Raw genomic sequence first — 224,391 nt, forward strand, 5'->3', positions numbered from 1 at the left:
TCGTCATCTCGATGCCCGCGGCCTGACACCAGCGCAGCATCTCGGCGATCTTGGCGGCACCCATCCGGTAGCCGATGCTGACATCGTCGTAACCTGCGTCACGCGCCCAGCGGCGGTTCCCGTCGCACAGCACCGCGATATGGCGGGGCAGTTCGGATCTGGCCTGCGACAGTTCCTGACGCAACCGCATTTCGTAGAGCCGATAGGCCGGTTCCTTGAGCCGCGGGGGAATGATGTCCACGAGAATCCAGACTACTGTGAGCGTCGGGGTACACCCCATGATTGTCAATGGAGGTGACATGACCGCGCCGACGGGCAGCACCAAGCCCTACCGCTCAGCGGCCGGACTGAGCCGGCCCGCAGAAGATCTGCCCGAGGCGGTCGCCGAAGGCGTCGCCCAGTTCCTGGGAAGGCCACGGGCACGCGGATGGATCCACGTGTACTCGGCCATTGTCGCTTTCATCGCCGGGGCCGCTCTGGTGTCGGTGTCGTGGTCGCTGGAGTCCACCCGGGCCGGGCTGGCCACCCTGCTCTACACGTTCACGATCGTGGCCATGTTCGCCGTCAGCGGGACCTACCACCGAGTGACGTGGAAGTCGCCCGGCGCCCGCAAATGGATGAAGCGGCTCGACCACTCGATGATCTTCATCTTCATCGCGGGCAGCTACACCCCGTTCGCACTGCTGGCCCTGCCCGAATCCAAAGGCATGGTGCTGTTCTGGATCGTCTGGGGCGGGGCGATCGCCGGTGTGCTGCTCAAGATGTTCTGGCCGTCAGCACCACGCTGGCTCGGTGTCCCGCTCTACATCCTGCTGGGCTGGGTGGCGGCCTGGTTCATCGGGCCGATCATGCACGGGGCCGGGGTCGCCGCGGTGGTGTTGTTGATCGTCGGCGGCGCGCTCTACAGCATCGGCGGCGTGCTCTACGCGCTCAAATGGCCCAACCCGTGGCCTACCACGTTCGGCCATCACGAGTTCTTCCACGCCTGCACGGCGGTGGCGGCGATCTGCCACTACATCGCCATGTGGTTCGCCGTCTTCTGATCCCCCCTCGGCACCGCGACCGTGCGTGTCTGCCGGTCCACACACCGCATTTCGCCGACAGGTTGCGCACGCTCGCGCTCGATGAGCCCGGTTACAGCTGGGTGATGTCGGCCGCGGACCAGTAGGCCTTCATCGTGGTGATCTGCCCGTCGGCGTCGAAGGTCATGACCTCCATGGGCTCGATGCGCATCGCGCCACCGACGACGATCGCGAACAGGAACGCCGCCTCGTGGCCGCCGGGGCGGAACTTCAGCAACTCGGTCGTGATCTCGGCTCCTGCAGCGGTCAGGTTCTTGTAGAAGCCCTCAATCGCCTGGCGCCCGATGTGGACCTCCCCGCTGCCCACCGGATCCTCCAACGTCGCGTCGTCGGCATACAGCGCGGCGACCTCGGCAGCCGACCCGCCCGCAACGGTGTCGAGATAGCGCTTGACGAAGGACTCCAGGGCTGCGGCATCGTGGCTCATGGCCGCGAGGCTACACGGCGCCACTTCTGCCGTGTGGCGGTTGGCCACCCAGCGAGACGGCGAGATCCCCGACCGTCGTGACCGGCAGATCGCATACCGCCCCGCGGCACACGTAGGCGGCATCGGCGCCGTCCACCCGGTCGCGTCCCCGAAGCAACGGCGAGGAGTCTGCGGCTTCTGGGGCACCACCGATCACCAGCGCCCCGCCGGGTGCCAACCGGCGTGCGGCACCCAACAGCGGCGACGACGGATCGCCGGCCACCGCGATCTGGATCGGCCCGCGCACCTGCGCCTCAGCCACTGCCAGCCAGTGCCCGCCGGAGCGGGCCGCGCGGGCCAGGATCGGTGTGGCCGACGACAAAGTCGTCTGTGCCGCATCCACATAGCGCTGCGAGCCGGTCAGGTAACCCGCCGCCTGCAGGGCCTCGGCGACCAGCGAAGCACCCGACGGCGTCGCACCGTCGATCGGGTCCGCGGGACGCACCATCAGCTGCTCGGCGTCGTCGGCGGTGTCGAACCAACGGCCCGGCTGATCGGGATCGGCAAAATGTTCGAGCGCGATATCCAACAGGCCAACCGCCTCGTCCAGCCCGAACCCGGTGAGCTGGTACAGCGTCAGCAATGCGGTGGCCAATGCCGCGTGATCCTCCAGAATCGCCGCGCTCTCCCCGACCCTGCCGCCCAGGCCGGCCCGGCGCAGCCGGCCGTCCACCATGTGCAGGTCCAGTAGTTCCCGTGCGCATTCGACTGCCGCAGAGAGCAATTCGAGACGATCGAGGGCCACGGAGGCTTCGGCCAGCGCCGTGATGGCCAGGCCGTTCCAGGCGGTCACCACCTTGTCGTCGCGGGCCGGTTGGGGCCGCAGGGCGCGGGCCGCCGACAGCGCCGCACGCACCGACTCGAAGCGCGCATCGTCGTCGGGGTCGCGGTGCAGTTGCAGCACCGATGCACCATGCTCGAACGTGCCGCGCTCGGTCACCCCGAAAAGTGAAGCAGCCCAGGCCCCATCGTCCTCACCCAATACGGAGCGCAATTCGGCCGGCGTCCACACGTAGGTCAGTCCTTCGTGCCCACCGGCGTCGGCGTCCAGCGACGAGGTGAACATGCCACCCGCACCCAGATCCGACATGATGAATCCGGCCGTCTCCGCAGTCACCCTGCGCGCCAACGGATCCCCGGTGCGCCGCGCCAGGTGGGCATAGGCCCGCAACAGCAGCGCGTTGTCGTAGAGCATCTTCTCGAAGTGCGGCACCACCCAGTGCGGGTCGACGCTGTAACGGGCGAATCCCCCGGCCAACTGGTCGTAGATGCCGCCACGGGCCATCGCGGCACACGTACGCTCGACGGCCCCCAACGCCGCAACCGAACCCGTGCGTTCGTGGTGGCGCAGCAGCCCTTCCAACAACGCCGAGGGCGGGAATTTGGGCGCACCGCCAAAGCCGCCGTGCGCCACATCTTCGTCGTTCAGCACGGCGGCCACTGCGTGATTGCACAACTCGGGCCCCACCGGCGCCCCGCCGCCGGGCAGCCCGGCTGACATCGAGCGCAGTTCGTTGGCGATCTGACCGGAGGCGCGCTCGACCTCGTCGCGCCGGTCCCGCCAGGTTTCGGCGACCGCGTCCAACAGTTGCAGGAAGCCGAGCTTCGGGTAATAGGTCCCGCAGAAGAACGGCCGGCCGGCCGGGGTCAGGAAGCAGGTCATGGGCCAGCCGCCCTGCCCGGTGAGCGCGACGGTGGCGTTCATGTAGACCGCGTCCAGATCGGGACGCTCTTCGCGGTCGACCTTGATACAGACGAATCCGTCGTTGAGCACCGCGGCCACGTCGGCATCTTCGAACGATTCATGCGCCATCACATGGCACCAATGGCAGGCCGCATATCCGATGGACAGCAGGATGGGGACGTCCCGGGAGGCGGCTTCAGCGAGCGCCTCGGGCGTCCATTCTCGCCAGTGCACCGGGTTGTCGGCGTGCTGGCGCAGGTACGGGCTGGTGGACCCGCCGAGTGTGTTACCCGCTACCGGGCTCACGGGGCGGACCTTGATGGTCATCGGGGGCGCTGTTCACCGCGCCTTTGCCAGGTTCGGCGCCGGTGTCGTCGGCGGTGCCTTCGTCGGCAGCCTGGTCGGGCTCGGGGTGTTCCCGGTCGAAGGACTCGGGCAGCTTGCGCAGGTGGCGGTTCATCGACCACACCAGCGCGAAGGTGCCGATCAGCAGCGCCACCGTGACCAGCAGGCCGAGCGGGGTCGCCTTACCGAACTCCGGCCCGGTATTTCGTGGCTCGTCGGCGAGCAGTGTGATCACTGCGGTCAAAGTGTCGATCATTTCTCAATCCCGGTGAACAGGTCGTCTTCCGGCAGGTTCACCGGCACGCGCGACCGCGCCAACTCGAACTCCTCAGTCGGCCAGAGCCGTTGCTGCCATTCGATCGGCGCATGGAAGAAATCGCCTTTCGGGTCGATCTGGGTCGCATGTGCGCGCAGCGCATCGTCGCGCTGACTGAAGTACTCCGAGCATTCAACACGGGTGGTGACCCGGTTGGCGAACGGGTCGTGGTCCGGGTCCCAGTGCTCCAGCCATTTGCCGAAGGGGCCCTGCCGGCCGTTCCTGGCGAACTCGTCCTGCAGCAGTTGCATGCGTTCACGCAGGAAGCCGTGGTTGTAATACAGCTTCGACACGTTCCATGGTGTCCCGGCCTCGGGGTACAGCCGGTAGTCGGCGGCCGCCTCGTAGGCCGCCACCGAAACCTCGTGGCAGCGGATGTGGTCGGGGTGGGGGTAGCCACCGTTCTCGTCATAGGTGGTCAGCACGTGCGGCTGGAACTCCCGGATCACCCGGACCAGGCGGCTGACCGGCTCGGCGAGCGGCACACACCCGAAACAGCCGTCCGGCAGCGGGGGCATCGGATCGCCTTCGGGCAGGCCCGAGTCGACGAATCCCAGCCAGTGATGCTCGACGCCGAGGATCTCGGCGGCCTTGGCCATCTCGTCACGGCGCACCTCGGTGATCCGGCCGTGCACCTCGGGGAGGTCCATCGCCGGATTGAGTATGTCTCCGCGCTCGCCGCCGGTGAGCGTCACGACCATGACGCGCACACCTTCGGCCGCATAGCGCGCGGTGGTTGCCGCACCCTTGCTGGACTCGTCGTCCGGGTGGGCATGCACCGCCATCAACCGCAGTTCACTCATTTCGCTTTCATCTAACTACGGAGCCCTCTTACGTAATCCCTGTACCCAAACCTTCAACCCGCTCCCTGGGCTGCGGTGACGGATTTGTCTGGCCCTATAGTTCCAGTTCTGATGATCGAACGCCCCGCCGCCCGCTACGGATCCCGCCAATTGTCCCGACGGACCCGGCGAAGGATCACGTTTGCACTGGTCGGCCTGGTGGTGGTGGCAGGTGTGATCCTCGCAGTCGTGGCCTTCCAGCGGTTGGGCACCGGCGAGGTGAAAGGCGAGCTCTCGGCGTACGAACTGGTCGACAACCAGACGGTGTCGGTGACGATCGGGGTGACCCGTCCGGACCCTTCGAGGCCGGTGGTGTGCATCGTTCGGGCCCGTTCGATCGACGGGAGCGAAACTGGGCGCCGCGAAATCCTGGTGAGTCCCTCCGATCAGCGGGTGGTGCAGGTGACCGCCGAAGTGAAATCCAGCCGTCCTCCCGTGATGGGCGATGTCTACGGTTGCGGGACGGATGTGCCGTCCTACCTGGTAGCGCCCTGAATTTGACGCTCGCAACAAACGACGAACAGCCATTACGTGAAGATTCGTTGGCCGCTCGGTGGTACGATTGTGCGATACACGGTTCCTCGCTGGGGCCGTGTATTGCTGCATTAGCACTCAGGTAGGTGCTTATGTCCGCGGCAATACACGCGCCTGCCCCTCAGTCTGGAAACGACGGACTTCGCACGCGAAGAAGGCGTGAGAGCGCCGCAAGAGCAAGATAGACAGGAGCGCGAGAACATGACCGACACACAGGTCACCTGGCTCACTCAGGATGCATTCGACCGGTTGAAGGCGGAGCTGGATCAGCTGATCGCCAACCGGCCGGTGATCGCCGCCGAGATCAACGACCGTCGCGAAGAGGGCGACCTGCGCGAGAACGGTGGCTACCATGCCGCCCGCGAGGAGCAGGGCCAGCAGGAGGCCCGCATCCGTCAGCTGCAGGAGCTGCTCAACAACGCCAAGGTCGGTGAGGCACCCAAGCAGTCCGGTGTCGCGCTGCCCGGTTCGGTCGTCAAGGTGTACTACGACGACGACAAGAAGGACACCGAGACGTTCCTGATCGCCACCCGCCAGGAGGGCATCAGCGTCGGCAAGCTCGAGGTTTACTCCCCCAACTCACCGCTGGGCAGTGCCCTGATCGACGCCAAGGTCGGTGAGTCGCGCACCTACACCGTGCCGAACGGCAACACCGTCAAGGTCACCCTGGTCAGCGCCGAGCCCTATCACGACTGACGGGTCGGCGCGGGGGAAGCACTACAGTCGGGGAAATGGCGCAAATCGCCGAAGACCTGTTCTTGCTGTTGCTGGACAACGCAGCCGCCCAGCCCGCACTTGACCGCCATCGCAGGGAGAAAGTACTCAGCGCCGCGGTACTGCTGGACCTGGCCTACGCGTGCCGGATCCGCCCAGCCATGGCAGACGAGCCGATCGAGGCCGGCCGGTTGATCGCGCTGGCCGGCGATTGGCCCGCCGATCCGGTCGGTGACCCGGCGTTCGAACTACTGCAACGCCGGCCACTTTCGGCGGAGTCCGCGCTGGCCAGGCTGAGCAGGCACACCCAGTCAAACCTGGAGCTGCATCTCGAACGCGTCGGGGCGATCCGGCGAGTCCGCCTGCCCGGCAAAGGTTTTCCGGGCAAGCCGGTGTACTGCTGGCCATTGGCCAACCGGGAACGAGTCAGCCAGGCGCGGGCGGCCTTGTTGGCCGCACTGTTCGACGGCCACAACCCGGTACCCGCAATCGCCGCGATCATCTGCCTGCTGCACGCAGTTGACGGCTTGGGCGCGATACTGAGCCTCAACGACCGGGGCTGGCGGTGGGTGCATGCCCGGTCCACCGAAATCGCCACGGGCATCTGGGTGGACGAGACCGCGTCGGCAATGCCCGAGATGAATCTGGCAGTGACGACGTCGGCGTTACGTCCGGCCCTGATGACCTAGCCTTCCTTGCGCGAGCAGACGCTGCGGTACCCCGGTAACGTCGTTCTCGGGTACCTACGCGTCTGCTCGGCGCTATTTGCCGAGGGCCTGCTCCAGGTCGGCCAGCAGGTCGGCAGCATGTTCGATACCTACCGACAGCCGCACCAGGTTGTCGGGAACCTCCAGCTGCGAGCCCGCCGTCGACGCATGCGTCATGGCCCCTGGGTACTCGATCAACGACTCCACCCCGCCGAGCGACTCGGCGAGAATGAAAAGCTCAGTGCGCGAGCACAACTCACGTGCCGCCCGGGGGCCACCGCGCAGCTGCAGGCTCACCATGCCGCCGAAACCGGACATCTGCCGCGCCGCCACATCGTGGTTGGGGTGACTGACCAGACCGGGATAGAGCACGGTCTCGACCGCCGGGTGTCCGTCGAGGAATTCGGCTATCAGCGCGGCGTTTTCGCTGTGCTGACGCATCCGCAGCACCAACGTCTTGAGCCCACGCATGGTCAGGTACGCGTCGAAGGGACCCGGCACCGCTCCGGCGCCGTTCTGTAGGAACGCGAATGCCGCGTCGAGTTCCTCGTCGTTGGTCAGCAGCGCGCCGCCGACCACATCCGAGTGCCCACCGATGTACTTGGTGGTGGAGTGCAGCACGATGTCGGCACCCAGCAGCAGTGGCTGCTGCAGCGCCGGCGAGGCAAACGTGTTGTCCACCAACACCTTGACGCCCGCGGACGACGCGATCTGGACGATCCCCGGGATGTCGGCCACGCTCAGCAGCGGGTTGGTGGGCGTTTCCACCCAGATCAGCCGGGTCCGCGGGGTGAGCGCTGAGCGCACCGCGTCCAGGTCGCTCAACGGTACCGGGGTGTGGGTGACCCCCCACTGCGAGAACACCTTGTCGATGAGGCGGAACGTGCCACCGTATGCATCGTCGGGGATGACCACGTGGTCGCCGGGCCGCAGCACCGCGCGCAGGGCACAGTCGGTGGCGGCCATGCCCGAGCTGAAGGCGCGCCCGTAGGCGGCTTCCTCGACCGCGGCGAGCGCCGACTCCAGAGCCTGCCGGGTGGGATTTCCGGTACGGGCGTATTCGAATCCACCGCGCAGCCCGCCGACGCCGTCCTGGGCGAAGGTCGAACTGGCGTAGATCGGGGTGTTGACGGCTCCGGTGCCCGGGTCGGGTCGGTAACCGGCGTGGATGGCTTTTGTGGCCAGACCGTGCCACCTGCGCTGTTCACTCATAACGTGTCGAGCCTATCGCGGCCGTTCAGTTTCGCAGCTTTCGTCCGTACTGGTCGGGAACTGATCGGTTGAACATCATGACCGCATCCACCAGAGCCCAGATCCCGACGCCGACAATGATGAACAACCCGACGATCAGAATCGACGTGAGGATGCCGAGGATCGTCAGCCCCAGCTGGATCGCGCCGATATTGGTGGAGCCGATGTAGAAACGTCCGACACCGAAGCCGCCGAGAAACAGCTGCAACAGACCGGCGGTGACAGCCGATTTGTCGGACAACGGCTCCCCGGTCTGCGGGTCGCGACCGAACGGCGCCGACGGGTCGGCGGGATACGCGCCGTAAGGCTGCGGCTGCCCCGGGTACCCGGCCGCCGGGAAGCCCTGAGGCGGATAGCCTGCGGGCGGACCCTGAGGCGGATAACCGCCGAATTGCGGGACTCCCTGCGGAGGCGGGAATTGCGGAGGCATGGCCTGCGGCGGCACTCCGTACATGCCTTCAGGCGGATTTGGTGTCGACATGGCGGCCCCGACTTTCTCGAATGCACCGAACTCCGATATGGATTCGGCATCGGCAGGCTAGCTGAAATGATGTCACGGAACACAGCGCCCACGGCGCCGGCATTTCTGCCGTACGCGCCGTGGGCGGCTGAGGTTGGTGCTACCTACGGGGTCAGCGGTGCCACCGGGCCGCCGCTGAGCCGACGCCAGGCGTACACCTGGATGAGCAGGATCAGAGGCATTCCCACGATCAGTCCGAGCCCGCACGGGATCGACCCGACGATGGCGATGGCGATCATCACGAGCACCGTGAGCAGCACCGTGCCGAACTTGGGCTTGACCAGATTGAAGCTCGTCTTGACCGCGTCGACACCGCTGAGGTTGCGGTCGACGGCTGCGACCGTCGTGAACAGGAACAGGACGCCGAGAAGCACCTCTACGATCCACGTCAACGGCAGGGTCAACCAAGCGAGCCCCGGCATCAGCATCGTGGGGAGCATCAGCACGAAGACGACCGCGAAGACGATCAGACCGACAAGCACGGTCGCGAGGATCACGTTGCCGACGTTGCGTGGCTTGAAGAACGATCCAATGGTTACCGGCTGTCCGTCGGCGATGTCGAGCAGGCCGGCGGTGTAGGCCGCCGCGATCCAGCCACCCATGACCAACAGCACGATTAGCCCGACCAGCATCACGGCCCCGCCGGCGACCCCGAGATTGCTCGACGCCGAGAAGCTCATGCCCGAGTCATAGGACTCGTAACTGCTGGTGGTGTCGGGCGACACCGCGCTGGCAATCAGCGTGAAGATGACGTAGACGGCAGCGGTTGCGGCGCCGTAGACGAGTCCCGGCACGATCAGTTCGACCGGATGCTTGAGGAACTTGTTCCAGGCCCACGAGAAGGCGTCACCGACGTTGTAGGGCGCGGCCCCGTAGCCGGGTCCACCGGCGGGCGGGTAGCCGGGCGCCGGCCCGTAGCCGGGCGGTGGATAGCCACCGGGCGGCGGGTAACCGCCAGGAGGCGGGTAGCCCCCGGGTTGTGGGTAGCCACCCGGCGGCGGGTAACCTCCGGCGCCCGCGGGCGGCGGAGGAGGGTAGCCGCCCTCCGGCGGAGGCGGGTAGTTCCCGGGCGGGGGCGGTTGATCGGTCACGTCGAAAGCTCTCCTCATCTCGGATAGCGCTCCGCAGGCGGACGCTACTTTCTGCCAGCACCTAGACGGACAGACTGCTCCACAGGCAGATTACGCATCGTCGACCTCCTTTGACAGGACAACACGAGCGTGTTCGCCGGGCTCAGTGGGCCGGTCGTTGCCGCGGGCAGCGACGGTGTCTGAGTTTGCTAGCCCTAGGCCAACTCACCCTAACTGAGAAGTCGCTGGAGACAAGGCATTCCACGCGACGCAAGCGCCGCGACGTAATTAGTGTCGCCCGCCGGCCTCGGACAGGAACCCGAGCAGATCGTGGCGAGTGAGCACGCCGACGGGCTTGCCCTCCTCGACGACCATCACCGCGTCGCACTCGCGCAATGTCTTGGCAGCCGTGGAGACCAACTCCCCCGCACCGATCAGCGGCAACGGCGGGCTCATGTGTTCGGCCACCGCGTCGGCCAGCTTCGCCCGGCCCTCGAATACCGCGGACAGCAGTTCCCGCTCGGACACACTGCCGGCCACCTCGCCCGCCATCACCGGAGGTTCGGCGCCGACCACCGGCATCTGCGAGACGCCGTACTCGCGAAGGATGCCGATCGCGTCGCGCACCGTCTCCGCCGGGTGCGTATGCACCAGGTCGGGCAGCGCCCCGGATTTGCCGCGCAGGACATCGCCGACAGTCGACTGCTCGATCGAACCGTCGAGCCGGTTGCGCAAGAACCCATACGACGACATCCATGCGTCGTTGAAAATCTTTGAGAGATAACCGCGTCCGCCGTCGGGCAACAGCACCACGACGACCGAGTCCGGCCCGGCCGTGCGGGCCACCTCGAGTGCGGCCACCACCGCCATGCCGCAGGATCCACCGACCAGCAGCGCCTCCTCGCGCGCCAGCCGCCGGGTCATGTCGAACGAATCGCCGTCGGACACGGCGATGATCCCGTTGGGAATCGACGGGTCGTAGGCCGACGGCCAGAAGTCCTCGCCGACGCCTTCCACCAGGTACGGCCGCCCGGTTCCACCGGAGTACACCGAGCCCTCCGGGTCGGCGCCGATCACCTGGACCTTGCCGTCGGACACCTCTTTCAGGTACCGCCCGGTGCCCGTGATGGTGCCGCCGGTGCCGACCCCCGCCACGAAGTGCGTGACGGTGCCGTCGGTGTCGGCCCAGATCTCCGGACCCGTCGTCTCGTAGTGGCTCTCCGGCCCCATCGGGTTGGAGTACTGGTCGGGCTTCCAGGCGCCGTCGATCTCCTCGACGAGGCGGTTGGAGACGCTGTAGTAGCTGTCCGGGTCATCCGGTGACACCGCCGTCGGGCACACCACGACCTCGGCGCCATAGGCGCGCAACACATTCTGCTTGTCCTCGCTGACCTTGTCCGGGCAGACGAAGATGCACTTGTAGCCGCGCGTCTGGGCCACCATGGCCAGCCCGACCCCGGTGTTGCCGGACGTCGGCTCGACGATGGTGCCGCCGGGCTTGAGCTCGCCGCTGGCCTCGGCGGCGTCGATCATCTTGGCCGCGATGCGGTCCTTGGAGCTGCCACCGGGGTTCAGGTACTCGATCTTGGCCAGGACCCTGCCCGAGCCTTCGGGGACAACCGAGTTCAGCTGAACCAGCGGGGTATTGCCGATGAGCTCACTGATGTGCCTGGCGATGCGCATACGTCAATGGTCTCAGGCCCGCGAAACGCTTACCAGGTCGCCTCTCGAATGTATTCGCCGATCTGGCGCAATGAGCGCTTCGCTTCGGACACCAGCGGCGACGCGAGCTGGAAGACATGCATCTGACCGGGCCAGATCCGGAGCTCGACCGGCACCCCGGCAGCGGCCAGCATGTGCGCGGCTTTTCGCGCATCGCTGAGCAGAACCTCCGAGCCCGACGCGTGGATCAGCGTGCGCGGCAGACCGGGCTCGACGTGATCGAGCGGCTCGTAGACGTGCTCGCCCTTGCGCTCTGCTGCGCGTTCGATGAGCTCGACGAGGGCGTCGAAAGCCTTGGGCGGGAACATCGCGTCGGTGTGCATGTTGGGGTGGTTGGCCCGCGACTCGTTGTCGATCTCGAACAGCGGCGACATCGCCACCAGCGCGGCCGGCATCTCGCCGTCATCGAGCAGGCGCTCGGCCAGCGCCAGCGACAGGTAGCCGCCCGCCGAGTCGCCGGCCAGCACGATCTGGTCCGGCTCGTAGCCAAGCAGCCGAAGCCACTGGTAGGCGTCGTAACAGTCCTCGATCGCGGTGCCCACCGAGTGCTTGGGGACCATCCGGTAATTGACCACGAGCACCGGGCTGTCGGCGTACTCCGACAGCGCCGTGACGATCCCCGAGTGCGTGTTGGCCCCACAGGCCAGGAAAGCACCGCCATGCAGGTAGAGGATCACGCTGCGTTTCCCGTCGGCGGGGAGTACGCCGTCGGCGCGCACCAGCTGCGCGTTGCAGTGGGGCAGCGCGATGGTGGCCTTGATGGTTCCGGGCGCCGGCCGGATCAGCCGGGCAGCGAAATTGACCAGCCCGAAAGGCCACGGCAGATGCGGTACATGGCTACCAATTGCCAAGGTCGGCTTGATTGTCAGCGTGGCCGCCAGCGAAGCCAATCGACCTGCCAGACTCGGGCCGTCCTCGACCACCTCGACGGGCGCGCCGTCACTGACCGGAAACCTACGCCCGCGGTGGGCCCTAGCTGGGCTTATGCCAGCATGATGAGACCTGGATACCTTGCTCGGTGCAGTCATCGTCACCACTTCCTACGTCTTTGTAGTGCTCGGTGAGCTTCGTCACTCAGACAACCCGGGTAACTTAGCTTGACATCCGTAAACAGTTCAACAGTCAAATAAACTGAATTGATACCGGACTTGATACAGCACCGTGATCGCCACGCTGAGGCGCCACGCGGATAACCCGTCTGATCCACCTAGACTGATCCTGTGGGCACACCGCGTCGGTCGACCATCGCCCTCGCCGCTGCTGCGACGTTGGCTTCTACGGGATCGGCCTATATCGGAGCACGCAACCTGTTGAGCGGGCAGGCCAACAAGGCGCGTCAGGTGATCCCCAAATCCTGGGACATCCCGCCACGCGCCGACGGCGTGTATCGCCCCGGCGGCGGGCCCGTCGAGAAGTGGGAGCGCGGAGTCCCCTTCGACCTGCACCTGATGATCTTCGGCGACTCCACGGCCACCGGATACGGATGCCGGGTGCCCGACGAGGTGCCGGGAGTTCTGATCGCCCGCGGCGCGGCCCAGCAGTTCGGCAAACGAATCCGCTTGAGCACCAAGGCAATTGTCGGTGCCACCTCCAAGGGATTGTCCGGGCAGATCGATGCCATGTTCGTCGCGGGCGCACCCCCAGATGCTGCCGTGATCATGATCGGCGCCAACGACATCACCAAACCCAACGGCATCGCGCCGTCGGCCCGCCGGGTCGGCGACGCGGTGCGCCGGCTGCATGCGGCAGGAGCCGTCGTCGTGGTCGGCACGTGCCCCGATTTCGGGGTGATCACCGCTATTCCGCAACCGTTGCGCGCATTCACCCGCGCGCGTGGCCTGCGGCTGGCCCGCGCCCAGGCCGGCGCCGTGCGAGCGGCCGGCGGCATACCCGTACCGTTCTCCGACCTCCTGGCCCGGGACTTCCACAAGGCCCCTGACCTGCTGTTCTCCGAGGACATGTTCCATCCGTCGGCAGCCGGCTATGCGCTGGCGGCCAAGCAGTTGCTGCCCGCGCTGTGTTCGGTGCTCGGCGAGTGGGACGGTGACGCGGCACTGGAATCCGGCACCGCCGATACCGGGACATTGCTGAGCCAGCTCGGCGGTGTCAGCAGGCTGTGGCGCCGCTCAACCGGGGTACCCGCACCCATCGTCGTGCACGCGGGCTAGTTTCAACTGAGTTTTCTAAGCCATTCGATTAGCAGGAGCCGTCATGCCTGAAGCCGTCATCGTTGCCACTGCCCGCTCACCGATCGGCCGCGCCGTCAAGGGATCGCTGGCCACCATGCGCCCCGACGACCTGGCCGGCCAGATGGTGCGCGCCGTGTTGGACAAGGTGCCGTCGCTGGATCCCAGGGACATCGACGACCTGATGATGGGCTGCGCCCAGCCCGCCGGTGAGGCCGGCTACAACATCGCTCGCGCGGTGGCCGTCGAACTCGGCTATGACTTCCTGCCGGGCACGACCGTCAACCGGTACTGCTCATCGTCGCTACAGACCACCCGGATGGCCTTCCACGCCATCAAGGCCGGCGAGGGTGATGTGTTCATCTCCGCGGGTGTCGAGACGGTTTCGCGCTTCGGCGTCGGCGCCGCCGATGGCGCCCCCAATTCCAAGAACTCGCTGTTCGAAGAGGCCCAGGCGCGCACGATCACTCAGGCCGAGGGCGACATCAAGTGGCATGACCCGCGCGAAGACGGCCTCATTCCGGATGTCTACATCGCCATGGGCCAGACCGCCGAGAACGTCGCCACCTACACCGGTATCAGCCGCGAAGACCAGGACCACTGGGGCGTGCGGTCGCAGAACCGCGCCGAGGAAGCCATCAAGAACGGGTTCTTCGAGCGCGAGATCGTCCCGGTGACGCTGCCCGACGGCACCGTCGTCTCGACCGATGACGGCCCGCGCGCCGGCACCTCCTACGAAAAGATCAGCCAGCTCAAGCCGGTGTTCCGGCCGAACGGCACGATCACCGCGGGTAACGCGTGTCCGCTGAACGACGGTGCCGCCGCCGTCGTCATCATGAGCGACACCAAGGCCAAGGAGCTGGGCCTGACCCCGCTGGCCCGCATCGTCTCCACCGGGGTGTCCGGCCTGTCGCCGGAGATCATGGGCCTGGGCCCGATCGAGGCCATCAAGAAGGCGCTGGCCAAGGCCGGCAAGAAGATCTCCGATATCGACCTGGTCGAGATCAACGAGGCATTCGCCGTGCAGGTGATCGGCTCGGCTCGTGAGCTCGGCATCGACGAGGACAAGCTGAACGTCTCCGGCGGCGCGATCGCGCTGGGCCACCCGTTCGGCATGACCGGTGCCCGCATCACCGCCACGCTGCTGAACAACCTGTCCACCTACGACAAGACCTTCGGCATCGAGTCCATGTGTGTCGGTGGCGGCCAGGGTATGGCGATGGTTGTGGAGCGCCTCTCCTAATTTGGTTTGACTCTGCGTGGAGGGCGCAAAAGTTCGAGTAACTTGCGCCCTCACCGCAGACCCAATGGCGGGGCGACCTGATCCCACGCTCGGCGCAGGCGCCTCATGATCTCCGGCCGACGATGGCCTGCCGCCACTCGAATGGTGGTCCAACCGACCTGGCTGATGTACTCGTTGCGGACGATGTCGTAGCCCAGCGCATCGGCGTGCTGAACACCGTCGTATTCGACCGCGAGCATGTGCTCTTCCCACCCCATGTCGAGGTAGTGGCGCGGTCGGCCATTGTGACCGAGCACCGGAATCTGCGTCTGCGGCCGCGGATATCCCTCGTTGATGATCATCAAACCGCAGCCGCGTTTCCTGCGGCGACTGTGCCCCGTCCTCGCCGTCGGGGAGGCATCGGGCGCCAAGCTGTGGATAGATCGTCCCTTTGGGATAACCCGCGCTGGTCGACCCGGTGCTGGTTCACTCTGCGTCCACGGCACAAAAGTACGAGTAACCAGCACCCTCACCGCAGACTCAAGCCCGCCACGTCCAGGCAAAACCCATAAGAAAAAGGCGCCCGCAATCGCGGACGCCTTTCTCGGGGCAGGGTTGCTAGTCGTTGTTGAAGTACGACAGCAACCGGAGGATCTCGATGTACAGCCAGACCAGGGTGACGGTCAGGCCCAGGGCGATGCCCCATGCGGCCTTCTCCGGAGCACCGGCACGGACCATCTGGTCGGCGGCGTCGAAGTCGATCAGGAAACTGAATGCCGCCAGACCGATGCACAGCAGCGAGAAGCCGATCGCGAGCATGCCGCCGTCACGCAGGCCCAGCCCGGCACCGCCGCCCACACCGAACATCGCCAGTACGAAGTTGAGCAGCATCAGCGCCAGGACGCCGAACATGCCGGCGATGATCATCCGGGTGAACTTCGGCGTCACACGGATGGCGCCGGTCTTGTAGACGACCAGCATGCCTAGGAACACGCCCATGGTGCCGACGATCGCCTGCGCGATCATGCCGACGCCGCCCACCGAGGTGACGTTGGCGATGATGAACGACACCGCGCCGAGGAACAGGCCTTCCAGCGCGGCGTAGCTCAGCACGATGGCCGGGTTGTCCTGCTTGCGCCCGAACGTGGCGACCAGCACGAGGGCCAGGCCGCCGAGCCCGCCGACGAGGGCGAACGGCGTCGCCAGCGCCAGGTTGCCCGAGACCAGGAAGTAGGACACCACGGCGACGGCCGAGAGCACGGCCAGCGTGATGCCGGTCTTGGTGACGACGTCATCGATGGTCAGTGGACGAGAAACGCCCGTCTGCGGCTGCTCCAGGTACTCCTGCGCGTAGGGCTGCGCGTGCACCTGTTGCGCACCGAAGCCGGCGGCTCCGGTACCGAATTGTGCGTATCCGCCTTGCCCCTTGGGCAAGCTGCGGAATACCGGGTTGCTGGATTCGCGCACCGTCGGGTCCTCTCTGATGAGATGTGTTCGAGTACGAACTAGTAGCTCAACGATCAACGTCCCGGGTGGGTTCCCGTCGACGCAGAAAAACTCCCAGGAAACGTCCAGGTTGATCTTGAGGCAAACCCTACCCGTAGCGCACCACAACTGGGGGGCCGAACTAGATTGCAACTCGTGACAGAAAACGAGGACGTCCTAGTAAGTGTCCGCAACGGCGTCGGGATCCTCACGCTGAACCGGCCCAAGGCGATCAATTCGCTCAACGACGCCATGGTCGCGGGCATGTCCCAAGCCCTGCACGCCTGGGCGAACGACGACTCCGTGCAGAGCGTGCTGCTGACCGGTTCCGGCGAACGGGGCCTGTGCGCGGGCGGCGACGTAGTTGCGCTCTATCACAGCGCGAAGGCCGACGACGGGGCTGCACAACGGTTCTGGTACGACGAATACCTGCTCAACGCCTACATCGGCAGCTATCCGAAGCCGTACGTGGCAGTGATGGACGGCATCGTGATGGGCGGCGGTGTGGGCGTCGCGTCCCACGGCAACATCCGCGTCGCCACAGACACCACCAAAATGGCGATGCCCGAGGTCGGCATCGGGTTCATACCCGACGTCGGCGGTACCTATCTGCTCTCGCGCGCTCCGGGGCAGCTGGGATTGCACGCCGCGCTCACCGGCGCACCGTTCTCCGGGGCCGACGCAATCGCCATGGGTTTCGCCGATCACTATGTGCCGCACGACCAGCTGGCCGAGTTCACCGAGTCCGTCATCGTCGGCGGAGTCGAGAACGCCCTGGCCACCTATGCCGTCGAGCCTCCGGCCAGCCCGCTGCTGGAACAGCGCGACTGGATCGACGAGGCCTACGCCGGTGAGACCGTGGCCGACATCGTCACCGCACTGCGGGCCCACGACGCGGGCCCCGCCGGTGACGCCGCGAACCTGATCGCCACCCGCTCCCCCGTCGCCCTGGCCGTGACGCTGGAAGCGGTGCGCCGGGCCGCCAGGCTGGACACACTGGAGGACGTGCTGCGCCAGGAGTACCGGACCTCGTGCGCCTCGGTGAAATCGCATGACTTCGTCGAGGGCATCCGGGCTCAGCTCGTCGACAAGGACCGCAACCCACAGTGGTCCCCTGCCTCGATCGCCGATGTCACCCCCGTGGACATCGAGGCGTACTTCGTTCCGGCAAACCCCGATCTGACCTTCCAGGAGGAGAACAAATGAGTGAGTTCGAGACGATCCTGGTGACCCGTACCGACCGGGTCGCCACCATCACACTGAACCGGCCCAAGGCGCTCAACGCGCTCAACACCCAGGTGATGACCGAAGTGACCACGGCCGCAGCCGAACTCGACCGCGACCCCAGCGTCGGCGCGATCATTGTCACCGGCAACGAGAAGGCGTTCGCCGCAGGCGCCGACATCAAGGAGATGGCCGAGCTGTCGTTTGCCGACGTGTACTCGGCCGACTTCTTCGAGCTGTGGTCCAAGTTCGCCGACACCCGGACCCCGACGATCGCCGCGGTTGCCGGATACGCGCTGGGCGGCGGCTGCGAGCTGGCGATGATGTGCGACATCCTGATCGCCGCCGACACCGCGAAGTTCGGTCAGCCCGAGATCAAGCTGGGTGTGCTGCCCGGGATGGGCGGCAGCCAGCGGCTGACTCGCGCGATCGGCAAGGCCAAGGCGATGGACCTGATCCTGACGGGCCGCACCATCGACGCCGTCGAAGCCGAGCGCGCCGGCCTGGTTTCGCGCCTGGTGCCCGCGGACTCGCTGATCGACGAGTCCCTGGCCGTGGCCGCGACCATCGCCGGGATGTCGCTGTCGGCGTCGCGGATGGCCAAGGAAGCGGTCAACCGGGCCTTCGAGTCCTCCCTGGCCGAGGGACTGCTCTACGAGCGCAGGCTGTTCCACTCGGCCTTCGCCACGGCCGACCAGAAGGAAGGCATGGCAGCGTTCTCGGAGAAGCGCGCCGCCAACTTCACCCATCGCTAAAGTCGACGGGTGACCGAGACCGACTCGCCCACCCCTGCCACCGATACCGCCGAAGGTGAGTCCACGCCTGCGCCCGGACCGGTTGCCCAGCCCGTGTGGTGGTCCCGCCACTACACGTTCTTCGGCACGGCGGTGGGTCTGGTGTTCATCTGGTTCTCGCTGACACCGTCGCTGCTGCCCCGCGGGCCGCTGTTCCAGGCCCTGGTCAGCGGCGGTGCCGGCGCAACCGGCTACGGCCTCGGCGTTTTCGGGGTGTGGCTGGTCCGCTACATGCGCTCGGCGGAGACCAGCCCGCGGGCGCCGAAGTGGGCGTGGCTGTCTCTGCTGGTCGTCGGGATCGTCGGCCAGGTCCTGATGATCGTCTACTTCCACGTCTGGCAGGACGAGATCCGTGACTTCATGGGTGTGCCCCGGCTGACGTTCTGGGATCACCCGCTGACGGCGGTGCTGTCGCTCGTCGTGCTGTTCGCGTTCGTCGAGGTGGGCCAGCTGATCCGTAAGCTGGTGCGTTTCCTGGACCTCAAGCTGGATCGCTTTCTGCCGCCACGGGTTTCGGCTGTTGTCGTGGTGGCGTTGCTGCTGGCGTTGAGTATCGCGCTGCTGAACGGTGTCGTGGTCCGGGTGGCGATGGACACCATCAACCGGACGTTCGCGGCTGTCAACGACGAGAGCGATCCTGACTTCGCCGCCCCGATGTCGCCTCTACGCTCAGGTGGCCCGCAGTCGTTGGCCGACTGGGAGTCGCTGGGCCATCAGGGCCGGGTGTTCGTCTCGGCGGGCCCTACGGTGCAACAGCTTTCGCGGTTCACCGGCAAGCCTGCAATCGAACCGATCCGCGCCTACGCGGGCCTGCATTCCGCAGACGGCATCAAGGCCACCGCGGCTCTGGCGGCCAGAGAGTTGCAGCGCACCGGCGGTCTGGACCGCGCGGTGGTCGCGGTGGCGACCACGACGGGCACGGGCTGGATCAACGAGGCGGAGGCCTCTGCCCTGGAGTACATGTACAACGGCAATACCGCGATCGTGTCGATGCAGTACTCGTTCCTGCCCAGTTGGTTGTCGTTCCTGGTCGACCAGGAGAACGCGCGGCAGGCCGGGCAGGCGTTGTTCGAGGCGGTCGACGCCCTGGTCCGGGCGATGCCGGAGGACAAGCGCCCCAAGCTGGTGGTGTTCGGGGAGAGCCTGGGATCGTTCGGCGGTGAGGCACCTTTCCTCTCGCTGAACAATCTCGTAGCCCGCACCGACGGCGCGCTGTTCTCGGGACCGACATTCAAGAACACCATCTGGACGACGCTGACCCGGGACCGCGACGCCGGTTCGCCGGAGTGGTTGCCGATCTACGACAACGGCGACAACGCCCGGTTCGTTGCGAAGGCCGAGAATCTGAACCGGCCCGACGCGCCGTGGGGTCACCCCCGCGCGGTGTACCTGCAACACGCGTCCGACCCGATCTCGTGGTGGACACCCGACCTGCTGTTCGCCAAACCGGACTGGCTGCGTGAACCCCGTGGCTACGATGTGTCCCGCCGCATGGAATGGATCCCGGTGGTGACATTCCTGCAGGTCTCGGCGGACATGGCAGTGGCCGTCGACGTTCCCGACGGGCACGGCCACGTCTACGTCAAGAATGTGGCCGACGCCTGGGCCGCTGTGCTGCAGCCGCCGGACTGGACCCCGGAGATGACCGCCAAACTGCGACCCATGTTGAGCAACAACGAAAACGCCTGAGCGCGGGCCGTTTACACCTGACCGGCGGCAACCAACGCGTGGTAGCCGCCGACGACGTCGGTGGACCGGTGCAGGCCGAGGTCGACCAGTGCCGCGGCAGCGAGGCTTGAGGTGTAGCCCTCCGAGCACAGGATCACCCAGTAGACGTCATCGTCGACCGCCTGCGATATCCGCGCGTCACTGGTCGGATCGCAGCGCCACTCCAGCACGTTGCGCTCGATGACCAGCGCTCCGGGCACCGACCCCTCGGCGGCACGCTGGGCGGCCGGGCGGATGTCGACCAGGACGGCACCAGCATCCAGCGCCTCGGGAAGATCTTCAGCGGGCAGTCGGCGCAGCCGGGCACGGGCCTGCTCCAGCACGGTGTCGATGCGACTCATGGCAATCACTCCGGTGCGTCGGTGAGCTCGGTGCGGTTGCGGCGCAACGTGTTCTGCGGCGTCACCTCGTAGTAGGACATCGCGGTCAGCGGCGGCGAATAGGCATGCACGCTCAGCGTCGGACCGGAAATCGCCGCCGGTGCATGCACCACGTCGTGCACCCAACCCAGTGGGAACGCTGCCTGATCGCCCGCCGTGAGTCGTCGTTTCCGTAAAAGCTCACCATCCCAACGGGTTTCGCGCAGCGCACCGGAGACCACGGTCAACGCTCCCAGCGAGCCGCCGTGGTCGTGCATTTCGGTCGATTTGTCGGGGACCCAGCTGATCAGCCAGACCTCGACTTCGTCGTCACCGGACAAGCGGGTGTACCACCGGTCGTCCTTCGGCAACCCGCGCAGCAATCGGTCGTAGCGGCCGGACAACACATCGTCGGCGGCGCGGTCGGTGGTGTGCAGCAGGTCGGGCAAGCGCAGCCGGGTGGGCGCCGAGACCGCGGGAACGGGCGCGAGCGTGGACAGCATCAGAGAAACTCCAAGAATGACGGCGGAACAGGGCAGACGGGCGCGTTAGCGAGCCCGACAACACTCCTGGAATCCAGTCCCTTCCGTCATGGCCGCCAGTGTTGCATAGATTGGCGGGATGCGCCGTTACACGTGGACCACCCGCTTGACCGCCGGAGCTGCCGCAGCCGCGGGCCTGACCCTGCTAGTCGGATGCTCGACACAGTCCGACAAGGATCAGTCCGGAGAGTCAGCGGCACCGTCGTCGCAAGCCACTGCAACCACCGAAGCCGCCGCCCCTACGGTCAAGCCCGGCGAGATCGCGACGTCCCCCGGCGGGGTCACGACAGCGGTCGGTGCCGACGCCCAGTCCACCGAAGAGGAGTATTTCCAGGCCTGTCACGCCGCGAAGATCTGGATGGAGGCCAAGGGCGGCGACCTCAAGGCGCAGATCGAGCCGTACCTGGCCAGCCTGCAGGTGCCCGAGGCGGCGCCCGGGCCGGGCACCTACAACGTGGCATGGGCCGAGCTGGAGCCGGGCCGTCAGGCAGCGGTGATCGTCGCGGCGCAGGCAGCGGCCGACGAGCTCTGCAGCTAGGCGCCGCTAGTTCGAATCAGGCTGCGCCGAACCCCCGGCAGCGCCGCCCCGGGCGGACACCCAGGCGCGACCACGCTCGACCGCGGTGTCGAGCGCGCCGAAGATCCGGTCGGACGACGGGACGATACCGTCGTCGCCCAGCAGGTCGTCGAGCCCGCCCCGCCGCAGCACCTCCGCGGTGGCGGCATCGACGCCGCAGATGATGAGCCGTCCGTTGTTGTCCGTCAGCTGCCCGGCCCAGCGACGCATGGCCTTGATGGTCACCGAGGACGGCACATCGGGCAGCGCGCGCAGGCTGAGCACCACTACAGCGTTGGTGGTGCCATCGGTGCGCGGCCACGTTTCGTCGATGCGGGCCACTTCGGCGAACAGCCCGACCCCGGCGTAGTGCAGCACGGTGACGTCGTTGCTGGCGCACTGCTCGGGCACCGGCGCCTGTTCCCAGCCACCGCCCGCCGCCGGGATCAGCGCCACCAGCTGCGCGGCTTTGGCGGCCTTGGCGCAGTAGAGCACCAGTGAGGTGATGACGCCGATGAGGATCGCGGTGTGCAACGGGAGTTGCGTGGTGGCCGCGAACGTCACCAGCATCGCCACTGCCGACAACGGGGCGACCCGCAGCACCAGCTTGATGTCGGGCAGTCGGCCGACCACCAGCTCGGCCCCGATCACCAGGATCAGCCCGCCGATGACCGGCATCGGAATGACCTCGGCAGCCGATCCGGCCACCAGTACCAGCGCTGCAAGCCACAACCCGGCGAAGATGCCCGCCCACCGGGTCTGGGCGCCCGCCGAGGTGGCCACCCCGGTCCGCGACAGTGAACCGCCGGCCGGCAGCGCGCCGAACAGCCCGCCCGCCACGTTGGCCGCACCCTGGGCCAGGAAGTCGCCGTTCATGTTGGTGCGGCTACCGTCCGGGTTGGGCACCGCGGCCGAGATTCCGGCAGCCTGGGCCAGCGCGACGAGTGCCACCGCCACGCCGCCGACGATGAGTTCGGGCATGGCGGCGAAGTTCGGAACCGTCACGGGCGGAAGCGCATTCGCGATCGACGCGATGTCGCCGACGGTTTCGACGTCGATATGGGCGATGGCGACGACGGTGGTGACCACCACGAGAGCCAGCAACGTCGCGAACGATTCGAGCGGCTTGATGAAGTGGAACACCGCCCACACCGCGACGGTGCCCAGCGCCACCGCGGCGGCGGCAGGATGCCACAGCCCGATGTGCGCCAGGGAGTCGATGAATTTGCCGATGGTGTTGCCGCTCTGCGGTTTGTAACCGGTGGCGTCACCGAGGACGCCGGCGACGATCTGCAGGGCGATGCCGGTGGAGAAGCCTGTCATCACGGCATTGGAGACAAAGTTCATGATCGACCCGAACCGCAGCAGGCCGAACAGCAGCATCACCACACCGACCACGAGGGCCAGTGCTGCGACGTTTGCCGGATCCGCCGGATCCAGCCCGGCCTCCTTGAGCACACTGCGCGACGTCAGGGCGATCGCGCTGGTCAGCGTCGTCACCATCAGCACGGTGCGCGCGAACAGTGACCCGATGATGCCGGGCACGATGCCGGCATAGATACCGGCGACCGGGTTGAAACCGCCAATGCTGGCGTACGCCATACCTTCTGGGATGGAAAATAATCCCGTCACCAGCCCAGAGATGACATCACGAGGCTTGGGGCGGCCCAGCTTTCGCACGAACGTTGACGCTCCCACGGTTCAACCCTCCCACGAATGAGTCTGTCGCGGGCAGTACTGCGGAGGCCGGATCAGCGGCTATGGGTAGAGCCCCCGTAGTTGTCCGGCCTGGGCGACACGTTCGACGGCCAGGCAGGTCGCGGCGGCTCGGAGCGGTAGGCCCAGCTTCTCGGCATGGGCGCTGACGTGCTCCCAAGCAGTCAGCATGCGTTCGGCCAGCCGGGTCTCGACTTCGTCGGCGCCCCACCAATAAGCCTGATTGGCTTGCACCCACTCGAAATACGACACGATGACTCCGCCGGCATTGGCCAGAATGTCCGGAACCACCAGTACCCCAGCCTCATTGAGCAGCCGGTCAGCCTCGGGTGTCGTCGGACCGTTGGCGCCTTCAACGACGACGGAGGCCTTGATCTGCGCCGCATTACCCGCGTGGATCACCCCTTCGACGGCCGCGGGTACCAGCAGATCAACGTCGGTCGCGAGCAAGTCGTCGTTGCTGATTGCATCGGCACCTGCGAATCCGACTACCGAACCGGTGGCGTCGACGTGACTCGCCAACGTCTCGAGGTCGAGGCCGGTATCTGTTCTGATGGCGCCGTACTGGTCGGATACGGCGACGACGCGCACTCCAGCATCGTGCAGGAAGCGCGCTGCGTGCCGACCGACCTTCCCGAAGCCCTGCACCGCGGCGGTGGCGCCGTCGGCTCGGATGCCCCGAGACTGCAGCGCCGCCAGTGCTACATGGACGACTCCGCGCGACGTCGCCGTGGCGCGGCCCTGAGAACCACCGAGACTCACCGGTTTTCCGGTGCTGACACCGAGAACAGTGTGCCCCTTTTGGACGGAATAGGTGTCCATCATCCAGGCCATGGTCTGCTCGTCGGTCCCGACATCGGGCGCGGGGATGTCGTGGTCCGGCCCGATCAGCGGACTGATCTCACTGGTGTAGCGGCGGGTGACCCGTTCCAGTTCCGAGCGGCTGTGCTGACGCGGATCGATGCGGATGCCACCTTTCGCACCGCCGTAGGGCACGTCGAGCAGCGCGCACTTCCACGTCATCCACATCGCCAGGGCGCGAACTTCGTCGAGTGTGACGTCAGGGGAATAACGCAATCCTCCCTTCGCCGGACCACGAGAGACGTTGTGTTGCACGCGATGTCCGATAAGAAGTTCCATCTCGCCGGAGTCACGACGGAGCGGCACGGCCACGGTGAGCTCACGCCGCGGGTTGGCCAGCAACTCGTACATACCGTCGTCGTAGCCGAGAATCGTGACGGCGTCGTGCAACTGAGCACGTGCGTCGTCGAACGGACTTCCGTGTGCTGTGGCCGGCTGCGGTCGTCGGGCGAGATCGGCCGCGGTGTGTTCGATCGTGGTCACGCTTCTCCTGTTGTCGGTTGACCTGATGCCAGCACGGTAGGCATTCGCGGCATGGCCCGGCAGTGCCGATCTGCACATCTTCAGAATGGCCGACTGTGCAACCATGCCAGCCCGTAAATCCGGCCACCTACCCGGCCGGCGTTGTGGGCCAGGCCGAAATGTGCTCGTACTGATGTTAATTGGCATCACCGCCGGCCGGCGGATGCAGAACGGGTCTCAAACCATGTTCTAAGACTTTCGAGGATCGGGCCCCAGGGTCGGGGTGTAGTGGCGACCATCCCCCTCACGTGATCCAGAATGGACGTATGCGTGTTGCTCTGGCCCTCGGCAGTGGTGGGGCTCGTGGCTACGCGCACATCGGGGTGATCAACGAACTGTGCGACCGCGGTTACGAGGTCGTCGGGGTGTCCGGGTCATCGATGGGTGCGCTGGTCGGCGGGCTGCATGCGGCGGGCAAGCTCGACGAGTTCGCCGACTGGGCGCGGACTCTGACCCAGCGGGCGGTGTTGCGGCTGCTCGATCCGTCGATCAGCGCAGCCGGCATCCTGCGCGCCGAGAAGATCCTCGACGCGGTCCGCGACATCATCGGCGACGCCACGATCGAAGACCTGCCGATCCCCTACACGGCGGTCGCGACGGATCTGGTCGCGGGCAAGTCGGTGTGGCTGCAGCGCGGCCCGTTGGACTCGGCTATCCGGGCGTCGATCGCGATCCCCGGCGTGATCGCGCCGCACGTGCTCGACGGCCGGCTGCTGGGTGACGGTGGCATCCTCGACCCGCTGCCGATGGCTCCTATCGCCGCCGTCAACGCGGATCTGACCATCGCGGTCAGCGTCTCGGGAAGTGAGCCCAGCCCGTCGGCCGACGGAACCGAACCCGAACCGCGGCCCACCACCGAGTGGCTCAATCGCATGCTGCGCAGCTCCTCAGCGGTGCTCGACACCGCCTCGGTGCGCAGCGTGCTGGATCGGCCCACCGCTCGTGCGGTGCTCAGCCGGTTCGGCGCTTCGATTCCGGAGTCCGACGAGGACGGCGACCAGGGCAGCGGTCTGCCGGAGCTGCCCGAAACCGCCGGGGTTCCGCGTCTCGGCAGTTTCGAGGTGATGTACCGGACCATCGACATCGCGCAGGCCGCATTGGCTCGGCACACCTTGGCGGCCTACCCTCCTGACCTGCTGATCGAGGTGCCGCGCACGGTGTGCCGCAGCCTGGAATTCAACCGTGCCGCCGAGGTGATCGCGATCGGGCAGGAACTGACCGCCCGCGCGCTCGACGGCTGAGCTCCTATTCGTCGAAACCGCATTCCAGCAGGAAAAGTACGAGTAGACGTCTGCTGGAATGCGGTTTCGGCGGATCAACCGGCGAGGAATTCGGCGACCTCGGCCGCCACGCGTCGCCCTTGCGCACGCCCCGCCTGGGCTGAGGGCACCCGGCACGCCGGGTCCAGCGGGTTGTCGCCGAAGGCGGCCAGGGCTTCGTTGTCGGCGAAGATCCCCAAAGACCGTCCGGCAAAACCGTCGACCTCGTCGGCCGCGCCCACTCCGAACGGCGACGGTGTGGTGCGCCCCTGCGGCACCAGCGCCACCGCGACATCGCAGTCGGCGGCCAGTGCCATGTTGACCGCACTGCCGATGCCGCCGTCCATGAACCGGCGGCCGCCGATCGTCACGATCGGCCACACCGCGGGGACCGCGCAACTGGCTTCCACGGCATCGACCAGCGACGCTCCCGAGTCCCGGTCCAGAGTCACCAGTTCGCCGGTGTCGATGTCGATGGCCGAGATCCGCAGCACCCGGTCGGGCCAGTCATGCGACGGCAGGCGCGCTTCGATCACCTTGCGCCGCTGCGCCGGGTCGACCGTCGCGGTGTTGAGCGCCACGGCGCCGATCTGCTGCAGCTTCTGCGCCTTGGTGGTGTTGGGTGTCAGCACGGCCTTGACGAACAGGTCGGTGACGGTGTCGATGCTCACCACGGGATCGAGTTCGGCCGATTCGGTCCCGACCTGGCGCGCGAACAGCGTCGCGAGCGTCAGCCCGCTGCCGAGCTGCGCCGACACAGTCGACCCCGCCGACGTTCCGACCAGCACGTCGGAGGCCAGCAACGCATCGGCTGTTTCGGGGGATTCGTCAGCGATGCCCTGCAGGATGCCGGTTTCCCAGGCAATGCCTGCGATACCGCCACCGGCGAGAACCAGTGCACGTTTGGAAGTCACGACAGTCGAGTGTGCCAGGGCCCGCGGCAACGCTCGAAGCCGCAGCTAGGCGTGCTGCGACGCTGCCGCCTTCGCGGACAGGTCGTCGCGGTGCAGGAGGTGACGGGGAGGGCCGGGAAACGCCAACTGACGGTCGATCCGCAGGTCCGCGTCGACGTGCACCAGCTCGCCAGGGGCGATGAGCTGCCAGTCCTCGTCGTCCATCGGTTCGCTGGCGACCAGCACCGACGGCTGCGAGGTCAGATGCTCGGATTCGGCGTGGATCCGGGCGCTGCGTAGGCGCACGCGCCGCTGATCAGGGTGTCTGCGATCGAGCACATACAACTCGTGGGTGTCCGGATAGCGCAGGGCCCACATGTCGGTGGCCGTGCTGAGCAGCAGGTTGAGGGCGTAGATCGGAACGTTGTCGGCCAGCCAGCCGACGGCGTCGACGATGCCCGCGCCGACGTCACCATCGTGCGCTCGGACGGCCGCGGTGATGAGCGCGAAGACGCGTTCGGAGTCGGTCTGGCCTTGGACCAGGTCAGTCACTCCCAGCTCACGGATCCGGCCGTCAAGGGCATCCAGACCTTCGACCACGCCGTTGTGCGCGAAGATCCGGCCATCCTGGACGAAGGGATGGGTGTTCACCGGATCCAACGAGCCGGTCGACGCATAACGGACGTGCGCGATGAAGGTCGTCGCGGTCACATCGTGTGCCTCAGTGGCGAATTCGGAATCCTGCCATGCCGCCACGGGCTCCTTGTGCACCACTGCGACGCCGTCGGCCCCGAATACGCCCAGGCCCGTACCGTCGGGGTTGTGTCTGCTCTGCTCGGCAAGGTTGTCGGGAGCATCCAGCAGCCAGAAGGTCGCCGACACCAGCCGGCGGCCGGCGTGCAAACCGAACAATCGGCACATCGCCTCAACCCACCCGCTGAAGTGCCATGATTTCCGATAGTAGCCGGGTAGAAGAAAGGGACGCCATGACCTCCGATCTTAGGCCGACCATGCGGGCTGAGCGCTTCTATGCCGACACCAAAAGAGTTGTGGTGGAGGATGTTCCGATACCCGAGCCGGGGCCGGGTGAGGTTCTGGTCAAGGTGGCATTCTGCGGGATCTGCCATTCCGACCTGAGCTTGATCAACGGCACCTTCCCCGCGCAGGCCGCCGTGGTGACGCAGGGCCATGAGGCGTCGGGCACCATCGCGAGGCTCGGTCCCGGCGTCACCGGCTGGGCCGAAGGCGACCGCGTCATCGTGGCCGCGGGCCGGCCCTGCCTGGAATGTCCGAACTGCGGGCGCGGCGACATCGCCAACTGCATGCGAATCCGGTTGATGGCCTTCGCTTATGACGGGGCGTGGGCCGAGTACACGCTGGCGCAAGCGGTCGGGCTGACGCGCGTTCCGGACAACGTGCCGCTGGAGCAGGCTGCGATCCTGGCCGATGCGGTGTCGACGCCGTACGGCGCGGTCGTGCGCACCGGCAAAGTCGGTATCGGCGAATCGGTCGGCGTGTGGGGTCTCGGCGGGGTCGGCACCCACATCGCACAGTTGGCCAGGCTGGTGGGCGCGGTGCCGGTGGTGGCTGTCGACATCAAACCCGAGGTGCTGGAGCGCGCCCTGGAACTCGGTGCGGACTACGCGTTCGACGCCGGCGACGAGCACCTCGGCGAGAAGATCGCCGACGTCACCGGAGGCCGGGGTCTGGATGTGGCGTTCGACGCCGTCGGGCTCAAGTCGACGTTCGAGCAGGCGCTGGGCCAGCTGACGGTCGGCGGCCGGTTGGTCGCGGTCGGGATGAGCGCCCAGGAGCCGACGATCGGTCCGACGTCGATGTTCGGCCTGACCCAGAAGCAGGTGCTCGGCCACCTGGGCTATCAGAACGTCGACATCTCCACGCTGGCGACGCTGGTATCGCTGGGCCGGCTGGACCTGTCCCGGTCGATCAGCGAGATCGTGTCACTGGAAGACGTGGCGCTGGGCATCGACAAGCTCGAGCGCCAGGACGGTAACCCGATCCGGATCCTGGTGCGGCCCTGAGCATTACCGCAGGTTCGGCGCGGCCTTCCCGCTGATCAGCGGCAGGTCCGGGTACGTGACGACTCCAGGCTCGGCGGCGCACACCGCAGGCACCGAGTTGACGCAATGCGCGGCGGTCGCGACGACGCCAGACTCCGGGCCGTCCTCGCCGGCCTCGGACTGGAAGCCCTTGATCACGACGGTGAAGTCCGGGTTGCCGCGGACCTCCATCTCGTAGCGTTGCCCGGCCGGGCCGAATGTCCATGCGGGGTCGAGGTTTTCCTCACCCATCAGCCAGTTCACGGTGACCCGTACGACGGGTTCGCCGTCGACGACAGCCTCCCAGTGGAACTTGCGGCCGGCCACCTGCCCCGGTTCGATCACGCCGATCGGCGAGTCGATGGGCGCGGTGGCCACGGCGATCTCCTGCGAGGCGCGGATCCGTGGATCGATCTTGAACCCGACGTGATCGACCACCATCTTGACGGCCTGGATGAAGCCGCCGTCGAGCATCTTCTGCATCGGTCCGCTCAGCGCGGTGTCGGGCGTGCCGCCGAAGCCCATGACGTGGCGCACCACGTCGGGCGCCTCATAGGTGCGCAGGTCGGAAAACTCCTCGGCCCGAACGAAGTTCACCCCGGTCGACATCGCGGAGAACACCAGCGGGAACTTCTCGCTGATCCCGCCGGGCGCGATGCCGGTGCCGTGCAGCGAGGCGTTGCCCTCCAGTGCGGCGGCCCGCATCGGCGCGGCCTGCTTCTCGCTCGGGTACAGCCAGCCGACGGGGGTGATCACGTTCTTGCCGGAGCGCAGCAACGCCGCGACCTCGTCGGGGTTGGGGATCAGGGGCGCGTAGATCACCGCGTCGGCGTCCAGTGCCAGGATCTCCTCGGCGCTGTTGGTGGCGGTCACGCCGATCGGTTGGGTGCCGATGAGCTCGCCGACGTCCTTACCGTTCTTGGCGTCCGAGTGCACCCAACAGCCGACCAGCTCGAGGTCAGGGTGTTCCAGCACGCCTTTGATGGCGGCGACGCCGACGCCACCGGTTGCCCACTGCACGACTTTGAGCGCCACAGACCCCTCCTCGGCAAAACTAGAACACGTTCTACTGGTCTACACCACCGTCGTCGTCAGCGGAAGTACGTTCGCGCCGCGCGACGTACGAGACCACGAGCACCACCAGGACCGCGGGCAGAAACGCGGGCACGGTCAGCAGCAGGGAATGATCCGCGAGGTAGGTCATGCGCCTTGGACGAGACAGCACGGCCATTCGTGACTGTCACATCCTGGCGAGCTGTGCCGTCTGGATGGGTATGCAGACGAAATTCATTCAGATGGTCGTGGTCCTCGCGGCGTTGAGCATGCTGGTGACCGGGGTGTGGATGCGGATCGACCCGGCATCGTTCGCCCAGTGGGCCAACTGGCCCAACCACGTCCACTTCCTGCACGATGCCGGCGTCTTTCAGATCGGCATCGCCGTGACGATGCTGTTCGCGCTCTGGTGGCGCGACGTGATCGCCGTGGTGTTGACGGGTTTCCTGGTGGCCAACACGTTGCACGCGATCAACCACTTTCTGGACCGCGACGGCGGCAATCCGTCCGACTGGTGGCAGCTCGGGCTGTTCTCGCTACTGGCCGCGGCGGCGCTGGCGGTGCGGTTGCGCCAACTCCAGTTGAAGACAGTGGCCTCGATTTCGAGATGAAGTATGTTCCGTTGCATGGCTAACAAAGTGTTTGTCGTCGGCGTGGGCATGACGAAGTTCGCGAAACCAGGTCGTCGCGAGGGCTGGGACTACCCGGACATGGCACGCGAGTCGGGCACCAAGGCGCTCGAGGACGCCGGCATCTCCTATGACCAGGTGCAGCAGGGTTACGTCGGGTACTGCTCGGGTGATTCCACCTCGGGGCAGCGCGCGCTCTACGAACTGGGTATGACCGGCATCCCGATCGTCAACGTCAACAACAACTGTTCGACCGGTTCGACGGCGCTTTACCTTGCCGCACAGGCGATTCGCGGCGGGCTGGCGGACTGCACGATGGCGCTGGGCTTCGAAAAGATGCAGCCTGGCTCACTCGGCGGCGGCGCGCAGGACCGCGAGTCCCCGCTGGGCAAGCACGTCAAGGCGCTCGCCGAGATCGACGAGTTCGCCTTCCCTGTCGCGCCGTGGATGTTCGGCGCCGCCGGCCGTGAGCACATGAAGAAGTACGGCACCACCGCCGAGCATTTCGCGAAGATCGGCTACAAGAACCACAAGCATTCGGTGAACAACCCGTATGCGCAGTTCCAGGACGAGTACACGCTTGACGACATCCTGGCCGCCAAGATGATCTCCGATCCGCTGACCAAGCTGCAGTGCTCCCCCACCTCCGACGGCTCGGGTGCCGCGATCGTGGCCAGTGAGGCCTTCGTCGACAAGCACGGGCTGGCGTCACAGGCGGTCGAGATCGTCGGGCAGGCGATGACGACCGACTTCGCCTCGACCTTCGACGGCAGCGCCGCCAACATCATCGGCTACGACATGAATGTGCAAGCTGCCCAACAGGTCTACGCGCAGTCCGACCTCGGCCCCGAGGACTTCCAGGTGATCGAGTTGCACGACTGCTTCTCCGCCAACGAGCTGCTGCTGTACGAAGCCCTCGGCCTGTGCGGTGAGGGTGAGGCCCCGCGGCTGCTCGACAACAACGACACCACCTACGGCGGCCGCTGGGTGGTCAACCCGTCGGGCGGGCTGATCTCCAAGGGCCACCCGCTGGGTGCGACGGGCCTGGCCCAGTGCTCCGAGCTGACCTGGCAGTTGCGCGGCACCGCCGACAAGCGCCAGGTCGACGGCGTCACCGCGGCCCTGCAGCACAACATCGGGCTCGGCGGCGCGGCCGTCGTCACCGCGTACCAGCGCGCCGAGCGGTAACCCCCTCGCCCGCCCCCTCACCCGCGAAACGGCATTCCAGCAGGTCCGTTGTCGAACTTTTCCTGCTGGAATGCCGTTTCGGCGACTGAGTCGCGGGAGAAATCAGCCCGCCAGCATCGCGTCGATCAGACGTCGTAGGACCTGCCTGATCTCGCGGCGGGCCTTCTTGGGGTCCTCGGCGGTGGCGATCGCCATGGCCGCCTCGTCGAGGGCGCCGATCAGCACGTGCGCCAACGCCCGCACCGGCTGCCTGGCCAGCTGGCCCGCCTTGATCGCCTCGCTCAAGAGCTGCTCGGTCATGCCCAGGCTGTAGCGCTGGGCGACGTCGCGGAAGCCGGCCCAGCCGAGCACACTCGGGGCGTCGAGCAGGACCAGCTGGCGCACCTCGGGATCACCGGACACCTCCAGCCAGGCGTCGACCGCGGCCCGGATCGCGTCGGCGGGCGTGGCCGCCCCCGATGCCGCCACCTCGGTCGCCAATCGAGACATCACATCCTGCTCGACAACCTCGACCACAGCCAGGAAAAGCGCTGCCTTGTCGGCGAATTGGTGATACATCGCGCCGCGGGTCACCCCGGCGGCGGTGGCGATCTCCGGCGTGCCGACCTCGGCATACCCACGTTCACCCCACAGCCGCCGGGCGGCCGAGATCAGCGCCTCGCGGGTGGCCGCGGAGCGCTCTTCCTGGGTACGTCTCTTGTTTTCCATACACCCTGTTGGTAAGTTACAGACACGCTGTTTGTAAATGTATCGAGCTGGGAGTCATCCATGTCGACCATTGAGATTAACGCCGGAACCATCCATTACGAGGAATTCGGACCAACCGAGGGCAGGCCGGTCGTCTTCGTGCACGGGTACATGATGGGCGGCCAACTGTGGCGGCAGGCGAGCGCTCGGTTGGCCTCGCAGGGCCTCCGCTGCATCGTCCCGACCTGGCCACTCGGCGCGCATCCCGAACCGCTGCGCCCCGGCGCCGATCGCAGCATCCGCGGTGTCGCCGACATTGTCGCCGACACCCTGGCCGCGCTGGACCTGCAGGACGTCGTCCTGGTCGGCAATGACACCGGCGGGGTGGTCACCCAGCTGGTGGCGGTGCACCATCCGGACCGGATCGGCGCGCTCGTGCTGACGAGTTGCGATGCGTTCGAGCACTTTCCGCCGCCCATCCTCAAGCCACTGATCGCGGCTGCGCGCTCCAAGGCCGTGTTCCGGACTGCCGCCCAGTTGGTCCGGGTCCCGGCTGTGCGCAAGCGGGCGTATGCGGGTCTGGCCCACTCCAACATCGACGCGCTCACCCGCGAATGGGTGCGCACCGCACTGTCGAATCCCGCGATCGCCGAGGATCTCCGGCAGTTCACCCTGTCGTTGCGCACCGAGGTCACCACCGGGGTGGCCGAGCGACTGCCGGAGTTCGCCAAGCCGACGCTCGTTGCGTGGTCGGCCGATGATGCGTTCTTCGAACTCGGCGACGGTGAACGACTGGCGCGGATCATTCCGCAGGCCCGCCTCGAGGTCATCGACGGAGCCCGCACGTTCTCGATGGTCGACCGCCCGGACCGGTTGGCCGACCTGCTGTCAACGATCGCCGTGCGCGCCTGATTTCCTCCCGCGAGCAGACGCAAACTCGCACAAATCACGGGTCAGCAATGCGGGTTTGCGTCTGCTCGCGGAAGAAGCTAGAGCGTGACCACCTCGTAGGCGCCGTCGGCGTGACGGGCCCGGATGGTTTTCTTGTCGTACTTGCCGACGCTGGTGCGTGGCACCTGCTCGATGAAGGTCCACCGCTCGGGCAGCCACCAACGAACCACCTTGTCTGCCAAGAACTCCCGCAGTTCAGCCGCCTCCGCTGAGGCCCCCTTGTGCAGCACCACGACGGCGAGCGGGCGTTCCTGCCAGCGCTCGTCGGGCACTCCGACAACGGCCGCCTCCAGCACCGCCGGGTGGGCGATCAGGTGGTTCTCCAACTCCACCGAGGAGATCCACTCCCCGCCGGACTTGATGACGTCCTTGGCCCGGTCGGTCAATGTCACGTAGCCCTGCCGGTCGATCGTGCCGACATCCCCGGTGCGCAGCCACCCGGTGTCGAATTTCTCGGAGTCGCGGTCCAGGTAGTAGGCGCCGGTGATCCACGGGCCGCGCACCTCGAGTTCGCCGACGGCGGCACTGTCGTTGGGCAGTGGCGCGCCCTCGTCGTCGACGACGCGCACCTCCACGCCGCACATCGGCCTGCCCTGACTGACTCGCATCTCCCACTGTCGTTCCTCGGACACTCCGGGCAGCGGCTTGGCCACCGTGGCCAGCGGCGAGGTCTCGGTCATCCCCCAGGCCTGTTGGATGTACACGCCGTAGGTCTCCTGGAAGGTCTGCATCAGGGAGAGCGGCACTGCCGAACCACCGCAGGCCACCAGCCGCAGCGATGAAACGTCGTGTCCCGGATTCTTTTCCAGGCAGTGCATGACGTCGTTCCAGATGGTCGGCACGGCACCGGCCAGCGTGGGGCGCTGTGTTTCGATCAGGTCGATCAGCGAGGCGCCGTCCATGAACCGGTCGGGCATCACCACGTTGGCGCCGGCCATCAGTGCCGCATACGGCAGGCCCCACGCATTGGCGTGGAACATCGGGACGATCGGCAGCACGGTGTCACCGCAGCTGACGTCGAGCGCATTGGCGGTGCAGGTGTTCAGCGCATGCAGGTAGCTCGATCGGTGGCTGTACACCACGCCTTTCGGGTTTCCGGTGGTGCCGCTCGTGTAACACATTGCCGCCGCGGAGCTTTCGTCGACCTCGGGCCAGTCGAACTCGGTGGGCTGCGCGGCCAGCAGATCGTCCCAGCGCACGACCGTCACGCCCTCCAACGCGTCCACGTCGCCCTCGCCCACCACGACCACGGTGTGCACGGTCTCCAGCAACGGCAGCACCGGGGCGAGCAGCGGCACCACGGAGGCGTCGGCGATGACTACCTGATCGGCCGCCTCGTTGGCGATGTAGGCGATCTGTTCGGCGGACAACCGGATGTTCAGGGTGTGCAGCACGGCGCCCATAGCGGGCACGGCGAGGTAGGCGGCGAGGTGCTCGGTGTTGTTCCACATGAAGGTGCCGACGCGTTGGTCGCCGTCGATCCCGAGCCCGCGCAGACCATGCGCCAGTTGGGCCGCCTGTCCGCCCAGCTCGCGGTAGTTGATCGTGCGATAGCGGCCCTCGCCGCATGCGGTGGTCACGGTCCGGTCGCCATTGACCCCGCAGGCGTGTCGCAGGATCGCGGTGATCGTCAACGGCCAGTTCTGCATCGTGCTCTTCACGGGCGCGATGCTATGCGGTCTTTCGTCGACGCCGGCGGGAACGTTTCGAATTTCCCGAACGATGTATGTAGGGGAAGATGAACTGACCACGACGGAAGGACGAGTCCGATGCGCACAACGTCGCTGCTGGCGGCAGTCGGGCTGGCTCTGTTGGGCGTGGCGGGCGCGTCGTCCGCGGTGGCCTCGGCCGAGGAAACAGCGCAGGACACGATCAACCGGCTGCAGTCCGAGGGCTACACCGTCACCATCGACAAGATCGGCACCGCACCGCTGGACCAGTGCACGGTCACCAGCGTGCGTAACCCTCAGCAGGTCAGCCAGTTGGTGCCCTACGTCGGGCCGGGGCTGGGCGGCGATCGGATCCTGGTGCCGTCGGTCACCAGCCGGACCGTGTCGGTGTCGCTCAACTGCCAGCGTTGACGCGCGGCCAGCGACTCCGTGCCGCGGGCCGATCAAGCTTCTAGCCGGGTTGCTCACCAGCCCCATGGCCACCACTGGCGGTCGTGGCCCCAGCCGTAGCCGCCGTGCCAGCCGCGGCCGCCGCCCCAGCCGCCGTGGAAACCTCCGCCGTGGAAACCGGCCGGGATCACATTAGCGGCCGCGGGCGCGGACGCGACGGCAGCCGGCTGAACAGGCAGCGGATCAGCCATCTCCGCAGGTGCGACGCCAATGGCCATGGCGGCAGCGCCTGCCACCACCGCCTGGGTGATGTACTTCAGTCGAATTCGCATGTTGGCACTCCTTTGAAAGGCATTTGTGTCCGTGCTTTCTCCAGAGTTGCGCCCCCGCGGTGCCGTGTCGTCACGGCTGACACCCATATCTGCGCCCCTGCCACCTGGAAGTCGGTCAACCCCTGGATATTGCCGCTAGCCAGGCAAGCCGTGCTTCGTAGGAATCAATCCCCGACTGCCAGGCCGGGCAGCAGGATCGAAACCAATCCTGCTGCGTGCGCGTCGATCCAAGTGGGGTCGGTCGGGTCCCGCCCGGTGAGCAGACGGACTTCGGGGGCGTTCACATAGGGCAGCGACGCGGCACCGACGAGGACGTAATAGAGGATCTCGCTGTCGATGGGTGCGGCAACGCCGGAGCCCCGCAATACCTGCCAGGCCGGGCGGATGCCGTCGAAGAACGGCTTCACGTGAGTCTCGGTCATCCAGGCCAACCGGTCGCTGGCTGCGGTGCCCTCATGCACCATGATCTGGTTGAGTTCAGGATGCTCGGCTGCGAATCGCACGAATCGGCGTATCCCTTCGGCAAACGCCGCAGCGAGCACCGGCACCTCGACTCCGGCCGGCTTCGCGGGTAGCGCTCCATCCATCGCCGCCCGCATCAGCCCGAAGAGATGATCCACCGCGGCCGTCCACAGGGCCGTCTTCGACTCGAAGTGATAGTTGATCTGCGGCTGGTGCGCCTGCACTCGCGCCGCGATGGCTCGCGTCGACGCGCCATCGAAACCCTTTGCCCCGAACTCGACCAGCGCCGACTCCACCAGAGCCTCCCGAATATCAGCCCTGGCCCGGCGCAGCCGCACCTTGTTCGGCGGTTGGGTCTTGTGCTTCATCACCAAGAGGGTACCGTTATTATCGACTGATAATAACGGTACAGAAGGACTGGGCCATGGCCGCTACCCGTGAGACCACGAATCAACACCGAGATACCCCAGACGACACCGACGACCTGCTGGTGGCGACCATGGGCGATCGAGCCAAGGCCAAAGCGGTTGCCCGCAACGGCAAAGTCAGCCTCTGCGTACTGGACGAGACGTGGCCCTTCGCCTACCTGCAGGTCTATTGCGACGCGGTGATCGACGACGACGACGAAACCCTGGTCGACGTGATGATGGCGGTGGCAGAACGTATGTCGGGTGAGCCCTTGCCAACCGAGATGCGACCGGCGGTCAAGGCCGTCGCCGAGCAAGAAGGCCGAGTTCTGGTGCGGTGCAGGCCCTACGCGACGTTCGTCACGCCGCCGCGACACCTGCACAGCAACGACCAACAGGAGCTGACCCACTGGGTCTCGGCGTCGATGCCCTGGGACGCTCCCGACTCCCCGGACGGTGGTTCTCAGCGATGACCGACGTAACGCAGCGGTGGCGCTCTGAGCGTGTCATGGCAGCCATGTACGAGGCCGGCGTCAAGCACGACCGTGTCGCAACGGTCGGCGCCTGGACGATATGGGGCGCCGACATGCGACACATGTTCGCCGACGTCGCTCGACTTGCGGACGCCCCGGCCGGGACCTCGATACTCGACATACCCTGCGGCGGCGGCTTCGCCTTTCGCGGCCTGCGTCCCGGTCAGGCGGTGCACTACGTCGCGGCCGACATATCGCCATACATGCTCGGCCAGGCGCGCGCAGCGGCGGCCCGACGGGGCCTCCAAGACGCGATCGAATTCGCCGAAGCCGACGTCACCGCACTCCAGTTCGCCGACAACAGCTTTGAGCTCTGCCTGACCTACAACGGTCTGCACTGTCTGCCGGACCCGCGCGCCGCGCTGGGCGAACTCAGTCGCGTACTCAAGCCAGGGGGACGCTGCGGGGGACGTCATGCGTTACCGGTCGAGGTCGGCGCAAGGATGTTCTGATCGCGATGCTGCGACGAGCCGGTGTGTTTGGAAACGCGCCGCGCGCAGGCGAAATCGAGCGTTGGTTGAGGGAATTCGGCCTCGACGTCGTGACACTCGAACGCAGCGGAGCGATCGAGTTCTTCGAAGCGCGATTGCCAGTGAGGGACGAGACGGGCTGATGAGCGACCGTGTCGTCGGAGCCCATAACGATCTAGTTAAGCATTCCGTTTGGATCGGGTGAATCAGCCCGATCGTTGCCCTTCTGCTACCCCTGGCTTCAGCAGCCAGCGGCCTGGATAACCTGTCACACACCATGTTTCGAGTGATCGCATCCGACCTCGCTGGCCGCCGACGCCGATCGGATCGACACGCTGCGCCGCAGTTTGGCCAACATGATCAATGAGCGTTGGTTACGGTGATCGTAGGATGACGATCGCATTGTCGATCTTTTTGAAGGAACTGAACGTCTCTGCGGGAACGCCGAATACGGCCGACAGCACCCGCGGCGGAAGCCTGCTGAGTGACTCACCGATGCCGATGTTGTCTTTGTCCTCGGGCGCACTGGTGTTCTGGATGATGATTATCGTCATATCATCCGGGCCCCGGTTCTCAAAGTAGTGAAATGAACCTTGGGGCGCGAAGACGACGTCATTGACATGTTGGTCGAAGGCCTCCTGGTTGCCGTTCCCGTCGATGACAATCCACGTCGCGACTCCGCTGGTGACGATGTTGAGCTCCCACGCGCTGGGATGCCAGTGCGGCTCGCGGATACCTCCGGGCTGCAACGTCAGCAGCAGGATGCTGGCCTCCTGACCTGTGAGGATCGGGAAATTGTCTTCACTGGCTTGCTGGAACCAGCCCCCGTCATGCGTACTTTTGGGCGAATCACCGAGATGGAACAAGTGTGACTGCGACGTGATCGTCTCGGCAGGTAGGCGGGGATCACCAAAGCGCGCAGCATCATCAGACATTGGAGTCTCCTCACCATTGCCGGTGCCATTGCCGGTGCCGGTGCTGAAAACAAGGCGGTCAACGCCGACACCGGTTGCGGCCGCGGCGCCTGCCAAGCCCGCTCCGCCCAGGATCTTTCGACGGTTTACCGCCACGCTGGCAGGCTACCGCCGACGGTGAGGTTCCGTGAGCGAGTTCGAAGAAGAATGGCACCCATCGGCGGCCCGACCGGCGATCGAAGCGTCCTTTGCGATCCAACTGGCGGACCCGCCAGATCTACACCACCCCCGGCGCTAGACGATCTTGGGCGGACCGCAGGGCAGCGTCGAGCTCATCGTGGGTGAGACCGTCTGTTCGGGCGAGGTGGATCTCGATCTGATATTCCGGCTGGCCGGTGCTACCGAAGATCGGCAGGACCACGAATTCTGTTGTCGCCAGGTCTGTTTCCAGCGTGCGGGTCACCGACTGCAGAGTGACCATGGTCATCAGCTTGCTCAGTTGGCGCGTCACTGCTGCGGCGGGTTCCAGCGAGGCGAGAAGACCTGCGAGGCGATCGTGCAGCGACAACGAGGCGTCGTTGAATCGCCAGGCTCCGTAACCCCGCTGCCGGATGTCGCCGAGCACCAGGCGATGTTCTTCGATGTCTGTCTGGGTCAGCCGCGGCGTGACGCGTTGCAGCCAGCGCGCGACGGCAACATCGTCGCGCCACGCCATCGCCACCAGACCGAATGGCGGATCGATCGGGAAGCGATGACCAACCGCATGCTCACCGTCAGTGGCATGCCCGACGGTGTCGACGGTGGTCAGATGCCGGTCGCCGATCTTGGACATCGAGCAGCCTGCGCCGAGCCGCTCGTGCAGGCCCACGAGCGCTTCACGGCCGCGGTCGAGCAGCGGGAACTGCCTGCGCAAGCCGTGCACCAGGCCGAACAATCCGCTGCCCAGCCCGTATCGGCGGTCGTCGTAGCGGGCCACCCAGCCGCCCTGCTCCAGCTCGGCCAGCACCAGCGCACACGTCGACGTGGTGATGCCACACTGCCTGGCCAGTTCGGCCGAGGTGTAGCCCTCGGTCGAATCCGCCAGTGCCCCGATCACGTCCATCGCACGGCGAGTCGGTGGTGACTTCGGCGTTGACTTGCCCACGATCACCTCCCTACTATGCGTCCAAATAATCGATATGAGCATCCTAATAATAGGAGATAAATGACCGTCAAAGTGGGTGTCTGGGGACCGGGGTCCATGGGCGTCATCGCACTGCGCGCGGTGATCGACCATCCTGAGTTGGAGCTGGTCGACCTCGTCGTGCACAGCGATGCCAAGGCCGGCCGCGACGCCGGCGAACTGTGTGGAATCGATCCAGTGGGCGTGCTCGCCAGCCAGGATCCGGACCATCTGCTCGCAGGTGAAGCCGACGTGGTGGTCTACGCGGCCGCCGGCAACCTTCGTGTCCTCGAGGCGCTCGACGACATGGTGCAGATTCTGCGGGCGGGCAAGAACGTCGTATCCTGCTCGGTGGTGCCGCTCGTCTATCCCGACGCCGTCGACATGGCCTTCACCGGTCCGCTACGGGACGCCGCATTGGCTGGCGCGAGTTCATTCTTCACCACCGGCATCGACACCGGCTTCGCCAACGACATTCTGCCGCTGGCATTGTCGGGAATATCCCGGAACATCGACACGATTCGCGTCACCGAGATGTTCAACTACGCGACGTACCCGGACAATGGGGCCGTCTACGAAATCCTGGGATTCGGCAAACCCCCGGAATTCTCGGCCATCGCCGCGATGCCCGGCGTCTTCACGTACGGCTGGGGACCCGTACTGCACCAATTGGCCGCCGGACTCGGCGTCCAGATCGACAACCTCGCCGAGGACAATGAGCGCATTCCCACCGACGAGGCATTCGACACCCCGACCGGTCATATACCGGCCGGGACGATCGCGGCGATGCGCTCGACGCTCACCGGATTCGTAGACGGCAAACCGACATTCGTCGTCGACCATGTCACCCGGATGCGAGACGACATCGCTCCGGAGTGGCCGCAGCCCAGCATCGCCATCACACCCAAGGACCTCGGCTATGGCGGCGCCTCCGGCCGTGGCGCCTATCGGGTCGAGATCGAGGGGTCCCCGAGCATCCGCTGTGAACTGGAACTGGCCGAGAACCACGACCACGATCTGGGAGCTCGCGTTGCCGGCGCATCTCGGATGGTGAACGCGATCCCGGCGGTGTTCGCCGCCGCGCCCGGCCTGCTGTCGGCGCTGGATCTCCCGCTGATCACCGGGATCGGTGTACTCAAGCCGGTGTCCGGCCCGTCACCGGACAGCCGGATAGTCGGCGTCAGCTAATGCCGTTCCGGCTCTCGCCGTGGCCTACGTGGGACTGAGCGTCGATCACCTTCAGCGCTCCGGCGCGTTGGCGCACTTCACTGCGACCGCTACTCGGTGACGTCTGAAAGTGCGTACAGCTCCGGAAGATTGACCACGACTGCCTCTTGGGTGCTGCGGGCGATCACGATGACCGCAGGAATGCTTGGATCCGGATTCTCCTCCCGATGCGGGACGTAGGGCGGGACGAAGACGTAGTCGCCGGGCGCGGTGACGATGTGTACCTCCCGTACACCGTCGTGGAATACGAACTCGGGGTTCCCACTCCGCACGAAAATCGCCGTCTCGGATTCGCCGTGATGGTGGTTGTCCGACACCGTCTCGGGCGAAACAGAGGTCTGACCCATCCAGATCCGCTCCGAGCCAACTGACCGACCGGTGATTGCGGCGAATCGCTGCATACCCTCCGTCTGGGCAGTGGCCGAGCTGAGATCCGAGGCCTTGACATGGTGCACTCTCCTACGCTGCGCGGCGTGCACGTGATCGGCGCTCGTCGTCGTCAAGTCCGGATGGAATCCGTCCCTGCCACCACTCATGACGCGGGTATGTAGTCGAAAGTGTCGGGGTTTGGTCCGGTTCTACCGGGTTCGCCACGGTCGAGGGCTGAGATCGCCGCCATATCGGAGTCGTCCATTTGGAAGTCGAACAACCCGAAGTTTGACCGCATCCGATCCGGCGACACTGATTTGGGGAATACGATGTCGCCGCGCTGAATGTGCCAGCGCAGCACGACCTGCGCGGGCGAGCGGCCCACCATATCGGCAATGCGCTCGACCACGGGATCCCCAAGCACCGTGCCCTTGGCGAGCGGCGACCACGCCTCGGTCGCGATGCCATGCTCTCGTCCGTACGCGCGGACCTCTTCGTTGCCGAAGTAGGGATGCACTTCAACCTGATTGACCGAAGGCACCGTGTCGGATTCCTTCGCGAGGAGGTCCAGGTGGGCCGGCTGGAAATTCGATACTCCAACACTGCGCGCCCGGCCATCCTTGGCGAACTCTTCGAGCACCTGCCAGGTCGAGACGAAGTCGCCGTCATACAGCATCGGTAGCGGCCAGTGGATGAGAAACAGATCGACATAATCGGATCCGAGCGCGTTCAGGGTCCTGTCGAACGCACGCCGGGCATCGTCAGGTCGGTGGAAACCGTTGTTCAGCTTGCTGGTCAGGAATACTTCGCCGCGATCCAGGCCGGCGTCACGGATGCCCTGGCCGACTTCCCGCTCATTGCCGTACATCTGCGCGGTGTCGATGTGGCGGTAGCCGATCTGTAGCGCCACCTTCACCGCCGCAGCAGTTTGGTCCGGCTCAATCTTGAACACACCGAAGCCCAGCTGCGGGATGTGGGTGCCGTCGTTGAGTTCGATTGCAGGAATCATCTTGACGCCTCCTCCTCGTGACCGTCTACCCGCCGGCCGAACGTCCTACTCGAATCGGTCGCTGGCATTCCAGGTGCCGATCGGTCCGACTAACCGTGACCTCCAGAGTGGCACTTCGGGCCCGGTCTGTCGTCACCGCTGGCGGGTATCGGCCACTTCCTGCTGATGGGAATTGAAGACGGGTGACAGCGGGGGCGACAAGGCCCGCAAGCGGGGCGACTCTGTTATCAGACCGATCAAGGCCGAGATCGCTGATGTATTGCGCGTCCCTTCCGGGCACCTTGTCGTGATGGTCCAGCCGAGCTGCAGTGCCGGTACGCCGAATCATTGCGGCAACGCTCTCCCCACCACAACCTGCACCGCCACTTGCCCGATTCAGCCGGTTGCAGCTGGCAAGTACAGGTGGAGTACCACTGACCGGGAATGAGGTTGGGCGCCGGCGTTGACGACACCGGCGACCCGTCGGGGCGATGGTGAAGTCATGGTCACTACCCACGAAGCAACTCCGAGCTGGCTATCGGGTTCACGGTCGCGGCAGGCGCGATCGCGGTGGGCGCCATCTCGGGTGGTGCATTCAATCCAGCAGTAACGCTCGGCGCCGCCGCGATGGGCATCTTCGCCTGGCCCACGCTCTGGGTGTATCTGATCGCGCAGGTCATCGGCGGGCTGGCCGCCGGAGTCATATTCCTCACGCTCAACCCCGACGACCAATGATCACTCCTGGCAGAGCAGGAACCTGAAGGGATGTGTATACCTTGCGTGACAACCTCTTTCACGGAATCGGCGGTCAGCGCGAACAGTCCAGTGACACCGTGATGGTTCGGCGCACCACCACGGGTACCAGATCGAAATCCTTCGCGCCGTTCTTGCCGAACCGTTCCACCCGGATGAGCCTGGTCTGGGTCTGTGGGTTGCGGATGCTCGCGACGGTGCACTGATCGAGTGGGGCGCTGCCCACCCGGTCAATGTTGACGTAGAAGCCCTCGGCTTCCAGCAGACCGATCGTCTCAACCGCGGAATCGGCATATGCCGGCACTGCCGGCGCCAGAATCGTGCCTACTGCCGCCCCCGACGCGGCGAGCATGATGATTGATGCTCGCATGGTCGTGTCTTCTTTCTTCTCGCATACACCTTTTCGGTGATGCCCTGCCCCTTGTTACGGACCAGGCTCGGCACCGGTTCAACGCGACAGGCCCGGCCGGATTTCCCGGCCGGGCCTTGTCGTCGGGCGGCTACACGCGGGCCGGTTGCGCGTCGGCCGAGGAGTGGTCGTCGACCATGGTGAGCTCGTCGAACGGGTCGTCTCCGCGCAGCACCGCATCGACCTTGGCCTTGTCCACGGTGTGCGTCCATGAACCAACCAGCAGGGTCGCCACCGCGTTGCCGGAGAAATTGGTCACCGCGCGGGCCTCGGACATGAACCGGTCGATCCCGACGATCAGGCCGACCCCGTCGAGCAGATCGGGGCGATGGGCCTGCAGTCCGCCGGCCAACGTGGCCAAGCCGGCGCCCGTCACACCGGCCGCTCCCTTCGACGCGACGATCATGAACACCAGGAGGCCGATCTGCTGCCCGACGGACATCGGGGCGCTGAGCGCATCGGCGATGAACAGCGCCGCCATGGTCAGGTAGATCGCGGTGCCGTCGAGGTTGAACGAATATCCGGTCGGCACAACGACACCGACGGTGCTGCGGTCGACGCCCAGGTGCTCCATCTTGGCGATGAGGCGCGGCAGCGCCGACTCCGACGAAGACGTCGAGAAGATCAGCAGGTACTCGCGGGCCAGGTACCGCACCAGCTTGAAGATGGACACTCCCGACACCGCGCGCAGCAGCACGCCGAGTACGCCGAACACGAACAGCACGCAGGTCACATAGAAGCCCAGCATCAGCGTGAGCAGCTGGGTGACGGCGGTCCAGCCGGTCTGCCCGACGACGTTGGCGATCGCGCCGAACGCACCGATGGGCGCCAGCCACAGAATCATGATCAGCACCTTGAACACGAGCTTCTGCAGGTGTTCGACTCCACGCAGGATCGGCTCACCTGAGCTGCCCATGCCCTGCAGCGCGAAGCCGACGAGCAGCGCCACGAACAGGGCCTGAAGCACGCTTCCGGCCGTCAGCGACGAAAACAGCGTCTCCGGGATGATGCCCTGGACGAAGTCCATGAGACCGCCGGACTCGTGCGCCTTCTCCGCGAGCTCGGCGCCCTTGCCTGCCGAGCTCTCGGACAGGTGCATGCCGCTGCCCGGGTGAATCAGGTTGCCGACCACCAGACCGATGGTCAGCGCGACCGTCGACATGGCCAGGAAGTAGCCGAAGGCCAGGCCACCGACCTTCCCGACGGTGGCGGCCTTGCGTACCGAGCCGATCCCCAACACGATCGTGCAGAAGATGATGGGGCCGATCATCATCTTGATCAGGTTGACGAACATGGTCCCGAGAACACCGACGCTCTTGCCCACCTCGGGTGCGACGAGCCCGACGATCACACCGATGACGACGGCCGCGATGACCGCAATGTAGAGCCAGTGCGTGCGGTCGCGACGCCGCGGGGGCGACGGCTCTGGTTGCGGCTCTATGGACACGGTCATCGGTGCCACCTCCAAGTTCGAATGCGCTGTAACAAGCACCTTCGACCATATGGGTGAGCCAGGTCACGATTTAGTTCATTGTGTTCAGACGCGTTCGCGTTTCAGATGATGATGGTTGTCAAGCGATGAATCGTGCAGCTCATCGCTGGTCTCCCGTGGATCTACCCTCGACCCTGCCTACGGTCAGATTCTACGACTCACAGCCCGTTGACAGCACCCCCGAATGACGATCGCGAAGGCTTGAGGTGTTGGTCAGGCGAACCCGTCACCAGCGGATATCCGGGCCACTAGTTTGGAAGATCATTGCCTTCACAATCGGAGGTGTCCATGGCGCGCTGGTGGCGGGGTCTGACGGGGCGGATCTGGCCGCGCTCACTGGCAGGGCAGGCCATCGCGCTGCAGGTCCTGGTGGTCGCGGTGGTGGTACTGGCCGGCACGGCACTGGCCCTTCTCGATGCCCGCCGCGACGGTGAGGATGCGGCCCGCCAGCAGGTGATCGGCATCGCCACAGCCCTGGCCGATTCCCCGTCGACAGCCACGTCCATCGAAACCGGCACGGCGACACAGGTTTTGCAGCCGGTGACCGAGGAGGTGCGCACCAACACCGGCATCGCGTTCATCACCATCATGGCGCCGGACGGCATCCGGTTCACCCACACCGATCCCAGCCAGATCGGCGGGCATTACCTGGGCACGGTCGAGCCCGCATTGCGCGGCGAGACGTTCAGCGAGGTCTACACCGGGACGCTGGGTCCGTCGGTGCGCGCGATCGCGCCGGTGCGTGGTCGCGACGGGCGCATCGTGGGCCTGGTGTCGGCGGGGATCACCCAGCAGACTCTGGGGCAGCGCTGGCGTGCGCAGATTCCGGTGATCGCCGCGGTAACCGCTGCCGCACTGGCGGTTTCGCTGGTCGGGGTGTGGGCGATCCGCCGCAGGTTGCTACGCCAGACGCGGGGGCTGCGGCCCGACGAGCTGCGAGTCATGTACGACCACCACGACGCGATCCTGCATTCGGTATCCGAGGGGCTCATCGTGCTCGATCGCGACGGTGTGGCGCTGGCCAATGACGAGGCCCGCCGGCTGCTGAGTCTTGGGCCCGGTCCGGTGCGGACGCAGGACCTGCCGGAGTTTCTGCGCAGCGCCGCGCCCGGGGCGCGCGACGAGTTGCACGTCACCACAGACCGGGTGCTGGTGGTGAACCGGGCCCGCGTCGCCAACTCCGGTTCGGAGGTCGTCACGATTCGTGATCGCACGGAACTGCAGGGCGCCCTGGGCGAACTCAGCTCGCTGCAGGTCCTGACCGACTCGTTGCGGGCACAGGCGCACGAGTCGGCGAACAAATTGCACACCGTGGTCACCATGGTGGAGATGGGCCGGCCCGAGGACGCGGTCCGATTCGCCACCAGCGAGTTGGAGTTGTCGCAACTCCTGGTGGACCGGCTGTCGCAGGCCGTCGGCGAACCGGCCCTGGTGGCCCTGCTCCTCGGCAAGACAGCTCAGGCGGACGAGCGCGGTATCGCGCTGACGGTCACCGAGGACACCCAGTTATCCGCCGACGCCGTACTCTCCGGACAGGAGATGGTGACGGTGCTGGGTAATCTGATCGACAATGCGATGGATGCGTGTGACCATGAGGATCCGTGGATCGAGGTCACAGTGAGCCAGGACGAGCGCGAGCTGTTGATCCGGGTTGCCGACAGCGGGCCCGGGATGGACCCGGACACATTCGAAAAGGCAATGCAGCGTGGCTATTCCACGAAATCCACCGAAACCTCCGGTCACGGGTTGGGGCTGGCCCTGGTGGCGCAGGTGGTCAAACGGCATTCCGGCACGTTGACCGCGGATGTGACATACGGCTCGGTCGTCACAGCAACGGTGACGCGGCGATGAGCGCTTGCGCGAAGAGCAGAGGTAACAGATGATCAACGTCCTCATCGTCGAGGACGATCCGTTGATCGCCGAGGCCCACCAGACCTATCTCGGTCGCCTGGAAGGGTTTTCGGTCGCAGCGGTGGCACACACCGCACGTGACGCGATGCGGGCGGCAGCGACCGCTGCCGCGTCCGAACATCCGGTGGACCTGGTACTGCTGGACATCGGATTGCCTGATGCCAGCGGAATCTCGTTGGCGTCCGGGCTTTCCGGGCTGCGTCCGGCGCCCGACATCATCGCGATCACCTCCGAGCGCGACCTGGAGATGGTGCGCGCCGCCGTGGCCCACGGCGCGCTGGCGTACCTGCTCAAACCGTTCACCTTCGCGGCATTTCGCGATCGGCTGGAACGCTACCGCCGCTATCGCTCAGCACTGCCGTCGGGAACCGACGCCGCCAGCCAGGCTGAGGTTGACCGGGCATTGGCCGAATTACGGGTTGCCACAAAGAGATCCACCGCTCCAAAAGGTGCGGCACCGCAGACCACCGAGGGGATTGCCGTAGCTGTGCGCGACGAACCCGCCGGCCTGACCGCCGACGAGGCGGCCAAGCGGATCGGAGTGTCACGGGTGACGGCGTGGCGCTATCTCGAGCGTCTGGCCGATGAAGGCACCGTTACCCGCAATACGGAGTACGGCAAGGCCGGGCGGCCGCGCACCCGCTATCGGTGGTGCTGAATCAGACGCCGACCGGCGCCAGGGCGGGCAGCTCGTGCATCTCGATCGCGTCCGCCGAGACCAGCTGCGAGTACAGCGACTCGGCGACGTCGAAGACGTTCACGTGGCCGGCGTAGTCGGCGATGTAGAGCCGAGTGCCGTTGTCGCGCACGGCAACCGCCGCGGGCTGTGCGTGCACGTCGATGCTGCCCTGAATCTCGCTGGTCAGAGTGCACCAGACGATGACGCGGTCGTAGTCGACCAGGTACGCGCGGGTGGCGTCAGGGCTCAGCACCAGCTGGGTGGGTGCCCCGCCGACCGCGACGGCGTCCACCACAGTGCCGGCGGACAGGTCCACGGTGTGCACCACACCACGGTGCTCACGGTCAGAGGTCAACACGTAGGCAACACCGGCGCCGACTGCGATGTCGCGGATCGGGGCGCCGATCCACACCGTGGCCTGTGCCTGCGCGGTTTCGGTGTTGACGACGACCAGCCGGCTGCCGCGGAAGTCTGAGGTGGCGACGTACAGGCGCTTGCCGGTCGAGTCGATCTGCAGGGCATCCAGGTTGACGCCCGCACCGGTGGCGATGTCGATGGTTCCGACGCGCTCGGCGGTGGTGTCGATGACGGCGATGTCGATCCGCTCGTGGCCCGTGCGGCCGGCGAAGACGCGCTTGCCGTCCGGGCTGATGACCAGGGCGGTGACGCTGAAGGCCAGCGGGTATTCGTTGAGCACCGCGCCGGTGATGGTGTCGACTGCCACGATCGAGTCGTGTCCGGCGTTGGCGACGCTGATGTAGGCGCGGTCATCTGCGACCACGACGGCGAAGGGGTCGCCGGGGAGGCGGACCGAACCCACCACGCCCATGGATTGGGGGTTGATCACGGTCAGGCTCTGCGCGGCGGTGTTGGTGACGACGACGGTTTCGCGGTCGGGATCGATGGCGATGTCGCCGATCGGCCCGCGTCCAACCTCGGCCAGGCCGGCCACGTCGATGTCGTCCAGCGCACCGTCGAAGACGATGCCGCGGGCAGACGTATCGTCGATGGCGCGGTCATCGCGGCCAGTGCGCAGCGCCTCGACCAGCGCGCGCAGGAAGTTGTTTGCCATCGTTATCGGCACCTCCGCCGGCAAGGCTTTCACCGGCTCTAGATTCCAGTTCGATCTGCGCCGGGAGTGGCGCGGTTGCATTGAGTCTAGCGACGAAACCGACAGGTCCCGGACGAGTTCACAGCGAATGCGGGACACTCACCAATTCTCTCTCAGAATGCGCTTAGGAAATTCTTCGTTATCGACTCGTTACCTTTTGGTCGCTTTTGATTAAATGCCGGTTACCAGGGACTTCGCAGGATCCGTAAGGCGTGGCACATTTCACGAGCAGCAGGGCCGTCAATGGCAATTCTTACCATCCCCGGCAAAAGTGAGCGGTAGATCACACCACGACACGCCAGCAAACTTTCTGCAGCGTCAACTCAAGGCCGCCGGCGGTGGCGACCGATATGTGTTACTGCTGTGACAGCTGAGCCATGCGGATTCGGTAGTTCGCTGCCCGCAGCAACTACCCCGTCACCGGCCGCAGCACGAGGCTCACCTCGCACGATCCGTGGCGGGCGTCGGGCCGCACCGAAGCCGTGTATCGACCGCCGATGACCTCAGCGTTCAGGTCGATCACTTCCTGGATCATGCCCTGCTGGATACCGCGGACCACCTCGGGGGAATCAACTGCGACTTCGGCCAGCGGGCACGTGCAGATCTCGACGGATACTTCGCCGAACGAGTTGAACACCGAACGGATCTGGAATCCGAGTTCACCGAGGGTGGCCACCACCAGGTCGGCGATCGACGCCTCACTGCGCCGGCGCGCCACCCGCACCCGGTGCGCCAGGTCGGCACCGATCCGCAGTGCCCGCGCTTCCCGTTCCTCGGGCGTGCCTCCCAGGTGCGCGGCGAACAACGCGACGATGTCCGCGTAGTCGAGTCGCGGGGCGATCTCGTAGGTCAATCGCGGCCGGCCGACTCGCCCCGCACCGGCCGTCGCCCCGCCACGGCGGATGACCCCCTGGTCTTCGAGCGTGCTCAGGTGAAACCGTGCGGTGGTGACGTGGATCTGCAGCGTCTCGGAGATCTGCCGGGCATCCACCGGGCTGTCGGCGGCACGCAGCAGGTCCAGAACCCGCCGCCGCTGTTGGCCGACCGCCCGATCCGATTCGACGCGTTCACCGTGCCGGGGCATGCACACATCATGCACGGCGGCGGGCCGCCCATCTGGCACGGCGGCGGGCCGCCCATCTGGCACGGCGGCTGGTGTCATTTCGATTCTGCGGCAGGCACCGCGGCGACGATCGCCACCGCGGTCAGGTGCTCGGAGTAGCGGTTGAACGTCTTGCGCATGTGTAGGACTCGCTTACGTGCAGCCGGATGTGTCAGCACGTTGCCGACGATCCGCAGTGCTCCGAGCACGCCCTCGTCGGCGATGACCCGGCGCGGTTGCAGCAGTGCCATCGGGGCACGATTGACGCTGACCACCTCGAATCCCGCGCCGGTCAGCAGCTCGGTCCATTCGGCCACGGTCAGTGGCCGGGCGTTGACCTTGATGGCGCGGGCCATCTCGCGGCGGATGTCGTCCTTGATCTCGTCGGCCAGATCGTCGGGCATCAGCCCCAGTTCGTGGATGGCGTAGCGCCCACCGGGCCGCAGTACCCGGAAGGCCTCGTCGACGATGGCCTGCTTGGCCTTCTCGCCCTGCATGGTCAGCATGGCCTCGCCGACGACGACGTCGGCCGAGCCGGCGTCGAGGCCGGTGGCGGCGGCGTCGGCAGCGACCAGCCGACCGCCGGTGTCGGCCACCACTTTCTGCAGCGGGGTCGAGGTCGTCGAGCTGTCGTCGACGCCGACGTACGAGCGGGGCCGGCGCGCGGCGATGTCGGTGGCCGTCCGGCCCAGCCCAGGCCCGAGTTCGACGACGTCGGCGTCGGTGATCCGCGCCTCGGCGAGCAGGCGGGTGGTCAGCTCGAGTCCGCCCGGCCGGAGCACCCGCTTGCCGAGCCGGGCCAGCAGCCAGTGCCCGGGCAGATCGGCGTCGGACCGCTGCGCCAACGGCAGTTCGTTCTTGCTGGTCATCTCGTCATTCCTTCTCGGTGAGCTGTGCACCACGTACTGCACAGCGGGACAACGGAAAACAAGGCGCACGTGTACGCCAGGGCGAGGTTCGGGCCCCACGGCGGGTTCAGGACAATGTCCTGCCCGGTGGCGTAGACGCCGTTGAGAAACGGCATGAACCGTTGGAGTGAGTAACCTCCCGGCAGGTAGCCGACGGCAGTTTCGATGACGTAGACCCACAACAGGATCACACCGACAGCTGCGGCCGGCGTCCTGATCACCGCACCCACTCCGAGCCCGAAACCGGCCGCGAAGAACGCATACACGGGCACCGTCCACAGCAGGCGCAGGCCGTTCGGATCGGTCAGCGACACCTGCCCGTAGACCGACCCCGACACCTGGGGCAAGGCGACGAGCACCAGCACCACCATGGCTGCTGCCACCACTGCCCCCAGAAGGCCGTAGAACAACCATTTGCCGGCCAGGGACGCCGACGCACGTGGCACCGCGAACTTCACATATTGGTGTGCACCGTATCGGAATTCGTGGGCTTGGCCGTGGGCTGACGCCACCGCGGCCAGTACGACGGTCACGGTGATGACCCAGTACGCGGCGTTCGTGGTCGACACCTGCTGGACATAGGTCTGGCCTGGGATTCGGGCGAATCGTTCTGCCACATAGGCGATCAGGAAGGTGATCGCGGCGGGCAGGATCACCGCGGCCGGGACCAGGACACTCCACAACGGACCACGGCCACTGGTACGGACCATCTCGGCCCGCATGCTGCGCAGCACCGTGCCGGTCACGCGTCGGCCATCCCGAGTAGCAGGGTCTCCAGATGCTCACGCGTATCGGCACCGTCCGGCACGATCTCGTCAAGGCTGCCCGCGACGGTAACCCGGCCTTGTTCCATCACCAACAGCCGGTCGGCGGTCAACGCCACCTCGCCGAGCAGATGGCTAGCGACCACGACGGTGTGCCCTTCGGCAGCCAACTGCCGCAACAACTCCCGCAGCCAGACAATGCCCGGGACGTCCAGGCCGTTGACCGGTTCGTCGAAGATCAGTGCCCGTGGTTCGGCCAAAAGGGCGCTGGCGATGGCCAACCGCTGCCGCGCCCCCATCGACAGTTGCGCGATGCGTCGGTGCCGGAGTTCGGTCAGCCCCACCTGCGCCAGCACGTCGTCGATGCGCCCCTGGGCGATGTCGCCCAGCGCAGCCAGCCAGGACAGGTGGCGCTGCACAGTATGCCGCGGGTCCATGGCCATCGGGTCGAAGTGCACACCGAGCACCCGCATCGGTTCGGTGTTGCCGTCAATTGGCTTGCCGCACAATGTAACTGTGCCGCTGTCGGGCCGCTCCAGGCCCGCGATGACGCGTAGCAGGGTGGTCTTGCCCGCACCGTTGAGGCCGAGCAGTCCGGTGACCGTGCCCGCGGGAAAGGAAGCGCTGACACCGGCCAGTGCCGGCGTGCTCCCGAACGCCTTGGTCAGCCCGCGGACCTCGATCATCGCCGGATCACTGGAAGTTGCACGGAATGGGCAGGCCCAGGGTCGAGATGCCATTGCACATCGACTTGCTCGCCAGCTTCCACTGCCCGTCGACATAGCGCCATTCGGCGGGAATCTGCAGCGTCGGCTGACCGACGCGACTGCCGTTGATCACCGCGGTGTGACTGGTGCCGTCGTGGGTCTCGGGTCCGGTCACCACGGCCGAGCCTTTCGGCGCGCGGAATATGCCGATCCGGTAGACCATCTTCGGCACGATCACCGCACGCGGTCCGCCTTCCAGCTGAGCAGCCTTGACGTGATCCGGCGCCTGGCTCGCCACGAGTAGCTGGATCTGGGCGTTGAGTTCCTCGAGTGTGGGGACGGGAGCCGTGATGGCGAAGTCCTCGGCGGCAGCGGGGGGTGCCGCCGATATCGAAACAGCCACGACAACAGCACTGGCTACCAGGCAGATCAGGCGCTTCATCAGCGGTTCCTTAATTTGAAGGAGAAATATTCGGTTAACCATAGAAGTTTGGTTAGCCTAAGGCAACACCTTCGTCAGAAACGCTGGGTGCGCGAGTTAGCCCGATGGGGGTCAGAGCCGCAGCGCGGCAGCAGTGGCCGGCCCGACGATGCCGTCGACCTTCAATCCACGGGTGCGCCGTTGGAACTCCTTGACCGCGGCCTCGGTCTGCGGGCCGAAGACACCGTCAACCTCGAGATCCCGTGCATACGCCGCGTAGGCGGACTTGAGCCGACGCTGCAACGCGGCGACCTCTGGGCCCTCCATCGGCCGGTACAGCAAGACGTCGGCGTACTTCCCCACCGGAGCCGGCGGCCTGGGCGTCGGTGCCGGCTTCGCGATATCGCCGATCCGCTCCTGGATGTCGACCCGCAGAAGGTCCATGTCGATGGCGCCCGGATCCCACTTACCTTGTGCGCGACCCGCGTATTCCTTGTGCCCGATGGTGCGTTCGGAGCTCTGCGCCAACCGGCGATTGATCGCGGCGCAACACCGCACCAGCGCGAAATACTGTGCGTCAGGCCAGTTCTTACGATGCGGTGCCGTCGGGCTGGTACCGCTGTTGGCGCACTCGATACCGATCATGTGCCAATTGCCCATGTTCGTCGGCAACCACGGATACATGCCGGCACCGGCATGCCAGGCCACCCCGAGCGCGATGACCGTCACCGTGCCGTCGCGCGCGATGTGCAACTGCGACAACGGGCCGGGAAGGTCAGGGCGTCCATCGGCGATCGATGCGGCCGTGGCGGTGTCGGACCCGGTGTGATGCACCATCACACCCCGGATGTCCTTGAAATCGCCGTGCCCCCGCGTGCGCCAACCGGGATACTCGACGAGATCGACACCTTCTGCCCGGAGCACGTCGGCCAGCCAGACCGGGTCACCGGTCCATCGTCCTGTCTGAGGCACTGAGTTTCCTTTTCCTTGCGCAGCAAACCATCTGTAGGATCAAGCCTACGCCCGGGAACCGACATCGACCCGGATGCTCCGAGGTGGCCAGACAGGTTATGCATCAAGCTTTTTGCCGAACCAGACTTTACCTGCGGTACCGTCCGCGAGCGCGTTCGCCGGAACCCCGGTGAGCAAACATGGGCATTCGATGACAGCGACACTTCCCATCCGCACCGGCGGCCGAATGTGCGAGCATCTGCGCATGGATCCGAAGGACGACCCCGAGGCCCGCATCCGGGAGCTCGAGCGCCCGCTCGCCGAAGCCGCCCATGCGTCCGAGCTCGGCACCGGTAAGACCACGGGACCTTCCGGCCCGCCGCCGACCCAGCCGTGGACCAATGCGTTCCCGCCGCCGCCCCCGGGACCCCCGGCACCGTGGCCGGGTTACGAGCCGTACCCCGCCCCGCCACAACCACGCCGCAAGTCGGGCGCCGCGCCGTTCTTCATCCTGTTCGGCGCGATGACGATGATCCTGGTTGCCGGCGGTATCGCGGCCGCTGTGATGTTCTCCGAAACCGACGCAGGCAAGACCGACACCGACACGGTCACCGACAGCCAGCCGACGACCATCCGGCAGACAACGATCAGCGGAGTGCCACTGCCCGGATCCATTGCGCCGACGGAGGTTCCAGCTGGAGAGACGGTGATCATCTCGGGGATCAACGAGCACCGGACCGTCGAATGCCGGGAAAACACCGTGATCGTCAGCGGCATCGAGAACGAGGTGGAGATCCTCGGCCACTGCATCGCCGTGACCGTCTCCGGTGTCGAGAACGTCGTCACCGTCGAATCCGTCGAGACCATCGGGGTGTCAGGATTCGACAACCGGGTCACCTACCGCAGCGGGGAACCCGAGGTGAGCAAATCGGGTCAATCCAACGTGGTCGAGGCCGGCTGATCGGATTCAGTCGGGTGGTCGAGACGCCGGAGGAATTCGCCGAGCAGGCTCACCAGCGGCGCCGGATTGTCTTCGGGCACCCAGGCGTAGGAGTCGTCGATGAATTTCAGGGTGGCCTGCGGCAGCGTCTGCGCCAGACGCGAGGCCCCTTCGGCGGGGAAGTACCGCTCCTCCCGCGGCCAGACCACCAGGGCCGGCCGGTCGTAGCCGGCCAGCCGGGGTGAGTACTCCGCCAGGTACGCCGGCGACAACCCGCTCAGGAAGCGCCGGAAATCGTTACGCACCAGAGGATCATTGCGCAGCGGCCGGAGATACTCCGCCATGATGTCGGCCGGGATGGGGCGTTTGGTGGCGCCGCCGTAGGTGATCCGGAGACGTTGTACGGGTTTCAGCCCGATCAACTTCGACTGCACCGGTCCGGCTCCGGGTAGCGAGGCAAGCTTGGACAGCACCTTGACCGGCCAGGGATCCGAGTCGAATGCGTTGGTCGCGACGAGCACCAGGGCCTCGACCCGCTGCGGGTGGCACGCGGCGACCACCTGGGCGATGTCGCCGCCGTAGCCGTTGCCGACCAGTACCGCCTGCTCGATATCGAGAGCGTCGAGTAGGTCGACAACGGTCCGCGCCAGGCCGGGCAGGGTGAGATCGGCGCCGGGCACCGCCGGGGTGTGTGATCCCAGCGCCAGATCGGGTGCGATACCACGAATTCCGCCCCCGATGCCGTCAACTACATGACGCCAGACCAGCCCGTTGGCCACCAGGCCGTGCAGCAGGACGACGGGGCGGCCGTCGCCGTACTCGCGCACACCGACCGGGCCGCAGGGCAGCGGAACGATCCGCCGGAAGCTGAATGTGTTCATCTGCCTGCCCTCTCGCTGCGAGCATCGCGACATAAATTAATACAGTCTGTATGCAAACACATGAAAGCCGGAACATCAATACATACAGCTTGTTAAAATTTCTGCGTGAGTGAAGATGCCCGCGACGGCCGCGAACAACGCAGCGAAGCCACCCGCTCGGCGCTGGTCGCCGCAGCCCGCTCGCTGTTCGTCGAACGGGGCTACGCGGCCGTCTCCACCGGGGACATCGCGCGCGTCGCAGCCGTGACCCGAAACGCGCTGTACTACCACTTCCCCACCAAGGAGGCCGTGTTCCGGGCGGTCTACGAGAACGTCGAAGGCGAGTTGGCCCAACGGGTAATCCCGGCGGCCCAGGCTCACGACACGATCCGCGGCCAACTCGAGGCCGGCATCGAGGAGTTCCTCAACGGCTGTCTCGATCCGACCGTGGCACGGGTCAGCGTGCTGCAGGCCCCGGCCGCACTGGGATTCGCCCAGATGCGCGAGATCGACAACCGTAACTACCTAGGCGCACTGCACGACGGCATCCGGACCGCCATCGAGGCAGGTGAACTGCCCGACCTTCCGGTCGACACCCTCGCGTCGATGCTCATCGGGGCGCTGGATGAGGCGGCCCTGCTCATCGCGACGGCCGAGGACCCGGCTGCAGCCCGGCGCGATGCGGGCCTGGTGGCCCGGGCTCTTGTCGACGGGCTGTTCGTGGGCTGAGCTACAGGACCTTCGAGAGAAACTCCTGCAACCGAGGATGTTTCGGGTTGTCGAATACCTCGGCCGGGGTGTCGTCCTCGACGATGTTGCCGTCGGCCATGAAGACCACCCGGGAGGCCACCTCGCGGGCGAAACCCATCTCGTGGGTCACCACTACCATCGTCATGCCGCCCTCCGCCAAGTCGCGCAGCACTTGCAGGACGTCGCCGACCATCTCCGGATCCAGCGCGCTGGTGGCCTCGTCGAACAACATGATCGACGGGTTCATCGCCAGGGCTCGGGCGATCGCGACGCGCTGTTTCTGACCACCCGACAACGTGGCCGGCTTGACCTTGGCCTTCTCCGCCAGACCCACCTGGGTAAGCAACTCCATGGCCCGTTTCTCGGCCGCGGCCTTGTTCATCTTCTTGGTCAGTAGCGGCGCCAGCGTCACATTGTCGATCACGGTCATGTGCGGGAACAGGTTGAAATGCTGGAACACCATGCCGATGTGCTGACGAACCTTGTCCAGGTTCACCTTCCGGTCGGTGAGGTCGAACTCGTCCACCGTGACCTTGCCCGCGGTGATGTCCTCGAGCTTGTTGAGGCACCGCAGGAAGGTGGATTTGCCCGATCCTGACGGTCCGATGACGCAAACCACCTCACCCTTGCTGATCGTGGTATCGATGCCGTCGAGCACCACCAGATCGCCGAATGACTTCTTCAGGCCTTCGATGCGGATCTTGACGGTGCCCTCGGGCTCGGCGGCCGCGGCTTCCGGTACCAGCTGGGTCATTTCACCATCCTTTTCTCGAGCCGATCAGAAAGCTTTGTGAGCGCCATGATCACGACGAAGTAGATGATGCCGATGATCAGCCACATGGTGAACGACTGGTAGTTACGGGCGATGATCAACCGGCCGGTCTGAGTCAGCTCGGCGATGCCGATCACCGACAGGATCGAGGTGTCCTTGAGGGTGATGACGAACTGGTTGATGTACGACGGGATCATGGTCCGGATCGCCTGCGGCAGGATGACTTTGCGCATCGTCGGCAGATACCCGATACCGAGGCTGCGAGCCGCCTCCATCTGGCCCTTGTCCACCGATTGGATTCCGCCTCGGACGATCTCGGTCATGTAGGCCCCGGCGTTGAGCGAGAGCGTGATGATGCCCGCGGTCAGTGCGGTCATCTGGAATCCCAGGGCCGTCGGGATGCCGAAATAGATGAAGAAGGCCTGCACCAGCAGCGGCGTGCCGCGAAAGATGTCGACGAACGTCGTGCCGATGGCCCGCAACACGATCGATCGTGATACCCGGAAGAGGCCGAAGATGACCCCGAGCACCAGCGCGATGGCGATCGACACCACCGTCAGGATCAGCGTCATCTTCAGGCCGGTCATCAGGAACGGGAAGGTGCTCTTGAGCAGTCCGGCGAAGGAGTTGTCGGACACCGTGGCGCCTTCGCCGAGGTACTTCTCGACGATCTCGTCGTACCGACCTGAGTCCTTGAGCTGTTTGAGGCCAGCGTTGAACTTGCTCAACAGTTCGGCGTTGCGGCCCTTGTTGACCGCAAAACCGTAGCTGGAACCCTTTTCCTTGGGCGTCACGGTCTTGAACCCGTTGCCCTGCTGGATGCCGTAGGCCAGAACGGGGTAGTCCTCGAAGACGGCCACGGAGTTACCGGTCTTGACTTCCTCGAACATCGAGGCCGAATCCGCGAACGAGACGATCTGGAAGCCGTACTTGTCCTTGATCGATGCGGCGAATTCGGCGCCCTGGGTGCCGTTCTTGACGGCGACCCGCTTGCCCTTGAGGTCGGCGTAGGACTTGATGTCCTCGTTGCCGGCCAGCACCGCCATCTGCACGCCGGATTCGAAGTACGGGTCGGAGAAGTCGAACACCTTCTTGCGCTCATCGGTGATCGACATGCCCGCGATCACGCCGTCGGCCTGGTTGGCCTGGACGGCCTGCAGTGCGGCGTCGAAGCCCAGGGGCTTGATGGTGAGGTGGAAATTCTGGTTGGCCGCGATCTCGTTGATCAGATCGATGTCGATACCGACGAATCTCCCGTCGACATCCTGGAATTCGAACGGCGCGAAGGTGATGTCGGTAGCGACGACGTACGTCTCACCATCGGCTGCTGCTCGGGCCGGCGCCAGCATCGCGGCCCCGAACAGCCCGACCAGCACGGCCACGACGGCGGCCAGCAGCCGCTGCGGGGACCGGACGACTCGGGCAATTCCCTCGCCCGACGCGGATTCGGCTCTCATCGCCAGTCTCCTATCCAGGTATGAAACGACGAGTCCTCACGCTATCGCCGTCACTGGGATTAGGGCGGGATTTACCGGGGCACGGCTCGGCAACTCGATGGAGCCGCAGCGCTGCACTGCTTGCCACCCGGACGACGCGCGCAGCTCATGTCGGCGCCGTTCCCGGTCTCCATGAGGCGGGCGGGTGCGCCACAGAGGCACACCGGTCATCGAATTGTCCTGTGCTGGAAGATAGTTGCGCGAGGAACGGTCGTCCGCACGCCATCAGCCGATGGCAACCCGCGTGGTGGGCTTTACAAATTATCCGACCTGTCCATCTCGCCGCCGTGAGAACCGGTCTTGTAAAAGGACGTTCGGCCGCAGATGCACCTTATTGAGGTAGTGCACTACGCATGAGGAATGACTGCGGTCAGTCGTACGTTTTCTGCATGAGAGCGTTGGACAGTACGGCGCTCGGTTCAGAGGAAGTTTCGACATGAGCGTTTTCCATCCGGTTTCCGCAGTCCGACGCGAAGCCTCAACAGACATCACGACGCGCCGACACACGCACGCGCCGGTACTCATCACCGAACAGCAGGTGCTGTTCAGTACTGCCGCGGCAGCAGGGACCCGCGCGCACCACAACGTCATCACGATGATGTCGCATGCGGTGTCATCGGTGACAGAGCGCTGGCGGGCCCGACGCGACCGCCCGTACTACCCGTCGCGATACAGCTATCTCGAGAACAGCCTCATGGCACGGGAGATGGAGCGGCTCTGACCGCCTGGCCGCGCCGGTCAGCCGGCCAGTGCGACCGGCGTGATGACCTCGGAATATCGGGATGCGTCGCCGGCAATCGCCCGGCTGCGCCGGCCGTGGACATCGACCGGGATATCACCGGCCAGCGTGATCCGGCTCAGCCGGCGGAACTGGTCGTCGTAGTCGGCCACCGCGTAGTGCTGCGTCGCCCGGTTGTCCCAGATCGCCAGGTCTCCCAGCTCCCAGTTCCATCGAATCGTGTTCTCCAGCTTGATGACCCGGTTCTGGAGCAGGTGGAACAGGGTGGCGGACTCGGTGGGGCTGAGCCCGACGAACTGTTTGATGAAGTGCCCCAGCAGCAACACCCGCTTGCCGGTCTCTGGATGGATCCGCACCACCGGATGTTCGGTCTCGTAGTACTCGGACTCGAACTCTTCGCGGTACTGACGGTGGCCGTCGGCGATAACGGGCCGGCCCTCGTGGTCGACCCGATCACCGGCTGCGTAGTCGTACTGGTTGGTGTGCACCGCCCGCAGGTTCTCGACCAGTGCACGCAGCGGCTCGGGCAGCTGGTCGTACGCCGCCTCGGTCGACGCCCACGTCGTCGTGCCGCCGTACTCCGGGAGGGTGACCGCCCGGAGCAACGAGGCCTTCGGGATGCGGTCGACGAATGTCACATCGGTGTGCCAGCTGTTCGCTTTGTCATAGCGCGAGTCGATGGGCAGGATCCGGTCGCCGCGCGAGGTGACCGTCGGATGCGCCCGGGTCGGGGTACCGAGCAACCGGGCGAACGCCAACTGTCCGGCGTCGTCGAGGTGGTGTTGGCCGCGGAAGAAGATGACCTTGTGCTCAAGGAGGGCATCGTTGATCGCGGACACGGTGGCGCTGTCGAGGTTGCCGTTGACGTCGATTCCGTCGATGCGGGCCCCGATGTGGGCACCGAGCTTCACTACACGCAGAGAGGACACCCCGCCACCATCTGCGATGGGGTGTGGCAGCACCACGGTTGCGCTCACTACGAGCGCAAAGACCTTCGACGGTCAGTCGATGCGGATGACGTAGGTGCCGTCGTCGTCGCGCTCGATCTGGCCGTCAAGAGCATTGATCCACACCGGGGTGTCGCGTCGCGAACCGAGGAACGCGCTCTGCACGGAGCCTCCGGGCTGCAGGTCGACATTCCACTCGTCATCCTGGGCGACGATGGTGAGGAGCTCCTCGCCATTGGCACGACGGATCGAGATCACCTGGCCGTTGGCGTCCAGGTCCTCCAGCTCCGCCTCGTCGTCATCGAGGTACTCATCAACCTCAGCGTCATCGAAGATCTCGGCGTCTGAACCTCTGACATCGTCATGCACGCCGACGACTGTACGCAGCATCACGTCCCCCTATGCAGACGGCGGGGGTTTGAACCGCTAACGTGCACCCGACGTTTACAGGCTGTTCGCCCGGGGAACAAGGAGTCCCGCTGCGGCGTTGGCCAAAAACATTGGTCTTGAACTTAGGAGGGATCATTTATGGCTACTGATTACGACGCCCCGCGTGTCAAGGAGACGGACGAGGCAACCGACGAGTCGCTCGAGGAGCTGGCCACGCAGCGGCGCACCGCGGCCAACACCGCGGTCATCGACGAGGACGAGGTGGTCGATTCGTTCGACCTGCCCGACGCCGACCTCTCCGGCGAGGAGCTGAGCGTGCGGGTCATCCCGAAGCAGGCTGACGAGTTCACCTGTTCCAGCTGTTTCCTGGTGCAGCACCGCAACCGGATGGCGCTGCAGAAGGGCGAGCAGCAACTCTGCGTCGAGTGCGTCTGACGCAGAGCCGTACCAGGACCCCGACTGCCCCAGCGTCCTAACGACAGCAGTTGGGGTCGAGGACCGAACACAGCGCGACCAGCGAGTCACGGCGCGGGCGGTGGTAGACGTTCATACCGCGCCGTTCGGACTCGACCATCCCGGCTCGCCGCAATTGCGACAGATGATGGCTGACCGTTGATTCGGCCAGGCCGACCGCAGCCGCGAGATCACACCCGCAGACTTCTCCAGCCTCCGCGCTGAACAGCAGCGACACGAGCTTGACGCGGACCGGGTCGGCCAGCGCTTTCAGCCGTAAGGCAATCTCCAACGCGCCATCGTCATCGATCGGTCCCGCGGCCACAGGTGAGCAGCAGACCGGTTCAGAGGTGTCGACCACGGGTAACGCCTTGGGCATGGATCAATTCTGCCAGAGGACGTTGACATATGTCGAAGAGGTGGCATCATCAATGCTGCCCAGTAGTTCGACATAAGCCGCAAAGGTTCGGAGGCTGTCATGTCCCGCGCACAACTCGCCTTGAACGTCGATGATCTCGACGAAGCCATCACGTTCTACTCGAAGCTCTTCAACGCGACGCCGGCGAAGGTCAAGCCCGGCTACGCCAACTTCACGATCGCCGCGCCTCCGCTGAAGTTGGTGCTGATCGAAAACCCCGGGAACGGCGGAACGCTCAACCATCTCGGTGTCGAAGTCGAGTCCAGCGAGCAGGTGCACTCCGAGATCGCCCGCCTTACGAACGCCGGCCTGTTCACCGAGGAGGAGATCGGCGCGACCTGCTGTTTCGCAACACAGGACAAGGTGTGGGTGACCGGGCCGGCCGGCGAAAAGTGGGAGATCTACACCGTTCTCGCCGACTCGGAAACATTCGGCTCCAACTCGCCCGCACTCGATGGCACCGAATCCGGCGGCGCCTGCTGCACCTCGTGAACCAGGTTGTCCCCGCACGGCTTTCCACGCTGGACCGGCTGTTGCCGGTGTGGATCGCCGTGGCGATGGCCGGCGGTCTGCTGCTCGGAAGGCTCGTTCCCGGAGTCAACACCGCGCTGAATCACGTTCAGATCGACGGCATCTCACTGCCGATCGCACTGGGCCTGCTGATCATGATGTACCCGGTCCTGGCGAAGGTTCGCTACGACCGGCTCGACCGCGTGACCGGTGATCGCAAGCTGTTGATCAGCTCGCTGATCCTCAACTGGGTACTGGGTCCCGCCCTGATGTTCGCGCTGGCCTGGCTCTTTCTGCCCGATCTGCCCGAGTACCGAACGGGTCTCATCATCGTCGGGCTGGCCCGCTGCATCGCCATGGTCATCATCTGGAACGACCTGGCCTGCGGCGATCGCGAGGCTGCCGCGGTTCTGGTCGCACTCAACTCGATCTTTCAGGTCCTCATGTTCGCGGTGCTCGGTTGGTTCTACCTGTCGGTGCTCCCCGGCTGGCTCGGCCTGGAGCAGACCAGCATCGACACGTCGCCCTGGCAGATCGCCAAATCCGTGCTGATCTTCCTAGGCATCCCGCTGCTGGCCGGCTACCTGTCACGCCGCATCGGTGAATCCGCGAAGGGCAGGGACTGGTACGAATCGACGTTCCTGCCGCGCATCGGCCCGTGGGCCCTGTACGGCTTGCTGTTCACCATCGTGGTGTTGTTCGCCCTTCAGGGCGAACAGATCGCGGGCCGACCCTGGGACGTCGCACGCATAGCGGTGCCGCTGCTGGCGTACTTCGCGATCATGTGGGGTGGTGGATACGCCCTGGGAGCAGTCCTGGGGCTGGGCTACGAGCGCACCACCACCCTCGCGTTCACAGCCGCGGGCAACAACTTCGAACTGGCCATCGCGGTGGCGATCGCGACGTACGGCGCGACCTCCGGCCAGGCTCTGGCAGGTGTGGTCGGCCCGCTGATCGAAGTGCCCGTCCTTGTGGCGCTGGTCTATGTGTCCCTGGGACTGCGACGGCGGTTCGCCGCCGTAGGAGACGACCAACCCGCGAGGATCAGCTGATGACCGGGCGTGACCGCCCCAGCGTGTTGTTCCTGTGCACGCACAACGCCGGCCGGTCCCAGATGGCGATGGGCTTCTTGGCCAACCTCGCAGGAGACCGGGCATCCGTGTTCTCGGGAGGCTCGGAACCTGCCGACAAGATCAACGCCGCGGCCGTGGCGGCGATGGCCGAAGTCGGTATCGACATCGCCCACGAGCAGCCTCGGCGATGGACCGACGCGATCGTCGAGGCGGCCGACGTCGTCGTGACGATGGGCTGCGGTGACACCTGCCCGTACTTCCCCGGCAAGCGCTACGAGAACTGGGAGTTGGCCGATCCGGCCGGCCTCGGGGTCGAAGCGGTCCGTCCGATTCGGGACGACATCGAGCGGCGGGTTCGCGCTCTTCTCGACGACCTCGGAATCAATCCTGCCGACTGATCCTCGGGATGCCGACTCAGTCCTCACCGCCCTCTGACTCCCCACCGGCAGGCTTCGCGGCCTTGACCGCGGTGCGACCGGCGACCTTCTTCTTCGAAACCGGTGAATCCTCCGGTTCGGCAGCCAGTTTGGCGGGCGCTTCCAGTGCCGGTTGGGCGTCGGCAATCACGTCGACCACGTGCGGCACATCGAGCACCGGGGCGTCGGGAACGTCGACGATCGACCTCGCGCCGTCCCCGAGGGTGCCTGCCACGACGGCGTGATCGGCGACATCGCCACCGCGGTCGCGCCGACCGTCGCCACTCCGGTCGCCAACCACGGGCGGACCGCAACGTCCACGCACAGACCCCAATCCTGAGAATTAGATGAGATTGACGGAACTGTAACCCGCCGAGTCCGGTCCGGCGCGCCAACCGCCGAACAGAGTCGCGGCGAACCGCGCCGGTGCGCCATCACCCTGGCCTACCGTGACCTTCGTGACTGAAGCCGCCATTCGACAGCGCATCGCCGAGGGTGTGGACGCGATCCGTGCGCGCGATCTCGACACGCTCACCGACCTCTACGCGCCCGACGTCGTGTCCTTCGACCTCGGGGCGCCACTGCGGTACGCCGGTGACGACAACAAGCGAAGGGCCTGGCACGAGGTCTTCACCGCATACATCGGGCCGATCGGTTACGACGTGCACGAGCTGACGGTCACCACCGAGGGCGACATCGCGTTCGTTCACAGCCTCAACCACGTCCGCGGCACCCTGGCCAGTGGTCGGAACATCGACATGTGGCTGCGATGGACGGCGTGCCTGAAGTGTGTCGACGGCGTCTGGCGCGTCTTTCATGACCACGTCTCGGTACCCGCCGACCTCGAATACGGCAAGGCAATCCTGAATCTGACGCCCTGATCTACCAGAACCGCCCACACCAGCGCACATAGTTCATATCCTCAGACCTGCAGACCCACAACGACGTTGGGAGCGCAGATGACCGAGGGCGCGACGACGAAAGCCCGCTACACCGGGCGCAGCTACCACTTCGATCGACACACCCCGCAGTATCGCGACCAGTTCGAGCCGATCACCTCCGAAATGCTGGGCGCCTGCCCGCTGGCCTGGACCGACACCTACGGCGGGCACTGGGTAGCCGCCGGCAGCAGCGAGGTCTTCGAACTGGCCCGCTGCCCACACATCTCGAACGACAACGACATCGCCGGGGAGCGAAACGGCTACCGGGGCATCAACATTCCGCGCGCAGAGGTCAGCACGCAGTTCCGCGGGGGCATGTTGGAGATGGATGATCCAGAACACCGCGCCTACCGGACACCGCTCAACGGGTACCTCTCGCCCGCCGCGGTCGCGCGGTGGAAGCCGGTCGTCGACGAGCTCGTCAGGGCGTGCCTGGACGAGAGGATCGAAGACGGCAGTATCGATTTCGTCGACGATCTGGCAAACATCGTTCCGGCAGTGCTGACGCTGGGCCTGCTGGGTGTCCCGCTGTCCGAGTGGGAGATCTACTGCGAACCGGCACACGCCTCGGTGTACACGCGAGCCGACTCCCCCGACGCCCAACGCATCTTCGACCTGTCCGTGGCGTCGGCTGTACACATGATGGGCCACGTTGCCGTGATCCGCGAGGATCCGCGGCCCGGATTGATCGACGCCATGGTCCAGATGCGTATCGATGGCGAGCCGGCACCCGATTCGGAGATCCTGGGCATGCTGATGCTCCTGATCGGCGGCGGCTTCGACACCACGACGGCACTGACCGCGCACTCGCTCGAGTGGCTCTCCCAGCACCCTGATGAGCGTGAGCGGTTGAGCCGGGACCGCGCTTCCCTACTTGACCCGGCGACCGAGGAGTTCCTGCGCTTCTTCACCCCGGCGCCCGGGGACGGCCGCACCATCTCCGAGGACATCGAAGTGGATGGTGTGCCACTCAAAGAAGGCGAGCGGCTGTGGCTTTCCTGGGCGATGGCCAACCGCGACCCACGTGTCTTCGAGCGCCCGAACGATCTCATGATGGACCGAACGGGTAACCGCCACTTCAGCTTCGGCTTGGGCGTGCATCGCTGCATCGGCTCGAATGTGGCGCGCACGGTGTTCAAGTCGATGCTCACCGGAGTGCTCGACCGGATGCCGGATTACCGATGCGATCCCGACGGTGCCGTCCACTACGAGACCATCGGCGTCATCCAGGGGATGCAACATCTGCCCGCGACATTCACCCCCGGTCGCCGGACCGGACCGGGTCTGGCTGAGACACTGGAGAAACTGCAACGGGTCTGCGATGAGCAGCAACTGGCAGCGCCGATCACAGTGCACAAGGCCACCGCGGTCATCGACTGAAAGCGAACGACATGACAGCCCTGATCCCCACCCGACACCTGATCATCACCGCCTGCTCCGCGATCACGGTCATGGCAGCGGCCACTGCGATCGCCGCCCCGCCCGCACCGTCGGCCGTTCTGGCCGCCTGCGCGAACGGCGAGGACAACGACACCTACACCGGAAGTTGTGTTCCTTACCTGGTACCGAACTCACCTAGCGGAAACAGCCTGTGCCCGCCGGGGGTCACCGGCACCGAATGCGGGTCCGCAGAGATCCGGTCAGGCCCGACTACACCCGTCACGCCGACCGGTCCGGAACAGCAACTCGAAGACGTGAGCACTCCGGACTTCTGATGGTTGTGTGGACCGACAGATTGCCAGTCGCATTGGCAGGCTCGGTGCTGTGCGCCGGGCTGGCGATCGCGCCGCCGGCTGCCGCCGTACCGGGCAAGTGCGGAATCAACCCGTCCGCTCCCCAAATTGCAGCCGCAGCACAACATCTCGCGCCTTACCCGGGGACGAACTGGCGGTGGTCGGCCGACCCGCGCATGGTCGAGGGCAATTTCAATCCGTGCGCCACGCTCTCGACCGCACTGGTGACCGTCGAGGGAGCAACCGGCAGCTCCCCCGTGACCGCCCTGATGTTCCACCACGGCGACTACCTCGGCACGGCGACATCGAAGGCCTACGGGTTCACCTCGCTGAACACCGCTCGGACCGCCGACGACACCGTCGTCCTCGACTACAAGACCCCGGGTGCCTGCAACGCCTGCCCACCCGCCGCCGTCACAAGTGTTCGCTACCAATGGCAGGGCGATCACGTCGCCATGCTCGATCCGCCGCCGCCGGGCTGATGTCCGGCTGAGGCGTTTCCCCCGAAATGGGGGACGACGTGCGGTCGCCGCGCTCATAATCTCGTTGCTATGGCGCACAACGGAAACAACGATTGGACCGAGCCCGCAGCTCTCGCCCTCCCCAAGGAGGGCTACTTCGAACTGACCCGGGGGCGGTACGGCCCGGTCTATCCCCGCACCCCGGCCTGCTACGGCTTCAACATCATCGCCAAAGTGCTCGACGGCCACGAGCAGGCGATCCGCGACTACGGCAAGCAGCTCGAGGCGGCCGTCGCCGCGCAACCCGACGTGCTGGCTCCGCTGAAGCTGCACTACCTGCGCTGGCAGCTGTTCGACGTCGGCTCCGGTCTGCATTTTCAGTACCAGGGCATCTTCGACACCGACTTCGACAAGTACACCGAGGACGCCGTCAAACTGTTCAGCTCGACCGGCATCACGACGGCGTTCACCCACCTGGAGGGCTTCCCGGAGGACTGGAAGACCAACCCGGAGGCGTTCATCATGTTCGTCCGCGACCACCAGGTGCCCAGCTTCCTGGAGTACGGCGAGTATCCGTACGTCACGTCCGAGGAGATCAAGAAGGCCTTGCGGCTCAAGGCCGCGTTCTCCGACATGCTGGATCAGATGCAATGACAGCACTCGAATTCGACGACATCCAGCACATCATGCTGACCGGGACGCCCCACTTGACCGGTCGGTACGAGTTCCTGTCCTTCGACACTCCCGAAGCGGGGCGCGCCTGGCTGGCCGAGATGGTGCCGCTCGTGCAGTCGGCCACCGACGTCCGCGAGACGGTCAATGTCTTCAAGCGTTGGGTCAACCTTGCCTTCACCTGGAATGGGTTGCGCGCATTGGGAGTTGACGAGGATTCGCTGGCGAGTTTCCCGGGCGAGTTTCAGGAAGGCATGGCGTCGCGGGCCGACATCCTCGGGGATACCGGTGCCGCCGCGCCCGAACACTGGCGGCACGGGCTCGCGGAGGACGATCTGCACGCGATCGTCATCCTGTTCGCCCGCGACGAGGAGGAGCGCGTGCGGTGCGTCGGCGAGCACGACGCCCTGCTGGCCCGCTGCCCCGGTGTGCGGTCACTGTCGCATCTGGATCTGGCCGCCACGGCTCCGTTCGAGTACGACCACGACCACTTCGGGTACCGCGATCCGGTATCTCAGCCGCAGATGAAGGGTTCTGGCGAGGAGCTGATACCCGGCGCCGGCGGGGTACTGGCACCGGGAGAGTTCCTGCTGGGCTATCCGGACGAGGAGGGGTTGGTGGCGAATCAGCCCACACCCGAGGTGCTTTCGCGCAACGGGAGCTACCTCGCCTATCGCAGGCTGGAGGAGCACGTCGGGACCTTCCGCGACTACCTGAAACAGAATGCTGAGGGCGCCGAGGGTGAGGAGCTACTGGCCGCGAAGTTCATGGGCCGCTGGCGCAGCGGTGCACCGTTGGTGCTGGCACCCGAGCACGATGACCCAGAACTCGGTGCGGATCCGATGCGTAACAACGATTTCGATTACGGAAAGATGGATCCGCACGGCTATGCCTGCCCGCTCGGCTCCCACGCCCGCAGGCTCAACCCACGCGATACCGAACCGAATCCCAATCGGCGCAGGATGCTCCGGCGCAGCGGTACCTACGGGCCGGCGCTGCCCGAAGGCGTCGCCGACGACGGGGTCGAACGCGGTGTCGGGATGTTCCTGATCTGCGCCAGCCTGGTGCGTCAGTTCGAGTTCGCTCAGAACGTCTGGATCAACGACACCTCGTTCAAAGATCTGGGCAACGAACACGACCCCATCTGCGGCACCCAGGACGGCACGCTGGACTTCAAGATTCCGAAGCGGCCGATCCGTAAGGTGCACAAGGGGTTACCCGCATTCACGACGCTGCGCGGAGGCGCGTACTTCTTCCTGCCCGGCCTGAATGCGCTGCGCTACCTCACAGACCTCGGGACGCCAAGAAACAAGGTGACACCATGACCACACCCCTTGCATACGCCCGCACCTACAACCAGGCCCACATCGTCCGGCCGCGCAACGGCAAGCGACGCGTCAGCATCTACTGGTCGTGGAGCTACCCGTGGGAGGTCCAGCGCGACCCGGCACTGATGTACAACCGGTTCTCCACGGTCACCGAGGTACGCCTGGCCACCTGGCCGGCCTACGAAACGCCCGAGTACAGCCCCAAAGAGTTCCTGCAGGGCATCGACGGAACGCTGGAACTGTTCCACCGCTCTTCCTTGTCATTCCAGGACGTCGCCGGCGAGGCCACCGGACATCCGGTGGCGGTGTTCCAGCGGGTCGACCAGGCCGGGTACCGACTGCCGATCGACGAACGCATCCTGGACGACACGGACACCTTGATGATCTTCGGCCTGGACCACCTGCTCGGCGACGAGGCCGCCACGGAAGAAGAGATCGCCGCGATCCAGCAGTGGTTGAAGCGCGAGGGCACCTGCCTGATGCTGGCACCGCATCACGATGTCGGGTTCACCGACGACAAGGACCAGCAGCAGATGGAGTACCTGCACCACGGAGATCCGCTGACACCACGGATCCAGCGCTTCAGCGGCTACGCCCGGTCGCTGCTGACCGGACTGAACATCCCGGTGCACAACACCTGGGGCCTGCGTCCTGCCACGGTCGAGGGCACCAGACAGATTGTGCCGCTTACCCGATTCCACGATCTGGACTCGACCGGCCTGTTGAAGGACGTGACGACGCTGGCCCTGCATCCGCACCTGCCGCACTATGAGCTGACCGCGCCCGAGGGGCCGCACCTCAGAGTCCTGGGGCGGCAGTTGATCGACCAGACCCGGCCGCATCCGTTCACGTTGGCCGGCAACACCGAATTCAACGCACTCATCCACATGCCGCCGTCCGGTGACCGCGCCGGTGACATCGTGCTGGTCGACTCCACCCACTTCACGACCCTCTTCGGCGCCAGTGACAGCCTGAAATCCTTCTGGCGCAACCTGGTAACGATGGCTTGATGGGGGCCGATATCAACGATCTCCTCTTGCAGGGGTCGAATATCGCCGTCGTCTTCTTCGTCGTCTCCAGCACCCTGGCCGTCGGTCTGGGCTTGACCGTCGGTCAGATTCTGGCCCCGCTCAAGAACATTCGCGTGGTTGCATTGGCGCTCGCGGCCAACTTCGTGCTGGCACCACTGGCCGCGTTCGGACTGTGGCGGATGTTCGATCTGGACGACCCGCTCGGGATCGGACTGCTGTTGTGTGGGCTCGCGGCCGGCGCACCGTTCCTGATCAAGCTCGCCGAGTTCGCGAAGGCCGACATGGCCTTCGCGGTGGGCCTGATGGTGCTGTTGATGGTCGTCACCGTGGGATACGTGCCGCTGATCCTGCCGATCTTCGTCTCGGGCACCGCGGTCAACCCCGCCCAGATCGCGATGTCCCTCGTGGTGCTGATGCTCATCCCGCTGGCTGCGGGCCTGCTGCTGCGGGCCCGCGGTCCCGGCGCGGCCGCCCGCCTCCAACCCGTCATCGCGAAGGTCTCCACCGTCAGCATGATTCTCGTGATCGCGTTCACCATCGCCGCCCATTTCACCAGCGTGCTGTCAGTTTTCGGCACGTTCGGCATCCTGGCGGCCATCGTGTACACGGTGATCTGTGCCGGGATCGGTTGGCTCATGGGCGGCCCCGGGGTACGGGAGGTACTGGCACTGGGAACCGCTCAGCGCAACGCCGCAGCGGCATTCGTGGTCGCCGGCCAGAACTTCGACGATCCGAAGGTGGTCGTGATGATCACCGTGGTGTTGATCGTTGAGTTCCTGATGCTGTTGCCGTTCTCGCGGCAGCTCGCGCGGTCTCGCTGAGCAGGCCGAGCCGGTCGGCCTCGGCCACCGCCGCGGCGCGGGAGGAGACGGCGAGCTTGCGGTAGATGGACTTGGCCTGGCTCTTCACCGTTTCCCGGCCGATGACGAGCTCATCGGCAATGCGCTGCAGCGACAGATGCGTGGCCAGATGAGGTAGCAGCCTGAGCTCGGCCGTCGTCAGCGACGGCCGAGCGCCACGGGTCGCCCGGGCTACCGAGAGCGCCCGAATATGTTCCAGCCCTTGCCCGATGCCGATGGCCTCGGGTTCGCGCCGATAGGCCCGTTGCGCCGCATCCAGGTGTCGGTCACACAGCTCGGTGTCGTCGATCTCCACAGCGGTGCCGGCCATCAGCACATGGGCCATCAGCGCGGTGCGGGCAGACAGATCGCCCAGCCGGTCGACAAGCCGCTCTGTGGCGCGGACGGCCGAGCGCGCCCCGGCCACGTCACCGTGCCGGGCCCGGACCAGCGCGTCGACGGCGTAGACCACCACCATCGGCACCATGTCGGACAGGTCCCGTGAGTCGACGATCGAGCGCGCGGCCGCCGCGTGTTCGACAGCAGCCGGCAGATCGTCGTCGCCGAGATCCAGAGCGGCGAGATGCGCCAGCGCGGCGGCCTGAAACCCCGGGAGGTCCTCGATCACCGGAAGAGCCGATTCCAGGGTGGCCCGCGCCCGCTCGGCTTCGCCGAGCATGGCCAACGCGGCGCCTTTCATCGTCGTCGCCGCGCCCCACCATGGGTTGACCAGGTGATCGCCTGCGCCACAGACCGTTTCAGCATGGCGAATGACCTCCCCTACCCCGCCGACACCGACCAGCGAGCCGATCAGGGCCGCGGCCACCTCGACCGAGGGTGTGCTGTCGGCGAGCGGTACACCCGAATCGGCTGCAGCGGCGGTCAACAACGACCGCTGAATCAACTCGGCGTCACCGGACATCACGCCCAGCCAGGCCCTCGCGATCGAGGCGTCGGGATAGTCGGTGAAGGTCTGCTCATCGATCAGGCTGAGCCGCCGGGCCAGAACGCCGACGCGGCCGTCGAAGCCCAGCCGCACGGCGTCGATTCCCACCAGCGCGGCGGCCTGGGCGCGGTCGTCGGCGGCCAGCGCCTGGTTGAGCGCGCCGTCGACGTCACCCGCTTGAGCCAGCCGATCTGACGCCCTGGCTGCCAGCGTTCGGAACCTCTCCGGATCATTCTCACGCAACCGCGCGCGTAACAGGTCACCGAAGAGCTGGTGATAGCGGAACCAGATGCCTCGGTCATCAAGGGAAACCAGAAACATGTTGCCCGAGTGGGTGATTGCGTCGAGCATCGCGGCCGAATCGGTACGTTCCAACAGCACGTCGAGTTCGTCGGCGCAGAAACGGTCCAGGATCGCTGATTCCGTCAAAAAAGTGACGGTATCGGATTCGAGCTGACTGAGCACCTCCTCAACCAGATAGTCGGCCACCAGCCGGTGCCGACCGGTGACTGCCTCAGCAGGTGCGCCACCGCGCAGCGCCAACGCCGCCATCACCACACCGGCCGCCCAGCCTTCACAGTTGTCGAGAACCCGTGCGATCGTGGCCTTGTCCATGCCGGCACCAAGGGCCGCGAAAGCAGCCGCACCTTCGGACCCGGACAGCTTCAGTTCCGGAATTCCGATCTCGAAGACATAGCCCTGCAGTCGGCGTCTCGCCAGATCGACCGCGGGTACCTGTCGGCCGACCAGCGCCAGCGTCGTCGAATTCGGGGCCAGGTCCACCACTGCGCGCAGGGTGTCGACGGCTGCGCTCGCCGACAACTCGTGAACGTCGTCCAGCACCAGAACGACGGGTCCGCAGCTTTCGAGCGCCTTGACGAAGGCCGACACCAGCTGGCCTTCGGCGCGGCCCGCGCCCTGTAGGTAGTGCAATACCGCGGGATCGACGGGCTTGGCCTGGTTCAGTGCCGTGGCCAGGTGCAGCAGCAGGTGCGCGGGGTCGTTGTCGAGATTGTCGAGCCGCGCCCACGCAAACGCCCGTTGATCGGCGTCGTCCCACTGCTCGACCACGGTGGTCTTCCCGTAACCCGCGGGCGCGGCCACCACGACCAGCCCGGTGCGGTCCTGTAGGCCGCGGGTCACTCCTGGGCGGGGAACACCTGCGCGTGCGGTCGCCGGCCGTCCGACGGTCGCCACAGGGATGTGCACCGGCCAGGATCCTGCTCCCACTTGCGCATCGTAGGTCAGAGGTCCAGGACCGTTGCGCGCTCAGAAATGCCGGCGAATCTCTGGCTAGGGCAGCCTGGTCAGGGTGAACGCGAACCGGTCGCTGCGCTCAGAAGGACCGCAATCGCTCGCTTCCCAGGTGGCGAATCCGGTGCCGGTCAGTGTTTCGGCGTCCCAAGAGAGTGTGCGTGAGGCGGTGAGAGGGGTGCCCTCACAGGTGCCGGCGTCGGTCCACGGGCTCACCATCGTCCAATCCCCGTTGTCCAGGTGCGCCTGACCGCCATACGGTGCCCACGTCGCGCCGCCGGTGGCCGCCACATCAGCGCATCCCGAGCCGCACGACGTAATGGTCCAGGTGCTCCACGTCGAGGGGCCGTCGTGGTCATAGCGATAGCTGCCGTTGAGGTCTTCGGCGGCGGCCGGGCCCGCCAAACCGACAGCCGTTCCGGCCAGAACCATCGCCGGAACAATGCCCATGACAAGTCTCACGTTCGTACCCCCTGAAGTCGCCCCGACGCGGTCCCAAAAAAATTGACGCGCAGAGCATCGCACACGAACATGCCTTGGGCACAGTGCGATTGACATATGCGTGGCCTGGATCGCCACTGCTGAGAGGACGCGACTTTGCTGCGATGCCGGCTAGTCCCGGGATTCGACCAAGCCGACGCTACGGGCGTTGCCAACTACACCTTCCCAGCTGATCGCCACAGCCGCGACCACGGTGATGGCGGTGGCAAAGCCGGCGAGCGAGGCCAGCACCGCCGCCCACTGCCCGTTGATGGCTACGCCGAGCAGGGTGGCGACGAACGCCCCGACGACTACCAGCGCAGCAGTCAGCGCACCGGGCCGCCCGACGGAGCGGCGCAAGGATTCGATCGGCGTGGTCACGTAACCCACTGTCCCGTCGCTAGCTGAGGAGAGTTGAAGCGTTCGCTATGGGAACCCTCTGAACCGTCCGCAGTGCCGGCAAAGCCGCTCAATCCCTACTCGCGCACGCTGCACGGCTAAGGTGGTCCAACATGGCCAACTTGGATCGCCGAAAAATGATGATGTTGTCAGGTCTGGGCGTGATGGCGGCGGCAATACCCGCCCCACAAGCCCAGGCCCTCCCGACCAAGCCCCAGACACCGCCTGTTCCCGCGCCGTCGGCGCCGCAGGCCACGATGAACTACGTGTTCGCGGACGAATTCGACGGGGCCGCCGGCTCAGCACCGAACGGGTCGAAGTGGACCATCGCGAAGGCCCGCGAGACCATCAAGGACCCCACTTACTGGGAGCAGCCCGGCCGCATCGGCCAGTACCGCGATGACCGTAAGAACGCTTTCCTCGACGGCAAGGGGAATCTTGTCATCCGGGCCACGAAGGAAGGCGACGCCTACTACGGCGCCAAGCTGGCGAGCGTGTGGGAGGGCGGTGCCGGGCACACCTGGGAAGCCCGGATCAAGTTCAACTGCCTGACGCCAGGCGCCTGGCCGGCCTTCTGGCTGGGCACCCTCGGCGAGGGCGAGCTCGACATCGTCGAGTGGTACGGCAACGGCAAATGGCCGTCGGCCACCACCGTGCACGCCAAGTCGAACGGCGGCGAATGGGAGACCCACAACATCGCCGTCGACACCGGCTGGCACACGTGGCGCACCCAGTGGGACGCCACCGGTGCCCGGTTCTGGCAGGACTACACCGAAGGTGCGAAGCCCTACTTCGAGGTCTCGGCGAGCCAGCTTCCTGATTGGCCGTTCAGCCAGCCCGGTTACACGATGTTCGTGGTCTTGAACCTGGCGGTCGCAGGCTCCGGTGGAGAAGACCCCAGCGGCGGTACCTACCCGGCCGACATGCTCGTGGACTACGTCCGCGTCTGGTAACCGCGCCAGCGCTACTTCGGCGTGATGGTCTCCGCGAACGTGCCGTCACCCTTGTTCAGCCAGCTGATGGTGCCGTGCTGGAATTCGGTGACCCAACCACCGTTGGCAACATCCGGACCACCGGCCGTCTCATCCTCGTCTTCGGTGGGGAAGCCCAGCTTGCCCGCCGGACCGCCGTTGGCGGTGTAGACCCGCAGGATCTCGCCCTGCACCACGTGCGCACCGGTCGACGGCGACGAGAAGATGGTGCCGTTGGCGAAAGCCTGCACCGTGCCGTCACCGACCTTCTCCGGTTGTGCTGTCGGTGGGCCCAGCCTGGCCTCACCGCCGGCATCGGAGTACTCCTCGGCAATGGGCGCGTCGAGTACCACCTCCCCGACACCTGGAGCGTTCACCGTGCTGGGTGCACCTTCCATGGCGGACGAGACCGCACTCGAGGCGGAGGTGGCCCCTTCCTTTGCCTTGCTCGTGCCGGCATCGACGGCCGACGACGCGGCGCTCGTGGCACTGGACATAGCGTCCTTGGTGTTGTCTTTTGCTTCCTGCGAGCACGCAACGGCCGCCGCCCCGGTGAGGGCGAAAGCTGCAGCTAGCGCGCCTGCGCGTTTCATCAGCTCTGGATTCATTTTCCGAACGTAACAAAGACGACAACGCCTCGTCAGCAAACGTCGGGATCCCAAGTCCCACACCGTCCGCGGCTATCGTGGGCGTAATGGCGAATGGAGGGCGTATGAGTTCCGGGACCCAACTCGACCGCACCGGTGCTGCGACCAGCGTTGCAGAACACCCCGACCGGTTCACGATCGACGTCGACGGCCGGACGGTCGGGCTCGCCGATTACCACGACCGTGACGGCCGCCGAGTCTTTCCGCACACCGAGGTTGAGCCGCGGTACCGTGGCCGCGGGCTGGCGACGATCCTCATCGCCGAAGCCTTGCGTTCGACCCGCGCCGCAGGGCTGCGAATAGTCCCCACGTGCTGGATGGTGGCCGAGTACATCGACAAGCATCCGGAGTATGCCGACATCACGGACCGGTGAGACGGCGACCTGTCCGCAATTTCAACGCTGCGCGTCGGCAGCCACCAGCAGCAGGATGGCCTCGGTGAGCCGATCCAGGTAGTCGTCGTCGGCGTTCATCTGCATGACCGACTGGCGCCAATAGAGCGCTCCCCCGATCATGTCGAGCGCGACGTCGATATCGGCGTCGTCGGCGATCTCGCCGCGCTGCCGGGCCCGCTCAAACAGCTGAGCAGCCTTGTGCCGGCGGGGTTCTCGGATCTGGTCGGCGATCGTCGCGGCGTAATCAGGATCGCGGGCGGCCTCGGCGAGCAGGTCCGGGATGATGGTGCGGGCCAGCCGATGCGTGAGCGCCCCGCGCCCGTTCTGCAAGTAGGCCCGGATATCCGCCCGTAATGTCCCGGTGTCGGGGACATCGATCGCTGCGACAGCCACCTTCGTCACAAGGTCGACGGCCAAGTCCTGCTTCGACTTCCAGCGGCGGTAGATGGCAGCCTTGCCGACGCCGGCGCGTTTCGCCACGGCGTCGACCGACAGCCGTCCGTAGCCGACGGCGGCCAGCTCCTCGAAGAACGCCGACTCGATCGCGGCGGTTACGTCGTCGAGGAGGACGGGACCGCCCGAGGTCCGGCGCGTTGCTGTGGCCACGGGCCGATTGTACGAGACGGAACGGTTGCGTTCCGTTTGAATCGGTTCTATCGTAATCGAGACGATGCAGTTCCGTTTCGTTAAGGAGAAGCCATGAAATTCCTGTTCGACGACGAGTCGTTCTCGTTCGAAACGCTCCGCGCGGCCGGTTACGCCAATGCCGGCGGCGCCGATCTGGGCGAGATCCTGGTCACCGCACGGGCCATCCCCGAAGGGGATGAATCGGCCTGGCACCGCGAATGGAAGGCCACCGCGCAACGGGTCGAGGCGCTCGGCCGCCAATCGCTGGCCGCCGGTCGCACGGTCAGCGCGCGCGAGGCACTGCTGCGGGCGTCGAACTACTACCGCACCGCCGAGTTCTACCTTCGCGAAAAACCTGCCGATGATCCCGAGGCCAAGGAACTGTTCAACCGCTCACGCGAGACGTTCCTGGAGGCAATGGCGTTGTTCGACTTCGGTTTTGAACGTATCGCCGTCCCGTACCAGGACACCACACTGCCCGGGTACCTCTATCTCGTCGACGACTCCGGGCTCCCCCGACCCACCGTCATCTTCAACGGTGGATACGACTCCACGCTCGAAGAGTCCTACGTCGCGCTCGCCGCCGGGGCCCTGGTGCGCGGGTACAACGTGCTGGCGTTCGACGGACCCGGCCAAGGCGCGGCACTACGCGAACAGGGCCTGACCTTCCGGCCCGACTGGGAGGCGGTACTGACCCCGGTGGTGGATTTCGCCCTCACCCGCCCCGAGATCGCGCCCGAGGCAATCGCCGTCTTCGGCTACAGCCTGGGCGGCTATCTGGTCGCCCGCGCGGCCGCCTTCGAGAAGCGGCTCGCCGCAGTGATCCTCAACGACGGCGTCCACGACTTCCACGCGGCATTGGCCAACATGATGCCGCCGTTCCTCGCCGCCTGGATCGACGAAGGCAACGACGAAGCCGCCAATGCGGTGCTCGGGCTACTGATGGCGGTGAATACCCAGACCCGCTGGGCCGTGCGAAACGGACTGTGGACCTTGGGAATCGACTCACCTGCCGACCTGGCGCGCGCCTTCAGGGCGTACACGATCGCCGACGTGGCCGACCAGATCACCACCCCGGCGCTGGTGCTCGACGCCGAGAACGACCAGTTCTTCAAGGGCGAGCCCGCACGGGCCGCCGAGGCGATGGTCAACTCCAAGACCACGCTGGTGACGCTCTACGAAGCTGACGGCGCCGGCGAACACTGCCATATGGGTGCCGCATCGCGTACGAACCAGGTCATGTTCGACTGGCTCGACGAGCAGTTGAGCACTCAGGCTTGAGGGGTTACCAAATATTTCTCGCCGGTGGCCTTCTTGAGGTAGTTGTGAAACACGTCGGGCTTGAGCATGTCAGCCAGTGAGACCTCTTGTGTGTAAGTGCTGGCGAACGTCGTGGTGAGTTCCGCGGCGACGCGGGCGCGCAGCTGGGCAATGGTCTCCGGGCCGGCGCCGGCGAGAAACGGGGTGAGCAGCCAACCGCCGACGCCCCAGGCCATCCCGAAGTTGCGGGTCAGGACGGTGGGGCCGGTGTCGAGACTGCCGTAGATGTACACCTGCTTGTGGACAGCGGACCCGTATCGGGAGTACTGGGTGGCGGTCGCGTTGGCGGCCTGCTCCATGCCGTTGAGGATCTGACTCGCCAAGGTGCCGCCACCGGTGGCGTCGAACGCCAGCGTTGCCGACGTCGCCTTGAGGGCCTCGACGAGATCAGCCTCGAATGACGTTGACGCCGAGTTGCACACATGCTCCGCGCCAAGGCCGCGCAGGATTTCCTCCTGCTCGGCCTTGCGGACGATGTTGACCAGCGGCACCCCGTCGGCGAGGCAGGCCTTGACGAGCATCTGGCCCAGATTCGACGCCGCAGCCGTGTGCACCAGCGCCGAATGTCCTTCGCGGCGCATGGTTTCCAGCATGCCCAGCGCGGTGAGGGGGTTGACGAAAGACGATGCCCCGTCCTTGGCTGTGGCGCCGTCGGGCAGGACCAGACACGCCGCGGCGTTGACCACGCGGTACTGCGCGTACATGGCGCCGCCGGCGACCCCCACCGTCTTGCCCAGCAGTGCTTGCGCCTGCGCCGATTCCCCGGCCGCCACCACGGTGCCCGCGCCTTCGTTGCCGACCGGGAGCGAGTCGCCGACGCGTACCGACAGACCGGCCAGCGCCCCTTCTCGCAGCGGCGCGGTGACCACGGGACGGTCCGGAGTACCTGTGACCGTCGCCGCCGACATGTCGGCGGCACTGGGAATCAGCAGGCCCAGGTCCGACGGGTTGATCGGCGACGCTTCGACCCGGACCACAACTTCGTCGGCGTTCGGCTTTGGCACGGCCACGTCGTGCAGTGATAACTCAAGCGTGCCGTCAGATGTCACCAGCGACCGGAGTTCCAGAGCGGTCGCGGGTAGTTCCTCGGTCATGCTTGAACACTACGTCCGTTGCGCAGCGCTACACCGAGCATTTGCCCCCGGTGAACAGATCACAGGTGGTTTCCAGTCCGTTGAGCACACCGGCCGGGATCGCAGAGATGAAATCGGTGACGCTGATGGCGTGCAAGGACGTGAGGTCGGTGGCCTTCTGCGTGCCGATCAGCACCGCTACCGCGTCACCCTCTGGGGTGGTGATCGTGAACGAGTCGTCCCCGTCGCCGTACTGGCCCGCACAGTCGGCTTGGCAGGTCCCGGTCGTGGGATCGATCTTGTCGTCAAACATGTCGTTGATCCATCCGGCGGACAAATCGCGGACAGCCAACGGGTTCTGCGGCTGCGGGAATCCGGCGATGGCGTAGGCGGCGACCTGGATCAGCGGATTACCGCCCTGCATCGGGTCCATGTGCACGCCGCCTTCGAGCACGACGCCGGTGAACTGCCCCGGTCGAGCTTCTGTCAGCTGGTCGTTGACGTCGCTGAACACGTTGAGGAAGTTGAGCGGGGCACCGATCTCGTAGATCGGGATGTAGTCGTTCGGGTCGTCGTCGCTCGGATCGGCGGTGCCGTTCATTTCCAGCTTGTCCAGCCGGTCCATGGCATCGGGGATGATCGAGCCCATCGGCACGGCGTCGTAGATCACCACTCCGGCAAGATCGTTGGGCGCATCCAGACCCTGATCGCGCCGGCGGGTCAAACCCTCGGCGTAGTACCCGGCCACCCCGGGGGCGAACCCGCCGCCCAACGAGTGCCCGACGAGGACGAACTGCATCGGCACATCGAGATTCTCGGCTCGGCCGGCCTTCAACTCGGCCGTGTCCATGCTGGCGTTGAGGGCGGTGCGGTCAGGATCGAGGAACAGCTGGGCGACCGCCTCGTGCAGGTTGTCGCCGCCGAGCCACATTCCGTCGGCCTCGAACGGGTTCGACGTGAACGTGGTGGTGACGACGACGCTGTTGGTCGTCTGGGCCAGATATGACGCGGTGTAGCTGTAGAGCGGCCCGTTCGCCAGGAAGCCGTGCTGCAGGTAGATCAGCCGGGTTGGTGGCTCACCATTCGCGGAAGTCGGGAAATACCAGTTGGATTCGACTTCGTGCCCTTCGGAGATGACCAGCGTGGACGTGCTCACCTCGACCGAGTCCCGCAGTGCGGGCGGTACCACCGGGTCGCCGCCGACGGCCCGCTCCAAAGTGGCCAGGGTGTCGAAGATCGCGCCGCTGATCACCGACAGCGGCTTGGGATAGTTCTGCGGCTCAGGGTTGAGGGTCAGTGCGCCGAGGCTGCGGATCACGTCGTGGATCGCCTCGACGGGATCTGGCCGCGCTGGAGTCGCTGCCGTCGAGGTGGTGCTCTGCACCGCACCAATCTGCTTGTCGCGCAGCTCAGTTGCCGACTTCAGCCGCCACGTCGGGGCGCTCACGCTTTCCCTTGGCTCCGCCGGCGCCGGCCGGATGCTGATCGGCGGCCGGACCCGAACCTCGGCCGCGCGTGGTGGCTGCTCGGTGACACCGCGACCGGCATCGTCGATGGCGTCGCCGGTGGAATCGCCCACGTCGCGCACTGCCTTCCGAACATCGCGGACCGAATCCCGAATCACGTTGCGGGCCTTCGCCCGAACCGCCTCGGCGCGTTGGCCGGTGGCAGCCTTGGGGTTGGCGTCACCGGCGGTAGCTTTTGAAACCTCAGGTTTCGCGCGCTTCTTCACGTGCCGCTGGTGGGTCTGCTTGGCAGAGTTGGTCTGGCTCGCCGATGGCTTCGTACCCTGTTTCGACCCGCCGTCATCGTCGGCATGAGCTGTGCCCGCCCCGGCGAGCACAGCAGCCGACAATCCCGCCGTGAACACCCCGGCTCCAACCCACACTCCTACTCGCGTCATTCTTCCCCCCGTTACATAGACGCCGATCTCTGTCACGCTAGCGGGAAGCCGCGGCTTTCCGGAGGCGATTCGGCAAGTCGCGGTTGAGCTGGCCAATAGTCGAGTAGCGCACTACGCGTTTACTTCCGCCCACCACGGAGCATCGTTGGAACTTCACCGGATGAGTGGGGGCCGAGATGCCAGACAGCGTGACCGTCCTGCAGGACGTGGGGACAGGGTTGTTCAGTTTCAAGAAGACGCTGGCGATTCTCGGCGACGGTTTCGCGGCGGGCGCCGACCAGACTATCTACAACAACTACGTGCGTGACGTCGTGATGAAGCAGGTCTTCGGGGCGGCCAGCTATTACAACGAGGATGCTGCCGCGTGGAACATCCGGCGGGTCAACCTCGAATCGAAGCACTCGGGTGCGAGCGAGCGCACGTGGAACGATGCGGGGACACCGACCGACATCTCCGATGACACGTCCACGGACAGCATCTTCGACACCGCGCTGAACATCATCGCCAACGGCGCGTGGTGGCATAACTGGTTCGAGGACGGAACCGGTACCAGTACCCGGATCAGCAACGCGATCAACAAGTGGGCCCCGGGCGCCGATTTCACCCTGATCATCGTCAACTCGAAGAAACCGGGCGGATTGCGCACCGGCACCACCCTCAAGGTCACGCTGAAGGAGGGGTGGTCAACCATCGCCCACGAATTCGGGCACGGCTTCGGCAATCTGGCTGACGAGTACAGCGCCAACGGCAAAGGAGCCTTGACCGATTCCGATCCGGGCAGGGTGAACGTCACGCTCGAAACGAAGCGGTCCAAACTCAAATGGAACAACTTCGTCAATCCCTCGACGCCGGTACCCACCGGTGTGGGAGCGGCCGCCGGTTGGACCGTCGGCACCAAGCCCGCCGGGTGGGACGATGCCTCCGACGCCGGATTGTTCGAGGGCGGCCACACGTTCGAGACCGGGATCTACCGTCCGGTGATCGACTGCCGCATGAACAGCAACGTCCCGGATTTCTGCCCGGTCTGCTACACGGAACTCAAGAAGAGCTATCGCCTCGCCGCCGACCACGACTTCCGCAAGCCGGTGCCGGGACGGTTCACCTCCGCTGTCGGTTCGGAATTCATCGTCCCGGAGAATCGTGCGTTGACCGTGTACCGAGCCGACGGCAACCGGTGGGAACACAAGAAGACCACCGCCGCAGCGGTCCCCGGCATCTGGGCCATCCGCCCCGGCGATACCTACCTCGCGGCGGATTTCGACGGCGACGGCCGCGACGAGCTGGTCGTATTCAACTCCACCGACTGGGTTTTCCCGTATCTGGCGCTGATCAAGGTGAACACCGACGGCACAATGCGCGTGCTGGCCCGCTACGACGGGGACATCCCCGGGTGGGGCGGGTTCGCGCGAAACGATCGGCTGATCGCCGGTGACTTCAACGGCGACGGAAAGGTCGACCTGCTGATCTACAACTTCGACGACTGGTCGACGCCTTATGTGGCGACGTTGATGTCGACCGGCACCGGATTCACCCAGAGCCGCCGCTACGACGGCGACATCCCCGGGTGGGGCGGGCTGGCCCGCCACGACCAGATCTTCGTCGGCGATTTCGGGGGCACCAACCACGACGACCTGCTGATCTGGAACGCGAAGGACTGGAGCAGCAAGTACCTGGGCCTGTTCCGGATGAGGCGTGGAGCGTTCAGCTGCATCCGGTTGTGGGAGAACGATATTCCAGGCTGGGGTGGTTTCGCCGAGCACGACCGATTCATCGTCGGCGACTTCAACGGCGACGGGAAGGACGACCTGTACCTCTTCAACGGTACCGACTGGGCGAACCCGTACCTGGCGATGTTCCGTTCCACTGGAAGCGATTTCACCCGTAGTCGAATGTTCGACGGCGACGTCCCCGGCTGGGGCGGGATGCGTCAGGGTGACCAGTTCCTGGCCGCCGACCTCACCGGCAGCGGGAAGGTCGGGTTGTTCGCCTGGAACATGGTCGACTGGTCGCACACCTACGCCGGGCGGATGATCTCCAGCGGCGCCAACCTGTCGGCAGACTTCCGCGAGGACTGGATCGGCGAGTGGCACTTGGGCGCGTCGAACGTCTTCAACCGGGTACCCACTTATGAGCGGTTCCGTCCGCCGGTGGGCGAAGGGCGCCGGATACTGCCCGGCCCGATCATCTTGCGCGGTCCAGACCGCGTGCTGGTGCACAACCGTGACTGGCTGGGCACTTTCCGCGGCGTCCAGCCGCTGAGGCTGAACTGCATCTACAACAAATGGGTGCACAACTACCGGTACGGCAGAAACTGGTGATGGAGACGAAGATGACTGATTCGACTGAACGGCCGTCGAAGAACCTGCGCCGGCGACGGCAGTTGGGCACCACCACCGACGGGTTCGCCCGTGGTGAGTCCAAGGACGGCGGCACTCTGTCGGCGCTGCGCCGGGAGCAGACTGGACGTAGCAAGCCCTCAGTGACAGCGTCGCAGGCGCTGTACGGCCGCGGCACCACCGCGAAGAAGAAATGGGGTCCCCAGGTGGCACCGGAACCCGAAGCGGGCGACCAGACCCGCAGTGTCCGCCTTCGTCTGCAGGTGCGCCGCGGCCGAATCACCGTGCTGGACAGTGCCGTTGTCGAGGCCCCCGCTCCGGATGAGGCCGAGGTGCGCGGCTCGACGTTTCTCGAGGTGCGCGCCGGTGATCAGGTGATCGCGCTGCAGCCGCTGATCGACCCCGGGCTCAGCATCGGCATTGCCGACCCGGCGGATTCGGCCGATGACTTCCGCGGGCATCGGGTCGTGCGTGAATCGAGCTGGGAGACTGCGATTCGCGTCCCCATCGGGGCGCTCGCAACCTTCGCACCGAGCGATCTCTCGATCTCGATATTCGAGGTCCCGGAGCATATGGTGCTCGACGGGCGGTCGCCGCAGTCGGTTGCCTCCCGGGTGAAGGCGACGACCGAGTTGGCCCGCAGTCCACAGCTGCGGGCCCGGGATCTCCCCGACGGGGTGTTCGGTGGATCCGGTCGCAAACGACCGTCACGTGAGCGCTAGCCGAGTTCGAGCGAATCGCGCGACATCCGGAAGAAGTGTCCGCTGCCGGTGTCGGTGCAGCTGACGCCTGCGGGCTGCGACTCGCACTTCATCGGGCCGGCCGAACGCGTCTGGCCGTATGCCAAAGTGGGCATCCCGGGGTCGAAGATCGTGTCGCCGTGGCAGTGCACCTCGGGCGCGCTACCCGGTTTCAGGCTGACGCGGTCGCCCCAGTCCAGATGGCAGTCCGCCGGCTTGGCCGGCGGGGTGTAGGTGTGGTCCCGGATCTCGCAGACGACGCCGTTGCTGCCGTCGAAGCCGTTCGGGACCAGACACCAGATGTTGCCCGACGGGGTGACGAACTTGGGTGGCGCCGGGCAGGCGTTCGCGGTTGCGGGAAAGGCGACGATGGCCGCCGCCGCGGTGAGGACGGGGATGAGGTGACGCCGGTGTGTGCTCATGGCATCGAGCATGCGGGGGCCGCCTTGCGGATTTCTCAATGGAATCTTGTGCTGAGGTCGTCGGCGGTGGCGGCCGGTTCGGCGGTGAGTTCCACGCCCCAGGCGGTCGCGGCGCCGCGCCGCATGGCGTCGGTATCACCGCTGGTCAAATAGGCCCTTGCCGCGATTGGGCCGGTCTGCGCCGTGGGATGTCGGGCGGCGATCGCATCAGCCAATCTCCGGGCCGGGTCGATCAGCGCGGTGTCGGGCAGCGCGTCGGCGAACCATTCGCTCACGGCCGGATAGTGGGTGCACGCCAGCACCAGGACGGGGCGACGGTGCTGGCCGCATTGCAGGCCAGCACCACCTCGGTGGCGCCTCGGTGGGCGAGCTCGGAGACGACGGCGGAAAGCCGGGCTGCCAGGGCGTCGCCGCGCATCCGGCCGTAGGGCGTGGCACCGGCGTCCGACCAGTACAGAACCGGTAAGCCCGGTACGCGCCGGTCCAGCTCACGCACTACCCCGATCCCGCCGATGCCCCAGTCGACGATGCCGAGGCATGCCGCCGGGGTCATGGGTAGGTCAGTGGGGTGGTGAACCCCTTGGCCAGCGGTCCGGAGTCGAACGCCACCACGCGCTGTGACGGCGTCGCGCTCAGCAGTCGTAGCCGCGTCCCGGGGAACCTGCTGGCGAAATACCAGCGGTACTCGTGTTCGGCACGGATCGGGTTGTGCCGCAGCATCTCCCGCCATGCGGGATGGGCGGTCAACGCGGTCAGATCCGCGGCGAACTGTGGCCGCCCCCGGCGGGTGCGCACGTGCTCGAACGCCGAACGGGCGAGCACCGGGAGCTCGCGTGCCCGTATCGGGTGCTCGACCATGTCGACCACCCAGAGCCGTCCGCCGGGTGCGAGCACTCGGCGGATCTCGGCCATCACCGGATCCCAGTCCAGGTACCGGAAGGACAGAAAGCAGATCACCACATCGACGTGGTCATCGGGAATGTCGAGCTCGGGACCGTCGACCGCTGCAAACCGCAGCCGTGGGCGATGGCGGCCACGGCGGCGTGCCTGCGCGAGCATGGCCGAGGAAATGTCCACGCCGATGCCGAAGTCGAGTACGCCGTCGTCGTCCAATGCACGCAACAATGCGCCAGTGCCGCAGCCGATTTCGAGTACCCGCAGCCCCCGGTCGAGGTTGTCCCGGGCGCGGGCGGCCCGTTCGGATACCCACCGCCATTCGGCGCTGCGCACCCTGATGTCGGCGTAGGCGCGGTCGTAGAGCTCGGCCACCGGATCGTAGGAGCCGCTGGTCCCGGCGGGGTCGGGCATGCTGAGCACCGGCGGCTGCGCTGCGGCACCGAGGTACTTGCGGACGCTGCCGAGGGGACCGTGCGACTTCTTCCCGGGCGCATCGATCAGGTAGAGGTCAGCGCGGGATACCGGGTGGCGGCCCGCCCAGGAGAACCGGTCCTTGCGAGCCGACACCGTCGTGTAATTGCGGTTTCCGAAAGCAGGTACGCCGAACACGTTGGCGAAGAACGGTGCGAACCAGCGTGCGGTGCGGCAGGCGTGGAAGTAGGCGCGGCCGCTGTCAGTGAAAGGGATGGCCATCGACCGCCATTCGTGCGGTGAGAACTGCTCGGGCCAGGCGGTCGATCCGAACATCGGGCCATACATTCCGGAATGGCTGATGAGGTGCAACTGGTCGATCATGCGGCCTGCTTCGGTCAGTCGCGCGAGCTCGGCGACGAAGTCCGCCTTGTGATGCAGGCCCGACACGATGACCTCGGCGTCGGGGCGGGCGGCGGTCAGTTCACGCGACATCGTCGCGGCCGCCACCGCAAACTCATCCGATCCGCCCCGGTAGTGCGTGGTGTGAGCAACCCAGATGACCGGCGCCGCAGTCTTTTCCGGTGTCACACGGGCGAACGGGATGCGTGCGTGCTGCCCTCTCGGGATCCAGGCACCGTAATTGCCGACCAACTCCAACATCTCGGACCGGTCCAAATCGAACACCCGCATGCTGGTCGCCGGTGGACTGTAGAAATGCAGGGTCAATCCACCGTCCAGGCCGGCCATGTCGTGGATGACGTCGCTGGTGATGGTTGTGATCTCACCGCTGAGATGTTCGGAGCTGCTGGTGACGGTCAACCGTGGACCATCCCAACCGAACCGCCGCTCCTCGAACCGCCCCTCCAGGACGATGACGAAACCGGCTGCCCCGCCATGGTCGTGCGGAGCGCAGCGCTGTCCAGGCCGCCACCGGGCCAGCATGATCTCGACGTCGTCGTCGACCCGCAGAATCGTCCGGGAATAGGGCTCACCGTCATTCGGGCCGGCCGCCAGCGTGGCCAACTCATGCCGTGCGCCGGCCGCCCGGGCCAGCAGTTCGGTCCCGGGAACCTCTCCCCTGACCGCGACCCCGGCCAACGCGTCGAGCAGCGAATCCAATCCGGCCCGGTCGTCGCGCCGGGCGGGGAGGTGCGAAATCGTGGTCATGTCGGAACGATGACGCCGACACCTTGCGGGATTCTCAACGGATCCTTGCGGTCGCGCCGCGCGGCGTCACAATGGGATGCGGACGGCGCCGAACACCGGGAAGGCTTGTGATGAGTGAATCTCGTCTCGGGTTCGGCCTGTTGGGTCCGCTGCAGGTCACCGTCGACGGAACGCCTGCGGCGCTGGGTACGCCCAAACAGCGCGCGGTGTTGGCTGTCCTGCTCATCAACCGCAATCGGGCGGTCAGCACCGAATCGCTGATCGACGCCGTCTGGGACGGCGAGCCCGTGCCCGCCGCCCGCGCCACCATCCACACCCACGTGTCCAACCTGCGCCGGCTGCTCGGCAGCGCCGATGGGGAAACGCATTCGGCACTGGTCAAAGCGGCTCCGGGGTATCGGCTCAATGTGCCTGCCGGGAGTTGCGATCTGGACCGGTTCATCACCGAGAAGTCCGCCGGGATCAACGCCGCCGCGGCTGGACGTTTCGAGGCGGCCGGCACGCATCTGTCTGCGGCGCTGGCGCAATGGCGCGGCGACGTCCTCGAGGATCTACGCGGATTCCGATTCGCCGACACCTTCGCCGCGGCCCTGGCCGAGGACCACGCTTTGGTGCACACCAGCCGCGCCGAGGCCGAGATCGCTTGCGGGCGGGCCGCGACCGTCATCGCCGATCTCGAAGATCTCGCCGCCAGGCATCCGTACCGCGAACCCGTATGGGCCCAACTGATCACCGCCTACTATCTCGCGGAGCGCCAGTCCGATGCGCTGGACGCCTACCGGCGCGTGAAATCCGTACTGGCCGAAGACCTCGGCATCGACCCCGGGCCCACCCTCAGTGCACTGCATGCGCGCATCCTGCGTCAGGAGCGCCTCGACATCCGGCAGGTCGCCATGGCCACCGCCGCGCGCACCGTCAGCGCCGGACGCACCGCCGCCGGCCGTGGTTCGTCGGCCGCCGCGCTGCGCGATGCCGACGGACGCCGATACCCGCTGAAGCCGAACGTCACCCGGATCGGACGGTTACCCGACAACGACATTGTGCTCGACGATGCCGAGATCAGCCGCCACCATGCCGTGATCATCGACACCGGAAGCAGTTTCGTCATCACCGACCTGCAGTCGGCCAACGGTGTGCAAGTACGGCAGGAACGCATCCGCCCCAGCGCCACCGTCGGCGACGGAGACCAGATCCGCATCTGCGGCCGTGAGTTCACCTTCGAACTTCAAAGCGCTGCACCGTGACATCCATTCGCAGCGGCCGGCTGTGGGCCCTCATCGCAGTTTTCGCGGCGCTCGCGCTCGTCGCGGGGGTACTCATCGGAACGCATCGCACCGTCCGCCCGAGCACGCGGAGCGCGGCTCCCACCGCGTCGCTGGCCGCCGAGTTCGCCCAGTTGGAGCCCGGGCTGCACGCCACGGCGGGGATCGCGCTCAGCGGCGTCGACCCCGGTCAGGAGCCAATGTTGTTGGGACAGTGGCAGAGCGGCCCGGCCTGGTCGACGATCAAGGTGCCGTTGATCATCGCCGCGCTGCGCGCACAGGTGCCGCCACAGATCACCGAAGCGATGACCGCGGCCATCACCCAATCCGACAATGCCGCAGCCGAATCGATCTGGGACAGCTTGGGCACCCCGGCCGAGGCCGCAAGCAAGGTCGAGGCGGTCCTGCGGCAGGCCGGTGACCCGACGATCGTCCAATCGCAACGCGTGCGGCCCGAGTTCAGCGCGTCGGGACAGACCGACTGGCCGCTGGTCGACCAGGCACGGTTCACCTCGGTGGCGGTGTGCGACAAGGCGAACACTCCGGTGTTCAACCTGATGGGCCGGGTCGAGCCGGATCAGCGATGGGGCCTCGGCACCATCGGGGGCAGCCGGTTCAAGGGTGGCTGGGGCCCCTCACCGACGGGCGGTTACCTGGTACGTCAGATCGGGGTGCTGACCACCCCGACCGGAACGGTGGCCGTGGCACTGGCCGCGCTGCCGGCCTCCGGGAAGTTCGAGGACGGCACCGCCGCGCTCACCACGATGGCCAACTGGCTGAAGCAACGGCTGGGGGCACTGCCCACCGGTGACTGCCCGGCTCACCAGAGGTAGACGCGGGCGTTCTTGCCGCCGGTGCAGGTGATCCAGCTGTCGCCCGGTAACTGCTGGCAGTGCATCAGGAAGTTGGAGCCGTCGCACAGCGCACCGGGCACCTTGCCACAGTCCACAGCACCTGGGGCCGACACCGCGCGCGGTAGCGGGCTTGCATTGCCGTATTCGGCCCAGTACGACGTCAGCACGCTGTTGGTGAAAAGGCATGAGGTTTCCGGTGTTCCGCGCCCGGCGCGACTCGCGAACCCGCTGGCCGTGGTCGCTGCGAATCCGTCGTCGCACGACTGGTGCAGGCTGCTCTGGTCGGGGCCGGTGATCAACGGTGGCACCGGGCCTCCTGGCTTCGCTGGGTCCCTCTCGGACGCGGCGGGAGGCGGCTCCGCGGGCTGTTCGGTGTTACCGGCGAGCATGCCGATCACGACACCGAGGCCGCCGAGGATCAGCGCGGCCGCCACTGCGATGACGGTCGGCAGCACCCAGCCCCGCCCGCGCGGCGGCTGTGCAGGCTCGGCCGGTTGATGCGGTGGTGGACTGACCATTGGCGCGGCGAGCGTCGGCGCCTGGTGCGGCAGGGTCGACGGCGCCGATCCGGCCAGCAGCGCACGTTGTGCTGCACGTCCCAATCCGCCTGCGGACCCGTATCGGTCGTCGGGGTCCTTGGCCATGCCGCGCGCCACCACATCGTCGAAAGTCGTGGGCACGGTCGGATTTGTGGTGCTGGGCCGCGGGGGCGGCGCGGAAATGTGCGCGGCGAGCACGCTTTCCAGATTGTCGCCGACGAACGGGGGATGGCCGGTCAACGACTCGTACAACACACACGCCAGCGAGTACGAATCGACCGCCGGCGTCACCGTCTGACCGGTGAACCGTTCGGGCGCCATGTAATTGATGGTGCCGATGCGGGAACCCTCGGTGGTCAACCGGCTGTCGCCCGCGCTCTCGGCGATGCCGAAGTCGACCAGGTAGGCGAAATCGGCCGGCGTGACGATGATGTTCTGCGGCTTGATGTCGCGGTGGATCAACCCAGCCGCGTGCGCGGCGTCCAGGGCTGCGGCGATCTGGGTGGCGATGGCCACCGCCCGCGCCGGGGCCAGCGGACCGTCGGCGATCAGATCCGACAGCGTCGTACCCTGCACCAGCCGCATGTCGATGTAGAGGCTGCCGTCGATCTCGCCCCAGTCGTGGATGGGGATGACATGCGGTTCCTGCAGCACCGCGGCCGCATGCGATTCCCGCTGGAATCGGGTACGAAACGTGGCGTCGCTGGAGTACTGGTCGGCGAGGATCTTCAAGGCCACGGTCCGGTTCTTGTCCGCGTCGAAAGCCTCATATACCTCCCCCATCCCGCCCCTTCCGAGCAGGCGCGTGAGCGAATACTTGCCGAACGTCGTACCGACGCGCGAATCCACTGTCGATCCCCCTGATCTATCGCGTACAGAGGCAGTATCGCCTTCGGGACCACGGGATGCAGATGATTGCCGTCCTTTTGACCGGTCAGGGGCTCCCGATCGCGGGCACGGTATCGGGTGGGCCCTTCGGCCCCTGATAGCCCGACTCAACTGACTTGGGTGCATCGTTCGCGAGTCTGAAGTTGTGTGCGAGTTTCGGCCGAATTCTCGCACACAAGCTCAGGTTGGGCGGCCGCCTACAGCTTGCCCGCAGCGAAATCGGCTGCCTGCGCGACCTTTCCGGACTGCACATAGGACACATGGGCACCCATGTCCCAGCCGCCTTCCCAGCAGATCGGATCGCCCTCGTTGCACTGGGCGATGGAGTTGGCCGTGTACTGCGGTGCCAGCATCGGGAGCGTCTGCCCGGCGGCCAGCAGACCCGAGAAGCTGGTGAGCGGGGTACCGAACAGTGCGGTGGCCGCCACATGGTCGGCGACCTGCGGAGACGCCTCGTTGGTGGCCTTTTCGATCACTGCCGCGCCCTGTGAGTAACCGCCGAGCACCATCTTCGTATTCGGACAGCTGGCGGCGATGGACTCGATGAGTGACCGCGCCGCGTCAGTGCCGGCCGGGGTGCTGGTGTTGAAGTCATTGGTCGCCGGGTAGTCGACTGCCGCCGCGTCGACGGTGCGCGGCGCGACCCGCGACCGCAGATCGTCGACGAAGGGACCGCCGACACTGCCCAGGCCCGGGGGCTCGTTGGTGCCGCGGGCGAACACCACCTCGACGTCGGGGCACGGTGCCGCGGTGGCCGTCGCCGGCATGACGGCCGGGACAGCTGCGGCGAATGCCGCGAACGCCAGAATCAAAGCAGGCTTGCTGGTCATACCGACCGATCGTAGGGCCGTTCCCCCGATCGGTGGACCCACGGTTCCGACGATTCATGGGCTGACCAGCGGACAGACTCGGCGGTTCCCAGACGGGATGGTGTTTTCAAGGATTCCGTGATCGGCGTGCGCGGCCACACCGAGGTCTCCCAAATCGAGAAGAGCCCGCGCGGCTACCGGGCCTGGAATACCGACAATATCGACCAGAACTTCTTCGCCGCGCTGAACACCCAGATCGTCGCGCCGCTGAAGAAGGGGGGCAGGCGCCGATGTGGGCATGAACAACGAGACCCTGCTGATCACGAAGAACCATCAGGGTCCCGGGTTCATCGTCCTCGCCAGCGACGAGAAGTCCGGCCTGACCCCGTTCGGCGTCAACAACATCGAGCGGTTGCTCGACAAGGGCTAAGCCTGCCTGTAAGCCCAACGGCCACCCGAGTTCGGGTGGCCGTTGGTGTCACTGGGGGGCAGAGGCAACGGTTGGCATGGCGCTCCCTCCCGGAGAGATCAAATATGTTGTGTTCCAACAGGTGTGAACGAGTCCGGCGCTGCGGCTTCCCAGTCCATCCGCCAGCTCTCCGGCGGTTCGCTCAGGAGCGCTCCTGCAGGCAGCCACTCGAACAGTTCGGCGTAGGACCGCTGTTCGGTGGCGGACAGCCGTTTCCGCAGTAGGTGAGGCGAAAGCTGCGCCGGGTCGGTGATGCCCATCGACGCCATCAAGCGCATCGCCTGCCCCACTGTCGCGCGCTGATACCGGAACACCCGTTGGCTCTTGTCGGCAACATCGAGGGCACGTGCCCGCCGCGGATCCTGGGTGGCCACCCCGACCGGACAGTGGTTGGTGTGACAGCGCTGGGACTGGATGCAGCCCGTGGCCATCATCATCGGGCGGGCGGCATTGGTGTAGTCGGCGCCTTGGATCAGACGCTTGACGATGTCGGTACCGGTGGCCACCTTGCCGCTGGCACCCACCCGGATGACGTCACGCAGCCCGGTGCCGACGAGTGCATTGTGCACCGTCATCAGGCCGTCCGTCAGCGGCAGGCCGACATGGTCTTCGTATTCCAGGGGTGCGGCTGCCGTCCCGCCCTCGGCGCCGTCGACGATGATGAAGTCCGGGGTGATGCCATCGGCGAGCATCGCCTTGCAGATCGCCAAGACGTCGACTCGCGAGCCGACGCACAGCTTGAACCCCACCGGTTTTCCATCGGCCAGTTCACGCAGCCGGGCAACGAACCCGATCAGTTCCCGTGGGGTGTGAAACGTCGAATGCGCTGCCGGGCTGACGCATTTCTGACCCGCCGGCACGCCGCGATACCGCGCGATCTCCTCGCTGACCTTGGCAGCCGGCAAGACTCCGCCCACGCCGGGCTTGGCACCCTGACTCAACTTGATCGAAATGCACTTGACCGCGTCGTCGGCGGCCTTGTCGGCGAACTGATCCGGATCGAAGGCGCCGTCGCGCGTGCGGGTACCGAAGTAGCCAGAACCGATCTCCCACACCACGTCGGCCCCGCCCAGATGATAGGGCGTCAGCCCACCTTCACCGGTGTCGTGAGCGAAACCGCCGAGCTTGGCTCCGTTGTTCAACGCGCGTAATGCGTTGCCCGACAGGGCTCCGAAGCTCATCGCCGAGATGTTCATCAACGCCATGTCGTAGGGGTGCCGGCAGTCCGGCCCGCCGATGCGCGCCCGGAACGGTTCCGGCGGCTCGTCGATCGGTGCAGTCGAGTGGACGAGGTACTCGTAGCCCTCGACATTGATGTCACGCTCAGTGCCGTAGGACAGCTCGGCGGCGGTGCCCTTGGCCCGTTCGTATATCAACGATCGCACGTCCCGATCGAACGGGCGTCCGTCGAAGTTGCGCTCGATGAAGTACTGCTGCAACTCGGGGCGCAGCGCCTCCAGCAGGTAACGCATATGCCCCACGACGGGATAGTTGCGCAGCACGGAGTGCCGCCGCTGGATCAGGTCATAGCAACCGACCCCTGCGAGCAACACCGTCGCTGCGGCCAGGATCCACCAGCCCCACGACCCGATGACCGCCACCACAACCAGGATCGCCGCCAACACCGTCAATGCCGCCACGGCGCCGAACCGGATCATTGAGGAGGCATACCCGCGGTCGGCGGATTTCAGGCGCGCTCCCGCCACCGCACAGCGAATCCACAGCCGGAGTTCGTCGACTCAGGCAGGTCATCACCACGACGATCCGGGCAAGGTATCGACCACGTCGGAGAGGCCGCGACTATCCTCAGCTCCAAGCCTGGTGCGGTACGGAGGTCAGCGCGCGGAGCTCGCAACCGTCAGCAGCAGAACTGCCTCGTTGTAGGGAAATGCTCTGTAGAGCGGTAGGGAACGCCGTGTGACGAAAGCCGCGGCCTCGGCCTTGCTCATGACCTGTGGGTTGGTGAGCGCGACAACCCGTCCCCGCTTGCGCAGCATCGTCGGTCCGCCAGCCAGCACGTTCTTCAACCAGTCCGTCTGCGGGCCGTAACCGATGAGTGTGGCGTAGCCGTCGTGGGCCTTGAATACCAAGAGGGGCGTTCGATATCGCTTACCCGACTTCCGCCCGACATGCTCAAGCGTCCCGAGGCTCGGAAGCCACGGTGTGATCGCGCGAGCCGCCGGATTGGTGACTCGCTTGTTGAAATGTGCGATTCGTCGAGGGACGCGCATTCTCGGAGCTTAGGTGTCGAGCTCGGCCACTACTGCGGGCGCGACTCGATTCACCGGCCGCGACTCGGCCGGCTTGGCCGCTTCGGTAAGCCGCTCGAGCAGCAATGGCGTCGGTGCCCCCAGTCGGACTCGAACCGATTTCGCCACCCTAATCAGGACGCCGGAACGGCTCCTACCTGGGGAAACAGGTCACTGTAGATCAGTCCAGTTATATGTAACTGTGGGTAGATTGTGGGCAAAATGTGGGCAAGGCGCGGCCAACTCGGAGCTAGTATTGGTCCCCGCAAGGGTTCCCCCGTGAAAGCCTTTCCGCCCTTGGATGCCGTGGGAGGTGGCACGAAATGAGCGCACTTGATAGCAGCACGCTCGGTACCCGGGTCGTGACCGACCTCGACCAGCTCGCGGAGTCGCGCGCGTCCTATCTGGCCACCTACGGGTATCGGATGCCCTTGCAGGACGCTGAGCGCGCTGCGGGCCTTACTGAGGCTGACATTTGGGAGGCGTGACGCCCAGTGGCGTAGCGCTCCCACGTTGTGCACCGAGGCAAGGTGGTTAGGCCCAAAGATTCAGCGGCCAGACTGTCTGAGGGCTAAGCACCAGTATCTGCACTGATGAAATCCCAAGAAACAGAAGCGCACCGGCCCAAAACGCATACAGGCTGGGATTTCGCCGACGGCGCAACGTTACAACCGCGCCGCCTGCGGCGAAAATAAAAGCGACCACAAACGCAGTGCTCACGCCTAACGAGTAGAGGGCAGCGCCAAGGACGACGGCGAACACCGCGTATAGAGCGAGGCCAGCCAGAACGCCAAGGACGAGCCAACCCGTAATTGTCAACGCTCGCTTCATCTTTGCCCCGTATTCGGCACGGCGATTGGTGGCAGCCCTGGCGGGACCACCGGTGGACCTGTGTTCGGTACGACCCCGCGCGACTGTTGGATGTTGTCTGCCAGACGATCAATGTAGGGCTGCCAGTTCAGATGTGCCACGCCCGTATACATACCCCTCAGCACTGGCCCCACAGGCGGAGGCTGAGTACCGGGGCCGGGGTCTGTGATGTGCGCGTTGACACCAAGGTGTAATTCTCCGCCTTGTTCGAAGAAGCGGAAGTGGATGGTGCTGCCCGGACCGTCCACGTGGCCGGGAAGGGTAACGAACTCGATATTGATCTCAGACCCCGTTTTCTCGGCCTGGGTGACCTGCACGGGGAAGTTGGCCATTTTCACGCCGGCCATCTTGATTTCGAGGGGAAGTTTGTCACCCACCTTCGGGAATTCCTTGGGTGCTCCTCCCATCGGGAAGTTGCAGTTGAAGCACCGGTGCAGCTCATTCCACACATCATCAACCGTAATCCCCTCGCCCGCACTCTTGCCGCCCGAGACTTTGAGGTCGGTTGTCAGGTCCAAGTTGTACTCCCAGGGCTTCTCCGGCAGCGGGAACCGGGGAGACTCCGGCACCGAGCCGAAGCTGGCCGCCTGGACCGACATACGCTCACCCTCGCCGTCGAACCGGATCGCATCTAGCTCGGTTGCCTTCGCCTGCAAACGATCACCGACGAGCTTGTCAGCCTGTACGAGCCGCTCGGCGGCCCAGCGGATATCTTCGGCGTGCTCCTTCAATGCCTTGTTCCGCGCGACGATCGTAGTGATGTCGTACCTGCGAGCATCGGTCACCGAGAGGTCCTCACCAACACTGAACCCGTCGTTCTCGGCTGCGCTGATCGCCTCCAGGGCTTTGCCCTTGGCAGCGGCGATGTCGTGGCCGCCGTTCTCGGCCAGGCCCGCGACCTCGCGTAGGACGCTGCCCTGGCGACCAACCACCGCGATGTCTGCGGTTACCCGGTCAAGTGCGGCGTCTTTGGCGGCGCCCTCCCAGGTGGTGCCGCCCGGTGCGGAGACGTTCTGCCGGTGTTGGTCGAAGGCGTCTTCGCTCGCGGTGGCTGCGGACCGCCAACTGCTGGCGGCGTCGGAGAGGTGCGAGGTGCTCCATTCCTCGATATCGGATCGTGTAAGGAGAGGAGCGGACGCGGCTGCGGGACTCACACGGACACCGTGGTGATGGCGTCGTGGCCATCGGTGTCTGTGGTGTCGTAGCGGGTGCTGCTCACCGAGAGGGCATCGGCCTGGCCGGTCAGGCGCGCCGACTGGCGATTCTTCACAGAGGTGAGCGCAGCGTTGACCGCAGCCACACCGGCACCACTGGGCTGCGAGGACGCGGTGGCCTCTAAGGAGAAGCCGGCCAGGTCCGCTGCGACGTTCTCGCTGCTGGCCGAGGCTGACCGAAGGCCCGCCGCATCCACATGTAGTTCGTTTGCCATGCCAATCCCCCAACCGGCCAAAACACTGGTTGTCAGAGTACCTCAGCGTTGCTGAGCGCCCGTGAAGCCGACTGATGCCAACGGGCTCGCGTCCTTAGGTGCATGACCGGCCTAACGGTTGCGCCTTGCCGGCAAGCTGACGATCATTGCCTTCTGGGGCGCGGCGTCTACGGAGCGTGGCGACGGCCTTTTTCGAGGTTGCTGTCGCATTGCGAGCACCCGCGCCGTATCCGGGCTGTTTTCCTCTGGCGCCTCCCATTGTGTCCACCTGTGAAGATAGGACAACCCGATGCCGGCGGTCTTCGATGCGAACTTCAGGCTGTCGGGCGCGTCGGCGGAGATCTGCTTGATTGCCCGTTGAAGCCAGATGGCGTCCTCGCCACCGACTTCGATTGGTTCGGACTTGTTCCACCCGCGCGCGGAGATCTGCTTGTAGAGGCTGCGGGCCTGGTCGCTGTCGACGACACCAAGTCCCTGAAATCGCATGACCAGTGCCTTAATTGAGATACCCCAACGCTCTTTGAGTATGGCAAGTGTGCGGAGCGTGACGCGGTTGCCTTCCTCTCGAAGGTCTTGCAACAGCGCATCACCTGGCCCGAGGAATGCGCCAGCGAAGTGATGCGCCTGCTTCTCGACGCGGCTAGCGTCGTGTGCCGACTCTGGGGGCCCTAGGCCTGCGTGCAGCCCTAGGTGTCCAAGCTCATGCGCGACGGTGAACCGTTGCCGGTCGCCCGGGACGCCGTCATGCGAGTTCTCCGCAGCGGCCCGAGCCACGCACAATACCGGGATGAGGTTTGCCCGGACGGATAGTCCGAGGTGCTTGCCTAGTTCACTGCGCATTGGTAGCACGAAGCAGCCCAGCCGCTCAGCAGCCCTGATCGCGTTGCCGACTACATCAGACTCCCCGAGCTGTGCCGCAGCGCGTACGTCGAGCGCGAACTGTTCTATTGCGTCGTCATCGGACAGGTCGCCGTCAAACACTGGAATGCTGTCGGGCATCCGCCGAAGCCCGAGAATCTCGGACACCTCGACCGCTGTTGTGCAGTCCGCGGCTTGCTGATCGACGGTCTTTTTTGACGCGTCGGCGTAGGCGCGTAGCCAAGGCCGCGTAGTCGGCCCTACCAGTTCCCGCGCCGTGAGAAACGCTGGCGTGCAGTCCAGTACGTTCGCCATCTGCTCCAAGAGGTCATCCGAGACCGGCATCCGGCCATTTTCAATCTTGGACACAGACCCGTTCGCGACACCTAGCCGCTCCGCGAATTCGACCTGCCCGATTCCAGCGACCAGCCGCAGTCTGCGAACTCGCTCCCCTAAGTCGCGTTGCGGCAACAACTTCCCAACTCCTTTCGAACGTGGACTGCAGAAGCCGTCATGCAGTTCCGGTGTCGTCAGCCGAGCCCTCGTCGTCAAAGCCCTCCAGGCCTTCATCGGTGGGCTTGAACCCGCCACCCCCGGGACGCGGGCTCGCCCCGAGCAACGGGATCGGTGCCCCCAGCTCAAGGTGCCCGGGGTTCCCATCAACGAAGGCAAGAATGCGGGCGATGAACACCTCACCAAGCTGCTCGGAACTGGATGCTATCCAGCCGAATACCCACGCCTCGATAGGATAGAGCGAGTCTTCGTACTCGACCGCCAAGGGTGCGTCCGAACTCGCCATCATCTGGATCTGGTCGTTCGCGTCGCGCGTCGCACTCTTGCATCGAAAATGACGTTCTACGCCGTCAGAAAACGTCTGAAGTTCTCGCCCACTGCCGTTCACGGCCCCGAAGTAGATGCCGGCCCGCGACGCCGCCTCGGCAATACCTTCCATGACGAGGTCCCGCATCAACCACGATCTTGATTGGCCACTGCCGAACGCTTCGTCTGTTTCGAGTGCTACATCGACTCTGTACCCGCGCTCAGCAACCACCTCTTGCAGGTCCTCTGCGACCTTGCTCAGTTGGGCCAAGACCGCTTCTGACGGATGTGACATAGTTCGTGAGAATATTCCTGAAAATGTCACATGTCAACGTTGAAGCCCCTCGCCGGGCGTGTCGCGCTGACGTACCAACCTTATTCTCGACTCGATATTCGCGTGTGACCCTCGACCCACTCTCCCGAAGTTTGCGGGCTTGCTGGGAGGAGGCAGCTATACTGGACAGTAATTCGAGTAGCACGGGTTCGAATCCCGTCGGCTCCACTTCCAAGGGGCCGTAGTGTCAGCGGTCAGCACGCTCGTCTGATGTGACAATGAGGGTCGGCCCCGGATGGGGCTGGCCCTCATTGCTTTCGGGGTTGCGCGGTGCCGACACACCACGACCGAGTCACCATTGTCCGATTCGAGGATGATCGTTGCTACCGCCACGTCAGTACCTATCCAATTTCGATGCGAGCCTTACTCTTTCCTGGCGCTGAGCCTGCATGAATGCGTCCTCGACGGTGGCAGTGCGGATGTTGTATGTCGGCCCCGCCGGTCCCGGCTGCTGGCCGGCCCGACTGCCGTGCAAGTTCCCGGTGTCGGGTACGCGCGTTGGGACCATGGGCGCTGCGGCGATCGGTGCGGCACCGCCGTATCCATCGCCCTGGCCGGTGTTGCCCAGTAGTGACCCCATCCCTCCGAGCGCGCCGCTCGTGCTGCCGCCGCCGAAGATCTTGTTGCCACTGGCATCCGAGATCGACAGGCCACCGACGAACGTTGAAATGCCCTGCAACCAGCCCGGGGAATCTGGGACACCAAACACACCAAGCGCCGACGACACCTGCCCGCTGACGGCGGCGCTCGCAGCCTCGCCGAACTTGGCGGCAGAGTCCTGTTTCCACGGATTCTTACCGCCGTCAGGCAGCGTGTCTGAAAGGCCGGCGGTCGGATTCGGCAGGCTGTCAATCCCCCACGTCGACAGCCCCGAGATTGACGTCGGCAGGTTGCCGGTACCGCCGGATGAAGACGACGCCGCGACGGCTGCCTGAGTCTGCGGAGAGGCAGTGCGGGGATCGGTATCGATGTCCGCACCCGTTGTCGAACCTAGACCGGCCGCCAGTGGGGTCGTGTCGACAACGGACGCCGACGCCGAACCGCCGAAGGAGTAACTCTGCCGCGTGTGCACGTGGTTGGTGTGGCCGCCCCAATCTTTGGCGTAGTAGCCCGGTTGCGATGTGCCGGAGCCAACCAACTGGCCATCGGCCACACCGATTTTCTCCCCGGTGTTCGGGTTCATCCAGATGACCTGCTCGAGCTCCCCACGGATGGACTTGAGGTACTCGGCGAATGCTCGCATCGCCGGGACTGAGCCGACCCAGTCGATACCCTTGTTCAGGCCCGACTTCTCCTGGTGACCCGGGTAGGTGGATGCTTTGACGCCGAACCGCTTCTCCACCGCATGCACCCATTCGGGGAACACCGAACCGCTGGAGCCGTACCCGCCGGTATTGGTGCCCACCGGCAGGCCGTAGGCCACCCGCCCGCCGCCTGAGTACCCAGGCAGGCGACCTGTGTTGTTCATGTATTCGAGCAGGCCCGGATAGACGCTTTCGAGCATCTGCCGCGATGAGGCCTTGATGACATGCTCCCCGCCGTGCACCACACCGGCGATCTGCTCGGTGGGCAGGTCACCGGTGTATCCACCGATCGAAAACCCGTCTTTGGCCTCGAACTTGGGCAGCTTCGGCACATTGACGTCAACGACCCCGGGAATGCTGAAGCTCAGAGAGTCCGCGAACGCGTTCCACTTGTCGCCGATCCAGTTGAGCACCGCGACCAGGCCGTGCTTGAGGCTCTCCCACATTCCCTTGGCCGCGTTGGCGATCGCCGTCGGCAGGCCCCGGAACCAGTCAACCATCGCGGTGAACCGCTCTTTGACACTGGTCCACACTTCACCGGCCTTGGTGGACAACCAATTCCAGCCCGTACCGATGCCCTCCCATACCTGTTTGAGGAACGGCCACGCGGTGTCGACGAACCAATCCACCACTGCTTTGGCGGCGACCTTGATCGCATTCCACGCGCCCTGCACGATGTTTCGGAACGTCTCAGAGTGCTTGTACGCGTATATGACTCCCCCGACGAACCCGGCGATGGCCGCGACGACCAGACCGATCGGGTTGGCGGTCATCGCAGCGTTCCACAGCCATTGCGCAGCGGTGACCGCTTTGGCGGCAGTGGCCCCGGCGATCATGGCCACCTTGTGCGCGGTGAGCGCGATGATGTTGCCCTCTATCGCTAGAGTGCTGGCACCGGTCGCAGCGATGAACACGCCTTGCGCGATCGACACTGCCCCCATTGCTGTTTGCCAGACGATCATCGCCATGCCGATCCCCTTGGCCGCCAAGGTAGCTGCGAGGATCAGCGGAGTAAGCGGGCCGAGGTGGGCGACGACGGTGGCCAGGTGCGGTGCGATCACCGCCACGACCGACGCCCAGGGCGTGAACGCGTCCACCAGCGACGGCAGCACCGGCGCGAGGTTCTGCATCACCGGGGAGAGGGCGGGCATCAGCTCGCGCGCCATGGTCATCACACCTGGGGTGGCCTGCGCGATGGCGGCACCGATCGCCTGAAACCCTGGGGCCAGCGCCGGAGCGGTGATCCCGCCGAGTTCGCGCAGCGCGGAGAAGGTCGGGCCCACGACGTTGCGGATGTTGTCAAACACCTGCTGCAGCTGATCGAACGCGGCGATCATCTGCTCGCGGGTGATGTTGCGCAGCCGATCGCCTATGCCGGCCAACACGTCGTTGATGCCCGTTCCCGCACCGGCGAACGTTTGTGCTGCGGTGCCCACGAATTCGACAAGACCGCTCGACACGCCCGCCATGCCGGTCTTGAGGCTGCCGACGAACGTCTTGGACGCGGAAATCATCTTGTCGAACCCGGCGGCCGCTGCGGGCCCGGAGATCGCCGTGGCGACCGCAGTGTCGACACCGCCCATTGTCGCGGCGAGGACACCCATCTTGGGGCGCAGCCCATCGAGAAGCCCACCCAGGGACGCGAACGCGGGCGTCAGTGCGCCCGACAGGCTGTCGGTAACAGCGTGGCGCAGGTTCTTGACCGCATCGAGCATCGGGGCCATCCGCTGCCCGATCATCGCGTCGAACGGGTCAACCCCGGACTGCCCCTGATTCTGGGCGTCGGCCACGGCCTGGCGCGCATCGGCAACCTGCTGTTCGGCGTCGATGACCGCCTGGCTGGCGTCGGCCACGCGTTGCTTGGCCGCGACCACCTCATCGGAGCCCTCGACACCGAGCCGGTTGGCCTCGGAGGCCTTTTCGGCGAGATCTCCGTTGGACTCTTGCGTCTCGGCTAGCCGCTGCTCAGCCTCCTGGACCCGCAGGACCGCACGCTCACGGTCGAGCATGTCGTAGGACTGGCCGTCCTTGCCGAGGTTCTGCAGGTCGCGGCGCGCCTCCAGAAGCGACAGTTGGGCGTCCTTCTCCGACAATGCGGAGCCACGCAACGCGAGGTTAAGATCCTCGATCTGCTCCTCAGCGTCCTTGCGCGCCCGGGTCAGATCACGCTCGGCATCGCGAGAGTCCCGCTTGGCGCGTTCGACACCGTTTTCGGCCTGCTCGACCTGCTTTGTCGCCGCCGCAACAGCTTTCGCCTGCGACGTGCCATCATCGCCCGACGTGTAGGCCTTCGCGGCGTCCTGCAACCCCTTGAAGCCGATCGCCAGTCCGGCCAGCGCGGGCCCGAGGATGCCAGCCGCCGCACCGGCAGCGACACCCATCGCCACACCCACCGCAGTCAGAGCCGCGACCAGGGGGCCACCGAGCGTTGTGACGACAGCGGTCGCGACACCCAACAGCGCCGAAAAGCCGATCGTTACTAGCGCTCCAATCTTCCCGATCCGATTGAGTGTGGACAGGCCGCGCCCGACTGCGGTGAGCACGATCAGCGCCGAGGTAATTCGGCCGATGTCGCGCGCGGCGCCGCCAGCCGCCCGCGACACCAATTGCAGGCCGACCGCCAGCCTGGTCAGCCCACCACCGCCGAGCAGCGCCAGCGCACCGCCAGCGGTCAGCAGAGACCGCGACAAGGCCCGCGCAGCGACCGAGGCGATCTTCGTGCCCGTCGCGATCGCACCGACATTCCGCAAAACCGAAGCGCCGCTAAAGACCACCGCGTCAAACCCGGAACTCACGCCCCGGATGCTGCCCAAGATCGACGCACCGAGACTGGACCCGAACCGGCCGCCAATGCGCGACGCATTCGCCGAGGACAGCTCGCTTTCCACCTGCCGGTGCAGGCCGGAAGCGATACGGGCATCCTCGATGCCCCGGCGAATCTCACGACGGGCACGCACACCGGCCTCGCGCGCCCCGGCAACGTCGAGGTTGGCGGTGATCGACATATCGCGCGTCGACCTGGCGATAGCTTCGCGCACCCCGCGCAGCGACGGGATGAGCTGAAGCGTCGCGTAGCCGATGGTCGTCACTTGTACTGCCTCCTAGCGTAATTCGTGTTTATGGCGGCGAAAGGGCCTACAGCGCCAAGTCCACGAAGCCGTCGGTGTATCCGGCGCTGACACCCCGGACAAGGGTGTAGGACATGTTGGTCTGCAACATCTTGTTGCCGTCAGTGCTGTATGTCTGAATGGCCGCGAGATCGTTGAGTTCTTCACGCCAGATCGGATGACGCCTGGTGTAGTCGTCGACGATCTCGCGGTAGTTGAATTCGACCGCCTTGGCCAGGATCACCTTGGCGAGACTGTCGTCATTGGAGATCAGTGCCGAGTTATAGACCTTCAATGCAGTCTCCCGGTCTGTAACGCGGGCCGCCCTGTCCTGGGCGTCGCGGTAGGCGATGATCTTGTTCGCATCAGAACCACTGGGGAGCCCGAACAGTGTTTGTTCGAGCGATTCCTTCTTATCGGCCAGAATGGACGAGCTGGGACGACCGGTCCCCGCACTCGGCATCCGGCGCATCGAGGATGGTCAACGCCGCGTAGACGTTGACCATCTCGCAGCTTTTGCTGTGGCACTTGGCGTTTCCCCCACCACGCTGCTAATCCCCGATTTCAATGAGGGAGATGCGATAGTCTCAGTCACCGGATCATCCTCCGACGTGTCAGCCCGAGCCCTCTGGGACTGGCTGGTCGTGGCAGCACCATTGTCGGATGCGATCAGCTTCCTTGGATTCGGTTCGCGAGCATGGCCCAGCTGGATACGGGAACAGATCGAAGACCGACTGCGCAGCGGCGAAACGATGACGCTGCCGGAGATGCGCCAGATGGTCGGAGACCTCCACGTACCACGTACTGGGGACTACGATGGCCACGATTAGCAAGTACCAAACCTCTTCTGGCGCAACGCGCTACAGGGTTCGCTACCGGACACCAAGTCGTCAGCAGACCGACAAGCGCGGGTTTAAGACAAAGCGGGACGCCGAGATTTTCGCGGCCACAGTGGAGGTGGAGAAGCTCACCGGCAGCTACGTTGCACCCGCTCTCGGCAAGGTCACGGTTGGCGAACTTGGGCCTGATTGGCTGGCCCGCCAGAAAGCCATCATTAAGCCCTCGGCGTTCCACTCGGTGGAGTCAGCTTGGCGCGTTCACGTCGAACCACGATGGGCGTCAAAGGCCATCGCGGACATCAACTTTTCTGACGTTCAGTCGTGGGTCGCAGAGTTGGCCGGCAGACGCAAGGGCACGGTCGTCCGGACCGCGTACGACGTGCTGGCGCGGATCCTCGACGATGCGGTGAAGGATCGTCGGCTGGCGCGTAATGCGGCTCGGGGTGTGAAGCTCCCAGCGCGGTCGAAGCGCAAAAACATCTACCTAACGGCCGATCAGCTCCAAGCGCTCGCAGTTGAGGCAGGTCTGTACCGATCGCTGGTATTGCTACTCGGAACGGCGGGCCTCCGCTGGGGTGAGGCCGCAGCGCTTCGGGTCGGTGATATCGACTTCCTGAAGCGCAAGGTGGTGTTGCATGAGAACGCTGTCACGGTTGGCGCCGATGTGCACGTTGGCACACTGAAGTCGGGCAAGGAGCGGGCCGTTGTGTTGCCTGCGTTCGTCGTTGACGAGCCGGCTAAGACGTGCAGAGGTAAGCAGCACGGCGACCTAATCTGGCCGTCACGCGACGGTAGCCACCTCGGCCCCCCGTCGTCTCATGACTCATGGATGTCTGGTGCGGTCGAACGGTGCCAGACTGCGGCCACGGCAGCCAGGACCAAGGAGAGCAAGGGCGGCAAGGAACCAACCACGCCCGTTTTCCCGAGGGTCACGGCGCACGCACTGCGGCACACTGCGGCGTCGTTAGCGATCAGCGCAGGAGCGAACGTGAAGATGGTTCAGCGGATGCTGGGGCACTCGTCGGCGGCCATGACGTTGGACGTCTACGCCGACTTATTCGATGACGACCTCACTGGAGTTGCCGACAGATTAGATGAGACTGTGGGCAAAATGTGGGCAAAACGCTCCCAGGCCGCAGTCTAGAAACTCCGAATATCGGCTCTACCAGCAACGTTGCGTGTAAAGTTCTCGTGCCCCCAGTCGGACTCGAACCGACACTTGGCGGATTTTAAGTCCGCTGCCTCTGCCAATTGGGCTATGGGGGCTTTCCCAGCTCAGAGCCTATTTCTAGGCCGTCCAGCAAGCACTGGCTGGCTGCGCTGGCGCGCTACGTCCACACCACGTCCACAAGTGGACGCAAACCTGTCCGCAGCTCAAGCACGCGCCAACCCTAGCCGGATTACCTCACGGCGCTGGTGTCGGGGAGCCAGAACGCAGTGGCACTTTTGATCCAAAAGTGTCCCTTAGGCTCCCTATGTCGTTCACGATTCCAGTCATGACTCACGTATGGCTTGCAGCGGATTTGTGCCCTCCCGCTGCAGTCGACACTGGCGGGCTCACTCAACCGTGGGCAACCGTGATAGCGGCAGCCATTGCAGTCACCGGCGCGTTGGTCGCCTTCTGCGGGGTGTGGAGAACAACGAACACAACGCGTAAGGAGAACCGCAGAGCGGAAAAAGTAGCCGTGCTAACAGAAGCCACAGTTGCACTGCAAGAGTTGGTTCGAGCAGTTGACCGTATCGACCAGACAGAGGACCCGACGGCTCGCACTGAGCTCGTCGCAAAGATGAATGCAGGGCCGATGAAGAAGTTGGGAGACAAATACTCGGTGGCTGAAACCAAGCTAGAGCTGTATGGCTTTAAGGAAGCCACCACGGCGGCGAACGATTTCGCTGACTCGCTGGCAGAAGCGTGGTTTAGCATGCGTGACAACCCCACCGGCGAGGTAGATCTGACCAAGCCTCACAACGACTACGACAAAGCCTTGGAGGCCTACAAGAAGGCCATGAGGGAGCTGCCATGACGGATGCTTGGACAGCTCTCGCGACTCTGGCTCAGGTGGGCACCGTTGGCGTTGCGGGCTGGGCGCTGATTTACGCACGTGGACAGGTCAAGGAAGCTCGCGAGACACGTGAACGCGTAGCGCAACCGGAGGTTGTAGTCTTCATCGAGCGCGACCCTCAGAACTGGCACTACATGGACCTGGTGGTCAAGAACTTCGGGCAGACAACGGCATACAACATTCGGATTGAGCTGCCACCGCTGGCGGTCGTGCCGTGGACACACCCGGACACCGGCGAAGAGGTCACAAGCCTTTACTTTCCTCAGAACATCGCCGTCCTAGCGCCAGGACAAGATTGGCGGACATCCTGGGATTCAGGTATCGAGCGTGAAGAATACAAGGGCGAGCTGCAGACTCAGTTCGTCGGCCATGTCGAGTTTGACGACAAGATGAATCCCGACAAGCCCAGCTATCGCAACCCAATCTCGTTGGATGCCGATATGTTCCGTGACTCAATTCGCGTGACGACCGAAAAGGGACGATCGGCTGAGAAGGCTCTGTACGAGATCGCGAACACACTCAATGGGTACACAAAACAGCACAGCGGCATATGGGCGTACATCCTGCCCGGCGAAGAAGAGCGTCAGTACCACGAAGATCGGGTCTCACGCATGAAAGCCAGGAGTGACCAGATCCGACGCAAACTCAGAGGCGAACGCGACGAATCGACTGGGCCGTCCGCCTAGTTCGCCTTTCGACGTAGAGCCACTACGTTGCTCGGCAGTGCGGTTGTGCTGCCAGAGCTGCCACGCCCAACCTTGGGCACTACCACCTGCTCCTCGTTGATGTAGTCCGCGTAAACGCTTAGCGTCAGTACGTAAGTGGAGTGACCCAACCACTTGGACACCTGCATGTAGTGCTCCCCCGCGCTCAGGTTCATCGTCGCGCAGGTGTGGCGCAGATCGTGGAAGCGCACCGTTCCGCCTACTGCCTTATCGATTCCCAGCGCTTGGCAGGCCGGAGCTAGGTAGTTCTCGTACAGGTTGCCGGCGTGGACAGGGTGCGCCCAATCAAACGTGTAGCGGTTGCCCCGCCCTGGAAACAGCGGCGCGTGGGCAATATAGTGCCTCTTGCCTTTACCGTCCTTGAGCTTGCCGGCAAACGGGTGGACGGCGTCCAAGTACTGGCGCAACTCCTCCGCCAACCACGGCGCTAGCGGCACTACTCGATCCGAGCTGGCCTCGCTCTTGGGTGTGCCGTAGATCCACTGCCGCCCCTTGCGCTTGGCTGTGCGTGAAATGCGAACGGTAGCTACTTCACCGCTATCAACCGTGGCGGGGAGGGTGATGTCTTGGACCTGTAGCCCCTGTAGCTCACTGGCACGTACTCCGGTATGCGCCGCAAAGAGGACAGCTAAGGCGTAGATACCGTTGCCCTCTCTGGTGTAGGTGCTGCCCTTCGGGCCACTACTGTTCGTCGCTGCACGGCTCATGACCTGATCGGAGGCAATCCAGTCATGCACCGCCGCTACTTGGTTGGCTGTCAACGGATGGTGCTTAAACGGTGCCTTGCCATCTGAGCTGACGCGGCGCTTGGTAGTGCGCTGGCGACGGCCTGAGATCACAGGGTTGCTCGGGATGGCCTGATCGTCCTGTGCGGTATCCAGGATCCGCTTGAGCGTTCCGATGATGTGCTTCACTGTGCCAGCGCTGCGCACAACGGTGCGCTCGGCTTGCTGGTGGTAGACGTGCGGTGCCAGCAGAGCTGCTCGAAAGCGCGCTACGTCCGCGGTGGTGATGGAAGCTACTGGCTTGCTACCGAATACAGGCGCAAGGTGTGCGCGGTAGATCTTCTCGTAGCCCTCAATCGTGCCTTCGTCAAGGCTGCCCACCAGCGAGTCCAGGTGCTGCTTCGCGTAGTGCCCCAGAGGCAGATTGGCTTTGGCCTTAGCTGCGCTCGGGTCGATATGGCTGGACTCCAACGCGGTGTCCACCTTGCGAGCGTGTGCCTTAGCTTTGCGCTCGGTGTCGAACGTCTCGCTGGTCTGCTTGAAGGCTTGACGGCCCTTGTCATCGAGGACAGGAGCGCCAAAGGTGTCCCGTACTGGTTCACGCCACCGAACCTGATAGCTGACTACGGGAATGCCACGCTTGTCCAGCTTGCCAGTGATGCGCTTGCGGATAGTTGCAGGCATGACTACACCCCTTCCTCGTCAATGTCATTGGTAGCCATGCCTTTGCAGGTCGGCTCTAGCGCTCGGGCGATCACTTGGTACGGGTCGACGTCCAGGAGCAAGAACAGTCTGCGCCCGTTATCCCACTCAACATCTGCTTGCTGCGCCCAGAGATTAACTCCCACTACGGTTCCCTGAGTGCCGACAGGTACGGGGTCAGGCTCTTCTGGCATTGCGCCTGTGATCTGGACACGGTCACCAGGTTGAACAGTCATGCCGTCACCCGCTCACTGACAGCTGCGACGGCGCTGTTGTATATGCGCCGAACTGTGCTCGGTTGCCACTTCGGTTTACCTAGTGGGCTTAGGATTTTGGCAGCCTCGAGGCTGGAAGCGATAGCGTCGTATGTGTCGCCGGCTTCGCGAAGACGCACAATGCGCCGCACCACAGAAGGTGATGCAACCCTAGGTCTTCCGATAGGTTCACCACGGCGCTTCTTGGCTGCCAGTGCGGACTTTGTACGCTCGCTAATCAACTCACGCTCGTACTGCGCGAAGTTGACCAGCATCATTGCCTGCATTCGGCCCGCAGCTGTGGTCAGGTCCACCCCCAGGTCCAGGATTACCAGCGACCACCCTTGCCGTTGCGCCGCCTCGATGATGTTGGAAGCGTTCACGATTGATCGGCTCAAGCGGTCCAGCTTGGCGACAACCAGGCCGTCACCCTGTCCAGAAGCTAGAAGCTGCAACACTTCCTGCAGCTTCGGACCGATGGCCTTTCCGCTCACGCCTTCGTCTGCGAAGTGCTCGACAGTCCAGCCACGACGGGCGGCCTGAGCGTCGATAGTGTCCCGTTGCGCGTCTAGGCCGTAACCGTTGACCTGCTCATCTGTGCTCACTCGCGTGTAGCCAAACATCAACGGTTCCATCACTTCCCGCGTTCCTGCCTTAGTCGGCATCTCGTGTGCCCTCTCGGTTGGGGCGTAACCGGGCGGTTGCGCCTTACGCCTTAAGTTTTAGCCGACTGGTACAACCATCGCTACAATTCCTGACCTGCGATTACTCGACGTCTAGGGCCTGGGGTAACGCTTGTGTGGACTGGTGATGGCCTTCTGGCGCGTCAGTTCAGCGGCGATACGCAACGCAGCCTCACCTGTCACGGGCGGCTGGTTGCGCCTGTCGCGGTCGTCTGGTTCGCGCCGAGGTTGACGTGGCGGTGCATCACGCCGATACGCCTCTGTGTCCTCTTGAGCTTGGGGCCGGCTGTCATATTCCCTATAGCTACTAGGGAATTCGGAGTTTCCATTATCAGCAGCCGTGGCGGGAGGGGAATGGATGCCTGCATTCTCTGAACTATCGACGCCGGCGTATCCCCTAGCAGCTCTAGATTCCTCGCGACTGCCAGAGAAGATGCCGTCGAACAGCTCTTCGTAGGGCTTCTGTTCCCCTTGGGACAGTACAACTTCAGAGGGTGCCTTGAGGCCACCCCTGTCCAGGGCATCCTTGACGGCCGCCAGCTGCACACCTTCACTCTCTGCCGTAAGAGCTAGTCCCAGCAACTGTCTAGCCATCAGATCTGCAGCATTTTCCAATCTGGCTCTAGCAGCACGCTTTACGTGCTTGGCTGCACCTCCGTGGAATCTGCACACCGTACTGCCGAGAATCGCTGCGTTCTTACATTGCTCGCCTGTCTTCTTGTGGGCGGCACACCTTCTAGATGGCTCGGCGTAGGTCTCCCAATCGCGCCCTTGCCCTTTGATAGGTTCGTCGGTTCCATAGCTACTCGATGCCTCGTGTAGGACCGGGAGATTGTCGCTGTCTACGATTTCTGCGTCGATAATCTCGGATTCGTCATTGCTCATGAGTTTCATTGCCTTTCACCGTTACTCTCGGATTTGGCAGGGAAAAAGGGAAAATTTTCCCCGCCCTACCTAGAACTCTCGAAATGAGGGGAAGAGGAGGGGGGGCGAAGAGAGAAGTTTCGACAGGGAAAATTTTTCCCTTTTTCCCTGCCTGACGCCAAAGATTCATGTCTCACTTGATTTCTGCCTCTTCAGGCGGGCTGATGAACCAGCGGATGATGTTCTCCTTGTTCTTGGCCTCGTCGTCCTCTATGGCCCACCCTCTAGCTCGAAGGCCGGGAGCATTCCGCTTTAGTAGTGCAGTAACGCTTTTCGCCGCCTTGGGCCAGTCTTTGGGCTTTGGCTCGACACGGCACGCAGCTGTCAGCGCAGCCAGTATCTCTGCAGCCGTTTTCCCTTCATCCGTTGTGTTGTAACGCTTCTCTTGAAGTAGCACCATGAAGCTGTCCGTGCCGACGCTGTCAGATAGGGACCGCTTCACACGAGAGCGATACAGCTGCAGCGTGTTCTTGTTCGCGCCTTTGTCGATACAGGCCAACACGCGGGCAAAGTCAGCCATACGAGGCAACGGGATATCGCCCAGAGATGGCAGCATCGCCTGCACCGTTGCGGCAACGGTCAAGAGCTTGCCTAGGATCTCTGGACGGTCCTGTTCCCAACCCTCCTGGATAGCTTCATCGCTGAGGCGCTTGTCGTCAGGAATCACCTTGAGGGGAAACGACACCAACCTGTCGGCAAAGTCCCCTCGTATCTTGTCGAACGAAATCCCATTCAGCACTATAGATCTGCGAAACTTCAGAATTGCCAAGTCATCATCTGTGTACAGCGCTCGTCTGCTGATACCCGTTCCAGTGGCAGTGCGACACATTGCGTCTGACAGCCAATCAGGCAAAGTGGAGAGGTTGTCCAGCGCCACAACCCAGCTGGCAGCTGCAATTGCGGCATAGTCCTGCAGGTCCTTTGGCGGGCCGTGATGCGGCAACACCGTCGGGTCGATCAGAGACGCAAGGCTTACCGTGCTACCGGACTTGGCAGTGCCATGCTCGCCTTCAAAATGTGCTATGGGCTTGGCGGTGTTGGGGTTGATCAGAGCGTCCACCAAGATTCCGATGATCAACCACCGGTCTTCCTCGGCCACATGCAGATACTTGAACAGCTTTGTCAGTTTCCCGTCGCGGACTGGCTCTTGCATTGCCCCGGTGTTCTGCGTCCGTCGAAAGGCGTAGGGACACTCGGTGCCAATGCTCCACTTGCCACCGCTGATCCGGATGACTCTGTTTGCCTTGTCTGCCATATCGATATAGATGGACTCACGATTGCCGGCAACGCGCACGTACAACGTTGTGGGGGCCTCTTGGAACGCCTTGCCTTCCAGAACGTTCATCGCTGCAGCCAGAGAGTTTTGCGACGCGGCTGACCCGTGTTTGTCGAAAAACTCACTAGACAGCCTTTGCCTTAGTCCCAGTTGGTTTCCCCGCAGTGGGAACGCAACGTGCTGCGCCTCCAGGCCGTAGGCAAACGGCTTGCCTTCTGGCGTGACACCAAAGCCGTACTTGTCCTCTGCCATCTGGACGAGCAACGTTGCCTGATTAGGTTTTCCGTTGCCGATATGCTGCCCCTGACTACCCCCGTCGTCGTTGTCATATTGGTCAAGCGCATCAACGTCTGAGCCGGTCAGTACCGAATCTGCTACCATTGCAGTCACTTTCGTTCGCACTTGGCCGCCCTTTGTCTTCGTCAAAGCAATTTGGGCGGTCAAAGTGTCATTGGGTAGTAAATGTTTTCATTGCTATCGCCTTCCCCGGCGTAAACGGTTGGATCACATCACTTCTCGTCAGCGGTTCGGTCCCAAGCAGCGCGCAAAGTTGACTCCGGTGTATCTCGTACTTGGCCTACGGCGTACTCAACAAGGCGCTCGAACTCGCCAACGTCCAGCTGCCTGCCGCGAGCCTTGTACTGCGCTTGCGCCCAAAGCTGGATCTGCTCTGACGCGTTGTTCCACCCGTAGCGGCCACCCTTGGCCTCTCGAGCTGCCCAGCACAGCGCGTCACGAACGGCGTTGCGGACGCTGGGGCCACCGCCGACTCTTCGCAGCAGGTACTGCACCATGTCGGCCTGCGGCCCGCTGTCGTACAGCTGCGCGAATTTCGCTACCTCGCTACTGGTTGCGTCACCCCTCCCCGCCGTGGGGGCTAGCACAGGCAAACCAGACACGTAGCTGTCGGGAAGATAAGGAATCTGATCAATAGGTGGCAGAACACCTGACTTACTAGGCTTCCCGTTAGGGAAGGTCAGCGTGTAACGCTTGCCTGTGTGGTGCCAGCTCGGGGGAACAACCACGTAGCGGTGATGGTGGTCTAGGAATTCCACGCCGCTGTTCGGCATCTCTTTGGGGTAGTAACCCTCCGGCACCCGATACAGCCGGATACCGGACACACCGTCGCTACGAGCGGTGATGAGGTACGTAGGTGGTAGCGAGCCGAACTGCCGTTCCCAGTCTTCTAGGGTTGCTTTGCCGTTCTTGCCGTCGTAGGCGTCTACGTCGATACCGAGCACACCAGCTGGCAACCGAACACCTAGGCTCAGTACGCCGGACACACCCTGGGCCAGCGCTTTCAGTGCGTACCGAGCATCTGCCTCGATTTCGTCGGGTGACGCATTGGTGCCGGCAAAGCCGTGACGACGTTTGACGTACGGAAGTTTGTACCTACCTTGGTGTTCCTTACCCACAGGCAGCGGCGCATATCCCTGCCTATGGTTCTCGTGCGCAACGCGTAGGTACTGCGGCAAGGTTGGGTTTGCCGGCAACATCTGTCAGTCCTGGACCTTGCAACCAGAAATCCACGCTTCGATGTCACTCTGAGCAAAGTAGACGCGGCCACCAATCTTGCTGCGCTTCAGCGGCCTTTCTCCGTAGTAGGCAGCGGTCTTCAACGTCTTCTCAGTGACGTTGATCAGGCCCAGCTGATGAGCTACGGCTACGGCTTCCTCTGGCGTGTAGAACCGCTCTCCTTCTACCAGAGTGGACGTCACGTTGTGAGTCATAGTGGCTCCCTTTGTGTTTGGTCACCAACGGACGGTGACACACACAATTTTGCCCGGCCCGAACGCCCTTGTCTACCAACAGGTTTGGTTGCTGACACGTCCAGTCCGCAGCCTTGACCAGTGCAAATGTCAGTGCTCGAAACTATTGAGGTTGCTGGCGTTACTCCGCAGTACCGAGCTGGCGGGCCTGTCTGTGAGTACGGGTCTGGACGACCAATAGTCCGGCTCTAACGCCCCGGTCCTCGTACTCGCCAGAGGACGGCCGGCTGCACTAGATCCAAGGAAACGCTAGAGCTGGTTCAATTTCCGTAGCTCCACGGCGGCTCGATCTAGGGCTGTCTGGGCTTTGGTGACCTTAGCCTCCAGGGAACGCCTCTTGCGTTCAGCTTTCGAGTAGGACGGCTTGGACGTCTCCAGGACCTCCAGATGTGTACGGATCACTTGCCGTACATAGGCACTCTCAACGCACAACTTGACCGCGATCGCGCCAGTGACTAACCCTTGCCTGTGAAGGTCAAGGATCTGGTCGTCTACCTTCATCACGCGCTCCAAGGGTCGTCATCCGGTGGCACCTGGGGTTTTGGTGGCGCCCAGGAACTTTCCTTGTTGGTCCAGGGATTCATAGGCACATAGGTATATCCATCCCAATTTGGCTGCCAAGTACGGTCGTCGAACAGTTCCGGCGGGCCGGTGTACTCCGGACTGTCCGGCGTAAGAGTGTCCAGCTGGCTGTGGCAAGAGCTGCACACCGTGAAGACACATAGGTACTCACCACGTTTGACCACCAGGTGCAGGTCTGCGGTACCCCTGCACTCCAGGGTGATGTTTGCGAAGCACATAGCGTTCGTAGCATCTAGAGGCGCTAGCTGGGCGGCTACTTGCTCCCATTTGGCCGGCCCGCTTATTGGGTACGCACACATTTTGCCGGGGTACAGCAGAACGTAGTAGCAGGACATTGTGTCTGGGTTACTGTCGTCGTACCCGGGGCAAAACCGCTCGTCAACTGCGCGTTCTCCAACCACCTGCCAGTGCGTTACGTGCTTAGCTACCCAGCATCCCGCTAGCCGCTGGGCAATGGGGTTGTCGTCCAGCGGTGAGAACTGATCACCTACTACGGTGTTGAGCTGGTCCGCTCCACCACTTGCAGCCTTCCAATCCTCCGGCAGGATCGGCCGCCCATATTCCGATTGCGACAGTAGTTGGTTCATCTCCTGCAGCCTGGACGTATCGGTCGGGTAGTCGTCGTAGTCCATTCATTCCTCCCATAGATGCGGTACGTCACTGATTGCGTTGTCGTTCAGATCTTCGTTGGGCTCGTATACAGGGCGAGGTTGAGAGACATTGGATCTGGGCACTGTTAGGTTCAGATCAACGATGTACTGCCGCAAATCTCGCTCAGTCGAACAGGGTCCAGTGCGGCTGAAAACGATTGTGTCGTTAGAAAACACCCTGTGGCGACGATGTAACTGAGAGCAATACGGACACTTGACTGTCACGCGGCCTAGACAGCGTTCGCCGTCACCTGAAAGCTGTACCGCACAAACCTGGGCCTCAGGAAGGTGTCGTGTCACAACGCCTCAATCAGTGCGTCGAGCTGGTCACGGTGCCAGTACACCTTTCTGCCCGCTCGTTTGGGTGGCGTCAACTTCCTTGTGCGCCGGTAGTGGTGATCGATTGTGTGCCGACTGGCGTTGTCCAGGCCCTTGCTGCGCAGATATGCCGCTGCGTCGTCGTAACTGAAGTAAGCACGGTCAGCTAGCGCTGCGTAGGTTCGCGACATTGGCGGCCTTCTCTCGTTGCCTCCCAACATGATACCTGCGCCGCGCCGGTTCAGGCTGCGCTGCGCCGCGAAAAGCGCTGGCGGGCAGGGGCTTCCGTGGTGCCGTTCGGAGGTATAATCGGCGATTAGAAGTGCATGTGCGAGAGGTCCTTTCAGCTCTCAAGTAAGGCACTACCAGCAACGTCGCGTTGTTGGGGCCGGCGCTGATTCCCCTAGGGAGTCAGTGAGATCCGGTTCCCCCAAACAACGAAAGGCGTTGTAGTGACTCCATTTACTAATCCACGGCTTGACGATCTTCTGAGACTTCCTCCCTACGGCGGTGAGGGCGGCATCGGCACACAGGGTGATGTTCTCGTAAACGTCACTGCGGACGGCGTAGACCTGAATGTCATTTGGGCCGAAGTTCAACAGGTCATTGACGCCTGGAACAAGGAGCGGTCAGCTCTGACTAGCCTGCTGGCGTTCTCTACATCCAACACAGCCGATGCTATCCCCCAGTCACGTAGCGAAGATAGCTTTGAGGAAGCTAGCGAGTTCGGCCAGCCTGAGAGCCTGGCGCCTCCAAGCGAATACGCGCTCATGGGATACACCTTCAAGGACTACGACAAGGCGTTGCGCTATACGCGGTTCTTCCTTAGGGACGCTACGGCGGAACAGGTCCGCTCTGTCTTGAACTACGCGCTTGAGGCGGATAACAAGCTGACCACCGGCACCATCCTGCAGCGGCTGTTCAGCCCCACTGAGGGCGTAAATGACTGGGGTCACTCGGTTTACGGTCTGTACAACGGGGACACCATGGTGCCACCGGCATACCTGGGCAAGGCGTTCGCCACCGCCCACAACCACTACCTCGTATCTGGAGGCGCAGTGATCGACTCCGGCGATCTGGAGCAGGCCACGAAGTTGGTCACAGAGCACGGTTTTGGCACCACGCCCAACAGTCGCCTACTGGCTCTAATGAACCCGGCACAGGCTGAAGTTGTGTCTACCTTCAAGGCCGGCGAAGAGAACGCCACCGGAATCGTTGCAAAGCATGACTACATCCCCAGTGCCGGAGCTCCGGCCTACCTGCAGCCCGAGAATATCGTCGGCCAGGTGGCGCCAGAGAAGTTCAACGGCCTAGCCGTACAAGGAAGCTACGGTCCGGTCTGGGTGATCCAAAGCGACTTCATCCCAGAGGGTTACTTCAGCGTGGTTGCAACCTACGGTCCCAACAGTCCTGACAATGCCATTGGCTTCCGGCAGCACCAAAACACCGTGTACCAGGGATTGAGGATCTACCCGGGTGCTCCTGAATACCCGCTTACTGATTCGTTCCTCAGCCGGGCTTTCGGTGTCGGTACTCGTCGACGCGGACAGGCCGCCGTGGTCCAGATCAAAGCCAGCGGCAGTTTCGACACGCCTGCGATCCCTAAGTAGTAGAGACACACATGGATACGGCAGCAACCCAGTGGTTGAGCGCCAACCTTGCGGATGTCCTAGTGGCAGTAGCGCGAGCTAACGCCACATTGAACTCAGCAACCGAGGCGGGGAGAGAGCAGTTCGTCCAAGACAGAACGGACTCGCAAGATGGCTGACATACAGCGTCCGCTGGACATGGACGAGCTGGATAGTAGCGCTAGCGAATTCTGCTGGGGCGAAGGCCTGGAGCCCCCCAGCGTTGCAGGTAGACCGCCGGCGGAAGGTGGGAGATATAGAGGCACTACGCCTCCGTGTGACCCTCAGGTCAGGGTGAGCCGTAATCAGTAGCAAGCCTGGGAGGCTCGCAAATGGCAACAAAGAAGCAAGCAGCTGCACGGCGTAGGTTCGCCAAACACGCCCGTAGCGGCAAGGGCAAAGTTGGCCGTCGTGCCAAGAGCACGGCGCGTCAGCGTAAGAAGTAGCAACACAACAGGACCCGGCACTACAGCGCGAAGCCCGTTCCACTTCAGCAGCGAGTGCCGTAGTGGGCGCTTTGGGTACATGGCTTCCCCGAGGTGTCCGCTAACTCAACCCACTAGGTGATCTCCCCCAGCATTGGGACCTAGTGGGCTGAGTGCTGTGCGGATACATGGGTTCTCTGTGTAGTTGTCAAGGTGCGGGGCCAGGCATCATGCCCTCTTTGCGTACTCGCCCAACTGCTCACCTAGATACGCAGCGTCTTCCGACGGCATAGCAATGTGGGCTGCAAACCCGCTCGCCTCGTTAACGAGCACAAGGAACACCGTTGCCTCGTCGCCGATAGTGTTGCCATCATCGTTTAGAAGAGGTCCAACTTTGACGAACATGTCAAGGTCGACTTCGTTCTTGTCCAGTTCAAACAGTCCCTGAGCCAGCGTGATCATTGGTTCTCCTTGCGTTAGTTCGGGATACCGACAGAGGTTTGCAGTGCTGCGGCCAGCTGCAGCGCGTCCTCACGATTTAGATGCAGAGAGGCATCGACAGCGTGTCCAATTTCGTCGTGGCCTGCCATCTCGAGCTCCACTCCGTACGCTCTGTCGGTCCAAATGCGGACGATCAAAGGGTCGTCTCCCTGGTGGCCTTCAGCAGTGGTCCTCATTGGTTCTCCTAGCGTTAGTTGGTGGTCGGTGCGCAAGCGCCAACGTACACCCATGCGGATAGCTGTCACGCCCAATCAAGCTGTTTACCAGCTGGTATGCGCCACGGTGCGTTTGCTGTACAGATCGACTCTAAACAAATTTCGTTATCCGTTGCGGCACATAGCCTTTCAATCCTTAACTTTTCGGCCCTGTTTGCTGAACCCGGCTGGTGTGATGTGCGTCACACTGAATGTGATGACCGGCAGTGAGGGCAAAACACCGTTGCCAGCCGCCATGTCTTCCTAGGGTGGAGGTCCATGAAGAGGAACGCGGCGCTGGTACTCATCACAGCCACACTGGTGGCAGGCTGCACCGCCACAGGTGAGTCGTCGGTGAGCACCACAACAGCGGCTACGCCCGAACCACCTAGTCAGGTCACGGTTCCCGCCACAAAGGTAGATCCAGACCCTAGCTACGAGATTCGCGATACGGCGACGGTAACTAACGACACGTGGCCCCAGGGCACGTTCGGCAAAGTGATCGTCATGGCAAAGCGTGGCGACTCCACAAGCAATCGCGGCCCTCTCCTGAGAGGCACGGTGAAGCTGTCGGACGCTTCGACAGTTGAGTGCGAGCGGTTCCGGTCGACGATTTGGAGCGACTTCGACACGTTCGAGCCCTTGGACATGCGGTGCAAGAACCAGCTGGACCTGGCCACCGTCGTGAGCGTCGACATTTTGTGACGCGCGTCCACACTGCGTCCACAAACGCTCACCAACTGGGCAAACTGGGACGATGTCCGGTGCACCCGATCTAATGCGGCCGGCGAGTGTTCTGACCTAGCAAGACTAGGGCGTTAGATCCGAAATTGGTTCACAGCGGAACGTTGCAGCAAATCTGTTAACACTCGGGGGTCGGATTTTAAGTCCGCTGCCTCTGCCAATTGGGCTATGGGGGCGATCGGTAGCACGGTACCTGGCGGCCCGGTCGCCAGATGTCGCCAGGCCACGCTCGCCCAAATGGGGGATGGCAGTGCCCTGGGGGCGCTTGGTTGAATGAGCCCAGAGCGGGAAAGCGACGGGGGACGCACATGCCGAGCAGTATCGCGAATTCGATTGCCGTAGTTGCCGAACGGATCGCGGCAGCACTGGGACCACGGGCGATGCGGGTAATCGCCCACTTCAACAAGTACGTGACCAACCCACTGCAACGGCTGTGGGCGCCATGGCTGCCGTACATGGCCGTTATCGAGCACACCGGCCGGAAGTCGGGCAATCCTTACCGCACGCCGGTAATGGCGTTCATCGACGACAAGTCCGTCTCGGTGGTGCTGAACTACGGCGAAAAGTCGGATTGGGTGCGCAATGTCCAGGCCGCGGGCAGCGCCGGTGTGGTGCACCGCGGCCGGCGCTACCAGCTGACCAATCCCCGCATCATCCCGGCCACCGACCAGAAGGCCCGGTTCGTCGCCACAGTCACGCCGCTTTCGACTCCTAGGTTGTAGAAATCGTGGCGGCACGACCCTGGTGTCGAAAGCGGCGTCGTAGATGCAGGCTCTGGCCTGAGCCACCCGGCGTAGGCTGCGCATATCCCGACTCCCGGGAGGCTGCGATGCCCGAACTGGCCATCGAACTGCGCGACGTGGTGCGCGAGTACAAGGTCGGCGGCCAGACAGTGCGCGCCCTCGACGAGATCAGCCTCCAGCTCAACGGCGGGCAGTTCGTGTCGATCGTCGGCCCGTCGGGCGCAGGTAAGAGCACGCTGCTACACCTGCTCGGCGCGCTGGACTCCCCCGATTCGGGCTCGATCACCTTCGACGGCGAGGAGATCGGGCGCCTCGGCGATGAGCAGCAGTCGGCGTTCCGTCACCAGCGGGTGGGCTTCGTGTTCCAGTTCTTCAACCTGCTGCCGACCCTGTCGGCCTGGGAGAACGTGGCCGTTCCCAAATTGCTCGACGGGGTCCGGCTCGGCAAGGTCAAACCGCAGGCCGTGGAGCTCTTGGACCGCGTCGGCCTCGGCAACCGGACCGAGCACCGCCCATCCGAACTGTCCGGCGGTCAGATGCAGCGCGTCGCGGTGGCCCGGGCCATGATGATGGATCCGCCGCTGATCCTGGCCGATGAGCCCACCGGCAATCTCGATTCGACGACGGGCGCGGCGATCTTGACCCTGCTGGGCGAAGTCGCCCACGAGGAGGGCCTGGGCCGGCTGGTGGTGATGGTGACCCACAACGCCGAGGCCGCCGCGGCCACCGACCGGGTGATCACGCTGCAGGACGGCCGGCTCGGCTCCGACGAGATGTCGGTGGTGCCAGGGTGAGACTCGCGGCCGCGGCTAGTCGGCTCCGAGTGTTCAGCCTGCGCGAACTGATCGTGCACCGGCGGCGCACGCTCGCCTCGATCGCCGTAATGGCCGTCTCGGCAATGTATCTCGTCGCGATCCTCGGCATCTTCGGGTCCATCACCGGATCGGTCAACCGGCTGGCGGACGGCGTCGCCGGTGTCGCCGCGCTCGAGGTCTCGGGTGTCACCGACGCGGGGTTTCCCGAGTCGGTGGCGGCCGACGTCGCCAAGGTTCCCGGCGTCGCGACCGCGGCACCGATGATCCGGATGTCCGCCCCCACCGCGACCGAACCGGTACTGCTGTTCGGTGCCGACGACCGCAGTCGCGCCCTGGAAGGTGCGTTGAAGGACGCGGTCGGGGTAAAGGTCGACGCGCCGTCCGCAACAGCTGAGGGCGTTCGCGTCGGGCCCGCCGTCGGCCACGCCAAAGGCGAGACGTTCCAGCTCGGCTCGGGGTCGGTCACCGTCTCCGAAGTCCTTGAGGGCAAGCAGCTCGCGGACCTCAACGGCGGCCACTACGTGCTGGCCCCACTCCCGTTGGCGCAGAACGTCACCGGGAGACAAGGACAGCTCGACTCGATCCTGATCACCACCACACCGGGCGCTGACCTCGCCGCGGTGAGAGATCAGGTCACAGCGGCGGTGAACGGCCGGGCCTTGGTCGCCGCCCCGAGTTCGAGGGCGGCCCGCGCCGGTGACGGCGTCAAACTGATGAACTACATGGCGTTGATGGGCGCAGCGGTGGCGCTGGTGGTCGGCGCGTTCCTGATCTACACCACGATGACGATGGCGATCGCCCAACGCCGCCCGGTCATCTCGATGCTGCGGGCCATCGGCGGCCGGCGCGCCACCATCGTCCGCGACATGCTCGCCGAGGCCACGATCCTCGGGCTGATCGGCGGCACGATCGGCTCACTGCTCGGAATAGTGTTGGGCCGGCTGGCCATTGGCCGACTGCCACCGACGATGACGCAGGGCCTCGAAGCCCGCATCGAGTACTGGCTGCCCGGCTACGCGATCCCGGTGGCCATCGCCGCCACGGCACTGACCAGTGTGGCAGCGTCGGCGATGGCGGCCCGGCAGGTGTACAAGGTCTCGCCGATCGAGGCGCTGGCGCCGGTCGGCGCCTCGGCGGCGGACAACGTGCCGCGCTGGCTGCGCATCGTCACCGGTCTTGCCGCTGTGGCGGTGCTGGCGGCGTCGATCCTGATCGTGTTCTACCAGCCGGGTTCGGTGGCGTTCGTGGCGATCGCGGCCCTGTTCACCGCGCAGATTGCGCTCGGTTTCGCGCTCGCCGGCCCCATCGTCAAGGCCACTGCCGCGGTGGCGCGCCTGTTCGGATCGGCCGGGGCGCTGGGTGCGGCGACGGTCGAGCGGGCACCACGACGCGTGTGGGCCACCGTGATGACCGTGCTGATCGCCGTCGTGACGACCGTGGTGATCACCGGCACGAACAACGACATGATCCGCTCGGCGCGCGACGTCTTCGCCCCGGTCGCCGACGTGGACGTCTGGGTGAGTGCCAACCCGCCCGACGAATACCCCACCGGTCGTCTGCCCCAAGGTCTTACCCAAAACGTCACCGAGGTGCCCGGAGTCGCGAACGTCACCGAAGGTGCCCTGGGCTTCGCCGTCGTCGGCGGCACCCGCGTCATGCTCGACGGCTTCGCCCCCGGCAGCCACGATGCCCTCTTCCGCGCCCTCGACGACCAGACCCGCAACGACGTGCTCGCCGGTCGTGGCGTGGTGCTCTCGCAGAATCTGAGTAACACCCTCAACGTCCGTGCCGGCGACGACCTGCAATTGCAGACGCCACACGGCCCACAACAGACGAAGGTGCTGGCGCTGGTCCCCTACTTCTCCACAGTGATCGGCACGGTCGGGATGGGGCTCGACCAGATGCGGGCCTGGTTCGACCGACCCGGGTCGACGACGCTACAGGTCACCGCCGTCAAGGGAACAGACCCGAATCGCCTGCTGGCCAACATCCGCAACGTAGTGCCCGCGCCGAACCACACCTACGACGGCCACACCGCACTGGCCGGTCTCGAGGCACCGCTGCATCAGAGCATGCTGATCGCCAACGCGGTGTGGATCATCGTGGTGTTCGTCGCCGCCGTCGCGCTGCTGAACACACTGACCCTGTCGGTGCTCGAGCGGCGCCGCGAAATCGGGGTATTGCGGGCGATGGGATCCAGTCGCCGCTACACGCTGGCCATGGTGCTGGCCGAGGCGGCGGCCATCGGCACCGTTGGCGGCATCCTGGGGTTGCTGATCGGTCTGGTCGATCAGTGGTTGTTCAGTCTGGTCAGCGCGGACGTCATGAATTTCAACGTCACGTTCCGGCCCAGCCCGATGGCGCTGGTCTTCACCCTCGGCGCGCTGGCCATCAGCCTGCTGGGGTCGCTGCCGCCAGCGCGACGCGCCGCGCGGCTCAACATCATCGAGGCGGTCAGCGTCGAATAGTCGCGACCCCCTGCAAGTGCGGTGTGCACGGCGGCGGCACCAGCGTGCGGCGGCGACTGCGCAGTCCGCTGGTGTCGAATCCCGCTGCAGCGATGGCGTCGACGGTCCGGCGGTTCGGTTCGCACCCGGACGACAACCACGCCCACGGCTTCGCGATCAGGTCCTGGAACCGCCCCATCAATCCTTCGCCCCGGACATGTTCGAGAACGACCAACCGACCCGTCGGCGTCAGCACCCGCCGGATCTCGGCGAGCGTGGCCGGAACATCGTCGACCGAACACAACACCAGCCCGACATGGACCGAATCGAAACTGTTGTCCGGAAACGGAATCGACTCCCCCACGCCATCGACGACATCGACCTCGACACCGTGACGCCGGGCCAGGGCGCGCGCCATTCGGCGCATCGCCGCCTCCGGTTCCACCGCGGCGACGGACGTCACCGCGGACGGCAGGAACAGCAGATCGGTCCCCGGCCCCACCCCGACCAACAGCAACCGCCCCGTCGCATGGCTCATCGCCGACCGCCGGTACCGGCGGTAGAACAGCCTGTCGAATACCGGCATACCGAGTCGATACACGTAGGGGAACAACGGGTTACGGTGCTTCATCAATACTTGCTGCCCAGATCCATTCGGAACGGTGGATATTCGTCGCTCATGAGCGACACGTACACGGCGACCCGATAGCGCCATCGCACCATTCCCATCAGGAGGTCGAACATGCCCTGCGAGACGGTCCCCCGGGCCAGCAAACGCACTGCGGAGATGACGCACAGGACTTGCAGCGCCGCCTCCATCGCCCAGCACATGATGATCTGCGGAAGCGCCAACAGCCACCACTTGACCAGCACGGCTCCTCTGGAGAGTTGGTCGGGATAGTCGACCTCGAGATCGCCCGGATAGTCGGGGCCGGGTTTGAGGGTGAACGGTGGATATTTGTCGGTGGTGTTCATCGGGAACCGGTAGTTCATCACCCGCCACGACCAGCGCAGCACCCCGACGTTGAAATCGAACAGGGGCCGCGGATACCGGCCGGTGCACAGGATCGCCACCCCCGCGGCAATGGTCACCAGCGGGTACACCAGGTAGAGGCCGATCAGGATCGGATAGTGCGGCACCGCCAGCACGCACCATTTGACGAGCCACAGTCGACGCGACGGTGCGTCGATGGCGCCGCGCACCCGTACGGCCTCAGCGGGCATGTTCATCACGTCCGGCAGGCGCCGCGGCAGCCAGGGCCCGGCTGATCCCCGCCGCCATCCGGCGGTGGCTCACCACCCGAAGGAACGTCGCCAACACCCAGGTCATGAGCCGGTCCGGGACCATCGCCGCCGGCCGCAGCACCGCCTCACCGTGCGACACCTGCAGCGAGGCCACCCGGGACACCGCTGCGACCCGACGGCGGCGGGTGTTCTCGTACCAGCGCAGCGCACCGGACAGATCACCGTTGCCGCTGTGGTGAAAATCCGAAATCGCCTTGCACAACACCATCGTGTCGAGCAATGCCTGGTTGGTTCCCTGTGCCAACGTTGGCGGCATCGTGTGGGCCGCATCGCCCAACAACGTCAACGCGCCGTGGCCCGGCCCCGGAATGGGATGCCGAAAATGCGGATACGGCGAATGCGCGAGATCGTCGTCGGTCAGTGTCGCGATTACCTGATCGACCACCTCGGACCATCCGGTGAAATTGGCGCGGATCACGTCGATCGGGCGTTCGGGCCGGACAAAGTCCGGTGACCACGGCAGGTCGAACCACCACTGCACCTCGGCGTCTCCGGCCGGCCAGAGGCCGAGGTTCCCGTGCTCCCCGACGATGACGAAGGCGACGTGCCGATCGGCCCCGTCCGGCAGCGTTCCCAATCCCTGCCAACTGCACCAACCGGTCGGCACCGCATGCGGCGCCCCGACGATCTCCCGCACCGAGGAGTGCAAGCCGTCCGCCCCGATGACCAGATCTCCATCCACACAACGACCGTCGGCGAAATCGAGGCGAACCCCGCCGCCGCCGTTCGCGACCCCCACCACCTGGGCGCGGCACCGAATCCGTTCCGCGGGAAAACCTTCCAGCAGGCGTTCGAGCAGAACCCGGCGCGGAACCATCCGGACCGGCGCACCCATCCGGTTCACGATGGTCGTCACGTCGAGGGTGGTCATCGGGCGTCCCGTCGACGTCACCACCCGCACGGTCGCCAGCTCCTGGCCGGCACCGTCCATCTCGACGCCGAGCTGCCGTAGCACGGTTTCACCGTTCGACCAGATGGTGACGGCGCCGCCACCGGCCCGTACCTCGGGGCGCTGCTCGAACACCGTGACGTCGTGCCCGTCGCGCAACAAACCCCGGGCGATGGAGATACCACCCACCCCCGCACCGACAACGAGGATCCGCAGCGACGCTTTCGGCGCTGGCTGAATGTGGTGCCGGCTCTCGGGCCGTTTTGGGCCCACGGCTCAATTATGTCCGGTGCGGGGCCGCTGTACACCTCACCAGGCGTTGAACGTGAACTTGCTTGCGAGTTTCGGGCAAAGAATGGAGAACAAGCTCACGTTCCGGCAGCCGATGCCGCCCGAACGAAGTCCGTTAAGGACTCCGCCTCGGCCGTAAAGAAACCGTCAAGGCCCCGTTCATGCCAGCTGCCTGGACAGAACCTGGGGAAGGCCACCGAAATCCGGGGGCCCGTAAACGTGTCTTCGAACGGAGACGGCATGCCTGTCCTGCTCTATTTGGTGCTGACAGTGGCGATCTTTGCGCTGCTGGGCCTGGTGCAGAAGTTGGTCGAGGGACTGTGAGCTACGAAAACGTCGTCGGCCTGGGCCTGGCCATCCTCATCGCGCTGTTTCTCTTCGCCGCGCTGCTGTTTCCGGAGAGGTTCTAGTGACTACTACAACCGCGGGGATCGTCTTCCTCGCCGTGCTCATCGCCGCGGTGGCGGCGGTCCACGTGCCGCTCGGCGACTACATGTACCGCGTGTACACGTCGGAGAAGCAGTCGCGCGCCGAGCGCGTCATCTACCGGTTGATCGGCGCCGATCCGAAGGCCGAGCAGACCTGGGGCGCCTACGCCCGCAGCGTGCTGGCCTTCTCCGCGATCAGCATCCTGTTCCTGTTCATTCTGCAGCTGGTCCAGGGCAAGCTGCCGCTGCATCTCAACGATCCGGGCACGCCGATGACACCGGCACTGGCCTGGAACACCGCCGTCAGCTTCGTGACGAACACGAACTGGCAGGCCTATTCCGGTGAATCGACCCAGGGGCACCTGGTGCAGATGGCCGGCCTTGCCGTGCAGAACTTCGTCTCCGCCGCGGTCGGTATGGCGGTGGCCGTGGCGTTGGTGCGTGGCCTGGTTCGGCGCAGCACCGGTGACCTCGGCAACTTCTGGGTCGACCTGGTGCGCGGCAATCTCCGGATCCTGCTGCCGATTTCGATCATCGGCGCGCTGGTCCTGGTCGGCGGTGGGGCCATCCAGAATTTCGCTCTCCACACCGAGGTGGTCAACACCCTCGTCGGCGGTACGCAGACCATCCCGGGCGGCCCGGTCGCCAGCCAGGAAGTCATCAAACTGCTCGGCACCAATGGCGGCGGCTTCTTCAACGCCAACTCGGCGCATCCGTTCGAGAACCCCACCACGTGGACGAACTGGGTGGAGATCTTCCTGATCCTGATGATCCCGTTCTCGCTACCGCGCACGTTCGGACGCATGGTCGGCAGCCCCAAACAAGGTCTGGCGATCGCCTCGGCGATGGCCGTCATCGCCACCATCAGCGTCAGCTTGATGATGCTGTTCCAGTTGCAGGCCCGCGGCACCGTCCCCACCGCCGCCGGCTCCGCGATGGAAGGGGTCGAACAGCGGTTCGGCGTCGCCAACTCCGCGGTGTTCGCGGATGCGACGACACTGACGTCGACGGGTGCGGTGGACTCCTTCCACGACTCGTACACCAGCCTCGGCGGCATGATCACGATGTTCAACATGCAACTCGGTGAGGTGGCCCCCGGCGGCGTCGGCTCCGGCCTATACGGCATGTTGGTCCTGGCGATCATCACCGTGTTCGTCGCAGGCCTCATGGTGGGCCGCACCCCGGAATACCTGGGCAAGAAGATCACCCCCCGGGAGATCAAGCTGGCCGCAACGTATTTCCTCGTAACACCACTGATCGTGCTGACCGGCACCGCGGTGGCCATGGCCATGCCCGGCCAACGGGCGGGCATGCTGAACACCGGGCCACACGGCCTGTCGGAAGTGCTGTACGCGTTCACCTCGGCGGCCAACAACAACGGCTCCGCCTTCGCCGGCATCAGCGTCAACACCGAGTGGTACAACACCGCCCTCGGCCTCTCGATGGTGTTCGGCCGGTTCCTGCCGATCATCTTCGTGCTCGCGTTGGCCGGATCGCTTGCCCGCCAAGGTAAGACACCTGATTCGGCCGGCACACTGCCCACCCATCGACCCCAGTTCGTCGGCATGGTTGCCGGCGTCACGCTGATCCTGGTCGCCCTCACCTTCCTGCCGATGCTCGCACTCGGGCCCCTTGCTGAAGGAATTCACTGATGTCAGTACCTACCCTCGATTCACCGTCATCCGCGCAGCAGAAACCCACTAGTTCCAAGAGAATTCAGGGTGGCCTGCTGGACCCGAAGATGCTGTGGCGCTCGACGCCCGCCGCATTACGCAAGCTCGACCCGCGCACGCTGTGGCGCAACCCCGTCATGTTCATCGTCGAGATCGGCGCGGCCTGGAGTACCTTCCTGGCCGTCACCGACCCGTCGTGGTTCTCCGCGTTGATCGTGGTCTGGCTGTGGCTGACAGTGATCTTCGCCAATCTGGCCGAGGCCGTCGCCGAGGGACGCGGCAAGGCCCAGGCCGAGTCGCTGCGTAAAACCAAGACGTCGACGATGTCCCGCCGGCTCACCGGCTGGTCGCCGGGCTCTCCCGGCCGCGAGGAAGAAGTGGCCGCACCGCTGCTGCAGCAGGGCGACGTCGTCGTCGTCGAGGCCGGCCAGGTCATCCCCGGAGACGGCGATGTCGTGGAAGGCATTGCCTCGGTGGATGAATCGGCCATCACCGGCGAATCGGCACCCGTCATCAGGGAGTCCGGTGGTGACCGGAGCGCCGTCACCGGCGGCACCACGGTGTTGTCCGATCGCATCGTCGTCCAGATCACCCAGAAGCCCGGTGAGAGCTTCATCGACCGGATGATCAACCTCGTCGAGGGCGCCAACCGGCAGAAGACCCCCAACGAGATCGCGCTCAACATCCTGCTGGCCTCGTTGACGATCATCTTCGTCTTCGCCGTCGCGACCCTGCAGCCGCTGGCGATCTTCTCCAAGGCCAACAACCCGGGCGTCCCAGACACCTTGGCGCTCAACGGGAACGGCATCTCAGGCATCGTCATGGTGTCACTGCTGGTGTGCCTGATCCCCACCACCATCGGCGCCCTGCTCTCGGCGATCGGTATCGCCGGGATGGACCGGCTGGTGCAGCGGAACGTGCTGGCCATGTCCGGCCGCGCCGTCGAAGCCGCCGGCGACGTGAACACGTTGCTGCTCGACAAGACCGGCACCATCACCCTCGGTAACCGGCAGGCCGCCGCATTCGTACCGCTGTCCGGTGTCACCCCCGAGCAGCTCGCCGATGCGGCACAGCTGTCCAGCCTGGCCGACGAGACGCCTGAGGGCCGCTCGATCGTAGTGTTCGCCAAGCAGGAATTCGGCCTGCGGGGACGCACACCCGGCGAACTCGACAACGCGCACTGGGTCGAATTCAGCGCCAACACCCGGATGTCGGGCGTCGACCTGTCCGGCGATCACCGACTGCGCAAGGGTGCGGCGGGCGCGGTCGCCGACTGGGTGCGTTCCGAAGGCGGCCGGGTGCCAACCGAACTCGGTGACATCGTGGACGGCATCTCGGCCGCCGGTGGCACCCCGCTGGTGGTCGGGCAGGTGGTGAGCGGGAAGCCCGAAGTACTCGGCGTCATCCACCTCAAGGACGTCGTCAAACAGGGCATGCGGGAACGCTTCGACGAGATGCGCCGCATGGGTATCCGCACCGTGATGATCACCGGCGACAATCCGTTGACCGCCAAGGCCATCGCCGACGAAGCGGGCGTGGACGACTTCCTCGCCGAAGCCACGCCCGAAGACAAGATGGCACTGATCAAGAAGGAGCAGGCCGGCGGCAAGCTCGTCGCGATGACCGGCGACGGCACCAACGACGCCCCCGCCCTGGCGCAGGCCGACGTCGGCGTCGCGATGAACAGCGGGACCTCGGCGGCCAAAGAGGCCGGCAACATGGTGGATCTCGACTCCGATCCCACCAAGCTCATCGAGATCGTCGAGATCGGCAAGCAGCTGCTGATCACGCGTGGGGCACTGACCACGTTCTCGATCGCCAACGACATCGCGAAGTACTTCGCGATCATCCCGGCGTTGTTCGTGGCGCTGTTCCCCGGCCTGGACCTGCTGAACATCATGCGGCTGCACAGCCCGCAATCGGCGATCCTGTCGGCGGTGATCTTCAACGCGATCGTCATCGTGACGCTGATCCCGTTGGCGCTCAAGGGTGTCCGCTACACCCCGAGCAGCGCGTCCAAGCTGTTGAGCCGCAACCTGTACGTCTACGGCCTCGGCGGCATCATCGCGCCGTTCATCGGCATCAAGCTGATCGACCTCGTCGTCCAACTCTTTCCGGAAATGTGACATGAAATTCTCCAACCTGATCCGCCAACATGCAGCCGCCCTGCGGGCACTGCTCGTACTCACCGTGATCCTCGGCATCGGCTATCCGGTCTTCATCTGGCTGGTGTCCCAGATCCCCGGCCTGAGCGAGCGGGCCGACGGATCGCTGATCGAGGTGAACGGAAAGCCGGTGGGCAGCAGCCTGATCGGGCAGTCCTTCACCGATGCCGACGGCAATCCGCTGCCCCGGTACTTCCAGAGCCGGCCGTCCAACGCCGGTGCCGGCTATGACCCGATGGCCAGCGGTGCCGGCAACCTCGGCCCGGAAAGCATCGTCGACCAACCCGACAAGCCCAGCCTGCTTACGCAGGTGTGCACGCGCAGCGCCGCAGTCGGCGAGCTGGACGGCGTCGACGGTGCCCGCCCGTTCTGCACCGGAGGCGGTGTCGGAGCGGTGCTGTCGGTGATCGGAGCCCGCGATGCCCGCGGGAACGTCATCCACCCGACGAAGGTGGTCAGCGTCAACGAGCCCTGCGATACGACGAAGACCCCGTTCCTCAACGCCTACGAGGGCGTCCGCGTCGAATGCGCCATAGCCGGTGAGGACTACAGCGCCGGCCTGATCGTGCCGATCCGCGGCAGCGCGCCCGCTGAGCCCGCGGTGCCGGCCGACGCGGTCACGGCCAGCGGCAGCGGCCTGGACCCGAACATCTCGGTGGCCTACGCGGATCTGCAGGTGAATCGGGTGGCCACGGCCCGCGATCTCAACCCCGAGCTGGTGCGCGCCATCGTGGGCCAGCACACCGACGGACGCACCCTGGGCTTCTTCGGCGAACCGCGGGTCAACGTGCTCGAACTCAACATCGCCCTCGACGCACTGTAGGCACGAGGATGATGGTCTTGTGACTACGCCGGCGTCCAGCCCCACCAAACGTGGTGAGCTGCGCATATACCTGGGCGCGGCGCCCGGCGTGGGCAAGACCTACGCCATGCTCGGCGAAGCACACCGCCGGGTCGAGCGCGGCACCGACCTGGTTGCCGCGGTGGTCGAAACGCACGGGCGCAAGAAGACCGCCGATCTGCTCGACGGCATCGAGACCATCTCGCCGCGCTACGTCGAGTACCGGGGAGGCCGCTTCCCCGAACTCGACGTGGCCGCGGTGCTGGCCCGCAACCCACAGGTGGTGTTGGTCGACGAACTCGCCCACACCAACACCCCCGGCAGCAAGAACGCCAAGCGCTGGCAGGACGTCGAGGAACTGCTCGACGCCGGGATCACCGTGATATCCACGGTCAACGTCCAGCACCTGGAAAGCCTCAACGACGTGGTCACCCAGATCACCGGAATCGAGCAGCAGGAGAAGGTTCCCGACGAGGTCGTCCGGGCCGCCGACCAGATCGAGCTGGTCGACATCACGCCGGAGGCGCTACGCCGCAGACTGTCCCACGGCAACGTCTACGCACCGGAACGTATCGATGCCGCGATGTCCAACTACTTCCGGCGCGGAAACCTCACCGCACTGCGGGAACTGGCCCTGTTGTGGCTGGCCGATCAGGTCGACGCCGCACTGGCCAAGTACCGCGCCGACAACAAGATCACCGACACGTGGGAAGCCCGAGAACGCGTCGTGGTCGCCGTCACCGGCGGCGCCGAGTCGGAAACCTTGGTACGCCGGGCATCCCGCATCGCCTCGAAATCCAGCGCCGAACTGATGGTGGTCCACGTCGTTCGCGGGGACGGGCTCTCAGGTGTCTCGGCACCCCAGATGGGCAAGGTGCGAGAACTGGCCATCAGCCTGGGCGCCACCCTGCACACCGTCGTCGGCGACGACGTACCCACGGCGCTACTGGATTTCGCGCGCGAACGCAACGCCACCCAGTTGGTGCTCGGTACGTCGAGGCGGTCCCGGTGGGCCCGAATGTTCGATGAGGGCATCGGCAATGCGGTGGTGCAGCACTCCGGCAAGATCGACGTCCACATGGTGACCCACGAGCAGGCCCGTCGCGGGTTCGGCTGGTCGACGGCCACACCCCGGCAACACCACATCGCGTCCTGGCTTGCGGCCCTGGTGGTTCCGTCCGCGATCTGCCTGCTGATCGTCGGGGTGCTGGATCCGATCCTCGGGGTCAGCGGCGAAAGCGCCCTGTTCTTCATCGGCGTGCTGATCGTCGCGCTACTCGGCGGCGTCGCGCCTGCCGCGCTGTCGGCCCTGCTGTCCGGGCTGCTGCTGAACTACTTCCTGGTGGCGCCGCGGCACACGTTCACCATCTCCGAACCCGACAGCGCGGTCACGGTGGTGGTGCTGCTGCTGGTCGCCGTTGCCGTCGCGGCACTCGTCGATGGGGCAGCGAAACGGGCCCGCGAAGCCCGGAAGGCCTCGCAGGAGGCCGAATTACTGACCCTGTTCGCCGGGTCGGTGCTTCGCGGCGCCGACCTCACCACCCTGTTGGAACGGCTGCGCGAGACCTACTCCCAACGAGCGGTGAGTCTGCTGCGGGAACACAACGGAACCGCGGAGATCGTTGCGTGCGTCGGCACCAAGCCGTGTGCCGAGGTGGACACCGCCGACACCGCGATCGAAGTCGGCGACGACGAATTCTGGCTGTTGATGGCCGGACGCAAACTCGCCGCCCGCGATCGCCGTGTGCTCAGTGCAGTCGCCAAACAGGCTGCGGGGCTGGTCAAACAACGCGAACTTACCGAAGAGGCGAGCAAGGCCGCGGCCATCGCGCAGGCCGACGAACTGCGTCGATCGTTGCTCTCGGCGGTCAGTCACGACCTGCGTACCCCGCTGGCCGCGGCCAAGGCGGCGGCGTCGAGCCTGCGCAGCGAGGACATCGACTTCTCGGCCGAGGACACCGCTGAACTGCTGGCCACCATCGAGGAATCCGTCGACGCGCTCACTGCACTCGTCGGCAACCTGCTGGACTCGTCCCGACTGTCGGCCGGGGTGGTCCGCCCCGAGCTGCGCCGCGTATATCTGGAGGAGACGGTGCAGCGCGCGCTGCTGGGAATCAGCAAGGGCGCCACCGGCTTCACCCGCGAGGGTCTGGACCGGGTGAAGGTCGAGGTCGGCGATGCGGTGGCGATGGCCGACGCCGGGTTGCTCGAGCGGGTGCTGGCCAACCTGATCGACAACGCCCTGCGGTATGCAACCGACGGCCCCATCCGGGTCAGCGCCGGGCAGGTGGCCGACCGGGTACTGATCGCGGTGATCGACGAAGGGCCCGGGATGCCGCGCGGGGCCGAGGAACAACTCTTCGCGCCGTTCCAGCGGCTCGGCGATCACAACACCTCCATTGGCGTCGGGCTGGGTCTGTCCGTGGCGCGCGGCTTCGTCGAAGCCATGGGTGGAGCCATCTCGGCGACCGACACTCCCGGCGGCGGTCTGACCGTCGAAATCGACCTTGCCGCACCGCCAAAGGATGAATCCGCATGACATCCACCGCTCCCAAGATCCGTGTCCTGGTGATCGACGACGAACCTCAGATCCTGCGCGCGCTGCGGATCAACCTGTCGGTGCGCGGCTATGAGGTCGTCACCGCCACCGACGGCGGGCAGGGGCTGCGCGCGGCCGCCGATCACCGGCCCGACGTGATCGTGCTCGATCTCGGCCTGCCGGACATGTCGGGCATCGACGTGCTGGCGGGCCTGCGCGGTTGGCTCTCGGCTCCGGTGATCGTGCTCTCGGCCCGCACCGACTCGTCCGACAAGGTCGAGGCGCTCGACGCCGGCGCTGACGACTACGTCACCAAACCCTTTGGCATGGACGAATTCCTGGCCCGACTGCGGGCGGCCGTGCGCCGCGGAGCGGCGGCTTCAGAAACCGATGAGCCCGTCATCGAAACCTCCTCGTTCACCGTCGATCTCGCTGCCAAGAAGGTGACCAAGAACAACAACGAGGTACACCTGACCCCCACCGAGTGGGGCATGCTGGAGATGCTGGTGCGCAACCGCGGCAAGTTGGTCGGCCGCGAAGAACTGCTGCGTGAGGTGTGGGGGCCGGCCTACGCCAAGGAGACCCACTATCTGCGGGTGTACCTGGCCCAGCTGCGCCGCAAGCTCGAGGACGACCCGTCACATCCGGTGCACCTGCTGACCGAGGCGGGGATGGGCTACCGCTTCCAGGAGTGACATTTCCCCGGCCGAGCAGACGCGTAGGTACCCGAAAATCCACGTTCCCGGGTACCTACGCGTCTGCTCGCGGGGGGAGGTGACCGACCTCCACCGACCGATGACCGCGCGTAACTGACCACCCGTCGCGGGCAGGCCACCGACCACCGACAATCTCCGACCACCACAAGGCGGGCAGGCTACGGTGCCGGTATGTCAGGTGATGGTGCCCTTTACCGTGGTCTCTTCGAAGCCAGCCTCAACGACCCGGCCACCTTCTGGGCCGACGCCGCCAAGGCGGTGACCTGGACCTCTGAGCCGCAGCGCGTACTCGATGACACCAAGCCGCCGTTCTACCGGTGGTTCCCCGACGGCGAGCTCAACACCTGCGCCAATGCCCTGGATCGCCACGTCGCCGAACGCGGCGATCAGGCCGCGCTGATCTACGACTCCCCCGTCACCGGCACGAAGGCCACCTACACCTACCGCGAGTTGCGCGACGCCACCGCCCAGTTCGCCGGGGCCCTGCGCGGGCTCGGGGTGAACAAGGGCGACCTGGTGGTGATCTACATGCCGATGGTCCCCGAGGCCGTCATCGCGATGCTGGCCTGCGCCCGGCTCGGTGCGGTGCACTCGGTGGTGTTCGGCGGATTCGCCGCCCATGAGTTGGCGACCCGCATCGACGACGCCCGTCCCGTGGTCGTGGTGAGCGCATCCTGCGGCATCGAGCCGACGCGCACCATCGAGTACAAGCCCATGCTGGACGCCGCACTCGAGATCGCGGAGCACAAGCCTCGAGGCTGCGTGATCCTGCAGCGCGAGCAGTGCCCCTGCGAACTGGTCGACGGGCGCGATCACGACTGGCAGCGGCTGGTGGCCGGCGCGCAACCGGCCGATCCGGTGCCCGTGGCCGCCACCGACCCGCTGTACGTGCTCTACACGTCGGGCACCACCGGAAAACCCAAGGGCATCGTCCGTGACAACGGCGGGCACGCGGTGGCCCTGCTATGGAGCATGCGCCACCTCTACGACGTGGCACCCGGCGACGTGTTCTGGGCGGCCTCCGATGTCGGCTGGGTCGTCGGGCACTCCTACATCGTGTACGCGCCATTGTTGTTGGGCGCGACAACCGTTCTCTACGAAGGCAAACCGGTCGGCACCCCCGATGCCGGGGCATTCTGGCGAGTAGCCGCCGAGTACGGCGTCAAGGCGCTGTTCACCGCCCCGACCGCGATCCGCGCGATCAAGAAGGAAGACCCTGAGGCCACCCGACTGGCCGATTACGACCTGTCCGGGCTCAAGTACCTGTTCCAGGCCGGAGAGCGACTCGACCCCGACACCTACCACTGGGCCGCCGACAAACTCGGTATCCCGGTGGTCGACCACTGGTGGCAGACCGAGACCGGATGGGCGATCGCCGCTGACCCGATGGGCGTCGAACCCCTGCCGATCAAGGCCGGTTCGGCCACGGTGCCGATGCCCGGTTATGACGTTCAGATCCTGCGCTCGGACGGCACCCGATGCGAGCCCGGTGAGGAAGGCGCCATCTGCATCAAACTGCCGCTGCCGCCGGGCACACTGCCCACGCTGTGGGGTGACGACCATCGCTACGTCGCGTCATATCTGTCTGCGTTCACCGGGTATTACCTCACCGGCGACGGCGGCTACCTGGATTCCGACGGCTACCTGTTCGTGATGGGCCGCACCGACGACGTGATCAACGTTGCTGGACACCGGTTGTCGACGGGGTCGATCGAGGCTGTGCTGGCCGACCATCCCTCGGTGGCCGAATGCGCGGTGATCGGCGTCGCCGACGAACTCAAGGGACAGGTGCCGCGCGGCTTCGTGGTGCTCAAAACCGGGGCCACGACCGACGGGATCACCCAGGAGCTCGTCGACCGGGTGCGCGAGAATATCGGCGCAGTGGCGGTTTTCAAGAAGGTCGACGTGGTGGCCGCGTTGCCCAAGACCCGCTCAGGCAAGATCCTGCGCAAGACCATGCGCGGGATCGCCGACGGGCTCGACGAGCCGGTGCCCTCCACCATCGAGGATCCCGCGGTGCTCGACGCGCTCAAGGACGTCCTGCGCCCCTAGTTTCCTCCCGCGAGCAGACGCAAAACTGCCCTGAATCCACTAATTTTGGGCAGTTTTGCGTCTGCTCGCGGTGGGAAAGCTACCGCCAGGCGCGGTTACCCAACAGCCGCAGGCCATTGAGGGTGACCAGGATGGTCGAACCCTCGTGGCCCGCCCCCCCAGCGGTAACGGCAAGTGCCCGAACAGATCCATGTCACCAACACCGTGATCACCGTCGCTGCGATCACCAGATTGGCGATGACCAGGCGCCGGGCCCGCCGGGACAACGCGACCACTGCGGCAATCGCCGAGAGGTCGTCGCCGACGGTGACGACGTCGGCAGTGTCGACCGTGAGATCGGCGCCGGTGAGGGCATGCAGCGCCTGGACCGCCGCAGCCGCACCCGGGCGGGTCTGGTCATGCAGCCCCAGCACCCCGATCGCCTGGCCGTCCGCGGTCACGACAACGGCGGTCGCCCCGCCGGACTCGATCTCGGCCACGGCCCGGATCGCCAGGCCCGCATACGCCGCCGGGCTGAGCACCTCGACCGGGCACCTGTCGACGATCGCCCGGACCCCACGGCCCGCGCAGGCGGTGAATCCGGTGGCCTCCGGCACCACGATGGCACAGCGTGCCGCCTGACCCGGCTGCGGGAATCGCCGTGCTCGGTCACCGAACTGTCCGCGGCAGTCGGCATGGAGCAGCCCGCGGTTTCCAATCAACTCCGGTTATTGCGGGCGCTCGGTCTGGTGACCGGCGACAGGCCCGGCCGCAACATCGTGTACCGGCTCTACGACAGCCATGTCGCGCAACTGCTCGATGAGGCCATCTACCACATCGAGTGCCTCCGGCTCGGCGCCCGCGACACCTCCGCCTGAGCCCCTAAAGCCGCCGCAGCCAAAGAGTTTCACAGACTGTTCACCCGGTGCGTCCGCGCCTGAAATAACCCTCGCGCAAAACGCCCGCCGTTTCGGGAAACCTTTATTTTCACGGAGGCCCGAACTATTGTGAAATCGTTATATGTTGATATCCGCCCCAACTCGGGAGTTTGCTGCTGGTCACGCCGGTGGTGCCCGAACAGTGAGGAGTTGAACGACGATGCGCATGGCAACCAAGGGATCCTGCACCTGTCGCTGTAATGCCTGCGACGGTGGCCACCACTGCGGAAACCCCCCGAACTGCAACGCGCGGCGCTGATGCCGTCGGTGACCTGTCGCCCGGGCAGCCGGCGACAGGTCACCACCCTCAGCCGCTACGCCACCTGAACATCGAGCCATAATTCATCGATCGCACCGATCGGTCGTGCGATCTCGCGCCTTGCCGCTTCTTCCGGTCGCGTCCCGCGATCCCCCGCTCTGTTGGCTTATGCTGCGGCTGTGCTCACCGCGCTGATCTGGGGCCTGGTCGCCGCATCCTCACTGTTGATCGGCGCGATCGCAGGCGTAGTCCGGGACTGGAATCAACGCCTCGTCGGCCTCGTCCTCGGTTTCGGCGCCGGCGCGCTCATCTCCAGCATCTCCTTCGAACTCGCCGAGGAAGGATTCCGGGCCAGTGGCGCCTGGACCGTGGCGTTCGGCCTCGCCCTCGGGGCGGTGGTGTTCTATCTTGCGGACAAGGCCGTAGATCGACTGGGCCGCAAGGGAACCCAAACCGCCGGCCTGCCGCTGCTCCTGGGCGCCCTGCTCGACGGCATTCCCGAACAGGCCGCGCTCGGCATCGGTATCGCGACCGGAGCCGGCGTCAGCCTCGCCCTGGTGGTGTCCATCTTCGTGTCCAACCTCCCCGAGTCCATCGGATCGGCAAGCGACATGCGATCAGCCGGTGAGCCGGCCCGCCGGATTGTGGGCGGCTGGGCCGTCATCGCTGCGCTGTGCGCGGTGGCCACCGTCGGCGGCTATCAGCTGCAGAATGTCGCCGGCGCCGAGTTCCAGGGCGGTATCAACGGTTTCGCTGCCGGCGCGCTACTGGTCATGTTGGTGGGGTCGATGATCCCGGAGGCCACCCAGAAAGCCCGCGAGAACGCCGGACTGGCGGCCGTGCTGGGATTTGCCGTCGCCGCGGGCCTGTCGCTGGCCGGGTGAACCGGCCACGGGTTAGGTTCGGCAGGTGACTGCGCAGTGGCACTTGGGGCCTGTCACCGTCGGGGTGCACAACCTTTTTGTCGCCCTCGGGGTGTTCGCCGCCCTGCTCGTGTTCGTCGCCGAGGCCCGCCGACGCGGCGCGGTCAACGAGCAGTCCGTCGTCGCCGCGGCCGGGGCGCTGATCGGTGGCGCGATCGGGATGCGGCTGACCGGGTGGCTCCACCACCTCGACCTCAGCGCCAATCCGAGCCTGGCGCAGGCCTGGCAGTTCGGCTCGCGCAGCATTCTGGGCGGGCTGCTCGGCGCCTACCTCGGGGTGCTGATCGCGAAGCGGCTGGGCGGTTATCGCGGAAAGACCGGTGATCTGTTCGCGCCCGCGGTGGCCCTTGGCATGGCGATCGGCCGCATCGGCTGCCACCTCACCGAAGCCCCCGGCCGGCCCACCACGCTGCCGTGGGGGATCCACGCCCCGGCCGACACCCCCGAATGCCCGGGATGCCTGGCCGGAGTGGCCATGCACCCGTCGTTTCTGTACGAGATCGCCTTCCAGCTCACCGTATTCGCCGTATTGCTGTGGCTGCGTCCCCGGATCGGCAGGCCCGGCGAACTGTTCGTGCTCTACGTGGCCGGCTACGCGGTGTTCCGCTTCCTCGTCGAGTTCGTCCGAGCCAACGAGACCGTGTGGCTGGATCTGACCCGCCCGCAATGGTTCCTGCTGCCATCGCTGCTGATCCTGGGGTTTCGGCTGTGGTACGGCTACCGCCGCGGGTACTATCGCAACCCAGCCCGCACTCAGGAGGTGCCCGTATGACGACACCACCCGGCGCACCTGACGACACTCCTCCGGAGGGCTTCACACCGCCGGCCTACGGCCAACAAAGCTTTGAGCCACAAGGTATCCCGCCCGGTTATCACGGTGACCCGCAGCCGCCTCCGCCCCCGGGATATCCGGTGTACCCGTACCCGCCGGGCTATTCCTACGGCCCGCCGCCGCAGCCCCCACGGCGCGTCTCGGTCCCCATGGTGATCCTCGGCCCGTTTCTCTACGCCGCACTCAACCTGGTGATCGGGTTCGCCGGCTTCATGGGCGCCGGCGCCGCCGACAGCGCCGGCGGCAGCACCAACCTCGTGCTGGGCGGCACCGCGGTTCTGCTGGCCGTCATCGCGTTCGGCGGCGGCACCGTGATGTTGTTGTCCAAGAATCCGACGGCCAAGGGCCTCGGCATCGGACTGATGGTCGGCTGGGCCCTGGTCTCGCTGTTCACCGCCGGCTTCTGCACCGGCATCAACCCCGATCTGTACGCCCTGTGAGCACCGGAATGGGGTTGCGCGGCGACCGTCTGCACCGCTACGTCACCGCGTTCTGCCCGCACTGTCATACCGAGGCACCCGAGCGCCCGCTGGCCGACGTCGCGCGTCTGGCCGGCATCCTGGTCGAGCGTGAGGGGCACATCTGGCTCGAACGTGGCTGCCGCGCACACGGATTGGTGCGCACCCTGTATGACGAGGATCCCGAGATCCTGTCCTACCTGGAGGAGTGGACCGCCCCGACCAAGGCCCACATCCCCGACGTCGCCGGGAACTTCGACCCGATTCCCTCGGCCTACCTGCGCGGCCTGCCCGAGATGCAGACCCAGCACACCTGCATCCTGCTGCAGGACATCGCCGAGACCTGCAACCTACGCTGCCCCACCTGCTTCACCGCCAGCTCGCCCGATCTGCGGCATGTGGTGCCGGTTGCGGACGTGCTGGCCAACGTCGACCAGCGGTTGGCCCGGGAGAACGGCCGCCTTGACGTCCTGATGCTCAGTGGTGGCGAACCCACCTTGCACCCGCACCTGGCCGACCTGCTCGACGAACTGGTAGCCCGGCCGATCACCCGGATCCTGGTCAACAGCAACGGGGTCCGCATCGCCAACGACGACGCACTGCTGGATCTGCTCACCACACACCGCGAACGGGTCGAGGTGTACCTGCAATACGACGGCTTGTCCGAACAGGCCCACCGCCATCACCGCGGCGGCGATCTCCGGCGCACCAAAGTCCAAGCCCTACAACGGCTCTCCGAGCGGGAGATCTTCACCACCCTGGTGATGACGACCGCACTGGGCATCAACGACGACGAGATCGGGGACATGGTCCGGCTGGCCCTGGAGACTCCGTACGTCGGCGGGCTCACCATTCAGCCGCAGTTCGGTTCCGGACGTTCGGGCGCGATCGACCCCATGGACCGGCTGACCCACACCGGGGTGCTCAAGCGGCTGGGCCCACAGACCGGCGGAGCCGTCACCTGGCGCGATCTGACCGCGCTGCCCTGCTCGCACCCGCACTGCTGTTCGGTCGGCTATCTGGTCCGTGACGACGGCGACCAGTGGCGCTCGCTGGTATCGCTGATCGGCGCCGAGAGCCTCAAAGCCAAGCTGGGCCTGGTGTCCAACAGGATCGCCGACACCGAGCTACCCCGCGAACTGCGCATGGCAGTGCAGGAGTCACTGCTCGGGCTGCTCTCGGAGCAGTCGTCGCTCTCGCATCCTCAGATCGGTGACGTCTGGCGCGCCATCTGTGAGGGCTGCGACCTGGGGATGGGGACTCTGCTGACGCTGGCGTCCTCGGCCCTGCCGGGCCGTCGCCGCAAGATCCGCAAATTGCTGGGCGAGCGGGTGGTGCGGCTGACCGTCAAGCCGTTCATGGACATGTCCACGATGATCGAGGAGCGGCTGACCCAGTGCTGTGTACACGTCGGCACCCGCTCCGGGCAGTCGGAATCGGCCCAACACCAGTGCGCGCCGTTCTGCGCCGTACAAGCCTGGCCCGCTCTGGGGCGGCAGCGGCTGTCCCTGTCGGTAGGGCAGGCATTACCGCTCATCGAGATTCGATGAGCCGGCGAACTGGCTGGTCATCGTCGTATTGGGGCCCGACCAGCGGCCTCTGCGACCAGGTCGACGGCGTTTTCTGCCAGGCACCGATGGCAGAAACTGTGAACTACTGTCCCTAACCGTCCTCTTAAGCTGATAACTTCGCATGAAGTGGGTGTCCCACTGCCGGGGGGCCTGCCACCTCTCTTTGGACGAGTCAGGAGTGAACGCCTTGAAGATGACGAATATCAGTGCGGCCTTTGCCGGAGCGGCTGTTGCCGCCGCGGCGATCGTCGCCACCGCCCCGATGGCGCTGGCCGACGACAGCGCCGTCACCACCGCCGCGCTCGGCAGCCAGGGCAAGCTGGACAATGGCACCCAGAGCTGGACGATCACCGACCTGAAGCCCAGCACTGACACCATCAACTACCAGCCCCGCGGCACCCTGTGGGAGGTCACCGCCACCAATGAGGCCCTCGAGGGCTCGGTGACGCCGATCGTCTCCAACTTCAACATCCGCGCCGCTGACGGACAGAACTACCGCGCGCTGTTCCAGGTGCCCAGCACGCAGGGCGTCAACCCGGCCACCCTGGCCCAGGGCCAGAAGACCAGCGGCAAGATCTACTTCGACGTGACCGGCGACCAGCCGACCTCCGTCGTGTACAACGCGGGCGGCCATGACGTCCTGGCGTGGGACAAGACCGCTGCACCCGCCGCAGCCCCGGCCGCCGGCGCTCCGAAGCGTCCGGCCCCCGCCGCGGCTCCGGCTGCCGCACCTGCGGCCGCACCGGCTGCCGGCACTCCCGCTGCTGCTCCTGCCGCCGCCTCCCCGGCCGCCGCGCCCGCCGCCATCCCGGCTGCACCGGCCGGCACCGGCGCAGGTAGCCGCGCGACGGACCTGCCTGCCGCAACCCCCGCCGCTCCGGGCGCTCCGGCCGCTCCGGCCGCAACCCCCGCCGCTCCGGGCGCTCCGGGCGCTCCCGCGGCAACCCCGGCCGGCACCGAAGCGGTTCCGGCCGCTCCGGCACCGGGCACCGAGTCCACCCCGGTCGCGCACGGCACGCCGGTCTCCGAAGGTGCACCGGCACCGGCCGCCACCGGTGCGGGCAACGCCGCCACCGCGATCTCGCCGGCCGAGGGCGTGCCCGCTGAAGGTGTCCCCGCTGAAGGTGTCCCCGCCGCTGTTCCGGGCGCTCCGGCAGCCCCGGCACCGGGTGCTCCGGCCGCTCCGGCTGCCCCCGGCACCGAGCCCGCGTTGGTTCCGGCCGGCACCCAGCCGGTCATCACGCCCGCCCCGGCCCCCGCGGTCGCCCCGGCGAGCAACCACGGGACCGTGTCCTGATCTGAGTAGTCAAGGCAACGGCCGGACGCGGGCAACCGCGTTCGGCCGTTGTTTTTGTGTGTGGAGCCGCGGACGCGCAGCCGCTTACGCGGAAACGGCGGGCAGAGAACCCGACGGGTCAGGCGATCGACAGCGCGATGCCGTCGAGAATGTCGTGCTCGCTGACCACCAGTTCACCGATACCGGCCCGCAGCCCGAGAACAGCCGCCAACTCCTCGACGATGATCGCACCGCCGCCGATCACATCGGCACGGCCGGCATGCATCGGGCCGAGTGCCAGACGTTCGGCTTTGGACATTCCTATCAGCTGCGCACACACCACGAGCAGCTCGTCGAACTCGATGCGGGACAGATGAATTGCGTCTGGGTCGTATTCGGTCATGTGCTGCGCCAGCGCCGACAGCGTGGTCATCGTCCCCGCCACACCCACCCACGTGCGCGCACCTTCGACCGGAACCACCCGCAACGCCTCGGCCAGGCCGTCACGAGCCATCACCCGTGCCTGCTCCACCTCGTCCGCGGTGGGTGGATCGGAGTGCAGGCACCGTTCGGTGAGCCGGACACACCCGATGTCGGCGGAGAAGCTCGCCTGCACGGCCGTCTCACCGAGCACCAGTTCGGTTGAGCCTCCGCCCAGATCGACCACGATAAACGGGCCCGCGGCAGGGTCGAGTTCACCGACCGCGCCGCGGAACGACAGCTCGGCCTCCTCGGTACCGGTGATCACCTCGGCCACCGACCCCGGGACCACCTTGCCCAGCAGGCGAGCGGTCATCGCGAAGAACTCGTCGCGGTTGCCGGCATCCCGTGCGGCCGAGGTGGCGACCATCCGCACCGCGGTCACCGAATGCTCGGCCATCAACGCCGCATAGTCAGCCAGCGCGGACTCGGTGCGCGCCAATGCTTCCGGAGCGAACTGACCGGTGGCGTCGACGCCCTGACCCAGCCGTACCACCCGCATCTCGCGGTGCACGTCGCGCAGCTTTCCGTCCACCACGTCGGCGATCAACAGACGAATCGAGTTGGTGCCACAGTCGATTGCGCCGACCCGCCTCAAACCCATACCTCTCGGTCCAGGATTCCCGCCATCGCAGGTTCGACCGCGAGCACCGCGAGCGCCTCGTCACCAAAGGGGTTGATGCCGGGGCCTTTTGCCAACGAGTGGGCCATCACCACATGCAGGCATTTGACCCGGTCGGGCATACCGCCGCCGGTGAACGTGGTACCCAACGATTCGATCGCGTCCCGCTCGGCCAGATACGACTCGTGCGCCCGCCGATACCCGGCAGCCAGCTCCTCATCCTGTTGCAGGCGTTCCGTCATCTCCCGCATCAACCCGGAGGATTCCAGCCGGCTGGCCGCGGCGGTCAACGCAGGGTGCGTCAAGTAGTACAACGTCGGGAACGGCGTGCCATCGGGCAATCTCGGTGCGGTCTTCACCACCCCGGGCTCGCCGTTCGGGCAGCGGTACGCGATCTCAAGGACACCGCGCGGTTCACGACCCAGTTGCCGCTCCACGGCCTCAATGTCGGCGGAATCAACCATGGGGACCTCCGGGCTCGGCCGGCGGCGGTGGCACAGGCGGCCCGCCGGGAGGAGGTCCGCCCGGCACTCGCGGCGCTCCGCCGATGGTGGGCGAAACCCCGTGCGGTTCATCGGCGATCGTGTGCCACAGCGAGGTGTACCAGGGCTGGCCGACAGGCACGGTCGAACCAGGCAGCACCGCCTCCCCCGGCTCACCTGACGCCACGGCCCCCTGGGGCAGCTGCACCTGATACGGGGTGTCGCCGGGCATGACGAAACCGAGCCGCTCCCTGGCCTGGGCCGCGATGTACACCGGGTCGGCCAGTTTGACCTTCTGCTGTTCGAGGCCGGCGATCTGGGTCCGCAACTGCTCCTCGCTGGCCTTGAGTTGTTTCATCTCGGTGCGCTGGGCGAAGTAGGTGCGGACCGGCCCGGCGATGGTCAGGGTCAGCACGCACACCACCGCGGCCAGAATTGCCGCCCGGCGCGCAGTCGACCCGAACCGCTGTTCAGACTGCAGCTCGGCCTGCTGCTGAGCTTGCACGGCAATGGCTTTGGTGACCGCCTCGTCAGCGACCGGCGCGGCCTGCGCCGGTCGGGACTCGGCCGTCCGGCGCTTGGGTTGTGAAGCGCGCGGCCGATTCGACTCCCCGGCCTTACCCGGCTTGCCGGGTCGGGAGGCCGGGGAGCGTCGCTTCGGATCGGGCCGCTTCGCTTCAGGCATCGACGTAGGGGGGCGCAGACGCCTGCGTTACTTGGCCTCGAACCGAGGGAACGCGAGATCACCCGCGAAACGCGCGGCGTCGCCCAGTGCCTCCTCGATGCGCAGCAGCTGGTTGTACTTGGCCACCCGCTCGCTGCGGGCCGGGGCGCCGGTCTTGATCTGACCGCTGCCCACCGCGACCGCGAGGTCGGCGATGGTGGTGTCCTCGGTCTCACCGGAGCGGTGGCTCATCATGGTGCGGTAACCGCTGTTGTGTGCCAGCGCAACAGCATCCAGGGTTTCGGTGAGCGTGCCGATCTGGTTGACCTTCACCAGCAGCGCGTTGGCGGCGCCACGCTCGATGCCGTCCTCGAGACGTTCCGGGTTGGTGACGAACAGATCGTCGCCGACCAGCTGGATCCGGTCGCCGATCGCCGAGGTCAGCGCCACCCAGCCGTCCCAGTCATCCTCGGACAGCGGGTCTTCGATCGACACCAGCGGGTAGGCGTCGATCAGACCGGCGTAGAACTCGGCCATCTGCTCGGCGGTGCGGGTCTCCTTCTCGAAGGCGTAACCCGAACCCTCCGTGTAGAACTCGGTGGCGGCGACGTCCAGCGCCAGCGCCACATCGCTGCCGAGCTTGAAGCCGGTGGCCTCGATGGCCGTCGCGATCAGGTCCAGGGCGGCCGTGGTGCCCGCGACGTCGGGCGCGAAGCCGCCCTCATCGCCGAGACCCGTGGACAGCCCCTGCTTCTTGAGCACGGCCTTGAGCGAGTGGTAGACCTCGGTACCCCAGCGCAGCGACTCCTTGAATGAGGGCGCGCCGATCGGGGCGACCATGAACTCCTGGACGTCCACCCCGGTGTCGGCGTGGGCGCCGCCGTTGAGGATGTTCATCATCGGCACCGGAAGGATGTGCGCGTTCGGGCCACCGAGGTAGCGGAACAGCGGCAGCGCGGCACTGTCGGCCGCGGCCTTGGCCACCGCGAGAGAGACGCCGAGGATCGCGTTGGCGCCCAGCCGGGACTTGTCCGCGGTGCCGTCGAGATCCAGCAGCGCCTGGTCGACGAGACGCTGATCGTCGGCGGCCAGGCCGATGATCGCCGGGGCGATCTCGTCGAGAACGGCCTCAACGGCCTTCTCGACGCCCTTGCCGCCGTAGCGGGAGCCGCCGTCGCGCAGCTCCACCGCTTCGTGCTCGCCGGTCGATGCGCCCGACGGCACCGCAGCCCGAGCGAACGTGCCGTCGGTCAGGGCCACCTCGACCTCGACCGTCGGGTTGCCACGGGAGTCGAGGATCTCGCGGGCTCCAACCTGCTCGATGATGGGCACTGGCTTCTCCTTATTGAGTCCGGCGTGTAGGGATGAGACTAGATCGTGGCGGGCGCGACGACGTGTTTGGGCTTGTCACACGTGTCACAGGCCGTGGCCGGCCGCGTACGCCGTCGCCCAGTCACGGACCATGCGGGCGTACTGGTCGGAGTTGTTGTAGGCCTTGAGCGCCGTCATCCAGCCCCTCGGGGTGGACAGGTCCTTGCCGTACCAGCACAGCAGACCGGCGGCCGAGAGCGCGGCGTCATCGAAGTTGTCCGGGCTCACGACCCCGTCGTTGTTGGCGTCCACCCCGAAATGACCCCAGGTCTCCGGGATGAACTGCATCGGCCCCATGGCACGGTCCATCAGCGGATCCCCGTCGAGCTTGCCCTTGTCGGTGTCCGGAATGCGCAGGTTGCCGGCGGTGCCATCCAATTGCACGCCACGGATGGGCGGGGTGACGTCGCCGTTGCGCGCGACCATCGCGCCGCGATAGGTGCCGTGATGGCTCTCGACCATGCCGATGCCGGCCAGCGTGGTCCAGGCCACCTTGCATTTGGGGTTCTCCACCTGGGCAACGCGCGCGGCGTAGGCGTAGGCCTCCAGGGCGTTGACGGGCATGCCCATGGCGGGCGCTCGCTGCGCCGCCCATTCGTGCAGCTGATCGGCTGGTCTGCCCTTGGCATAGGTGTCGATGGCAGGCACCGCGTCCCCGGCCGGCGGCGGCACGCCCTCCGGAATCGGCGTCCCCAGATGCCACGAACAGCTGGATGCCAACAGCAGCGCTGTCGCAGCAACTACGGCGACAGCCCGCAGCCAACGCACTGGCGACACCAGACTCCCTCAACCCCGCTCGATCTGATTGGCCATCGTCGCATGCGCGACTGTCGACGCGTCGGGCGACGGGCCCGCGCCAGCGGAACGGCAGGTGAACTCAGCCGGCCCCACAGGGCCCCCTGCTAAGGTGAGCCACGCCTTGCTATGGCAAGGCAAGGCTACATTTTTCATGGTGTTTTCACCCCGGTCGAACGAGGACGCTTTGATGACTGTCATCTCGGACGTTCCGACCAGCACGCTGGCCGCCTCCAACGTCACATCGCAAGTATTCGGCAGTGGGCTGATCGGTTTGCGGGAAGGCCTCGAAGCCGCCATCGTGGTGTCGATCCTGGTCGCGTTTCTGGTCAAATCCGAACGCCGCGACGCGCTCAAATGGGTGTGGCTGGGTGTCGGCGCCGCGATCGCCATGACCGTCACCGTCTTCCTGGTCATCCAGTTCGGCGAGAACACCATCAGCGGACTGGGCGCCGAAGCCATCGCCGGCATCGCCTCGCTGATCGCCGTCGTCATCGTCACCACCATGGTGCTGTGGATGAAAAAGGCGGCGGCCTCCATGTCCGGCGAACTTCGCGGCGAGATGTCGCAGGCTTTGGAGACCGGCGGCCTCGCGGTGGCGCTGCTGGCCTTCCTGGCGGTGGGGCGTGAAGGCGTCGAGACCGCGCTGTTCATGGTCGGCTACGCCGAGGCGGAGACACTCTGGCCGCTGACCGGCCTGATCATCGGCGTGCTGATCGCCGCAGCGATCGCCTACGGCATGTATGCGGGTGCCGTCCGGATCAACCTCGCCAAATTCTTCAAATACACCGGCGTCTTCCTGATCGTGGTGGCCGCCGGAATCCTGGCCTACGGCATCAAGGCGTTGCAGACCGTGGGCTGGATCCCCGGGCTCAGCGCCAAGGCCTTCGACATGAGCGGCGCCTTCGACTGGTCAGCCTGGTACGGCGAGATCATCCAGGGTGTCTTCAACATCGATCCGACGCCGACCGTACTGCAGTTCGGCGCGTGGCTGGCCTACATCGTTGTGGTGTTGGCGCTGTTCCTGAAACCGATGCGCGCCACCAGCGCCGCGTCGCCCAGCGCACCGACCGCTCCCGAGCCTTCCTCCGCGCCGACCGTCGAGCCGGAGACCTCCACCGCACCCGAAAGGTCGACCAAGTGAAGCTGACCCCTGTCGTCAAGACCGGATTCGCGGCGACCGCCGCGGTGCTGGCCGGCATTTCGATGAGTGCCTGCCAGGCCAAGGAGGCCGACAGCGGTAGTGCGAGCGGCGACGGGGCCAAGTCGGCGCAGATCACCGTCGATGCCTCGGATACCGAATGCAAGCTGTCCGGGACCACCGCGACGACGGGCGCCAGCACCTTCGTCGTCACCAACAGCGGCGACAAGGTCACCGAGTTCTACGTCTACGGCGAGGGCGAGCGGGTCATGGGTGAGGTGGAGAACATCTCCCCCGGGCTCAAGCGCCAGCTGATCGTTCAGCTCAGCCAGCCGGGCACCTACCAGACCTCGTGCCGCCCTGGCATGGTCGGTGAAGGCATCCGAGGCAATTTCGTGGTGTCCGGTGAGGCCGTCCAGGTCGATACCGAGGGCAAGTTCAAGGAAGCCGCCGACAGCTACAAGCGCTACGTGCTCAGCCAGACCGACGCGCTGATCCCGTCGACGGAGGCGTTCGTCGCGGCCGTCAAGGCCAAGGACGTGGCCAAGGCCAAGTCGCTGTTCCCGACCACGCGCACCTATTACGAGCGCATCGAACCGGTCGCCGAGTCATTCCCCGACGACCTCGATCCCCGCATCGACCTTCGCGAGGCCGACCTTGAGGAAGGCCAGAAGTGGACCGGGTTCCACGCCCTGGAGAAGCAGCTGTGGGTCACCGGTCTGCAGCCCGACGCCGACGCACTGGCCGACCAGCTGCTGGCCGACGTCAAGGAGCTCGAGGCCGGGGTCAAGGCACCGGATTGGAAGATCGACTCCACCCAGATCGCCGGTGGCGCACAGGGTCTGCTCGACGAGGTCGCGATGAGCAAGATCAGCGGCGAAGAGGACATCTTCAGCCACACCGACCTCTGGGACTTCAAGGCCAACGTCGAAGGTTCGCAGACTGCGGTGGCCTCGGTGCGGCCGATCCTCGACGAGCGCAACGCCGAGCTGGGCAAGCGGCTGGACGCCAGGTTCGCCGATGTCGAGAAGTTGCTGGAGAAGTATCGTGAAGGCGACGGCTTCGTCTCCTACGACAAGGTGACCGAGCCGCAACGCCAGGAGCTGTCCCGCGCCATCGACGCGCTGAGCAAAGAAGTGAGCCAGGTGCAGGGTGTCATCGCCCACCAGTGATTCTCCGGAATCCACCCCGGATGCCGAGCAGTCCGCCGGATTCTCCCGGCGCAAGCTGTTCGGCGCCGCCGGGGTCACCGCTGCGGTAGTCGGTGCGGCCGGCGCGGGTGCGCTGGCCGGTCGCGCCTCTGCGGCCAGCGTCCCGCACGGTGCCCTGCAGGGGCCGGTCCCGTTTCGGGGTGACCGGCAGGCCGGCATCATCACCGAGGCCCAGGACCGGATGCATTTCTGCTCCTTCGACGTGACCACCGACAACCGCGACGACGTCATCGCACTGCTCAAGCAGTGGACAAAGATGGCCGAGCGGATGACGCGCGGCGAGGAGACCGAAGACGGTGGCGCCGTGGACGGCAATCCGTATGCGCCGCCGTCGGATACCGGTGAGGCACTGGGCCTGCCGGCCTCACAGCTCACCCTGACGATCGGGTTCGGGCCGTCGTTCTTCCGCAAGGATGGCAAGGACCGCTTCGGCATCGCCGACAAGCAGCCGGCCGAGCTCAAGGACCTGCCGAAGTTCCCCAACGAGACCATGGACCCGGCCCGTAGCGGTGGCGACATCTGCGTGCAGGCGTGCGCCAACGATCCGCAGGTCGCGGTGCACGCGATCCGCAACCTGGCCCGCGTCGGGTTCGGCACGGTCGCGGTGCGGTACTCACAGCTGGGGTTCGGCCGTACCTCGTCGACCACCCGGGGCCAGGCCACCCCGCGAAACCTGTTCGGGTTCAAGGACGGAACCAACAACCTCAAGTCCGATCAGACCGACCTGCTCGACAAGAACGTCTGGGTGGCCGAGGGCGACGGACCTGCCTGGTTCACCGGCGGCACCTACCTGATCACCCGACGGATCCGGATGCGCATCGAGAACTGGGATCGCACGACGCTTCTGGAGCAGGAGCGGGTGATCGGCCGGCAGAAGGGCAGCGGCGCCCCCAATGGACTGCAGCAGGAGTTCGACGAACTCGATTTCGAGATCACCGACGGCAGGGGCGATCCGAAGATCGACAAGGACGCGCATGTGCGTCTGGCCTCGGCCGAGCACTTGGGCGGTATCGAAATCCTGCGTCGCGGTTACAACTTCACGGATGGCTCGGATGGATTCGGGCACCTGGACGCGGGGTTGTTCTTCATCGCGTTCGTGCGCAGCCCCGAGAAGCAGTTCATCCCGATGCAGCGCGAGCTGGCCCGCAAGGATGCGCTCAACGAGTACATCACCCACACCGGTACCGCCATCTTCGCCTGCCCGCCCGGGCTGAGCGAGGGTGACAATTCCGGGTACTGGGGTTCGACGCTGTTCGTGTGAGCGTGGGCTCAACCGTTGGGGCCGAGCAGGATCTGACTGAGCCGGGTGGTGGTCGCGACGCCGTCGTCGTAGCCGCCCTGCCCGTTGAGCCCGTTCATGATCGCCAGCGTGTAGCGCTGGTTGGGTCCAGCGAAGCCGACCGAGTTGACGACCCAGCCGCCCTGCTCCTGCGACCACCCGTTCTTGTTGCCGGGGCTCATCGACGGCCCCGCACCCCACACACCCCACTGTTGCTCCCCGCCGACCCGTTGCATCTCGGCCACCACCGCGGCCGCATCGGGCGGATTCAGTTGGGTCAGCGTGTAGTTCATCAACCGGTCGAGATCATTGGTGGTCGATTTCTGAAAACCCCAGTACGGGAACATGTCACCGAATCCCGGTTGCGGCCGCAGGTCGGTCATGCCGTAGCGGGGGAAACCGGCGTTGAATGCCTTGTGGTCGGCCCCGCCGTACCGGGTCCACAACGAGTCGGCCGCGTCGTTGTCTGAGTTCCGCAGCATGTTCACCATGAGCTGCCGGTCATTGCCCGACATCCGCAATGCACCGGCGCGTTCCCGAGTCAGCAGGTCGACCACCATGGCCAGCTTGATGGTGGAGGCGGTCCAGATCATCTGGTTCGCGCCGGGGTTGGCGAAGCGCGTGCCCGCGACGCGATCGCGCAGCACATAGCCGACGGTGCCGGGCCGCGATGCCAGGTAGGAATCCGCCGCCGCGATCCGCGAGCGCAGGTCACATCCCGTGGCTGCACAGTCCGCAATGGCCTGCGGTGCAACCGTTGCCAGACTGAGCGCCAGGACGACGGCAGCGATCCGCAGTACCCGCATCGCCACACCGTAGGTCTCGCCGGTCCGACCCGGCGCTTGCACAGCCGGGCCACTCCGAGCTGAGACCCTGCTGTTGTCAGTTCGTGACGGGCGCAGACATGCCGCCTGGCGCCGCAGGTGTCACAGCAGCGCCTGGCTCGGACAGGTTGTCGTGCTGCCCGCCTGGTAGCGACAAAGTCGCTGACCGGTGGGCAACCCGAGGGTCAGTCCGACTTGGCTGGCTCGTCCTGGTCGTCGGTGTCCGGGTCGTCGGTGTCCGTGGACTCCGTGTCGTCGGCTATGTCCGCACCGGCGGAGTCAGAGTCTTCGTCCGTGGATTCGACAGCGTCCCCGGCGTCGTCCTCAAGCTCGCCGTCTGCATCGGCCTCGGGCTCGGACTCGTCGATCGCGCCCGGCCAGTACTCCCGCCACTCGTCCTCTGTGATCGACCCCAGCGGCGTCACGTCGAGTTCCTCGGGAACGTCCTCGCCCCGGCGGCCGGCGGCAACATCGGCTTCGGCTGCCCGCACAGTGTCCATGAACTCCAAAACCGCGCTGCGCAAGTCATTCTCGGCATCGGCATCTGCCGAGACCACCACTGAAGTCAGGGCCGTGGGCACCAGGTCGGCCGGCAACCCGGCCTGGGCCACCCGGGCCAGCACCTTCTGTGCCAGCGCCAAAGCCGGCTGCCCCGTGGGCACGTCATCCATCGACGAGCCGCGGGCTTTCACCTTCTGCTCCTGAGCCTTGCGCTGCTCCCACTGGGCCAGCTGCTCGTCCAGTGAAATCGATTCTCCGGCAAGCACTGCCGGTACGCGGTTGCCGAGCTTGCGCACCAGCGAATCGGCGACATCGTCGATGTTGAACGGGTGAACGGGCGCATCCTCGGCGATACGGGCATGAAAAAGCACCTGCAGCAGCACATCACCGAGCTCTTCGCGCAGTTCGTCGGCATTGCCGCCGCGCACCGCGTCGAACACCTCGTAGGTCTCCTCCAACAGGTAGCGGCGCAGTGAATCGTGGGTCTGCTCGCTCTCCCACGGCCCGTCGGTGCGCAGCTTGTCCATCATCGCCACGGCATCTACGAGCCGCTCCCCCGCCTGGGCCCGCGGCGCCGCGATCAAACGGTCCCCGGCCGCCAAACGGGCCTTGACCGCCGGATGCTCCGGGTCCGAGGACAGCAAAACGGGAGCATCCTCACCGTCATATGCGGGCCGCGCGGCAGGCAGCGACCACGGCACCTTCACCGGCATCTCCTCGGTGTACTGGACATCACCGGTGAGCAGATCGATTGCTTCGACGGGGATCAGGGACGGGTGGCGGGGGTCGACCAATACGACGGTCATCGGCGACACCCCCTCACGGATTTCGATGAGACCCCTAGTCTCGGTTATACCAACACGTTGCCGGACCTCGACACGCCTGGTGAACACGGCCAACGCTGCAACTCGCCGGCAGGGGTCCGTCCCCACACGGGATGGCCGCCCTGCCCGAAGGCAAGGCGGCCATCATGTCACAAACCGTGGTTTACGACTCCGGCGGGAACTGGCCCTCCGGGATCACCCAGTGCCCCGGGCTCTCGTCGAAAAACGGGTTGGCGACGCCATTCACCGTTGGCAGCGTCTTGAGCTGGCCGGGTGGGATTCCGAAGAACGGATTCCCAACACCGTTGATGGTCGGCGAATTGATCAGCTGACCGGGCGCAATGTTTCCATTCGTCTGCCGGAAGAAATTGTCTACCTCAGGAAATCTGACGGTAGGCACGTTCACGTCAGGAACGTTCACACTCGGCACGTTCACATCCGGAACATTCACAGCGGGCACGTTCACATCCGGAACATTCACGCTCGGAACGTTCACATCAGGAACGTTGACACCCGGCACGCTCACATTCGGCGTACCCGTGTTGGGTACCGCCGGACCGGGAACCGGAGGCGGCGGGGGCACCGTCGGAACGGCCTGCGCGAGGCCTGTACCCAGGCCTAACGCGCCCAACCCCAGTGCACCGGCCATCGTTGTGGTTACTGCGAACTTCTTGAAGTTCATGGTCACTCCTTCGCCTTGCGTCACCACGACGAGTCGCCATAGACGGCAGTCGCGTGATGTTCGGTTTGGGAAATTGCATGACCGCCCTATGGCCGACGATCTTGCCGCCTCATCTACTGACGACTACGCAATACCTTGACCCCCCGCATGTATGTCGGGCCTGCGCACCGAGGCGTTAACAGCGAATCGGCGATTCAGCCGGTGCGGACGTCCAAAAGGTGTTGCCACCAGCCGATTAGACCGAGAAAAATTACAGGTTCGCGGTGATGTCGACGCTGCCCTCGGTCTGTCCGTTGAGCACGAGCACCAGACCGGCCACCATTCGGACAATGTCGAGGTCACGGATCCGCGGTGAGCCGATCCCATCGCTCTCACGTGGTATCGGCACCTGAACCACCGAGGTGGTGGCCCGGTAGTGCGCGCCGGGGTACAGCCGCTTGAGCCGCAGCTGCGCGGAATCGGGCAGCACCAGTGGTGACAACTTGATCGTCGATGCCGACACCGCGCCGATCTCGGTGATGCCATACTTCCGGCACAGCAACCGGAGCCGTGCCACCGCGACCAGACGCTGCGCCTCGACCGGCAGCGGGCCATACCTGTCGTTGAGTTCGTCGACGACGGCCTTCACCGCGTCCTCATCGGCGGCCGCGGCCAGCCGCCGATAGCCCTCCAGCCGCAACCGGTCGCTGCCGATGTACTCCGGCGGCAGGTGCGCATCGACTGGGAGGTCGACGCGCACTTCCTTCGCTTCCTGCGGTGTGGCAACGGTTTTCCCGTCAGCCGCAGCCCGGTAGGCCTCCACCGCTTCGCCGACCAAGCGCACATAGAGGTCGAAACCCACCCCGGCCACGTGGCCGGACTGCTCGGCGCCCAGTACGTTGCCCGCGCCGCGGATCTCCAGGTCCTTCATGGCCACGGCCATGCCCGCGCCCAGCTCATTGTTCTGCGCGATGGTGGCCAAACGGTCGTAGGCGGTCTCGGTGAGCGGTGAATTGGGCGGATAGAGCATGTAGGCGTATCCGCGTTCGCGGCTGCGGCCCACCCGGCCACGCAGCTGATGGAGCTGTGACAACCCGAAGGTGTCGGCGCGTTCGACGATCAGCGTGTTGGCGTTGGAGATGTCCAGGCCGGTCTCGACGATCGTGGTGCACACCAGGATGTCGTACTCACGATTCCAGAAGCCCTCGACGGTCTTCTCCAGCGTTTCCTCGTTCATCTGACCGTGGGCGACGACGACCCTGGCTTCGGGCACCATTTGACGAATCCGCGCCGCGGCCTGGTCGATGGTGCGGACCCGGTTGTGGATGTAGAACGCCTGCCCGTCCCGCAGCAGCTCACGGCGCAACGCCGCGGCCACCTGCTTGTCGTCATGTGGGCCGACGTACGTCAGCACCGGATAGCGCTCCTCGGGCGGGGTGAGAATCGTCGACATCTCGCGGATTCCGGCCAGGCTCATCTCCAGGGTGCGCGGAATCGGGGTGGCGCTCATGGTGAGCACGTCGACGTGGGTGCGCATCGACTTGATGTGTTCCTTGTGTTCGACGCCGAACCGCTGTTCCTCATCAACAATGATGAGTCCCAGGTCTTTCCAGGTCACGCCGGTCTGCAACAGCCGGTGCGTCCCGATCACCACGTCGACCGATCCGTCGGCCATCCCCTCTATCGTGGCCCGAGACTCGGCGGGATCGGTGAACCGCGACAACCCCTTGACCGTCACCGGGAAACCCGCCATCCGATTGGTGAAGGTCTGCAGATGCTGATCGGCCAGCAGCGTCGTCGGCACCAGCACCGCCACCTGCTTGCCGTCCTGCACCGCTTTGAACGCGGCCCGCACCGCGATCTCGGTCTTGCCGTAACCCACATCGCCGCAGATCACCCGGTCCATCGGAACCGGCTTCTCCATATCGGATTTGACCTCGGTGATCGCGGTCATCTGGTCGATCGTCTCGGTGAAGCCGAACGCATCCTCCATCTCGTTCTGCCATGGAGTGTCGGGACCGAACGCGTGGCCGGGCGCCGACTGCCGCTTGGCGTACAGCGCCACCAGCTCACTGGCGATCTCTCGAACAGCCTTGCGCGCCTTGGTTTTCGTGTTGGCCCAGTCACTGCCGCCGAGCTTCGACAGCGATGGCGCCTCGCCGCCGACGTACCGCGACAGCTGATCCAGCGAATCCATCGGCACGTACAGCCGGTCCGATCCGCCGCCCCGTTTCGACGACGCGTACTCCAGCACCAGGTATTCGCGGCGGGCGCCACCCACCACCCGCTCGGTCATCTCGACGAACTTGCCGATGCCGTGCTGATCGTGGACCACCAGATCCCCGGCGGCCAGAGCCAGTGGATCGACGACGTTGCGGCGTTTGGCCGCAAGCCTTTTGCCTTCCGAGGCGGTTACCCGGTTGCCGGTCAGATCCGTTTCGGTGATGATCACGAGGTTGGCCCCGGGCAGGATCACGCCATCGTGCAGCGGGCCTTTGAGCACTCCGACCACACCGGCCTTGGGTGCCGCCCCGGGCTCCAACATCGCTGCGGGCGTATCGGATTCGCCGAGCTGCTCCACCACGCGGTGGGCGGTACCGGCGCCCGGGGTGACCACCGCGGCATACCCGCCGGTGGCCACGTGAGCCCGCAGCATCGCGAAGATCTCCTCGAGACTCTGCTGACTGCGGGCCGACGGAGACTGCCGCAGATCGAGCTCGGTGGCCTTGCCGTCGGGCAGCTGGCTCAGCGTCCACCACGGGTGACCGCCGGCGACCGCATCCTCACGTGCCTGCTCGAACGGGACGAATCCGGATGCGCCCAGCGCCTCGATGTCGATGGGGGCATCCCCGCCGACCGCGGCCGTCGACCACGAGGCCTCCAGGAACTCCCGCCCGGTCTTGATCAGATCGCCGGCCCGGGTCCGCACCTTCTCGGGGTCGCACAGCAGCACCGGGGCGCCCTCGGGCAGGTGGTGCGTCAGCGTCGTGGGCTGCACCGGATGCAACAGCGGCAGCAGCGCCTCCATCCCGTCGACGGGAATGCCCTCGGCGAGCTTGGCCAGCATCTCTGGCACGCTGCCGGTCACGGCGTTCTCGCGAACGGGGTGCTCGGCGGCGAGCGCTGCGGCGCGCTCACGCACCTCATCGGTCATCAACAGTTCGCGGCACGGCACGGCAACCACGTTCTGTACGGGGATCTCGGGGATCGAACGCTGGTCGGCGATCGAGAACATCCGCATCTCGGAGATCTCGTCACCCCAGAACTCGACGCGGACCGGATGCTCGGCGGTGGGCGGGAAGATGTCCAGGATGCCACCGCGCACGGCGAACTCTCCGCGTTTGCCGACCATGTCGACGCGGGTGTAGGCCAGGTCGACGAGCCGGGCGACCACGGCTTCGAACTCAGCCTCGGCACCCAAGCTGAGGGTGACCGGCTCGGTGCCCACCACATCCGGGGCCATCGGCTGCAGCAGCGAACGCGTGGTGGTGACCACCACCCGCAGCGGCGGGCCCAGCAACGCGTCGTCGGGATGAGCCAGCCGGCGCAACAGCATCAGCCGGGCAGCGACCGTCTCCACGCCCGGAGACAAGCGCTCGTGCGGCAGCGTCTCCCAGGACGGGAACAGCGCGACGGCATCGCCGACCACGCCGCGCAGCTCAGCGGTCAGATCGTCGGCCTCGCGTCCGGTGGCGGCGACCACCAGCAACGGCCCCTGCTGGGCCAGCCCGGCAGCCACCAGCACGCGGGCACTGGTGGGCCCGACAAGCGCCAGATCGGCGGGCCGGTCGGCGGCGCGGCGAAGGACGTCCCGCAAGGACGGATCGGTTAATGCCAGCTCGACGAGACCCGCGATCGGGGTCTGGACATGGTTGTGCCCCGGTGCGGTCATGATGAAGGCCATTCTACGGGGCCGGGAATTCGGCTCCGCCCCGATCTCCGCCGGGCGATCATGGACCGATGAAGCGTTGGACGGCGGCGCTCGCGGTGGTGCTGACGGTGGCGCTCGCGATGATCTGGCTGACCGGCCGGCACTCGTCGGACTCCGCACACGAGGCAGTACCGACGCACCTCGGACCGGACGGCATACCCGACTTCGCCGCCTACCCGGCCGTCGATCCGGCGCAGTACGTCCTGCGCGAGGGCCAGGGATTTCCAGTTCAGGGATTTCGTACCCCCGACGGCTTCGCCTGCATGACCACCCAGCACCGCGCGATGTACGCCCTGGACTGTCGTGGGCCGTTCGTCGGGGCGCCCAACGATGCCAACCTGGCGCACCTGTTCAGTTACGGCACCACCAACGGGGCGATCCCGATGAGTTTCTCCCGTACCGGAGAGCCCCTGAGTCCGGTCGACGGCCTCACCGAGGACGAAGCCCCGATGCTCCCGGCCGGCCAACGCTTCGACGCGGGCAACGCCACGTGCATCCACACCGACGACATCCTGCTGGCCTGCCGGATGGCCGATCCCGTCAAAGGCAACGGGTTCATCGCCACCGCGACCGAGACGAAGTCCTTCGGGAGGACCTGAGCCCGTCAAGATTGAGGCCGCCGGCATCAAGGGATCGTCAAGCCCGGTGACAGCCGCCCCGCCGCGGTCCACGTTGAAGTCATGACCCTGCTGGACATCCTGCCTTCATTACGCGACACCACCCGACCGCGGCTCGACCCGAACATCTGGCCGCTGACCACCGGCGTCGACGAGCAGGGCCGGATCACCGTCGGCCGGGTGGCACTGACCGACATCGCCGACGAGTACCGCACCCCGGCCTATGTGCTGGACGAGACCGATTTCCGGACCCGCGCCCGGCGCTACCGGGCCGCCCTCGGCCAAACCGAGGTGGTCTACGCCGGCAAGTCGCTGTTGACCACGGCGGTCGCACACTGGGCTGCCAAGGAAGGCCTGGGGGTCGATGTGTGTTCGGCGGCCGAGCTCGCGACGGCCCTGGCCGGCGGCGTCGACCCGAAGCGCATCGTGCTGCACGGCAACGCGAAGTCGTGCGACGAGCTGCGCGATGCGATCGACGTCGGGGTGGGCCGGATCGTGATCGACTGCCCGATGGAGATCACCTACCTGGCCGGGCTGGTACGTCGACCCCAGCAGGTACTGATCCGGGTCGCGCCCGACATCGACATCCATGGGCATCGAGCGATCACCACGGGCGTGACCGATCAGAAGTTCGGCTTCGCGCTGGCCGACCGACGGGCCGCCCGCGCCGCGGCCCGCGTTCTGGCCACCCCCAACCTCGATCTGGTTGGGCTGCACTGCCATATCGGTTCGCAGATCACCGATCCTGCGCCCTACGGCGAGGCCGTACACCGGTTGATCGGCGCGATGGCCGACATCCGTGCCGAGCACGACGTACTGCTGACCGAGCTCAACATCGGTGGCGGCCATGGGGTTCCGTATGTCCGTGGGGACGCGGCGCTCGATACCGGCGCATTCGCCGCCATCGTCGACGATGCACTGACCACCGCGTGCGCGGCCGAACGGTTCCCACGGCCGCGTCTGGTCGTCGAACCCGGCCGGGCCATCAGCGCCCGGGCCGGGCTGACGCTGTACCGGGTGCACGGGGTGAAGTCCCAGCCGGGCGGACGCACCTTCGTCGCGGTGGACGGCGGCATGAGCGACAACCCCCGCGTCGCGCTTTACGGCGCTGAATACACTGTGGCCCTGGCAAATCGGCATCCGCTGGGGCCGACGATGGTGGCCACCGTGGTGGGCCGGCACTGCGAGGCCGGTGACGAGATCGTGCACGACGTCGAACTACCCGCCGACATCCACGCCGGCGACCTGCTGGCCGTCGCCTGCACCGGGGCCTACCAACACAGCATGGCCTCGACCTACAACATGGTGGGCCGCCCACCCGTGGTGGCGGTGCGAGACGGCGCGTCGCGGGTGCTGGTGCGTCGGGAGACGACGGCGGACCTGCTATCGCGGGATCTGGGATGAGCGCGGCCGTCAGCCATCCCGCTCGACAAGATCCTTGATCCTGGCAAGCCGGCGTTCCCAACCCGCCGCGATGCCGTCGAGCCGCCGTGCCACCTCACTGAGCCGAGCGCCCACCGCCTCGTACCTGATCTCTCTCCCGACCCGGGTGGCCACCACCAGGCCGACATCGGTGAGCACTTTCAGGTGTTTGGCGATGGCCTGGCGGCTGATCGGGAGTTCGTCGGCCAGTGACGACGCGGACGCGGGCCGACGGCCGAGGGCAATCAGAACCTGCCACCGGCTGTCGTCGGCCAGTGCGGCGAAAACCTGTACCGGCGAGGCATTTTCATGCATCGGCAGCGGCCCCCACCAGATACTTCTGGGCGAGACCGAGCTCGACCGGCCAGCCGCCACTGTGATCGTCGAACCGGGAGCGGCGGTTGGCCTCGGGCTCGTCGAGCGAGGCGAACCCACTCTCGACGACTCGCAGCACCACGCCAGATGGGGCTGGGGTAATCCAGAATTCGACGAGGGTGGACGAGCTGTCGAGGTCATCGGCGTCGATGTGCCACCGGAAGGCCGCATAGCTCGGCTCATCGAGTGTGACGGTGCGCAACGCAAACCTGCCGTGCGTGGGGTCGGTGACGATGGCGACGTCGCCGTCACGATCGATGCGGTGTTCGGTGATCCGCTCTTCGTTGATGTACCAGCCGGGTTCGCTCACCAGGTCCCAGACGCGTTGCGCCGGTGCGTCGATGGCAATCTCGCGCTCGATGCGGTCGTAGTCGGTGGTCATGTCGGGGTGTCCTCTCTGACGGAATTGCTGCAACCCAAGGGTTGCACATGCGAGCCCGTTGTCGCAACCCTAAGGTTGCAGTTTGGGCGAGCGGACGCCGCAGACCTACTCCTCGTGCAGGACCGGGTCGGACTCCAGATGGGTCAGGCCGTTCCACATCAGGTTGACCACATGGGCGGCCACCACTTCTTTCTTGGGCTCGCGGACGTCGAGCCACCACTGCGCGGTCATCGACACCGAACCGACCAGCGCCTGGGCATACAGCGGCGCCAGGTCGGGGTCGAGCCCGCGTCGGGAGAAGTCCCCGGCCAGGATCGAAGACACCTGATTGACCGCATCGTTGAGCAACGTCGAGTACGTACCCGAGGTGATCGCGGCCGGCGAGTCCCGGATCAAGATGCGAAAGCCGTCGGTGCGTTCCTCGACATAGGTCAGCAGGGCCAACGCCACCCGTTCGACGCGCACCCGCGACCGGTTGTTGGTCAGCGACGAGGTGATCCCGTCCAGCAAGGCCGACATCTCCCGGTCGACGACGACGGCGTACAGACCTTCCTTGCCGCCGAAGTGCTCGTAGACGACGGGTTTGGAGACGTTGGCACGCTGGGCGATCTCCTCGATCGAGGTCCCCTCGTAGCCCCGTTCGGCAAAGAGCGACTTGGCGATCTCGATGAGCTGTTGCCGTCGTTCGTTGCCGGTCATCCGGGCCCGGGGGGCCCGCACTTCCTTCTCGGGTGCTGCCACGTATATCAGGCTAGACCGTTCGACTAGAGTCTCTCCCGGACATTCCGTCGTGGTGTAATCGGCAGCACCTCTGATTTTGGTTCAGATAGTTCAGGTTCGAGTCCTGGCGACGGAGCTCACACAGGCCCGCGAGCGACCGCAAAATGACACAGTTGACGGCGTGTCATCACGCATGCTGGGGGCTACCTCCCGCTTGCGGGGAGGTCGCTCGGCAGAGAAGGGGATCATGTTGTCGACCACCGAGGCCGCAGTCGTCGTACTGGCAGCAGGTGCCGGGACCCGAATGCGCTCGGACACCCCGAAGGTGCTGCACACCCTGGCGGGCCGCAGCATGCTCAGCCACGCGGTACACACCGTGGCCAACGCGGCCGCCCAACATCTGGTGGTCGTTCTCGGCCACGATCGTGAACGCATCGCACCCGCGGTCGGCGAGCTGGCCGACAAGCTGGGCCGCACCATCGACGTCGCCATCCAGGACCAGCAGCTGGGCACCGGCCACGCCGTGGCCTGCGGCCTGAGCTCGCTGCCCGACGAATTCGCCGGCACGGTCGTGGTGACCTCCGGTGACGTGCCACTGCTCGACGCCGACACCCTGGCCGGTCTCATCGAAACCCACAGCGCCGCGACGGCCGCCGCCACCGTGCTCACCACCACCGTGCCCGACCCCACCGGCTACGGCCGCATCCTGAGGACGGACGAGGGCGGGGACATTACAGGCATCGTCGAGCAGGCCGACGCCACCGACTCGCAGCGGGCCATCCGCGAAGTCAATGCCGGGGTGTACGCGTTCGACATCGCCGATCTGCGCTCGGCGTTGAGCCGGCTGAGCTCCAACAACGCACAGCAGGAGCTGTACCTCACCGACGTGATCGCGATCGTGCGCCAAGACGGCCGGACGGTACGGGCCATGCACGTCGACGACAGTGCCCTGGTGGCCGGCGTCAACGACCGCGTGCAGCTCGCCGATCTCGGCGCCGAACTCAACCGCCGCATCGTGGCCCGCCACCAGCGCGCCGGCGTCACCATCGTCGACCCGGCCACCACGTGGATCGACGTCGATGTGACCATCGGCCGCGACACCGTCGTCCGCCCCGGCACCCAGCTTCTGGGCACGACCGAGATCGGCGCCGGCTGCGAGATCGGCCCGGACTCCACACTGACCGACGTCGAGGTGGGTGACGGCGCATCGGTGGTGCGCACCCACGGTCAGCTCGCCGTGATCGGCGCGGGCGCCACCGTCGGCCCGTTCACCTATCTGCGGCCCGGCACGATCCTCGGCGCCGAATCCAAGCTCGGCGCGTTCGTCGAAACAAAGAACTCCACGATCGGCACCGGCACCAAGGTGCCCCACCTGACGTATGTCGGCGACGCCGACATCGGCGACCACAGCAACATCGGGGCATCCAGCGTGTTCGTCAACTACGACGGCGAGAGCAAGCACCGCACCACGGTCGGCTCCCATGTGCGCACCGGCTCCGACACCATGTTCATCGCCCCGGTCCAGGTGGGCGACGGTGCCTACACCGGTGCAGGCACCGTGCTGCGCGACGATGTTCCACCCGGCGCGTTGGCGGTCTCGGACAATGCGCAGCGCACCATCGAGGGCTGGGTGCAGCGCAAGCGCCCCGGCTCGGCAGCTGCCGAAGCGGCGGCAGCCGCGAATCAGGCCGAAGCCGCGCGCAAAGCCCAGGCCCCAGACGACTGACCGCGACCAGCACATCTATGCCGCGGATTGCAGTCACCGCTGAGCAGCAATCCGCGGCGTAAGTGGTTACGGGCCCGCCCGGCCGGCGGCGGCTCAGACGTTTCGTGTTGGCAATCTGGTAACCCGCCTACGAACTACCGGAAACGCTACGTACGATTGCTCCGTATCGATCCCCAACCGCGAAGGCAGCCAAGTGGCCACGGACTGGACCGACAACCGAAAAAACCTGATGTTGTTCTCGGGGCGTGCGCACCCCGAGCTGGCGGAGCAGGTCGCCAAGGAGCTCGGGGTCGAGGTCACCGCGCAGACCGCGCGGGACTTCGCCAACGGCGAGATCTTCGTCCGGTTCGATGAATCTGTGCGTGGTTGCGACGCGTTCGTCCTGCAGAGCCACCCCGCGCCACTGAACCAGTGGCTCATGGAACAGCTCATCATGATCGACGCGCTCAAGCGCGGCAGCGCCAAGCGGATCACCGCGGTCCTGCCGTTCTATCCCTACGCACGGCAGGACAAGAAGCACCGCGGCCGCGAGCCCATCTCGGCCCGCCTGGTCGCCGACCTGCTCAAGACCGCCGGCGCCGACCGCATCGTGTCGGTGGATCTGCACACCGATCAGATCCAGGGTTTCTTCGACGGTCCCGTCGACCACATGCGCGGTCAGTCACTGCTGTGCGGCTACATCGCCGACAAGTACGCCGGCACCGACATGGTGGTCGTCTCTCCCGACTCGGGCCGCGTGCGCGTCGCCGAGAAGTGGGCCGACGCCCTGGGCGGCGTCCCGCTGGCCTTCATCCACAAGACCCGTGACCCGCTGGTGCCCAACCAGGTCAAGGCCAACCGGGTCGTCGGTGACGTCAAGGGGCGGACCTGCATCCTCACCGACGACATGATCGACACCGGCGGCACCATCGCCGGCGCGGTCAAGCTGCTCCGCGAGGACGGCGCCAAGGACGTCATCATCGCCGCGACTCACGGCGTGCTCTCCGATCCGGCCGCCCAGCGCCTGGCCGAGTGCGGTGCCCGCGAGGTGATCGTCACCAACACGCTGCCGATCACCGAGGACAAGCAGTTCCCGCAGCTGACGGTGCTGTCCATCGCGCCGCTGCTGGCCAGCACCATCCGCGCGGTGTTCGACAATGGCTCGGTGACCGGACTGTTCGACGGGTCGGCCTAGATGGCCCCGGCGCGCATCTACCACAACCCGAAATGCTCAACCTCGCGCAAGACGCTGGATCTGTTGCGCGAGAACGGGATCGAGCCCGAAGTGGTGCAGTATCTGAAGACGCCGCCGACGCGTGAGGAGATCGCCGCGCTGATCAAATCTGCGGGGATCGATGTCCGCGCCGCGGTGCGCAAGCGTGAATCCCTCTACGCCGAACTGGGTTTGGCCGATGCCACCGACGACGAACTGCTCGATGCGATGGCGAAGAACCCGATCCTGATCGAGCGCCCGTTCGTCGTCACCGACAACGGCACCCGGTTGGCCCGGCCGATCGATTCGGTGCGCGAGCTTCTGTGAAGCGGCTCCTCGCCACGGCCGGCACGCTGGCGGTGCTGGTCACCGGTTGCGGCGCCGAAACGCCTGACTACAAGTCGATCTGGACCACCAGCTCGACGACTCCGGCCGCTGCTGCCGATAACCAGCCGGTACCGCTGTGGCAATACCTGGAGGACTCCGGTGTCGTCGGCGAGCCCATCGCGCCCGAGAAGATCCCGCATCTGACGGTGACCATGCCGAGCCCACCGGGGTGGCATCCGTACAACAATCCGAACCTGGCACCGGGCACCCGGATGATCGCCAAAGGCGACACCTACCCCACCGCGATGATGCTGGCCTTCACCCTGCACGGTGATTTCGACATACCCAAGGCCCTGAAAGACCACGGCTACGCCGACGCTCAGCTGTCACAGAACTTCAAGCAGCTCAACGCATCCACCGCGGACTGGAAGGGCTTCCCGTCGGCGATGATCGAGGGCAGCTACGACCTCAACGACAAGCGCATGCAGAGCTACAACCGCGTGATCATCGCGAACGACGGGTTGCAGCCCCCGCAGCGTTATCTCGTCCAGCTGACCGTCACGACCTACGCCGACGAGGCTGCGGCACAGGGCCCGGACATCGAATCGATCATCGCGGGCTTCAACATCGCCAAGAAGTGATTGAGAGCCACCCGTAGGGTGGTCAGCATGAGTGGATGGACCAGCGCCGACCTGCCCTCGTTTTCCGGCCGCAGGGTGATCGTCACCGGCGCCAACAGCGGGCTGGGGCTCGTCACCGCGCGTGAGCTCGCCCGCGTCGGCGCCAAGGTCACCGTCGCGGTGCGCAACCTGGAGAAGGGAACCGCAGCCGCCGAGACGATGACCGGCGGGCAGGTGGAGGTACGCAAACTCGACCTGCAGAACCTGGCCTCGGTGCACGAGTTCGCCGACACCGTCGAGAGCGTCGACGTGCTGGTCAACAACGCCGGCATCATGGCGGTCCCGCTGAGCCGGACGGTCGACGGCTTCGAGAGTCAGATCGGTACCAATCACCTGGGCCATTTCGCCCTGACCAACCTGTTGCTGCCCAAGATCACGGACCGGGTGGTGACGGTGTCCTCGCTGATGCACTTGATCGGGAAGATCAGCCTCCAGGACCTGAACTGGAAATCGCGGCCATATTCGGCGTGGCTGGCGTACGGGCAGTCCAAGCTGGCCAACCTGATGTTCACCTCCGAGTTGCAGCGCCGGCTGACGGCCTCGGGCTCGCAAGTGCGCGCCCTGGCCGCCCACCCCGGCTATTCGGCCACCAACCTGCAGGGCCAGACAGGCAACAAGTTCGGCGAGCGGATGATGGCGACCGCCAACCGGGTCTTCGCCAGCGAGCCGTCGTTCGGCGCACGTCAGACGCTGTTCGCGGTGTCCCAGGATCTTCCCGGAGACAGCTTCATCGGGCCGCGGTTCGGCCAGTTCGGCCCCAGTCAGCCGGTCGGACGCAGCCCGCTGGCCCGGCGGGTGGACACTCAGAAGGCCCTGTGGGAGCTGTCCGAAGAGCTCACCAAGACCACGTATCCGCTGTAGGGGCACCTGGCGATTTTTGGCAGCGATTTTTGCTGCTGGCCTGGTCTTTGCTACCCTGACCTGGCGTCACGGCGAGGGTGGACCCTTTGGACCACCGTTATCGGCGGGAACTTCTTCAAGTGTTGTGACCCTTGCCGTGCTGACGATCTGACCGCAGTACCGCAATAGAGGAGCAACACGACATGCCTAAGAACGCCCCCAACAAGCTGACCGCGACCGTGCGTAGCCGCACCGGCAAGGGTGCCTCGCGCCAGGCCCGCCGCGACGGCAACGTACCCACCGTGCTCTACGGCCACGGCACCGAGCCCCAGCACCTGGAGATCAACGCCCGCGAGTTCTCCGCCGTGCTGCGCCACGCGGGCACCAACGCCGTGCTGACCCTCGACATCGAGGGCAAGGAGCAACTGGCCCTGACCAAGGCGCTGGACATCCACCCGATCCGCCGCAACATCCAGCACGCCGACCTGCTGGTCGTGCGCCGTGGCGAGAAGGTCACCGTCGAGGTCACCGTGGTCCTCGAGGGCGATGCCGTCCCGGGCACCCTGGTCACCCAGGAGACCAACACCATCGAGATCGAGGTCGACGCAATGTCGATCCCCGAGCACCTGACCGTGTCGATCGAGGGCATCGAGGCCGGCACCCAGATCCTGGCCGGCCAGGTCGGGCTGGACGCCGGTGTTTCGCTGGTGTCGGATCCCGAACTGCTGGTGGCCAACATCGTCGAAGCCCCGAGCGCCGAGGACCTCGAGTCCGAGGGCGGCGGCGAGGCTGCCGAGGCCCCCGCCGAGGAGCCGGCGGCCGAGGCTGCCGAAGCCTCCGAGTAAGCATCCCTTTCGATGGCCGAGCCGCTGCTGGTGGTGGGCCTGGGAAATCCCGGGCCCGCCTACGCCAAGACCCGGCACAATGTCGGGTTCATGGTGGCCGATGTACTGGCCGCCCGCATCGGCTCGGCCTTCAAGGCGCACAAGAAGTCCGGCGCCGAGGTGATCACCGGCCGGCTCGCAGGAGCCCCGGTGATACTGGCCAAACCTCGGTGCTACATGAACGAGTCCGGCCGCCAGGTCGGACCGTTGGCCAAGTTCTACTCGGTCCCGCCGGGCCGGCTCGTGGTCATCCACGACGAGCTCGACATCGACTTCGGCCGGATCCGGCTCAAGATCGGCGGCGGCGAGGGCGGCCACAACGGGCTGCGTTCGCTCGCGTCAGCACTGGGCAGCAAAGACTTTCAGCGGGTCCGGATCGGGGTGGGACGCCCTCCGGGTCGTAAGGATCCGGCGGCGTTCGTGCTGGAGGCGTTCACCGCCGCCGAACGCACCGAGTTGCCGACGATCTGCGAGCAGGCCGCCGACGCCACCGAGCTGTTGATCGCTCAGGGCCTGGAACCGGCCCAGAACACCGTGCACGCCTGGTAACTCCGCCCTGTTACCAGTGAAACGGCCGGTCGAGGGTGAGCGTGCGTTCGGCTTGCGGGTACCAGCCCTGCGGCGCGTACTGGTCGGTGTGCAGATAGCACTGCACCCGGACCTCGGCGCTGCCCGGCCGAAACGTGAGGTGCCGACTGATCGGAAGCGTCGTGATCGGCATGTGATGGCGACTCAGCGACGCCACATTCATGAAATATGTTCCGCCCCAGGCCTGCTCGATGTGCGTCTTGCCACCATGCGAGTCGTCGGGGTTGGTGTGGGTGTGTCCGGCCAGCCACAACGCGACCGCACCGGGATGGTCGGTCAGGTACCGCTCGAAGGCGGCGGAGTCCGGCTTGCCGCCCACCCAGTACAGGTAGGACGCGCCCTGCGGGGTCCCGTCCAGGAACGGGCGATGGTAGTGCTCGTGGAGCGTCCCATCCGCACCGCGACGTACCCCTTCCCATTCCCCTGACGCCACCGTGGTGTCTTTGAGGACGTAGTGATGCACCGTGACAATGATCGAATCACGGTTCTGCTCAACCATGTTCGCCCACCATTCAAAGGTCTCCTCAGAGACCACGCCACCTGGATTGCCGCCGAGGGTTCCCCGGCCGACTTCCTGCGACGGCTCGTTACGGTCGCTGAGCATCAGGAAGAGCAGGTTGCCGACGCGGAACGAATACCGTTCCCAGGTGCCGGTGACCGGGTACGGCCGGGCCGCGGCGTCGACGCCGGAATGCGCAGTGTGCACGCCGAGCGGGTCGATCCACTTCTGCCACCACCACGCATCGGGCTCGGAAAGCCCACTACGGTCATGGTTTCCGCACACCGAGTACACGTCTTCGCGCCGGTGGGTGCGCATGGCCGAGAGTTGCCGGCGGACCTCACGCCCCTCGTCGTCGTCGGGCAGGCTGTGGTGCGCACCGGACATGTCGCCGACATCGACGGCGATGTCCCAGTCGAACGGCGGGCCGCCGAGCGGGCCACCGAACTCCGAATGCCGGATGGCCTCGGCCAGACTTTCCCTACCGAATTGCCGATCGGTACCCACGTGGGCGTCACCGAACGCCCACAGCCGAAAGTCGCCCTGCGGTGTCGTCATCGTCGCGAAAGATTGCCACCACGGGGCCACTCAGTCCGCCATTGCACTCAGGGTGATTTCAATGGCCGGTCAACGGCCCGGATTCCGCTGTCGACCACCTTCACGGTCTTGTGCGGATAACGCTTCTCGGCGTGCGCCTTGGCCACGGAGTTCGGCAGCACATACAGCGTTTCGCGTTTCTCCTGTAGGGGTTTGAGCACCCGGTCCATGAACTCCTTGCGGTCGTCGAGGTAAGGCTGGATCACGTCCTCCCCCGCCGGGCACACCGCCAGGCAGTAGGCGGCTTTGTAGTTGGCCTTGAACGACAGGCTCTGCCACATCGAGGCATTTTCTGAATCGCTGACCCGGGAACGGAAGTCATCGGCATCGACACTGTCGGCGATGGTCTGCGCCCAGTCAGTGAACCCGCCCATGAACTCGCGGTAGTTGTGCACCGAGCAGGCCAGAAAGTCGAACTCACCGCCCTTGCCGATGGCCCCCACCGGGCAGGCCGCCACACACAGCTTGCATTCCAGGCATGGCGAATAGTCCAGCGGCACACCATAATCACTGACCGGTGCACCTACCAGAATGGTGGCCAGCAGGATGAAGTTGCCGAATCGCGGGTGGATCACGTTGCGATGGATTCCCATCACCCCCAGGCCCGCCGCCACGGCGACCGGCTTGTGCGCCACCACCCAGATGCGCCCCGGGAATCGGTCCATCTCCATCGGGAAGGTGGCCGACGGGTTCACCGCGCGATGGCCGGCATCCTCCAGTGCGCGGGTGATGCGGTGGGCGGCCCCGTTGATGATCTCGCCGCTGCGGTGGAACTCCTGGTTGGCCACACTGCGGGTGGACGAGCGCACGTTGTCGCGGTTCATCTTCACCACCAGCGAGATGTAGCTGCGGGTCCCGGGCAGCGCGGCCTCGACGTGGTCACGCTCGGACGCCAGGGCGGGGTCGTCCACGCCGGCGAAGGCGACGTCGTCGGCCCCGGCGTCCAGGCACAACTGCCGCAGCCAGTCCGCGTCGATCGACTCCGGAACCGCCGGTTCCGGCCGGGCGTGCACCGCGCGCACAGTCGGATGGTCAGCCAGGCGAGGTGGAAGTTTCGGCTCCATGAAGTCTGAGTATAGTTATCTATACCCAGACTGCAAGGATCGCTGCGATTGCTGTAAAAAAACCGTTCAGGCCCGATGCGGGCGCACCTCAGACGGGTACACCCGAGATATGGACGGCATCCGGTTACTGACCCCACTGCTCGACGGCCCCCGGCGGTGGGGTTGCGTGGAGGTCCGGCCGGGCCGTTTCGGCATCACCTACTACCGGCTGGTGGTCTATCCGCCAGGTTTGAGCACCACCGAGCGTCGCCTGGTACGGCTGGCCCGAGGGTGGCCGCTGTGGGGGATGCTCGTGTGGCTGCTGTGCCAGCTCTGGCTGGGCGGGCAGATGTCACCCTGGCCGGCATTCGGCGCGTCCACCGCGGTGTTCCTGGCAGCCGGCGCCATCGCACTCGGCCTGTCCGGTGGCGCGTTCCACCGCGTACGGACACAGTGCGCGACGACGATGGCCGGCTGTGACGATCCGGGAACTCAGATGGCCCGCGGGCGCCTGGTTGTGCTCGCTGCGACGCTGTTGGACGCAGATGAACGCCGCGACCGCGGTGAGCTGACCGCCGTGGATCACGAGCTGATCTGGTGGCAGGTCTACAACCGGATGGGCGCCGACCACGGCGCAAGTACCAAGCAGGCCGGCTGATGTCGGACATGCTCGAGGTGATGTCGATGATGGCGGTGCCGGCCGCGACGCTGTTGATGTTGCGCGGCTACGCAATTCGGCAGAACCGGGTCGCCGAAACGGCTGAGCGCCCGGCGCACGCGACGACTCCGTAAACCCCACGAGCGGGCGTGCCACCAAAGGCACGCCCGCTCGCAGGTACTCCTACTACGAGGTCGCCTAGCGGCGTCCCCCCGGCATTCCGAGCCACGGGAACACCGGGATGTTGGCGGGCGGCGCCGTCGTCCCGGGCCTCGCCTTGATCGACGTGCTGCCGTTGGTCGTGCAGATGGTCTTGGTGGCCGTTTCCTGACAGGTCGGCCGAGCTGACGCCATCGGCGCCGAAATCACCGATGCTGCAGCCAAACCCACCAACACAACGGCAAACTTACCGCGACCTGTCATCATGTCCTTCCCCTTCCGGGCTACGACCGCGATACCAGAACGGTCATGCGCTGATCCGCTCATCAGGGGCAGGCCGATACAACGACGTGGGAGTCCGCATCGAGCGGGGTGTTGTTTGCCGCCGCGCGGTTGAACGCGTCCTCGCGGGCAGCCTCCACCGTCGCCCCGGCCCCGCCGGCCACCGCGTGGTTACTGGGGCTGGCGACGGACACGATGCACAGGTTGTCGTTGGTCACCTCGTCGGCGGTACATTCCACGCCACCGGCGCTCTCGCAGGCCGCGATCACCGCCGCGGACGCCTCTTCACTGGTGTCACCCGTCGCAGTGAAGCCACCCAGGGTGTCGACGAATTCGCCGGTACCCACGGCCGCAAATATGTCTTCGGGATCCTCGACGTAACCGCCGGGACCACCCGCCCACGCGGTGCCAGCGGTAATCCCGGCAGCGATAACGCCCGCGCCGAGGATCGCCGAAACCCATCGGGATTTGACCATGCCGGTCCTCTCGTCAAATTAGTTTCGGCGTCAGAATACACAGGTCACACACAGTTCACCTGCCGTCCAACAAATGATTTGCGTGTCGTTTCACGACCAATGGCAACCAGTACGCGTCGCGTTGCGACAGAAGACAAACCGGCCCGCTTCACCGACACGGGTCCGAGTGGGCGCAAAATGCTGCCCACGAGCGGCGTGCCGCGCGGCAGACGCGCACGCTCACGCTGCAAAAGCGCGAAAGCGCGAAAGACTAAGTGACCAGGGAAACCGAGTTCGCGCGACGCAGCTTGCCCGACGGGGTCTTCGGGATGCTGCCGGGCCCGAGCACCACCACGTTGCGCGGACGCATGTCGACCTCGGATACCACCTCGTGCGCCACCTGATGCTCGATCCGGCGCACTTCGGCCGGATCCTGCCAGGCGTTGGATTCCACGGCGACGGCGAAGGTCTCGCGCGAGTGCCCCGCATCCAAGCGGACCGCCACGGCGCAGCCCGGGCGGACGCCTTCCACCCGGCCCGCCGCACGTTCGATGTCCGTCGGGTAGATGTTGCGCCCGGCCATGATGATCACGTCCTTGACGCGGCCGCACACGATGATGTTGCCCTCCTCGGTGATGTAACCGAGATCGCCGGTGTCGTACCAGCCGTGCTCATCCTGGGCCGGCAGGAAGCCGCCCATGGTGAGGTAGCCGGGGGTCAGGGACTCGCCGCGCAACTCGATGACGCCGACGCCGCGGGCCAGCATGACATCGCCGTGCTCATCGACGACGCGGGCCTCCAGGTCCTTCAGCAGCGGGCCCAGTGAGGCCAGCCGCCGGGTGTTGCCCTTGGTAGCGGGCACGGCCTGGCGCAGCGCGGCCAAAAGGTCGGCGTCGACCTCGTCGACCACCAGGCCGCTGTCGCAGGGCGAGAACGACACCGCCAGGCAGGTCTCGGCCATGCCGTAGGCCGGAAGGATCGCCGATGACCTCAATCCGAACGGCTTGCCCGCGTCGAGCAGGTCCTCGACGTCTGCAGGCTCCACCGGCTCGGCACCCGAGAGGGCGAACCGCAGAGTGGACAGATCGAATTCGCCGGGCTTGGCCTGGCGGCGCAACCGCTTGGCGAACAGCGCGTAGGCGAAGTTGGGCGCCGCGGTCATGGTGCCCTTGTACTTGTCGATCAGCTTGGCCCACAGCAGCGTGTCGCGCAGGAAGTCCATCGGCGTGACCTTGACCAGCTCGGCGCCGAAGTACATCGGGATCGTCAGGAAGCCGACCATGCCCATGTCGTGGAAGCAGGGCAACCAGCTGACCATGACGTCCTTGTCGACGTCGTACTGCGCACCGATGAACATCGCCTCGGCGTTGGAGTGGATGTTGCGGTGCGTGATCTGCACGGCTTTGGGAGATCCGGTCGAACCCGACGTCAGCTGCATCAGCGCCAGATCGTCCTCACCCGTCTCGACCGGGTCGATCGGGTCGGCCGCCAGCAGGTCGGCGACCTTGACCACCTTGATGCCCTTTTCCTCCAGCACCGGGATGGCGACCAGGAACGGCTCGGAGACGATGACGGCGTCCGCCTCGATCATGCCGATCACGTTCATCGTGTCCTCGGCCCACACCGCGAGGTCGGTGCGCGGGGTCGGCTGGTGAAGCATCGTCAGGCTCGCGCCGCGCATCCACACGCCCTGCGCGGTTGGCGCGATCTCGACGGGGAAGCCGGCCAGCACACCGACGGCGTCGCCGTGACCGATACCCGCGGCGGCCAGACCGCCTGCGATGCGGCGGGCCCGCTCGTGAACCTCACCCCAGGTGTGGCGAACCGGCTCATGCGGCTCACCCGTCACCATGCCGCGCTTGCTCTCACGAGCATTGCGGAACATCTTCTCGGTGAATCTGCTCACGACGACCTCCTTGGGTTCCGCGGTCCCGGCACCGGCGGCAGTACGCCAGGTGCAGTTGCCCGGTTATCCATGCTCCGCCTGGTGTACACCGCTTTTGGGTAGGCGCGCGCACACGATTGGGGAGCAGTTATGTCTCGAAAAGGTGATGCCCCAGAACCGGGTGTACGTCTGGGCGACCACCCACCGTCGTGGACGGCGGGCGCACAAGTCGCATCCGATGCAAGATCGCTAGCATTCACCGTCGATCATCTTAAGAGACCCTTAAGTAACTGCCAAACCCTCGCGTTAATTGAGGTCTGCGTCACATTTTTTTCAGGCGGACGTCGACGGCTCCGGAACGACGCGGGCACCGCTCACGGGACCGCTGGCAACCCGCACCGTCCGGCACACGCCGGCCCCGGCGAGTTCGGTACCCACGTCCACCGCAGACGTCGACGACGAGCACAGGAACGCACACGTGGGGCCGGAGCCGGACACGATGCCGGCCAGGGCGCCGGCCTCCACGCCGGCACGCAACGTCCGGCGCAGATCCGGGTACAGGCTCAGCGCGGCCGGCTGCAGGTCATTGGCGAGCAGCGCGGCCAGTTCGGCCGGATCACCGGACGCCAGCGCGGCCAGCACGGGCTCGGGCTCCTCGGCCCGCGGCGGGCCTCCTGTCGAGGTGTCCGCGCGCAGCCGGTCCAGCTCGCCGAACACCTTCGGGGTGGACAGGCCCTTGTGTGCGAACGCCAGCACCCAGTGGAAGGTGTTGCGGGCCAGCACCGTGGCCAGCTCCTCACCGCGGCCGGTACCCAGCGCAGTACCGCCGTGCAGCGCGAACGGGACGTCACTGCCCAGCCGAGCCGCCAACGCGTGCAGATCGCGCCTGGGCACCCCGAGCTCCCACAGCGTGTTCATGGCCACCAGCACCGCGGCCGCGTCGGCGCTACCCCCGGCCATACCGCCGGCCACCGGGATCGACTTGTCGAGGCTGATCGCCACGTCCGGCGACCGGCCGACATGCTCGGCCAGCAGCTCGGCGGCGCGCCAGGCCAGATTGCGTTCGTCGGTGGGCACCGACTCCACACCCTCACCCTCGACCGTCAGCGACAGCATGTCGGCATTGCGCACCGTCACCTCATCCAGCAACGACACGGCATGGAACACCGTGGTGAGGTCGTGGTAGCCGTCGTCCCGCACATCACCGACGGCCAGGTACAGGTTCACCTTGCCGGGGACGCGCACCGTCACCGAACCGGTGGGGACCCACTCGGACGCGGTACTGCCATCGGATGCCGACACGGCCACGACACTATCGCCGCCCACCCACAGTTGTCGGTGAACTTAGGCTGAGACGGTGCCCTCACCCGAGGTGGAAATAGCGGGATACACCGCGACGAAAGTCGTGGGGAACGGCGGCTCAGCCGTCGTATATCAGGCACGCGACCCCAACGGGGCCATGGTCGCACTCAAGATTCTCGATGATCGGCACCGCCTGCCCGCCCAGCTGGACCGGCTGCAACGCGAGTTCGACTTCGCCCGTCAGGTCACCCACCCGAACATCGTCACGGTGTACGCGGCGGGCCCGGGCTGGCTGGCGATGGAGTTCCTGGACGGCGGCACGGTGAACAACCTGCCCGGCATCGCCGAGCGGCTCACCGCACTGACCCAGATCGCCGGGGCACTCGATCACGCCCACCGTCTCGGCATCGTGCACTGCGACGTGAAACCCGCCAACATCCTTGTCGATCAACCATTTTCGAGAGCGGTACTGATCGACTTCGGGGTGGCCCACTCGATGGCCGCGGACGTGGCCGCCAAGCTAGCCCAGGACCGGCATGTCCGGATGAGCCTCGACCCGGCCCGGCGCATCACCCGCCAGCCGTCCCGGCCACACCCGGATATCCAAGCGTCACTGCCCTATTCGGCACCCGAGCTACTCAGTGGCCGGACGCCGCTGGCGGCGACGGACCAGTACGCGCTGGCCTGTACGACGGTTGAGCTGCTCACCGGATCGCCGCCGTTCTTCGCGGATACCGCGACAGCCCTGATCGATCACCAGCTGTACAGCCGGCCGCCACGAGTATCGCAGCGGTGCAACTGGATTCCACCTTCGGTGGACTCGATCATCGCCACGGCGATGGCGAAGGACCCGGACCGGCGACACGACACATGTTCGGAGTTCGTCGGCCTGATCACCGAGGCGTTCGGGTTCCCAACGTGAAGAAGATCGCGGGATTTTCGGGAAATCTCGCGATCTTCTTCACATTGGAGACAAACTAAAGCTGCGCCTCGACCTCGGCCGCGACTTCGGCCGCAGCCTCACCCTCGGCTTCCTTGGCCCGCTGCAGGAGCCGGACGTAGTCGGCGATGCCGAGCGTCTCGCCACGGCGTGACGGGTCGATGCTGGCGGCCAGCAGCCGCTCGGCCGACTCGTTGCCCGAACCTGCCCAGTCCGCGAACGCGTTACGCGAGGTCTTTCGCCGCTGCGCGAATCCGATGTCGATGAGCTGGAACACCTCATCGCGGAACTCGGCGTCCGTCGGCCACGGCGATGTCTCGTACCGGTCGATGCGGACCAGTCCGGAGTACACCCGCGGGATCGGCCAGAACACCGTCGGCGACACCATCCCGTGCCTGCGGACGTTTCCGTAGAAACGCGCCTTGGCACTGGGCACGCCGTAGTCCTTGCCACCGGGATCGGCCGCCAGGCGCTCGGCCACTTCGGCCTGCACCATGACCATCACCGTCCGGATCGACGGGAACTCGGCCAACAGGTGCAGCAGTGCGGGCACCGCCACGTTGTACGGCAGGTTCGCCACGAGCGCGGTCGGCTGATCGGTGAGATCAGACGGCATCAGCGTCAGGATGTCCTGATTGATCACCGTGAGCCGATTGATCTCGCTGTGGGAATGATCGGCGACGGTGGCCGGCAATTGCTTGGCCAGCACCGGGTCGATCTCCACTGCGGTCACCCTGGCACCGCGGTCCAACAGGGGCAGAGTCAGCGACCCGAGACCGGGTCCGACTTCGAGCACATGGTCGTTCCGGTGAATCCCGGAGGCCGACACAATGCGCCGAACGGTGTTGGCATCATGAACGAAGTTCTGGCCAAAGGCCTTGCGTGGTCGAAAGTCGATCTCTTTCGCCAAGCGTCGTATCTCGGTCCGCCCGAGCAGTCGAATAGTCAGCGCGCCCCAATCCTCCCACTACACACTGGCCAAGCTCCCCAACCCTGCCGGGCCTGCGTCACCGTAGCAATCGCAATCTGCTCTTCTCTAGTCGCCAGATCGGCCCTCGGAGCATACCGCAGACCACCCTGTCGCTCCCAGGTGTTCTGGTCGAATTGGACCCCACCAAAAAATCCGTTACCAGTGTTAATGGCCCAGTTACCTCCGGCTTCGCACTGTGAAAGTGCGTCCCAGGCACCACCGTTGGTAACCGGCGGAACTTCGGTGCCCGGCTTTGCTCCGACCCGCAATACGCCGTCGCGCGCCGGGTTGATCACGACATTGGCTACTGGCAGTCTGCCGGTCTCCACACCGTTCACCTTGGCCACCGCGTAGGTCACGTCCTGGGTACCCGGGGCGCCGGGCTCCTCGACGACCTGGCGGCTCATGTTCATGTCGGCGTCTTCGATACGCCGGTGGCCCGGCTCCAGCGCGACGCGCTCGGTGACCTTCTCGATGCGCATGCGGGTCACCTGAACCTGCATACCCTCGGTGACCGGGGTCGATGCGGCCGGAACGACCGTGTCGTTCTGCTGCAGCGGGTTCCCCGCAGCGGCGAGCAGACCGGCCACATTCGGGGCAGCCAGATGCACCGTCTGTACAGTGCCGCCGTCGTCGATCCGGACAGTCTTGGCACTCACCACAGGCAGTGCCATGCCACCCAGCGGAACCCTGCTGCCGCGGGACGCCGCGGCGGGCGCCTTGTCGGTCATCTTCAGCTGCGCCAGGGCCTCGTCCACGGTCGAGGCGGTGGTCCACACCTGCTTGCTGTCATTGCCGTCCAGCGACAACTCCAGGGGCCGACTGCGGCGCAGAACGATGGTGTCGGCCTGGTGCACGGACTCGTCGGCCGTGGGGTAGAGATCATCGCGATCGCCAACCGAGAAACCGTTCTCCTCGACCACGTCGATCACCCGCGACTTCATCGTCGTCACGGTCATCGGCGCGCCGTCGACGCTCAGCGTGACGGTCTTGTGCGATTCGACGGCGTAGCCCCCGGCCGCAGTCAGCGTGACCAGCAGGGCTCCGACCACGCCACGCAGCAGCGGCGATCGGGATTCATGAAGTTTGTTCAGCGCGTCCATATACCCGCATTTCGGCTCGGACGGCATAGTTCACCGCCGGCGGTTGAGGTTTGATCACAAGACGGTAACGAAAAGTGGCCACACTAACAACCTGGGCCTCGGCACGTTCCGCTAACTTCCGTTAAGTCCGTACACCCGCGCCGCAGTGGCTGCGGTCTCGGACGCGACCTCCTTGGCGGGCCGGTCCAGCAACTCTGCGAGTGCCCGCACAGTGTATGGCAGGCAGTACGGCTCGTTCGGCGCTCCGCGGAACGGATGCGGGGTCAGAAACGGCGCGTCGGTCTCCACCAACAGCTGGCCGGGCGGGATCAACCTGGCGGCTTCCCGCAGTTCAGCGGCGTTGCGGAAGCTGACCGTGCCGGAGAGGCTCAGCACCCAGCCGGCCTCGACGCACGTGTGAGCCATCTCAGATCCCGACGAAAAACAGTGGAAGATCACTGTCTCGGGCGCCCCTTCGGCACGCAGCACGTCGAGCACTTCGGCATCGGCATCCCGGTTGTGGATCATCAGCGGCTTGCCCGTGCGCTTGGCCAGGTCGATGTGCCAGGCGAAGCCCTCGCGCTGCTCGGCCGGCGTCGCGCAGCCGTCCAACCGGCCCGGCCAGTACAGGTCCATCCCGGTCTCCCCGACCGCCACCACGCGCGGATGGGCGGCCAGTCGCTCCAACTCGGCCCTGGCCGCGCCGTCGAGCGCGTTGGCCCGGGTGGGATGCAACGCCACCGCCCCGAAGACCCGCTCATCGGCCTCGACGGCCGTGGTCACCCAGCGTGCGGAGTCCAGGTCGTCGGCGATGGTGACCGCCTGGCCCACCCCGACAGCGGCCGCGCGATCCATGATCGCGCGGACATCCTCAGCGGTCTGCGCGCCGCAGGCATCGAGGTGCGTGTGCGCATCCACCAGCGGAGCCAAAGGCTCCGGTGCCGGTGGCTTCTCCCTGGCTGAGCGTTTCGAACCCACCGCAACACAATAAGGTGGGACCAAATGAGTGAGCCTTTCTACATAACTACGGCCATCGCGTATCCCAACGGTGCGCCGCACATCGGGCACGCCTACGAGTACGTCGCCACCGATGCGATCGCCCGGTTCAAGCGACTCGACGGCTTCGACGTGCGCTACCTGACCGGCACCGATGTGCACGGCCAGAAGATGGCCGAGGCCGCCGCGGCCGAGGGCATCTCGGCGGCCGAGCTGGCGAACCGCAACTCAGATGTGTTCCAGCGGCTGCAGGAGAAACTCAACGTCTCCTTCGACCGGTTCATCCGCACCTCCGATGCGGATCACTATGAGGCGTCCAAGGAGATCTGGCGCCGCATGAATGAGGCCGGGGACATCTACCTGGGCACCTACTCCGGCTGGTACTCGATCCGCGATGAGCGGTTCTTCGCCGAGGACGAGACCACCGAGGGCCCCGACGGCACCCGCACCGCGATCGAGACGGGCACGCCGGTCACCTGGACCGAAGAGCAGACCTACTTCTTCCGGTTGTCCGCCTACACCGAGCGGCTGCTGGCGCACTACCAGGCCCACCCCGAGTTCATCGGCCCCGACGTGCGCCGCAACGAGATCGTCAGCTTCGTCTCGGGCGGGCTGAAAGATCTGTCGATCTCGCGGACCACGTTCGACTGGGGTGTGCCGGTACCGGACCACCCCGACCACGTGATGTACGTGTGGGTGGACGCGCTCACCAACTACCTGACCGGCGTCGGGTTCCCGGACGTGGCCTCCGAGGCCTTCCAGAAATACTGGCCCGCCAAGCTGCACATGATCGGCAAGGACATCATCCGGTTCCACAGCGTGTACTGGCCGGCGTTCCTGATGTCGGCCGGGATCGCACTGCCCGAGCGGGTCTTCGCGCACGGGTTCATCAACGTCAAGGGCGAGAAGATGAGCAAGTCGGTCGGCAACGTGGTCGATCCGGTCGCGCTCGTCGACACTTTCGGCCTCGACCAGGTCCGCTACTTCTTCCTGCGTGAGGTGTCCTTCGGCCAGGACGGCAGCTACAGCGAGGAAGCCATCATCGGGCGGATCAACGCCGACCTGGCCAACGAGCTGGGCAACCTGGCACAACGCTCGCTGTCGATGGTGGCCAAGAACCTCGATGGCGTGGTGCCCGATCCGGGGTCGTTCACCGACGATGACACCGCGCTGCTGAATGCGGCCGACGCCCTGCTCGAACAGGTGCGCGCGCACTACGACGCCCCGGCGATGCACCTCGCTCTGGAGACGGTCTGGTCGGTGCTCGGCGCAGCGAACCGCTATTTCTCCGCCCAGGAGCCGTGGGTGCTGCGCAAGTCCGAGGCGCCGGCCGACCAACAGCGGTTCGGTACGGTGCTCTACACGACGCTCGAGGTCGTGCGGATCGCCGCGCTGTTGACGCAGCCGGTGATGCCGGACTCGATGGCCAAGCTGCTCGACCTGCTCGGCCAGACAACCGACGCACGCGACTTCGACTCCATCGGCGCCAGGCTCAAGCCAGGTACCGAATTACCCGCGCCCACAGGGGTTTTCCCCCGCTACCAGATGGACTGAGATGGCTGTACTACACGAGAAACTGCAGGCGATCTACGAGGAAGTATCGCAGCGTAACGCCGGCGAGCAGGAGTTCCACCAAGCCGTCTACGAGGTGCTGACCAGCCTCGGCCCCGTGGTGGCCAAGCATCCCGAATACGCCGACGGTGCCATCATCCGCCGGCTGTGCGAGCCTGAGCGGCAGATCATCTTCCGGGTGCCATGGCTCGACGATTCCGGCACCGCACAGATCAATCGCGGATTCCGCGTCGAATTCAACTCGGCGCTCGGACCGTTCAAGGGCGGGCTGCGGTTCCACCCGTCGGTCTACCTCGGGATCGTGAAGTTCCTCGGGTTCGAGCAGATCTTCAAGAACTCGCTCACCGGCCTGCCGATCGGCGGCGGCAAGGGCGGATCGGACTTCGACCCGAAGGGCCGCTCCGACGCCGAGGTGATGCGGTTCTGTCAGTCCTTCATGACCGAGCTTTACCGCCACATCGGCGAGTACACCGATGTTCCGGCCGGCGACATCGGCGTCGGCACGCGTGAAATCGGTTACCTGTTCGGCCAATACAAGCGGATCACCAACCGCTACGAGTCCGGCGTGCTCACCGGCAAGGGCCTGACTTGGGGCGGGTCACAGGTCCGCACCGAGGCCACCGGCTACGGCACGGTGTTCTTCGTCGACGAAATCCTGCGCTCCACCGGGCAGTCCTTCGAGGGCAAGCAGGTGGTCGTGTCCGGTTCGGGCAACGTGGCGATCTACGCGATCGAGAAAGTGCACGCGCTGGGCGGCACCGTCGTGGCCTGCTCGGACTCCGGCGGCTACGTGCGCGACGACAAGGGCATCGACCTCGACCTGCTCAAGGAAATCAAGGAACTGCGCCGGGGCCGCATCGAGGACTACGCCGAGGCCCGTGGCGGCTCCGCACATGTGGTGACCGGCCGTAGCGTCTGGGAAGTGCCGTGCGACATCGCGCTGCCCTGCGCCACCCAGAACGAGGTCTCCGGCGACGACGCGACCATGCTGATCAAGTCCGGCTGCCAGATCGTGGCCGAGGGCGCCAACATGCCGTGTACGCCTGACGCGGTGAAGTACTTCGAGGAGGCCGGGGTGCGGTTCGCCCCGGGCAAGGCCGCCAACGCCGGCGGCGTGGCCACCAGCGCGCTGGAGATGCAGCAGAACGCCTCGCGGGACTCGTGGAATTTCAACGACACCGAGTCGCGGCTGGCCGAGATCATGCGGCGCATCCACGACCGGTGCCTGACCACGGCCGACGAGTACGGCCAGCCGGGCAACTACGTGGCCGGCGCCAACATCGCCGGCTTCATCCGGGTGGCCGACGCGATGCTGGCCCTGGGCCTGGTCTAGCGACACATCCGGGTGATGTAGGTCACATCACCCGGCGTCCTGTCACAAATCCGCGTTGCGCGGTGTCTTGAGGGCACAAGCCTTTTGAGAACAGGAGACGCTCCCATGACCGAAAGAACTGCGCAGAACACCCGAGTGGTCGTGATCGGCGGAGGTTACGCCGGGGTGCTGGCGGCCAACCGACTGCAGGGCACGCCGGGAGTGGCTGTCACGCTGGTCAATCCGCGGCCCGAGTTCGTCGAGCGGATCCGGCTGCACCAGTTGGCGGCCGGTAACCACGACGCGACCGCGGCCTACGACACGTTGTTGGGCGACGGGGTTCGGCTGCTGGTCGACGGCGCCGAGTACATCGACGCCGACATCCGTCAGGTACAGCTGACATCCGGCGAGGTGCTCGACTACGACTATCTGGTCTACGCCGTCGGCAGCACCGGCGGGGTGCCCGTCTCCGTGCCCGGTGCCGCGGAATTCGCTTATCCGCTTTCGGAATTGGAACAGGCCCAACGGCTGCGCGCCCGGTTACAGGACGTGCCGATGTCGGCACCGGTGATCGTGGTCGGCGGCGGGCTGACCGGCATCGAGGCGGCCAGCGAGTTCGCCGAGGCCGGCCGCAAGGTCACACTCGTCACCGATGTGGTCGGCGCCTCGGTGGGGGCAGGCGCCCGTCGCTCGATCGTCAAGGCGCTGACCAAGCTCGGCGTCTCGATCATCGACGGACCCGAGATCCTGGTGTCCGGGGTCGAAGCGGATGCCATCACGCTGGCCGACGGCAACCGCCTGCCGAGCGCGGTGACGGTGTGGACCACCGGCTTCGGGGTTCCCGGTCTGGCCGCCGCGAGCGGGCTGCGTACCGATGAGCTGGGCCGGTTGCTCACCGACGAAACCCTGACCAGTGTCGACGACGCGCACATCGTGGCGGCCGGCGACGCGGCCTCACCGTCGGGGGTTCCGCTTCGGATGAGCTGCCAGTCAGCAGGCCCGCTAGGTGTCCAGGCGGCCAACACGGTGCTGGCCCGCATCGCGGGCACCGAGCCCGAGGTGATCAACCAGGCCTTCGCCGGGCAGTGCGTGAGCGTCGGCCGCAACGCCGGAACAGTGCAGCTCTGCCACTCGGACGACAGCCCGCGCCGGGTCTTCATCGGCGGGCGGACCGGCGCCTACTTCAAGGAGCAGGTCTGCCGGGCGACGCTGACATTCCTGCGCAAAGAGGGCGTGAAGCCGGGCTCGTACTTCTGGTTCAAGGGTGGCAACCGGGCGCGTCAGCTGGCCGAGGCACAGCAGGGGACACTGGTCTGATGAACACGCCTGGCGCAGGTAACTCGAACGAACACGCCGAACGGTTCACCCTGCTGCGGCCGTTGTTGTTCACCATCGCCTACGAGATCCTCGGGACGGCAACGGAATCCGACGACGTCCTGCAGGAGAGTTACCTGCGCTGGGCCGAAGTGGATCTGGACACGGTCCGCGACACCAAGGCGTTCCTGGCCCAGCTCGTCACCCGCCAGGCGCTCAATGCCCTTCGCGCCCAGTCGAGGCGCCGCGAGGATTACGTGGGCCCGTGGCTGCCCGAACCGCTGCTGTTGACGGCCGACAGTTTCGGAGCCGCCGGGGACCCCTCGGCGGATGTGGTGCTGGCCGAGTCGGTTTCGATGGCCATGCTGGTGGTGCTCGAGACACTGACCCCGGACGAGCGCGCGGTGTTCGTGCTGCGCGAGGTGTTCGGATTCAGCCACGACGAGATCGCCGCGGCGATCGACAAATCCGCGAGTGCGGTGCGTCAGATGGCGCACCGGGCCCGCAACCATGTGCAATCGCGACGCAAGCGGTTCGACCCCGTCGACCACCAGATGTCGACGGAGGTGACGCAGCGGTTCTTCACCGCGGCGGCTACCGGTGACATGAACGTATTGCTGGAACTGCTCGCGCCGGATGTGGTGTGGACGGCCGACAGCGACGGCAAGCGCAGCGCCGCACGCAGGCCGGTGTCCGGGGCACAATCGGTGGCCAAGCTGGTGATCGGCCTGATGCGGTTCACCGTGCAGGGCGGCCGGTTCGAGCCCACGACGTACAACAACGCGCCTGCGTTCAAGCTGTACCTCGAAGACAACTTCGAAGGCGTGATCACCGTCGAGGTCATCGACGGCAAGATCACCCACTTCTATGCGATGCGCAATCCGGACAAGCTGGCCGGCGTCGACATCCCGCGGGTGATCAGCCGCTAGATTTCCCGGCCGCCTTCCCCGCCGAGCAGACGTAAAACTGCCCATTTCATTGCAGAATTGGGCAGTTTTGCGTCTGCTCGCGCCAGGCAGCAAGCTAGCTCCATGCGGATCGAGCGACTCGGCGCGCTGGGCGATGCCCCGGCGGTGCTGTGTGGCGTCGCCGCGGCAGCCGCCCGCGCCGGCGTGGCGCCGCCCGCCGCGCTGATCGGTGACTGGTTCTCCTCACGTGCAGTGATCGCACCCTCGGTTTCGGTGACATCGGTTGCGCCCGACGCCGCCTTCGCCGTGGCGCAGGACGCTCCAGGGCCGCCGGGCACGGTCGGGGGCGGGTGGTTCGGCTACCTCGCCTACCCGGATCCGGGCGCCGATGGCACACCACCGCGGATCCCGGTGGCCGCCGGCGGCTGGTCGGACTGCGTGCTACGCCAGGACTCCGAGGGCATCTGGTGGTTCGAAAGCCTCAGCGGCACAGCACTTCCCACGTGGCTCACCCCTCTGCGGCCGGCCGCACCGCACGCCTGCGCCATCACCTGGACGGCACCGGATCGTGATGATCACCGCCGTGGCGTGCTGGCCTGCCTGGAGGCCATCGCCGCGGGCGAGGTGTATCAGGCCTGTGTGTGCACCCGGTTCATCGGCCACCTCGACGGCGAGCCGATCGATTTCTTCGTCGAGGCGGTGGCCCGGACGGCGCCCGCGCGGGCCGCGTATGTCGCCGGGGACTGGGGTGCGGTGGCCTCGCTGTCACCAGAGTTGTTCCTGCGCCGGGCGGGCACCGAGGTGACCTCAAGCCCGATCAAGGGCACGCTGCCCAGTTCGGCCGACCCAGCGGACCTGCTGGCCTCGGTCAAGGATGTCGCCGAGAACGTCATGATCGTCGACCTGGTCCGCAACGACCTGGGGCGGGTCGCGACGACGGGCAGCGTGACGGTGCCCGAGCTGCTCGCGGTACATCCGGCGCCCGGCGTCTGGCATCTGGTCTCGACCGTCACCGGCGAGGTGCCGGCGCAGGTGCCGATGAGCGCGCTGCTGGACGCCACGTTCCCGCCCGCCTCGGTGACCGGTACCCCCAAGCGACGGGCCCGCCAGCTGCTGCAGCAGTGGGAACCTGCGCGGCGCGGAGTGTATTGCGGGACAGTCGGATTGGCCTCACCTGTGGCGGGTTGCGAGCTGAACGTGGCGATCCGCACGGTCGAGTTCGGCGCCGACGGCTCGGCGGTGCTCGGCGTGGGCGGCGGCATCACCGCGGATTCCGACGTCGACGCGGAATGGGACGAATGCCTGCACAAGGCAGCCTCGATCGTTCAGTCTCGGGCGCGCAGCACCGCGTCGTAGAGCTCACGCCGGGACGGCGCCCCCGGGTTCGCGGCGATCACCTGGGCGCAGGCGTCCTTGACACGGGCGCCGCCGTCCACCAGTTCCTCGACCTCGGCTACCAGAGCGGGCAGTTCGACGGTCGGGGTGCCACCGGCCAGCACCACGGTGATCTCCCCCAGCACGCCGTCGGCAGCCCACTCCGCAAGCTCGGCCAGGCCGCCGCGACGGACCTCCTCATGGGTCTTGGTCAGCTCCCGGCACACCACGGCCCGGCGCGACGGGCCCAGCACCTCGACCGCGTCGCGCAGGGTCTCGGGCAACCGGCGCGGGGATTCGAAGAACACCGTGGTGCGCGGTTCGGCAGCCAGGGTCTGCAGCCAGGACAGCCGGGCGGCGTGTTTGCGCGGGGCGAAGCCCTCGAAGCAGAACCGGTCCGAGGCCAGCCCGGACACCGCCAGCGCCGTCGTCACCGCACTCGGCCCCGGCAGGCAGGTGACCGGCAGATCCGCCTCGGCGCAGGCCGCCACCAGGCGGTAGCCCGGGTCGTTGATCAAGGGCATACCGGCGTCGCTGACCACCAGCACCGTCGCGCCCGCCGCAATCTCGGAGACCAGGCCGGGCACGCGGCTCGCCTCGTTCTGGTCGAAGAAGCTCAGGATCCGGCCGGACGGTTGCACGCCCAGCGACTGGGCCAGCGCACGCACGCGCCGGGTATCTTCGGCCGCCACGATGTCGGCCGTCGTCAATGCCTCGATGAGACGCGCAGAGGCGTCGTCGGGTCGGCCCAGCGGCGTGGCGCCGATCAGTAGTTTGCCGGGTGTCACGCCCGACAGCCTACGATCGCTTGCGTGACCGCCACCGCCACCGAAACGCCGACGGCTGGTCGCTCGGCCCCGCTGATCAGCCCCGCGCCGCTGATCCCGGCCCCGGATTTCGGCCCGACGGACCGGCTGCAGGGCTGGTTGATGACGGCCGTCATCACCGGACTGGCCGCGATAAGCCGGTTCCTCAATCTTGGCTCACCGACCGATGCCGGCACCCCGGTCTTCGACGAGAAGCACTACGCGCCGCAGGCCTGGCAGATGCTCTACAACCACGGGGTCGAGGACAACCCGGGCTACGGGCTGGTGGTGCACCCGCCCGTCGGCAAGCAGCTGATCTCGATCGGCGAGGCGCTGTTCGGCTACAACGGGCTGGGCTGGCGGTTCTCCGGGGCCGTGTGCGGCGTGGCGATCGTGCTGCTGGTGGTGCGGATCGCGCGCCGGATCAGCCGCTCCACTCTCGTCGGCGGTATCGCCGGGCTGCTGCTGATCGCCGACGGGGTCAGCTTCGTCTCGGCCCGTACGGCGCTGCTGGACGTGTTCCTGGTGGTGTTCGTGGTGGCGGCGTTCGCCTGCCTGATGGTGGACCGCGACGACGTCCGCCGGCGCATGCACAACGCGTTCATGGAGGGCCGGATCGCCGAGACTCCCTGGGGCCCGCGGTTGGGCGTCCGGTGGTGGCGGTTCGGTGCCGGCGTGCTGCTCGGCCTGGCCTGCGCGACGAAGTGGTCCGGCCTGTACTTCGTGGCGTTCTTCGGCGTGATGACGCTCGTGCTCGACGCGATCGCGCGCAAGCAGTACCACGTGCAGGCACCGTGGCGCGGCATGCTGCGCCGCGATGTGGGCCCGGCCGCGTACGTGTTCGGGCTGATCCCGATCGCCGTGTACCTGGCGTCGTACGGGCCGTGGTTCGCCTCCGAGACCGGTATCAACCGGTACGAGGCCGGCCAGTCCATCGGCGAGAACAGCATCATCCCGCTGCCCGACGCGCTGCGCTCGCTGTGGCACTACACCTACGCCGCCTACCATTTCCACGCCGGGCTGACCAACGCCGACGGCAACCACCACCCGTGGGAATCCAAGCCGTGGACCTGGCCGATGTCGTTGCGGCCGGTGCTCTATGCGATCGACAACCACGACGTGGCCGGGTGCGGCACGCAGTCCTGTGTGAAAGCCGTGATGCTGGTGGGCACTCCGGCGATGTGGTTCATCGCGCTGCCCGTGCTCGGTTGGGCCCTGTGGCGGGCCGTGGTGCGGCGGGACTGGCGCTACGGCGTGGTTCTGGTCGGATACGCCGCCGGTTTCCTGCCCTGGTTCTTCGACATCGACCGGCAGATGTACTTCTTCTACGCCACGGTGATGGCGCCGTTCCTGATTTTGGCAATCGCGCTGATCCTCGGCGACATCCTGTACCAGCCCAAGCAGAACCCCGAGCGTCGAACCTTGGGGCTGCTCGTGGTGTGCTTCTACGTGGCGCTGGTGATCGCGAACTTCGCCTGGCTGTACCCGGTCCTGACGGGCATTCCGATTTCACAGTCGACCTGGAACCTGGAGATCTGGCTGCCTTCCTGGCGTTGAGTCGCCGCGTCTCTGCGCCGATTCCTACCGCTGGGCTGTAGATCGCGACGAACAGCGACCCCTGGTCAGAAAACGGCACGCGAAAACGGCGTGAGCCCCAGCCACTAGCGCAGGTCCCGCGCTGCCGGGCACGACATGCAGCGGGGCCCCCCACGGCCCGTGCCCAGCTCCGAAGCCTCGATCGAGAGCACCTCGATTCCCGAATCCGCCAGCCGTGCATTGGTTTCGGCGTTGCGCTCGTAGGCCACCACCACTCCCGGCGCCAGCGCCAGGGTGTTGTTGCCGTCATCCCATTGCTCGCGTTCGGCAGTCACCGGGTCCAGCCCGGTGTCGATCACCCGCAGCTGCTCGATCCCCATCGCGTCGGCGGCCGCCCGCACGAAAGGCACTTCGTCATCGATCCGGATCCCGGCCTCAGTGCGGTGAATGGTGAACGCCGACAACGAGTCCACGATGTTGGGGTACATCACCACCGCGTCGACATCGACCATCGTGCACACGGTGTCCAGGTGCATCTGGGCCCGCTCCTGCCGGATCGGCACCGCGAGCACGGTGTGAGCCAGGCTGTCGTCGAACAGGCTGCGCGCCAGTGCTTCGGCACCGGCCGGCGTGGTCCGCTCCCCCACCCCTACCGCCACGACGCCGGGCCCCAGCAGCAGCACGTCGCCGCCCTCGACGGGCGCCGAACGCGACTCGTACGCCCGCCGGACTCCGAGGAACCGCGGATGGTGGGCGTAGATCAGATCTGTCAGGGAGGTTTCGCGCACCCGGGCCGGCAGGGCAAGCGAGGTGATGGCCACCCGCGGCCCGATCCAGAACGACGAATCCCGGGTGAACAGAAGATTGGGCAGCGGCTCGATCACGAAATCGCCACCGTGGTGCATGAGGCGCACAAGCGACAGCTCGGCACCGTGAAAGGGCACCTCGTTGAAGGTCATGCCGGCCATCAGGATGTGTGCGAGATCAGTCGGCGGCAGACCACGGAGATAGGCCGAAAGTTCCTGAGCCAGTGGCGCGCCGAGACGCCGGGCGTCGACGGCAGCAGAGATGCCGTGCATCCGGGCCGCACCGCTGGCCAGCGCTTCGGTCAGCAGATCGGCCAGCAGCAGCACCTCGACCCCACGGGACCGCAGCACTGCAGCGAAGGCGTCGTGCTCGCGTTGTGCCTTGGCCACCCAGGGCAGGCCGTCGAACAGCAGGGCGTCGTTGTTGCGCGGTGTCAGGCGCTGCAGCTCCGGGCCCGGCCGGTGCAGGATGACGGCGCGCAGAGTGCCGACCTCAGAGTTGGAACCGAACGCGGCAGTCTCCACCCCATGACGTTAACTCAACTATGGTTGAGGTGTATGGAGACGCACGAGCTATCCCCCGGCGAGATGTCGCTGCGCAGTGGCGTGGCGGTCTCCGCACTCCACTTCTATGAGCGCGAGGGCCTGATCGCCAGCCGCCGCACCTCGGGCAACCAGCGGCGCTATGCACGCGAGACGCTGCGCCGCGTGGCCTTCATCCGGATGTCGCAACGCCTGGGCATTCCGCTGGCCCGCATCCGCGAGGCACTGGCCAGCCTGCCCGCCGACCGGGTGCCGACCAGCAAGGACTGGGCCAAGCTGTCGGCCGGTTGGCGCCAGGACCTTGATGACCGCATCTTCCATCTACAACGGTTGCGCGACAACCTGACCGGCTGCATCGGCTGCGGCTGCCTCAGCCTCAAGACGTGCCTGCTGACCAACCCCGGCGACGTCCTCGCCGAACGGGGTCCCGGAGCCTCCCGCCTCTAACGCAGTCGAACGTCTGTGCGATACACTCGCGCGCATGGAGCTGGCGTTGCAAGGCTCACTGTTCGAGCACGCTGAACGTCGTCGACTCGGCAACGGCGCCTGGGTGGAATTGCGCTCGGGCTGGTTGCCCGACGCCGATTCGCTGTTCGAGGAGTTGATGGACGGGATCCCCTGGCGGTCCGAGGAACGCGAGATGTATGACCGCGTGGTGGCGGTGCCGCGGCTGGTCAGCTTCCACCACCTCCTCAACGAACCCGTTCCACACCCCCGGCTCAAGCAGATCCGTCGCAGGCTCAACGACACCTTCGGCGGCGAGCTCGGTGAACCGTTCACCACCGCGGGCCTGTGCCTGTACCGCGACGGCAATGACAGCGTCGCCTGGCACGGCGACACCATCGGCCGCAGCCGCAGCGAGGACACCATGGTGGCTATCATCGGGCTCGGTGCGACAAGGGTTTTCGCGTTACGCCCCCGCGGCGGCGGTCACGCGCTACGGCTACAGCACCGCCACGGCGACCTGCTGGTGATGGGCGGGACGTGTCAACGCACCTGGGAGCATTCGATACCGAAGACCACCAGCCTGGTCGGGCCGCGCATCAGCATTCAGTTCCGCCCACACGACGTGCGTTGAGGTCCGGCCGCGGAACTAGCCCCGTACCGCGGCGACCGCACTGGTGAGCAGGTCGCGGGCCCGCTTGTCGTCCACCGGCGACACCGGCTTGTCCGGCACCACCAGCGGGTTGGCCGTGACGATCACCGTGAACGTGTCAAAACTGGCGACGTAGTTGTACAACTCGCCGGTGCGAGCCTGGCCGCCCGTCGCGGTTTGCACGATGCGGTGCGTCCCCGTCGTGCGTGCCCCGTCGATCTGCGGCGCCTCGACCACATCCACCTGCCCGCGGATCCCGGGACCGAGGAACTTGACCTGCTTGCACGCATCGCCGGGATCGTTCAACGGGACCGGCTCAGAGGTTTCCAGCGCCATCACGATGAACCGGTTACCCGCGCCTTCGGCCGTGGTGGCCGCCACGTTGCCTTTCAGCCCCTCCGGGAGAGATTGTCCCTCGGCGAACTTCGCACAATCGGCAGGTTCGACCTTCACTCCCGGCGGCATTTTGTGCGGCGCCAGCTTTTTCGGGTCGATCCCGGCCGGGGCGACGTCGGTGACCTTGAACTCCGGCCCGAAGCTGGAGCGCACCTTGGCGATGTTGGCGATGTCCGCGTTGGCGGACGTCGACTGGTCCGATTGACCGCAGGCGACCAATCCGGTGGCGCAGGCAAGGACGCCGGCGGCGGCGAGTAATACGTTGCGGTTCTCCATCGCTCGACAACATACCTGGGCTCGACAACATACCTGGGGCGACCGACTCAGCCGCGTAACGCCGAAACCGATTTCACCAGGAGATCGGAGGTGAACGCGGGGTCGAGCGCGGGATTGGGTGAGCCCGGATCCGTGACGACGGTGATGAACAAGTGGTAGTCGGCGCCCTCAGAATGCAGATCGGCGGTGAATGTGTCGGCGTGAGATCTGGTTTCGGTGCCGCCTTCGACGACTGTGGTGACGGCGGTGGACATCCCCGCGGTCACCGCGCCCTCGATCAGCGGAGCCGCGGCCGGCGTCACGATCCCGGTGGAGTGCCCACCCGACACCCGCCACTGTTCGCACGACCCGTCGGGGCCGGGCTCGGGCGCGCCCGCCTCCGCGTTCACCTTCACGACCGCCGCGTACACGATGCCGCCCGGCCCCGACGCCGACCAACCCCGCCCCGGTTCGGATTCGGGGGCGGCCGCCGCTGCGCAATGCGCCGGGTCGGCCGTCCAGTCCGGTCCGAATCCCCACAGCGACACCGGGGTCGCACGCGGGTCGATGGCCTCCACCTCGTAGCCGGGCGGCAGGTCCTGGCGCACCCGGTCGATGCGGGCCGGGTTCACCGTGGCCGCGCTGCCGGTGGTCTGCGCCCCTGACGATGTCGGCGTCGGTTCCGGCGCCGGCCGCGACCCGCATGCGACCCCGCAAGCCAGGGTGCACACCAGGAGAACCGTCGCGACGGCGAAAAGGCGCACGGCGTGTTGATACCACAGCCCGGGTTTGCTGTCGAGGACGGTCGCAGCGCTCGTTGTCAACTTGTTTTTGATGGGTGGAAACACGACAAGTGTTGCGATACAGCGGAATTAAATCGTGCCCGGGCTGGTTGGCAGCAACAGAACGTCCACGACGACGAGGGGCAGGACAGGTGCACGGACTAACGGGAGCTGTGCTGGCCGGCGGCGCGCTGTCGGCCCTGGCCTTGGGTTTTCCCGCCCCGACCCTGGCCGCACCGTCAGGGGTCGGATCTGCGCAGGACACTGCCGATGAACTGGAACGCCAGGGCTTCGATGTCATCATCTACCGGGCCGGTACGGCTGCACTCGATCGCTGCACCGTCGCATCGGTACGGCCTGCGCAGATTCTGCGGCAGACGGTGTATCTGTCCGCGAATTGCTGAGCCCGACTCGGCCGGCAGCGTCACCGGACATTTCACTGTGCAAAAGATGGCGTCCCAGGACTGCGCCTTCTGGCAGCTATTGCCCAGGAAAGCGTTTATCGTGCAAATCAGTTGCGCCTCGCCGGGGGCGTCCAACCGATTGGAGACCGATGACCACCTCAATGAGGGCCGGCGGAATCGCCATCGCTGCCGTCGCACTCGGGGTCACACTGGCCGGCTGCGGCGACAAGACGATATCCGGTACCGCCACCGAGGAGACCGGAACCAGCGCCAGCAGCGAACCGACCAAGGCCGCCGACACTGGCACGCCCACGCCCACGGCCGGGCGCCAGTACACGATCGTGGACTACATCCGCGACAACCACATCACCGAAGCCCCGGTGCACCGGGGTGATCCGGGCACACCCACATTGGACCTGCCGATTCCCGAAGGCTGGGAAGACGCGACGGCGTCAGCTCCCGAATGGTCCTGGGCCGCAATGGTATCCACCGATCCGGCGTTCACGGCAGATCCGCCGTCGATCATCGCGCTGATGTCCAAGCTGACCGGCGACGTCGACCCGGCCAAGATTTTGGAGTACGCACCGAACGAGATCAGGAACCTGCCGGGCTACCAGAACCAGGGCGACGGGTCAGCGGGGCAGCTCAGCGGATTCGATGCGTATCAGATCGGTGGCACCTACGTGAAGGACGGCGCCACGCGGCTGATCGCCCAGAAGACCGTGGTGATCCCCGGGTCCGACGGGCTGTTTGTGTTGCAGTTCAACGCCGATGGCACCGAGGATCAGATGGGTCCGCTGATGGATGCCACCTCGGCGATCGACGACCAGACGGTCATCACGCCGTAGACACCTGCCGGGAGAACGCCGACGCCGCGGCCACCTGCTGCGGCGTCGGCCGCACTCCCGTGTAACGCTCGAACTGTTCGGCGGCCTGGAGCGCGATCACCTCGGCCCCGGTGATCACCGGCACGCCCGCCGACCGCGACGCGATGACCAACGGAGTTTCGGCCGGCATCGCCACGACGTCGACAACAGCGCCCGCTGCCGCGATGGTGGCCGGTTCGAATGCACTGCGATGCTCATCGGGCCCGTCCGCCATTCCGATCGGGGTGACGTTGACCAGGATGGGTGCCGTCAGTGCGCCGACCTCGGACGCATAACGGTAGCCGAGCGCCTCGGCCAATGCTGTTCCGGCGTCAGTGTTGCGGGCAACGACCGTGCCGCTGCGAAACCCTTTGTCCCGCAACGCTGCACCGACCGCTTTGGCCATGCCACCGCTGCCCCGGATCAGCACCGCGTCGGCCGGGTTCAACCGCTCGACGAGCTGTTGCACCGCCAGGTAATCGGTGTTGGAGGCGACCAGGCGACCGCCCGGCACCGACAGGTCGTTGACGATCGTGTTGACCGCATCGATGGCCAGGGCTGACGGTTCGACCTCGTCGACGAGGTCCATGACGGACTTCTTGAACGGCATCGACACCGAACAACCTCGAATGCCCAAGGCCCGCACGCCACCGATCGCCGCCGCGATATCGGTTGTGGTGAAAGCCTTGTAGAGGAAGTCCAAGCCGAGTTCGTCGTAGAGATAGTTGTGGAACCGGGTGCCGATGTTGCTGGGCCGTGCCGCCAGTGAGATGCACACGGTCGTGTCTTTGCTCAACGGCGGCCTCACTGGCTCACCGCCCGGATCACCTGCCGGGTCGCGTCCTTGATCTTCGCCGCCAGTTCAGGTTCCAGACTGAGCGTGTCGACTGCCGGCACCGGGACGTCAGTGAGCACCACACCCAGATCCTCACGCTCCCATACCGCACCGAGCCGGTCCAGGATACGCCGCATCGCGTAGTTGTCGCTCAACACCCGTGCGGTAAAACGTTGAATCCCAAGATAATCCGCGGACACCACCAGGGCATCCAGCAGAAAGGTTCCGATGCCGCGGCCCTGATAGTCGTCGCCGACGGTGAATGCCACCTCGGCTGTCGTCGCATCATGGCCCTCGCGGACCACGCGGGCGTCGGCGACGACGGGCCCCAACGCCCCCTCGGTCATCACCCAGACGAAATGATCGGCGTAGTCGACCTCGAACAGGTACTCCAACAGTGCCTTCGTCGGCTTACGCACGGATTGAAAACGTCGGTAGAGGGTTTCACTGGAGAACTCGACCGGCCCGTTCATGGTGCGCTCGACGTCGCCGGGCAGCACCGGCCGCAGATAGAACCAGTCCCCGGCGCGCACCTGCACCGGGATGGGCGTGACGAACCCCGCCAGCCGTTGGCGGGCGATGCGGACCAAGCGGTCGAACATCCCCGGCAAGTGCAGGATGACCTCGAACGCGTCGCGGTCACCCACCCAACCCCTGACCGGTTCGAGAGCCGTCACCGTGGCCGTGCGCGACGCATCGCGCAGCAGCGCGATCTCACCGATGATCAGACCCGGCTCCAGATCGGCGACGACCTGGCCGTCGGGCCCGTCATGGACCACCTGGGTGCGGCCGGAGGCGATCAGCATGAACGTCCGGGCCGGATCACCCTGCCGGATCAGCACCTGGCCCCGTGCGACCGACAGCGGCCGCAGCAGGACGGCCAACGGCGCCAGTACAGACGGCCGGCATCCGGCGAAGAATTCCAGCGCCGCCAGGTCGTCGGCACTGATCTCGGTCAGATCGGCCACGCTCCCAAGGCTACGGCGCCCCCGCGGGCACGGTCAGGGCTTGGCGAATCCAGCCTTGGCGAGCGCCTTTTGGCCGGCCTCACCATTGACCACGTCGACGAAACGGTGCGCCAGGTCGGCCTGCTTGGATTGTTTGAGGACGGCGATCGGGTAGGTGTTGACGGCCTGGGCAGCCTCGGGGAACGACACACTGGCCACCTTGTCCCCGGCTCCGGCGGCGTCGGTGACGTAGACCAGGCCGGCGTCGGCCTGCCCGCTGGTCACCTTGCCGAGCACGTCGGTGACCGAGGTTTCCTCGCTCACCGGGGACAGTGTGACCCCGGTGGCCTTCTCGACCTTCTCGGTGGCGCCGCCGCACGGCACCGGCGGCGCGCACACCACGACACTGGTTCCGGGTTTGGCCAGATCGGCGAAAGCCTTGATGCCCTTGGGGTTTCCCGGGGTGACGGCGATGGTCAGGGTATTGGTGGCGAAGTTGACGGGGGCACCCTCGACAAGGTCGGCGGCCACCGCCTTGTCCATGTTCCGGGTGTCGGCGGAGGCGAACACGTCGGCACCGGCACCCTGGGTGAGCTGGGTGACCAGGTCCGAGGATCCGGCGAACGAGAACTCGACCGAGGCGCCCGGGTTGTCGGTCTTGAACTGCTCGCCGATCTCGGTGAACGCCGATTTCAGCGAGGCCGCGGCGAACACCGTGATCGAGCCGGCCGACGACGTGGACGGCGAGGCCCCGTCCTGGTCCGCGCTGCAACCACCGATCAGGGCCGTCGCTGCCACCGCGGTCAACGCCAGGGCGAATATCCGGGCTCGGGTCATGACATTCCTTTCGGGGTTTCCACGATCACGGTCGTGGCCTTGACCACGGCGACGGCGACGCTGCCGGGAGCCAGACCGAGTTCACGCACCGACTGGCTGCTCATCAGCGACACCACGGTGAACGGTCCACACTGCATCTCCACCTGGGCCATCACCTCGTCGACGATGACGTTGGTGACCAACCCGGTGAAGCGGTTGCGCGCCGAGCTTCCGATGCCGAGCGGATCCTTGGGCGCCGCAGTGGCATTGGCCCGGGCGAAGGCGGCCAGCGCGGCCCCATCGATCACCTTGCGGCCGGACCCGTCGAGATGGGCCGGCAGCGATCCGTCATCGATCCAGCGTCGAACGGTGTCGTCACTGACCCCGAGCAGTTCGGCGGCCTCACGGACCCGGATGTCTGGCACGGCGACAGCGTATCGACACCACCGGCGTCCAACAACCGCAAACGCCGACAGATTGCCGCACTTGACCCGCACATGCGGGTCTTGACCTGCCCTCGTTCCAGCTGCTAAGCAGGTGCTCAGCATTTGTGACGACGAAGGGAACGATATGGCGCTGCAGACGATCTTGGATGACCTCCGCAACCGGCCCGGTACGGGCGAGGCCATTCCGGTCATCGATCCCGCGACCGAGGAGCAGATCACCGAGTTCCGCGACTGCGGGCCCGACGCGGTCGACGACGCCGTCGCCGCCGCGAAGGCCGCCTACCAATCCGGCGTCTGGACTGACATTCCGGCCCGCCAGCGCGCCAAGGTCCTGTGGAAGCTGGGCGATCTGATCGACGAGCACGCCAAGGAATTCACCGAGCTGGAGTCGCTCGACGCCGGAATGCCGCCGATGCAGGCCGAGATGATCGTCTCCACGTGCGCCGAGTTCTTCCGCTACTACGCGGGCTGGTGTACCAAGCTCAACGGCAGCAGCTACCAGGTACAGATGGAGGGCGGCGTCAACAGCAATTACTCCAATCTGCACGCGTACACCACCAAAGAGCCGTACGGCGTGGTGGGCCTGATCTATCCGTGGAACGGACCGCTGTTCAACGCCTGCGCCAAGATCGCGCCGGCCCTGGCCGCCGGCTGCTCCAGCGTCGTCAAGCCGGCCGAGGAGACCCCGTTGTCTGCGGTGTTACTGGAGAGGCTGATCGGTGAGGCCGGTGTGCCCGACGGCGTGGCCAACTTCGTGATCGGCTACGGCGCCACCGCGGGTGCCGCGATCACCGCCCACCCCGACGTGGAGAAGGTCGCGTTCACCGGCTCGACCGAGGTCGGCAAGCAGATCATGCGGGACTCGGCGGACAACTTGAAGAAGGTGACCCTGGAGCTGGGCGGTAAGTCCCCGGTGCTGATCTACGAGGACGCCGACCTGGACATGGCGATCATGATGGCCTCGATGGGCATCTTCGTACACTCCGGGCAGGGCTGCGTGTGCGGATCACGAATCTTCGTGCAGCGCAGCGTGTATGAGCGCGTTGTCGAAGGCATCTCGATGATCGGCGAGAACCTGGTGCTTGGCGGCCCCAAGGACGAGGGCGCCATGATCAGCCCACTGGTCAGCCAGAAGCAGCTCGACCGCGTGCTGGGCTACATCGACCAGGGCAAGCGCGACGGCGTCGAGATCGTTTCTGGCGGTTATCGACTCGACCGCAAGGGCTACTTCGTCAAGCCGACAGTGCTCACCAACGTCGACCCGGCCACCAGCCGCCTGTACAAAGAAGAGATCTTCGGCCCGGTCGTCACGATCCTGCCGTTCGACGATGACGACCAAGCCATCGCGATGGCCAACGACACCCCCTACGGCCTGGCCGCCACCGTGTGGACCACCAACCTGGCCCGTGCGCACAGCTTGGGCAAGCGCCTGCAGGCCGGCATGGTGGGACTGAACTGTCAGCTGACGTTTGACCACAACGTGCCGTTCGGCGGCTACAAACAGTCCGGCGTCGGCAAGGAATTCGGCTACGAGGGCATTGACGGCTACCTCAAGACCAAGACAATCTGGGCGCAGCTGTAGCGGGCGAACCCGATCACACCGAGAACTGGACGGCCGCGAGCTCGAGGGCCTTGCCCTCGAGCCGCTGCCCCAGGTAGATCTCGGCTTGCATGAGCCGCTCGCAGTACCACCGGATGTCCTCGGCGTGCTCCCGCGACGCCGTGTAGCGCGTGGCCATGGTCGTGACGTCGATGCGCCGGGTGTCGCGGACCTTCAGATCCTCGGCCACCTGGAAACCGTCGTCTTCGGCGGCGGTGATGGCGTCGAGCACCTGCCCCACAGCCAGGCGGATGTCCCGGCAGCCGTTCTCGGCGATCTCGGAGGCCTCGCGCTGAATGTCGCCCTGCCTGCGGACCACGACAGCGTCCGCGCTGACCCGCTCTCCCGCGGCTTCACTGGCTTCCCCAGACCACTCGGCGCCACCGGGCGCGAACACGTTCTGCCGGTGCCACTCGAACAGTGCTTCCGACTCGGCGGCGAACTGCCGCCAGCGGGCTGCCGCATCCGCCAGATACGTTGTGTCCCAACCCTCCAGCTGAGATCGAGTCAGGGCTGCACCAGATGGGCCGGTGGCGGACGGATCATTCACATCAACTCCGCCAGGCCTCCGGCGTGTTGCTCATCGACCGCGTCGTATCGCAGCGCGGCTGCAGACAGGTCCCCCGCCTGCAGGCTCACACGACTCGACTGGCCGGTGCGCGCAGTGCTCACCGCACCATCCATCGCGACGACACCGGTACTGCTGGGGTAGCCCCCGGCATCCGGACGGGCAGCGGCCACCGCCAATTCGGCAGCGATCATCTCGCTGCTAGTGGCCCCCGCACGAAGCGCCCCCGGGTCCACTCTCAGATCGTTTGCCATAGCAATCCCCCAACTGGCCAATCTGCTCCCCGAGGCTAACCGAATTGGCTGGGTTGAGCCTAGGGGCTGAGCAAGTATGCCATTGCAAACTGGCGTCGACCAAGGGCGGGTCCGCCCCCTGCCGGTCACCAGCTGGCCATCAACCGGCCATGGTCAAGCCTCCACTGACACTGAGGACTTGGCCAGTAATGAAGCTGGCATCGTCGGAGGCGAAAAAGAGCACAGCCTTGGCGACCTCCTCAGGTTTGGCCACCCGGCGGAACGGGATGGCTCTGATCAGGCCGTCGCGAACCTTGTCCGGAAGCGAATGGAACAGCGAGGTGTCGGTCGGTCCAGGGCAAACACAGTTGACGTTGATCTGATGGCGGGCCATCTCGCGCGCCAGCGACTTGGTGAAAGCGATCAGCCCGCCCTTGGTACCGGCGTAGACCGTCTCCCCCAGACTGCCCACCCGGCCTGCATCGCTGGCTATGTTGACGATCTTTGCCGTGTGCCCCTCCGCGAGGATCGTTTCGAGGAAGGCGTGGGTGAGCCGGACGGGTCCGAGAAAGTTCACCGCGACCAACGACTGCCAGAGGGCGTCGTCGTTCGACATGAAGGGCTCGACGCGGTCGAAGCCCGCAGCATTGACGATGACATCGGGCAGTCCGTGCGCGGCCACGACGTCGTCGCGCAGTGTGCTCACCGCCTTCGGGTCGGCCAGATCGACCACGTGCGCGGTGGCGTCGGCACAGGTGTGCACCGTCTGCGCCAGGCCCGCTTCATCGCGGTCGACGGCGGCCACAGTGGCGCCGGCGTCTGCCAGCGCGACCGCGATGGCCCGACCGATCCCCGAGGCTGCACCCGTGACAACGGCGACTTTGTTGTCGAATCGCACTATCTGACCTCCCGATCTGCGGTGATGTGGACGCTACGGCCACTATCGGCCGCGCGACACGGTAAATCAACCATGCAGTCGATAATTGACTCATCTGGTCGAAAAACCGTAGCTTCGGTTGAACAGGTGCCCGCCTGGCGTGCACGCAGACAGAAGGGACCGTCCCCATGGATTTCTCCGCTTACCAACAGCTGGCACTGACCCGCCGGGACAATGGCGTCCTACTCATCACGCTGAACCGGCCCGAGAAATACAACGCCGCCGACGAGGGCATGCACACCGAGCTGGCCAACATCTGGAAGGACGTGGCCGCTGATCCGCAGACCAGGGTCGCGGTGATCACCGGGGCCGGCAAGGCCTTCAGCGCGGGCGGCGATCTGGCCATGGTGGAGCGGATGGCCGGTGACTACGACCGGGTGTCACACATGCTCACCGAGATGGGCGATCTGGTCTACAACATGATCAACTGCGACAAGCCGATCGTGTCGGCGATCAACGGTGTCGCGGTCGGGGCCGGCGCAGTGGCCGCGTTGCTCGCCGACGTCGCGATCATCGCCGAGGACGCCCGGATCGGCGACGGACACGTCAAACTCGGGGTGGCCGCGGGTGACCATGCCGCCATCGTCTGGCCGCTTCTGGCCGGGACCGCGAAGGCGAAGTACTACCTGATGACCGGCGAGATGATCGGCGGCATCGAGGCCGAGCGGATCGGGATGGTCGCCAAAGCCCTTCCACGCGAGGAGGTTCTGGACGAGGCGCTGCGGATCGCCGACAACCTGGCCACCGGAGCCCAACAGGCGATCCGGCTCACCAAGCGTGCGCTCAACAACTGGCTGCGCAACGCGGGCCCGATCTTCGACCAGTCCGCGGCCTACGAGATGCTGACTTTCCTCGGTCCGGACGTGGTGGAGGGTTACACCGCCCTGCGTGAGAAGCGCGCGCCACAGTTCCCGTCGGCGCAGCCCTGACGTCAGCAGAACAGGCACAGAGCACGGTCGACGATCGCGGCACGCAGTTCACCGCGATCGTCGTCGTGCAAGCCCGGTCCGATCCACACAGAGGATTGATTCAGGACGCCGTGCAGGCACTGCAATGCGACATTGACGTCGGGACAAGTGAATTCACCGTCGGCCACACCACGTTCCACCACCCGGCGGAACACCGCGTCGTGGCGGCGCCGCATGTCTTTCATCGGCTCCTCGAAGACCTCCGGCCAGCCCCGCGGCCAGGAGAACACCGCGGCCACCTCGGGTGCGGTCTCGGTGAGGATGCGGATCTGTTCATCGATCAGTGCCGCCAGGTGCTCGCGGGCACCGACCTTCCCGAGAGCCTCTTCGCGGGCCGCGAGCCGCTGCAGCACTTCCTCGGTGAGAGTCTCGAGCGCGGCGGCAACCAGGGCATCCTTGGATGAAAAGTAGTGGTAGAGCGTGGCCTTGGCGATGTCGGTCTGCTCGGCGACTTCTTCCAGGCTCATGCCCTGATAGCCGGATTCGGTGAGGATTCGGGTGGCCGTCTTGACGATCTCGGCCTTGCGCCGGTCACGACGGCGCGCCACGCGACTGGAGCCCGCGGGCTGATCCTCCACGCGCTCATCCTAATGGCCGCGGTCGATTATCCGACCAGGCGGACGGATAATCGGAGCACCGTCTGACCGTCCCGTTACCGCCACTCACGCCACGCCATCGTCATACCGGCCCTTCGACGTCGAGGAACTCACCGCCGGCCTGGACAACGCAACGTATCTCGTCACCCACCCTTGAGCGAGAATCGCCATTGGCGCACTGTGCCGAACGTGCAGGATTTCAAGGCAGATTCACGATCTTGCGTTGATGAGCGACACGTTCGACACAGTGTCCGTGGCCGGCACCGCAGGTGAGCACTAGGTTGGAGAAATCCTCGCGCGGGCCACCTGCGCTGCCCCGTTGCCGGTGATCAGCCAGAGTGTCGCGAGCTGCGCGATGAAATCGTCGAGGGATAGGTCGACACCTCCGTTGACGAACTCCAGGATGGCATCGGCTGTCCCGCCGACGATGAACGCCGGTGCGACCTTGGCCAGCGGGTCTCGCTCCAACTCGACGCCGTGCACGGTGCGCCCGTGGTCGATGAGCACGTCGGTCAGCCGGTGCATGACCGTGGTGCGGTGCACATCCAGTTCGGGCGACCCCGTGACACCTCCGAGAAGGATGCGTGCGCGACGCGGATCGTCGACCAGTACGCGTACCGCGGCACCCACGCTCGCCAAGGCCTGGACCTCCAGCGGGTCGTCCGCGGCCGCATCGGCTGCCGCTACGGTCGCGTCGCGTACGCCGTCGGCGATGGTGTCAACGACGGCGGCCGCCAGAACGTCAAGATCGGTGAAGCTCTCGTAGAAGTACCGCTTGTTGAGATTGGCGGCGGCGCAGAGTTTCTCGACCGTCGCACCCCGCCACTGGTTGCGCGCCATCGCGTCCATCGCCGCATCCAGCAGACGCTCGCGCCGTTGCCGGCGCCGAGCATCCGCGGATTGGCCGCCGTAGGCGCGATTGGTCATTGACACCACCTCGTCATTCTGGCACGGTTTCGTACCAGAATGGTCGAGGAGGACTCATGGACCTTTGTTCGCCTGCGAACACGCACCGCCTCCAAACCTTGGGCGCCGCTGTCACCTCCAGATTTCCGAGCGGCGAGCGTCCGCTGGCCACGCCGCCACCGGGGTCGAATCTCAAGCCGGTCATGGGCAACTACGGTTTCCCGTTCCTCGGCCATGTGCTGAGCTCACTGGCCGACCCCTTGGCCTTCGCCCGGGACCGGTACGAGCGATACGGACCGGTGTCGTGGGCCGGGGGCGTCGGATTCCGCGTCGTCGGCCTCATGGGCCCGGACGCCTTGGAGACCGCGTGGGTCAACCGGGACAAGGTGTTCTCCAGCACGCGCGGCTGGGCCCCGGTCATCGGACCGTTCTTCCACCGCGGAATGATGTTGCTGGACTTCGACGAACACCGCGATCACCGGCGCATCATGCAGCAGGCCTTCACCCGCAGCGCGCTGGACGGTTACCTGGAGCTGATGCGACCCAGTGTTGATCGCACGTTGCGCAATTGGCCGTCAACACAAGATTTTCCGTTCTACCCGTCCATCAAGCAGCTGCTGCTCGAACAGGCCGCGGAGGTGTTCGTCGGTACCCATCTCGGTCCCGAATCCGACCAACTGTCGGCGGATTTCCACGACACGGTCCGCGGCGGGCAGGCTCTGCTGCGCGCGGACGTGCCCGGCGGAGTGTGGGCCAAGGGATTACGCGCACGGGAGCGGCTCGAACGCTACTTCGCCGGCCAGGTTCCCGATCGCCAGCGCGGCGACGGCACCGACCTCTTCTCGATGTTGTGCCGAAGCGAAGACGAAGACGGTGCCCGGTTCACCCCGGCCGACATCGTCAACCACATGATCTTCCTGCTGATGGCCGCGCACGACACGACCGCCATCGCGCTGTCCATGCTCACCTACGAGCTGGGCCGAAACCGGCAATGGCAGGACGCATTGCGCGAGGAGGCGATCAACCTCCCCAATGACACCCCGACGGTCCTGGACCTGGACGCCTACCCCCTGCTCGATGCCGCCTTCAAGGAGATCCTCCGGATGTACGCGCCGGCGGGCGCGCTCTTCCGCCAAACCGTCCGCGACACCGAGATCCTCGGGCACTTCGTCCCGCGCAAGACCCAGGTGGCCATCAATGTCTATGCCTCCATGCGCCTTTCCGACTGGTGGCCCGACCCGGACATGTTCAATCCGGAACGGTTCGTGAACAATTCCGAGTCGCGCGCCGCGGTCGGCCGCTACGTGTTCGCCCCCTTCGGCGGCGGGGCGCACAAATGCATCGGCCAGCAGTTCGCCGACATGACCGTCAAGACCACGATGCATCAGATGCTGAGGCGGTTCGACTGGAGCGTGCCCGCGGACTACCGACCACAGCTGACCTGGGGCACCGGGCCGATGCCGGCCGATGACCTTCCGATCACCCTGCGGGTCCGCCGGTGAACCAGAAACGCGGCCCAGGAATATCTCCTGAACCGCGTTGACCTGTTCAAACTTTGTGGAGCTAAGGGGAATCGAACCCCTGACCTTCTCGATGCGAACGAGACGAAAACTGCCCACCTGCGCGGTTGCCGAATCAAACCGTGTTGGCTGTGCCGCATGGTTGCAGGTCAGGGCGTTGAAACTGTTAGCTAGGAAAAGTTGTCTCAAACTTGGCGCGAATTTGCTGCAGGCCGGGAGCATCGCGCCGATACACCAGCAAACGTCGACTGCACCGACACCGCAGAAACACCTTCTGCCAGCCGCGCGAAAGCCACGAGGAACGGGAACAACAAATGTCGACGCGCTCAGGGTCTCTCGTGAATGAAGAACATCCCGAACGAATCTGGCCGCACGTGAACGCGCTGTTCCTTGCCATCGACCACGCCGGTTAGGTAGCACCAACCGCCTGGTGGAGTGCCCATGATCAGATCGTTGATGCGCTCCGGTGAAGCGTCTTGCGGCAGTTCTAGATTGACCGGCGCGCCAGCGGACCCGACGAGCGAGAGAAACAGTGCCATCACTGCACCGCCTTAGTGCGAAGCGCCAGCACCAGGTGAATGACACCAGCGACACCCATCGCAACACCCAAGATGATATTGAAATTGCTGGCGGTTGAGGAGAAAGCCACCTTCACCCCGGTCACAATCGCGATAAGAATCATTATGGACGCGGCGGCGAGCTGCGCCCGTCGTGAATGCTGTTGGCGCGAGCCACGGCGTACGAACCAGTTGATCGCAACCCCGATGGCAAGTCCTGCCAGGATCGCCAGCGTAAGCGCTCCCATTGGGGTCATAGACAGTGCCTCATATCGTTTAGGGCCGAAAGAATCGTCGCGCCGCCGCCCGTAACAAGCGTCAACGTGGTTCCCAGAGTCAGCGGAGCGCCTGCGATCCCAACGGCAATGGCCGTGGTGCCAAGAAGAGTTTGACCGATGTTGCTCCATACGTCGATGTCGTCGCACCCGGGGAACATGTCAGGATTGGGCTGGGAATCAGGATCGGACTTAGCGTCGATCACCGTCGGCACGTGGGAGGGCGTCTGTTCGGTCTTGATCACCGGCGGCTCCCACTCGTCGTCGGTGCCGTCCTGCTTGAACCCACCCCAACTGGCGGCCTGGATCGTTCCACTCCCGAACCGTATGCCGTCGAGCTCAGCAGCTTTCTCCTGAAGGCGTTGCCCGACCAGGGAATCGGCTTGCACAAGCTGGTCGGCCGTCCAGCTGATGTTTTCGGCGTGTTCAGCGAGAGCACGGTTGCGTTCCCGAATCGTGGCAATGTCGTATCGCCGGGCATCGGTGACCCTACGATCCTCACCGACCCTGAAGCCATCAGCCTCGGCATCGGTGATCGCTTCCAACACTTTGCTTTTGGCCGCGTTGATGTCGCTGGCGCCGTTCTCGGCGAGTTGTGCGGCCTTGCGCTGCACCATCCCGTGGCGTTGTGCCACGCCGACGTCTGCGGTGACCCGTTCGAATGCGGCATCCCGGGCGGAGCCTGACCAGTCAGCACCACCGACGTCGTTGCGGTGCTGATCGAACAAGCTGTCTGCATTGTCTGCCGCCGCCCGCCACCGCGCCGCCGCGCTGGTTAGGTGATCAGTCTTCCAACCTTCGATCTCGGACCGGGTGGTCATACCGTCCTCGAAATATGGTCGGCACCGTCGCCGTCTGCAGTGGTGTACACAGCGCTTGCCCCGTGGAGCTGACCGGCGTTCTCGGAGACCCGTTCAGACTGGTGCGTCTGTACCGCCGATAGGGCGGCATCGAAGGCGCTCACACCCATCTCACTGGGCTGATCACCCGACACTCCAACTGCGGCGTCGGTTACGAGCTCGGCAGCAACCGTATCGCCGCTAGATGCCGCTGCACTCAACGAACCGGCGTCGACCTGTAGATCTGCCATCCCTCACCCCCTGCGATCTTGACATTATCACCTGGCCAGCAAACGCAGAGGCAGCCCTCCAGGGGACCTATCGCCACGCACAAGCCAAATGACTCGGTGCGCCAAGCTGGTGGGGATTAACAGCTTGGCGCACCGAGCGGCCTACCTGGCGGGCGACGGCGGCAACCCGCTGTGCTGGCCCGCCACCGGTCCATAATCCGCCTGTGCCGGCACCACCACGAGGCTGGAGGCCACTTGGCCGTCCTCATCGCGACGGGTCTGCAGCCGTATATCGAGCCAGGCCTGGCTCCGCTGATCAAAGAACACTTCATCTGCTCCTTCGTGCGCGGGGTGCCGTTCTCGGCTCAGACATCGCCGCCTGCCGCGTCGGCCTGGTACCGGTCAGACCACGCTGATCGGGCAGAGAACCCAAACCTGCCCAGCCGCAATGAATCCAGAACTCGGCCACCGGTTTGGGCACGTCCACGGTCTCACCACCCGTGTACACGGTTCCGTCGTGAACGCGCCGAATGCCTGGTGTCACAGTTACTTTCATGGTCAGCCCCCGCAACCCGTGCGACGGGGTGAAGCTTCCCAAACGCCAGCACAGTGATCGGGGGTACCTGAGACCACACGGCCAGGTGGTTGCGCTGGCGTCTGCGGTCGCACGGGACAGTCTTGTGGTGCGGTTCCTGGCCTACGCCGGCCTGCGGTGGGGTGAGATGGCGGCGCTGCGGGTGCAGGATTTCGACATGCTGCGTCGGCGGGTCAACGTCTCTCGGTCGGTCACCGAGTCGGGTGGTCTGGTGTGGACACCGGGAAGCCGCACGAGCGCCGGTCGGTGCCGTTCCCGGCTGTGCTGGCCGATGAGCTGGCCGCGCTGATGGTCGGCAAGGGGTGGGAGGCATTGGTGTTCACCGATATGCGCGGTGGTGTGCTGCGTAATTTCGAATTGGCTGGCACGGGTGTGCGCGCGCGGTCAACGCGTGCCAGACCCCCGACGGGTCGTTTCCGTCGATCACTCCGCACGATCTGCGGCACACGGCCGCGTCGCTGGCCATCAGTGCGGGTGCCAACGTCAAAGCCGTCCAGCGGATGCTGGGGCACGCGAAAGCGTCGATGACGCTGGACACCTACGCCGACCTGTTCGACACCGGTCTGGACGCGGTGGCGGTCGAGCTGGACGCGGCGATCAAAGCCGCGATAGCTCAACCCAAGCCGCCAGCCCAGCGCGGCGTGAGGTTGTAACCAATCCGAGGGTTGTTGGCACCCGTCTCCCGGATCAGTTCGATCTCCTTGGCACGGACATCGGCGTCGGTGGCCGATTCCGATTCCCACAGGATTTCTTTGCGCAGGGTCAGGTCGAACCGGAGCCGGTCGAGGTCAAGGTCGGCGACGATTCGTTCGTGGGCGCTCGGGCTGCCCATGTAGAGCTGCATCCCGGTCAGGTCCATGCCGACGTAGATCTTCCCGTTCGGGTAGGTGATCTTGTAGACCTGCTTGCGCCGCGTCGTCATCGGCGGAAGTGAACCACGAAACCCCAACCGTACGAGGGTGTTTCCCGGCACCTACTGCGGGCCGGTTGCGGGCCGGGACCACTGACGCCATCTCGCCCGCTAACTGAAGAAACCCCCTCCGATACAGGTCGGAGAGGGTTTCTTACTGGTGGAGCTAAGGGGAATCGAACCCCTGACCTTCTCGATGCGAACGAGACGCGCTACCAACTGCGCTATAGCCCCTGATACCGGTAGCAAAGGCTACCAGTCGCCGGCTCGGAACCGGAAACCGGCCGCTCTACTGCCCGGAAGCCCGCGGTAGATCGTATTCGCGGGCCGTCGACGCGTACGACGTGTAGGCCAGGTGCTCGAAGATCGGGTCTTCGTCGTCGATGTCCAGCACGATCGCGCCGGGCCTACGCAGCCGGGCCGGCACTACGTCGAGCTTGTGGTCGTCGGTGCTCTCCACGCCCAGCCGGGACCGCGCCAGCCGTTGTGCACGACGCCGCCGCAGCTGTTCCTCGATGCGGGTCTGGCGACGTAGATAAGCCAGGTACAGCACGGTCAGTGTGCCGGCGCCGCCACACACCCACCAGGCCGACGGCATCACCAGGAAGGCCGCACCTGCCGAGAACAGCAGCGTGGCCGCCAGCACCGCGAGCACGCGCTTGCGGAACCGGAACTTGCGGGCGCTGACCTCCGCGGAGGTCTTGGACTCGAACCGGCGCTGCCGGGTGGCGCTCAGCGACGCGACGGGCGTCTCGGCCGATTCTGCTTCGACCGGTTCGTCCTCGGCCTCGGGTTCCAGGCCCGACGAGTCATCGACGTACTCGTACTCGGCGTCGGTGAGATCGTCGGGGTCCTCGAGATCCTCCACTTCCTCGGCGGTCTCGGCTTGCTCGGTCTCGGCGACTTCGGTCTCGTCGAGATCCAGTGCGATCCGGTCGGTTTGCATCTCCGACGCCACCGCCTGGACGGGGGTAACGGGCTCGACAGGTTCCTCGACCGCGACGGGTTCGGGCTCAGGCTCCGCTTCCGGCTCGGTCTCGAACTCCAACTCAAGCTCGGGCTCGGCCACCTCCTCGGGCGCGGCCATCGAACCGACCGGCAGTGCACCGGAATCCTCGTCGACGACATCGACATCGAGATAGTCGGGCTCGGGGGTCTCGACGCTCACCGCGGCCACCACCACGGTGCGCTGCACGGTGGCGTGCACGCGCACTTCGGCCGGCTCTTCATCCTCTTCGAAGTCTTCATCGAGCTTCTCGTCGAGGTGATCGGCCGTGTGTTGCCAGTGCGGATCGCTGTGATGCCCGGCGGCCGGGCCGCGTCGTAACCGTTGTGCGTTACGGCCGCTGTTGAGCACTCGAGTCGCCAGGGCGACGTCGCTGGTGCGACGCACCGAGTCGCGCTTGCTGATCAACATCGGAACCAACACGAAAAGCCAGAGGACGACGAGGGAAATCCACAGCAGTGACTGGGGGATGCTTGGCATGACGCCTGCTCCTTTCCCCTTCAGGCTAGGTCTGTGACCAGCGCATCCATGGATGGCGCGCCGACACAATTACACACCTGTAATTCGATGGATACAAGCACCAACAGTCACATGTGTCACATTGGTAACAGCTGACGGGATCGGTTTCGCTGAGATTGCTTCCAGGGCTGTGGATCCGGCGAAATCGCGACCATGAGCGCAATTTCAATGCGGCGCGCCGTAATCCACACCGTCGCCGAAATCAGCACCAACTGGCCCGGCCGGCCGAAACCAGAGCCTGGGACGCCGAATGTTTCAGCTCCTCCAACGTGACCGCCACCAGGAGATGGTCCCGCCAGGCACCGTCGACCTCGAGATAGCGGCGCAACAGGCCTTCTTCCCGGAACCCCACCCGTGCCAGCACGGCCCGGCTCGCGGCGTTCTCCGGTCGCACCGTCGCCTCGACCCGGTGCAGCTGCACCCCGGTGAAGCAGTGGTCAAGCCCCAGCGCCAGTGCACCCGTCGCCACCCCGCCGCCGGTCTTGTCACTGGCCACCCAGTAACCGATCCAGGCTGATCGCAGTGCGCCGTGGGTGACGTTGCCGATCGTGAGCTGGCCGGCAAACTCCCCGTCGAGCTCGATCACATACGGCAGCATCCGTCCTCGCCGGGCCTCGCTGCGCAAACCCGAGCAGATCGCCGGCCACGACGAAACCCCATGGCGGACACGCCAATCCACACCGCTGACCGGCTCCCAGGGCTCCAGGTGAGCCTGGTCGGCCAGCCGGAGGCGGCTCCACACCGCGGCGTCGCGCAGCCGCACCGGACGCAGCCGCACCACGCCGGCCTGCACCCGCAACGGCCCGATCGGACCGGGCCAACCCGGGTGAAAGGCACTGGACCGCAGCAGGCTCATCCACACTGTCGATTCGTCACACCGTCATTCATCGAATGAAGTCTTATCAGCCGCGCTGAGCCAGGAATGCCACATCCACGGTTTCGCCGGTGCGGACCTCGTCGACCTCGCTCGGAATCACCACCAGACAGTTCGCCTCGGCGAGGGTGGCCAGCAAATGCGTCGACGCCCCAGGCGCCCCGCCCAGTGCCTGCACCAGGTATTCGCCGGTGTCCTGGTCACGCATCAACTGCCCCCGCAGGTATCCCGTGCGCCCGGCCACCGAACTGATCGGCGCCAGCGTGCGGGCCTTCACCACGCGCCGCATCGGCTGGCGCTTGCCGAGTGAGAGCCGGATCAGCGGGCGCACCATCACCTCGAACACCACCAGCGCGCTGACCGGGTTCGCGGGCAGGAGGAAGACCGGAACGCGGTCGCGGCCGAGCTGCCCGAAGCCCTGCACCGATCCGGGGTGCATCGCGATCCGCGACACCTCCATCTCGCCAAGCTCGGCGAGCACGGTGCGCACCGACTCTGCGGCGGCCCCGCCCACAGCCCCGGCGATCACCACGATCTCATTGCGATTGACTTGGCCCTCAACGGTTTCCCGCAGTTCTCGCGGGTCGGTGCTGATGATGCCGACGCGGTTGACCTCCGCTCCCGCATCCCGGCCCGCCGCGGCCAGTGCGTAGGAGTTCACGTCGTACACCTGCCCGGTTCCTGGCGTGCGGGATACGTCGACGAGTTCGCCGCCCACGCACATCACCGACAGCCGCGGCCGTGGATGCACCAGCACGCGGTCCCGTCCGACCGCGGCCAGCAGGCCCACCTGGGCCGGGCCGACGATGGTGCCGGCCCGCACCGCGACGTCACCGGGTTGCACGTCGTCTCCGGTGCGCCGGACGTAGGCGCCCGAACGCACGCTACGCAGGATCCGGACCCGGCTCTCGCCACCGTCGGTCCACCGCAACGGAAGCACCGCGTCGGCCAGCGTCGGCATCGGCGCGCCGGTCTGCACGCGCGCGGCCTGCCGGGGCTGCAACCGGCTCGGTGTCCGCGACCCAGCCTCGACCGAGCCCATCACCGGCAGGCTGATCTCACCGGCACCGTCGCCCACGGACAACACGTCGACGCTGCGCACCGCGTAGCCGTCGATCGCAGCCTGATCGAATCCCGGCATGGGCCGTTCGGTCACGACCTCTTCGGCACACATCAGGCCCTGTGACTCGGCGATGGCCACTCGCACCGGCCGGGGCGCCACCGCGGCAGCCGCTATCCGAGCCTGCTGTTCCTCGACCGAACGCACAACACGCCTTCCTGTCCTACGGGCCCCGACGACCGGACAACGCGCGGCGTACGACCCGACGCGTTGCTAGCCTTCCTGTCCGGTCAGACCCAATCGTTCGACCAACCACCGCCGCAATTCGGGGCCGTAGTCGTCACGTTCCAACGCAAAGTCAACCGCAGCCTTCAGGTAGCCGCCGGGATTTCCCAGGTCGTGTCGGGCTCCGCGGTGTACGACCACGTGCACCGGATGGCCCTCTTCGATCAGCAGGGCGATGGCGTCGGTCAGCTGGATCTCCCCGCCGACCCCGCGCGAAACGCGACGTAGCGCGTCAAAGATGGCCCGGTCCAGAAGGTAGCGGCCGGCCGCGGCGTACGGGGACGGCGCGTCCTCGGACTTGGGCTTTTCCACCATGCCCCTGACCCGCAGCACGTTCGGGTTGGCCGCGTCGGGCACTGCCTCGACGTCGAAGACGCCGTAGGCGCTGATCTTGTCTTCGGGGACCTCGATCGCGCACAGCACCGTTCCGCCGCGCTTGGCCCGCACCTTCGACATGGTCTCCAGTACGCCGGTGGGCAGCACCAGGTCGTCGGGCAGTAACACCGCGACCGCGTCTTCGTCGGGAGCCAGCGCGCCCTCGACGCAGCCGACCGCATGCCCGAGGCCGAGCGGCTCGGCCTGCACCACCGACTCGACCTTGATCAGTGCGGGGGCGCGGCGGACCTTCTCCAACATCGTCTTCTTGCCGCGCGCCTCCAGCGTGCCCTCGAGCACCAGGTCCTCGACGAAATGGGCGACGACGCCGTCTTTACCTTCCGAGGTGATGATGATCAGCCGCTCGGCACCGGCCTCGGCAGCCTCCGCCGCCACCAGCTCGATGCCCGGGGTATCGACCACCGGCAGCAATTCCTTGGGGACAGTCTTTGTCGCAGGCAGGAACCGCGTACCCAGACCGGCCGCGGGGACCACGGCCGTGTAGGGAAACGGCACCTCAGGCGCCTTGTGAGACGTGCTCATCGTTCACACACTAACGTCCGTTCTGAAATGGTGGAGGGCGTGACCCCGCCGACCAAGACCGAGTTGCGAGCTGGCGTTCTCCGGGCAAGACGGGCCGTATCGGCCGACCGTCGCGACCGCGAGTCGCAGGTGCTTTGCCACTGGCTGCCCACCCTGGTCCGTGGCGGGCAGACGGTGTGTGCCTACGTTCCGGTGGGCTCCGAACCGGGGTCTCCGGCCCTTCTGGACACCCTGTTGGAACTCGGTGTGCGCGTGCTACTTCCGGTTGCCCGCAACGACGTGGACGGCCGCGCTATGCCGATGCAGTGGGGTGCTTACGAGCCGGGCACGCTGATGGCCGCCAGGTTCGGTCTGCGCGAGCCGCCGCCGCCGTGGTTGCCCGCCGGATCGGTCGCAGACGCCGAGGTGGTGCTGGTGCCCGCCCTGGCCGTCGACCGCAACGGGAACCGGTTGGGCCGGGGTGCCGGCTTTTACGACCGCAGCCTGATCTACGCCTCGCCCCACGCGCGACTGGTGGCGATGGTGCGTGACGACGAGTTGGTCGACGCGTTGCCCGCCGACCCTCACGACGTGCGGATGACGCATGCACTGACGCCGTCGGGCGGGGTTGTGACACTGAGCGATCACGCCCGGGACTGAGCAAAACTCACAGTCCAAATTGCCACCCGCTGTTCGTCGTTGGGCATAGCGTCAACCTTCTGGCGCGATGTGATCCACATCACGGAGACGAGAAAGGGTGTCGATATGGGCGAGACGCCGACGTTGAAAAAAGCGCTCAGTCAGCGGCAACTGAGGATGATCGCGATCGGCGGGGTGATCGGCGCGGGGCTGTTCGTCGGCTCGGGCGTGGTGATCGGCGATACCGGCCCCGGCACCTTCATCACCTATGCCCTTGCCGGTGTGCTGATCATCATGGTGATGCGGATGCTGGCCGAGATGGCCGTGGCCAATCCATCGACCGGGTCATTCGCCGACTATGCCCGTAACGCGCTGGGCAATTGGGCAGGGTTCTCCGTGGGCTGGCTGTACTGGTATTTCTGGGTGATCGTCGTCGGATTCGAGGCGATCGCCGGCGCCAAGATCGTCCAGTACTGGATACCGGCGGCACCGATCTGGCTGACCGCACTGCTCCTTTTGATCGCCATGACGGCGACCAACCTGTTCTCGGTGTCCTCGTTCGGCGAGTTCGAGTACTGGTTCGCCGGCATCAAGGTGGCCGCGATCCTGGTGTTCCTCGGCCTGGGCACGCTTTTCGTTTTTGGGTTGTGGCCGAACAAGGAGATGGACTTCTCCAACCTGACCGCCCACGGCGGGTTCTTCCCGCTGGGCGCGATGGCCATCACGGTGGGCGTGGTGACGGTGATCTTCTCGATGGTCGGGGCGGAGATCGCCACCATCGCCGCCGCGGAGTCGGCCGATCCGGAGCGGGCCGTGGCCAAAGCCGCCAACTCGGTGATCCTGCGCATCGCGCTCTTCTTCGTGGGCTCGGCATTCCTTCTGGTGGCGATCCTGCCGTGGAACAGCGACCAGACCGCCGCGTCGCCGTTCGTCTCGGCGTTCACCGAATTGGGCATCCCCTACGCCGATCACATCATGAACGCCGTGGTGCTCACAGCAGTGCTGAGCTGCCTGAACTCGGGGATGTACACGGCCTCGCGGATGTTGTTCGTGCTGGCCGCCCGGCGTGAGGCACCGCCGCAACTGGTCAGCGTCACCCGTCGCGGCGTCCCAGCGCCCGCGATTCTCGCGTCATCGGTGATCGGTTTCATCTGTGTGATCGCCGCGGCATTCTCGCCGAACACGATCTTCGCGTTCCTGTTGAACTCCAGCGGCGCGGTCATCCTGTTCGTCTACCTGCTCATCGCGATCTCGCAGATCATGCTGCGTTACCGCGCCTCGGGCGAGACCCTCAAGGTGAAGATGTGGCTGTTCCCGGTGCTGTCGATCCTCACCGCAGTAGCCATCACCGCCATCCTTGTGCAGATGTTCGTCCAGGGCGGCGACAACCGGAAGGCGCTGACGCTGAGCCTGTTGTCCTGGGCCGTGGTGATCGTGCTGTTCCTGGCCAACCGCTGGTTCATCGGTCGCAGGCCCGAGGTGGCCGAGGCTCCCCGCGCGGCCGGAGCTCCGCGTCCGCACCGGGTGTTGGTGCTGGCCAACGAGACCGTGGAATCCAATGAACTGCTCGACGAGCTGCGCCGCATCGGCGCGGACCGCGACGCGATCTATCAGGTGGTGGTGCCGGCCAGTCCGATCGACACCGGGGTGGCCGCCACCCATGGCCCGCTCGACATCTCCGAAGCCACCACCCGCGCGGCACAACACCGACTCGATCAGACGCTGAACACGCTGCGCTCCGAGGAATTGCAGGCCGACGGCGAGTTGGGTGACTATCGTCCGCTGCGGGCGCTGGCCCATGCCGTCGAGGCGTTCCGGCCCGACCAGATCGTGATTTCGACTCTGCCGCCGGAGGATTCGGTGTGGCATCGGTTCGACGTCGTTGACCGGGCCCGCGCCGACTATCAGATCCCGGTGACCCATGTGGTGTCGCGAGCCCGTACCCAGGAGCATGCCTCGTGACCATCCTGGCCGCGTTCAGTGCGAGCCGGCACAGCAGCGCCCCGCTGAACCTGGCCATCCAGATCGCCCGTACCACGGGCGAGCAGGTGATCGCTGCGGCGGTGGTGGAACGGGCCTGGCCGCCACGTGAGGATCCGGTCGAGGGTGAGTATCTGGCCTACGTCCGCGCGCAGGCCACCCAGGCGTTGCAGCGCGCGGTCGCGGTACTGCCCATCGATCTCGACGTCACCCCGGTGGTGCACGAATCCACTTCGATACCAACGGGTTTGATCGAGCTCGCGGACGTCCACCGGGCGACTATGGTGTCGGTCGGCTCGTCCTCATCCGGGATGCTCGGCCGGGTCGCGCTCGGCAGCGTGACCGAACGCCTGGTGCACACTGCCCGGGTTCCGGTGGCCTTCGCGCCGCGCGGGTATGCCCAGAGTGACGGGCGGATCAGCCGGCTCACCGCGGCCTACGGCGGGGAAGCCGACGTCAACGGACTCATCCCGGCCACCGCCGAGCTGGCGGCGTCATGGTCGGCCAAGCTACGCATCGTATCGTTCACGGTCCGCAACACCGCGGCGTTCGTCGGGAGCATCGAAACCTCGGCCGAGGAGTTGGTGGTGCAGCAGTGGTCACGGCGGACCATTGCCGAAATCACCAAGCAGCTCAACGCTATTCGCAACCGGATGGCCGTTCCGGACGTCGATGTGGTCGTCGGCGCGGGTCACGATTGGAATAGCGCGGTGCAGAGCATCGGATGGGACACCGGCGACATGCTGGTGCTGGGTTCAGGTGCGGCCGCCCCGAGCGCCCAGGTGTTCCTCGGCTCGGCCGCGGGCAAGATCCTGCGCCGTTCGCCGGTACCGGTGATGATCGCGCCGAGCTACCGGCGCGGCTAGCAATTGCCGAGCACCGCTTCCATCGCACGCTGCTCTTTCGCCGAGACCCACAGCTGGTAGGCGGCTTTCACCTCGACCTGGCGGGCCACGAACTCACAGCGGAACGCCATGTTGGGCGGCAGCCAACTGGCCGCGTCGCGGAATGCCTTGTCGAAGTTGGGCTGCGCAGCGACCGCGATCAGGTTGCGCGGATCGTTCGCGAAGTCCCTGCGCCGCTGCGGGTCCCAGGCCCGCGCTCCCTTGTACCAGGCGTCCGACAGGGACACGAGATGGTCGATCTGCACCGTGCTGGAGGTGTCGGGCCCGCGGGTGAACGCGATCTCGACACCGGTGTAAGGGTCGCGCAGGACACCGGTGGCGGCGTAGCAGGTGCCGGGGCGGACCGTCAGCTGAGCCAGGTCGCGGCGCAGGATGTCATCCCGGGTGTTGCAGCCGTTGTGGCCGAATTCGACGTTGACGTCGTCACTCCAAGCCTCACCGAAGCGGGACCGGGCGTAGTCGGTGTCGCGATCCCAGCCCTTGACCGGCAGCCCCGCCAACAGCATGCGGGCCCGGTCGTAGCCGGGGGTCCGTGGTGCCGGCGCCTGACCGGCGGTCGGGTATGCCGACGGGTGTGCGGGGGAATCTTCGACCGGGGTTGCCGCATGCATGCGGGCCACCACGAGCACGGCCAGCACCGCCAGGATTACCGCCACCACGAGCAGTACCGCTAATCTTCCGGTGCGCCGGCGCCGGCGGCCCGCGGGAATGACATGGCCCACGTAGCGGTTCTAGCACTTGAGCCGGTAGAGTGCTAACAAGTTTTATCAACTCGGAGGGTTTTCGTGCCTACCTATTCCTACGCATGCACTGAGTGCGGCAATCGGTTCGACGCGGTGCAGGCCTTCAGCGACGACGCGCTGACCAGCTGCCCCAAGTGCTCCGGCAAGCTGCGCAAGCTCTTTGGCTCGGTGGGCGTGGTGTTCAAGGGCAGCGGGTTCTACCGCACCGACAACCGCGAATCGGGCAAGAGCACGTCCAACGGCTCGTCCGCCAAGAGCTCCGAAGGCAGCTCTTCGAGCTCGTCCTCCGACTCGTCGTCGTCTTCGTCCGACTCGTCGAACAGTTCCTCGTCGAGCAGCTCCAGCGCCGCCCCCGCCGCGGCTGCCTCAAGCTAGCTCCGGAAGTTATCCACAGGACGGCGAAGACGCCGTTCCCACTCGGCCGTCGCGCGCCTACCGTGGCGCCATGGCCGAATCCCTCAACCCGCCGCGCTGGCATCGGTTGACGGCTGCCCGGCCCGACTGGACCCGCACAGTGGCCGCACGCCGTGCTGCCGCAGCCGGGTTGGTGCTTCTGGCGGCCATCGCGGCCCTGCGCTCCGATCCACATGGTGAGTACACCGAGATCGCGGTCGCAGCTCATGACCTGTCCCCCGGCGTCGCGTTGACCGCCACCGATGTGCGCCTGGAGCGGCGCAACACTGCCACCCTGCCCGACGGCGCCCAGCGTGACATGGCGCCGGTGATCGGCGCGACGCTGACCGCCCCGGCCCGTCGGGGCGAGGTGATCACCGATGTCCGGCTGCTCGGGTCCCGGCTGGCCGAAACGACAGCGGGCCCGGATGCCCGCATTGTGCCGATCAAACTCAGCGACACCGCCCTGCTGGATCTGATCCGCCCCGGCGACGTGGTCGACGTGCTGACGGTGACCGGTGATCAGGACGACAAGGGGCCGACCCGGCCGGTCGTAGTGGCCTCCGGAGCCGTGGTGGTGCTCGTTTCGGAGAAGGCCCACGGGGCCGGTGTAGGCAGCGACCGGGTGGCGCTGGTGGCGCTGCCGGCCCGCTCAGCCAATGAAGTGGCGGCCACCAGCCTGGTGCAGGCCGTCACGCTCACGATCCACTGAGTCCGGGTTCCTTGTAGCCCAACATGTTTCATACCCATTGAAGTTGTTGTCCCACAATGACCCAGCCGTTCGGCCAACTCCGTTACTGTTTGCTTGTCCCACTTAACAACCCACACTGCAGGAAGGGTCCGGAGCATGTTGAAGGGCTTCAAAGAGTTTCTCTCCCGCGGCAACGTCATCGACCTTGCGGTTGCTGTGGTCATCGGCGCGGCCTTCACCGGTCTGGTCACCTCCTTCACCGAGAAGGTAGTTCAGCCACTGGTCGACCGCATCGGCGCCGGTGGCGACCGTGACTACGGCTTCCTCAAGATCTCGTTGGGCGGTACTCCCGAGCAGTTCGTCGACTTCAACGCGGTGCTGTCAGCGTTCATCAACTTTTTGATTGTCGCGGCCGTGATCTACTTCGTCATCATGGTGCCCTACAAGAAGCTGCGCGAACGCGGCGAGGTCGAACAGGCCCAGGACACCGAGTTGGCCATCCTGACCGAGATCCGCGATCTGCTGTCCGAGAACGGGTCCGCCGGCAAGCACGTCACCGGCCCTGGCACCGGCCCGAGCCCCGACACCGCCAAGCACACCAGCGCCGACCGCACCTGACGGCGACACCGCATACAAAAGCAGCCCCTGGAAATTTCCAGGGGCTGCTTTTGGTGCTGCTTAGAACGTGACGTTCATGTGCTCAGTTCATGTTCCAGGGCTCGCCGTAGGTGGTGACGCTGTCACCGGTCGAGGCGATCAGGCGGGCGAACGGACGCAGCAGCACACCACCGGCCGCACCGGTCACCGTGCCGTGCGCATTGGACACCGCCACACCACCGGCCGGGCCCTTGACATCCACCGAGAACGTCGCCACTTCCTGGATACCGGGGCCATTGCCCAGATCCGCACTGATCGACACACCCGGGAACAGGTTCGGGGTGATGACCGACTCCAGGCCGAACGGCGGGCCGGTGATGTCACCATCGTCGATCAGGATGTTGGGGGTGGTGTAGGAGAAGTTGATCCCCACACCCAGCGACCAGGGGAAGCCGATCTGGTAACCCAGCTCCAAGGTGCCCTCGAAATCGTCGGCCCCCGGGCCGGCCACCACGTACTTGGCGCGACCGGAATGGAACCACTCACGGGTCAGCCGGTTGCGGTCCAGCGGAAACACACCATTGAGGAAGGTGTCCCACTGCTGAACGGTCAGAGTCCGATCCTGACCATCAACCAGGCTCAGTTCATTGTCCAGACCCGCATGAGAAATGCCCGTGCTCGTAAACAGCGCCGCGATAGCTGCAACCATCGCGACCAGCACCCGACTGAATGCCTTCATGTTCTCCCTAGCTATATCGCCGGCGCTCCCGGAGGCCCACCGTTTGTGGTTGGCGTCCCGGCCCCCGCAGACCGTACCGCCGCGCAAGACCAACATGTGATGCGGATTAGGAACTCCACACGTTGCGCTTACTTAATGCTCATCGTTGACACGAGGAACATAACGGGAGGGCATCCGAGCGGCAACGCAAGCACATATCCCCGGTGCCGCATACGTTCAATCGATCAAAATTTGCTGAAAACCGGCTGGGAGATGGCGCACAACGCCAAGACGCTGCACGTTGGACGGCGGGGCAATGGCGTGAGACCGTTCGCCTTCGCAACAACCGCAGGCCCAGACCACACTGCGCAGCCTGGGGTTTCCTGCCCTTACAAGCCGCTCACCGATTCATTGGTGATGGGGCGGAATGTTGTTCCGCAACCACCGGTCACGGTCGTCATCGTCGTCCGGCGAAGCGGTATCGCGTTCGTCGGGGGCGATGTCCGGGAGGGCCTCACCGAAGATCTTGTTAACTGCGTGACGGGACATTTTCTTCGCTTCCGGCATCACGATTCCCCTTTGTGACGAAGATCACATTTCAACTCGGGCCTTGCGTCGATGCCCGTTAACCTGCTCTTAACCAGCATGAATGCTGGGCGCCATATTCGCCAAACAAAAGAAAACGGCGGCCGATGGCCGCCGTTTCCGTGGAGCTCAGATCTCCAGACTTGATAACTGCCCGATCACCTGCGCAGCCAGCGGCCCAAGGGTGGCCATGCCGTCGCGCACCGCCGCGCGTGACCCGGCGATGTTCACCACCAGCGTGCTGCCCGAGACTCCGCACAAGCCGCGGGACAGCCCGGCATCGACGATGCCGGCCGAAAGCCCCGACGCCCGCAACGCCTCGGCGATGCCCAGCAGCTCGCGATCGAGGATGTCGAGGGTGGCCTCCGGCGTCACATCGCGCGGTGTCACCCCCGTCCCGCCCACCGACACCACCAGATCGACGCCGCCGATCACCGCGGTGTTCAGCGCGTTGCGGATCTCGACTTCGTCCGCGGCCACGACCACGACACCGTCGACGACGAATCCGGCCTCACCCAACAACTCTGTGACCAACGGGCCGCTGTGGTCTTCCTCGCCGTGTGCAGTGCGATCATCCACGACGACGACGAGCGCGCGCCCCACCAACTCCCCTGGCTGTTCCATGCCTGCAACCGTATATCCGGCGGCGGACAACGGTGAAGCCAGACGCAGTGTGGCCATCCCGCCGGGCCCGGTCAGCGTGCTCACTGCTCGGCCCTGCCGAGGGTGACCTCGATGTTCTGCGGCTTTCCGCCCTGGTCAAGGTAGGTCAGCGTGACCTTGTCGCCGGGGGCCTTGGACCGCACCGCGGCCACGAGCGCGTCAGCACTGCCGATCACCCGGTCATCGACCTTGGTGACCACCACACCGCTGGGTAGACCTGCCGCCGCCGCGGCCCCGCCGTTGGTGACCTCGACGATCTTGGCGCCGTCGCTGGTGGTGTCATTGCTGACCTGCACGCCCAGCGACGCGTGCGAGGCCGTCCCGTTCTGGATCAGCTCATCGGCGATCCGCTTGGCCTGATCCACCGGGATCGCGAAGCCCAGCCCGATCGAGCCGCTCTGTGCCTGCTGCGAATCCCCGCCCATTGTGGCGATCGCCGAGTTGATGCCCACGAGCTCGCCGTTCATGTTGACCAGCGCGCCGCCGGAGTTGCCCGGGTTGATCGCGGCATCGGTCTGGATGGCGTCGAGCACAGTGTTCTGGTTGCGGGTGTCTCCACCGGCGGCGACCGGGCGGTTCAGCGCGCTGACGATGCCGGTGGTGACGGTCCCTTCCAGGCCCAGCGGTGACCCGACGGCCACGACGTCCTGACCCACCCGCAGGTTGGCCGACGAGCCGACGGTGATCGGGGTGAGGCCAGAGACGTCCTGCGCGCGCACCACCGCGATGTCACTGCTCGGGTCGGTGCCCACCACGGTGAACGACTTGGTAGTCCCGTCGGCAAACGTCACCTTGGTCTGGGCGCCGGCCGGTGCCGGCGCGCCGCCCGGTACCGGCGCGGGGCCGGGCCCGCCGGGCTTGGCGGCCTGCACGACGTGGTTGTTGGTCAGGATGAGGCCGTCGGCGGTGAGGATGATGCCGGAGCCCTCCTCGGACGCGCGGCCCAGGTCGGTTTCGAGCTTGACCACACTCGGCACCACCTTGGCCGCCACCTGCTCCACCGAGCCCGGAGGCAGGGCGGCCGCAGGGACGGTCGGTGCGGCGCCAAGGCCCTGTGTGCCCAGGCGCGGGTGGTCGTCGTGCACGAAGGTGGCGACACCGCCACCGATCCCGGCCGACACCACAGCCACCGCGAGCGCCCCGGCCACCAGGCCGGTCCTGGACCGCTTCTTCGCCGAGACGGGCTGCGGGCTGGCCGGAACCCGATACGGGTCATACGGCGCGCGGTAGGCCTGCTGCGGCGGCTGTTGTTGCTGGCCCGGGTGTTGCTGTGTCTGGTGGGGCTGCTGCGGCGGCGGCAACTGCTGCTGCGGTTGTTGACGCGCATATCGCCAGTCGTAGGGCTGTGACTGGTAAGGATCAGGACGCGCACCGGCGTATCCGGGGGCGCCGCCAGGGTGCTGCTCCGGCTGCTGGGGGTACCTCGGGTGGTTCGTCATTGTGCTGCGTGCTCTTCTCTTGTAAAAGGTCCGCCGGCCAGTCACGCCGATCCGGTCCGACCCGTATGTCCAACCCTCGTGTCCGTCACTTCGTCAAACGAAGTCGTGGTCACTCAGGTTGCCCAGATGGGCTGAGAATCCACTTAGAGATTTCTGATCCATCCATGACTGGTCCCCCGACCGACTTAACTGTCTCACTTTTTCTCCGCGCCGACGGTGTGCCCACCACCGACCCGGTGCATGTGTGTCGCATCGGCATTCGAGATCGGCTGCCCTGGCAGCACCATGTGAAACGAAGCCCCCGGCGGGGTGCCGCCCGGCACGGTCTCGTCGATGCGCAATGCACCGCCGTGCTTGAGCACCACCTGCTGGACGATAGCCAATCCAAGGCCGGATCCCGGCATCGCCCTGGCTGCATCAGAACGGTAGAACCGCTCGAACACCAGCCCGCGTTCCTGCGGCGGGATACCCGGCCCGTAGTCGGAGACCACCAGTTCGGCGTGCGTCGGATCGGTCTGATGCATCTGCACACTGACCCGTCCGCCGGCCGGACTCCACTTGGCGGCGTTGTCGAGCAGATTGAGCACTGCCCGGCCCAGTCCGGGTGCATCGCCGAACACCTGCCAGCCGACGACGTCGACGTCGAATTCGATGTCGTTGCGGCGCCGCCGGACCCGTTCAAGGCTGCGGTCGACGACCTCGGACATGTCGACAGCTTCCGGGGTGATTCCGCCGGCATCGTCGCGGGTGAGGTCGACGAGGTCACCGACCAACGTCGAGAGTTCCTCGATCTGGGCGATCACATCGGTCTGCAGCCCGGCCATCTCGTCCTTGGGCAACGGCGGCGCCCCGGGCGCCTGCGATGCCATCAACAGTTCGACGTTGGTGCGCAGCGAGGTCAGTGGAGTTCTCAACTCGTGGCCGGCGTCCGAAACCAGCCGGGCCTGCCGTTCGCGCGATTCGGCCAGCGCCCGCAGCATCATGTTGAACGCCTCGGTGAGCCGGGCCAACTCATCACTGCCGACCACCGGAATCGGCCGCAGATCATCTGTGCGGGCCACCCGCTCTGCGGCTTCGGTGAGTCTGCCCACCGGTCTCAGCCCGGCGCGGGCCACCGCACCACCGGCCATGGCCGCGACTGCCACGCCGATACCTCCGACGATGAGCAGCACCGTGCCCAGACGTCTCAGCACTTGGACAGTGGGCGCCAGGCTCTTGGAGATCAGCAGGGAGCTGCCGTTGGCCAGGTGCACCGCGAGCACCCGCTGGTGGTTGGCGGTGCGCAGGGACATCAGCAACTCGCCCGAGATGACGTCCTTCTCGGCCTTGCCCAGCGGCAGCATCTGGCCCTGCTGGTTGGCCGTGTAGATCGAGCGGCCGGGGATCACCAGCATCGCGTTGACGTCGGAGTACGCGGTCCCCTCGATCGCCTTGCCGGGATCGGCGGCCAACGATCCGCTCTCGATGAGCAGCCGGGCGCGGCTGTGCAGCTGATTGTCCAGGTCGTCATAGAGCGCGCGGGAAACGACGGCGTACACGGCGACGGCCATCAGGACGACCACCATGGCCACCATCGACATCGCGAGCATCATCACGCGCCAGCGCAATGACAGTGAGCTGGTGTTCCGGAGGTTCACAGCGGCGAGCCGCCCAGAGTCGGTGGCGGTTCGCCAGGTGTTTGCGTTGAGCGCCATCAAATCAGGGAGGTGTTTCGCGCAGCACGTAGCCGACGCCGCGCACGGTGTGGATCAGTCGGATCTCGCCTTCGGCCTCGGTTTTACGCCGCAGGTAGCCGATGTACACCTCGAGTGCGTTGCCGGAGGTCGGGAAATCGAAGCCCCACACTTCTTCGAGGATGCGGCTACGGGTCAGCACCCGCCGCGGGTTGGCGATCAGCATCTCCAGCAGCGAGAACTCGGTGCGGGTGAGGCTGATCTGACGCTCGCCACGGGTCACCTCGCGGGTCACCGGGTCCAGGGTCAGGTCTGTGAACGACATCTTCTGCGAATCGGTGCCGTCGTCGATGACGGTCCGGCGCAGCAACGCCCGCATCCGCGCGAGCAGCTCCTCGAGCGCAAACGGCTTGGGCAGGTAGTCATCCGCACCGGCATCCAGCCCGGCGACCTTCTCGGAAGTGGTGTCACGGGCGGTCAGCACCAGGATCGGCAGATCGTCACCGGTGCTGCGTAGCTGCCGGCACACCTCCAGGCCGTCCATTCGCGGCATCATCACGTCCAGAACCACAGCATCAGGCCGGTCATGGGAGATCGCCTCGAGCGCTTCGACCCCATCTTGGGCGAGCTCGACCGAATATCCATTGAAAGAAAGCGACCGGCGCAGGGATTCGCGCACAGCGCGATCGTCGTCAACGACAAGTATGCGCACAGGCAACAGTCTCATCCCGCCGTCTGAGAGTGGGCTGAGAGGCGCGCCGCAAATTCACCCAGCGTTTTTCGAGTCTGAGACAGCCCTGAGCACGACAAAAAGCGCTATCACGAGTGATAGCGCTTTTGACGAAGTGTCTTCTGCGGTTCTAGCGCTTGTCGAGGTCGACCAGGCCGAGGCGGGCGGCCTTCAGCAGACGGCGCGGCACCTTGTGCTGCTGACCGGCGACATTGACGCCGACGAGACCAGTGGCCTCGGCCTTCCACTGCGCGCGCCGGCTACGGGTGTTCGCGCGCGACATTCTGCGCTTGGGCACAGCCATGACGTGCATCTCCTTGCTCTGGGTTGTTGCCGCGCGAATCGAAATGAGCTCGCCGGCGGCGACGATTAGGTACAGAGTAACGGTTGACCTGGCGCTGTTCCAAAACGCGGCCCGTTCCGGCTGGGGTGGGCCCAATTCGGGCGGCCCAGGCACTCGGCGGCCCGGGCATTCGGTGGGGGGAATGGATGGCACGGCCTTGGTCGTCAGCCTGCCCGCTCGGCGCGCCGGGTCAGCCCTTGACGTGGTACCAGCGGTACCCGCTAACCTACCGGTTGGTTGGTCCCTTTCAGCGTTGACGGGAGTACGTGTGCCACCAGTAGTACGGATCGGTAATTGTTCGGGGTTCTACGGAGACCGGCTGTCCGCGATGCACGACATGCTCACCGACGGTGACCTGGACTATCTGACCGGTGATTACCTGGCCGAGCTCACCATGCTGATCCTGGCCCGTGACCGGGCCAAGAATCCCGACCGCGGCTACGCCAAGACCTTCCTGACCCAGCTGGAGCAGTCGCTGGGCCTCGCCCTCGACAAGGGCGTGAAGATCGTGGCCAATGCCGGCGGGCTGAACCCGGCGGGACTGGCGGTCGGAGTCCGGGCCCTGGCCGAGCGCCTGGGCCTCGACGTCAACGTCGCCCATGTCGAGGGCGACGACGTGGTGGGGCGCGCGTCCGAACTGGGGCTGGGCACACCCCTGGCGGCCAATGCCTATCTGGGCGCGTGGGGCATCGTCGACTGCCTCAACTCCGGCGCCGACGTCGTGGTCACCGGCCGGGTGACGGACGCTTCGGTGATCGTCGGGCCCGCGGCGGCGCACTTCGGCTGGTCGGCCACCGACTACGACGCCTTGGCGGGGGCGGTGGCCGCCGGTCACGTGATCGAGTGCGGCACCCAGGCCACCGGCGGTAACTACTCCTTCTTTTCTGAAATCGCCGACCTGGCCCGCCCCGGGTTTCCGATCGCCGAGATCTCCGCCGACGGCTCCTCGGTGATCACCAAACATGCGGGCACCGGCGGACAGGTCAGCGTCGGCACGGTCACCGCGCAGCTGCTCTACGAGATCACCGGCGCTCGCTATGCCAATCCCGATGTGACGCTGCGCGTCGACTCGCTGCAATTGAGCCACGACGGCACTGACCGCGTCCGGATCTCCGGGGTGACGGGTGAGGCCCCGCCGCCGACGTTGAAGGTGTCGTGCAACAGCATCGGCGGGTTCCGCAACGCCGCCACGTTCGTGTTGACCGGCCTGGACATCGAGGCCAAGGCTCAGCTGGTGCGCAGCCAGTTGGAGGCCGGTCTGAAAGTCCGGCCGGCCGAACTTGATTGGACGCTGGCCCGCACCGATCATCCCGATGCCGATACCGAGGAGGCCGCCAGCGCCCTGCTGCACTGCGTGGTCCGCGATCCGGATCCCAACCTGGTCGGACGCCAATTCTCTTCGGCGGGCGTGGAGCTCGCGCTGGCGAGCTATCCGGGCTTCACCACCACCGCACCCCCGGGCGATGGTCAGATCTACGGAGTGTTCGTACCCGGCTATGTCGACGCCGCCGAGGTGCCACACATCGCCGTACATGCCGATGGCACCCGGATCGGTATCGCGCCGGCGACGGACACCCTCGATCTGGCCCCGGTTTCCGATCCGGGGATGCCCGAGGCACCGACGGCCGGTTCCACTCGGCGCGCCGCCCTCGGCACGATCGCCGGCGCCCGTAGCGGCGACAAGGGCGGGTCGGCCAACGTAGGGGTGTGGGTGCGTAGCGACGCGGCGTGGCGCTGGCTGGCCCACACGCTGACGGTCGACAAACTTCGCGAATTACTGCCCGAGACAGCCGATCTGCCGGTCACCCGGCACATGCTGCCGAATCTGCGGGCCGTCAACTTTGTGATCGAAGGCATTCTCGGCCAGGGCGTCGCGTATCAAGCCCGGTTCGATCCGCAGGCCAAGGGGCTGGGCGAATGGTTGCGCAGCCGTCATCTCGATATCCCGGAGGAACTCTTCAAGTGAGCATCTGGACTTCGCCCGAGCGTGAGGCACTGCGCAAGACCGTGCGCAGTTTCGCCGAGCGTGAGGTGCTGCCCCACGCCGCCGAGTGGGAACGCACCGGCGAGCTGCCGCGCGAACTGCACCGCAAGGCCGGCGAGGCCGGGCTGCTCGGGGCCAACTTCCCCGAGTCGGTCGGCGGCGGTGGTGGTGACGGGGCGGACGCCGTGATCATCTGCGAGGAAATGCATTACGCGGGCTCACCGGGCGGCGTGTTCGCTTCCCTGTTCACCTGCGGCATCGCGGTGCCGCACATGATCGCCTCCGGCGATGAGCGCCTGATCGAGACGTACGTGAAGCCCACGCTGCGTGGGGATCTCATCGGATCGCTGGCCATCACCGAACCCGGTGGCGGCTCCGACGTCGGGCACCTGACCACCAAGGCCACGCGGGACGGGGATGACTACATCCTCAACGGGGCCAAGACCTACATCACTTCGGGTGTGCGCGCGGACTACGTCGTCACTGCGTCGCGCACCGGTGGTCCGGGAGCGGCAGGCGTCTCACTGATCGTGGCGGACAAGGGCACACCGGGATTTGAGGTCACCCGCAAGCTCGACAAGATGGGTTGGCGCTCAAGCGATACCGCCGAGCTGTCCTACACCGATGTGCGGGTGCCAATGGCCAACCTGATCGGCGCCGAGAACTCCGGCTTCTTCCAGATCGCGGCGGCGTTCGTGTCCGAGCGGGTGGGCCTGGCCGTGCAGGCGTATGCCAGTGCCCAACGCTGTCTAGACCTGACCGCGCAGTGGTGCCGCGATCGCGAGACCTTCGGCAAGCCACTGATCTCGCGGCAGCCGGTGCAGAACACCCTGGCCGAGATGGCCCGCCGGATCGATGTGGCCCGCGTATACACGCGGCATGTGGTGGAGCGGCAGCTCGCGGGTGAGGCGAACCTGATCACCGAGGTGTGTTTCGCCAAGAACACCGCCGTCGAGACCGGTGAGTGGGTGGCGAATCAAGCCGTGCAGTTGTTCGGCGGGATGGGCTATATGGCCGAATCCGAGGTCGAGCGTCAGTACCGTGACATGCGCATCCTGGGTATCGGCGGTGGCACCACCGAGATCCTGACCTCGTTGGCCGCAAAGACATTGGGGTTTCAGTCGTGACCACTCTGAAGTCCACCATCGATCCTCGCTCCCCCGGGTTCACCGAGGCCGCCGAGGTGATGACCACCAAGCTCACCGAACTCGACACCGAGCATGCCAAGGCCCTGGCCGGCGGCGGGCCAAAGTATGTCGACCGCCATCACGGCCGCGGCAAGCTCACCGCCCGCGAGCGGGTCGAGCTGCTGTTGGATCCGGACGCGCCGTTCCTCGAGCTGAGCCCGCTGGCCGCGTGGGGCAGCGATTTCACCGTGGGAGCCAGTGTGGTCTGCGGTATCGGCGCCGTCGAAGGTGTCGAGTGCCTGATCGTCGCCAACGATCCGACGGTAAAGGGCGGCACCAGCAACCCGTGGACGCTCAAGAAGATCCTGCGCGCCAACCAGATCGCGATGGAGAACCGATTGCCGGTCGTCTCCCTGGTGGAGTCCGGTGGCGCCGACCTGCCGACGCAGAAGGAGATCTTCATCCCGGGCGGGCAGATGTTCCGCGATCTGACCAGGCTGTCGGCGGCGGGTATCCCGACCATCGCGCTGGTGTTCGGCAACTCGACGGCCGGCGGCGCCTACGTGCCGGGCATGTCCGATCACGTCGTGATGATCAAGGAACGCTCCAAGGTGTTCCTGGCCGGTCCGCCGCTGGTGAAGATGGCCACCGGCGAGGAGTCTGACGACGAGTCGCTGGGCGGTGCCGAGATGCACGCCCGCACTTCGGGTCTGGGTGACTACCTGGCCAACGACGAGCTCGACGCGATCCGGATCGGTCGGCGCATCGTGGCCCGGCTGAACTGGCGGAAGAAGGGACCCGTCCCCGCACCGGTGGTCGAGCCGAAGTTCGACCCGGAGGAGCTCATCGGCATCGTCCCCGCCGATCTGCGTATCCCGTTCGACCCGCGCGATGTGATCGCCCGCATCGTCGACGGTTCGGATTTCGATGAGTTCAAACCGTTGTACGGGTCGTCACTGGTGACGGGGTGGGCCACGCTGTACGGCTACCCGATCGGGATCCTGGCCAATGCCCGCGGGGTGCTGTTCAGCGAGGAGTCGCAGAAGGCCACCCAGTTCATCCAGCTGGCCAACCGCTCCGACACTCCACTTCTGTTCCTGCACAACACCACCGGCTACATGGTGGGTAAGCAGTACGAAGAGGGCGGGATGATCAAGCACGGCTCGATGATGATCAACGCGGTGTCGAATTCCACAGTGCCGCACATCTCGCTGCTGCTCGGAGCCTCCTACGGCGCGGGTCATTACGGCATGTGCGGGCGGGCGTACGACCCGCGCTTCCTGTTCGCCTGGCCGTCGTCGAAGTCCGCCGTGATGGGCGGAACCCAGCTCGCCGGCGTGCTCTCGATCGTCAGCCGCGCCGCCGCCGAGGCGAGAGGCCAGGCGGTCGACG

At 65.8% G+C, this 224,391-nt stretch carries 235 protein-coding genes, 4 tRNA genes and 1 pseudogene (2 of these 240 running past the window's edge); 108 read left to right on the plus strand and 132 right to left on the minus strand.

Features of this window, described 5'->3' with window-relative positions; translation table 11 throughout:
* Nucleotides 1-241, minus strand: partial view of a (2Z,6E)-farnesyl diphosphate synthase gene (locus HBE63_RS18635; protein ID WP_166906066.1) — the beginning only. 554 nt of this gene lie to the left of the window's left edge; 241 of the gene's 795 nt are visible here — the first part of the coding sequence; its start codon is at nt 239-241; the stop codon falls past the left edge of the window.
* A 58-nt stretch (nt 242-299) separates the two neighbouring features.
* Between HBE63_RS18635 and HBE63_RS18640 the strand changes: the two genes are divergently transcribed.
* Nucleotides 300-1,043 (plus strand): hemolysin III family protein, encoded by a 744-nt coding sequence (locus tag HBE63_RS18640; RefSeq protein ID WP_166906067.1) that lies wholly within the window; start codon nt 300-302, stop codon nt 1,041-1,043.
* A gap of 91 nt (nt 1,044-1,134) precedes the next feature.
* On the opposite strand, the gene HBE63_RS18645 is transcribed toward HBE63_RS18640, so the two are convergent.
* The 4 genes from HBE63_RS18645 to mca are packed head-to-tail and all read right to left on the minus strand — an operon-like array spanning nt 1,135 to nt 4,696.
* Nucleotides 1,135-1,509, minus strand: coding sequence for a nuclear transport factor 2 family protein (locus HBE63_RS18645; protein ID WP_166906068.1), 375 nt, complete (start codon nt 1,507-1,509; stop codon nt 1,135-1,137).
* Nucleotides 1,510-1,519: 10 nt separating this feature from the next.
* Nucleotides 1,520-3,538, minus strand: a complete 2,019-nt coding sequence (locus HBE63_RS18650) for a thioredoxin domain-containing protein (protein WP_166906069.1) — start codon at nt 3,536-3,538, stop codon at nt 1,520-1,522.
* Complete coding sequence (locus tag HBE63_RS18655; protein WP_166906070.1) at nt 3,519-3,833, minus strand: hypothetical protein; 315 nt, start codon at nt 3,831-3,833, stop codon at nt 3,519-3,521. The genes HBE63_RS18650 and HBE63_RS18655 overlap by 20 nt, the downstream gene beginning before the upstream one ends.
* Nucleotides 3,830-4,696 (minus strand): mycothiol conjugate amidase Mca, encoded by an 867-nt coding sequence (gene mca / locus HBE63_RS18660; RefSeq protein WP_166906071.1) that lies wholly within the window; start codon nt 4,694-4,696, stop codon nt 3,830-3,832. Before mca ends, HBE63_RS18655 begins: the two co-directional genes overlap by 4 nt.
* A 111-nt stretch (nt 4,697-4,807) precedes the next feature.
* Between mca and HBE63_RS18665 the strand changes: the two genes are divergently transcribed.
* The 3 genes from HBE63_RS18665 to HBE63_RS18675 all read left to right on the plus strand — a co-directional run bounded on the left by HBE63_RS18665 (nt 4,808) and on the right by HBE63_RS18675 (nt 6,672).
* Nucleotides 4,808-5,230 (plus strand): DUF4307 domain-containing protein, encoded by a 423-nt coding sequence (locus HBE63_RS18665; protein WP_166906072.1) that lies wholly within the window; start codon nt 4,808-4,810, stop codon nt 5,228-5,230.
* A 240-nt stretch (nt 5,231-5,470) separates the two neighbouring features.
* Nucleotides 5,471-5,965 carry a transcription elongation factor GreA gene (gene greA, locus HBE63_RS18670; protein WP_166906073.1) on the plus strand — a complete coding sequence of 165 codons (495 nt, stop codon included), beginning with the start codon at nt 5,471-5,473 and terminating at the stop codon, nt 5,963-5,965.
* A gap of 35 nt (nt 5,966-6,000) precedes the next feature.
* Entirely contained in the window at nt 6,001-6,672 is a 672-nt protein-coding gene (locus HBE63_RS18675) for a GPP34 family phosphoprotein (RefSeq protein WP_166906074.1), read from the plus strand.
* A gap of 72 nt (nt 6,673-6,744) precedes the next feature.
* On the opposite strand, the gene HBE63_RS18680 is transcribed toward HBE63_RS18675, so the two are convergent.
* The 5 genes from HBE63_RS18680 to HBE63_RS18700 form a co-directional block, all read right to left on the minus strand.
* On the minus strand, nt 6,745-7,902 hold the full coding sequence (locus HBE63_RS18680) for a cystathionine gamma-synthase (RefSeq protein WP_166906075.1): 1,158 nt from the start codon (nt 7,900-7,902) through the stop codon (nt 6,745-6,747).
* 25 nt (nt 7,903-7,927) lie between these two features.
* Nucleotides 7,928-8,422, minus strand: coding sequence for an NINE protein (locus HBE63_RS18685; protein WP_371814780.1), 495 nt, complete (start codon nt 8,420-8,422; stop codon nt 7,928-7,930).
* Between the two features lie 143 nt (nt 8,423-8,565).
* Nucleotides 8,566-9,552, minus strand: coding sequence for a hypothetical protein (locus HBE63_RS18690; protein WP_166906076.1), 987 nt, complete (start codon nt 9,550-9,552; stop codon nt 8,566-8,568).
* A 267-nt stretch (nt 9,553-9,819) separates the two neighbouring features.
* Entirely contained in the window at nt 9,820-11,214 is a 1,395-nt protein-coding gene (locus HBE63_RS18695; RefSeq protein ID WP_166906077.1) for a cystathionine beta-synthase, read from the minus strand.
* 29 nt (nt 11,215-11,243) lie between these two features.
* Nucleotides 11,244-12,281: an alpha/beta hydrolase gene (locus HBE63_RS18700; protein ID WP_166906078.1), complete on the minus strand. Its 1,038-nt coding sequence runs from the start codon at nt 12,279-12,281 to the stop codon at nt 11,244-11,246.
* A 192-nt stretch (nt 12,282-12,473) separates the two neighbouring features.
* On the opposite strand from HBE63_RS18700, the gene HBE63_RS18705 reads away from it, so the two are divergent.
* Both HBE63_RS18705 and HBE63_RS18710 read left to right on the plus strand, forming a co-directional pair.
* On the plus strand, nt 12,474-13,421 hold the full coding sequence (locus HBE63_RS18705; protein ID WP_166906079.1) for an SGNH/GDSL hydrolase family protein: 948 nt from the start codon (nt 12,474-12,476) through the stop codon (nt 13,419-13,421).
* A gap of 43 nt (nt 13,422-13,464) precedes the next feature.
* Nucleotides 13,465-14,682: an acetyl-CoA C-acetyltransferase gene (locus HBE63_RS18710; RefSeq protein ID WP_166906080.1), complete on the plus strand. Its 1,218-nt coding sequence runs from the start codon at nt 13,465-13,467 to the stop codon at nt 14,680-14,682.
* 50 nt (nt 14,683-14,732) lie between these two features.
* On the opposite strand, the gene HBE63_RS18715 is transcribed toward HBE63_RS18710, so the two are convergent.
* Together HBE63_RS18715 and HBE63_RS18720 are read right to left on the minus strand one after the other, a co-directional pair.
* Nucleotides 14,733-15,023 carry a DUF559 domain-containing protein gene (locus HBE63_RS18715; protein ID WP_166906081.1) on the minus strand — a complete coding sequence of 97 codons (291 nt, stop codon included), beginning with the start codon at nt 15,021-15,023 and terminating at the stop codon, nt 14,733-14,735.
* Nucleotides 15,024-15,279: 256 nt separating this feature from the next.
* Nucleotides 15,280-16,128: a Bax inhibitor-1/YccA family protein gene (locus HBE63_RS18720; RefSeq protein WP_166906082.1), complete on the minus strand. Its 849-nt coding sequence runs from the start codon at nt 16,126-16,128 to the stop codon at nt 15,280-15,282.
* Nucleotides 16,129-16,302: 174 nt separating this feature from the next.
* Here HBE63_RS18720 and HBE63_RS18725 point away from each other — a divergent pair, with 174 nt between their 5' ends.
* The 3 genes from HBE63_RS18725 to HBE63_RS18735 are packed head-to-tail and all read left to right on the plus strand — an operon-like array spanning nt 16,303 to nt 19,853.
* Nucleotides 16,303-17,352, plus strand: coding sequence for an enoyl-CoA hydratase/isomerase family protein (locus HBE63_RS18725; RefSeq protein WP_166906083.1), 1,050 nt, complete (start codon nt 16,303-16,305; stop codon nt 17,350-17,352).
* Nucleotides 17,349-18,125, plus strand: coding sequence for an enoyl-CoA hydratase (locus tag HBE63_RS18730; RefSeq protein WP_166906084.1), 777 nt, complete (start codon nt 17,349-17,351; stop codon nt 18,123-18,125). Before HBE63_RS18725 ends, HBE63_RS18730 begins: the two co-directional genes overlap by 4 nt.
* Before the next feature lie 9 nt (nt 18,126-18,134).
* Entirely contained in the window at nt 18,135-19,853 is a 1,719-nt protein-coding gene (locus tag HBE63_RS18735) for an alpha/beta-hydrolase family protein (RefSeq protein WP_166906085.1), read from the plus strand.
* A gap of 11 nt (nt 19,854-19,864) precedes the next feature.
* Here HBE63_RS18735 and HBE63_RS18740 read toward each other — a convergent pair whose 3' ends face one another.
* Nucleotides 19,865-20,233 carry a rhodanese-like domain-containing protein gene (locus tag HBE63_RS18740; RefSeq protein WP_166906086.1) on the minus strand — a complete coding sequence of 123 codons (369 nt, stop codon included), beginning with the start codon at nt 20,231-20,233 and terminating at the stop codon, nt 19,865-19,867.
* A gap of 5 nt (nt 20,234-20,238) precedes the next feature.
* Nucleotides 20,239-20,754, minus strand: coding sequence for a cysteine dioxygenase family protein (locus HBE63_RS18745; protein WP_055116783.1), 516 nt, complete (start codon nt 20,752-20,754; stop codon nt 20,239-20,241).
* A 118-nt stretch (nt 20,755-20,872) separates the two neighbouring features.
* On the opposite strand from HBE63_RS18745, the gene lpqV reads away from it, so the two are divergent.
* The gene (lpqV, locus tag HBE63_RS18750; protein WP_166906087.1) at nt 20,873-21,331 is read left to right on the plus strand and encodes a lipoprotein LpqV; all 459 of its coding nucleotides are present in this window, start codon (nt 20,873-20,875) and stop codon (nt 21,329-21,331) included.
* A gap of 6 nt (nt 21,332-21,337) precedes the next feature.
* Here lpqV and HBE63_RS18755 read toward each other — a convergent pair whose 3' ends face one another.
* A complete protein-coding gene (locus HBE63_RS18755) occupies nt 21,338-22,951 on the minus strand; it encodes a SulP family inorganic anion transporter (protein ID WP_243858143.1) in 1,614 nt (537 codons plus the stop codon).
* A 156-nt stretch (nt 22,952-23,107) separates the two neighbouring features.
* Nucleotides 23,108-24,409, minus strand: a complete 1,302-nt coding sequence (locus HBE63_RS18760) for a Glu/Leu/Phe/Val dehydrogenase (RefSeq protein WP_208301160.1) — start codon at nt 24,407-24,409, stop codon at nt 23,108-23,110.
* A gap of 305 nt (nt 24,410-24,714) precedes the next feature.
* On the opposite strand from HBE63_RS18760, the gene HBE63_RS18765 reads away from it, so the two are divergent.
* Nucleotides 24,715-25,689, plus strand: a complete 975-nt coding sequence (locus HBE63_RS18765; RefSeq protein ID WP_166906089.1) for a patatin-like phospholipase family protein — start codon at nt 24,715-24,717, stop codon at nt 25,687-25,689.
* A gap of 74 nt (nt 25,690-25,763) precedes the next feature.
* Here HBE63_RS18765 and HBE63_RS18770 read toward each other — a convergent pair whose 3' ends face one another.
* Together HBE63_RS18770 and HBE63_RS18775 are read right to left on the minus strand one after the other, a co-directional pair.
* Nucleotides 25,764-26,621: a patatin-like phospholipase family protein gene (locus HBE63_RS18770; protein WP_166906090.1), complete on the minus strand. Its 858-nt coding sequence runs from the start codon at nt 26,619-26,621 to the stop codon at nt 25,764-25,766.
* Between the two features lie 45 nt (nt 26,622-26,666).
* Nucleotides 26,667-27,521, minus strand: a complete 855-nt coding sequence (locus tag HBE63_RS18775; RefSeq protein WP_166906091.1) for a class II glutamine amidotransferase — start codon at nt 27,519-27,521, stop codon at nt 26,667-26,669.
* A 65-nt stretch (nt 27,522-27,586) separates the two neighbouring features.
* Here HBE63_RS18775 and HBE63_RS18780 point away from each other — a divergent pair, with 65 nt between their 5' ends.
* The gene (locus HBE63_RS18780; RefSeq protein WP_166906092.1) at nt 27,587-28,642 is read left to right on the plus strand and encodes a zinc-binding dehydrogenase; all 1,056 of its coding nucleotides are present in this window, start codon (nt 27,587-27,589) and stop codon (nt 28,640-28,642) included.
* A gap of 3 nt (nt 28,643-28,645) precedes the next feature.
* Here the strand turns inward: HBE63_RS18780 and HBE63_RS18785 are convergent, their stop codons facing one another.
* Both HBE63_RS18785 and HBE63_RS18790 read right to left on the minus strand, forming a co-directional pair.
* Complete coding sequence (locus HBE63_RS18785; protein ID WP_166906093.1) at nt 28,646-29,695, minus strand: dihydrodipicolinate reductase; 1,050 nt, start codon at nt 29,693-29,695, stop codon at nt 28,646-28,648.
* Nucleotides 29,696-29,726: 31 nt separating this feature from the next.
* Nucleotides 29,727-29,864, minus strand: a complete 138-nt coding sequence (locus HBE63_RS18790) for a hypothetical protein (protein WP_166906094.1) — start codon at nt 29,862-29,864, stop codon at nt 29,727-29,729.
* On the opposite strand from HBE63_RS18790, the gene HBE63_RS18795 reads away from it, so the two are divergent.
* Both HBE63_RS18795 and HBE63_RS18800 read left to right on the plus strand, forming a co-directional pair.
* Entirely contained in the window at nt 29,863-30,324 is a 462-nt protein-coding gene (locus HBE63_RS18795) for a hypothetical protein (protein WP_243858146.1), read from the plus strand. The genes HBE63_RS18790 and HBE63_RS18795 overlap by 2 nt on opposite strands.
* 15 nt (nt 30,325-30,339) lie before the next feature.
* The gene (locus HBE63_RS18800) at nt 30,340-31,530 is read left to right on the plus strand and encodes a lipid-transfer protein (protein ID WP_166906096.1); all 1,191 of its coding nucleotides are present in this window, start codon (nt 30,340-30,342) and stop codon (nt 31,528-31,530) included.
* Nucleotides 31,531-31,632: 102 nt separating this feature from the next.
* Here HBE63_RS18800 and HBE63_RS18805 read toward each other — a convergent pair whose 3' ends face one another.
* Nucleotides 31,633-32,238: a TetR/AcrR family transcriptional regulator gene (locus tag HBE63_RS18805; RefSeq protein WP_166906097.1), complete on the minus strand. Its 606-nt coding sequence runs from the start codon at nt 32,236-32,238 to the stop codon at nt 31,633-31,635.
* Nucleotides 32,239-32,298: 60 nt separating this feature from the next.
* Here HBE63_RS18805 and HBE63_RS18810 point away from each other — a divergent pair, with 60 nt between their 5' ends.
* Entirely contained in the window at nt 32,299-33,129 is an 831-nt protein-coding gene (locus tag HBE63_RS18810) for an alpha/beta fold hydrolase (protein WP_166906098.1), read from the plus strand.
* Between the two features lie 77 nt (nt 33,130-33,206).
* Here HBE63_RS18810 and HBE63_RS18815 read toward each other — a convergent pair whose 3' ends face one another.
* Nucleotides 33,207-34,829, minus strand: coding sequence for a long-chain fatty acid--CoA ligase (locus HBE63_RS18815; protein ID WP_166906099.1), 1,623 nt, complete (start codon nt 34,827-34,829; stop codon nt 33,207-33,209).
* 108 nt (nt 34,830-34,937) lie between these two features.
* Between HBE63_RS18815 and HBE63_RS18820 the strand changes: the two genes are divergently transcribed.
* Nucleotides 34,938-35,249: a hypothetical protein gene (locus HBE63_RS18820; protein ID WP_166906100.1), complete on the plus strand. Its 312-nt coding sequence runs from the start codon at nt 34,938-34,940 to the stop codon at nt 35,247-35,249.
* 53 nt (nt 35,250-35,302) lie between these two features.
* Here the strand turns inward: HBE63_RS18820 and HBE63_RS18825 are convergent, their stop codons facing one another.
* The gene (locus HBE63_RS18825) at nt 35,303-35,560 is read right to left on the minus strand and encodes a hypothetical protein (RefSeq protein ID WP_166906101.1); all 258 of its coding nucleotides are present in this window, start codon (nt 35,558-35,560) and stop codon (nt 35,303-35,305) included.
* Between the two features lie 164 nt (nt 35,561-35,724).
* Nucleotides 35,725-36,390 carry a TetR/AcrR family transcriptional regulator gene (locus HBE63_RS18830; RefSeq protein WP_166906102.1) on the minus strand — a complete coding sequence of 222 codons (666 nt, stop codon included), beginning with the start codon at nt 36,388-36,390 and terminating at the stop codon, nt 35,725-35,727.
* Between the two features lie 56 nt (nt 36,391-36,446).
* Here HBE63_RS18830 and HBE63_RS18835 point away from each other — a divergent pair, with 56 nt between their 5' ends.
* Both HBE63_RS18835 and HBE63_RS18840 read left to right on the plus strand, forming a co-directional pair.
* The gene (locus HBE63_RS18835; RefSeq protein WP_166906103.1) at nt 36,447-36,902 is read left to right on the plus strand and encodes a pyridoxamine 5'-phosphate oxidase; all 456 of its coding nucleotides are present in this window, start codon (nt 36,447-36,449) and stop codon (nt 36,900-36,902) included.
* Entirely contained in the window at nt 36,899-37,414 is a 516-nt protein-coding gene (locus HBE63_RS18840) for a class I SAM-dependent methyltransferase (protein ID WP_243858148.1), read from the plus strand. Before HBE63_RS18835 ends, HBE63_RS18840 begins: the two co-directional genes overlap by 4 nt.
* A 392-nt stretch (nt 37,415-37,806) precedes the next feature.
* Here the strand turns inward: HBE63_RS18840 and HBE63_RS18845 are convergent, their stop codons facing one another.
* Together HBE63_RS18845 and HBE63_RS18850 are read right to left on the minus strand one after the other, a co-directional pair.
* Entirely contained in the window at nt 37,807-38,502 is a 696-nt protein-coding gene (locus HBE63_RS18845) for a cupin domain-containing protein (RefSeq protein ID WP_243858150.1), read from the minus strand.
* 121 nt (nt 38,503-38,623) lie between these two features.
* Nucleotides 38,624-39,448 (minus strand): helix-turn-helix domain-containing protein, encoded by an 825-nt coding sequence (locus tag HBE63_RS18850; RefSeq protein ID WP_166909957.1) that lies wholly within the window; start codon nt 39,446-39,448, stop codon nt 38,624-38,626.
* Nucleotides 39,449-39,550: 102 nt separating this feature from the next.
* Between HBE63_RS18850 and HBE63_RS18855 the strand changes: the two genes are divergently transcribed.
* Nucleotides 39,551-40,696 carry a dihydrodipicolinate reductase gene (locus HBE63_RS18855; RefSeq protein WP_166906104.1) on the plus strand — a complete coding sequence of 382 codons (1,146 nt, stop codon included), beginning with the start codon at nt 39,551-39,553 and terminating at the stop codon, nt 40,694-40,696.
* A gap of 89 nt (nt 40,697-40,785) precedes the next feature.
* Here the strand turns inward: HBE63_RS18855 and HBE63_RS18860 are convergent, their stop codons facing one another.
* Together HBE63_RS18860 and HBE63_RS18865 are read right to left on the minus strand one after the other, a co-directional pair.
* Nucleotides 40,786-41,271, minus strand: coding sequence for a cupin domain-containing protein (locus HBE63_RS18860; RefSeq protein WP_166906105.1), 486 nt, complete (start codon nt 41,269-41,271; stop codon nt 40,786-40,788).
* Nucleotides 41,268-42,113: an aldo/keto reductase gene (locus tag HBE63_RS18865; protein WP_166906106.1), complete on the minus strand. Its 846-nt coding sequence runs from the start codon at nt 42,111-42,113 to the stop codon at nt 41,268-41,270. Before HBE63_RS18865 ends, HBE63_RS18860 begins: the two co-directional genes overlap by 4 nt.
* Nucleotides 42,114-42,662: 549 nt before the next feature.
* Between HBE63_RS18865 and HBE63_RS18870 the strand changes: the two genes are divergently transcribed.
* On the plus strand, nt 42,663-42,827 hold the full coding sequence (locus tag HBE63_RS18870) for an aquaporin (RefSeq protein WP_371814782.1): 165 nt from the start codon (nt 42,663-42,665) through the stop codon (nt 42,825-42,827).
* 73 nt (nt 42,828-42,900) lie between these two features.
* Here HBE63_RS18870 and HBE63_RS18875 read toward each other — a convergent pair whose 3' ends face one another.
* Both HBE63_RS18875 and HBE63_RS18880 read right to left on the minus strand, forming a co-directional pair.
* Entirely contained in the window at nt 42,901-43,215 is a 315-nt protein-coding gene (locus HBE63_RS18875) for a hypothetical protein (RefSeq protein WP_166906107.1), read from the minus strand.
* A gap of 130 nt (nt 43,216-43,345) precedes the next feature.
* Nucleotides 43,346-44,707 carry a cation:dicarboxylate symporter family transporter gene (locus HBE63_RS18880; RefSeq protein WP_166906108.1) on the minus strand — a complete coding sequence of 454 codons (1,362 nt, stop codon included), beginning with the start codon at nt 44,705-44,707 and terminating at the stop codon, nt 43,346-43,348.
* Nucleotides 44,708-45,034: 327 nt separating this feature from the next.
* Here HBE63_RS18880 and HBE63_RS18885 point away from each other — a divergent pair, with 327 nt between their 5' ends.
* Nucleotides 45,035-46,597, plus strand: a complete 1,563-nt coding sequence (locus HBE63_RS18885; RefSeq protein ID WP_166906109.1) for an ATP-binding protein — start codon at nt 45,035-45,037, stop codon at nt 46,595-46,597.
* Nucleotides 46,598-46,625: 28 nt separating this feature from the next.
* Nucleotides 46,626-47,315, plus strand: a complete 690-nt coding sequence (locus tag HBE63_RS18890; protein WP_166906110.1) for a response regulator — start codon at nt 46,626-46,628, stop codon at nt 47,313-47,315.
* A 1-nt stretch (nt 47,316) separates the two neighbouring features.
* On the opposite strand, the gene HBE63_RS18895 is transcribed toward HBE63_RS18890, so the two are convergent.
* The 7 genes from HBE63_RS18895 to HBE63_RS18925 form a co-directional block, all read right to left on the minus strand.
* A complete protein-coding gene (locus tag HBE63_RS18895) occupies nt 47,317-48,408 on the minus strand; it encodes a YncE family protein (RefSeq protein WP_208301161.1) in 1,092 nt (363 codons plus the stop codon).
* A 448-nt stretch (nt 48,409-48,856) separates the two neighbouring features.
* Nucleotides 48,857-49,531, minus strand: coding sequence for a helix-turn-helix domain-containing protein (locus tag HBE63_RS18900; protein ID WP_166906112.1), 675 nt, complete (start codon nt 49,529-49,531; stop codon nt 48,857-48,859).
* 74 nt (nt 49,532-49,605) lie between these two features.
* Entirely contained in the window at nt 49,606-50,418 is an 813-nt protein-coding gene (locus HBE63_RS18905; protein ID WP_166906113.1) for a class I SAM-dependent methyltransferase, read from the minus strand.
* Nucleotides 50,415-51,203, minus strand: a complete 789-nt coding sequence (locus HBE63_RS18910) for an ABC transporter permease (protein WP_166906114.1) — start codon at nt 51,201-51,203, stop codon at nt 50,415-50,417. Before HBE63_RS18910 ends, HBE63_RS18905 begins: the two co-directional genes overlap by 4 nt.
* Nucleotides 51,200-51,907, minus strand: coding sequence for an ABC transporter ATP-binding protein (locus HBE63_RS18915; RefSeq protein WP_166906115.1), 708 nt, complete (start codon nt 51,905-51,907; stop codon nt 51,200-51,202). Before HBE63_RS18915 ends, HBE63_RS18910 begins: the two co-directional genes overlap by 4 nt.
* 7 nt (nt 51,908-51,914) lie before the next feature.
* Complete coding sequence (locus tag HBE63_RS18920; protein ID WP_166906116.1) at nt 51,915-52,370, minus strand: hypothetical protein; 456 nt, start codon at nt 52,368-52,370, stop codon at nt 51,915-51,917.
* Nucleotides 52,371-52,481: 111 nt separating this feature from the next.
* Entirely contained in the window at nt 52,482-53,321 is an 840-nt protein-coding gene (locus HBE63_RS18925) for a peptidoglycan-binding domain-containing protein (protein ID WP_166906117.1), read from the minus strand.
* A 190-nt stretch (nt 53,322-53,511) separates the two neighbouring features.
* Here HBE63_RS18925 and HBE63_RS18930 point away from each other — a divergent pair, with 190 nt between their 5' ends.
* Nucleotides 53,512-54,261, plus strand: coding sequence for a DUF3060 domain-containing protein (locus HBE63_RS18930; protein ID WP_243858152.1), 750 nt, complete (start codon nt 53,512-53,514; stop codon nt 54,259-54,261).
* Here the strand turns inward: HBE63_RS18930 and HBE63_RS18935 are convergent.
* Nucleotides 54,234-55,121: an alpha/beta fold hydrolase gene (locus HBE63_RS18935; RefSeq protein ID WP_166906118.1), complete on the minus strand. Its 888-nt coding sequence runs from the start codon at nt 55,119-55,121 to the stop codon at nt 54,234-54,236. The two genes, HBE63_RS18930 and HBE63_RS18935, sit on opposite strands and share 28 nt — an antisense overlap.
* 105 nt (nt 55,122-55,226) lie before the next feature.
* On the opposite strand from HBE63_RS18935, the gene HBE63_RS18940 reads away from it, so the two are divergent.
* Nucleotides 55,227-55,829: a TetR/AcrR family transcriptional regulator gene (locus HBE63_RS18940; protein ID WP_166906119.1), complete on the plus strand. Its 603-nt coding sequence runs from the start codon at nt 55,227-55,229 to the stop codon at nt 55,827-55,829.
* Between the two features lies 1 nt (nt 55,830).
* Here the strand turns inward: HBE63_RS18940 and HBE63_RS18945 are convergent, their stop codons facing one another.
* Both HBE63_RS18945 and HBE63_RS18950 read right to left on the minus strand, forming a co-directional pair.
* Entirely contained in the window at nt 55,831-56,604 is a 774-nt protein-coding gene (locus tag HBE63_RS18945; protein WP_166906120.1) for an amino acid ABC transporter ATP-binding protein, read from the minus strand.
* Nucleotides 56,601-58,079 carry an amino acid ABC transporter substrate-binding protein/permease gene (locus tag HBE63_RS18950; RefSeq protein ID WP_208301162.1) on the minus strand — a complete coding sequence of 493 codons (1,479 nt, stop codon included), beginning with the start codon at nt 58,077-58,079 and terminating at the stop codon, nt 56,601-56,603. Before HBE63_RS18950 ends, HBE63_RS18945 begins: the two co-directional genes overlap by 4 nt.
* A 475-nt stretch (nt 58,080-58,554) precedes the next feature.
* Here HBE63_RS18950 and HBE63_RS18955 point away from each other — a divergent pair, with 475 nt between their 5' ends.
* A complete protein-coding gene (locus HBE63_RS18955; protein WP_166906121.1) occupies nt 58,555-58,839 on the plus strand; it encodes a hypothetical protein in 285 nt (94 codons plus the stop codon).
* Nucleotides 58,840-58,856: 17 nt separating this feature from the next.
* Here HBE63_RS18955 and HBE63_RS18960 read toward each other — a convergent pair whose 3' ends face one another.
* Both HBE63_RS18960 and HBE63_RS18965 read right to left on the minus strand, forming a co-directional pair.
* The gene (locus HBE63_RS18960; RefSeq protein WP_166909963.1) at nt 58,857-59,786 is read right to left on the minus strand and encodes a TauD/TfdA family dioxygenase; all 930 of its coding nucleotides are present in this window, start codon (nt 59,784-59,786) and stop codon (nt 58,857-58,859) included.
* A 72-nt stretch (nt 59,787-59,858) separates the two neighbouring features.
* Complete coding sequence (locus HBE63_RS18965) at nt 59,859-60,194, minus strand: hypothetical protein (RefSeq protein ID WP_166906122.1); 336 nt, start codon at nt 60,192-60,194, stop codon at nt 59,859-59,861.
* Between the two features lie 138 nt (nt 60,195-60,332).
* Here HBE63_RS18965 and HBE63_RS18970 point away from each other — a divergent pair, with 138 nt between their 5' ends.
* Nucleotides 60,333-60,629, plus strand: a complete 297-nt coding sequence (locus HBE63_RS18970; protein ID WP_166906123.1) for a DUF4193 domain-containing protein — start codon at nt 60,333-60,335, stop codon at nt 60,627-60,629.
* A 37-nt stretch (nt 60,630-60,666) separates the two neighbouring features.
* On the opposite strand, the gene HBE63_RS18975 is transcribed toward HBE63_RS18970, so the two are convergent.
* Nucleotides 60,667-61,026 (minus strand): Rv2640c family ArsR-like transcriptional regulator, encoded by a 360-nt coding sequence (locus HBE63_RS18975; RefSeq protein WP_166906124.1) that lies wholly within the window; start codon nt 61,024-61,026, stop codon nt 60,667-60,669.
* A gap of 99 nt (nt 61,027-61,125) precedes the next feature.
* Here HBE63_RS18975 and HBE63_RS18980 point away from each other — a divergent pair, with 99 nt between their 5' ends.
* Together HBE63_RS18980 and arsB are read left to right on the plus strand one after the other, a co-directional pair.
* Nucleotides 61,126-61,557, plus strand: a complete 432-nt coding sequence (locus HBE63_RS18980; RefSeq protein WP_166906125.1) for an ArsI/CadI family heavy metal resistance metalloenzyme — start codon at nt 61,126-61,128, stop codon at nt 61,555-61,557.
* Nucleotides 61,530-63,046: pseudogene (gene arsB / locus HBE63_RS18985) on the plus strand (ACR3 family arsenite efflux transporter). The gene HBE63_RS18980 and the pseudogene arsB overlap by 28 nt, the downstream one beginning before the upstream one ends.
* Nucleotides 63,047-63,062: 16 nt before the next feature.
* Here the strand turns inward: arsB and HBE63_RS18995 are convergent.
* On the minus strand, nt 63,063-63,365 hold the full coding sequence (locus HBE63_RS18995) for a hypothetical protein (protein ID WP_166906127.1): 303 nt from the start codon (nt 63,363-63,365) through the stop codon (nt 63,063-63,065).
* A 157-nt stretch (nt 63,366-63,522) separates the two neighbouring features.
* Between HBE63_RS18995 and HBE63_RS19000 the strand changes: the two genes are divergently transcribed.
* From HBE63_RS19000 to HBE63_RS19035, 8 genes are all read left to right on the plus strand, one after another.
* The gene (locus HBE63_RS19000) at nt 63,523-63,945 is read left to right on the plus strand and encodes a nuclear transport factor 2 family protein (RefSeq protein WP_166906128.1); all 423 of its coding nucleotides are present in this window, start codon (nt 63,523-63,525) and stop codon (nt 63,943-63,945) included.
* A 78-nt stretch (nt 63,946-64,023) separates the two neighbouring features.
* Entirely contained in the window at nt 64,024-65,385 is a 1,362-nt protein-coding gene (locus tag HBE63_RS19005) for a cytochrome P450 (protein ID WP_166906129.1), read from the plus strand.
* Between the two features lie 11 nt (nt 65,386-65,396).
* Nucleotides 65,397-65,720: a hypothetical protein gene (locus tag HBE63_RS19010; protein ID WP_166906130.1), complete on the plus strand. Its 324-nt coding sequence runs from the start codon at nt 65,397-65,399 to the stop codon at nt 65,718-65,720.
* Nucleotides 65,721-65,740: 20 nt separating this feature from the next.
* The gene (locus tag HBE63_RS19015; RefSeq protein ID WP_243858154.1) at nt 65,741-66,220 is read left to right on the plus strand and encodes an LppP/LprE family lipoprotein; all 480 of its coding nucleotides are present in this window, start codon (nt 65,741-65,743) and stop codon (nt 66,218-66,220) included.
* 69 nt (nt 66,221-66,289) lie between these two features.
* On the plus strand, nt 66,290-66,853 hold the full coding sequence (locus HBE63_RS19020; protein ID WP_166906132.1) for a hypothetical protein: 564 nt from the start codon (nt 66,290-66,292) through the stop codon (nt 66,851-66,853).
* Nucleotides 66,850-68,196 carry a peroxidase gene (locus HBE63_RS19025; protein WP_166906133.1) on the plus strand — a complete coding sequence of 449 codons (1,347 nt, stop codon included), beginning with the start codon at nt 66,850-66,852 and terminating at the stop codon, nt 68,194-68,196. Before HBE63_RS19020 ends, HBE63_RS19025 begins: the two co-directional genes overlap by 4 nt.
* Entirely contained in the window at nt 68,193-69,209 is a 1,017-nt protein-coding gene (locus HBE63_RS19030) for a hypothetical protein (RefSeq protein ID WP_166906134.1), read from the plus strand. Before HBE63_RS19025 ends, HBE63_RS19030 begins: the two co-directional genes overlap by 4 nt.
* Nucleotides 69,209-70,051: a bile acid:sodium symporter family protein gene (locus HBE63_RS19035; RefSeq protein WP_166906135.1), complete on the plus strand. Its 843-nt coding sequence runs from the start codon at nt 69,209-69,211 to the stop codon at nt 70,049-70,051. The genes HBE63_RS19030 and HBE63_RS19035 overlap by 1 nt, the downstream gene beginning before the upstream one ends.
* Here HBE63_RS19035 and HBE63_RS19040 read toward each other — a convergent pair.
* The 3 genes from HBE63_RS19040 to HBE63_RS19050 form a co-directional block, all read right to left on the minus strand.
* Nucleotides 69,981-72,245, minus strand: coding sequence for an AAA family ATPase (locus HBE63_RS19040; RefSeq protein ID WP_166906136.1), 2,265 nt, complete (start codon nt 72,243-72,245; stop codon nt 69,981-69,983). The genes HBE63_RS19035 and HBE63_RS19040 overlap by 71 nt on opposite strands.
* 63 nt (nt 72,246-72,308) lie before the next feature.
* Entirely contained in the window at nt 72,309-72,719 is a 411-nt protein-coding gene (locus tag HBE63_RS19045) for a hypothetical protein (RefSeq protein WP_166906137.1), read from the minus strand.
* 162 nt (nt 72,720-72,881) lie between these two features.
* The gene (locus HBE63_RS19050; RefSeq protein WP_243858156.1) at nt 72,882-73,130 is read right to left on the minus strand and encodes a hypothetical protein; all 249 of its coding nucleotides are present in this window, start codon (nt 73,128-73,130) and stop codon (nt 72,882-72,884) included.
* 131 nt (nt 73,131-73,261) lie between these two features.
* Between HBE63_RS19050 and HBE63_RS19055 the strand changes: the two genes are divergently transcribed.
* Nucleotides 73,262-74,101 (plus strand): family 16 glycosylhydrolase, encoded by an 840-nt coding sequence (locus HBE63_RS19055; RefSeq protein WP_166906138.1) that lies wholly within the window; start codon nt 73,262-73,264, stop codon nt 74,099-74,101.
* Nucleotides 74,102-74,112: 11 nt separating this feature from the next.
* Here HBE63_RS19055 and HBE63_RS19060 read toward each other — a convergent pair whose 3' ends face one another.
* Complete coding sequence (locus HBE63_RS19060; RefSeq protein WP_166906139.1) at nt 74,113-74,727, minus strand: LGFP repeat-containing protein; 615 nt, start codon at nt 74,725-74,727, stop codon at nt 74,113-74,115.
* A gap of 104 nt (nt 74,728-74,831) precedes the next feature.
* On the opposite strand from HBE63_RS19060, the gene HBE63_RS19065 reads away from it, so the two are divergent.
* Nucleotides 74,832-75,140, plus strand: coding sequence for a GNAT family N-acetyltransferase (locus tag HBE63_RS19065; RefSeq protein ID WP_166906140.1), 309 nt, complete (start codon nt 74,832-74,834; stop codon nt 75,138-75,140).
* 21 nt (nt 75,141-75,161) lie between these two features.
* On the opposite strand, the gene HBE63_RS19070 is transcribed toward HBE63_RS19065, so the two are convergent.
* Nucleotides 75,162-75,767, minus strand: a complete 606-nt coding sequence (locus HBE63_RS19070) for a TetR/AcrR family transcriptional regulator (RefSeq protein ID WP_166906141.1) — start codon at nt 75,765-75,767, stop codon at nt 75,162-75,164.
* Between the two features lie 93 nt (nt 75,768-75,860).
* Between HBE63_RS19070 and HBE63_RS19075 the strand changes: the two genes are divergently transcribed.
* Nucleotides 75,861-77,069 (plus strand): S9 family peptidase, encoded by a 1,209-nt coding sequence (locus tag HBE63_RS19075; RefSeq protein WP_166906142.1) that lies wholly within the window; start codon nt 75,861-75,863, stop codon nt 77,067-77,069.
* Here the strand turns inward: HBE63_RS19075 and HBE63_RS19080 are convergent.
* Both HBE63_RS19080 and HBE63_RS19085 read right to left on the minus strand, forming a co-directional pair.
* A complete protein-coding gene (locus HBE63_RS19080; protein ID WP_166906143.1) occupies nt 77,060-78,202 on the minus strand; it encodes a zinc-binding dehydrogenase in 1,143 nt (380 codons plus the stop codon). The two genes, HBE63_RS19075 and HBE63_RS19080, sit on opposite strands and share 10 nt — an antisense overlap.
* Before the next feature lie 28 nt (nt 78,203-78,230).
* On the minus strand, nt 78,231-80,084 hold the full coding sequence (locus HBE63_RS19085) for a hypothetical protein (RefSeq protein ID WP_166906144.1): 1,854 nt from the start codon (nt 80,082-80,084) through the stop codon (nt 78,231-78,233).
* A gap of 176 nt (nt 80,085-80,260) precedes the next feature.
* Here HBE63_RS19085 and HBE63_RS19090 point away from each other — a divergent pair, with 176 nt between their 5' ends.
* Together HBE63_RS19090 and HBE63_RS19095 are read left to right on the plus strand one after the other, a co-directional pair.
* Nucleotides 80,261-82,402, plus strand: coding sequence for a M64 family metallopeptidase (locus HBE63_RS19090; RefSeq protein ID WP_166906145.1), 2,142 nt, complete (start codon nt 80,261-80,263; stop codon nt 82,400-82,402).
* An 11-nt stretch (nt 82,403-82,413) separates the two neighbouring features.
* A complete protein-coding gene (locus HBE63_RS19095; protein ID WP_166906146.1) occupies nt 82,414-83,142 on the plus strand; it encodes a hypothetical protein in 729 nt (242 codons plus the stop codon).
* Here HBE63_RS19095 and HBE63_RS19100 read toward each other — a convergent pair.
* From HBE63_RS19100 to HBE63_RS19115, 4 genes are read right to left on the minus strand one after another with little or no spacing between them, the layout of a single operon-like run.
* Entirely contained in the window at nt 83,139-83,582 is a 444-nt protein-coding gene (locus HBE63_RS19100) for a DUF6636 domain-containing protein (RefSeq protein WP_166906147.1), read from the minus strand. The genes HBE63_RS19095 and HBE63_RS19100 overlap by 4 nt on opposite strands.
* Before the next feature lie 35 nt (nt 83,583-83,617).
* Nucleotides 83,618-83,857, minus strand: coding sequence for a hypothetical protein (locus HBE63_RS19105; RefSeq protein ID WP_166906148.1), 240 nt, complete (start codon nt 83,855-83,857; stop codon nt 83,618-83,620).
* Nucleotides 83,854-84,135 (minus strand): hypothetical protein, encoded by a 282-nt coding sequence (locus HBE63_RS19110; RefSeq protein WP_166906149.1) that lies wholly within the window; start codon nt 84,133-84,135, stop codon nt 83,854-83,856. The genes HBE63_RS19105 and HBE63_RS19110 overlap by 4 nt, the downstream gene beginning before the upstream one ends.
* A complete protein-coding gene (locus HBE63_RS19115) occupies nt 84,132-86,060 on the minus strand; it encodes a methyltransferase domain-containing protein (protein WP_166906150.1) in 1,929 nt (642 codons plus the stop codon). The genes HBE63_RS19110 and HBE63_RS19115 overlap by 4 nt, the downstream gene beginning before the upstream one ends.
* Nucleotides 86,061-86,170: 110 nt before the next feature.
* Here HBE63_RS19115 and HBE63_RS19120 point away from each other — a divergent pair, with 110 nt between their 5' ends.
* On the plus strand, nt 86,171-87,304 hold the full coding sequence (locus HBE63_RS19120) for a BTAD domain-containing putative transcriptional regulator (RefSeq protein ID WP_166906151.1): 1,134 nt from the start codon (nt 86,171-86,173) through the stop codon (nt 87,302-87,304).
* Nucleotides 87,301-88,155, plus strand: a complete 855-nt coding sequence (locus tag HBE63_RS19125) for a serine hydrolase (RefSeq protein ID WP_166906152.1) — start codon at nt 87,301-87,303, stop codon at nt 88,153-88,155. The genes HBE63_RS19120 and HBE63_RS19125 overlap by 4 nt, the downstream gene beginning before the upstream one ends.
* On the opposite strand, the gene HBE63_RS19130 is transcribed toward HBE63_RS19125, so the two are convergent.
* Nucleotides 88,143-89,564 carry a serine/threonine-protein kinase gene (locus HBE63_RS19130; protein WP_166906153.1) on the minus strand — a complete coding sequence of 474 codons (1,422 nt, stop codon included), beginning with the start codon at nt 89,562-89,564 and terminating at the stop codon, nt 88,143-88,145. The two genes, HBE63_RS19125 and HBE63_RS19130, sit on opposite strands and share 13 nt — an antisense overlap.
* A gap of 236 nt (nt 89,565-89,800) precedes the next feature.
* Complete coding sequence (locus HBE63_RS19135; RefSeq protein WP_166906154.1) at nt 89,801-90,433, minus strand: cutinase family protein; 633 nt, start codon at nt 90,431-90,433, stop codon at nt 89,801-89,803.
* A 277-nt stretch (nt 90,434-90,710) separates the two neighbouring features.
* Between HBE63_RS19135 and HBE63_RS31735 the strand changes: the two genes are divergently transcribed.
* Entirely contained in the window at nt 90,711-90,842 is a 132-nt protein-coding gene (locus HBE63_RS31735; protein WP_256367884.1) for a hypothetical protein, read from the plus strand.
* A gap of 98 nt (nt 90,843-90,940) precedes the next feature.
* Here HBE63_RS31735 and HBE63_RS19140 read toward each other — a convergent pair whose 3' ends face one another.
* Together HBE63_RS19140 and HBE63_RS19145 are read right to left on the minus strand one after the other, a co-directional pair.
* Entirely contained in the window at nt 90,941-92,539 is a 1,599-nt protein-coding gene (locus HBE63_RS19140; RefSeq protein ID WP_166909969.1) for an FMN-binding glutamate synthase family protein, read from the minus strand.
* A 177-nt stretch (nt 92,540-92,716) separates the two neighbouring features.
* Nucleotides 92,717-93,112: a nitroreductase family deazaflavin-dependent oxidoreductase gene (locus HBE63_RS19145; protein WP_166906155.1), complete on the minus strand. Its 396-nt coding sequence runs from the start codon at nt 93,110-93,112 to the stop codon at nt 92,717-92,719.
* 341 nt (nt 93,113-93,453) lie between these two features.
* Between HBE63_RS19145 and HBE63_RS19150 the strand changes: the two genes are divergently transcribed.
* Nucleotides 93,454-93,618, plus strand: a complete 165-nt coding sequence (locus tag HBE63_RS19150) for a hypothetical protein (protein ID WP_166906156.1) — start codon at nt 93,454-93,456, stop codon at nt 93,616-93,618.
* Between the two features lie 339 nt (nt 93,619-93,957).
* Here HBE63_RS19150 and HBE63_RS19155 read toward each other — a convergent pair whose 3' ends face one another.
* The 4 genes from HBE63_RS19155 to HBE63_RS19170 form a co-directional block, all read right to left on the minus strand.
* Complete coding sequence (locus HBE63_RS19155) at nt 93,958-95,154, minus strand: hypothetical protein (protein ID WP_166906157.1); 1,197 nt, start codon at nt 95,152-95,154, stop codon at nt 93,958-93,960.
* Complete coding sequence (locus HBE63_RS19160; protein ID WP_166906158.1) at nt 95,151-95,429, minus strand: type VII secretion target; 279 nt, start codon at nt 95,427-95,429, stop codon at nt 95,151-95,153. Before HBE63_RS19160 ends, HBE63_RS19155 begins: the two co-directional genes overlap by 4 nt.
* A 111-nt stretch (nt 95,430-95,540) precedes the next feature.
* On the minus strand, nt 95,541-96,857 hold the full coding sequence (locus tag HBE63_RS19165; RefSeq protein WP_243858157.1) for an ImmA/IrrE family metallo-endopeptidase: 1,317 nt from the start codon (nt 96,855-96,857) through the stop codon (nt 95,541-95,543).
* On the minus strand, nt 96,799-97,401 hold the full coding sequence (locus tag HBE63_RS19170) for a hypothetical protein (protein WP_208301163.1): 603 nt from the start codon (nt 97,399-97,401) through the stop codon (nt 96,799-96,801). Before HBE63_RS19170 ends, HBE63_RS19165 begins: the two co-directional genes overlap by 59 nt.
* A 136-nt stretch (nt 97,402-97,537) precedes the next feature.
* Here HBE63_RS19170 and HBE63_RS19175 point away from each other — a divergent pair.
* A tRNA-Tyr gene (locus HBE63_RS19175) sits at nt 97,538-97,608 on the plus strand.
* A 166-nt stretch (nt 97,609-97,774) separates the two neighbouring features.
* On the opposite strand, the gene HBE63_RS19180 is transcribed toward HBE63_RS19175, so the two are convergent.
* Together HBE63_RS19180 and HBE63_RS31170 are read right to left on the minus strand one after the other, a co-directional pair.
* Nucleotides 97,775-101,833 carry a hypothetical protein gene (locus tag HBE63_RS19180; RefSeq protein ID WP_166906161.1) on the minus strand — a complete coding sequence of 1,353 codons (4,059 nt, stop codon included), beginning with the start codon at nt 101,831-101,833 and terminating at the stop codon, nt 97,775-97,777.
* 46 nt (nt 101,834-101,879) lie between these two features.
* A complete protein-coding gene (locus HBE63_RS31170) occupies nt 101,880-102,314 on the minus strand; it encodes a hypothetical protein (RefSeq protein WP_208301164.1) in 435 nt (144 codons plus the stop codon).
* A gap of 353 nt (nt 102,315-102,667) precedes the next feature.
* Here HBE63_RS31170 and HBE63_RS19195 point away from each other — a divergent pair, with 353 nt between their 5' ends.
* The gene (locus tag HBE63_RS19195; RefSeq protein ID WP_166906164.1) at nt 102,668-103,834 is read left to right on the plus strand and encodes a tyrosine-type recombinase/integrase; all 1,167 of its coding nucleotides are present in this window, start codon (nt 102,668-102,670) and stop codon (nt 103,832-103,834) included.
* Between the two features lie 48 nt (nt 103,835-103,882).
* Here HBE63_RS19195 and HBE63_RS19200 read toward each other — a convergent pair.
* Nucleotides 103,883-103,956, minus strand: a tRNA-Leu gene (locus HBE63_RS19200).
* Between the two features lie 230 nt (nt 103,957-104,186).
* Here HBE63_RS19200 and HBE63_RS19205 point away from each other — a divergent pair.
* Together HBE63_RS19205 and HBE63_RS19210 are read left to right on the plus strand one after the other, a co-directional pair.
* The gene (locus HBE63_RS19205; protein WP_166906165.1) at nt 104,187-104,714 is read left to right on the plus strand and encodes a hypothetical protein; all 528 of its coding nucleotides are present in this window, start codon (nt 104,187-104,189) and stop codon (nt 104,712-104,714) included.
* On the plus strand, nt 104,711-105,439 hold the full coding sequence (locus tag HBE63_RS19210; protein WP_166906166.1) for a hypothetical protein: 729 nt from the start codon (nt 104,711-104,713) through the stop codon (nt 105,437-105,439). Before HBE63_RS19205 ends, HBE63_RS19210 begins: the two co-directional genes overlap by 4 nt.
* Here the strand turns inward: HBE63_RS19210 and HBE63_RS19215 are convergent.
* From HBE63_RS19215 to HBE63_RS19255, 9 genes are all read right to left on the minus strand, one after another.
* On the minus strand, nt 105,436-106,887 hold the full coding sequence (locus tag HBE63_RS19215; RefSeq protein WP_166906167.1) for a site-specific integrase: 1,452 nt from the start codon (nt 106,885-106,887) through the stop codon (nt 105,436-105,438). The two genes, HBE63_RS19210 and HBE63_RS19215, sit on opposite strands and share 4 nt — an antisense overlap.
* A gap of 2 nt (nt 106,888-106,889) precedes the next feature.
* The gene (locus HBE63_RS31950) at nt 106,890-107,141 is read right to left on the minus strand and encodes a DUF4314 domain-containing protein (protein ID WP_166906168.1); all 252 of its coding nucleotides are present in this window, start codon (nt 107,139-107,141) and stop codon (nt 106,890-106,892) included.
* Nucleotides 107,138-107,794, minus strand: coding sequence for a recombinase family protein (locus HBE63_RS19225; RefSeq protein ID WP_166906169.1), 657 nt, complete (start codon nt 107,792-107,794; stop codon nt 107,138-107,140). The genes HBE63_RS31950 and HBE63_RS19225 overlap by 4 nt, the downstream gene beginning before the upstream one ends.
* A 141-nt stretch (nt 107,795-107,935) precedes the next feature.
* Nucleotides 107,936-108,736 (minus strand): HGGxSTG domain-containing protein, encoded by an 801-nt coding sequence (locus tag HBE63_RS19230; protein ID WP_166906170.1) that lies wholly within the window; start codon nt 108,734-108,736, stop codon nt 107,936-107,938.
* A 163-nt stretch (nt 108,737-108,899) separates the two neighbouring features.
* The gene (locus tag HBE63_RS19235; RefSeq protein ID WP_166906171.1) at nt 108,900-110,423 is read right to left on the minus strand and encodes a hypothetical protein; all 1,524 of its coding nucleotides are present in this window, start codon (nt 110,421-110,423) and stop codon (nt 108,900-108,902) included.
* Between the two features lie 128 nt (nt 110,424-110,551).
* On the minus strand, nt 110,552-111,457 hold the full coding sequence (locus HBE63_RS19240) for a bifunctional DNA primase/polymerase (RefSeq protein ID WP_166906172.1): 906 nt from the start codon (nt 111,455-111,457) through the stop codon (nt 110,552-110,554).
* An 84-nt stretch (nt 111,458-111,541) separates the two neighbouring features.
* The gene (locus tag HBE63_RS19245; protein WP_166906173.1) at nt 111,542-111,772 is read right to left on the minus strand and encodes a helix-turn-helix domain-containing protein; all 231 of its coding nucleotides are present in this window, start codon (nt 111,770-111,772) and stop codon (nt 111,542-111,544) included.
* Nucleotides 111,773-112,311: 539 nt separating this feature from the next.
* Nucleotides 112,312-113,025, minus strand: a complete 714-nt coding sequence (locus HBE63_RS19250) for a hypothetical protein (protein WP_166906174.1) — start codon at nt 113,023-113,025, stop codon at nt 112,312-112,314.
* Nucleotides 113,026-113,339: 314 nt separating this feature from the next.
* A complete protein-coding gene (locus HBE63_RS19255) occupies nt 113,340-113,552 on the minus strand; it encodes a DNA-binding protein (protein ID WP_166906175.1) in 213 nt (70 codons plus the stop codon).
* A 261-nt stretch (nt 113,553-113,813) separates the two neighbouring features.
* Here HBE63_RS19255 and HBE63_RS19260 point away from each other — a divergent pair, with 261 nt between their 5' ends.
* A complete protein-coding gene (locus HBE63_RS19260) occupies nt 113,814-114,971 on the plus strand; it encodes a hypothetical protein (RefSeq protein ID WP_166906176.1) in 1,158 nt (385 codons plus the stop codon).
* 671 nt (nt 114,972-115,642) lie between these two features.
* On the opposite strand, the gene HBE63_RS19265 is transcribed toward HBE63_RS19260, so the two are convergent.
* Nucleotides 115,643-115,876 carry a hypothetical protein gene (locus HBE63_RS19265; RefSeq protein WP_166906177.1) on the minus strand — a complete coding sequence of 78 codons (234 nt, stop codon included), beginning with the start codon at nt 115,874-115,876 and terminating at the stop codon, nt 115,643-115,645.
* A 512-nt stretch (nt 115,877-116,388) separates the two neighbouring features.
* Between HBE63_RS19265 and HBE63_RS19270 the strand changes: the two genes are divergently transcribed.
* From HBE63_RS19270 to HBE63_RS19285, 4 genes are all read left to right on the plus strand, one after another.
* Nucleotides 116,389-116,814 carry a hypothetical protein gene (locus HBE63_RS19270; RefSeq protein WP_166906178.1) on the plus strand — a complete coding sequence of 142 codons (426 nt, stop codon included), beginning with the start codon at nt 116,389-116,391 and terminating at the stop codon, nt 116,812-116,814.
* 347 nt (nt 116,815-117,161) lie between these two features.
* Nucleotides 117,162-117,575 (plus strand): nitroreductase family deazaflavin-dependent oxidoreductase, encoded by a 414-nt coding sequence (locus tag HBE63_RS19275; protein WP_166906179.1) that lies wholly within the window; start codon nt 117,162-117,164, stop codon nt 117,573-117,575.
* A 107-nt stretch (nt 117,576-117,682) separates the two neighbouring features.
* On the plus strand, nt 117,683-118,390 hold the full coding sequence (locus HBE63_RS19280; RefSeq protein ID WP_371814784.1) for an ABC transporter ATP-binding protein: 708 nt from the start codon (nt 117,683-117,685) through the stop codon (nt 118,388-118,390).
* 29 nt (nt 118,391-118,419) lie between these two features.
* On the plus strand, nt 118,420-120,879 hold the full coding sequence (locus HBE63_RS19285; protein ID WP_243858159.1) for an FtsX-like permease family protein: 2,460 nt from the start codon (nt 118,420-118,422) through the stop codon (nt 120,877-120,879).
* On the opposite strand, the gene HBE63_RS19290 is transcribed toward HBE63_RS19285, so the two are convergent.
* The 3 genes from HBE63_RS19290 to HBE63_RS19300 are packed head-to-tail and all read right to left on the minus strand — an operon-like array spanning nt 120,866 to nt 123,268.
* The gene (locus HBE63_RS19290) at nt 120,866-121,489 is read right to left on the minus strand and encodes a class I SAM-dependent methyltransferase (protein ID WP_166906181.1); all 624 of its coding nucleotides are present in this window, start codon (nt 121,487-121,489) and stop codon (nt 120,866-120,868) included. The genes HBE63_RS19285 and HBE63_RS19290 overlap by 14 nt on opposite strands.
* Nucleotides 121,489-122,061, minus strand: coding sequence for a DUF4389 domain-containing protein (locus HBE63_RS19295; RefSeq protein WP_166909973.1), 573 nt, complete (start codon nt 122,059-122,061; stop codon nt 121,489-121,491). The genes HBE63_RS19290 and HBE63_RS19295 overlap by 1 nt, the downstream gene beginning before the upstream one ends.
* A gap of 10 nt (nt 122,062-122,071) precedes the next feature.
* Nucleotides 122,072-123,268, minus strand: coding sequence for an NAD(P)/FAD-dependent oxidoreductase (locus tag HBE63_RS19300; RefSeq protein WP_243858755.1), 1,197 nt, complete (start codon nt 123,266-123,268; stop codon nt 122,072-122,074).
* 294 nt (nt 123,269-123,562) lie between these two features.
* Here HBE63_RS19300 and HBE63_RS19305 point away from each other — a divergent pair, with 294 nt between their 5' ends.
* The 8 genes from HBE63_RS19305 to HBE63_RS19340 all read left to right on the plus strand — a co-directional run bounded on the left by HBE63_RS19305 (nt 123,563) and on the right by HBE63_RS19340 (nt 133,757).
* Entirely contained in the window at nt 123,563-123,667 is a 105-nt protein-coding gene (locus HBE63_RS19305; RefSeq protein WP_208301165.1) for a potassium-transporting ATPase, read from the plus strand.
* Complete coding sequence (locus HBE63_RS19310; RefSeq protein WP_019347277.1) at nt 123,664-123,753, plus strand: potassium-transporting ATPase subunit F; 90 nt, start codon at nt 123,664-123,666, stop codon at nt 123,751-123,753. Before HBE63_RS19305 ends, HBE63_RS19310 begins: the two co-directional genes overlap by 4 nt.
* Complete coding sequence (kdpA, locus tag HBE63_RS19315) at nt 123,753-125,423, plus strand: potassium-transporting ATPase subunit KdpA (protein WP_166906182.1); 1,671 nt, start codon at nt 123,753-123,755, stop codon at nt 125,421-125,423. Before HBE63_RS19310 ends, kdpA begins: the two co-directional genes overlap by 1 nt.
* The gene (gene kdpB / locus HBE63_RS19320; protein ID WP_166906183.1) at nt 125,423-127,570 is read left to right on the plus strand and encodes a potassium-transporting ATPase subunit KdpB; all 2,148 of its coding nucleotides are present in this window, start codon (nt 125,423-125,425) and stop codon (nt 127,568-127,570) included. The genes kdpA and kdpB overlap by 1 nt, the downstream gene beginning before the upstream one ends.
* Nucleotide 127,571: 1 nt before the next feature.
* Nucleotides 127,572-128,432: a potassium-transporting ATPase subunit C gene (locus HBE63_RS19325; RefSeq protein WP_166906184.1), complete on the plus strand. Its 861-nt coding sequence runs from the start codon at nt 127,572-127,574 to the stop codon at nt 128,430-128,432.
* Between the two features lie 19 nt (nt 128,433-128,451).
* Nucleotides 128,452-130,989: a sensor histidine kinase KdpD gene (locus tag HBE63_RS19330; RefSeq protein WP_166906185.1), complete on the plus strand. Its 2,538-nt coding sequence runs from the start codon at nt 128,452-128,454 to the stop codon at nt 130,987-130,989.
* Nucleotides 130,986-131,684 (plus strand): response regulator, encoded by a 699-nt coding sequence (locus HBE63_RS19335; protein WP_166906186.1) that lies wholly within the window; start codon nt 130,986-130,988, stop codon nt 131,682-131,684. Before HBE63_RS19330 ends, HBE63_RS19335 begins: the two co-directional genes overlap by 4 nt.
* Nucleotides 131,685-131,876: 192 nt before the next feature.
* Nucleotides 131,877-133,757: a propionyl-CoA synthetase gene (locus HBE63_RS19340; protein ID WP_166906187.1), complete on the plus strand. Its 1,881-nt coding sequence runs from the start codon at nt 131,877-131,879 to the stop codon at nt 133,755-133,757.
* A gap of 95 nt (nt 133,758-133,852) precedes the next feature.
* On the opposite strand, the gene HBE63_RS19345 is transcribed toward HBE63_RS19340, so the two are convergent.
* Nucleotides 133,853-134,356: a hypothetical protein gene (locus HBE63_RS19345; protein ID WP_166902198.1), complete on the minus strand. Its 504-nt coding sequence runs from the start codon at nt 134,354-134,356 to the stop codon at nt 133,853-133,855.
* Between HBE63_RS19345 and HBE63_RS19350 the strand changes: the two genes are divergently transcribed.
* The 6 genes from HBE63_RS19350 to HBE63_RS19375 all read left to right on the plus strand — a co-directional run bounded on the left by HBE63_RS19350 (nt 134,258) and on the right by HBE63_RS19375 (nt 140,014).
* Complete coding sequence (locus HBE63_RS19350; protein WP_371815044.1) at nt 134,258-134,614, plus strand: ArsR/SmtB family transcription factor; 357 nt, start codon at nt 134,258-134,260, stop codon at nt 134,612-134,614. The genes HBE63_RS19345 and HBE63_RS19350 overlap by 99 nt on opposite strands.
* Before the next feature lie 498 nt (nt 134,615-135,112).
* Nucleotides 135,113-135,817, plus strand: a complete 705-nt coding sequence (locus HBE63_RS19355) for a ZIP family metal transporter (protein WP_166906188.1) — start codon at nt 135,113-135,115, stop codon at nt 135,815-135,817.
* A gap of 25 nt (nt 135,818-135,842) precedes the next feature.
* The gene (locus HBE63_RS19360) at nt 135,843-136,628 is read left to right on the plus strand and encodes a prolipoprotein diacylglyceryl transferase (RefSeq protein ID WP_166906189.1); all 786 of its coding nucleotides are present in this window, start codon (nt 135,843-135,845) and stop codon (nt 136,626-136,628) included.
* Complete coding sequence (locus HBE63_RS31480; RefSeq protein ID WP_243858161.1) at nt 136,625-137,128, plus strand: hypothetical protein; 504 nt, start codon at nt 136,625-136,627, stop codon at nt 137,126-137,128. Before HBE63_RS19360 ends, HBE63_RS31480 begins: the two co-directional genes overlap by 4 nt.
* Nucleotides 137,129-137,136: 8 nt before the next feature.
* On the plus strand, nt 137,137-138,696 hold the full coding sequence (locus HBE63_RS19370) for a radical SAM protein (protein ID WP_166909979.1): 1,560 nt from the start codon (nt 137,137-137,139) through the stop codon (nt 138,694-138,696).
* 214 nt (nt 138,697-138,910) lie between these two features.
* A complete protein-coding gene (locus HBE63_RS19375; protein WP_371815045.1) occupies nt 138,911-140,014 on the plus strand; it encodes an MPT63 family protein in 1,104 nt (367 codons plus the stop codon).
* A gap of 118 nt (nt 140,015-140,132) precedes the next feature.
* On the opposite strand, the gene HBE63_RS19380 is transcribed toward HBE63_RS19375, so the two are convergent.
* The 5 genes from HBE63_RS19380 to HBE63_RS19400 all read right to left on the minus strand — a co-directional run bounded on the left by HBE63_RS19380 (nt 140,133) and on the right by HBE63_RS19400 (nt 144,389).
* Entirely contained in the window at nt 140,133-141,077 is a 945-nt protein-coding gene (locus HBE63_RS19380; protein ID WP_166906191.1) for a Ppx/GppA phosphatase family protein, read from the minus strand.
* Complete coding sequence (locus tag HBE63_RS19385) at nt 141,068-141,559, minus strand: DUF501 domain-containing protein (RefSeq protein WP_166906192.1); 492 nt, start codon at nt 141,557-141,559, stop codon at nt 141,068-141,070. The genes HBE63_RS19380 and HBE63_RS19385 overlap by 10 nt, the downstream gene beginning before the upstream one ends.
* A complete protein-coding gene (locus tag HBE63_RS19390; RefSeq protein ID WP_166906193.1) occupies nt 141,552-142,262 on the minus strand; it encodes a septum formation initiator family protein in 711 nt (236 codons plus the stop codon). Before HBE63_RS19390 ends, HBE63_RS19385 begins: the two co-directional genes overlap by 8 nt.
* Nucleotides 142,263-142,289: 27 nt before the next feature.
* Complete coding sequence (gene eno / locus HBE63_RS19395; RefSeq protein WP_166906194.1) at nt 142,290-143,573, minus strand: phosphopyruvate hydratase; 1,284 nt, start codon at nt 143,571-143,573, stop codon at nt 142,290-142,292.
* Between the two features lie 84 nt (nt 143,574-143,657).
* Entirely contained in the window at nt 143,658-144,389 is a 732-nt protein-coding gene (locus HBE63_RS19400) for a lytic transglycosylase domain-containing protein (RefSeq protein WP_166906195.1), read from the minus strand.
* 208 nt (nt 144,390-144,597) lie between these two features.
* On the opposite strand from HBE63_RS19400, the gene efeU reads away from it, so the two are divergent.
* From efeU to efeB, 3 genes are read left to right on the plus strand one after another with little or no spacing between them, the layout of a single operon-like run.
* Entirely contained in the window at nt 144,598-145,551 is a 954-nt protein-coding gene (gene efeU / locus HBE63_RS19405; RefSeq protein WP_166906196.1) for an iron uptake transporter permease EfeU, read from the plus strand.
* The gene (gene efeO, locus HBE63_RS19410; RefSeq protein WP_166906197.1) at nt 145,548-146,720 is read left to right on the plus strand and encodes an iron uptake system protein EfeO; all 1,173 of its coding nucleotides are present in this window, start codon (nt 145,548-145,550) and stop codon (nt 146,718-146,720) included. The genes efeU and efeO overlap by 4 nt, the downstream gene beginning before the upstream one ends.
* A complete protein-coding gene (efeB, locus tag HBE63_RS19415) occupies nt 146,701-148,020 on the plus strand; it encodes an iron uptake transporter deferrochelatase/peroxidase subunit (RefSeq protein ID WP_166906198.1) in 1,320 nt (439 codons plus the stop codon). The genes efeO and efeB overlap by 20 nt, the downstream gene beginning before the upstream one ends.
* A gap of 8 nt (nt 148,021-148,028) precedes the next feature.
* Here the strand turns inward: efeB and HBE63_RS19420 are convergent, their stop codons facing one another.
* From HBE63_RS19420 to mfd, 4 genes are all read right to left on the minus strand, one after another.
* Complete coding sequence (locus HBE63_RS19420; RefSeq protein ID WP_166906199.1) at nt 148,029-148,844, minus strand: serine hydrolase; 816 nt, start codon at nt 148,842-148,844, stop codon at nt 148,029-148,031.
* Nucleotides 148,845-149,047: 203 nt separating this feature from the next.
* Entirely contained in the window at nt 149,048-150,169 is a 1,122-nt protein-coding gene (locus HBE63_RS19425; protein ID WP_166906200.1) for a nucleoside triphosphate pyrophosphohydrolase, read from the minus strand.
* A gap of 181 nt (nt 150,170-150,350) precedes the next feature.
* Nucleotides 150,351-150,836 (minus strand): hypothetical protein, encoded by a 486-nt coding sequence (locus HBE63_RS19430; protein WP_243858163.1) that lies wholly within the window; start codon nt 150,834-150,836, stop codon nt 150,351-150,353.
* 283 nt (nt 150,837-151,119) lie between these two features.
* The gene (gene mfd, locus HBE63_RS19435) at nt 151,120-154,740 is read right to left on the minus strand and encodes a transcription-repair coupling factor (protein ID WP_166906202.1); all 3,621 of its coding nucleotides are present in this window, start codon (nt 154,738-154,740) and stop codon (nt 151,120-151,122) included.
* Between the two features lie 68 nt (nt 154,741-154,808).
* On the opposite strand from mfd, the gene HBE63_RS19440 reads away from it, so the two are divergent.
* Both HBE63_RS19440 and lysA read left to right on the plus strand, forming a co-directional pair.
* Nucleotides 154,809-155,378 (plus strand): hypothetical protein, encoded by a 570-nt coding sequence (locus HBE63_RS19440; RefSeq protein ID WP_166906203.1) that lies wholly within the window; start codon nt 154,809-154,811, stop codon nt 155,376-155,378.
* Nucleotides 155,379-155,459: 81 nt separating this feature from the next.
* On the plus strand, nt 155,460-156,800 hold the full coding sequence (gene lysA / locus HBE63_RS19445; RefSeq protein ID WP_166906204.1) for a diaminopimelate decarboxylase: 1,341 nt from the start codon (nt 155,460-155,462) through the stop codon (nt 156,798-156,800).
* Nucleotides 156,801-156,809: 9 nt separating this feature from the next.
* Here lysA and HBE63_RS19450 read toward each other — a convergent pair whose 3' ends face one another.
* From HBE63_RS19450 to HBE63_RS19460, 3 genes are all read right to left on the minus strand, one after another.
* Complete coding sequence (locus HBE63_RS19450; RefSeq protein ID WP_166906205.1) at nt 156,810-157,133, minus strand: metalloregulator ArsR/SmtB family transcription factor; 324 nt, start codon at nt 157,131-157,133, stop codon at nt 156,810-156,812.
* Nucleotides 157,126-157,575 (minus strand): SRPBCC domain-containing protein, encoded by a 450-nt coding sequence (locus HBE63_RS19455; protein WP_166906206.1) that lies wholly within the window; start codon nt 157,573-157,575, stop codon nt 157,126-157,128. The genes HBE63_RS19450 and HBE63_RS19455 overlap by 8 nt, the downstream gene beginning before the upstream one ends.
* A gap of 105 nt (nt 157,576-157,680) precedes the next feature.
* Nucleotides 157,681-158,274 carry a TetR/AcrR family transcriptional regulator gene (locus HBE63_RS19460; protein ID WP_155915976.1) on the minus strand — a complete coding sequence of 198 codons (594 nt, stop codon included), beginning with the start codon at nt 158,272-158,274 and terminating at the stop codon, nt 157,681-157,683.
* Between the two features lie 85 nt (nt 158,275-158,359).
* Here HBE63_RS19460 and HBE63_RS19465 point away from each other — a divergent pair.
* From HBE63_RS19465 to pth, 8 genes are all read left to right on the plus strand, one after another.
* Nucleotides 158,360-158,431: transfer RNA gene (locus tag HBE63_RS19465), tRNA-Gln, on the plus strand.
* Between the two features lie 111 nt (nt 158,432-158,542).
* Complete coding sequence (glmU, locus tag HBE63_RS19470; RefSeq protein WP_166906207.1) at nt 158,543-160,021, plus strand: bifunctional UDP-N-acetylglucosamine diphosphorylase/glucosamine-1-phosphate N-acetyltransferase GlmU; 1,479 nt, start codon at nt 158,543-158,545, stop codon at nt 160,019-160,021.
* A 193-nt stretch (nt 160,022-160,214) separates the two neighbouring features.
* Nucleotides 160,215-161,195 carry a ribose-phosphate diphosphokinase gene (locus HBE63_RS19475; protein WP_166906208.1) on the plus strand — a complete coding sequence of 327 codons (981 nt, stop codon included), beginning with the start codon at nt 160,215-160,217 and terminating at the stop codon, nt 161,193-161,195.
* Nucleotides 161,196-161,540, plus strand: coding sequence for an arsenate reductase (glutaredoxin) (gene arsC, locus HBE63_RS19480; protein WP_166906209.1), 345 nt, complete (start codon nt 161,196-161,198; stop codon nt 161,538-161,540). It begins immediately after the preceding gene.
* A complete protein-coding gene (locus tag HBE63_RS19485; protein WP_166906210.1) occupies nt 161,537-162,181 on the plus strand; it encodes an LpqN/LpqT family lipoprotein in 645 nt (214 codons plus the stop codon). The genes arsC and HBE63_RS19485 overlap by 4 nt, the downstream gene beginning before the upstream one ends.
* Nucleotides 162,182-162,208: 27 nt before the next feature.
* Complete coding sequence (locus HBE63_RS19490) at nt 162,209-163,081, plus strand: oxidoreductase (protein WP_166906211.1); 873 nt, start codon at nt 162,209-162,211, stop codon at nt 163,079-163,081.
* A 182-nt stretch (nt 163,082-163,263) separates the two neighbouring features.
* Complete coding sequence (locus HBE63_RS19495; RefSeq protein WP_166906212.1) at nt 163,264-163,905, plus strand: 50S ribosomal protein L25/general stress protein Ctc; 642 nt, start codon at nt 163,264-163,266, stop codon at nt 163,903-163,905.
* Between the two features lie 12 nt (nt 163,906-163,917).
* Nucleotides 163,918-164,493, plus strand: a complete 576-nt coding sequence (gene pth / locus HBE63_RS19500) for an aminoacyl-tRNA hydrolase (protein ID WP_166906213.1) — start codon at nt 163,918-163,920, stop codon at nt 164,491-164,493.
* Between the two features lie 10 nt (nt 164,494-164,503).
* Here the strand turns inward: pth and HBE63_RS19505 are convergent, their stop codons facing one another.
* Both HBE63_RS19505 and HBE63_RS19510 read right to left on the minus strand, forming a co-directional pair.
* Entirely contained in the window at nt 164,504-165,589 is a 1,086-nt protein-coding gene (locus tag HBE63_RS19505) for a hypothetical protein (RefSeq protein WP_166906214.1), read from the minus strand.
* A gap of 47 nt (nt 165,590-165,636) precedes the next feature.
* Entirely contained in the window at nt 165,637-166,692 is a 1,056-nt protein-coding gene (locus HBE63_RS19510; RefSeq protein ID WP_166906215.1) for a 4Fe-4S binding protein, read from the minus strand.
* 109 nt (nt 166,693-166,801) lie between these two features.
* On the opposite strand from HBE63_RS19510, the gene HBE63_RS19515 reads away from it, so the two are divergent.
* On the plus strand, nt 166,802-167,329 hold the full coding sequence (locus HBE63_RS19515) for a DUF6611 family protein (RefSeq protein WP_166906216.1): 528 nt from the start codon (nt 166,802-166,804) through the stop codon (nt 167,327-167,329).
* Entirely contained in the window at nt 167,329-167,463 is a 135-nt protein-coding gene (locus HBE63_RS31740; protein WP_256367885.1) for a hypothetical protein, read from the plus strand. Before HBE63_RS19515 ends, HBE63_RS31740 begins: the two co-directional genes overlap by 1 nt.
* A 64-nt stretch (nt 167,464-167,527) precedes the next feature.
* Here HBE63_RS31740 and HBE63_RS19520 read toward each other — a convergent pair whose 3' ends face one another.
* The 4 genes from HBE63_RS19520 to HBE63_RS19535 form a co-directional block, all read right to left on the minus strand.
* A complete protein-coding gene (locus HBE63_RS19520; RefSeq protein WP_243858165.1) occupies nt 167,528-167,755 on the minus strand; it encodes a hypothetical protein in 228 nt (75 codons plus the stop codon).
* Between the two features lie 59 nt (nt 167,756-167,814).
* Nucleotides 167,815-168,246, minus strand: a complete 432-nt coding sequence (locus HBE63_RS19525; RefSeq protein ID WP_166906217.1) for a DUF4189 domain-containing protein — start codon at nt 168,244-168,246, stop codon at nt 167,815-167,817.
* A gap of 250 nt (nt 168,247-168,496) precedes the next feature.
* The gene (locus HBE63_RS19530; protein WP_166906218.1) at nt 168,497-170,131 is read right to left on the minus strand and encodes a fatty acyl-AMP ligase; all 1,635 of its coding nucleotides are present in this window, start codon (nt 170,129-170,131) and stop codon (nt 168,497-168,499) included.
* 312 nt (nt 170,132-170,443) lie between these two features.
* Complete coding sequence (locus HBE63_RS19535) at nt 170,444-171,412, minus strand: 4-(cytidine 5'-diphospho)-2-C-methyl-D-erythritol kinase (protein ID WP_166906219.1); 969 nt, start codon at nt 171,410-171,412, stop codon at nt 170,444-170,446.
* Between the two features lie 55 nt (nt 171,413-171,467).
* Here HBE63_RS19535 and HBE63_RS19540 point away from each other — a divergent pair, with 55 nt between their 5' ends.
* On the plus strand, nt 171,468-172,334 hold the full coding sequence (locus HBE63_RS19540) for a serine/threonine-protein kinase (RefSeq protein ID WP_166906220.1): 867 nt from the start codon (nt 171,468-171,470) through the stop codon (nt 172,332-172,334).
* Between the two features lie 55 nt (nt 172,335-172,389).
* On the opposite strand, the gene rsmA is transcribed toward HBE63_RS19540, so the two are convergent.
* The 3 genes from rsmA to HBE63_RS19555 form a co-directional block, all read right to left on the minus strand.
* The gene (gene rsmA, locus HBE63_RS19545; RefSeq protein WP_166909984.1) at nt 172,390-173,301 is read right to left on the minus strand and encodes a 16S rRNA (adenine(1518)-N(6)/adenine(1519)-N(6))-dimethyltransferase RsmA; all 912 of its coding nucleotides are present in this window, start codon (nt 173,299-173,301) and stop codon (nt 172,390-172,392) included.
* Entirely contained in the window at nt 173,298-174,425 is a 1,128-nt protein-coding gene (locus HBE63_RS19550; protein WP_208301167.1) for a resuscitation-promoting factor, read from the minus strand. Before HBE63_RS19550 ends, rsmA begins: the two co-directional genes overlap by 4 nt.
* 111 nt (nt 174,426-174,536) lie before the next feature.
* Nucleotides 174,537-175,382 carry a TatD family hydrolase gene (locus HBE63_RS19555; RefSeq protein WP_166906221.1) on the minus strand — a complete coding sequence of 282 codons (846 nt, stop codon included), beginning with the start codon at nt 175,380-175,382 and terminating at the stop codon, nt 174,537-174,539.
* A gap of 24 nt (nt 175,383-175,406) precedes the next feature.
* On the opposite strand from HBE63_RS19555, the gene metG reads away from it, so the two are divergent.
* From metG to HBE63_RS19580, 5 genes are all read left to right on the plus strand, one after another.
* Entirely contained in the window at nt 175,407-176,954 is a 1,548-nt protein-coding gene (gene metG, locus HBE63_RS19560; protein ID WP_166906222.1) for a methionine--tRNA ligase, read from the plus strand.
* Between the two features lies 1 nt (nt 176,955).
* Nucleotides 176,956-178,305 carry an NADP-specific glutamate dehydrogenase gene (gene gdhA / locus HBE63_RS19565; protein ID WP_166906223.1) on the plus strand — a complete coding sequence of 450 codons (1,350 nt, stop codon included), beginning with the start codon at nt 176,956-176,958 and terminating at the stop codon, nt 178,303-178,305.
* A 105-nt stretch (nt 178,306-178,410) separates the two neighbouring features.
* Nucleotides 178,411-179,601, plus strand: a complete 1,191-nt coding sequence (locus tag HBE63_RS19570) for an NAD(P)/FAD-dependent oxidoreductase (RefSeq protein WP_166906224.1) — start codon at nt 178,411-178,413, stop codon at nt 179,599-179,601.
* A complete protein-coding gene (gene sigJ / locus HBE63_RS19575) occupies nt 179,601-180,527 on the plus strand; it encodes an RNA polymerase sigma factor SigJ (RefSeq protein WP_166906225.1) in 927 nt (308 codons plus the stop codon). The genes HBE63_RS19570 and sigJ overlap by 1 nt, the downstream gene beginning before the upstream one ends.
* 102 nt (nt 180,528-180,629) lie before the next feature.
* Nucleotides 180,630-181,862 (plus strand): aminodeoxychorismate synthase component I, encoded by a 1,233-nt coding sequence (locus HBE63_RS19580; RefSeq protein WP_166906226.1) that lies wholly within the window; start codon nt 180,630-180,632, stop codon nt 181,860-181,862.
* On the opposite strand, the gene rsmI is transcribed toward HBE63_RS19580, so the two are convergent.
* Nucleotides 181,832-182,668: a 16S rRNA (cytidine(1402)-2'-O)-methyltransferase gene (gene rsmI / locus HBE63_RS19585; RefSeq protein WP_166906227.1), complete on the minus strand. Its 837-nt coding sequence runs from the start codon at nt 182,666-182,668 to the stop codon at nt 181,832-181,834. The genes HBE63_RS19580 and rsmI overlap by 31 nt on opposite strands.
* Before the next feature lie 24 nt (nt 182,669-182,692).
* Between rsmI and HBE63_RS19590 the strand changes: the two genes are divergently transcribed.
* The gene (locus HBE63_RS19590; RefSeq protein ID WP_166906228.1) at nt 182,693-184,243 is read left to right on the plus strand and encodes a dolichyl-phosphate-mannose--protein mannosyltransferase; all 1,551 of its coding nucleotides are present in this window, start codon (nt 182,693-182,695) and stop codon (nt 184,241-184,243) included.
* 104 nt (nt 184,244-184,347) lie between these two features.
* Here the strand turns inward: HBE63_RS19590 and arcA are convergent, their stop codons facing one another.
* The gene (gene arcA, locus HBE63_RS19595; protein ID WP_166906229.1) at nt 184,348-185,553 is read right to left on the minus strand and encodes an arginine deiminase; all 1,206 of its coding nucleotides are present in this window, start codon (nt 185,551-185,553) and stop codon (nt 184,348-184,350) included.
* 33 nt (nt 185,554-185,586) lie between these two features.
* Between arcA and soxR the strand changes: the two genes are divergently transcribed.
* Both soxR and HBE63_RS19605 read left to right on the plus strand, forming a co-directional pair.
* Nucleotides 185,587-186,018, plus strand: a complete 432-nt coding sequence (gene soxR / locus HBE63_RS19600) for a redox-sensitive transcriptional activator SoxR (RefSeq protein ID WP_166906230.1) — start codon at nt 185,587-185,589, stop codon at nt 186,016-186,018.
* A 34-nt stretch (nt 186,019-186,052) separates the two neighbouring features.
* Complete coding sequence (locus tag HBE63_RS19605; RefSeq protein WP_166906231.1) at nt 186,053-186,649, plus strand: alpha-ketoglutarate-dependent dioxygenase AlkB; 597 nt, start codon at nt 186,053-186,055, stop codon at nt 186,647-186,649.
* Nucleotides 186,650-186,664: 15 nt separating this feature from the next.
* Here HBE63_RS19605 and HBE63_RS19610 read toward each other — a convergent pair whose 3' ends face one another.
* Together HBE63_RS19610 and HBE63_RS19615 are read right to left on the minus strand one after the other, a co-directional pair.
* Nucleotides 186,665-187,339 carry a DUF5642 family protein gene (locus HBE63_RS19610; RefSeq protein WP_166906232.1) on the minus strand — a complete coding sequence of 225 codons (675 nt, stop codon included), beginning with the start codon at nt 187,337-187,339 and terminating at the stop codon, nt 186,665-186,667.
* Nucleotides 187,340-187,386: 47 nt separating this feature from the next.
* Complete coding sequence (locus HBE63_RS19615) at nt 187,387-188,082, minus strand: DUF5642 family protein (protein ID WP_166906233.1); 696 nt, start codon at nt 188,080-188,082, stop codon at nt 187,387-187,389.
* Nucleotides 188,083-188,252: 170 nt separating this feature from the next.
* Between HBE63_RS19615 and HBE63_RS19620 the strand changes: the two genes are divergently transcribed.
* Together HBE63_RS19620 and HBE63_RS19625 are read left to right on the plus strand one after the other, a co-directional pair.
* On the plus strand, nt 188,253-188,504 hold the full coding sequence (locus tag HBE63_RS19620) for a hypothetical protein (RefSeq protein WP_243858167.1): 252 nt from the start codon (nt 188,253-188,255) through the stop codon (nt 188,502-188,504).
* Between the two features lie 149 nt (nt 188,505-188,653).
* Nucleotides 188,654-189,352: an LpqN/LpqT family lipoprotein gene (locus tag HBE63_RS19625; RefSeq protein WP_166906234.1), complete on the plus strand. Its 699-nt coding sequence runs from the start codon at nt 188,654-188,656 to the stop codon at nt 189,350-189,352.
* Here HBE63_RS19625 and HBE63_RS19630 read toward each other — a convergent pair.
* From HBE63_RS19630 to HBE63_RS19645, 4 genes are read right to left on the minus strand one after another with little or no spacing between them, the layout of a single operon-like run.
* On the minus strand, nt 189,342-190,178 hold the full coding sequence (locus HBE63_RS19630; RefSeq protein WP_166906235.1) for a shikimate 5-dehydrogenase: 837 nt from the start codon (nt 190,176-190,178) through the stop codon (nt 189,342-189,344). The two genes, HBE63_RS19625 and HBE63_RS19630, sit on opposite strands and share 11 nt — an antisense overlap.
* Nucleotides 190,175-191,173: a GNAT family N-acetyltransferase gene (locus HBE63_RS19635; RefSeq protein ID WP_166906236.1), complete on the minus strand. Its 999-nt coding sequence runs from the start codon at nt 191,171-191,173 to the stop codon at nt 190,175-190,177. Before HBE63_RS19635 ends, HBE63_RS19630 begins: the two co-directional genes overlap by 4 nt.
* Before the next feature lie 33 nt (nt 191,174-191,206).
* Nucleotides 191,207-191,989: a molybdate ABC transporter substrate-binding protein gene (gene modA, locus HBE63_RS19640; RefSeq protein WP_166906237.1), complete on the minus strand. Its 783-nt coding sequence runs from the start codon at nt 191,987-191,989 to the stop codon at nt 191,207-191,209.
* Entirely contained in the window at nt 191,986-192,393 is a 408-nt protein-coding gene (locus tag HBE63_RS19645; protein WP_166906238.1) for a molybdopterin-binding protein, read from the minus strand. The genes modA and HBE63_RS19645 overlap by 4 nt, the downstream gene beginning before the upstream one ends.
* Before the next feature lie 145 nt (nt 192,394-192,538).
* On the opposite strand from HBE63_RS19645, the gene HBE63_RS19650 reads away from it, so the two are divergent.
* Entirely contained in the window at nt 192,539-193,996 is a 1,458-nt protein-coding gene (locus HBE63_RS19650) for an aldehyde dehydrogenase (protein ID WP_166906239.1), read from the plus strand.
* 13 nt (nt 193,997-194,009) lie between these two features.
* Here HBE63_RS19650 and HBE63_RS19655 read toward each other — a convergent pair whose 3' ends face one another.
* From HBE63_RS19655 to HBE63_RS19665, 3 genes are all read right to left on the minus strand, one after another.
* Nucleotides 194,010-194,564, minus strand: coding sequence for a hypothetical protein (locus HBE63_RS19655; protein WP_166906240.1), 555 nt, complete (start codon nt 194,562-194,564; stop codon nt 194,010-194,012).
* On the minus strand, nt 194,561-194,776 hold the full coding sequence (locus HBE63_RS19660; protein WP_243858169.1) for a hypothetical protein: 216 nt from the start codon (nt 194,774-194,776) through the stop codon (nt 194,561-194,563). Before HBE63_RS19660 ends, HBE63_RS19655 begins: the two co-directional genes overlap by 4 nt.
* Nucleotides 194,777-194,975: 199 nt before the next feature.
* Nucleotides 194,976-195,713, minus strand: coding sequence for an SDR family NAD(P)-dependent oxidoreductase (locus HBE63_RS19665; protein WP_166906242.1), 738 nt, complete (start codon nt 195,711-195,713; stop codon nt 194,976-194,978).
* Nucleotides 195,714-195,880: 167 nt separating this feature from the next.
* Here HBE63_RS19665 and HBE63_RS19670 point away from each other — a divergent pair, with 167 nt between their 5' ends.
* Nucleotides 195,881-196,681, plus strand: a complete 801-nt coding sequence (locus HBE63_RS19670; RefSeq protein WP_166906243.1) for an enoyl-CoA hydratase/isomerase family protein — start codon at nt 195,881-195,883, stop codon at nt 196,679-196,681.
* A 2-nt stretch (nt 196,682-196,683) separates the two neighbouring features.
* Here the strand turns inward: HBE63_RS19670 and HBE63_RS19675 are convergent, their stop codons facing one another.
* Together HBE63_RS19675 and HBE63_RS19680 are read right to left on the minus strand one after the other, a co-directional pair.
* Nucleotides 196,684-197,298, minus strand: coding sequence for a TetR/AcrR family transcriptional regulator (locus HBE63_RS19675; protein WP_166906244.1), 615 nt, complete (start codon nt 197,296-197,298; stop codon nt 196,684-196,686).
* Between the two features lie 294 nt (nt 197,299-197,592).
* Nucleotides 197,593-198,243 (minus strand): TetR/AcrR family transcriptional regulator, encoded by a 651-nt coding sequence (locus HBE63_RS19680; RefSeq protein ID WP_166906245.1) that lies wholly within the window; start codon nt 198,241-198,243, stop codon nt 197,593-197,595.
* A 56-nt stretch (nt 198,244-198,299) separates the two neighbouring features.
* On the opposite strand from HBE63_RS19680, the gene HBE63_RS19685 reads away from it, so the two are divergent.
* The gene (locus HBE63_RS19685) at nt 198,300-199,724 is read left to right on the plus strand and encodes a cytochrome P450 (RefSeq protein ID WP_166906246.1); all 1,425 of its coding nucleotides are present in this window, start codon (nt 198,300-198,302) and stop codon (nt 199,722-199,724) included.
* A gap of 344 nt (nt 199,725-200,068) precedes the next feature.
* Here HBE63_RS19685 and HBE63_RS19690 read toward each other — a convergent pair whose 3' ends face one another.
* From HBE63_RS19690 to HBE63_RS19705, 4 genes are all read right to left on the minus strand, one after another.
* On the minus strand, nt 200,069-200,281 hold the full coding sequence (locus tag HBE63_RS19690; RefSeq protein WP_166906247.1) for a hypothetical protein: 213 nt from the start codon (nt 200,279-200,281) through the stop codon (nt 200,069-200,071).
* A complete protein-coding gene (locus HBE63_RS19695) occupies nt 200,281-200,556 on the minus strand; it encodes a hypothetical protein (RefSeq protein ID WP_166906248.1) in 276 nt (91 codons plus the stop codon). Before HBE63_RS19695 ends, HBE63_RS19690 begins: the two co-directional genes overlap by 1 nt.
* The gene (locus HBE63_RS31175) at nt 200,553-201,395 is read right to left on the minus strand and encodes a hypothetical protein (protein WP_208301168.1); all 843 of its coding nucleotides are present in this window, start codon (nt 201,393-201,395) and stop codon (nt 200,553-200,555) included. The genes HBE63_RS19695 and HBE63_RS31175 overlap by 4 nt, the downstream gene beginning before the upstream one ends.
* 410 nt (nt 201,396-201,805) lie before the next feature.
* Nucleotides 201,806-201,970: a hypothetical protein gene (locus tag HBE63_RS19705; protein WP_166906249.1), complete on the minus strand. Its 165-nt coding sequence runs from the start codon at nt 201,968-201,970 to the stop codon at nt 201,806-201,808.
* 227 nt (nt 201,971-202,197) lie between these two features.
* On the opposite strand from HBE63_RS19705, the gene HBE63_RS31485 reads away from it, so the two are divergent.
* Nucleotides 202,198-202,527 carry a site-specific integrase gene (locus tag HBE63_RS31485; RefSeq protein ID WP_166906250.1) on the plus strand — a complete coding sequence of 110 codons (330 nt, stop codon included), beginning with the start codon at nt 202,198-202,200 and terminating at the stop codon, nt 202,525-202,527.
* 211 nt (nt 202,528-202,738) lie between these two features.
* The gene (locus tag HBE63_RS31495; RefSeq protein WP_243858171.1) at nt 202,739-202,891 is read left to right on the plus strand and encodes a hypothetical protein; all 153 of its coding nucleotides are present in this window, start codon (nt 202,739-202,741) and stop codon (nt 202,889-202,891) included.
* Here HBE63_RS31495 and HBE63_RS19720 read toward each other — a convergent pair.
* The 6 genes from HBE63_RS19720 to HBE63_RS19745 form a co-directional block, all read right to left on the minus strand.
* Nucleotides 202,852-203,160, minus strand: a complete 309-nt coding sequence (locus HBE63_RS19720; RefSeq protein WP_166906251.1) for a GIY-YIG nuclease family protein — start codon at nt 203,158-203,160, stop codon at nt 202,852-202,854. The genes HBE63_RS31495 and HBE63_RS19720 overlap by 40 nt on opposite strands.
* Nucleotides 203,161-203,306: 146 nt before the next feature.
* Nucleotides 203,307-203,382 (minus strand) — tRNA-Ala (locus HBE63_RS19725).
* Between the two features lie 55 nt (nt 203,383-203,437).
* Complete coding sequence (glpR, locus tag HBE63_RS19730) at nt 203,438-204,634, minus strand: gephyrin-like molybdotransferase receptor GlpR (RefSeq protein ID WP_166906252.1); 1,197 nt, start codon at nt 204,632-204,634, stop codon at nt 203,438-203,440.
* 241 nt (nt 204,635-204,875) lie between these two features.
* The gene (locus tag HBE63_RS19735; protein ID WP_166906253.1) at nt 204,876-205,529 is read right to left on the minus strand and encodes a GNAT family N-acetyltransferase; all 654 of its coding nucleotides are present in this window, start codon (nt 205,527-205,529) and stop codon (nt 204,876-204,878) included.
* Nucleotides 205,530-205,575: 46 nt separating this feature from the next.
* A complete protein-coding gene (gene glp, locus HBE63_RS19740) occupies nt 205,576-206,814 on the minus strand; it encodes a gephyrin-like molybdotransferase Glp (protein WP_166906254.1) in 1,239 nt (412 codons plus the stop codon).
* 66 nt (nt 206,815-206,880) lie between these two features.
* Nucleotides 206,881-207,810 (minus strand): UTP--glucose-1-phosphate uridylyltransferase, encoded by a 930-nt coding sequence (locus HBE63_RS19745; RefSeq protein WP_166906255.1) that lies wholly within the window; start codon nt 207,808-207,810, stop codon nt 206,881-206,883.
* A 27-nt stretch (nt 207,811-207,837) separates the two neighbouring features.
* Between HBE63_RS19745 and HBE63_RS19750 the strand changes: the two genes are divergently transcribed.
* The 3 genes from HBE63_RS19750 (at nt 207,838) to HBE63_RS19760 (ending at nt 211,274) form a co-directional block, all read left to right on the plus strand.
* Nucleotides 207,838-208,449, plus strand: a complete 612-nt coding sequence (locus HBE63_RS19750; RefSeq protein WP_208301169.1) for a 5-formyltetrahydrofolate cyclo-ligase — start codon at nt 207,838-207,840, stop codon at nt 208,447-208,449.
* Nucleotides 208,450-208,554: 105 nt separating this feature from the next.
* Complete coding sequence (locus HBE63_RS19755) at nt 208,555-210,390, plus strand: amino acid permease (RefSeq protein WP_166906257.1); 1,836 nt, start codon at nt 208,555-208,557, stop codon at nt 210,388-210,390.
* Entirely contained in the window at nt 210,387-211,274 is an 888-nt protein-coding gene (locus tag HBE63_RS19760) for a universal stress protein (protein ID WP_166906258.1), read from the plus strand. The genes HBE63_RS19755 and HBE63_RS19760 overlap by 4 nt, the downstream gene beginning before the upstream one ends.
* Here the strand turns inward: HBE63_RS19760 and HBE63_RS19765 are convergent.
* Nucleotides 211,271-212,035, minus strand: a complete 765-nt coding sequence (locus HBE63_RS19765; RefSeq protein WP_371814786.1) for an HNH endonuclease family protein — start codon at nt 212,033-212,035, stop codon at nt 211,271-211,273. The genes HBE63_RS19760 and HBE63_RS19765 overlap by 4 nt on opposite strands.
* A gap of 63 nt (nt 212,036-212,098) precedes the next feature.
* Between HBE63_RS19765 and HBE63_RS19770 the strand changes: the two genes are divergently transcribed.
* From HBE63_RS19770 to mscL, 3 genes are all read left to right on the plus strand, one after another.
* Nucleotides 212,099-212,431: an FmdB family zinc ribbon protein gene (locus tag HBE63_RS19770; RefSeq protein WP_166906259.1), complete on the plus strand. Its 333-nt coding sequence runs from the start codon at nt 212,099-212,101 to the stop codon at nt 212,429-212,431.
* A gap of 70 nt (nt 212,432-212,501) precedes the next feature.
* The gene (locus tag HBE63_RS19775) at nt 212,502-213,161 is read left to right on the plus strand and encodes an SAF domain-containing protein (RefSeq protein WP_166906260.1); all 660 of its coding nucleotides are present in this window, start codon (nt 212,502-212,504) and stop codon (nt 213,159-213,161) included.
* Nucleotides 213,162-213,296: 135 nt separating this feature from the next.
* Nucleotides 213,297-213,758 (plus strand): large-conductance mechanosensitive channel protein MscL, encoded by a 462-nt coding sequence (mscL, locus tag HBE63_RS19780; protein ID WP_166906261.1) that lies wholly within the window; start codon nt 213,297-213,299, stop codon nt 213,756-213,758.
* Nucleotides 213,759-213,840: 82 nt separating this feature from the next.
* Here mscL and HBE63_RS19785 read toward each other — a convergent pair whose 3' ends face one another.
* The 7 genes from HBE63_RS19785 to rpmF all read right to left on the minus strand — a co-directional run bounded on the left by HBE63_RS19785 (nt 213,841) and on the right by rpmF (nt 219,849).
* Nucleotides 213,841-214,476 carry an MspA family porin gene (locus tag HBE63_RS19785; RefSeq protein ID WP_166906262.1) on the minus strand — a complete coding sequence of 212 codons (636 nt, stop codon included), beginning with the start codon at nt 214,474-214,476 and terminating at the stop codon, nt 213,841-213,843.
* 387 nt (nt 214,477-214,863) lie between these two features.
* Nucleotides 214,864-215,022: a hypothetical protein gene (locus HBE63_RS19790; RefSeq protein WP_166906263.1), complete on the minus strand. Its 159-nt coding sequence runs from the start codon at nt 215,020-215,022 to the stop codon at nt 214,864-214,866.
* Nucleotides 215,023-215,169: 147 nt separating this feature from the next.
* The gene (locus tag HBE63_RS19795; protein ID WP_371815046.1) at nt 215,170-215,721 is read right to left on the minus strand and encodes a molybdenum cofactor biosynthesis protein B; all 552 of its coding nucleotides are present in this window, start codon (nt 215,719-215,721) and stop codon (nt 215,170-215,172) included.
* Nucleotides 215,722-215,744: 23 nt separating this feature from the next.
* Nucleotides 215,745-217,142: a S1C family serine protease gene (locus HBE63_RS19800; RefSeq protein WP_166906264.1), complete on the minus strand. Its 1,398-nt coding sequence runs from the start codon at nt 217,140-217,142 to the stop codon at nt 215,745-215,747.
* A gap of 194 nt (nt 217,143-217,336) precedes the next feature.
* Nucleotides 217,337-218,836 (minus strand): HAMP domain-containing sensor histidine kinase, encoded by a 1,500-nt coding sequence (locus HBE63_RS19805; protein WP_243858173.1) that lies wholly within the window; start codon nt 218,834-218,836, stop codon nt 217,337-217,339.
* Nucleotides 218,837-218,840: 4 nt separating this feature from the next.
* A complete protein-coding gene (locus HBE63_RS19810) occupies nt 218,841-219,527 on the minus strand; it encodes a response regulator transcription factor (RefSeq protein WP_166906265.1) in 687 nt (228 codons plus the stop codon).
* Nucleotides 219,528-219,675: 148 nt separating this feature from the next.
* Nucleotides 219,676-219,849: a 50S ribosomal protein L32 gene (gene rpmF / locus HBE63_RS19815; protein WP_003885704.1), complete on the minus strand. Its 174-nt coding sequence runs from the start codon at nt 219,847-219,849 to the stop codon at nt 219,676-219,678.
* A gap of 367 nt (nt 219,850-220,216) precedes the next feature.
* On the opposite strand from rpmF, the gene HBE63_RS19820 reads away from it, so the two are divergent.
* The 3 genes in view from HBE63_RS19820 to HBE63_RS19830 are tightly spaced (at most 59 nt apart) and all read left to right on the plus strand, a layout consistent with a single transcriptional unit that may run on beyond the window.
* Nucleotides 220,217-221,854, plus strand: a complete 1,638-nt coding sequence (locus tag HBE63_RS19820; protein ID WP_243858757.1) for an acyclic terpene utilization AtuA family protein — start codon at nt 220,217-220,219, stop codon at nt 221,852-221,854.
* Nucleotides 221,851-222,999 (plus strand): acyl-CoA dehydrogenase family protein, encoded by a 1,149-nt coding sequence (locus HBE63_RS19825; RefSeq protein WP_166906267.1) that lies wholly within the window; start codon nt 221,851-221,853, stop codon nt 222,997-222,999. Before HBE63_RS19820 ends, HBE63_RS19825 begins: the two co-directional genes overlap by 4 nt.
* Before the next feature lie 59 nt (nt 223,000-223,058).
* A protein-coding gene (locus HBE63_RS19830; protein ID WP_208301481.1) for an acyl-CoA carboxylase subunit beta crosses the window boundary here: on the plus strand, nt 223,059-224,391 show its 5' portion. 200 nt of this gene lie beyond the right edge of the window; only the first 1,333 of its 1,533 coding nucleotides appear in the window; the start codon lies at nt 223,059-223,061; its stop codon lies off the right edge, out of view.

Source organism: Mycobacterium sp. DL440, assembly GCF_011745145.1.
Taxonomy (GTDB): domain Bacteria; phylum Actinomycetota; class Actinomycetes; order Mycobacteriales; family Mycobacteriaceae; genus Mycobacterium.

Bases quoted from the DNA above. Each gene is read 5' to 3' on its own strand.
- HBE63_RS18640 (WP_166906067.1), top strand. From the start codon at position 300: ATGACCGCGCCGACGGGCAGCACCAAGCCCTACCGCTCAGCGGCCGGA.
- HBE63_RS18645 (WP_166906068.1), bottom strand. From the start codon at position 1,509: ATGAGCCACGATGCCGCAGCCCTGGAGTCCTTCGTCAAGCGCTATCTC.
- HBE63_RS18655 (WP_166906070.1), bottom strand. From the start codon at position 3,833: ATGATCGACACTTTGACCGCAGTGATCACACTGCTCGCCGACGAGCCA.
- mca (WP_166906071.1), bottom strand. From the start codon at position 4,696: ATGAGTGAACTGCGGTTGATGGCGGTGCATGCCCACCCGGACGACGAG.
- HBE63_RS18665 (WP_166906072.1), top strand. From the start codon at position 4,808: ATGATCGAACGCCCCGCCGCCCGCTACGGATCCCGCCAATTGTCCCGA.
- greA (WP_166906073.1), top strand. From the start codon at position 5,471: ATGACCGACACACAGGTCACCTGGCTCACTCAGGATGCATTCGACCGG.
- HBE63_RS18675 (WP_166906074.1), top strand. From the start codon at position 6,001: ATGGCGCAAATCGCCGAAGACCTGTTCTTGCTGTTGCTGGACAACGCA.
- HBE63_RS18680 (WP_166906075.1), bottom strand. From the start codon at position 7,902: ATGAGTGAACAGCGCAGGTGGCACGGTCTGGCCACAAAAGCCATCCAC.
- HBE63_RS18685 (WP_371814780.1), bottom strand. From the start codon at position 8,422: ATGTCGACACCAAATCCGCCTGAAGGCATGTACGGAGTGCCGCCGCAG.
- HBE63_RS18695 (WP_166906077.1), bottom strand. From the start codon at position 11,214: ATGCGCATCGCCAGGCACATCAGTGAGCTCATCGGCAATACCCCGCTG.
- HBE63_RS18700 (WP_166906078.1), bottom strand. From the start codon at position 12,281: ATGACTGCACCGAGCAAGGTATCCAGGTCTCATCATGCTGGCATAAGC.
- HBE63_RS18710 (WP_166906080.1), top strand. From the start codon at position 13,465: ATGCCTGAAGCCGTCATCGTTGCCACTGCCCGCTCACCGATCGGCCGC.
- HBE63_RS18715 (WP_166906081.1), bottom strand. From the start codon at position 15,023: ATGATCATCAACGAGGGATATCCGCGGCCGCAGACGCAGATTCCGGTG.
- HBE63_RS18730 (WP_166906084.1), top strand. From the start codon at position 17,349: ATGAGTGAGTTCGAGACGATCCTGGTGACCCGTACCGACCGGGTCGCC.
- HBE63_RS18740 (WP_166906086.1), bottom strand. From the start codon at position 20,233: ATGAGTCGCATCGACACCGTGCTGGAGCAGGCCCGTGCCCGGCTGCGC.
- HBE63_RS18745 (WP_055116783.1), bottom strand. From the start codon at position 20,754: ATGCTGTCCACGCTCGCGCCCGTTCCCGCGGTCTCGGCGCCCACCCGG.
- lpqV (WP_166906087.1), top strand. From the start codon at position 20,873: ATGCGCCGTTACACGTGGACCACCCGCTTGACCGCCGGAGCTGCCGCA.
- HBE63_RS18755 (WP_243858143.1), bottom strand. From the start codon at position 22,951: ATGGCGTACGCCAGCATTGGCGGTTTCAACCCGGTCGCCGGTATCTAT.
- HBE63_RS18765 (WP_166906089.1), top strand. From the start codon at position 24,715: ATGCGTGTTGCTCTGGCCCTCGGCAGTGGTGGGGCTCGTGGCTACGCG.
- HBE63_RS18775 (WP_166906091.1), bottom strand. From the start codon at position 27,521: ATGTGCCGATTGTTCGGTTTGCACGCCGGCCGCCGGCTGGTGTCGGCG.
- HBE63_RS18780 (WP_166906092.1), top strand. From the start codon at position 27,587: ATGACCTCCGATCTTAGGCCGACCATGCGGGCTGAGCGCTTCTATGCC.
- HBE63_RS18795 (WP_243858146.1), top strand. From the start codon at position 29,863: ATGCGCCTTGGACGAGACAGCACGGCCATTCGTGACTGTCACATCCTG.
- HBE63_RS18790 (WP_166906094.1), bottom strand. From the start codon at position 29,864: ATGACCTACCTCGCGGATCATTCCCTGCTGCTGACCGTGCCCGCGTTT.
- HBE63_RS18800 (WP_166906096.1), top strand. From the start codon at position 30,340: ATGGCTAACAAAGTGTTTGTCGTCGGCGTGGGCATGACGAAGTTCGCG.
- HBE63_RS18805 (WP_166906097.1), bottom strand. From the start codon at position 32,238: ATGGAAAACAAGAGACGTACCCAGGAAGAGCGCTCCGCGGCCACCCGC.
- HBE63_RS18810 (WP_166906098.1), top strand. From the start codon at position 32,299: ATGTCGACCATTGAGATTAACGCCGGAACCATCCATTACGAGGAATTC.
- HBE63_RS18820 (WP_166906100.1), top strand. From the start codon at position 34,938: ATGCGCACAACGTCGCTGCTGGCGGCAGTCGGGCTGGCTCTGTTGGGC.
- HBE63_RS18825 (WP_166906101.1), bottom strand. From the start codon at position 35,560: ATGCGAATTCGACTGAAGTACATCACCCAGGCGGTGGTGGCAGGCGCT.
- HBE63_RS18830 (WP_166906102.1), bottom strand. From the start codon at position 36,390: ATGAAGCACAAGACCCAACCGCCGAACAAGGTGCGGCTGCGCCGGGCC.
- HBE63_RS18835 (WP_166906103.1), top strand. From the start codon at position 36,447: ATGGCCGCTACCCGTGAGACCACGAATCAACACCGAGATACCCCAGAC.
- HBE63_RS18840 (WP_243858148.1), top strand. From the start codon at position 36,899: ATGACCGACGTAACGCAGCGGTGGCGCTCTGAGCGTGTCATGGCAGCC.
- HBE63_RS18850 (WP_166909957.1), bottom strand. From the start codon at position 39,448: ATGGACGTGATCGGGGCACTGGCGGATTCGACCGAGGGCTACACCTCG.
- HBE63_RS18855 (WP_166906104.1), top strand. From the start codon at position 39,551: ATGACCGTCAAAGTGGGTGTCTGGGGACCGGGGTCCATGGGCGTCATC.
- HBE63_RS18860 (WP_166906105.1), bottom strand. From the start codon at position 41,271: ATGAGTGGTGGCAGGGACGGATTCCATCCGGACTTGACGACGACGAGC.
- HBE63_RS18865 (WP_166906106.1), bottom strand. From the start codon at position 42,113: ATGATTCCTGCAATCGAACTCAACGACGGCACCCACATCCCGCAGCTG.
- HBE63_RS18875 (WP_166906107.1), bottom strand. From the start codon at position 43,215: ATGCGAGCATCAATCATCATGCTCGCCGCGTCGGGGGCGGCAGTAGGC.
- HBE63_RS18880 (WP_166906108.1), bottom strand. From the start codon at position 44,707: ATGACCGTGTCCATAGAGCCGCAACCAGAGCCGTCGCCCCCGCGGCGT.
- HBE63_RS18885 (WP_166906109.1), top strand. From the start codon at position 45,035: ATGGCGCGCTGGTGGCGGGGTCTGACGGGGCGGATCTGGCCGCGCTCA.
- HBE63_RS18890 (WP_166906110.1), top strand. From the start codon at position 46,626: ATGATCAACGTCCTCATCGTCGAGGACGATCCGTTGATCGCCGAGGCC.
- HBE63_RS18895 (WP_208301161.1), bottom strand. From the start codon at position 48,408: ATGGCAAACAACTTCCTGCGCGCGCTGGTCGAGGCGCTGCGCACTGGC.
- HBE63_RS18900 (WP_166906112.1), bottom strand. From the start codon at position 49,531: ATGCCCCGGCACGGTGAACGCGTCGAATCGGATCGGGCGGTCGGCCAA.
- HBE63_RS18905 (WP_166906113.1), bottom strand. From the start codon at position 50,418: ATGACCAGCAAGAACGAACTGCCGTTGGCGCAGCGGTCCGACGCCGAT.
- HBE63_RS18915 (WP_166906115.1), bottom strand. From the start codon at position 51,907: ATGATCGAGGTCCGCGGGCTGACCAAGGCGTTCGGGAGCACGCCGGCA.
- HBE63_RS18920 (WP_166906116.1), bottom strand. From the start codon at position 52,370: ATGAAGCGCCTGATCTGCCTGGTAGCCAGTGCTGTTGTCGTGGCTGTT.
- HBE63_RS18930 (WP_243858152.1), top strand. From the start codon at position 53,512: ATGACAGCGACACTTCCCATCCGCACCGGCGGCCGAATGTGCGAGCAT.
- HBE63_RS18935 (WP_166906118.1), bottom strand. From the start codon at position 55,121: ATGAACACATTCAGCTTCCGGCGGATCGTTCCGCTGCCCTGCGGCCCG.
- HBE63_RS18945 (WP_166906120.1), bottom strand. From the start codon at position 56,604: ATGACCCAGCTGGTACCGGAAGCCGCGGCCGCCGAGCCCGAGGGCACC.
- HBE63_RS18950 (WP_208301162.1), bottom strand. From the start codon at position 58,079: ATGAGAGCCGAATCCGCGTCGGGCGAGGGAATTGCCCGAGTCGTCCGG.
- HBE63_RS18955 (WP_166906121.1), top strand. From the start codon at position 58,555: ATGAGCGTTTTCCATCCGGTTTCCGCAGTCCGACGCGAAGCCTCAACA.
- HBE63_RS18965 (WP_166906122.1), bottom strand. From the start codon at position 60,194: ATGCTGCGTACAGTCGTCGGCGTGCATGACGATGTCAGAGGTTCAGAC.
- HBE63_RS18970 (WP_166906123.1), top strand. From the start codon at position 60,333: ATGGCTACTGATTACGACGCCCCGCGTGTCAAGGAGACGGACGAGGCA.
- HBE63_RS18975 (WP_166906124.1), bottom strand. From the start codon at position 61,026: ATGCCCAAGGCGTTACCCGTGGTCGACACCTCTGAACCGGTCTGCTGC.
- HBE63_RS18980 (WP_166906125.1), top strand. From the start codon at position 61,126: ATGTCCCGCGCACAACTCGCCTTGAACGTCGATGATCTCGACGAAGCC.
- HBE63_RS19005 (WP_166906129.1), top strand. From the start codon at position 64,024: ATGACCGAGGGCGCGACGACGAAAGCCCGCTACACCGGGCGCAGCTAC.
- HBE63_RS19010 (WP_166906130.1), top strand. From the start codon at position 65,397: ATGACAGCCCTGATCCCCACCCGACACCTGATCATCACCGCCTGCTCC.
- HBE63_RS19020 (WP_166906132.1), top strand. From the start codon at position 66,290: ATGGCGCACAACGGAAACAACGATTGGACCGAGCCCGCAGCTCTCGCC.
- HBE63_RS19025 (WP_166906133.1), top strand. From the start codon at position 66,850: ATGACAGCACTCGAATTCGACGACATCCAGCACATCATGCTGACCGGG.
- HBE63_RS19030 (WP_166906134.1), top strand. From the start codon at position 68,193: ATGACCACACCCCTTGCATACGCCCGCACCTACAACCAGGCCCACATC.
- HBE63_RS19035 (WP_166906135.1), top strand. From the start codon at position 69,209: ATGGGGGCCGATATCAACGATCTCCTCTTGCAGGGGTCGAATATCGCC.
- HBE63_RS19045 (WP_166906137.1), bottom strand. From the start codon at position 72,719: ATGGGCATTGTTCCGGCGATGGTTCTGGCCGGAACGGCTGTCGGTTTG.
- HBE63_RS19055 (WP_166906138.1), top strand. From the start codon at position 73,262: ATGGCCAACTTGGATCGCCGAAAAATGATGATGTTGTCAGGTCTGGGC.
- HBE63_RS19060 (WP_166906139.1), bottom strand. From the start codon at position 74,727: ATGAATCCAGAGCTGATGAAACGCGCAGGCGCGCTAGCTGCAGCTTTC.
- HBE63_RS19065 (WP_166906140.1), top strand. From the start codon at position 74,832: ATGAGTTCCGGGACCCAACTCGACCGCACCGGTGCTGCGACCAGCGTT.
- HBE63_RS19075 (WP_166906142.1), top strand. From the start codon at position 75,861: ATGAAATTCCTGTTCGACGACGAGTCGTTCTCGTTCGAAACGCTCCGC.
- HBE63_RS19080 (WP_166906143.1), bottom strand. From the start codon at position 78,202: ATGACCGAGGAACTACCCGCGACCGCTCTGGAACTCCGGTCGCTGGTG.
- HBE63_RS19085 (WP_166906144.1), bottom strand. From the start codon at position 80,084: ATGACGCGAGTAGGAGTGTGGGTTGGAGCCGGGGTGTTCACGGCGGGA.
- HBE63_RS19090 (WP_166906145.1), top strand. From the start codon at position 80,261: ATGCCAGACAGCGTGACCGTCCTGCAGGACGTGGGGACAGGGTTGTTC.
- HBE63_RS19095 (WP_166906146.1), top strand. From the start codon at position 82,414: ATGACTGATTCGACTGAACGGCCGTCGAAGAACCTGCGCCGGCGACGG.
- HBE63_RS19100 (WP_166906147.1), bottom strand. From the start codon at position 83,582: ATGAGCACACACCGGCGTCACCTCATCCCCGTCCTCACCGCGGCGGCG.
- HBE63_RS19110 (WP_166906149.1), bottom strand. From the start codon at position 84,135: ATGACCCCGGCGGCATGCCTCGGCATCGTCGACTGGGGCATCGGCGGG.
- HBE63_RS19115 (WP_166906150.1), bottom strand. From the start codon at position 86,060: ATGACCACGATTTCGCACCTCCCCGCCCGGCGCGACGACCGGGCCGGA.
- HBE63_RS19120 (WP_166906151.1), top strand. From the start codon at position 86,171: ATGAGTGAATCTCGTCTCGGGTTCGGCCTGTTGGGTCCGCTGCAGGTC.
- HBE63_RS19135 (WP_166906154.1), bottom strand. From the start codon at position 90,433: ATGACCAGCAAGCCTGCTTTGATTCTGGCGTTCGCGGCATTCGCCGCA.
- HBE63_RS31735 (WP_256367884.1), top strand. From the start codon at position 90,711: ATGAACAACGAGACCCTGCTGATCACGAAGAACCATCAGGGTCCCGGG.
- HBE63_RS19140 (WP_166909969.1), bottom strand. From the start codon at position 92,539: ATGATCCGGTTCGGCGCCGTGGCGGCATTGACGGTGTTGGCGGCGATC.
- HBE63_RS19145 (WP_166906155.1), bottom strand. From the start codon at position 93,112: ATGCGCGTCCCTCGACGAATCGCACATTTCAACAAGCGAGTCACCAAT.
- HBE63_RS19150 (WP_166906156.1), top strand. From the start codon at position 93,454: ATGAGCGCACTTGATAGCAGCACGCTCGGTACCCGGGTCGTGACCGAC.
- HBE63_RS19160 (WP_166906158.1), bottom strand. From the start codon at position 95,429: ATGGCAAACGAACTACATGTGGATGCGGCGGGCCTTCGGTCAGCCTCG.
- HBE63_RS19165 (WP_243858157.1), bottom strand. From the start codon at position 96,857: ATGAAGGCCTGGAGGGCTTTGACGACGAGGGCTCGGCTGACGACACCG.
- HBE63_RS19170 (WP_208301163.1), bottom strand. From the start codon at position 97,401: ATGTCACATCCGTCAGAAGCGGTCTTGGCCCAACTGAGCAAGGTCGCA.
- HBE63_RS31170 (WP_208301164.1), bottom strand. From the start codon at position 102,314: ATGCCGAGTGCGGGGACCGGTCGTCCCAGCTCGTCCATTCTGGCCGAT.
- HBE63_RS19195 (WP_166906164.1), top strand. From the start codon at position 102,668: ATGGCCACGATTAGCAAGTACCAAACCTCTTCTGGCGCAACGCGCTAC.
- HBE63_RS19205 (WP_166906165.1), top strand. From the start codon at position 104,187: ATGACTCACGTATGGCTTGCAGCGGATTTGTGCCCTCCCGCTGCAGTC.
- HBE63_RS19210 (WP_166906166.1), top strand. From the start codon at position 104,711: ATGACGGATGCTTGGACAGCTCTCGCGACTCTGGCTCAGGTGGGCACC.
- HBE63_RS19215 (WP_166906167.1), bottom strand. From the start codon at position 106,887: ATGCCTGCAACTATCCGCAAGCGCATCACTGGCAAGCTGGACAAGCGT.
- HBE63_RS31950 (WP_166906168.1), bottom strand. From the start codon at position 107,141: ATGACTGTTCAACCTGGTGACCGTGTCCAGATCACAGGCGCAATGCCA.
- HBE63_RS19225 (WP_166906169.1), bottom strand. From the start codon at position 107,794: ATGGAACCGTTGATGTTTGGCTACACGCGAGTGAGCACAGATGAGCAG.
- HBE63_RS19230 (WP_166906170.1), bottom strand. From the start codon at position 108,736: ATGAAACTCATGAGCAATGACGAATCCGAGATTATCGACGCAGAAATC.
- HBE63_RS19235 (WP_166906171.1), bottom strand. From the start codon at position 110,423: ATGGTAGCAGATTCGGTACTGACCGGCTCAGACGTTGATGCGCTTGAC.
- HBE63_RS19245 (WP_166906173.1), bottom strand. From the start codon at position 111,772: ATGACTCACAACGTGACGTCCACTCTGGTAGAAGGAGAGCGGTTCTAC.
- HBE63_RS19250 (WP_166906174.1), bottom strand. From the start codon at position 113,025: ATGGACTACGACGACTACCCGACCGATACGTCCAGGCTGCAGGAGATG.
- HBE63_RS19255 (WP_166906175.1), bottom strand. From the start codon at position 113,552: ATGTCGCGAACCTACGCAGCGCTAGCTGACCGTGCTTACTTCAGTTAC.
- HBE63_RS19265 (WP_166906177.1), bottom strand. From the start codon at position 115,876: ATGATCACGCTGGCTCAGGGACTGTTTGAACTGGACAAGAACGAAGTC.
- HBE63_RS19270 (WP_166906178.1), top strand. From the start codon at position 116,389: ATGAAGAGGAACGCGGCGCTGGTACTCATCACAGCCACACTGGTGGCA.
- HBE63_RS19275 (WP_166906179.1), top strand. From the start codon at position 117,162: ATGCCGAGCAGTATCGCGAATTCGATTGCCGTAGTTGCCGAACGGATC.
- HBE63_RS19280 (WP_371814784.1), top strand. From the start codon at position 117,683: ATGCCCGAACTGGCCATCGAACTGCGCGACGTGGTGCGCGAGTACAAG.
- HBE63_RS19290 (WP_166906181.1), bottom strand. From the start codon at position 121,489: ATGAAGCACCGTAACCCGTTGTTCCCCTACGTGTATCGACTCGGTATG.
- kdpB (WP_166906183.1), top strand. From the start codon at position 125,423: ATGTCAGTACCTACCCTCGATTCACCGTCATCCGCGCAGCAGAAACCC.
- HBE63_RS19325 (WP_166906184.1), top strand. From the start codon at position 127,572: ATGAAATTCTCCAACCTGATCCGCCAACATGCAGCCGCCCTGCGGGCA.
- HBE63_RS19335 (WP_166906186.1), top strand. From the start codon at position 130,986: ATGACATCCACCGCTCCCAAGATCCGTGTCCTGGTGATCGACGACGAA.
- HBE63_RS19340 (WP_166906187.1), top strand. From the start codon at position 131,877: ATGTCAGGTGATGGTGCCCTTTACCGTGGTCTCTTCGAAGCCAGCCTC.
- HBE63_RS31480 (WP_243858161.1), top strand. From the start codon at position 136,625: ATGACGACACCACCCGGCGCACCTGACGACACTCCTCCGGAGGGCTTC.
- HBE63_RS19370 (WP_166909979.1), top strand. From the start codon at position 137,137: ATGGGGTTGCGCGGCGACCGTCTGCACCGCTACGTCACCGCGTTCTGC.
- HBE63_RS19375 (WP_371815045.1), top strand. From the start codon at position 138,911: ATGACGAATATCAGTGCGGCCTTTGCCGGAGCGGCTGTTGCCGCCGCG.
- HBE63_RS19380 (WP_166906191.1), bottom strand. From the start codon at position 141,077: ATGGGTTTGAGGCGGGTCGGCGCAATCGACTGTGGCACCAACTCGATT.
- HBE63_RS19385 (WP_166906192.1), bottom strand. From the start codon at position 141,559: ATGGTTGATTCCGCCGACATTGAGGCCGTGGAGCGGCAACTGGGTCGT.
- HBE63_RS19390 (WP_166906193.1), bottom strand. From the start codon at position 142,262: ATGCCTGAAGCGAAGCGGCCCGATCCGAAGCGACGCTCCCCGGCCTCC.
- efeU (WP_166906196.1), top strand. From the start codon at position 144,598: ATGACTGTCATCTCGGACGTTCCGACCAGCACGCTGGCCGCCTCCAAC.
- HBE63_RS19420 (WP_166906199.1), bottom strand. From the start codon at position 148,844: ATGCGGGTACTGCGGATCGCTGCCGTCGTCCTGGCGCTCAGTCTGGCA.
- HBE63_RS19425 (WP_166906200.1), bottom strand. From the start codon at position 150,169: ATGACCGTCGTATTGGTCGACCCCCGCCACCCGTCCCTGATCCCCGTC.
- HBE63_RS19430 (WP_243858163.1), bottom strand. From the start codon at position 150,836: ATGGCCGGTGCACTGGGGTTGGGCGCGTTAGGCCTGGGTACAGGCCTC.
- mfd (WP_166906202.1), bottom strand. From the start codon at position 154,740: ATGACCGCACCGGGGCACAACCATGTCCAGACCCCGATCGCGGGTCTC.
- HBE63_RS19440 (WP_166906203.1), top strand. From the start codon at position 154,809: ATGAAGCGTTGGACGGCGGCGCTCGCGGTGGTGCTGACGGTGGCGCTC.
- lysA (WP_166906204.1), top strand. From the start codon at position 155,460: ATGACCCTGCTGGACATCCTGCCTTCATTACGCGACACCACCCGACCG.
- HBE63_RS19450 (WP_166906205.1), bottom strand. From the start codon at position 157,133: ATGCATGAAAATGCCTCGCCGGTACAGGTTTTCGCCGCACTGGCCGAC.
- HBE63_RS19455 (WP_166906206.1), bottom strand. From the start codon at position 157,575: ATGACCACCGACTACGACCGCATCGAGCGCGAGATTGCCATCGACGCA.
- HBE63_RS19460 (WP_155915976.1), bottom strand. From the start codon at position 158,274: ATGACCGGCAACGAACGACGGCAACAGCTCATCGAGATCGCCAAGTCG.
- glmU (WP_166906207.1), top strand. From the start codon at position 158,543: ATGTTGTCGACCACCGAGGCCGCAGTCGTCGTACTGGCAGCAGGTGCC.
- arsC (WP_166906209.1), top strand. From the start codon at position 161,196: ATGGCCCCGGCGCGCATCTACCACAACCCGAAATGCTCAACCTCGCGC.
- HBE63_RS19490 (WP_166906211.1), top strand. From the start codon at position 162,209: ATGAGTGGATGGACCAGCGCCGACCTGCCCTCGTTTTCCGGCCGCAGG.
- HBE63_RS19495 (WP_166906212.1), top strand. From the start codon at position 163,264: ATGCCTAAGAACGCCCCCAACAAGCTGACCGCGACCGTGCGTAGCCGC.
- pth (WP_166906213.1), top strand. From the start codon at position 163,918: ATGGCCGAGCCGCTGCTGGTGGTGGGCCTGGGAAATCCCGGGCCCGCC.
- HBE63_RS19505 (WP_166906214.1), bottom strand. From the start codon at position 165,589: ATGACGACACCGCAGGGCGACTTTCGGCTGTGGGCGTTCGGTGACGCC.
- HBE63_RS19510 (WP_166906215.1), bottom strand. From the start codon at position 166,692: ATGGAGCCGAAACTTCCACCTCGCCTGGCTGACCATCCGACTGTGCGC.
- HBE63_RS19515 (WP_166906216.1), top strand. From the start codon at position 166,802: ATGGACGGCATCCGGTTACTGACCCCACTGCTCGACGGCCCCCGGCGG.
- HBE63_RS31740 (WP_256367885.1), top strand. From the start codon at position 167,329: ATGTCGGACATGCTCGAGGTGATGTCGATGATGGCGGTGCCGGCCGCG.
- HBE63_RS19520 (WP_243858165.1), bottom strand. From the start codon at position 167,755: ATGATGACAGGTCGCGGTAAGTTTGCCGTTGTGTTGGTGGGTTTGGCT.
- HBE63_RS19525 (WP_166906217.1), bottom strand. From the start codon at position 168,246: ATGGTCAAATCCCGATGGGTTTCGGCGATCCTCGGCGCGGGCGTTATC.
- HBE63_RS19550 (WP_208301167.1), bottom strand. From the start codon at position 174,425: ATGGACGCGCTGAACAAACTTCATGAATCCCGATCGCCGCTGCTGCGT.
- metG (WP_166906222.1), top strand. From the start codon at position 175,407: ATGAGTGAGCCTTTCTACATAACTACGGCCATCGCGTATCCCAACGGT.
- gdhA (WP_166906223.1), top strand. From the start codon at position 176,956: ATGGCTGTACTACACGAGAAACTGCAGGCGATCTACGAGGAAGTATCG.
- HBE63_RS19570 (WP_166906224.1), top strand. From the start codon at position 178,411: ATGACCGAAAGAACTGCGCAGAACACCCGAGTGGTCGTGATCGGCGGA.
- sigJ (WP_166906225.1), top strand. From the start codon at position 179,601: ATGAACACGCCTGGCGCAGGTAACTCGAACGAACACGCCGAACGGTTC.
- HBE63_RS19580 (WP_166906226.1), top strand. From the start codon at position 180,630: ATGCGGATCGAGCGACTCGGCGCGCTGGGCGATGCCCCGGCGGTGCTG.
- soxR (WP_166906230.1), top strand. From the start codon at position 185,587: ATGGAGACGCACGAGCTATCCCCCGGCGAGATGTCGCTGCGCAGTGGC.
- HBE63_RS19605 (WP_166906231.1), top strand. From the start codon at position 186,053: ATGGAGCTGGCGTTGCAAGGCTCACTGTTCGAGCACGCTGAACGTCGT.
- HBE63_RS19610 (WP_166906232.1), bottom strand. From the start codon at position 187,339: ATGGAGAACCGCAACGTATTACTCGCCGCCGCCGGCGTCCTTGCCTGC.
- HBE63_RS19625 (WP_166906234.1), top strand. From the start codon at position 188,654: ATGACCACCTCAATGAGGGCCGGCGGAATCGCCATCGCTGCCGTCGCA.
- modA (WP_166906237.1), bottom strand. From the start codon at position 191,989: ATGACCCGAGCCCGGATATTCGCCCTGGCGTTGACCGCGGTGGCAGCG.
- HBE63_RS19650 (WP_166906239.1), top strand. From the start codon at position 192,539: ATGGCGCTGCAGACGATCTTGGATGACCTCCGCAACCGGCCCGGTACG.
- HBE63_RS19660 (WP_243858169.1), bottom strand. From the start codon at position 194,776: ATGATCGCTGCCGAATTGGCGGTGGCCGCTGCCCGTCCGGATGCCGGG.
- HBE63_RS19670 (WP_166906243.1), top strand. From the start codon at position 195,881: ATGGATTTCTCCGCTTACCAACAGCTGGCACTGACCCGCCGGGACAAT.
- HBE63_RS19680 (WP_166906245.1), bottom strand. From the start codon at position 198,243: ATGACCAATCGCGCCTACGGCGGCCAATCCGCGGATGCTCGGCGCCGG.
- HBE63_RS19685 (WP_166906246.1), top strand. From the start codon at position 198,300: ATGGACCTTTGTTCGCCTGCGAACACGCACCGCCTCCAAACCTTGGGC.
- HBE63_RS19690 (WP_166906247.1), bottom strand. From the start codon at position 200,281: ATGGCACTGTTTCTCTCGCTCGTCGGGTCCGCTGGCGCGCCGGTCAAT.
- HBE63_RS19695 (WP_166906248.1), bottom strand. From the start codon at position 200,556: ATGACCCCAATGGGAGCGCTTACGCTGGCGATCCTGGCAGGACTTGCC.
- HBE63_RS31175 (WP_208301168.1), bottom strand. From the start codon at position 201,395: ATGACCACCCGGTCCGAGATCGAAGGTTGGAAGACTGATCACCTAACC.
- HBE63_RS31485 (WP_166906250.1), top strand. From the start codon at position 202,198: ATGGTCAGCCCCCGCAACCCGTGCGACGGGGTGAAGCTTCCCAAACGC.
- HBE63_RS31495 (WP_243858171.1), top strand. From the start codon at position 202,739: ATGCTGGGGCACGCGAAAGCGTCGATGACGCTGGACACCTACGCCGAC.
- HBE63_RS19720 (WP_166906251.1), bottom strand. From the start codon at position 203,160: ATGACGACGCGGCGCAAGCAGGTCTACAAGATCACCTACCCGAACGGG.
- glpR (WP_166906252.1), bottom strand. From the start codon at position 204,634: ATGCCAAGCATCCCCCAGTCACTGCTGTGGATTTCCCTCGTCGTCCTC.
- HBE63_RS19735 (WP_166906253.1), bottom strand. From the start codon at position 205,529: ATGAGCCTGCTGCGGTCCAGTGCCTTTCACCCGGGTTGGCCCGGTCCG.
- HBE63_RS19745 (WP_166906255.1), bottom strand. From the start codon at position 207,810: ATGAGCACGTCTCACAAGGCGCCTGAGGTGCCGTTTCCCTACACGGCC.
- HBE63_RS19750 (WP_208301169.1), top strand. From the start codon at position 207,838: ATGGTGGAGGGCGTGACCCCGCCGACCAAGACCGAGTTGCGAGCTGGC.
- HBE63_RS19755 (WP_166906257.1), top strand. From the start codon at position 208,555: ATGGGCGAGACGCCGACGTTGAAAAAAGCGCTCAGTCAGCGGCAACTG.
- HBE63_RS19775 (WP_166906260.1), top strand. From the start codon at position 212,502: ATGGCCGAATCCCTCAACCCGCCGCGCTGGCATCGGTTGACGGCTGCC.
- mscL (WP_166906261.1), top strand. From the start codon at position 213,297: ATGTTGAAGGGCTTCAAAGAGTTTCTCTCCCGCGGCAACGTCATCGAC.
- HBE63_RS19785 (WP_166906262.1), bottom strand. From the start codon at position 214,476: ATGAAGGCATTCAGTCGGGTGCTGGTCGCGATGGTTGCAGCTATCGCG.
- HBE63_RS19790 (WP_166906263.1), bottom strand. From the start codon at position 215,022: ATGCCGGAAGCGAAGAAAATGTCCCGTCACGCAGTTAACAAGATCTTC.
- HBE63_RS19795 (WP_371815046.1), bottom strand. From the start codon at position 215,721: ATGGCCACACTGCGTCTGGCTTCACCGTTGTCCGCCGCCGGATATACG.
- HBE63_RS19800 (WP_166906264.1), bottom strand. From the start codon at position 217,142: ATGACGAACCACCCGAGGTACCCCCAGCAGCCGGAGCAGCACCCTGGC.
- HBE63_RS19805 (WP_243858173.1), bottom strand. From the start codon at position 218,836: ATGGCGCTCAACGCAAACACCTGGCGAACCGCCACCGACTCTGGGCGG.
- rpmF (WP_003885704.1), bottom strand. From the start codon at position 219,849: ATGGCTGTGCCCAAGCGCAGAATGTCGCGCGCGAACACCCGTAGCCGG.
- HBE63_RS19820 (WP_243858757.1), top strand. From the start codon at position 220,217: ATGCACGACATGCTCACCGACGGTGACCTGGACTATCTGACCGGTGAT.